195 protein-coding genes, 2 tRNA genes and 1 riboswitch (2 of these 198 only partly in view) are annotated in these 230,686 nt (G+C 63.7%); of the genes, 80 read left to right on the top strand and 117 right to left on the bottom strand.

Features of this window, described 5'->3' with window-relative positions:
- The 3 genes in view from QRN59_RS02830 to QRN59_RS02840 are tightly spaced (at most 1 nt apart) and all read left to right on the top strand, a layout consistent with a single transcriptional unit that may run on beyond the window.
- Positions 1–6: the final stretch of a COG1361 family protein gene (locus QRN59_RS02830; RefSeq protein ID WP_284980994.1), read on the top strand. The gene continues 840 nt to the left of window position 1, outside the view; only the last 6 of its 846 coding nucleotides appear in the window; the start codon falls outside the window, past its left edge; it ends in the stop codon at positions 4–6.
- Position 7: 1 nt separating this feature from the next.
- Positions 8–508 (top strand): hypothetical protein, encoded by a 501-nt coding sequence (locus QRN59_RS02835; RefSeq protein ID WP_284980995.1) that lies wholly within the window; start codon positions 8–10, stop codon positions 506–508.
- The gene (locus tag QRN59_RS02840; RefSeq protein ID WP_284980996.1) at positions 505–2,943 is read left to right on the top strand and encodes a beta strand repeat-containing protein; all 2,439 of its coding nucleotides are present in this window, start codon (positions 505–507) and stop codon (positions 2,941–2,943) included. The genes QRN59_RS02835 and QRN59_RS02840 overlap by 4 nt, the downstream gene beginning before the upstream one ends.
- A 46-nt stretch (positions 2,944–2,989) precedes the next feature.
- On the opposite strand, the gene QRN59_RS02845 is transcribed toward QRN59_RS02840, so the two are convergent.
- The gene (locus tag QRN59_RS02845) at positions 2,990–3,796 is read right to left on the bottom strand and encodes a metal-dependent hydrolase (protein WP_284980997.1); all 807 of its coding nucleotides are present in this window, start codon (positions 3,794–3,796) and stop codon (positions 2,990–2,992) included.
- A gap of 3 nt (positions 3,797–3,799) precedes the next feature.
- On the bottom strand, positions 3,800–7,525 hold the full coding sequence (gene mfd, locus QRN59_RS02850) for a transcription-repair coupling factor (protein ID WP_284980998.1): 3,726 nt from the start codon (positions 7,523–7,525) through the stop codon (positions 3,800–3,802).
- A 159-nt stretch (positions 7,526–7,684) separates the two neighbouring features.
- Here mfd and QRN59_RS02855 point away from each other — a divergent pair, with 159 nt between their 5' ends.
- The 3 genes from QRN59_RS02855 to nhaA all read left to right on the top strand — a co-directional run bounded on the left by QRN59_RS02855 (position 7,685) and on the right by nhaA (position 9,896).
- Positions 7,685–8,182: a DUF2505 domain-containing protein gene (locus QRN59_RS02855; protein ID WP_284980999.1), complete on the top strand. Its 498-nt coding sequence runs from the start codon at positions 7,685–7,687 to the stop codon at positions 8,180–8,182.
- A 1-nt stretch (position 8,183) separates the two neighbouring features.
- Positions 8,184–8,405 (top strand): SCO4848 family membrane protein, encoded by a 222-nt coding sequence (locus QRN59_RS02860; protein WP_284981000.1) that lies wholly within the window; start codon positions 8,184–8,186, stop codon positions 8,403–8,405.
- 183 nt (positions 8,406–8,588) lie between these two features.
- Positions 8,589–9,896, top strand: a complete 1,308-nt coding sequence (gene nhaA / locus QRN59_RS02865; RefSeq protein WP_284981001.1) for a Na+/H+ antiporter NhaA — start codon at positions 8,589–8,591, stop codon at positions 9,894–9,896.
- Positions 9,897–9,947: 51 nt separating this feature from the next.
- Here nhaA and QRN59_RS02870 read toward each other — a convergent pair whose 3' ends face one another.
- From QRN59_RS02870 to QRN59_RS02900, 7 genes are all read right to left on the bottom strand, one after another.
- A complete protein-coding gene (locus tag QRN59_RS02870) occupies positions 9,948–10,937 on the bottom strand; it encodes a glycosyltransferase family 2 protein (protein ID WP_284981002.1) in 990 nt (329 codons plus the stop codon).
- A complete protein-coding gene (locus tag QRN59_RS02875; protein ID WP_284981003.1) occupies positions 10,934–12,445 on the bottom strand; it encodes a polysaccharide pyruvyl transferase family protein in 1,512 nt (503 codons plus the stop codon). The genes QRN59_RS02870 and QRN59_RS02875 overlap by 4 nt, the downstream gene beginning before the upstream one ends.
- A 535-nt stretch (positions 12,446–12,980) precedes the next feature.
- A complete protein-coding gene (locus tag QRN59_RS02880) occupies positions 12,981–13,118 on the bottom strand; it encodes a hypothetical protein (RefSeq protein WP_284981004.1) in 138 nt (45 codons plus the stop codon).
- Positions 13,119–13,186: 68 nt separating this feature from the next.
- Positions 13,187–13,729 (bottom strand): Fe-S cluster assembly sulfur transfer protein SufU, encoded by a 543-nt coding sequence (gene sufU, locus QRN59_RS02885; RefSeq protein WP_284981005.1) that lies wholly within the window; start codon positions 13,727–13,729, stop codon positions 13,187–13,189.
- The gene (locus QRN59_RS02890) at positions 13,726–15,057 is read right to left on the bottom strand and encodes a SufS family cysteine desulfurase (protein ID WP_284981006.1); all 1,332 of its coding nucleotides are present in this window, start codon (positions 15,055–15,057) and stop codon (positions 13,726–13,728) included. The genes sufU and QRN59_RS02890 overlap by 4 nt, the downstream gene beginning before the upstream one ends.
- A 122-nt stretch (positions 15,058–15,179) precedes the next feature.
- Entirely contained in the window at positions 15,180–17,834 is a 2,655-nt protein-coding gene (locus QRN59_RS02895) for a helix-turn-helix transcriptional regulator (RefSeq protein ID WP_284981007.1), read from the bottom strand.
- Positions 17,835–18,372: 538 nt separating this feature from the next.
- The gene (locus QRN59_RS02900) at positions 18,373–18,588 is read right to left on the bottom strand and encodes a hypothetical protein (RefSeq protein ID WP_284981008.1); all 216 of its coding nucleotides are present in this window, start codon (positions 18,586–18,588) and stop codon (positions 18,373–18,375) included.
- Positions 18,589–18,616: 28 nt separating this feature from the next.
- Here QRN59_RS02900 and QRN59_RS02905 point away from each other — a divergent pair, with 28 nt between their 5' ends.
- Positions 18,617–19,354 (top strand): hypothetical protein, encoded by a 738-nt coding sequence (locus QRN59_RS02905; RefSeq protein ID WP_284981009.1) that lies wholly within the window; start codon positions 18,617–18,619, stop codon positions 19,352–19,354.
- A 140-nt stretch (positions 19,355–19,494) separates the two neighbouring features.
- Here the strand turns inward: QRN59_RS02905 and QRN59_RS02910 are convergent, their stop codons facing one another.
- Together QRN59_RS02910 and QRN59_RS02915 are read right to left on the bottom strand one after the other, a co-directional pair.
- On the bottom strand, positions 19,495–20,874 hold the full coding sequence (locus QRN59_RS02910) for a glycosyltransferase family 2 protein (protein ID WP_284981010.1): 1,380 nt from the start codon (positions 20,872–20,874) through the stop codon (positions 19,495–19,497).
- A complete protein-coding gene (locus tag QRN59_RS02915) occupies positions 20,871–22,283 on the bottom strand; it encodes a polysaccharide deacetylase family protein (protein ID WP_284981011.1) in 1,413 nt (470 codons plus the stop codon). Before QRN59_RS02915 ends, QRN59_RS02910 begins: the two co-directional genes overlap by 4 nt.
- Positions 22,284–22,801: 518 nt before the next feature.
- Between QRN59_RS02915 and QRN59_RS02920 the strand changes: the two genes are divergently transcribed.
- A complete protein-coding gene (locus QRN59_RS02920; protein ID WP_284981012.1) occupies positions 22,802–23,965 on the top strand; it encodes a chitinase in 1,164 nt (387 codons plus the stop codon).
- A 190-nt stretch (positions 23,966–24,155) separates the two neighbouring features.
- On the opposite strand, the gene QRN59_RS02925 is transcribed toward QRN59_RS02920, so the two are convergent.
- The 13 genes from QRN59_RS02925 to QRN59_RS02985 all read right to left on the bottom strand — a co-directional run bounded on the left by QRN59_RS02925 (position 24,156) and on the right by QRN59_RS02985 (position 45,704).
- Entirely contained in the window at positions 24,156–24,776 is a 621-nt protein-coding gene (locus QRN59_RS02925; protein WP_284981013.1) for a hypothetical protein, read from the bottom strand.
- Between the two features lie 280 nt (positions 24,777–25,056).
- Entirely contained in the window at positions 25,057–26,904 is a 1,848-nt protein-coding gene (locus tag QRN59_RS02930; RefSeq protein ID WP_284981014.1) for an S-layer homology domain-containing protein, read from the bottom strand.
- A gap of 200 nt (positions 26,905–27,104) precedes the next feature.
- On the bottom strand, positions 27,105–28,109 hold the full coding sequence (locus tag QRN59_RS02935) for a dTDP-glucose 4,6-dehydratase (protein ID WP_284981015.1): 1,005 nt from the start codon (positions 28,107–28,109) through the stop codon (positions 27,105–27,107).
- Positions 28,110–28,140: 31 nt separating this feature from the next.
- Entirely contained in the window at positions 28,141–29,523 is a 1,383-nt protein-coding gene (locus QRN59_RS02940) for a nucleotide sugar dehydrogenase (protein ID WP_284981016.1), read from the bottom strand.
- Positions 29,524–30,017: 494 nt separating this feature from the next.
- Positions 30,018–32,699 (bottom strand): helix-turn-helix transcriptional regulator, encoded by a 2,682-nt coding sequence (locus QRN59_RS02945; protein ID WP_284981017.1) that lies wholly within the window; start codon positions 32,697–32,699, stop codon positions 30,018–30,020.
- Entirely contained in the window at positions 32,696–35,482 is a 2,787-nt protein-coding gene (locus QRN59_RS02950) for a LuxR C-terminal-related transcriptional regulator (RefSeq protein WP_350225214.1), read from the bottom strand. Before QRN59_RS02950 ends, QRN59_RS02945 begins: the two co-directional genes overlap by 4 nt.
- A 211-nt stretch (positions 35,483–35,693) precedes the next feature.
- Positions 35,694–38,453: a LuxR C-terminal-related transcriptional regulator gene (locus tag QRN59_RS02955; protein ID WP_284981019.1), complete on the bottom strand. Its 2,760-nt coding sequence runs from the start codon at positions 38,451–38,453 to the stop codon at positions 35,694–35,696.
- Complete coding sequence (locus QRN59_RS02960) at positions 38,431–41,151, bottom strand: helix-turn-helix transcriptional regulator (protein ID WP_284981020.1); 2,721 nt, start codon at positions 41,149–41,151, stop codon at positions 38,431–38,433. The genes QRN59_RS02955 and QRN59_RS02960 overlap by 23 nt, the downstream gene beginning before the upstream one ends.
- Before the next feature lie 178 nt (positions 41,152–41,329).
- Entirely contained in the window at positions 41,330–41,914 is a 585-nt protein-coding gene (gene pth, locus QRN59_RS02965; protein WP_269993268.1) for an aminoacyl-tRNA hydrolase, read from the bottom strand.
- Positions 41,915–42,049: 135 nt separating this feature from the next.
- Entirely contained in the window at positions 42,050–42,622 is a 573-nt protein-coding gene (locus QRN59_RS02970) for a 50S ribosomal protein L25/general stress protein Ctc (RefSeq protein WP_284752518.1), read from the bottom strand.
- 370 nt (positions 42,623–42,992) lie between these two features.
- A complete protein-coding gene (locus QRN59_RS02975) occupies positions 42,993–43,973 on the bottom strand; it encodes a ribose-phosphate diphosphokinase (protein ID WP_028266439.1) in 981 nt (326 codons plus the stop codon).
- Positions 43,970–45,478 carry a bifunctional UDP-N-acetylglucosamine diphosphorylase/glucosamine-1-phosphate N-acetyltransferase GlmU gene (glmU, locus tag QRN59_RS02980; RefSeq protein WP_284981021.1) on the bottom strand — a complete coding sequence of 503 codons (1,509 nt, stop codon included), beginning with the start codon at positions 45,476–45,478 and terminating at the stop codon, positions 43,970–43,972. The genes QRN59_RS02975 and glmU overlap by 4 nt, the downstream gene beginning before the upstream one ends.
- A gap of 154 nt (positions 45,479–45,632) precedes the next feature.
- Positions 45,633–45,704, bottom strand: a tRNA-Gln gene (locus tag QRN59_RS02985).
- 276 nt (positions 45,705–45,980) lie between these two features.
- Between QRN59_RS02985 and QRN59_RS02990 the strand changes: the two genes are divergently transcribed.
- Positions 45,981–46,580, top strand: coding sequence for a TetR/AcrR family transcriptional regulator (locus QRN59_RS02990; protein WP_236818432.1), 600 nt, complete (start codon positions 45,981–45,983; stop codon positions 46,578–46,580).
- A gap of 737 nt (positions 46,581–47,317) precedes the next feature.
- Here QRN59_RS02990 and QRN59_RS02995 read toward each other — a convergent pair.
- The 5 genes from QRN59_RS02995 to QRN59_RS03015 all read right to left on the bottom strand — a co-directional run bounded on the left by QRN59_RS02995 (position 47,318) and on the right by QRN59_RS03015 (position 53,477).
- Entirely contained in the window at positions 47,318–49,165 is a 1,848-nt protein-coding gene (locus tag QRN59_RS02995) for an ABC-F family ATP-binding cassette domain-containing protein (RefSeq protein WP_284981022.1), read from the bottom strand.
- 52 nt (positions 49,166–49,217) lie between these two features.
- On the bottom strand, positions 49,218–50,195 hold the full coding sequence (locus QRN59_RS03000; RefSeq protein WP_284981023.1) for a 4-(cytidine 5'-diphospho)-2-C-methyl-D-erythritol kinase: 978 nt from the start codon (positions 50,193–50,195) through the stop codon (positions 49,218–49,220).
- Entirely contained in the window at positions 50,192–51,073 is an 882-nt protein-coding gene (gene rsmA, locus QRN59_RS03005; protein ID WP_284981024.1) for a 16S rRNA (adenine(1518)-N(6)/adenine(1519)-N(6))-dimethyltransferase RsmA, read from the bottom strand. Before rsmA ends, QRN59_RS03000 begins: the two co-directional genes overlap by 4 nt.
- A gap of 107 nt (positions 51,074–51,180) precedes the next feature.
- Positions 51,181–52,326, bottom strand: coding sequence for a resuscitation-promoting factor (locus tag QRN59_RS03010; protein ID WP_284981025.1), 1,146 nt, complete (start codon positions 52,324–52,326; stop codon positions 51,181–51,183).
- 266 nt (positions 52,327–52,592) lie between these two features.
- On the bottom strand, positions 52,593–53,477 hold the full coding sequence (locus tag QRN59_RS03015) for a TatD family hydrolase (RefSeq protein WP_284981026.1): 885 nt from the start codon (positions 53,475–53,477) through the stop codon (positions 52,593–52,595).
- 185 nt (positions 53,478–53,662) lie between these two features.
- Here QRN59_RS03015 and QRN59_RS03020 point away from each other — a divergent pair, with 185 nt between their 5' ends.
- From QRN59_RS03020 to QRN59_RS03030, 3 genes are all read left to right on the top strand, one after another.
- A complete protein-coding gene (locus tag QRN59_RS03020) occupies positions 53,663–54,739 on the top strand; it encodes an AAA family ATPase (RefSeq protein WP_284981027.1) in 1,077 nt (358 codons plus the stop codon).
- Between the two features lie 20 nt (positions 54,740–54,759).
- Positions 54,760–56,178, top strand: coding sequence for a DUF58 domain-containing protein (locus QRN59_RS03025; RefSeq protein WP_284981028.1), 1,419 nt, complete (start codon positions 54,760–54,762; stop codon positions 56,176–56,178).
- A 164-nt stretch (positions 56,179–56,342) separates the two neighbouring features.
- Positions 56,343–58,769 (top strand): transglutaminase TgpA family protein, encoded by a 2,427-nt coding sequence (locus tag QRN59_RS03030; RefSeq protein WP_284981029.1) that lies wholly within the window; start codon positions 56,343–56,345, stop codon positions 58,767–58,769.
- A 163-nt stretch (positions 58,770–58,932) separates the two neighbouring features.
- Here the strand turns inward: QRN59_RS03030 and QRN59_RS03035 are convergent, their stop codons facing one another.
- Both QRN59_RS03035 and rsmI read right to left on the bottom strand, forming a co-directional pair.
- Positions 58,933–60,414, bottom strand: coding sequence for an NAD-dependent succinate-semialdehyde dehydrogenase (locus QRN59_RS03035; protein ID WP_284981030.1), 1,482 nt, complete (start codon positions 60,412–60,414; stop codon positions 58,933–58,935).
- A 188-nt stretch (positions 60,415–60,602) separates the two neighbouring features.
- Entirely contained in the window at positions 60,603–61,445 is an 843-nt protein-coding gene (gene rsmI / locus QRN59_RS03040) for a 16S rRNA (cytidine(1402)-2'-O)-methyltransferase (protein WP_284981307.1), read from the bottom strand.
- Positions 61,446–61,609: 164 nt separating this feature from the next.
- On the opposite strand from rsmI, the gene QRN59_RS03045 reads away from it, so the two are divergent.
- Positions 61,610–63,271, top strand: coding sequence for a dolichyl-phosphate-mannose--protein mannosyltransferase (locus tag QRN59_RS03045; RefSeq protein WP_284981031.1), 1,662 nt, complete (start codon positions 61,610–61,612; stop codon positions 63,269–63,271).
- Positions 63,272–63,370: 99 nt separating this feature from the next.
- Here QRN59_RS03045 and QRN59_RS03050 read toward each other — a convergent pair whose 3' ends face one another.
- Positions 63,371–64,540 carry a TIGR01906 family membrane protein gene (locus tag QRN59_RS03050; protein ID WP_284981032.1) on the bottom strand — a complete coding sequence of 390 codons (1,170 nt, stop codon included), beginning with the start codon at positions 64,538–64,540 and terminating at the stop codon, positions 63,371–63,373.
- Between the two features lie 145 nt (positions 64,541–64,685).
- Positions 64,686–65,678, bottom strand: coding sequence for a stage II sporulation protein M (locus tag QRN59_RS03055; RefSeq protein ID WP_284981033.1), 993 nt, complete (start codon positions 65,676–65,678; stop codon positions 64,686–64,688).
- A 140-nt stretch (positions 65,679–65,818) separates the two neighbouring features.
- Here QRN59_RS03055 and QRN59_RS03060 point away from each other — a divergent pair, with 140 nt between their 5' ends.
- A complete protein-coding gene (locus QRN59_RS03060; RefSeq protein ID WP_284981034.1) occupies positions 65,819–66,619 on the top strand; it encodes an RDD family protein in 801 nt (266 codons plus the stop codon).
- A gap of 65 nt (positions 66,620–66,684) precedes the next feature.
- Here the strand turns inward: QRN59_RS03060 and QRN59_RS03065 are convergent, their stop codons facing one another.
- The 5 genes from QRN59_RS03065 to QRN59_RS03085 form a co-directional block, all read right to left on the bottom strand.
- Positions 66,685–67,917 (bottom strand): L,D-transpeptidase, encoded by a 1,233-nt coding sequence (locus tag QRN59_RS03065; protein WP_284981035.1) that lies wholly within the window; start codon positions 67,915–67,917, stop codon positions 66,685–66,687.
- Between the two features lie 122 nt (positions 67,918–68,039).
- Complete coding sequence (locus QRN59_RS03070) at positions 68,040–69,332, bottom strand: L,D-transpeptidase (protein ID WP_284981036.1); 1,293 nt, start codon at positions 69,330–69,332, stop codon at positions 68,040–68,042.
- Positions 69,333–69,451: 119 nt separating this feature from the next.
- Positions 69,452–70,933 carry an adenosylhomocysteinase gene (gene ahcY / locus QRN59_RS03075; RefSeq protein ID WP_284981037.1) on the bottom strand — a complete coding sequence of 494 codons (1,482 nt, stop codon included), beginning with the start codon at positions 70,931–70,933 and terminating at the stop codon, positions 69,452–69,454.
- Positions 70,934–70,975: 42 nt separating this feature from the next.
- On the bottom strand, positions 70,976–71,200 hold the full coding sequence (locus QRN59_RS03080; protein ID WP_284981038.1) for a Trm112 family protein: 225 nt from the start codon (positions 71,198–71,200) through the stop codon (positions 70,976–70,978).
- 161 nt (positions 71,201–71,361) lie between these two features.
- Positions 71,362–71,736: a DUF3499 domain-containing protein gene (locus QRN59_RS03085; RefSeq protein WP_284981039.1), complete on the bottom strand. Its 375-nt coding sequence runs from the start codon at positions 71,734–71,736 to the stop codon at positions 71,362–71,364.
- A gap of 97 nt (positions 71,737–71,833) precedes the next feature.
- Here QRN59_RS03085 and QRN59_RS03090 point away from each other — a divergent pair, with 97 nt between their 5' ends.
- A complete protein-coding gene (locus QRN59_RS03090) occupies positions 71,834–72,352 on the top strand; it encodes a metallopeptidase family protein (protein WP_284981040.1) in 519 nt (172 codons plus the stop codon).
- Here QRN59_RS03090 and QRN59_RS03095 read toward each other — a convergent pair.
- Genes QRN59_RS03095 through QRN59_RS03105 form a run of 3 tightly spaced genes read right to left on the bottom strand, consistent with a single transcriptional unit; the run spans position 72,346 to position 77,871 of the window.
- Positions 72,346–73,989: a DUF5719 family protein gene (locus tag QRN59_RS03095; protein WP_284981041.1), complete on the bottom strand. Its 1,644-nt coding sequence runs from the start codon at positions 73,987–73,989 to the stop codon at positions 72,346–72,348. The genes QRN59_RS03090 and QRN59_RS03095 overlap by 7 nt on opposite strands.
- Positions 73,982–77,326: a glycosyltransferase family 2 protein gene (locus QRN59_RS03100; protein WP_284981308.1), complete on the bottom strand. Its 3,345-nt coding sequence runs from the start codon at positions 77,324–77,326 to the stop codon at positions 73,982–73,984. Before QRN59_RS03100 ends, QRN59_RS03095 begins: the two co-directional genes overlap by 8 nt.
- On the bottom strand, positions 77,326–77,871 hold the full coding sequence (locus QRN59_RS03105) for a WhiB family transcriptional regulator (protein ID WP_284981309.1): 546 nt from the start codon (positions 77,869–77,871) through the stop codon (positions 77,326–77,328). Before QRN59_RS03105 ends, QRN59_RS03100 begins: the two co-directional genes overlap by 1 nt.
- 365 nt (positions 77,872–78,236) lie before the next feature.
- On the opposite strand from QRN59_RS03105, the gene QRN59_RS03110 reads away from it, so the two are divergent.
- Entirely contained in the window at positions 78,237–78,935 is a 699-nt protein-coding gene (locus QRN59_RS03110) for a TIGR03089 family protein (protein WP_284981042.1), read from the top strand.
- Here QRN59_RS03110 and QRN59_RS03115 read toward each other — a convergent pair.
- A complete protein-coding gene (locus QRN59_RS03115; RefSeq protein ID WP_284981043.1) occupies positions 78,922–79,494 on the bottom strand; it encodes a GtrA family protein in 573 nt (190 codons plus the stop codon). The two genes, QRN59_RS03110 and QRN59_RS03115, sit on opposite strands and share 14 nt — an antisense overlap.
- Before the next feature lie 171 nt (positions 79,495–79,665).
- Between QRN59_RS03115 and QRN59_RS03120 the strand changes: the two genes are divergently transcribed.
- The 4 genes from QRN59_RS03120 to QRN59_RS03135 are packed head-to-tail and all read left to right on the top strand — an operon-like array spanning position 79,666 to position 83,690.
- Positions 79,666–80,853: a 5-(carboxyamino)imidazole ribonucleotide synthase gene (locus tag QRN59_RS03120; RefSeq protein ID WP_284981044.1), complete on the top strand. Its 1,188-nt coding sequence runs from the start codon at positions 79,666–79,668 to the stop codon at positions 80,851–80,853.
- Positions 80,850–81,443: a 5-(carboxyamino)imidazole ribonucleotide mutase gene (purE, locus tag QRN59_RS03125; protein WP_284981045.1), complete on the top strand. Its 594-nt coding sequence runs from the start codon at positions 80,850–80,852 to the stop codon at positions 81,441–81,443. The genes QRN59_RS03120 and purE overlap by 4 nt, the downstream gene beginning before the upstream one ends.
- Positions 81,444–81,500: 57 nt before the next feature.
- Entirely contained in the window at positions 81,501–82,751 is a 1,251-nt protein-coding gene (manA, locus tag QRN59_RS03130; RefSeq protein ID WP_284981046.1) for a mannose-6-phosphate isomerase, class I, read from the top strand.
- Between the two features lie 3 nt (positions 82,752–82,754).
- Positions 82,755–83,690 carry a lipid II:glycine glycyltransferase FemX gene (locus QRN59_RS03135; protein WP_284981047.1) on the top strand — a complete coding sequence of 312 codons (936 nt, stop codon included), beginning with the start codon at positions 82,755–82,757 and terminating at the stop codon, positions 83,688–83,690.
- 35 nt (positions 83,691–83,725) lie between these two features.
- Here the strand turns inward: QRN59_RS03135 and QRN59_RS03140 are convergent, their stop codons facing one another.
- Both QRN59_RS03140 and glpX read right to left on the bottom strand, forming a co-directional pair.
- On the bottom strand, positions 83,726–84,679 hold the full coding sequence (locus QRN59_RS03140) for an endonuclease domain-containing protein (protein WP_284981048.1): 954 nt from the start codon (positions 84,677–84,679) through the stop codon (positions 83,726–83,728).
- Positions 84,680–84,819: 140 nt separating this feature from the next.
- Positions 84,820–85,839: a class II fructose-bisphosphatase gene (gene glpX / locus QRN59_RS03145; protein ID WP_171983398.1), complete on the bottom strand. Its 1,020-nt coding sequence runs from the start codon at positions 85,837–85,839 to the stop codon at positions 84,820–84,822.
- Positions 85,840–86,043: 204 nt separating this feature from the next.
- Here glpX and QRN59_RS03150 point away from each other — a divergent pair, with 204 nt between their 5' ends.
- The 6 genes from QRN59_RS03150 (at position 86,044) to QRN59_RS03175 (ending at position 91,870) form a co-directional block, all read left to right on the top strand.
- Entirely contained in the window at positions 86,044–86,763 is a 720-nt protein-coding gene (locus QRN59_RS03150; RefSeq protein ID WP_284981049.1) for a DUF4245 domain-containing protein, read from the top strand.
- Positions 86,764–86,772: 9 nt separating this feature from the next.
- Positions 86,773–87,387: a carbonic anhydrase gene (locus QRN59_RS03155; protein WP_284981050.1), complete on the top strand. Its 615-nt coding sequence runs from the start codon at positions 86,773–86,775 to the stop codon at positions 87,385–87,387.
- 98 nt (positions 87,388–87,485) lie between these two features.
- Positions 87,486–88,922 carry a class II fumarate hydratase gene (locus tag QRN59_RS03160; RefSeq protein ID WP_284981051.1) on the top strand — a complete coding sequence of 479 codons (1,437 nt, stop codon included), beginning with the start codon at positions 87,486–87,488 and terminating at the stop codon, positions 88,920–88,922.
- Between the two features lie 132 nt (positions 88,923–89,054).
- On the top strand, positions 89,055–89,723 hold the full coding sequence (locus QRN59_RS03165) for a TetR/AcrR family transcriptional regulator (RefSeq protein WP_284981052.1): 669 nt from the start codon (positions 89,055–89,057) through the stop codon (positions 89,721–89,723).
- On the top strand, positions 89,720–91,465 hold the full coding sequence (locus QRN59_RS03170) for an MDR family MFS transporter (RefSeq protein WP_284981053.1): 1,746 nt from the start codon (positions 89,720–89,722) through the stop codon (positions 91,463–91,465). The genes QRN59_RS03165 and QRN59_RS03170 overlap by 4 nt, the downstream gene beginning before the upstream one ends.
- A gap of 204 nt (positions 91,466–91,669) precedes the next feature.
- Positions 91,670–91,870: a hypothetical protein gene (locus QRN59_RS03175; RefSeq protein ID WP_059387958.1), complete on the top strand. Its 201-nt coding sequence runs from the start codon at positions 91,670–91,672 to the stop codon at positions 91,868–91,870.
- Here the strand turns inward: QRN59_RS03175 and QRN59_RS03180 are convergent.
- Together QRN59_RS03180 and QRN59_RS03185 are read right to left on the bottom strand one after the other, a co-directional pair.
- Positions 91,858–92,331: an NUDIX hydrolase gene (locus tag QRN59_RS03180; protein WP_284981054.1), complete on the bottom strand. Its 474-nt coding sequence runs from the start codon at positions 92,329–92,331 to the stop codon at positions 91,858–91,860. The genes QRN59_RS03175 and QRN59_RS03180 overlap by 13 nt on opposite strands.
- 165 nt (positions 92,332–92,496) lie before the next feature.
- Positions 92,497–93,078, bottom strand: coding sequence for a prepilin peptidase (locus tag QRN59_RS03185; RefSeq protein ID WP_284981055.1), 582 nt, complete (start codon positions 93,076–93,078; stop codon positions 92,497–92,499).
- 59 nt (positions 93,079–93,137) lie between these two features.
- Between QRN59_RS03185 and QRN59_RS03190 the strand changes: the two genes are divergently transcribed.
- Together QRN59_RS03190 and QRN59_RS03195 are read left to right on the top strand one after the other, a co-directional pair.
- Positions 93,138–93,908: a hypothetical protein gene (locus tag QRN59_RS03190; RefSeq protein WP_284981056.1), complete on the top strand. Its 771-nt coding sequence runs from the start codon at positions 93,138–93,140 to the stop codon at positions 93,906–93,908.
- 155 nt (positions 93,909–94,063) lie between these two features.
- A complete protein-coding gene (locus QRN59_RS03195) occupies positions 94,064–94,708 on the top strand; it encodes a GNAT family N-acetyltransferase (RefSeq protein ID WP_284981057.1) in 645 nt (214 codons plus the stop codon).
- Between the two features lie 216 nt (positions 94,709–94,924).
- On the opposite strand, the gene phoH2 is transcribed toward QRN59_RS03195, so the two are convergent.
- Positions 94,925–96,319 (bottom strand): RNA 5'-3' helicase PhoH2, encoded by a 1,395-nt coding sequence (phoH2, locus tag QRN59_RS03200; RefSeq protein WP_284981058.1) that lies wholly within the window; start codon positions 96,317–96,319, stop codon positions 94,925–94,927.
- Between the two features lie 249 nt (positions 96,320–96,568).
- Positions 96,569–97,330, bottom strand: a complete 762-nt coding sequence (locus QRN59_RS03205) for an isoprenyl transferase (RefSeq protein ID WP_284981310.1) — start codon at positions 97,328–97,330, stop codon at positions 96,569–96,571.
- Between the two features lie 244 nt (positions 97,331–97,574).
- Between QRN59_RS03205 and trhA the strand changes: the two genes are divergently transcribed.
- Positions 97,575–98,216, top strand: a complete 642-nt coding sequence (gene trhA, locus QRN59_RS03210; protein ID WP_284981059.1) for a PAQR family membrane homeostasis protein TrhA — start codon at positions 97,575–97,577, stop codon at positions 98,214–98,216.
- On the opposite strand, the gene QRN59_RS03215 is transcribed toward trhA, so the two are convergent.
- The 3 genes from QRN59_RS03215 to mca all read right to left on the bottom strand — a co-directional run bounded on the left by QRN59_RS03215 (position 98,213) and on the right by mca (position 101,736).
- Positions 98,213–100,477, bottom strand: coding sequence for a thioredoxin domain-containing protein (locus tag QRN59_RS03215; protein WP_284981060.1), 2,265 nt, complete (start codon positions 100,475–100,477; stop codon positions 98,213–98,215). The two genes, trhA and QRN59_RS03215, sit on opposite strands and share 4 nt — an antisense overlap.
- Entirely contained in the window at positions 100,455–100,760 is a 306-nt protein-coding gene (locus QRN59_RS03220) for a hypothetical protein (protein ID WP_284981061.1), read from the bottom strand. The genes QRN59_RS03215 and QRN59_RS03220 overlap by 23 nt, the downstream gene beginning before the upstream one ends.
- Positions 100,761–100,830: 70 nt before the next feature.
- Positions 100,831–101,736, bottom strand: a complete 906-nt coding sequence (gene mca, locus QRN59_RS03225) for a mycothiol conjugate amidase Mca (RefSeq protein WP_284981062.1) — start codon at positions 101,734–101,736, stop codon at positions 100,831–100,833.
- Positions 101,737–101,865: 129 nt separating this feature from the next.
- Between mca and QRN59_RS03230 the strand changes: the two genes are divergently transcribed.
- Positions 101,866–102,324 carry a DUF4307 domain-containing protein gene (locus QRN59_RS03230; RefSeq protein ID WP_284981063.1) on the top strand — a complete coding sequence of 153 codons (459 nt, stop codon included), beginning with the start codon at positions 101,866–101,868 and terminating at the stop codon, positions 102,322–102,324.
- Positions 102,325–102,477: 153 nt separating this feature from the next.
- A complete protein-coding gene (greA, locus tag QRN59_RS03235) occupies positions 102,478–102,972 on the top strand; it encodes a transcription elongation factor GreA (RefSeq protein ID WP_236816230.1) in 495 nt (164 codons plus the stop codon).
- Positions 102,973–103,114: 142 nt separating this feature from the next.
- Here the strand turns inward: greA and QRN59_RS03240 are convergent, their stop codons facing one another.
- The 4 genes from QRN59_RS03240 to QRN59_RS03255 are packed head-to-tail and all read right to left on the bottom strand — an operon-like array spanning position 103,115 to position 107,311.
- On the bottom strand, positions 103,115–103,738 hold the full coding sequence (locus tag QRN59_RS03240; RefSeq protein WP_284981064.1) for a rhomboid family intramembrane serine protease: 624 nt from the start codon (positions 103,736–103,738) through the stop codon (positions 103,115–103,117).
- Positions 103,739–103,751: 13 nt separating this feature from the next.
- Positions 103,752–104,990 carry a threonine ammonia-lyase gene (gene ilvA / locus QRN59_RS03245; RefSeq protein WP_284981065.1) on the bottom strand — a complete coding sequence of 413 codons (1,239 nt, stop codon included), beginning with the start codon at positions 104,988–104,990 and terminating at the stop codon, positions 103,752–103,754.
- Between the two features lie 3 nt (positions 104,991–104,993).
- Positions 104,994–106,319, bottom strand: coding sequence for an AI-2E family transporter (locus QRN59_RS03250; RefSeq protein ID WP_284981066.1), 1,326 nt, complete (start codon positions 106,317–106,319; stop codon positions 104,994–104,996).
- A 41-nt stretch (positions 106,320–106,360) separates the two neighbouring features.
- Complete coding sequence (locus tag QRN59_RS03255) at positions 106,361–107,311, bottom strand: aldose 1-epimerase family protein (RefSeq protein ID WP_284981068.1); 951 nt, start codon at positions 107,309–107,311, stop codon at positions 106,361–106,363.
- A 103-nt stretch (positions 107,312–107,414) separates the two neighbouring features.
- Here QRN59_RS03255 and galT point away from each other — a divergent pair, with 103 nt between their 5' ends.
- Genes galT through QRN59_RS03270 form a run of 3 tightly spaced genes read left to right on the top strand, consistent with a single transcriptional unit; the run spans position 107,415 to position 111,005 of the window.
- Complete coding sequence (galT, locus tag QRN59_RS03260) at positions 107,415–108,548, top strand: galactose-1-phosphate uridylyltransferase (RefSeq protein ID WP_284981069.1); 1,134 nt, start codon at positions 107,415–107,417, stop codon at positions 108,546–108,548.
- Positions 108,545–109,714: a galactokinase gene (galK, locus tag QRN59_RS03265; RefSeq protein WP_284981070.1), complete on the top strand. Its 1,170-nt coding sequence runs from the start codon at positions 108,545–108,547 to the stop codon at positions 109,712–109,714. Before galT ends, galK begins: the two co-directional genes overlap by 4 nt.
- 52 nt (positions 109,715–109,766) lie before the next feature.
- Positions 109,767–111,005 (top strand): acetyl-CoA C-acetyltransferase, encoded by a 1,239-nt coding sequence (locus tag QRN59_RS03270; RefSeq protein WP_284981071.1) that lies wholly within the window; start codon positions 109,767–109,769, stop codon positions 111,003–111,005.
- Between the two features lie 26 nt (positions 111,006–111,031).
- Here the strand turns inward: QRN59_RS03270 and QRN59_RS03275 are convergent, their stop codons facing one another.
- The 29 genes from QRN59_RS03275 to QRN59_RS03415 all read right to left on the bottom strand — a co-directional run bounded on the left by QRN59_RS03275 (position 111,032) and on the right by QRN59_RS03415 (position 141,380).
- Positions 111,032–111,934: a Bax inhibitor-1/YccA family protein gene (locus QRN59_RS03275; protein WP_284981073.1), complete on the bottom strand. Its 903-nt coding sequence runs from the start codon at positions 111,932–111,934 to the stop codon at positions 111,032–111,034.
- Between the two features lie 132 nt (positions 111,935–112,066).
- Entirely contained in the window at positions 112,067–112,780 is a 714-nt protein-coding gene (locus tag QRN59_RS03280; protein ID WP_284981074.1) for an ABC transporter ATP-binding protein, read from the bottom strand.
- Complete coding sequence (locus QRN59_RS03285) at positions 112,767–113,654, bottom strand: ABC transporter ATP-binding protein (protein WP_284981075.1); 888 nt, start codon at positions 113,652–113,654, stop codon at positions 112,767–112,769. The genes QRN59_RS03280 and QRN59_RS03285 overlap by 14 nt, the downstream gene beginning before the upstream one ends.
- On the bottom strand, positions 113,647–114,849 hold the full coding sequence (locus QRN59_RS03290; RefSeq protein WP_284981076.1) for a branched-chain amino acid ABC transporter permease: 1,203 nt from the start codon (positions 114,847–114,849) through the stop codon (positions 113,647–113,649). The genes QRN59_RS03285 and QRN59_RS03290 overlap by 8 nt, the downstream gene beginning before the upstream one ends.
- Complete coding sequence (locus QRN59_RS03295) at positions 114,846–115,865, bottom strand: branched-chain amino acid ABC transporter permease (RefSeq protein ID WP_284981077.1); 1,020 nt, start codon at positions 115,863–115,865, stop codon at positions 114,846–114,848. The genes QRN59_RS03290 and QRN59_RS03295 overlap by 4 nt, the downstream gene beginning before the upstream one ends.
- 78 nt (positions 115,866–115,943) lie before the next feature.
- Positions 115,944–117,173, bottom strand: coding sequence for a branched-chain amino acid ABC transporter substrate-binding protein (locus QRN59_RS03300; RefSeq protein ID WP_284981078.1), 1,230 nt, complete (start codon positions 117,171–117,173; stop codon positions 115,944–115,946).
- Positions 117,174–117,415: 242 nt separating this feature from the next.
- Positions 117,416–117,489: transfer RNA gene (locus tag QRN59_RS03305), tRNA-Leu, on the bottom strand.
- Between the two features lie 42 nt (positions 117,490–117,531).
- Positions 117,532–118,452 carry an N-acetyltransferase gene (locus QRN59_RS03310; RefSeq protein WP_284981079.1) on the bottom strand — a complete coding sequence of 307 codons (921 nt, stop codon included), beginning with the start codon at positions 118,450–118,452 and terminating at the stop codon, positions 117,532–117,534.
- Between the two features lie 91 nt (positions 118,453–118,543).
- A complete protein-coding gene (locus QRN59_RS03315; RefSeq protein WP_284981080.1) occupies positions 118,544–119,989 on the bottom strand; it encodes an NAD(P)/FAD-dependent oxidoreductase in 1,446 nt (481 codons plus the stop codon).
- 71 nt (positions 119,990–120,060) lie between these two features.
- Positions 120,061–121,449, bottom strand: a complete 1,389-nt coding sequence (locus QRN59_RS03320) for a S8 family serine peptidase (RefSeq protein ID WP_284981081.1) — start codon at positions 121,447–121,449, stop codon at positions 120,061–120,063.
- Between the two features lie 16 nt (positions 121,450–121,465).
- Positions 121,466–122,431: a Ppx/GppA phosphatase family protein gene (locus tag QRN59_RS03325; protein WP_284981082.1), complete on the bottom strand. Its 966-nt coding sequence runs from the start codon at positions 122,429–122,431 to the stop codon at positions 121,466–121,468.
- Positions 122,428–123,144, bottom strand: coding sequence for a DUF501 domain-containing protein (locus QRN59_RS03330; RefSeq protein WP_284981083.1), 717 nt, complete (start codon positions 123,142–123,144; stop codon positions 122,428–122,430). Before QRN59_RS03330 ends, QRN59_RS03325 begins: the two co-directional genes overlap by 4 nt.
- 56 nt (positions 123,145–123,200) lie before the next feature.
- A complete protein-coding gene (locus QRN59_RS03335; RefSeq protein WP_284981084.1) occupies positions 123,201–123,938 on the bottom strand; it encodes an FtsB family cell division protein in 738 nt (245 codons plus the stop codon).
- Positions 123,939–124,095: 157 nt separating this feature from the next.
- Positions 124,096–125,376, bottom strand: coding sequence for a phosphopyruvate hydratase (gene eno / locus QRN59_RS03340; protein WP_284981085.1), 1,281 nt, complete (start codon positions 125,374–125,376; stop codon positions 124,096–124,098).
- A gap of 93 nt (positions 125,377–125,469) precedes the next feature.
- Positions 125,470–126,099, bottom strand: a complete 630-nt coding sequence (locus QRN59_RS03345) for a MazG nucleotide pyrophosphohydrolase domain-containing protein (RefSeq protein ID WP_284981086.1) — start codon at positions 126,097–126,099, stop codon at positions 125,470–125,472.
- A 142-nt stretch (positions 126,100–126,241) separates the two neighbouring features.
- A complete protein-coding gene (locus QRN59_RS03350; protein WP_284981087.1) occupies positions 126,242–127,396 on the bottom strand; it encodes an adenosine deaminase in 1,155 nt (384 codons plus the stop codon).
- Between the two features lie 28 nt (positions 127,397–127,424).
- Complete coding sequence (locus tag QRN59_RS03355; RefSeq protein WP_284981311.1) at positions 127,425–128,129, bottom strand: DedA family protein; 705 nt, start codon at positions 128,127–128,129, stop codon at positions 127,425–127,427.
- A gap of 164 nt (positions 128,130–128,293) precedes the next feature.
- Entirely contained in the window at positions 128,294–128,944 is a 651-nt protein-coding gene (locus QRN59_RS03360; RefSeq protein WP_284981088.1) for a DedA family protein, read from the bottom strand.
- A 66-nt stretch (positions 128,945–129,010) separates the two neighbouring features.
- Positions 129,011–130,321 (bottom strand): thymidine phosphorylase, encoded by a 1,311-nt coding sequence (locus QRN59_RS03365; RefSeq protein WP_284981089.1) that lies wholly within the window; start codon positions 130,319–130,321, stop codon positions 129,011–129,013.
- Positions 130,318–130,728: a cytidine deaminase gene (locus tag QRN59_RS03370; protein ID WP_284981090.1), complete on the bottom strand. Its 411-nt coding sequence runs from the start codon at positions 130,726–130,728 to the stop codon at positions 130,318–130,320. The genes QRN59_RS03365 and QRN59_RS03370 overlap by 4 nt, the downstream gene beginning before the upstream one ends.
- Before the next feature lie 2 nt (positions 130,729–130,730).
- Complete coding sequence (locus QRN59_RS03375) at positions 130,731–132,242, bottom strand: ABC transporter permease (protein ID WP_284981091.1); 1,512 nt, start codon at positions 132,240–132,242, stop codon at positions 130,731–130,733.
- A complete protein-coding gene (locus QRN59_RS03380; protein ID WP_502871015.1) occupies positions 132,239–133,612 on the bottom strand; it encodes an ABC transporter permease in 1,374 nt (457 codons plus the stop codon). Before QRN59_RS03380 ends, QRN59_RS03375 begins: the two co-directional genes overlap by 4 nt.
- Positions 133,605–135,155: an ABC transporter ATP-binding protein gene (locus tag QRN59_RS03385; protein WP_284981092.1), complete on the bottom strand. Its 1,551-nt coding sequence runs from the start codon at positions 135,153–135,155 to the stop codon at positions 133,605–133,607. Before QRN59_RS03385 ends, QRN59_RS03380 begins: the two co-directional genes overlap by 8 nt.
- Positions 135,156–135,319: 164 nt before the next feature.
- Positions 135,320–136,426 (bottom strand): BMP family lipoprotein, encoded by a 1,107-nt coding sequence (locus QRN59_RS03390; RefSeq protein ID WP_284981093.1) that lies wholly within the window; start codon positions 136,424–136,426, stop codon positions 135,320–135,322.
- A 271-nt stretch (positions 136,427–136,697) separates the two neighbouring features.
- Entirely contained in the window at positions 136,698–137,717 is a 1,020-nt protein-coding gene (locus tag QRN59_RS03395) for an NADP-dependent oxidoreductase (protein ID WP_284981094.1), read from the bottom strand.
- The gene (locus QRN59_RS03400; RefSeq protein WP_184736494.1) at positions 137,714–138,145 is read right to left on the bottom strand and encodes an organic hydroperoxide resistance protein; all 432 of its coding nucleotides are present in this window, start codon (positions 138,143–138,145) and stop codon (positions 137,714–137,716) included. The genes QRN59_RS03395 and QRN59_RS03400 overlap by 4 nt, the downstream gene beginning before the upstream one ends.
- Before the next feature lie 46 nt (positions 138,146–138,191).
- Positions 138,192–138,626, bottom strand: coding sequence for a MarR family winged helix-turn-helix transcriptional regulator (locus tag QRN59_RS03405; RefSeq protein ID WP_284981095.1), 435 nt, complete (start codon positions 138,624–138,626; stop codon positions 138,192–138,194).
- Positions 138,627–138,970: 344 nt separating this feature from the next.
- Positions 138,971–140,170 carry an amidohydrolase gene (locus tag QRN59_RS03410; RefSeq protein WP_284981096.1) on the bottom strand — a complete coding sequence of 400 codons (1,200 nt, stop codon included), beginning with the start codon at positions 140,168–140,170 and terminating at the stop codon, positions 138,971–138,973.
- A gap of 76 nt (positions 140,171–140,246) precedes the next feature.
- Positions 140,247–141,380 (bottom strand): mannose-1-phosphate guanylyltransferase, encoded by a 1,134-nt coding sequence (locus QRN59_RS03415; protein WP_234751275.1) that lies wholly within the window; start codon positions 141,378–141,380, stop codon positions 140,247–140,249.
- A 238-nt stretch (positions 141,381–141,618) separates the two neighbouring features.
- Between QRN59_RS03415 and sdhC the strand changes: the two genes are divergently transcribed.
- The 5 genes from sdhC to QRN59_RS03440 all read left to right on the top strand — a co-directional run bounded on the left by sdhC (position 141,619) and on the right by QRN59_RS03440 (position 146,032).
- Positions 141,619–141,999, top strand: a complete 381-nt coding sequence (sdhC, locus tag QRN59_RS03420) for a succinate dehydrogenase, cytochrome b556 subunit (RefSeq protein WP_078105987.1) — start codon at positions 141,619–141,621, stop codon at positions 141,997–141,999.
- A gap of 3 nt (positions 142,000–142,002) precedes the next feature.
- On the top strand, positions 142,003–142,482 hold the full coding sequence (locus QRN59_RS03425; protein WP_284981097.1) for a succinate dehydrogenase hydrophobic membrane anchor subunit: 480 nt from the start codon (positions 142,003–142,005) through the stop codon (positions 142,480–142,482).
- 91 nt (positions 142,483–142,573) lie between these two features.
- A complete protein-coding gene (gene sdhA / locus QRN59_RS03430) occupies positions 142,574–144,373 on the top strand; it encodes a succinate dehydrogenase flavoprotein subunit (protein ID WP_284981099.1) in 1,800 nt (599 codons plus the stop codon).
- Between the two features lies 1 nt (position 144,374).
- A complete protein-coding gene (locus tag QRN59_RS03435) occupies positions 144,375–145,157 on the top strand; it encodes a succinate dehydrogenase iron-sulfur subunit (protein WP_078105990.1) in 783 nt (260 codons plus the stop codon).
- 110 nt (positions 145,158–145,267) lie between these two features.
- Entirely contained in the window at positions 145,268–146,032 is a 765-nt protein-coding gene (locus QRN59_RS03440; protein ID WP_284981101.1) for an alpha/beta hydrolase family protein, read from the top strand.
- A gap of 3 nt (positions 146,033–146,035) precedes the next feature.
- On the opposite strand, the gene QRN59_RS03445 is transcribed toward QRN59_RS03440, so the two are convergent.
- The 13 genes from QRN59_RS03445 to glyA form a co-directional block, all read right to left on the bottom strand.
- Positions 146,036–146,941, bottom strand: coding sequence for a YihY/virulence factor BrkB family protein (locus QRN59_RS03445; RefSeq protein WP_284981102.1), 906 nt, complete (start codon positions 146,939–146,941; stop codon positions 146,036–146,038).
- A gap of 133 nt (positions 146,942–147,074) precedes the next feature.
- Positions 147,075–147,767, bottom strand: a complete 693-nt coding sequence (locus QRN59_RS03450; protein ID WP_284981103.1) for a 2'-5' RNA ligase family protein — start codon at positions 147,765–147,767, stop codon at positions 147,075–147,077.
- A gap of 4 nt (positions 147,768–147,771) precedes the next feature.
- Entirely contained in the window at positions 147,772–148,863 is a 1,092-nt protein-coding gene (trpS, locus tag QRN59_RS03455) for a tryptophan--tRNA ligase (protein WP_284981104.1), read from the bottom strand.
- Between the two features lie 19 nt (positions 148,864–148,882).
- Entirely contained in the window at positions 148,883–149,716 is an 834-nt protein-coding gene (locus tag QRN59_RS03460) for an exodeoxyribonuclease III (RefSeq protein WP_284981105.1), read from the bottom strand.
- Between the two features lie 10 nt (positions 149,717–149,726).
- Positions 149,727–150,299 carry a hypothetical protein gene (locus QRN59_RS03465; RefSeq protein WP_284981106.1) on the bottom strand — a complete coding sequence of 191 codons (573 nt, stop codon included), beginning with the start codon at positions 150,297–150,299 and terminating at the stop codon, positions 149,727–149,729.
- A gap of 67 nt (positions 150,300–150,366) precedes the next feature.
- Positions 150,367–151,200, bottom strand: coding sequence for an ABC transporter permease (locus QRN59_RS03470; protein ID WP_234751259.1), 834 nt, complete (start codon positions 151,198–151,200; stop codon positions 150,367–150,369).
- Positions 151,197–152,018, bottom strand: coding sequence for an ABC transporter permease (locus tag QRN59_RS03475; RefSeq protein ID WP_284981107.1), 822 nt, complete (start codon positions 152,016–152,018; stop codon positions 151,197–151,199). Before QRN59_RS03475 ends, QRN59_RS03470 begins: the two co-directional genes overlap by 4 nt.
- Positions 152,011–152,940, bottom strand: coding sequence for an ABC transporter ATP-binding protein (locus tag QRN59_RS03480; protein ID WP_284981313.1), 930 nt, complete (start codon positions 152,938–152,940; stop codon positions 152,011–152,013). Before QRN59_RS03480 ends, QRN59_RS03475 begins: the two co-directional genes overlap by 8 nt.
- 229 nt (positions 152,941–153,169) lie before the next feature.
- On the bottom strand, positions 153,170–153,469 hold the full coding sequence (locus tag QRN59_RS03485) for an SHOCT domain-containing protein (protein ID WP_284981108.1): 300 nt from the start codon (positions 153,467–153,469) through the stop codon (positions 153,170–153,172).
- A 133-nt stretch (positions 153,470–153,602) separates the two neighbouring features.
- Entirely contained in the window at positions 153,603–154,268 is a 666-nt protein-coding gene (locus QRN59_RS03490) for a response regulator transcription factor (protein WP_236816152.1), read from the bottom strand.
- Positions 154,265–155,425 carry a sensor histidine kinase gene (locus QRN59_RS03495; RefSeq protein WP_284981110.1) on the bottom strand — a complete coding sequence of 387 codons (1,161 nt, stop codon included), beginning with the start codon at positions 155,423–155,425 and terminating at the stop codon, positions 154,265–154,267. Before QRN59_RS03495 ends, QRN59_RS03490 begins: the two co-directional genes overlap by 4 nt.
- Positions 155,426–155,526: 101 nt before the next feature.
- A complete protein-coding gene (locus QRN59_RS03500) occupies positions 155,527–156,438 on the bottom strand; it encodes a bifunctional methylenetetrahydrofolate dehydrogenase/methenyltetrahydrofolate cyclohydrolase (protein ID WP_284981111.1) in 912 nt (303 codons plus the stop codon).
- Positions 156,439–156,446: 8 nt separating this feature from the next.
- The gene (glyA, locus tag QRN59_RS03505; protein WP_425550536.1) at positions 156,447–157,760 is read right to left on the bottom strand and encodes a serine hydroxymethyltransferase; all 1,314 of its coding nucleotides are present in this window, start codon (positions 157,758–157,760) and stop codon (positions 156,447–156,449) included.
- A gap of 90 nt (positions 157,761–157,850) precedes the next feature.
- A riboswitch (ZMP/ZTP riboswitch) is annotated at positions 157,851–157,936 on the bottom strand.
- A gap of 36 nt (positions 157,937–157,972) precedes the next feature.
- On the opposite strand from glyA, the gene purU reads away from it, so the two are divergent.
- The 3 genes from purU to QRN59_RS03520 all read left to right on the top strand — a co-directional run bounded on the left by purU (position 157,973) and on the right by QRN59_RS03520 (position 160,217).
- The gene (gene purU / locus QRN59_RS03510) at positions 157,973–158,833 is read left to right on the top strand and encodes a formyltetrahydrofolate deformylase (RefSeq protein WP_284981113.1); all 861 of its coding nucleotides are present in this window, start codon (positions 157,973–157,975) and stop codon (positions 158,831–158,833) included.
- 105 nt (positions 158,834–158,938) lie between these two features.
- Positions 158,939–159,616 carry a class I SAM-dependent methyltransferase gene (locus QRN59_RS03515; RefSeq protein ID WP_284981115.1) on the top strand — a complete coding sequence of 226 codons (678 nt, stop codon included), beginning with the start codon at positions 158,939–158,941 and terminating at the stop codon, positions 159,614–159,616.
- Between the two features lie 76 nt (positions 159,617–159,692).
- Positions 159,693–160,217: a gamma carbonic anhydrase family protein gene (locus QRN59_RS03520; protein ID WP_284981117.1), complete on the top strand. Its 525-nt coding sequence runs from the start codon at positions 159,693–159,695 to the stop codon at positions 160,215–160,217.
- Here the strand turns inward: QRN59_RS03520 and QRN59_RS03525 are convergent.
- Complete coding sequence (locus tag QRN59_RS03525; protein ID WP_502871016.1) at positions 160,214–161,938, bottom strand: flavin monoamine oxidase family protein; 1,725 nt, start codon at positions 161,936–161,938, stop codon at positions 160,214–160,216. The genes QRN59_RS03520 and QRN59_RS03525 overlap by 4 nt on opposite strands.
- Positions 161,935–163,365 carry an amino acid permease gene (locus QRN59_RS03530; RefSeq protein WP_284981315.1) on the bottom strand — a complete coding sequence of 477 codons (1,431 nt, stop codon included), beginning with the start codon at positions 163,363–163,365 and terminating at the stop codon, positions 161,935–161,937. Before QRN59_RS03530 ends, QRN59_RS03525 begins: the two co-directional genes overlap by 4 nt.
- A 219-nt stretch (positions 163,366–163,584) precedes the next feature.
- Here QRN59_RS03530 and alr point away from each other — a divergent pair, with 219 nt between their 5' ends.
- Positions 163,585–164,805, top strand: a complete 1,221-nt coding sequence (gene alr / locus QRN59_RS03535; RefSeq protein ID WP_284981119.1) for an alanine racemase — start codon at positions 163,585–163,587, stop codon at positions 164,803–164,805.
- Positions 164,795–166,405: a PucR family transcriptional regulator gene (locus tag QRN59_RS03540; RefSeq protein WP_284981121.1), complete on the top strand. Its 1,611-nt coding sequence runs from the start codon at positions 164,795–164,797 to the stop codon at positions 166,403–166,405. Before alr ends, QRN59_RS03540 begins: the two co-directional genes overlap by 11 nt.
- 272 nt (positions 166,406–166,677) lie before the next feature.
- Here the strand turns inward: QRN59_RS03540 and QRN59_RS03545 are convergent, their stop codons facing one another.
- The gene (locus QRN59_RS03545; RefSeq protein WP_502871017.1) at positions 166,678–167,487 is read right to left on the bottom strand and encodes a carbon-nitrogen hydrolase family protein; all 810 of its coding nucleotides are present in this window, start codon (positions 167,485–167,487) and stop codon (positions 166,678–166,680) included.
- 240 nt (positions 167,488–167,727) lie between these two features.
- Here QRN59_RS03545 and QRN59_RS03550 point away from each other — a divergent pair, with 240 nt between their 5' ends.
- The 6 genes from QRN59_RS03550 (at position 167,728) to QRN59_RS03575 (ending at position 175,436) form a co-directional block, all read left to right on the top strand.
- Positions 167,728–168,918: an ROK family transcriptional regulator gene (locus QRN59_RS03550; protein WP_284981125.1), complete on the top strand. Its 1,191-nt coding sequence runs from the start codon at positions 167,728–167,730 to the stop codon at positions 168,916–168,918.
- 138 nt (positions 168,919–169,056) lie between these two features.
- On the top strand, positions 169,057–170,613 hold the full coding sequence (gene mmsA / locus QRN59_RS03555; RefSeq protein WP_234751231.1) for a multiple monosaccharide ABC transporter ATP-binding protein: 1,557 nt from the start codon (positions 169,057–169,059) through the stop codon (positions 170,611–170,613).
- 44 nt (positions 170,614–170,657) lie between these two features.
- Positions 170,658–171,926, top strand: coding sequence for a multiple monosaccharide ABC transporter permease (mmsB, locus tag QRN59_RS03560; RefSeq protein ID WP_284981128.1), 1,269 nt, complete (start codon positions 170,658–170,660; stop codon positions 171,924–171,926).
- A 51-nt stretch (positions 171,927–171,977) separates the two neighbouring features.
- A complete protein-coding gene (locus QRN59_RS03565) occupies positions 171,978–173,078 on the top strand; it encodes a substrate-binding domain-containing protein (RefSeq protein ID WP_284981130.1) in 1,101 nt (366 codons plus the stop codon).
- A gap of 199 nt (positions 173,079–173,277) precedes the next feature.
- Positions 173,278–174,732, top strand: coding sequence for an ABC transporter permease (locus QRN59_RS03570; RefSeq protein ID WP_284981132.1), 1,455 nt, complete (start codon positions 173,278–173,280; stop codon positions 174,730–174,732).
- A 2-nt stretch (positions 174,733–174,734) separates the two neighbouring features.
- Entirely contained in the window at positions 174,735–175,436 is a 702-nt protein-coding gene (locus QRN59_RS03575) for an ABC transporter ATP-binding protein (RefSeq protein WP_284981134.1), read from the top strand.
- 92 nt (positions 175,437–175,528) lie between these two features.
- Here the strand turns inward: QRN59_RS03575 and QRN59_RS03580 are convergent, their stop codons facing one another.
- From QRN59_RS03580 to QRN59_RS03590, 3 genes are read right to left on the bottom strand one after another with little or no spacing between them, the layout of a single operon-like run.
- Positions 175,529–176,710, bottom strand: a complete 1,182-nt coding sequence (locus tag QRN59_RS03580; RefSeq protein ID WP_284981136.1) for an ABC transporter permease — start codon at positions 176,708–176,710, stop codon at positions 175,529–175,531.
- Entirely contained in the window at positions 176,707–177,495 is a 789-nt protein-coding gene (locus QRN59_RS03585; protein WP_284981138.1) for an ABC transporter ATP-binding protein, read from the bottom strand. Before QRN59_RS03585 ends, QRN59_RS03580 begins: the two co-directional genes overlap by 4 nt.
- A 2-nt stretch (positions 177,496–177,497) precedes the next feature.
- Positions 177,498–178,598: an efflux RND transporter periplasmic adaptor subunit gene (locus tag QRN59_RS03590; RefSeq protein WP_284981139.1), complete on the bottom strand. Its 1,101-nt coding sequence runs from the start codon at positions 178,596–178,598 to the stop codon at positions 177,498–177,500.
- Between the two features lie 147 nt (positions 178,599–178,745).
- Between QRN59_RS03590 and QRN59_RS03595 the strand changes: the two genes are divergently transcribed.
- Together QRN59_RS03595 and QRN59_RS03600 are read left to right on the top strand one after the other, a co-directional pair.
- On the top strand, positions 178,746–179,816 hold the full coding sequence (locus QRN59_RS03595) for a Gfo/Idh/MocA family protein (protein ID WP_284981140.1): 1,071 nt from the start codon (positions 178,746–178,748) through the stop codon (positions 179,814–179,816).
- Positions 179,817–180,890: 1,074 nt separating this feature from the next.
- A complete protein-coding gene (locus QRN59_RS03600) occupies positions 180,891–182,108 on the top strand; it encodes a DUF320 domain-containing protein (RefSeq protein WP_284981141.1) in 1,218 nt (405 codons plus the stop codon).
- A gap of 136 nt (positions 182,109–182,244) precedes the next feature.
- Here the strand turns inward: QRN59_RS03600 and QRN59_RS03605 are convergent, their stop codons facing one another.
- Positions 182,245–183,720 carry a chlorohydrolase family protein gene (locus QRN59_RS03605; protein WP_284981142.1) on the bottom strand — a complete coding sequence of 492 codons (1,476 nt, stop codon included), beginning with the start codon at positions 183,718–183,720 and terminating at the stop codon, positions 182,245–182,247.
- A 208-nt stretch (positions 183,721–183,928) separates the two neighbouring features.
- On the opposite strand from QRN59_RS03605, the gene QRN59_RS03610 reads away from it, so the two are divergent.
- Positions 183,929–185,338 (top strand): DUF3100 domain-containing protein, encoded by a 1,410-nt coding sequence (locus tag QRN59_RS03610; RefSeq protein WP_284981143.1) that lies wholly within the window; start codon positions 183,929–183,931, stop codon positions 185,336–185,338.
- Between the two features lie 785 nt (positions 185,339–186,123).
- Entirely contained in the window at positions 186,124–186,738 is a 615-nt protein-coding gene (locus QRN59_RS03615; protein WP_502871019.1) for a uracil-DNA glycosylase family protein, read from the top strand.
- A gap of 6 nt (positions 186,739–186,744) precedes the next feature.
- On the opposite strand, the gene QRN59_RS03620 is transcribed toward QRN59_RS03615, so the two are convergent.
- Together QRN59_RS03620 and QRN59_RS03625 are read right to left on the bottom strand one after the other, a co-directional pair.
- Complete coding sequence (locus QRN59_RS03620; RefSeq protein ID WP_284981144.1) at positions 186,745–187,191, bottom strand: DoxX family protein; 447 nt, start codon at positions 187,189–187,191, stop codon at positions 186,745–186,747.
- Entirely contained in the window at positions 187,188–187,502 is a 315-nt protein-coding gene (locus QRN59_RS03625) for an HAD hydrolase-like protein (protein ID WP_284981145.1), read from the bottom strand. Before QRN59_RS03625 ends, QRN59_RS03620 begins: the two co-directional genes overlap by 4 nt.
- Before the next feature lie 38 nt (positions 187,503–187,540).
- Here QRN59_RS03625 and QRN59_RS03630 point away from each other — a divergent pair, with 38 nt between their 5' ends.
- The gene (locus QRN59_RS03630; RefSeq protein ID WP_284981146.1) at positions 187,541–187,744 is read left to right on the top strand and encodes a hypothetical protein; all 204 of its coding nucleotides are present in this window, start codon (positions 187,541–187,543) and stop codon (positions 187,742–187,744) included.
- Positions 187,745–187,804: 60 nt separating this feature from the next.
- The gene (locus QRN59_RS03635; protein WP_284981317.1) at positions 187,805–188,914 is read left to right on the top strand and encodes an FAD-dependent oxidoreductase; all 1,110 of its coding nucleotides are present in this window, start codon (positions 187,805–187,807) and stop codon (positions 188,912–188,914) included.
- Positions 188,915–189,108: 194 nt separating this feature from the next.
- On the opposite strand, the gene QRN59_RS03640 is transcribed toward QRN59_RS03635, so the two are convergent.
- Complete coding sequence (locus tag QRN59_RS03640; protein WP_284981147.1) at positions 189,109–191,328, bottom strand: NADP-dependent isocitrate dehydrogenase; 2,220 nt, start codon at positions 191,326–191,328, stop codon at positions 189,109–189,111.
- 210 nt (positions 191,329–191,538) lie between these two features.
- On the opposite strand from QRN59_RS03640, the gene QRN59_RS03645 reads away from it, so the two are divergent.
- The gene (locus QRN59_RS03645) at positions 191,539–192,531 is read left to right on the top strand and encodes a trypsin-like serine peptidase (RefSeq protein WP_284981148.1); all 993 of its coding nucleotides are present in this window, start codon (positions 191,539–191,541) and stop codon (positions 192,529–192,531) included.
- Positions 192,532–192,705: 174 nt separating this feature from the next.
- On the top strand, positions 192,706–193,737 hold the full coding sequence (locus QRN59_RS03650; protein ID WP_284981149.1) for a trypsin-like serine peptidase: 1,032 nt from the start codon (positions 192,706–192,708) through the stop codon (positions 193,735–193,737).
- A 182-nt stretch (positions 193,738–193,919) separates the two neighbouring features.
- Here the strand turns inward: QRN59_RS03650 and purH are convergent, their stop codons facing one another.
- Positions 193,920–195,605 carry a bifunctional phosphoribosylaminoimidazolecarboxamide formyltransferase/IMP cyclohydrolase gene (gene purH / locus QRN59_RS03655; protein ID WP_284981150.1) on the bottom strand — a complete coding sequence of 562 codons (1,686 nt, stop codon included), beginning with the start codon at positions 195,603–195,605 and terminating at the stop codon, positions 193,920–193,922.
- A 120-nt stretch (positions 195,606–195,725) separates the two neighbouring features.
- Here purH and QRN59_RS03660 point away from each other — a divergent pair, with 120 nt between their 5' ends.
- Genes QRN59_RS03660 through QRN59_RS03670 form a run of 3 tightly spaced genes read left to right on the top strand, consistent with a single transcriptional unit; the run spans position 195,726 to position 198,979 of the window.
- A complete protein-coding gene (locus QRN59_RS03660; protein ID WP_284981151.1) occupies positions 195,726–196,649 on the top strand; it encodes an N-acetylglucosamine kinase in 924 nt (307 codons plus the stop codon).
- Positions 196,633–197,607, top strand: a complete 975-nt coding sequence (murQ, locus tag QRN59_RS03665; RefSeq protein ID WP_284981152.1) for an N-acetylmuramic acid 6-phosphate etherase — start codon at positions 196,633–196,635, stop codon at positions 197,605–197,607. Before QRN59_RS03660 ends, murQ begins: the two co-directional genes overlap by 17 nt.
- A 19-nt stretch (positions 197,608–197,626) precedes the next feature.
- A complete protein-coding gene (locus QRN59_RS03670; RefSeq protein ID WP_284981153.1) occupies positions 197,627–198,979 on the top strand; it encodes an MFS transporter in 1,353 nt (450 codons plus the stop codon).
- 218 nt (positions 198,980–199,197) lie between these two features.
- Here QRN59_RS03670 and purN read toward each other — a convergent pair whose 3' ends face one another.
- Entirely contained in the window at positions 199,198–199,770 is a 573-nt protein-coding gene (gene purN, locus QRN59_RS03675; protein ID WP_284981154.1) for a phosphoribosylglycinamide formyltransferase, read from the bottom strand.
- Between the two features lie 38 nt (positions 199,771–199,808).
- On the opposite strand from purN, the gene QRN59_RS03680 reads away from it, so the two are divergent.
- Complete coding sequence (locus QRN59_RS03680) at positions 199,809–200,231, top strand: hypothetical protein (protein WP_284981155.1); 423 nt, start codon at positions 199,809–199,811, stop codon at positions 200,229–200,231.
- 30 nt (positions 200,232–200,261) lie between these two features.
- On the opposite strand, the gene QRN59_RS03685 is transcribed toward QRN59_RS03680, so the two are convergent.
- Positions 200,262–201,593, bottom strand: a complete 1,332-nt coding sequence (locus QRN59_RS03685) for a cell division protein PerM (RefSeq protein WP_284981156.1) — start codon at positions 201,591–201,593, stop codon at positions 200,262–200,264.
- A gap of 332 nt (positions 201,594–201,925) precedes the next feature.
- Between QRN59_RS03685 and QRN59_RS03690 the strand changes: the two genes are divergently transcribed.
- Positions 201,926–202,390 carry a DUF4383 domain-containing protein gene (locus QRN59_RS03690; protein ID WP_284751863.1) on the top strand — a complete coding sequence of 155 codons (465 nt, stop codon included), beginning with the start codon at positions 201,926–201,928 and terminating at the stop codon, positions 202,388–202,390.
- A gap of 156 nt (positions 202,391–202,546) precedes the next feature.
- Here QRN59_RS03690 and QRN59_RS03695 read toward each other — a convergent pair whose 3' ends face one another.
- The 4 genes from QRN59_RS03695 to QRN59_RS03710 form a co-directional block, all read right to left on the bottom strand.
- Positions 202,547–203,278 (bottom strand): maleylpyruvate isomerase family mycothiol-dependent enzyme, encoded by a 732-nt coding sequence (locus QRN59_RS03695; protein WP_284981157.1) that lies wholly within the window; start codon positions 203,276–203,278, stop codon positions 202,547–202,549.
- Positions 203,278–204,105: a fumarylacetoacetate hydrolase family protein gene (locus QRN59_RS03700; RefSeq protein WP_284981158.1), complete on the bottom strand. Its 828-nt coding sequence runs from the start codon at positions 204,103–204,105 to the stop codon at positions 203,278–203,280. Before QRN59_RS03700 ends, QRN59_RS03695 begins: the two co-directional genes overlap by 1 nt.
- Entirely contained in the window at positions 204,102–205,250 is a 1,149-nt protein-coding gene (locus QRN59_RS03705) for a cupin domain-containing protein (RefSeq protein ID WP_284981159.1), read from the bottom strand. Before QRN59_RS03705 ends, QRN59_RS03700 begins: the two co-directional genes overlap by 4 nt.
- A 172-nt stretch (positions 205,251–205,422) precedes the next feature.
- A complete protein-coding gene (locus tag QRN59_RS03710) occupies positions 205,423–206,223 on the bottom strand; it encodes an IclR family transcriptional regulator (RefSeq protein WP_284981160.1) in 801 nt (266 codons plus the stop codon).
- Positions 206,224–206,270: 47 nt separating this feature from the next.
- Between QRN59_RS03710 and QRN59_RS03715 the strand changes: the two genes are divergently transcribed.
- From QRN59_RS03715 to QRN59_RS03730, 4 genes are all read left to right on the top strand, one after another.
- Entirely contained in the window at positions 206,271–207,578 is a 1,308-nt protein-coding gene (locus QRN59_RS03715; protein WP_284981161.1) for an MFS transporter, read from the top strand.
- Positions 207,571–208,836 (top strand): FAD-dependent oxidoreductase, encoded by a 1,266-nt coding sequence (locus QRN59_RS03720; protein ID WP_284981162.1) that lies wholly within the window; start codon positions 207,571–207,573, stop codon positions 208,834–208,836. Before QRN59_RS03715 ends, QRN59_RS03720 begins: the two co-directional genes overlap by 8 nt.
- Positions 208,837–208,945: 109 nt before the next feature.
- A complete protein-coding gene (locus QRN59_RS03725; protein ID WP_284981163.1) occupies positions 208,946–210,382 on the top strand; it encodes a flotillin family protein in 1,437 nt (478 codons plus the stop codon).
- Positions 210,383–210,390: 8 nt separating this feature from the next.
- A complete protein-coding gene (locus tag QRN59_RS03730) occupies positions 210,391–210,633 on the top strand; it encodes an NfeD C-terminal domain-containing protein (RefSeq protein ID WP_284981164.1) in 243 nt (80 codons plus the stop codon).
- A 68-nt stretch (positions 210,634–210,701) separates the two neighbouring features.
- Here QRN59_RS03730 and QRN59_RS03735 read toward each other — a convergent pair whose 3' ends face one another.
- The gene (locus tag QRN59_RS03735) at positions 210,702–212,594 is read right to left on the bottom strand and encodes a polysaccharide deacetylase family protein (RefSeq protein ID WP_284981165.1); all 1,893 of its coding nucleotides are present in this window, start codon (positions 212,592–212,594) and stop codon (positions 210,702–210,704) included.
- Between the two features lie 372 nt (positions 212,595–212,966).
- Between QRN59_RS03735 and QRN59_RS03740 the strand changes: the two genes are divergently transcribed.
- The 8 genes from QRN59_RS03740 to QRN59_RS03775 all read left to right on the top strand — a co-directional run bounded on the left by QRN59_RS03740 (position 212,967) and on the right by QRN59_RS03775 (position 219,965).
- Positions 212,967–214,220 (top strand): glycosyltransferase family 4 protein, encoded by a 1,254-nt coding sequence (locus QRN59_RS03740; protein WP_284981166.1) that lies wholly within the window; start codon positions 212,967–212,969, stop codon positions 214,218–214,220.
- On the top strand, positions 214,217–215,656 hold the full coding sequence (locus QRN59_RS03745; protein WP_284981167.1) for a UDP-glucose dehydrogenase family protein: 1,440 nt from the start codon (positions 214,217–214,219) through the stop codon (positions 215,654–215,656). The genes QRN59_RS03740 and QRN59_RS03745 overlap by 4 nt, the downstream gene beginning before the upstream one ends.
- Before the next feature lie 282 nt (positions 215,657–215,938).
- Positions 215,939–216,205: an uberolysin/carnocyclin family circular bacteriocin gene (locus QRN59_RS03750; protein ID WP_059388033.1), complete on the top strand. Its 267-nt coding sequence runs from the start codon at positions 215,939–215,941 to the stop codon at positions 216,203–216,205.
- A gap of 4 nt (positions 216,206–216,209) precedes the next feature.
- A complete protein-coding gene (locus QRN59_RS03755) occupies positions 216,210–216,770 on the top strand; it encodes a hypothetical protein (protein WP_284981168.1) in 561 nt (186 codons plus the stop codon).
- A gap of 10 nt (positions 216,771–216,780) precedes the next feature.
- Positions 216,781–217,389, top strand: coding sequence for a hypothetical protein (locus tag QRN59_RS03760; protein WP_284981169.1), 609 nt, complete (start codon positions 216,781–216,783; stop codon positions 217,387–217,389).
- A gap of 36 nt (positions 217,390–217,425) precedes the next feature.
- Positions 217,426–217,833: a hypothetical protein gene (locus QRN59_RS03765; protein ID WP_284981170.1), complete on the top strand. Its 408-nt coding sequence runs from the start codon at positions 217,426–217,428 to the stop codon at positions 217,831–217,833.
- A gap of 6 nt (positions 217,834–217,839) precedes the next feature.
- Complete coding sequence (locus QRN59_RS03770) at positions 217,840–219,369, top strand: hypothetical protein (protein WP_284981171.1); 1,530 nt, start codon at positions 217,840–217,842, stop codon at positions 219,367–219,369.
- The gene (locus tag QRN59_RS03775) at positions 219,321–219,965 is read left to right on the top strand and encodes an ABC transporter ATP-binding protein (protein ID WP_284981172.1); all 645 of its coding nucleotides are present in this window, start codon (positions 219,321–219,323) and stop codon (positions 219,963–219,965) included. Before QRN59_RS03770 ends, QRN59_RS03775 begins: the two co-directional genes overlap by 49 nt.
- Before the next feature lie 19 nt (positions 219,966–219,984).
- Here the strand turns inward: QRN59_RS03775 and QRN59_RS03780 are convergent, their stop codons facing one another.
- Positions 219,985–222,285 (bottom strand): helix-turn-helix transcriptional regulator, encoded by a 2,301-nt coding sequence (locus tag QRN59_RS03780; RefSeq protein ID WP_284981173.1) that lies wholly within the window; start codon positions 222,283–222,285, stop codon positions 219,985–219,987.
- Between the two features lie 1,151 nt (positions 222,286–223,436).
- On the opposite strand from QRN59_RS03780, the gene QRN59_RS03785 reads away from it, so the two are divergent.
- On the top strand, positions 223,437–223,880 hold the full coding sequence (locus QRN59_RS03785) for an excalibur calcium-binding domain-containing protein (protein ID WP_284981174.1): 444 nt from the start codon (positions 223,437–223,439) through the stop codon (positions 223,878–223,880).
- A 356-nt stretch (positions 223,881–224,236) separates the two neighbouring features.
- Here the strand turns inward: QRN59_RS03785 and cspE are convergent, their stop codons facing one another.
- Positions 224,237–224,440: a transcription antiterminator/RNA stability regulator CspE gene (gene cspE, locus QRN59_RS03790; RefSeq protein WP_028266315.1), complete on the bottom strand. Its 204-nt coding sequence runs from the start codon at positions 224,438–224,440 to the stop codon at positions 224,237–224,239.
- Positions 224,441–224,780: 340 nt separating this feature from the next.
- Between cspE and QRN59_RS03795 the strand changes: the two genes are divergently transcribed.
- The 4 genes in view from QRN59_RS03795 to QRN59_RS03810 are tightly spaced (each overlapping or abutting the next) and all read left to right on the top strand, a layout consistent with a single transcriptional unit that may run on beyond the window.
- Entirely contained in the window at positions 224,781–226,223 is a 1,443-nt protein-coding gene (locus tag QRN59_RS03795) for a DUF3375 domain-containing protein (RefSeq protein ID WP_284981175.1), read from the top strand.
- The gene (locus tag QRN59_RS03800) at positions 226,220–226,846 is read left to right on the top strand and encodes a DUF4194 domain-containing protein (protein ID WP_284981176.1); all 627 of its coding nucleotides are present in this window, start codon (positions 226,220–226,222) and stop codon (positions 226,844–226,846) included. The genes QRN59_RS03795 and QRN59_RS03800 overlap by 4 nt, the downstream gene beginning before the upstream one ends.
- A complete protein-coding gene (locus QRN59_RS03805; RefSeq protein WP_284981177.1) occupies positions 226,843–230,250 on the top strand; it encodes an ATP-binding protein in 3,408 nt (1,135 codons plus the stop codon). The genes QRN59_RS03800 and QRN59_RS03805 overlap by 4 nt, the downstream gene beginning before the upstream one ends.
- Positions 230,240–230,686 carry the beginning of a Wadjet anti-phage system protein JetD domain-containing protein gene (locus QRN59_RS03810; protein WP_284981178.1) on the top strand. It continues 834 nt past the right edge of the window, so the window shows 447 of its 1,281 coding nt (coding positions 1–447); its start codon is at positions 230,240–230,242; the stop codon falls past the right edge of the window. Before QRN59_RS03805 ends, QRN59_RS03810 begins: the two co-directional genes overlap by 11 nt.

Raw genomic sequence — 230,686 nt, forward strand, 5'->3', positions numbered from 1 at the left:
AACTGACATGAAAGCGAACAGGTGGAGGAGTGGTCGCAGCGTCAAAGCCGCGTTCCTGGCAGGCGCGCTCACCTTAGCGCTCGGCGCGGGGACGGCTTATGCATACTGGGCCACGACCGGCTCCGGCAGCGGCTCCGCTGCCGCCGGCGACATGCAGACTGTCACCGTGGACGCGCTCGTTCCCGGTGACACTCCGGCGTCGACACTGATCCCCGGCGGTACTGCCGACGTTGTGCTGCGGGTGACCAACCCGAACCCCTACCCGGTCCAAGTGTACAGCGTCACGGGCAACGGACCCGTCACCGCCGACACCGCGCATCCTGCCTGCACCACCACGGGCGTTACCCTCGCAGGCTCTCCCGGTCCACTCAGTCCGACCATTTCCATCGACGCGAATTCGACCGCATTGGTCACTCTTCCCGGGGCGGCGGGTATGGATGCGACGTCGCAGTCAGCCTGCCAGGGCTCCACCTTCCACCTTCCAGTCACGTTGGCGGTCCGAAAATGAGCATTCAACCGCGGCACCACATGCCCCGCGCCGCCAGCTGGCTGAGGACCCGTACCCCGTGGGTGCTCATCGGGATCCTCCTGGTGTCCGGCATCGGTTCCGCGGCCTACGCGTTCTGGCAGTCCATCAGCAGCAGCAATTTCGCCTCTGCTACCGGGGACGCCGTCATGCCCGGAAACAAGCCATCAGTCTCTGCCACGGGTGCCGATATCTCAGTGAACTGGACACCTGGTACGACGGCGGGCGGGCGCGCTGTTACCGGTTACACGGTTGCCCGGTACAACGCGGCCACGGGCGGATCCAAAACCCCTGCGACAGGCGCATGCGCAGGCACCGTTACGGTCATTAGCTGCGCCGAACAGAACGTCCCGGGCGGAATATGGTTCTACACCGTCACCCCGGTCATCGGACTCTGGACCGGCGCTGAAAGCGCGCGCAGCGACGCCGTCAGCAGTGACAGCACGCCGCCGGTGGCCTCCGTTGCGTCCATTTCCCCGTCGCCCAACGCGTCCGGCTTCAACAACAGCAGCCCTGTCATCGTCAATCTCACGGCCCAGGACAACACAGGCGGCTCCGGCGTCGCCTCGATCACCTACGCCGTTGATTCCGGCAGTCCGACGACGGTGAGCGCCGCCAACGCGGCCGTCACCGTGAGCGGCGACGGAACGCATGTCGTGACCTATTTCGCGACCGACAACGCAGGCAACGCCAGCGCCCCCCAGAATCTTGCGATCAAGATCGACACGGTGGCACCCGGCGCACCTTCGATCATTGTGCCCACGTATGTGAACAGTGCAAACGTTGCCGCTGTCCCAATCAACGGCACAGCTGAGCCCGGATCAACGCTGACCCTCACAATCACCGATCCCGGTGCCGCGCACACGCTGGCACGGACAGTGACAGTCAACGGCTCCGGAGCCTGGACGGCAACCGGCCTCGACCTGACCTCCTTGAACCAAGGCACCGTCACGTATGCCGCCAAAGCCACCGACGCTGCGGGCAACACCGGCTCCACTGTGACCGTCACCAGCATCAAGGACACGCTGGCCCCGGCCGTCCCGACGATCTCCGCCCCGCTGTACGTCAACAGCACCAACGTTGCCAACGTGCCAGTAAGCGGCACGGCGGAGGCTGGCTCGGCAGTCACGCTCGTCGTCACCGACGCCGGGGCCGCCGATTCGGTGACGCAGACTGCGACGGCCAACGGCACCGGTGCTTGGTCCACAACCGGGCTCAACCTGTCCGCGCTCAACCAGGGCGCCGTCACGTACACTGCCACCGCTACCGACGCCGCCGGGAATACCGGGGCTTCCGTCGCGGTCGCCAAAACCAAGGACACGCTTTCGGCCACTCCCACAGTCACTGTGCCTACCTACGTCAACAGCGCCAACGCGGGCAATGTGCCGGCAAGCGGAACGTCCGACGCCGGGGCGTCGGTCACACTCACCGTCACCGACGCCGGCTCCGCTCATACGGTCAGCCAGACTGTCACCGCCACTGGTTCCGGAACATGGTCAGTGACTGGCTTGAACCTCAGCACGTTCACAGACGGGAGTATTAGCTACTCCGCGACCGCCACCGATGCGGCCGGAAACGTCAGCGCCACCAAGACCACCACGAACACGAAGGACACGGTTTCCGCCACTCCGGTGGTCAGCGCTCCTGCCTATGTGAACGGTGCCAACGTAGCCAGTGTCCCGGTCAGCGGAACGTCCGACGCCGGAGCATCAGTCAGCCTTACTGTGACGGACGCCGGCACCCCCGTGCACACGGTCACCCAAACTGTCACCGCAAATGGCTCGGGGACGTGGTCCTTCAATGGACTCAACCTGGGCACGCTCAACCCTGGTGCCATCAGTTACTCGGCAACAGCCGCGGACCCGGCCGGAAATGTCAGCGCCGCGGGTACAGCAAGCAGCACGAAGGACGTCGTGGCACCCACGGTGACAGGGGTCGCACTGACGAACGGGGGAACTCTTGGAACGGCCGACGTCTTAGACTCGGTGACCATCACCTACTCGGAGCGCATGGATGCCACTAAGTTCTGCACAGCTTGGAATAACACCGGAACTCAGATTCTGAACAGCAACAACGATGTGGTTGTCACCCTCCAAGACAACGGAGCCAACGACACACTGACGGTCTCCAGCGCTGCATGCCCCTCCCTCAACATCGGGACAGTGAGCCTAGGCGGAAACTACATCAGCTCGGCGACGGCAACGTTCAAAGGCACCCAGGGCAATAAGTCGACTGTTCAATGGGATCCGCTGACCCTCAAGCTCACGATTGTCCTCGGCAGCTACAAAACCGGGACTCTAGCATCGAATGTTGTTGCCGGAACCCCGTCCTACACCCCGCTGTCGGGACTGTCCGACCTGGCTGCGAACCCGCTCAGCACAACGCCCTTCACCTCTCCAGGTACGTCGAGGTTCTGACGCCGGGCGCCCCGGCGTCAGAACCGGCAGGTTCTAATATCCACCGTCATCCACCCAGCCCCAACATGAGTGCCTGGAGGGCCGGCCACTGGTTCCGGAGCAATGCCCACGCCGCCAGGCCAAGTCCAACCATGGCGTAGCCGCTCACGGGAATCAGGACCAGCCATTCCCGCCGTGAGCCGGCCCTGCCAAGCAAGGGGATGGAGAATGCGCCGTTGGCCCGCCAGATCCCGCTGACCAGGGGCAGCTTGCGCCAGAACTTCGGCGGCTTGATGACGATCGGCCACAGCAGCGGCACTCCCCCGGTGGTGATCATGTCGCCCACAATATGGACTATGACGCCGGTGAGCATGGAGAGCGGTAACCAGCTCCACTGGTGCGGGGCGAACCACGTGACCAGCCCGGCCATGGCAAGACCGAAGACCCAGTTGGCGATCCACCCGGTATTCGGGAACAGCTTGAGGGCTTTGGCGGCCAGGTTGATCATGAACATGCACAACAGCCCGGCGCCCACCGACAAACGGCCCACCGGAGTATCCAGCTGGAACTGGGCAGCCATGGCTGCGAGCACCACGAAAGCCGAGGCGCCCAACAATGAATGCGTGCCCTGCCGGTGCCCGCCGCTGGCCTTCTCGATCCCGACGGCGATCACGTTGGACAGCGGCGGCAGCGAGTGGGCGATGGTGCTCGAGCGGTGGTCCCAATCGCAGACCAAAGCAGTCCCCGCCGTCGTCATCGCACCGATGAGGATTCCAGTGGCGTCCAGCGGGTACCAGCCCAAGGCGTACGGGCCGGTTGAAGCGATAGCTATCCACGCCGCGGCCCCGGACGCGGCGTGGTGTCCTCCCATCATCGCTTAGCCTGCGGTCTGCGAAGCGCTGGACGTCGGCGAAGCCGAGAAGATAGCTTCGATTACCGTGTTGGCCCACTCCAGGATCTCGGCGTCCTGCAGGTCGCGGCCGCCGATCCTTGCCGTCTTGGGCTTGGGGAGCAGCACGGCGTCGAGGGCCGGTTTGATCTGCGAGCCCGGGTACATGCGGTTGAGCCGCATGACCTTCGATTCGGGCAGCTGGGCAGGCGAGAAACGGATGAAGTTGCCTTGGAGAGCGACGTCGGACAGCCCGGCTTCGCGGGCACCCACCCTGAAGCGGGCGACGGCGATCAGGTTCTTCGCGGGCAGCGGCGGCTCACCGTAACGGTCCACGAGTTCAGCCAGAACCTCGTCGATGGCCTCGTTGGTGATGGCCGCGGCCAGTTTCCTGTAGGCCTCCAGCCGCAGTCGTTCGCCCGGCACATAGTCGTGCGGCAGGTGGGCGTTGACGGGCAGCTCGATCTTCATGTCGGCAGCCTTCTCTTCGGCCTCGCCGCGGTACTCGGCCACGGCTTCACCCACCAGCCGGATGTACAGATCGAAGCCGACCCCTTGGATGTGCCCGGACTGTTCCCCACCCAGCAGGTTGCCGGCACCGCGGATCTCGAGGTCCTTCATGGCCAACTGCATACCCGCTCCGAGCTCATTGTGGGCCGCGACGGCTTTCAGCCGTTCGAGCGCCACTTCGCCCAAGGGCTTCTCGGAGGGGTACAGGAAGTAGGCGTAGGCCCGTTCGCGGCCACGGCCCACGCGGCCACGCAGCTGGTGAAGCTGGGAGAGGCCGTATTTGTCCGCGCCGTCCACAATCAGGGTGTTGGCGTTGGAAATATCCAGGCCGGTTTCAATGATCGTGGTGCAGACCAGGACGTCAAAGCGCTTCTCCCAGAAGTCCACGATGATCTTTTCCAGGCGGCTCTCGGACATCTGTCCATGCGCAACTTCAACGCGGGCCTCGGGGACAAGTTCCCGGATCTGGGCGGCGATGCGCTCGATCGAGGACACACGGTTGTGGACGAAGAATACTTGGCCTTCGCGCATGAGTTCACGCCGGATCGCCGCGGAGGTCTGCTTGTTGGTGAACGGCCCGACGTATGTCAGCACCGGGTGCCGCTCCTCCGGCGGCGTGGCCAGGGTGGACGTTTCGCGGATACCGGTAAGGGACATCTCCAAGGTACGCGGGATGGGAGTGGCGCTCATGGCGAGGACGTCCACGTTGGTGCGCATCTTCTTGAGGGCTTCCTTGTGCTCCACACCGAAGCGCTGCTCCTCATCGACGATCACCAAGCCGAGATCCTTGAACTCGAAGTCCTTCGACAGTAGGCGGTGCGTGCCAATGACAACATCGACGGAGCCGTTCTTGACTCCCTCTATGGTTTCCTTGGCTTCCTTCGCACCTTGGAACCGGGACAGCGGCTTGACGCGCAAAGGGAATCCGGAGAAGCGCTCGGTGAACGTTTCGTAATGCTGCTGGGCGAGCAGCGTGGTGGGAACCAGAACTGCGACCTGTTTGCCGTCCTGTACCGCCTTGAACGCAGCCCGGACCGCGATTTCGGTCTTCCCATAGCCGACGTCGCCGGAGACTAGCCGGTCCATGGGGATCTCGCGTTCCATGTCGGCCTTGACCTCATTGATGGTGGTGAGCTGGTCCGGCGTCTCCACATACGGGAAGGCTTCCTCAAGTTCCCGCTGCCACGGCGTGTCCGGAGCGAAGGCATGCCCGCGCGAAGCCATCCGGGCCGAATACAGCCTGATGAGCTCGCCCGCGATTTCCTTGACGGCCTTGCGGGCCTTCGACTTGGTGCTCGCCCAGTCCGCCCCGCCCATCTTGCTCAACGACGGCGTGTCGCCCCCGACGTAGCGGGTCACCTGGTCCAGCTGGTCCGTCGGCACGAAAAGCCGGTCGCCGGGGGCACCGCGCTTGGACGCCGCGTACTCGAGCACGAGGTACTCGCGAAGACCGGCGTCTCCCCCGGACGGACCGGCAGAGGAGCCCGCCACCTTGCGCTGGATCAGCTCCACGAACTTCCCGATCCCGTGCTGTTCGTGGACCACAAAGTCTCCGGCGTGCAGCTGGAGGGGGTCGACTGCGTTGCGCCGTTTGGAGGGCATGCGCCGCATGTCCTTCGTGGACCCGGCCGATGTGCGGCCCAAGAGGTCCGCTTCCGTGAGCAGCCCCAGCTTAAGGCCGTCCAGGACAAAACCGCGTCCGACGGCGGCAGTGGTCACCTCGATGATGCCGGCCTGGGGCTCGTGGGCCAGGGATTCGACACGGGAGCACGGGATATCGGCGTCATGGAACAACTCGGCGAGACGCTGGGCAGGCCCGGGGCCATCCGTCGCCACAACGATGCGCCATTGGTCCCGCACGTGGGAGCCGATGAATTCGAGCATTTCCGCGACGTCACCCTGGTAGCCGCGCGGTTCACGGGCATGCAGGTTCAGGACGTCGATGTCGAGGACCAGTTCTTCGTCCGTCGCCAATGACGTGATGGACCACCAGGAGACACCGTGGGCCAGCGCCGCACTCCGGGTGTCCGTCAAGGATTGAAAGCTCGCCGCATGCAAAGCTGAAGCGGCTTGGGAGCCCAATACTGAGTCGAGGTCGAGGGGCGCCGTCCCGCCGTCGGACGCCGTGGACCAGGCCGCCTCAAGGAACTCTTCGTTGGTGGCCGCGAGGTCATGCGCGCGGGTGCGGACCTTCTCCGGTTCGATGACCACACCGATCGAACCGGCCGGCAGCTGGTCCACGAAAGGCACCATGGCGTCTACCAGGACCGGGGCCAAGGACTCCATACCCTCGACGGCGATGCCGCCCGCGATCTTTTCCAACATGTCCGCGGCGGCCGGCATCTCGGCCTTGAGCTTGGCGGCGCGGGACATGACCGACGGAGTGATGAGGATTTCCCGGCAAGGCGGGGCGTGCAATTCGCTGGGGTGGTGCACGGCCGGGCCGGAGAGTGAACGCTGGTCTGCCACGGCAAACCAGCGCATCTGGTCCACCTCGTCGCCGAAAAATTCCACCCTGATCGGGTGGTCCTCGGTGGGTGGAAAAACGTCCAAAATACCGCCCCTGACGGCGAATTCACCACGGTGGGTAACCATGTCCACGCGAGAATAGGCAGCGTCGGCAAGGCGGCGTACCACGTCGCTGAAGGGCATTTCCTGCCCCACCTTCAATGTCACCGGGACCAGTTCTCCCAGGCCCGCCACGACCGGCTGGACCACGGCACGAACCGGCGCCACGACCACCCGCAGGGGACCCGCCGTCGAGCTCTCCGGGTGGGCCAGGCGGCGAAGGACTGAGAGCCTGCGGCCCACCGTGTCCGAGCGCGGGGAGAGCCGTTCGTGCGGCAGGGTTTCCCAGCTGGGGAAGGCCGCCACCGAGTCCGCGGGAAGATAGGCAGCCAAGGCCGCGGTGAGGTCCTCGGCTTCGCGGCCCGTGGCCGTCACAGCCAACACCACAGCGCTGTCTTCAAGATCTTGGGTCGCGAGGCCGTCCGCCATCTCCGCCAGCAGTGCCGCCCTCAAACCCGTGGGCGCGCTGATCTGGTAGTCGCTGTTGCGTTCCCTGAAGGCCCGCGAAGCCTCGGGCCTGACCCGCGCGAACGTCCGGTCCTCACCCAGGGCACGCCGCAATCCATCTAGCGATGGGACTGTGCCGGCAGGGCTGATTCCGGAGTTGACCGCAGACGGTTGGCCTTTGGGGCTCATTGATGGCACTCCTCGGGAGAGGGAATTCGGATAGGGGACGGCAGCACGAAAACCCGAAATTCTCTCGAATCCCGGGGCGTTCCTAGCCTACCCCGACCACACCGTAGGATGTTTGGGAGCCGCAAGAGCTTTCAACCGAGATATTCACGGAGGACACCCATGGCCCTGAACGCATCCACCACCCTGCCCTACGGCGTCGACCGCGTAGCCGCTACTTTCATTGACGAAGACTTCCTGCGCCACACGAGCGAGTACGTCGGCGGCACACTGGAATCATTCCAGATCGACGGCGACACTTCCGGCGCATTCACCACCATCACGGTGCGCACCCTGCCCACCACGCGCCTCCCGGAGATCGCCCGCAAGTTCGTGGGCGAGAAGCTCACTGTCACCCAGACCGAGAAGTGGGATGCCCCGACGGCCGATGGCTCCCGGACCAGCAACATCTCCCTGAAGATCTCCGGCGCACCCCTTGATGTCAGCGCGGTGCAGCGCCTCGTGGCCGACGGCGGCAACACCCGCGTCGAGCTCGAAGGTGCCGTCACGTCGTCGGTTCCGTTCCTCGGCGGCAAGATCGCCGAAGCAGCCGAACCGATGGTGGGCAAGGCCTTGAACATCCAGTCCCGGCAGGCCCAGGCCTGGCTCGAAAGCCACTAGCGTGAAGCTGGCAGCCGGGCTGTCGGTTGTTCTGATCGTCGCGGGGGCATGGTCTCTGATCGTCTGGCCGCAGTTCCTGCGCCGCGTCATGGCCGACTCCCGTGCCCGCGACGCCAACGGGAAAGCCACGAAGTTCCTCAGGGTCCACGTCGTGCTGGTCACCATTTCCATGGTGTTCGGACTCGCGACGGCGGTCATCGGGATCACGGCGCTGCTCACGTAACGCTCCTTCCGGGCCCAACTAGCTCGCATTTGTTGTCGTTTTGACGCCTCATAACGACAACAAATGCGAGCTAGTTGGGGGCCTCGGCGGGGTGGGTGCGCCTTCCGCTAAAATGGAATACAGGTGCGCCGGGAAGTCTGGTCGGCAACAGTTTTGTCGACCCCACACTCCCCAAGGAGCCACATGGCGAACCGCCCGCACCCCGCTGCCCCTTCGAAGGTTTTCAGCCGCTCCAGCTTTCCCGAGTACCAACGGATCCTGGCTATTCTCCGCGCTGAAACCGTTGGTGGCGCACTTTTGCTCGCCGCTACCGTGGCCGCACTCGTCTGGGCAAACTCCCCCTTTGCCAATGGCTATTTCGCACTGCGCGAAGTCAAGATCGGCTACGCTCCCTGGCATCTGGAATTGACCCTGGGCCACTGGGCCTCCGACGGGCTCCTGGCCGTTTTCTTCTTCATCGCGGGGCTGGAGCTCAAGCGTGAATTCGTGGCCGGGGAACTGCGGAAGCCCGCAAAAGCGATCGTCCCGGTGACGGCAGCAGTGGGCGGTGTGCTCCTTCCCGCGCTCATCTACGTGGTCATCAACCTTGGCTCGGGCGCGGAAACACTCAAGGGTTGGGCCATCCCTACCGCCACTGACATCGCCTTCGCGTTGGCCGTCCTGGCGGTCATCAACACGCATTTGCCCGCGGCGTTGCGGACCTTCCTGCTGACACTGGCAGTGGTGGACGACTTGATTGCCATCGGCATCATCGCGTTCTTCTACTCGAGCGGCCTCGAGCCCCTCATGCTGCTGGCCGCCGCCGTGCCGCTGGCCCTCTTTACGGTCCTGGTCCAGAAGCGCGTCCGCAGCTGGTACCTGTTACTCCCCCTCGCCGCCGCCACCTGGGCCTTCGTTCACGCCTCGGGGATCCACGCCACTGTCGCCGGGGTCCTTCTCGGTTTCGCCGTGCCTGTCGTGGCCTCAGGCAAGAAGGGTGAGCCTGCCGCCGGACTCGCCGAAAGCTTCGAACACCGCTTGCGTCCCTTCTCCGCAGGCTTTGCTGTTCCTGTTTTCGCGTTCTTCTCCGCCGGCGTGGCTCTGGGCGGGGCAGAGGGACTAGGAACCGCCCTGCGCGATCCCGTAGCGGTTGGCATCATCCTGGCCCTCGTGGTGGGCAAGACGGCGGGAGTGTTCGGCACCACATTCCTCATCACAAAGACCACCCGCGCGCGCCTGGATGACGGTCTGGCATGGATCGACGTCGCTGGACTCGCCATGCTTGCGGGCGTCGGTTTCACCGTTTCCCTCCTGATCGCCGAGCTGGGCTTCGGTACCGGTTCCCCGCACGATGACCACGCGAAAGTGGCCACCCTCGCCGGTTCCCTCGCCGCGGCGGTGCTTGCCGCCGTCGTACTCAAAGCCCGTAACCGGCACTACCGCCGCGTGGCGCGGGAGGAACAAAGAGACGACGACGGCGATGGCGTGCCTGACGTTTTTACGCGGGCCTGAGGCACCTGGTCCCGTGCGTTCCCGCGGGGTCGTCCGGCGATGATCCGGCTGTTATCGATTGCCACGCAAGAACCGGACGATCCTGCCGGTCAGCCGGCCAGGCCGCCTGGCAAGATCGGAAAAGCTCGTCCGGTTAAGAACGGTTTCTTCCAAGGACGCCACCCTTCGTCCGAGCTCGTCCACGCTTGAATTTATCCGCTCGGCCAATTCGCGCAACTCATGGATCGAGCCTTCTTGCTGGCCGTGCATCTGGGCCAAATAAAGCAACGTTCCGTATCCGGTCTTGCCTGCCTCTTCGCGAAGGTAGACATCACGCACGTAGCGGTCGAACTTCTGGTGGTCATCGGCACCGGCTATGACGCTGTTTCCCATGTCGCCGCGCTCTGATGGTCGATGGCACCAAAATGCGAGGGGCTCGCCGTCCAGCAATTCAATAGGGAACGCCGAAAGGAAACGGAGGTTGAACTCCCAATCTCCCACGGCGTCCAACGCTTCGTTGTAGCCCCCGATCCGCTCAAGGATGGAACGGCGGTACAGGAAGGAAATCGGCACTACCCGGTTGGTGCGAAGCATATCTGACAGCGTGATCGCCCGAAGTTCATGCTCAAACCCTTGGGAGCCGGTCTGCTCGATGACTCCGCCACGGATTTCCTCATAGACGATATTTGTCCGGACAGCCACTCCCTGGGCCTGCGGCGTCTTGTCGAGAAAGCCCACGGTCTTCTTCAAGAAGTCTTTGTGCCAGCGATCGTCGTCGTCATGGATGGAGATGAACTCCGAGGCGCTGGCCTGGATTCCGGCGTTGGACGCGGCTTCCATGCCTTTGCTGGCCTCATGGTGGAGGATCGTCAATTTGCCGGCGGGAAGGTGGTCCCAGGTCCTGGCGAGCGCATCAACGGGAACAGGATCCCCGCCGTCGTTCACGACGACCACCGCAACATCCTCGAAGGACTGGTCGAAGATGTCCTCGAGCGCCCGGCGCAGGAGGACCGGGCGGTTCTTCGTGCGTACGACGACGGCGACGCGGGCCTGGGCGTTCATCGACGGCCTCCCGAAACACGGCGCAACACGCCGGCGCACCGGCGCAACAGGGAAGCGGCCCTGAAGGATCGCGATCGCACTATTCGTTCCTTTTCATCCAACGCTTCATTCCGTTCATGCAACAGTAGATCGCGTTGCGAGCGGACATCGTCCCACTCCGTCCAGAGGCTGGCGATTCCGCCGCTCAAGGCACGGAACTGGCCGCGTTGGCCCCTGGCCTGTGTGGCCCACTCCGAGTCCGACTCAAGGGTCACGACATCCCCCAGACCCTTTGCCGCTTCGACACCTGTCGCCGAGAAAATGCTTGCGACGGCGTCCCACCAGTTCTCGTGAACGGCGCGTATCTGGGGACGCAGCGATTCAAGGTGCTCACGGATTTCCGCGCGCCTCATCCATGCCTCGGCGATCGCAAGGTCGAAACCGCCGATGTCGAGGCTGCTCAGCGGCAAGGCCCAGTCCTGCACGCCCCAGTTGTCCATGGCTCCATGCAATCTCACATCCGAGTAGGAGTCATTCGCGAGCGCAACCACCGGCACCCCGGCCGCAAGGCTGAAGACCACAGGATGGTAGCGGTTTGTCAGCACTAATTCAGCTGCCACGGTCAGTGCCGCGGCTGCGGCGGCCGGAAGCACGGGGCAAACGCGGACCTGGCCGCTCCGGGAGTTTGCCAATACTGTTTCGTGGGACTCGTGGTCACCACCCCGGTGATCTTGGCCAAGAGGGCCCACGTGCGGGATCAGATAGACCGGAAGACCTGTCAGCTCCACGGCCCGGTCCAACACTTCTCCCAGCTTCGCAAGGCTGCGGGTTCCGTCCCTCCAGGATTCGGGACCAAAGGTCGCCGCTATGAAAGGGCCTGCCGGAAACTCGAACTCTTCCCCGGCTGGATTCGCGTCTACTGATCCGGGCCGGAGCAGGAAGCTGGCATCATCCAGGACCCTGGTCAGTTTCTCGGAACCGAGGCCCATCTGAAAGCCAAACGCATAGGAGGATGGCTCCCGCGCACCCACCAATGCCGCATAATCCAAGAGCTCGTGGAGGGCTTGCTGATCCTGGGGCAACAGCGTAGGACCGAAGGTCTGCCCGCTGACAACCAGGGGCTTGCCCAGTTCCTTCGCGATGAGGCCCAACGCCGCACGTTCATAGAGCAACCATCCATACAATGAATTCATGTTGCCGCCGCCCGCGATCAGCACGCCGTCGGCCGATTTCACTTCGTCAATGACCCGCCATACGGAATCCTCGGCCGGCAGGGCGGTGCGGTCCCCGCGGGCCGCCCGGCGGACACGTTCCAGGTGCTTGCTGCGCTCCGCAGGAGGCCAAGGGAACACCAGAGTGTCTATCGCGTCCATGCCATAGAGGTCCTTGGTTTGTCCCGGGTCACGGGTCAGGAGGACGATCTTGGCCTGCAGCCGGGCCCGAAGTTCATCGGCCGCCGCGATTGCCATCGCCTCGTCACCTACGTGGTAAGCCACTTGGCCCAGATCGCCTTGTACCAGAATCTTCAACACTCGGTCCTTCCCTAACGTGCACGCAGCGGTTGCTCTGGCTAGGCGCCTAACCACTTCCGGATGCGCTGAAACAGCCTATCGTTCTTCCCCGGGGACTCCGAAACTTGACGATTCTCCGGGTTTTGAGTGCTGACACCCAGGGAATGCCATGACGGGAATGATACGAGTAGCCGACATTTCAAATGGAGTAATGAGTCTTTCAAGTAGGGTGGTTGGCACGCTGTTTGGGCGGTATCGGCAGGAATACCTTGCTGCTATGGACGCGAATAGTATGGAACGAGTGTGGCATGGGGCCCACAGGAGAGCCCAAGAGAAGAACTGGTCATTGTTCTTTGTTTGGGCAATTCTCGGTCTCATGACGATTTCGGTGCTCATCGCAGCGGTACCCAAGTGATGCGATGACCAGGCCAACGGTACAAAAAAGCTCGGACCGGTTTTTGCGGGTCCGAGCTTTTCTTTGCCGTACGGTTTTCCAAGCTATAAATGGTCAGCCGTGAATGCCGCAGCATGGCTGCGTTGGTGCATTCGGCCCTTACTGCACCAGTCCGGCGACGGCGGCGAGAATTGTCGCGGCGACGAGGACAAGCAACAATCCCACAACCACGAATTCCGCCCGGCGCACCCGATGCTGGCTCTGGCGCCATTCGCGCCTGCTCTCCAAGGTAATCATGCTTCGAGGCTAAGTCCGGACCGCCGCGTGAAATAGAGTGGACGGTACTCGACCTCGACCCACCCGCGTTAGAGAGCCCGGGACACCCCTTGGCTCGCCTCGGCCTGGCGAAGCGCGTCCTCCGCGGCAACCCACGCGAGCATGGCGCACTTTACACGGGCAGGATATTTGGCAACTCCGGCCAAGGCGGCAGCGTCCTGGAGGAGTTCCTCATCCGCTTCCAGCTTGCCACGCGAACGCATCAATTCCCGGAAGTGATCGATCGTGTGGCGGAGGGATACCGGGGACATGCCCGGTGCCATTTCACTGAGTATGGACGCCGACGCCATCGAGATGGCACAGCCGTCACCGTCCCAATGGATTTCCGTGACGGCCTGTCCGCCTCCGGCGGTGCCAAGACTCAGCCGGAGCGTGATTTCGTCCCCGCAAATGGGATTGAGCTGGTGGCTCTGTCCCGTGTAGCTCTGTCCCGTGTAGCTCTGTCCCGTGGCGGGCGCACCCGTTGCGGGGGTACCCGTTGCGGCAGCCGGAAGCTTGGCAAGGTCTCCGCCGCTGCGGGTCTTGGAGTGCTCCAGGATCAGTTGCTGGTACAGGGAGTCCAGGCCGCTCACGATGTGGCTCCGGCCGTTACCCCGAAGTAGGGCCTGATCTGGGCAACCGCCTCAACCAACAGGTCGACTTCCTCGAATGTGGTGTACAGGTAGGTACTGGCCCGCGTGGAGGCGCTCAGGCCCAGCCTGCGGTGCAAGGGCTGGGCACAATGGTGGCCCACCCGCACAGCGATACCCAGCTCGTCGAGGTACTGCCCGACGTCGTGCGCGTGCACTCCGGCGACGTCGAACGCGGCAAGCCCGGTCCGTTCTTCCCCCGGCCCGGGGCCCAGCACACGCACGCCCTCGATGGCGCTGAGGCCCGTGACAAGCCTTTGGCCGAGCTCCGCCTCACGAAGGGCGATCCGGTGCATTCCTGTTTCGCTGAGGTAGTTTGCTGCGGCAGCGAGGGCCACAGCCTGCGAAATAGGCTGGGTTCCGGCCTCGAAGCGCTGGGGGGCAGGCAGGTATTGGGCTTCTTCCATGGTCACCGTCGTGATCATGGAACCGCCGGTCAGGAACGGTGGCATGGCATTGAGCAATTCGCTGCGGCCATAGACCGCGCCGATTCCCGTGGGCCCCAGCATCTTGTGGCCGGAGAATACGGCGAAGTCCACGTCCAGGGCCTTGAAATCCAAGGGCAGGTGCGGCGCCGACTGGCAGGCGTCCAGGACCACCAAGGCGCCCACTTCCCGTGCCAGTGCGACCAACACGCCCACGGGGTTGACATTGCCGAGCACGTTGGAAGTGTGGGTGAAGGCCAGGATCCTGGTGCGCGCGCTCATGAGGCGTGCTGCTTCCTCAAGACGCAGCGCACCGGCGTCGTCGAGGGGAATGTAACGGAGGCTCGCTCCGGTCCGCCGGCACAGTTCCTGCCACGGGATCAGGTTGGCGTGATGTTCCATTTCGGTGACGAGCACTTCGTCGCCCGGTTTGAGGGCAAAGCGCCCGGCTTCCCCATCCGCCCGGCCTACGCTGGCGTTCGAAAACGAATAGGCCAGGAGGTTCAGGCCCGCGGTGGCGTTGGCGGTCCAGATCAGCTCATCGTCCTGCACGCCCACAAAACGCGCCACGGTGGCACGGGCGTCTTCGAAGGCGTCCGTGGCCTCTACAGCAAGGTGGTGCGCGCCGCGATGGACGGCCGAGTTCCGCTGTTCATAGAATTCCTGCTCAGCCTCAAGCACGCTCCGGGGGTTCTGCGAGGTAGCTCCCGAATCCAGGTAGACCAGCGGTTTGCCATTGATTTCCTGCTCAAGAACGGGGAAGTCGTTGCGGATGCGACGGACTTCATCGTCATCGAGTGCGGAAACCTGGGCATCTCCCCACGCGGGGGTGGAAACCATTGTCAAAACCGGTGCTCCTTGTTAGGACTACGTGGCAATCGCCAGCGGCTGACCGCCAGGACTGACGGCGTCACCTAGTAATTGTCCCACCAATCGGCTTCACTACCTTCATCCGGGGAGCATTTGCCCTACTCCTCCGGCTTCGCCAACTCGTCCCACAGTTCGGAAAGCTTCTGCCTGCGGGACACTCCGAGCTTGCCGTAAACCCGCTGCAGGTGGGCGTTGACCGTGTTCACGGCGATACCCAACCGGGCAGCCACCTCCGCGCTGCTCAGCCCGGAGGCCACCAAGGCAGTCACTTCGCGTTCGCGCTGGGAAAGCTTGACGACGCCGGGAAGGACCGAGGATCCGGCCTCCGGACCGGCCGGGTGAGGCTCGTCAAAAACGAAAGCCTCCTCCTGGTCTGACGCTTGCTGAGGTTCACCTATGCTTAGCTGTCCTGTTCCCATTTCCTGTCCCGCTTCCTGTCCCGACGGCATCCCGGACTCGACACTCCACACCAGCTCGGACACTCCGGCCCCCAGCTGCCGGTCTCCCCGGCTGCCGGTACGGGCGGCCAGGCCGAGATTCAACATTTCGAGCGCCCGGTGTCCCTTCTTGGCGGCAGAACCGGCAAGTTGCAGCAGTTTCCGGTGCGAGTGTTCCGCGCCAATCAGCACTGACCGTGCGGCGGACGAATAGCTCTCGGCGAGCTGCGAGGCAAGATAGTTCCCCCCGCTGGCCCGCGAATCGTAGGCCGCCAGGGCGCGACGCACTTGGTTGACATCGCCCAGCAGCCACGCAGCCGCGGCAAGTCCGCCGAGGGCCGGTGGCAGGAGCCCCTCAGGGTCGGCTTCATCAAGCCGGGCCTTGGCCTGGCGGAATTGTTCACACGCCAGTTCCAGGCTCCCCTGCCTGGCAAGTACGAGTGCCCTGTAGAGATGCGCAGACCCGCCGAAATAGCTCATCCGGTTGCTGAAGCTTGAACTGCCCGCGCAGAACATTTCGGGGCCACCCCATTGCCCGCGCCAGATCAGATTGGACCCGTGGATAGTCAGCACAGTGGAGTGGAAGTCCACGGGGCACCGCGGCAGCCGCCCCACGGCTTCGAGGGCCAGCGTCGAAAGAGCGACGGCGTCAGCGAACCGTCCGCTGACGGCCAGCCCTTGGGAGACAAGCGCCATCAATAGCACGCTGGCCTGGGTGGGCGCTGGTGGATGGCGCTCCGTGCGCAATCCAGGATCGACCAATTGGCTATGGGAAAGCCTTTGGAACAGCTCACCATTGGCTGAAGGCCAGCTACCGTTCTGGGCATCCAGATACAGCTGGAGAACATCCAGTTCGTCCCGGACAGCAGACTCGTCAAGATTGGCTGGCTCGCCCGGTTGGATGCCGACGGCGGCAGCCTCCAGCCGCCGTCGGGCATCCTGGAGGACCGCTTGCAGCACATTGGCTCCGGGCGATGTCGGCAAAAGCGCATGCAGCAGAAGCCATACCGCATGGGCGAAGTCCACAGTCAGGACGTCCGCGGTGTTTGCCACCAAACCCTTCAAGATCGTCACAGCCCCGGGGAAATCCCTTGTTTGGTAGAGCGCCCTTGCCAGTTCCACACCGGCAACCAGTCCGAGTTCCGGCGCCCGCACTGCTTCCGCTGCCCGCCGCGCCCTGCGATTGTCGTGAATGTCGTTTGCGGCAATGGCCACGGCCAAAAGATCGGCGTCGGGCACCGGCAAACCGCTTGCCTGTTCAAGGTCCACGCGACGGAACAGCGTCCAGAGCGAGTCATCGGCAACGGGTGAGGACGTCGCGTAGATGCTCCGTCGAAGCTCGAGGATCCGCTCAGGTCCGAGCTGCTGCCGGGCCAGCCTCGCTTCGATGGCGTGGCTGAGCGTTGCCGTGTCCTGACCGTCTTTAAGGACTCGGATCGTTCCGTCGGCCCGAAGCGCTTCGATCGCCCGCTTTGGGCCAAGTTGTTCAAGGACGGCCAGCGGTATCGGCTCCCCCACTGCCAGAATGTCCACGACCTGCCGCTGTGGCACGGAATAGCCCTCAAGCCGATGGCGGGTCAGCTCGAGCGCTTGCGAACCGTCCAAGCGGATCGGTCCGGACAACATCCACGAATCAGCCTGCTCCACGATCTCGCCACGCGCCGCGGCTTCGTCCAGCAACAACTTCGCGGTCTGCAGGTTTCCTCCGGTGAGGGCATGGATGTCCCGGACCAGGCTGCGGGCAGCGCGACCGCCGAGGCGATCATCAAGGAATTCGCGAAGCTGCTCCTGCGTGAGATCATCCAGTGTCACAACGGACAGCTGCCGCGAAACCACGGATTCCATGAGTTCCATTCTCAAGGGACGGTCCGAGCGGTGGGTGGCAATCAGGCGGATGTCCGGTTCAACAAGCAGCTGGCTCAGGAGCCAAAGCGACATGTCATCCAGGAAATCTATGTTGTCCAGCACCAGCAAGGCAGCGGATCCGGGTGCCGCTGCGCCACGCACTGCTTTGCGGCAAGCCGCCACGATGGAACCCGGCCACACCTTGGCCCTGCCCGGCAGGTCCGGAACAAGTGCCATGGCGATTCCAAACGGAATGTCCGCGTATGACTCCGAGACGTTGTGGGGGATCACGCTGAATGAACCGCTCAGCACTGAAGCCGCCGCGTCCAGGAGGGTGGTCATTCCGGAGCCCCCCGGCCCCGAGATGACTATCCCGGCCGGTTCCGGCCCTGACAAGGCAATAACAATCTCCTGGAGCTCCGCGGCCCGAATGATCGGGGGCGAGGTGTGGGTCCCTTCGGTATCGTCCATGGTCCTGTCTCATCTTCGGGCCGCCGGACACACGTTCCTGACGGCTGTGGCACGGACCGGTGTCATTTCCAAACGTTACCTTCGGGTTTCAGTCCTGGATTGAGTGGTAACTACTTGAATTTCCGGGGCTACTTGCACGAAACATCACCGCTCCACGGAGCCCCCGGCGAGGTATCACGGCGTCGTTTCCAGCCAGGTTTTCCCGCCGGATTTGCATCCTCCGTTACCGCCCTGTGATCTGACTGTGTAAGCTGGTGCCGCAAGAGTAAGTTCCGGCTGGCTACTTCTGGGGAGTTGAAGCGCAGCCGATTTTTGTAACAACTCTGTCGTGACACACCATTTGGCCGTGTACGACGCTGCGGCGTGTTCGGCTGCAGCTCGCCTTATCCATTGCCCAGGTCTCGTATGTCTATGTCCCCAACAGATATGTCACCCAAAATATGAAACACCTGTTCACAGCACTCGTCGCCGTGGCGCTCCTCGCCTTCGGCGGGTTCGCCACCATCTCCGCTGTCCAGTCATCGCACAAATCCTCCTATCAGGCCGGCGACCGCGGTTCATATTCGCGGCCCAGCTCGTCGCCTTCCGCTTCATCCGCGCCAACCCGCACCGCGACGCCGTCGCCGACGCCGACGCCGACGTCCAGCAGTGTTGCGGCCGCGGCGCCGTCGAGCACGCCCGCTGCAGCCGCCCCCGCTCCAGCCGCAACAGCCGCCGGCGCGCCCGCTCCAACAGCAGCGCCCCTGCCTGTCACGGGAACATACCCCCTGCACACCAACATCGTGAGCACCACCTTCTGGGTAGGCGAGATCTTCAATGCCAGCCTCTCGGACGGCTCCCAAGTCTGCTCCACCTACAACGGCCAGTGGGCTCTGCAGCACACTGGCGTCAACATGGGGGCCACTCCGTCCAGCGCGAGCGGTTGCCCCGGCAGCACCTACGGCGGTTGCGACGGAGTCAGTTCCGGCACCGGCACGAGCTTCCAGTGCGCCACGGAACAGCGCGTAGCCAGCAACGGGTACTTCCCGCTGCACCAGCCCAAGCCTTTGCAGAACCCGTTCTATTTGGATCTGCCTTACGACGACGTCAATGACAGCGTCGCTTTCGCTGAGCGTTGCAAGGTGATTCCGTGGGCCGCCGCGGACAACGCCAAAACCGGCGTCGACCACTGCGCGGACTCGGGCTACAGCTACATGAAGAACGCATGGGTCCAGATCACAGGCCCCAATGGCGGCGTCTGCTACGGACAAGTTGAAGATGCCGGCCCCTCCAGCGGTTCCCTCTACCACGATTCCGCTTACGTGTTCGGCGCGAACAACGCCCGTCCTGCCAACAAGCAGTTCTCCGGCGACCCGAGCCAGGGTGCAGGCATGGATGTATCCCCTGCGCTGAACGGCTGCTTGGGCTTCGCTGAGCTGAACGGCGACAATGACCACGTATCGTGGCGTTTCGTTGACCGCGCCAGCGTGCCGGCTGGTCCGTGGCTGAACGTTGTCACCACTTCGGGAGTCACCAACTAATATCCCGGGACCCCCGGGTCAGCAGGACACTACGCACTCGGGGAGTGTCGGACGCCCATGCCACACGGCCGCAACGGCTGCGTGGCATGGGCGTCCGCGTGTCCGCTTACTAGGCCAGCGACTGTCCCTGCGACTGCGTCCTAGCCGGTCCGCACCACGGAAGGACCCGGCGTCGCGATTTCCTGTGGTTGGCGTTGGATCCTCCGGACGGGGCTGACCCAAACTCCCGACGAATTCGCCGAGTACGCCCTGGGCAAGACCTGGAGACAGATGACTGCGTCCAGGATCCGCATCAGCGGAAAGAACGGAGCCATCAACAGAAAGCGCGGGTTGCGCGTCGAAACAGCGGCAAGGACGGTCAAGAAGAGGTCCGGCAGGAAAACTCCAATAAGAACGTCCTGAGGCCGCAGGACCCCCGACAGAAAGATAAAGACTTCCGATCGATTGCCGAAAATCCACACTTCGACCGCCGCGAGGGACGATAGCAGGAATGCCGGCACCAGAAGCACGAAGAAGAGGCAGCTGGCTACGAGTTCAACAATGTACAGACCCAGCACAAACCAGAATCTGCTGAACTGCAGGCCGTGCCGCCTGACGGTCTGCCAAAAACCAAGTATCCACCGCCGCACCTGCTTGATGTAGTCCTTCAGGTTGTCCGGATCCTGGGTGTAGGCAACGGCGGCGGAGGGATGGAATGCGATCCGTCCCAGTTTTTTCGCATGGATTTCAAACGTCATGTTGAAGTCTTCGATCACCAGTCCGGGCGCCAAGACCTCTATTTTCGCGAGCGCGCTGGTTCTGTACATGCTGGCAAATCCAGGCACGATGGAGACGACATTGGCGCCCTGGGCTGCCTGGCCGTACTTAAGCAGGAGTTGGACAGCGATGTACAAACGCTCCCGGTAGGCCACCAGGAAACGGCCGATCGCCGTCGGAGGTGCCGGGCTCATGATCGACTTGGCGCGTCCCGCGACGGCGACCACCGCGGGATCGTCAAACAGCGGCAGCCCCGTTTCGAGATAGTCCAGCGTCGGGCGGGTGTCTGCGTCGAGAAGCATGACCACCTTGAACCGCTTGCACAGATCGAAATGGGCGATGCCCGCCGCGAGTGCGCCTGCCTTGCCACGGTTCGGTTCAAGGTCAAGGACCTTCACCCCGGCGGCCCGCGCAATGGCCGCGGTGTCATCGGTGGACATGTCGGAAACGACGTGGATGTTGCGCCGAGGAACTAAAGCGGACGCGGCGAGGATTGTCTCCCTGATGACCAGGGCCTCGTTGTGGGCGGCCATGAGGACCGCCACATTGGCCGGGTAGATGCGCACTCCCTTTGAACGATGGCGGGCCCGTTGACGTCGAGGGATCGGCGCCTCGCCGCCGGTCAGCAAGGCGAGCCACCGGCGGAGCCGCGATGACAATTCCCGGGCCCGCCACGACTCCTCACCCGCCAGTCGGACCAGCCCGGCAAGGGACCAAAAGATCGTGCTGACTCCCAGAACCAAAAAGATCGAAAGAACTATCACGGCGACGGAGCTCCCACAGTGTCGTACATTTCGTAATCGTCGGTAGCAAGCTGGCCATCGCTGAAGAGGTTCAATCCAAAGCTGATGGCCTCGGCTCCTACCGGAACGGGCGGCGTTTCCCAGATCGCCTGCTCGTAATTGGTGTTGGCCGCGAACCACGGACTGGCTGTCCAGTAGGTCCACGTGCCCAGCTTGTTGCGGTAATACACTTCAAATTGGGTTTTCGCGGTGGACTGGTACCACGCCCTGAGCGAGTAGCTGTGGCCGGTACTCACGCTTGGAGCGCATGCTCCGAGATCGAGGACGGGAAGCAATTTGGCGTCACCGGACGAGTATTCGGTCACGTCCAGGCGCCGGGCCACCGCACCACTGCGTCCAGGGGTCAAAGTGCTCAGGACTGCGGCATTCTTACCGTAGGACGACACCTGCCAGCATTGCGGTAAGCCATACTTTCCAGCAGTTTCGAGCCCCGGATTCCGAAGAGCGTTCTGTCCCGCTGCTGCCGGCACGGCCACGGGACCGTTCACCACGGGTTTCGCCACGCCGCCGATCACGTCATGTACCGTGCGCACGGCCATGGTCCCTGGTTGGGTCTTGGCGGCCAGCCATGCGGCGAATTGTTCGAACAACGCGGGGCTGATGGAGCGGGGACTGCCGCTGTTGTCGATGTCGTAGAAGGTCAGCTGTAACCAGCCCCCGGCCTTTTCGGCTTGCTCTACGGTCGCCTCAAGGTTAGCCAACGTCCATTTGCTGCCGATCTCTGAGGTTGCCCGCGTCCGGAACAAGTCGGCGGGGCGGACAGTTTCTGCTGCCGCGCAGCCCACGCAGTCAACGGGGGTGCTTATCTCGCCCAGGCCTCGCGCGCTGTTGTACCCGCATCCAGCGACCAGCTCTTCCGACTTCGGCGTTGAAGACGCAAATGGATAGGCAAAGGAGGTGACCTTAAAGCCCCAGTCCGTGAGGTTCACCCGATCGTTGCAAATCTGTCTCGACGCTTCGTCCGGTTCTACGGAAGTCACATCGGCAAGGGTGACTGTATGGCCTCCGATTTCATTCTGGTCCGCGGCCAGGCTGTGGAGATTGTCGGTTGTCATGTAGTCAGGTGCGCCAACAAAGCCCGAGTCGATGAAATAGGTGGCCCGGAGTCCGTGGTCCTTCAAGATCCGGGCCGCCTCCATCTGGCTTGCCCGGCCCGCATCGAACGTCAGGCTGACAGATGAGAGCGGAGCGACAGAAGGTGTGGGGGTGCTGGTCCCGGATCCACTTACGGGAGCTTGGCTTCCATTGATCAGCGATGTGGCGCCCGTTAACAGGAGCAGTACCGACACCCACGAGGCAGCCCACAGGCCTACCCGTTTCCTCGAAGCGCGGACCGGGCCGGATGCGGTGCCTTCCTCCCGGGGACTCATTGCCAACCCGCGCTGCCGAGGTTCCTGAAGGGGCCGGTGGCGACTGGGGGAAGCCTCGGTCTCAAAGGCTTATTCACCACCGGCCCCCGCTCAGGGACCCTCTTTGTGAGGGCGCGCTGCCGTCCGGCAGCACCGTCAATTGGCGCTGGGTCTATGGGAGGGACTGTGCTGAATCCGCCAAGAAGAGGCTCGGACTCCGGGCAAATGCCTTCTCGGATGAATCCGCCGCGTCTTGATGCCGCTCGGACCAGAGCGTCCGTTTCCATTGTGAGACCTGTCTCTCCCCCGTTGCCCTCAACCAACTGACACCATCAGCCTATGAATCAGGGCGACGACGGACACGAGTGGGCCCTACCCGTCTTTACACTCAACCTTGACGTCCGGACGGCGCCACTACTCGTGCACTACGCGGCGTAACCACCGGGATCAAACCCCGGGGCGCGGGCAGAGGCGAATCCGATCTGTTCGTGGTCAAATGGTGCAATCAGGGCAGTCGGAGTCTAAGGATGGCGGAGAGCGTGTCCAGGAAACAGGGAAGCGGCACGTCCGTTTCGGCTGAGGGGGGCGGCGCCCGGAACGTCCGTGGCCGGTCCGCCCAAGCCAATGGACCTCGCCGCCGGCTGTCGGCCTTCGCCCGGGCCTGCATTGCCGCGGCCCTGGTGGTGGTGGGGATCGGAGGCTTCCTCGTGTGGCGGTTGACTACGGACGCAAACGGTTCGCTCGAGCCACCTTGGTTTTCCGGCTACGTCGACGTCACTGTGGTCCCTCAGTACTCTTTCGAAACACCCACGGGCGAGGGCACCAAGAATGTCACGCTGGCGTTTGTGGTGGCAATGACCGGGCAGGCCTGCACACCCAGTTGGGGTAGCGTTTACAGCCTTGATGCCGCGAAAACGTCGCTCAAACTCGAGGAACGCATCGCCAAGCTGCGGTCGAACGGCGGCGCGTTCGCCGTGTCCTTTGGCGGCTCGTTGAACAGTGAGCTTGCCAACTCCTGCCAGAATGCAGCCGATCTGGAAAGGGCCTACCGGGCCGTCCTGGAGCGCTACAACCCCGAGACCATCGACTTTGATATCGAGGGCGACAACCTGGCGGACAGTGCAGCCTGGCAGCGCCGAGCCGCAGCCATCGCTGCCCTCCAGAAGGAGCGGAGCAAGGAAGGGCATCCCCTCTCAATCTGGCTCACGCTTCCGGTCACCCCGCAAGGACTGACCGACGCCGGAACGTCCGCCGTCGACCAGATGCTCGCCGCCGGTGTCCAACTCTCGGGGGTCAACATCATGACCATGAACTACGGTTCGAGCCGGAGTGAATCGCAGAGCATGCTCGATGCCGGAATCTCGGCAGCCGAGTCGACGCACGATCAGCTCAGTATCATTTATCAGCGTGCGGGAACGGCCCTCAACAGCGAACAGATCTGGAGAAAGATGGGGCTGACCCCCATGATCGGCCGGAACGACCTCCCCGGCGAAGTATTTGACCTTGATGCGGCTCGCGGGTTGAACTCCTTTGCCATCAGCAAGGTGGTCCAACGGGTGTCCATGTGGTCCCTGAACCGGGACATGTCGTGCCCGCAGGACACTCCAGAGGATCCGGCCAGCCACGTGTGTAGCGGCATCGATCAGGGAACCCAGCGCTTCTCCGATTTGTTGAGTGCAGGATTCCACGCCAAACTGCCTTGATCCCGCCGATCAACAGAGGATCATGCCGGGCCAGGACGTTCCACCCTGTTCTGGTTCTTGGTGTCGGCAGGGCGCGCGAGGTGCCTCCCGTTGCCGTGCTGAAACAGTTTCTTGAGCCACTGCATGGATACCTCCAGTTTTCGAGGGGCTGCTTGTACCGGATTCCTGAGGACGGCCCGGGCCGCCGGGCCTACTTCACTTGGCTGACCGTGACTATGTTCAACCACGGTCCCGCGGGGACCTGGTCCCGTGGCACGAACTGCCAGTCGACTTTGTCCGACTCGCCATCGAGCTCGGAGAAACCAAGGCATCCGTTGAGTGCAGGCGAGACGTCCATTCCGGCTCCGTTGAAATTCTTGTTGGCCGGTCGCGCATCGTTGGAGCCGAAAACGTAGTCCTTGTCGTGATACTGGCCCGGACCGGCATCTTCAATCTGCCCGTAGCATTCGCGGTTGCCCATGCGAATCCTGACCCATTGATTCTTCATGTAACTGAAGGAACGGTTCTGGGCATTGCCCGCGAAACCCGGATCGTTGGCCCATGGGATGACGGTGGCCCGTTCGGCAAACGCGATTGGATCGTTGACGTCATCGAAAGGAAGATCGAGGTAGAACGGGTTCTCCTTCGGAGTCATTCTGGTCGGCGCGAAACCTTTGGCCTGCGTCCTCGCCTCGGTCTGGCAGCCGTTCGTCACGACGCCGTCACAGCCTCCGTAGCTCTGCATCCACTTGGAGTCGTAAGTGGACATCACTTGGCTGCCATCTGCCGCCTTGGGATCAAAGATCTCGCCGACCCAAAAGGTCGTGGACACGATCCCGGTGTGCCAGGGATATCGGCCGGCCGTCGTGGCCGATTGGGTCGGGCTCGGTGCAGGCCCTGGTCCCGTGCATGCCGCCGTCAGCACGGCCAGGCAAAATGCAAAGCAGACGGCTGGGCGGTTCCAACGATTCACCGTCGATTTCGCCGGATTCACGATTCACTCCCTTGGGACCTGTCTTAGGTGCTTCTCGCAGTGTACGTGGCCTTGGGCGGGAGAACACCGGAAATTTCCTGGGAAATCCCGCCCACCTGTGCGTCAGGACGAGCTGCCGTCAGCCTTTCGGGAAATCAATGTTGTAGCGGTATAAGAAGGCAGCCATGGCGTCGCGGTTGATAGCGGTGGTTGGCCTGTACGTGCCGTCGGGGAAGCCCGTAGTGATGCCTGTGGATGCCAACCAACGGATCTCGTTGTAGAACGGAGCACCGGCTGGCACATCGGAGAAGGTCGGTGCGTTCGCCGGCACAGCGGGGCTGCCCTTGAGACGATAGAGGAACGCGGCCATCGCGGCCCGGCTGACGGCCTCACCCGGGTGGTAGGTTCCGTCCGGGTACCCTGTCGTGATCCCGGTGGAAGCCAGCCACCGGATCTCGTTGTAGAACGGAGCACTGGACGGCACGTCGGAGAACGTGGGTGCGTTCGCCGGCACCACAGGGCTTCCGGAGAACCGGTAGAGGAACGCTGCCATGGCCTCGCGGGTGATTGACGTGAGAGGACGGTAGGTGTTGTCAGGCCAACCTTGCGAAATCAAGTTGTTGGATAGCCAACTGATTTCGTCATAGAACGCCGAGGTAGGAGTGACGTCTATGAAGTGCCTGATGCCCGCACTGTCATAGAGTTCAAAGTCGTCCGTGGTCAAGGTGCCATTGCCGAGCAGGTTCAAACCCAAACTGATGGCCGAAGCACCGGCTGGAAGGGCGGGCGACGTCCACGTGGCGTGGGCCCATGTGGTTGACGCCGGGAAATACGGGCTCGCAGTCCAATACGTCCATGTGCCCAGCCCCGTGCGGTAATACAGTTCGTATTGAGTCGTCGTCGTTGAGGTATACCAAGCTTTCATCTCATAGGTGTGGCCCGGAGTCGCACTTGGCGCGCACTCGCCCAGGTCGAGGGTTGGCAATAGCTTGGCGTCCCCGCTGACATAGGCGGACATCACGAGCTGCTCAGCATGGGTCCCGGTGGTGCCCCCGTGCCCGGGGGTTACCGTAGTGAAGGCCGAAGTGTGGCTACCGTAGCTGCCCTGGGCCCAGCACTGCGGTAGTCCCGAAGCTACCGGACCGGCGGTTTCCAAGCTGGCGTCCTTGACGAGGTTCCCCACGGTGACTGGAGGGGGTGCAGCCGGTCCGGCGACAACGGGTTTGACCGCTCCGCCAAGCGTTTCCTGGACCGTTTGGACCGCGATCCGCCCGGCGGCCTTCTCCGCGGCGAGCCACTGTACATATTGGGTGAAGAGCGCGGTGGAAACCGTCAGTGGATCCGCGATTCCTGAAGTTGGATCGATACCGGTGCCGATGTGGTGGAACGTCACCTGCACCCAGCCACCGCCGGGCTCGGCCTTGGTTACCAGGTTCTGCAGGTCAGTCAAGGTCCAAGTGTTGTCCACTTCGTCCGGGGCCTTCGTGTTATATGGATCGGCAGGAGGAAGGGTCTCAGCGAATCCAAGTCCTGCGCTTCCAGGCACAACGCTTTCAAGGTCTCCGAGCCCGCGGGCGCTGTTATATCCGCAAGCCGCAACCGTGCTCTCCACCGCCGGGGTAAGGGACGCGAAGGGGTACGCGAAGTTGGTGATGGTGAATCCCATGGTGGTGAGATTGACGCGGTCATTGCAGACCTGGCGTGTGACCTCGTCCGCACCCATCTGGGCCAAGTCCGGGTGGGTCACCGTATGACCGCCGATCTCGTTTCCGTCCGCCTGCAACGCCAGTGCTTCCTGGGTTGTCATGTAGTTCGGAGCGTTGAGGAAGCCCGACGGCGTAAAGAACGTGCCCTTGAGCCCGTTGCTTTTGAGGATAGCCGCGGCGGGGATCTGATCTGCGTTGGCGTCGTCAAAGGTCAGGGTAATGATGGTGTTCGGCGCTGCGTGCGCGGCCGGTACCGCTATCCCAAAAACAGACGTCGACATCAGGACGCTCAAAACGCCTGCGAGCCAACGCGATCTTCCCGGAGGGCTCAAGCGTTCGGCCCTGTGGCGAGGTTGAGACAGAGGCGCCCCCCAGATACGTTCCATTTGGACGCAGCCTTTCTTTTCAAGATACTTCTTCAGTTCAACGACTTCAGTTGAACGACGCCGCTTCAGTCGACACGGCTTCGTTTGGCCGCGCATCAAGACGCGAGGGTGATCTTCCAACCTGCGGGATCCAGGACTTTTGCCGGCTTGTAGTCGGCCGCGACGTTGAGGATGATTTCATCCAACGTGGTCTTCGGGTCGAAGCCAACCAGCCCGAAGGACTTGCTGTTGTCCGGAACCCGCCGGCGCATGTCCTCGTAGCCTTCCGAGTACGCCTGCTCATAAGGCACCAACGTGATGGCGCTGCCGCTTCCAAGGAGTTCAACAATCCTTTCGGCCAACGTCAGGATGGAAATCTCGTAGCTGCCACCGAGGTTGTATGCATTTCCGTAGGCAAGCGGTTCCTCGGAAATGCGGACGATGGCGGGAACGATGTCGCCGACGTAGGAGAAGCACCTGGTCTGGTGGCCGTCTCCATAGACGGTCAGGGGCTCACCGGCGAGCGCCTGCCGCACGAGTCGCGGAACAACCATTCCATAGCGACCTGTCTGCCGCGGACCGACCGTGTTGAAGAGCCGCACGATGGCAACCGGCAACCCGAATTGGCGCCAGTATGCATGGGCAAATGCCTCGTCAATACCCTTGGCTGCGGCGTAGGTCCACCGGGATTTAAGTGCGGATCCCAGGATGCGGTCCGCTTCCTCCGAGAGGCTGTCCGAGGTGTTCTTGCCGTAGATCTCGCTTGTGGATGCCAGCAACAGCGAGGCACCTGATTCCAGGACCGAGTCCAGGACCACTTCGGTGCCATGGATATTTGTGCGGAGGCTCTCCAAGGGGTGGTCAACAATCAGATTCACGCCAACCGCGGCGGCCAGATGGAAGACCCTGTCGGCACCCGCCACCACCTTGTCCACTGCGTCACGGTCGAGAATGGTGCCCTCGACGAAGTGGAAGTTCCTGTGGCCGATGACGCCTTTGAGATTCTCCAAGCGTCCGGTCGACAAGTTGTCCAGCACGGCGACTTCGTCCCCCGCCGCCAACAAGTGCTCAACAAGATGGCTGCCTATGAACCCGGCACCGCCGGTTATTGCTGTTTTCATTACTCCTGCTTCCGTCGAAAACCTGGTGGATCTAGAGCCGGGTTACGTTGTCGGCCTTGGGCAAGCGGTACGTCGTGTCCAGGACTGCCGGTGCTCCAGCCAACCAGTCAAGCTCCATCTGGCTGTGCCTCGTGTGCAGGATCACCAGGTCCGCACCCCAGTCAGCGGGCGATTGCTCGGATTGGAGTGTCCCGCCGTGACCGTCGGGAGCCGTCTGGCACCAAGGATCGGAGAATGCCACTTCCGCCCCGTCGGCGATCAAGGCGGCAATGATTTCCAACGCCGGGGATTCCCGGAGATCTTCCACGTCGGGCTTGTACGCGACCCCGAGCACCATGACGCGGGCACCGGCAACCCCGTGGTTGCGGTCCGACAGGATACGCCGGGCCTTCTCCACCACCTGGTGCGGCCTGCCGGCAATCCCGGCCATCGCTTGCTCGATCACCGGGGCCGTCAAGCGGGCCTTGCGCAGTTGCCACAGCAAGTAGTGGGGGTCGCACGGTATGCAGTGTCCTCCGACTCCAGGACCGGGGGTGAACGCCATGAATCCATACGGCTTGGTGGAAGCCGCATCGATGACGTCCATGACTTCCATGTTGAGTTCGTGGCAGATATCGGCGAATTCGTTAGCCAAGGCGATATTGACGGCCCTGAAGGTGTTCTCCACCAGCTTGGTCATTTCGGCGACGTCCGCCGACGGCACAACGTGAACCAGCTTGGTGCTGGCGCTCAGAAGCCGTTCGGCAACTTCGCCGCAGGCCGGGGTCACTCCGCCAACTACCCGGGGAACGTCTTCGTGGGAGAACGAATCCACGCCGGGGTTGATGCGCTCGGGCGAGAAGGCCACGAACACGTCACGGCCTGGAATAAGTCCCCTGGCAGCCAAGGGCAATGCCAGAAGGTCGCGCGTGGATCCGACGTACGTTGTGGAGGTCAGCATCAGCAACTGGCCAGTGGTGGCGAAATCGACCACCGAGGCACAGGCCGCTCGGAGAATCGAGAGGTCCGGGACCAAGTACTCGTCTACGGGGGTGGGAACGCACACAACCACTGCCGCCGCGTGGGCAAGCAACGACAAATCGCTGCTCAGCATGAAGGTCGGGTCCAGCAGCGCGTTGCTGAGCCGCTCCCTGTCGGAGTCCAGAAGATCTGCCCGTTGCTCCCGGATCACGGCCAGGCGGGCGTCGGACACGTCAAGGCCGAGAACACGCCGACCCGATGCGTTGATAGCCAGGGCCGTCGGCAGGCCGACATAGCCCATGCCTACAATGGCCACGTCGAAAGTAAAAGCCTGGTCCTGTGTGGCTGTCCGTGTTCCCGCGCCCTCCGGCCAGGCTGGTGCCTGCGTGTGCAAGGACTGCGCGTTCCCGCTGGGCTCTGCCTTGAGGGTCTTTACCTTCGTGTTCGGTGCCATGGTCAGTCGACCTCCCGGTGCCTGTTGTCTCCAGTGTGAAAGAAAGCCGGCGGCGAAACGGGACGTGCCCTGGTCTCAGAGGGCACATGACCGCCTGCCGCCGGCTCGATTGTGGGGGTACCCGCCGACTGCGGGAGACCGGTTGCATTGGAGTTGACTTCTCGCCGGATTACCGGGTGGTTTTCCTGTAGCAAAGAATTCTTCCTGCGTTTCATCTCGAGACCCGCTTATCCCCAAATGAGTGGCGGTTGCCATCAGGAAAAGCGTATTAACGAACCCCTAGGGCGGGCGCGAGTGGGGTCTACCCGTCTTTGGATGCGCGGTCCGTTCCGAGGCCATTGACTACCCGTCCGAGCACTTTTAACCACTCGGTTCAGTACTCGCTTCTAGGCCTTGGGCCCTTTGCGTGCCCTTTATTGGAGAGCACGACGGCGGAAGGGGGCTTCCGGTAAGCGGTCACCCCATCGCGGGAGGCATATGAGTCGCGCGGGCGGCTAGCCCACGCCCTGCGTGCCGTGGGCACCGTTCATCAGGTCTTCCCGGTGGCTGATGCCAAGCTTGGCAAACATTCGGTACAAGTGACCTTCAACGGTGCGCAATGACAGGCCCAAGCTGAGCGCAATGTCCTTGTTGCTCGATCCCGACTGCACAAGCGTTGCGATTTCCTGTTCGCGCCTGGTCAGTTTCTGGAGATCCGGGGAGCCGCCTTCAACCGCCGGGCCTGCCTTGTCGAGAGCCGCGGTGCGGCGCTTGAGGAGTCGCTGGCCCTCGAGTTGGCGCGCCTTGTCCCCCCTGCTTTCCAGGATCCTCAGGGCGTGGCTGGCGCAGTCGGCGGCGGCAAGCTCCAGTCCGTCCCTGGATGCCGAATCACTCAGCTCAATGAGGCGATCCACGTCTTTGTGCGCGAGGGCAAGCCCGACGCTCAAGGCGAACTCCGCAGTGCGGCCTTCGCTGCCCTCGGCCACTGCTATCAGCCGACGCGCCACACCGGGGTCACCCAGTCTCAGGACCAACATCAGGATGTCGATCTCAGCACCGATAGCTCCGTCCGCGGCCGCGGAATCCGCAAGGGACATGAGTCTCGCGATCGCCGTTTGCGTTCCGGTATGCTCGGCTCGCGCCACTGCCGCATGACCTTGTGCCAGCAGCGATGGGTGCACGCCTTCCCGGATCAATGCGTCGTATTCGCTTGAGTACGTCATCGCAGTGTCCCGGCGTTTCAGGATCGACGCCGCGTACGCGGCGGCAGCAACGGCGTCGGGCAGGTCGCTTCCCATGTCGGAGACCCGCAGCATGCTGACTGCCTGGCGGAGCCGTGGCAGCGCCACCCCCAGGTCTCCGCGGCGCAGGTCCACCATCCCGGCAGCCAGGTGGAGCATCCCGCCTGAATAGATCAGGGAGTTCGGTGCTTGGGAAACATGGTTCTGGAGGAACGTTTCAAGAACACCGAACTCGCCTGCCTGTTGCAAGGCCAGGATGTAGCGGCGCATCACCATTCCTGCGTACTGGAGGCTCCAGTCGCCGCTTGTGGCGACCATCTCCTGTATCTCCATCAGGATCTGGATGGCGGAAACCGGCCGTCCCGTGACCGCCATGGCCTCTGCGAGGAGGGTGCCCGCCACGAGGCGGGACTCGTCGTCGTCCGCTTCTTTCCAGATCTGGCGGAGTTCCCGCTCCGTCTCGATGTAGTGGCCTTCGGTTTGGAGGCCCTCCAGCGAAAGGAGCCTGCTTCCCAGCTTCCCGCGTTCCAGCTCATCAGGGCCGATGCCCTGACGGGATTCGGCGAGCCTGGCGAGTGCCGCCTCCCATTCGTACGCTGCCTGTTTGATGGCGTTCGGCCCGACGCCTTGTCGTCCGGCAAGCTGGGCCGCCAACATCGATGCCTGCCGGACTGTCCGCGGATCATTTGTCCGATCCACGACCCCGGCAAGCGAGGACACAGCACCCCTGATGTCGCCCCGGTACCATTTGGCGCGCGCCACCTCCACCTGGGCTGCCAGTCTCAGGGAAGGATTCTTGATTGCTCCGGCTACCCGTTCCACGTAGCTGGGGATGAACAAGCGGTTGGCCAGCTGGGCCGCTTCCAGGATGTCGGAGTCCGGAACCTCGGTGCCCGATTCCAATCCCCAGGAGACGTACCGCAGCAGTCCGTCCATGGTCTGCGGCTTGGACTCCATGAGGTTCACGATGCGCCGCCGGATGGTCATGCTGTGGGCGGTCGGGACCAGCTGGCGGATCACTTCGCCAACCAGCGGCTGGGCCAGCCGGACATGCCGGGCGGGGTCGGACGCGATCTCGATGAAATGCAGCTCCTGCAGTTCGTCCACGGCGCTGGAGTCGCTGGCCTGTTGCACGACGTTCAGCGGGACAGGCTCCGCCAGTGCCACGGTCTCCAGGGTCTCGCGCTGTGCGGCGCCCAGCATCAGGATCTGGTTCCGGACAAGGTCCATCAAACGCACGCTGGTGCCCCGAAGCTCGCCCGAAAGCATCCAGGCGTCGTTGCGGCAGACCAACTGGCCCAAGGACTTGGCGTGCTCAATGAGTTCCAGCAGGAACATCGGGTTTCCGCCGGAGTACTTGCAGAGGACGGCGCTGGTGCCTTGGACGACGGGCGCATCCAAGGCTTGGGCGCAAAGTTGGTTGACTTCCTGCTCGTTGAGCGGCTGCAAGTCGAATCGGTCCACGAGCCCCTCGGACCACATCGAGAAAACCTCTGCTGGCGGCGCGGGATACGGACGGCACAAGAACACGACTTTGGCGGCTTCCGCCGCCGCCAACTGTGCCAGGACAGCCACGCTGCTGTCATCGATGTGGTGTGCGTCCTCGACGATCAGGACGGCTGGTGCCGGATGCGGCTGGCCCGCCGGGTTCAACGCCGCGACTACGGCCCTCAGGACCGACAACGGTTCATTGATCTGGCTTGGGGTTAAGGCCGTCAGCAGTGGTGCCAAGGCGGCAAACGGTACCGAGGCCAGGGTTGGACCCGCAAAGACCCTGAAGGGGCGGACACGTTGCCCCAGCTCCTGGACCACTTCGTTAATCAGTGCCGTCTTGCCGATGCCTGCGTCGCCGAAAAGCAGGACCCCGGGGCCATTGACATCGAGAAGGCAGTCGACAACGGCTGCCATCACGTTGAATCGTCCTACGAGCGCATCAGCCGAAACCACCTCAGTCATTTCGCACCACCTTCGACGTTGCCAAGCGCGAAGCTCAGCTCGGAGCGTTCCACGATTTTCAGCTTGCCGAAGATCTGGTAGAGGTGCCCCTCCACCGTGCGTACTGAAACATGGAGCTTCGCGGCGATACCTTTGTTGCTCTCCCGGTTCGCCGCCAGCCTGGCGATCTCCATCTCGCGGGCCGTCAGCTTCAATCCCTCTTGGTTTCCGCTTTGCGGGGTGCGCAAGCGCTGCCGGCACGTCTCCGCGAGCTGGCGCGCCTTCCTGAGGGCCGTCTTGTCCAACTGAACCTGGTCCATGTGCAAGACGGTCTCGGCGATATCGAAGGCGAACCTGTCGTTCTGCATGTCTTCGGCCAACCGTGCTGCCTCAAGGAGAAGCTCCGCGCTTCCGGACATCGTCGCCCGTGCGTACGCGACGCACAGTTCGGCGAATCGTCCCTGGCAGCGGAGGGCCGCGTCCAACAGCCTTGGAGCGGCTGCCACCGCGCCGAGCCGGACGGCTGAACTGAGGCAAAAGATCTCGTGACCGGGGGCACCCTCGTTCCGGTCGGCGTCGGCCAGGCGGAGGAGCTCCTCGACGGCGGCCTCCGGGCCGTTGACCCTATCCCGGGCCAATGCCGCGAGGTACCTCTTCGTCCGCTCCTTCCGCCACGTCGGCCGGCGCAGCTGGGTGGAAGCTTCCTTCAGGTAGCGCAGGGCCTGCTCATGGTCGCCTTGCAAGGCCGAGGCGTAGGCCGCAGCCGTGCAGGCGACATCCAGCATGCCTTCGTTGTCCTGGACCCGCAACTGGCTTATCACCGGAATGAGCGCATCCAAACCGTCCTGGCCCCGTCCCTGGAGGCACCGGAAAATCGCTTTGGGGAGATCGATCGCTGTGGGCAGTGCCTCGGCCGCTGAGGCCAAGAGGTCATCGCCGGGTTGGACCATCTCCCCCTCCCTGTCCCACCGTCCGGCAAGTACGAAGGCAAACCGCAGCCGCGATGTGGCGCGTCGGGCTGCGGCGACCGAAACAGCGGGATCATGGCAGTCAGCCGTCAGCTGTTCCGCCATGTCCGCCGCCTCGGATTGCCGTCCCGTCAGGGCCCATGCCTCGCACAGCCAGCTTCCGGCAAGGAGGCGGAACTCGGTGCCGTGCGATTCAAAGTCTTGAAGGACCTCTTCCAGTCTTGCTGCCATCTCAGCGTAGGAACCCGAATAGCTGGCTGCCTGCGATTCGGCAAGGACAAGCTCCTCCCGCAGGGTGGCGATGTCCTGCCCTTCGCCGGCCGTGATCGTTTCGTCTTCGAGCCGCCGACGGACGTGTGCCAGGGTCTCGCAAGCTTGGGCCGTGGTTTCGGGAAGGGCCAGAAGGACCGCGGCCTCGGCCAGTTTGAGCCGGACCCATTCTGCAAGGGTGGCGCCATCCCCGGGTTCATCCAGCTGAAGATTCAGCAGGTCCCTGGCCCCGGCGACGTCACCGAGTGTCATCATCGCACGGGCTTCCTCGGCTACTGCTCCGGGCACCGTGGAGTGGCCTGGAATGGACCGGAGCAAGCGCAGGGCGAGCCGCGCATCAAGTTGCCGGTTCGCCGTCGCGGCCGCTTCAAGCGCTTCTTCCCTTCCCAGCTTGGCTCCGCAGTCCAATGCCCAGGCGGCCATGGATAGCAACATCGAGCGTTGGCCCAGGGCCGTATCCATCGACTTAAGGAGCAGCCCCCGGAGTTCGTTGCTGCGGCCGGGGGGAACGTTCGCCCGGACCACGTCACCCACAAGCTGGCTTTGGAGCCGAGCCATCCTGGGTAGCGAATCGTCGACGACGAGGACACTCCTTTTCTCAAGGGAATCCACATCGTCCGCCGATGCGAGTGCCAGCAGGGATTCCAGGGGCACGGCCCTGGCCAGTGAAAGGACCTCCAGGACTTTGCGCTCACCGTCGCCCATTCGCCCAAGCCGCGTGGTGATGAGGTCGGTGATTGCCCTGCCGTGCTGTTCGCTCCGGGATGTCAGGACCCAGACGCCGTCGCTTTTCAGGAGCGAACCCGATTCGGCGAGCTCCGCCGCGAGCATCTTGAGGTAGTGGGGGTTGCCCCCGCTGGCTGTCCACAGGGCATGGGCGCCGGACGGAGAGACCTGTGCTCCCAGCCCGGCCTCGAGCCAGGCGTGCGATTCCTGGAAAGTCAGTGGTTTGAGGTCTATGCGGTGCAAGAACCCATCGCCGCAAAGCCGCGTAATCTCGCCGCCGAGCCGCTGCGGGTCGGTGCAGGTGAGGACAAGCTGCGCTGTGCCGTTCCTCGCGAGCTGGGCCACTGTCATCGCCGCCAACTCATCAAGCTCGGCCGCGTTTTCAATGACCAGGTACACCGGCTTTCCCTCGGAGCGCTCACGGAGCAAATTGGTGAGCGCCGACAACACCAGGACGGGATGGGCCAGGTATCCCGGGTCAAGATCGCTCAAAAGGATATTGAGGGCGCCGTACGGTGATCTCGCCAACGCTGCGCTTCCGCGGATGACGACGACGAACGAGCGCCCGCGTAGTTCGTTCACGGCGCGAGTAGTCAAGTAGCTCTTGCCGCTCCCCGACGGCCCCGTAACAAGGACGCCACCCCTGGAAGCTGTTAGCGCTAGCGCGATGTCCTCAACAGCGGCTCTAGGTCCAATCGGCGGCCAGGCCGTCGAAATTGCCGATTTGCCTTCGGTCCCATCAGGCGAAGACGGAGCCGAAGATCCGTCGAATGCCTGGTACCGGGACCCGGTCCCGGACCGAACGGCATGGACCGTAGATGCACTGCCTGCTGTCAACATGAGCGAGACCCCCAGTGATCGAGTGGTGACACCCCCCAATTAACCAGCTGGCCGTCAGGCCCACACCAGTAGTGAGTACTCGACTTTCATACTGCCGCATACTCGTATGCGGGTGTGAGTACCTTTGCCCCGGCGGGCGGGTACTCGTCGCTGGCAGTGGCCTCGTTCGAATCGAGAGTGCACTACTACTGCCGTGCGGCCATTCCGGGCTTCAGCTTGTACTCGACGCTCCCTGTGCGACGGCGGCGGCCCCTGCAAGTTCGTCCCTGCCGGTGATCCCCAATTTCGAATAGCACCGGTACAGGTGCCCTTCGACGGTCCGGACCGAGATAAGCAGCGTGTCCGCGATCTGCCGGTCGCTGAGGCCCTGGACCGCAAGATTGACAATGTCCCATTCCCTCTTGGTCAGCTTTGGAACCACGGACTCGTTCTGTGTTTCCTCGCTGCCCTGGCCCAGTTCTTCGTTGCAGCGCGCCAGCCCCGCGCGCGCAACGGCACTGAGCTCTTTGGTGCTGCCGCGATCCGGTGCTGCCAGCGCGAGACCATAGGCCTTCGCGGCTAAATGGTAGACGGTGGCCACCTGCAGCTTCTCTCCTGCGGATAGATACCGGGCAGCACCACCGAACTTAAGTGCCCGCCCGTATTCGGCGAGCGCTTGCGCCCATTCGCCCTCCGTTGCGGCCGCGGTTTCACAGAACCGGTCCAGCCTGCTGATGTCTCCCAGGCCAAGTGCAAGCTCCAGGGCATGAAGTTCAAGGTAGGTGGCGTTTTCCTTGGCCGCGTTGTCAGCGTTGCGGTACAACGCCTCCAGGCCGGAGCCGTCAGCGTTGAGGAGTTCTAGTGCGGCGTCGAAAAAACTGTTTGCCTGTGACGCGAGAAGATGGGTGCTGTGTTGTTCCCAGGCCTTGTAGTCCGCCCGGAACCGTTCGGCTTCAGGCAACCCTGCGCCGGCTGCGGCATAGAAAGCCATGGCAGCACACAGTCCGAAGAGATTCTGCGGATCGCTGTCCCTCAAAGCTTCGAGTCCCGCAGTCAGCAACGGCAAGGCGTCGCCGGATTTTCCCTGCCTGATGGCAATGTACCCGGCCACCACATAGGCCGCCCCGCCGAAGGATGCCATCGAGACACCCGACGATTCGTAGTACCTGTCCAGAAGCTTTTGTGCGTCGACCCAGTCACCTACAGCCAATGCGCAAATGACGAGGCGGGCGGAGATGAACTCGGGGATGAAGAAGACATCGTTCTCCTGCGGCTGCACAAGGGCGGCAGCTTCGAGAACCAACAGCCTTGCCTGACGCCCGCGGCCGAGGGCGCACAGCATTTCTGACTTCAGGGCCAGCGCCACGGCCCTGAATAGTGGGGCCAAAGAGCCTTCCACTGTTCTCGACTGAAGAAGCACGCGCTCCAGTTCGGGGCCCATCCCATCGAAGTCGCCGTCCACGGAGCCAGCAAGCAACCCGATCATGGTGACGGCGAGCGGCACCGCGGCTTTCGCGTCCGGCGTCCGCTGGCCCTCGAGGCCAGGCTGCTGTCCGCCCCATTCGCGGAGCCCCTCGGCCTCTGCCCGGATCAAGGAAGCGGACTGCCCGACGGCGGCACGCGTGACCGCGCGCAGGAGGCTGGCGGATACTACGTGGGAGGGTCCGGCGTCGCCATGCACTGTTTCCTGGGCCAAGACTGCCGCGGCCTCGTCCCGGCGGCCGAGATTGAAGTATGACCGGGCCATAACCGCCTGAGCAACCGATTGCCATTGCGTGTCCCGCACCGCGGCCGCCATGCGCAATGCCGTCTCGCTCTGCAGTAGGCTCGCCGAGAGGACCGCGGCGCGGATCAAAAGACGGTCCGGTACGTCCGCCCCGCAGTCAAGTGACCACGTCACCATCCGCAACAAGGAATCCGGGTTGTCCTCCAATACATCCATCCGGGAGATCAGCTGCCGATGCAGTTGGAGGCTCTGCGCGGCCGGGACGATGCTTCTGAGCACCTCTCCGTAGACCGGATTGACGAGCCGCAGGGTTGGCAACCCATTGCCTGCCGGCTTGATCAAATGCTGGTCCACCAGCTCCTGGACGGCCGCTTCTCCGGCCACAACGTTAATCAACGTCTCGTCCACCGGTTCTGCCAATGCAATCAAGCTCAAGGCGTCCCTGCCCGCGGCCGAAATGCGCATCAGCTGAAGTTTGACAACGGCTTCCAGCTTCACCGTGTGGACTGGTGTTGCGGCCGTCTTGAGCCAAACGCCGTGTCTCTGGACGAGAGTACCCGAGCTCTCGGCTTCGCGGACAAGGGTCTTCAGAAGAAGGGTGTTGCCCCCCGCCTCGGTCCAGAACCCATGGCTCGTGCTGTTCAGGACGATTCCCCCGAGCAATGCCTCGCACAGTTCGTGGCCTTGCTCAGCAGTCAATGGCTCCAGGTCAAACCACTCGGCAGTTCCCTCGTGCCACAAGCGCAAGAGCGGCCCGGGAACTCCCGGCCGTGGAACGCAGGCGGCCACGATTTTGGCCCATCCTGCCTGGACAAGCTCCGTCAGCATCGCGCACGTGGCATCGTCCAGGTAATGGGCGTCATCGACGAGCAGCAAAGCTGGTCCGGTACCCACGCGGATGGCCTCGAGGTGATCCCAGAGTGAGCGAAGCACCGCGACCCGGGAGGATATGTCAGCAAGTGAGAGATGGGAGAGAAAAGGTGCCAGCACCCCATACGGGACAGCAGTCAGTGACGGACTTCCGTGAATGGGGACTACCGCAAGTTCGCCGCCAAAGACGCTGCCCAGCTGGGCCAGGAGAGATGACGCGCCGAGTCCGGAATCGCCCACGATGAAGACGGCCGAACAATCATCGGTCCGGATGGCGGCTGCAATTCCAGGAAGCAAGTGCCCATAATCGAGCCACGGTTCAGGCGGCCTTGTACCGCTTTCTCCGACATGACCGCGCACCACCGCAGCGTTGTCATGACTGCGCGGTTCCTTCAAGCTCGCTCCTCGATGAGATTCCCATTTTCGTAAAGATTTGGTAGAGGTGGCCTTCGACTGTGCGCACGGAAACTTGCAACTGGTTGGCTACCTCTTTGTTACTCAACCCTTGACTGGCCATCTTTGCAACCTGACGCTCCCTTTCCGTCAGTTCGGGTCCAAAAGTGTGCGGTGTCAAGGGCAGCACCGGCACGGTACCGACCAAGCGGTCCAGCCGTTGCTGGGCAAGCCTGGCGGACCCGGAATCGCCGGCTTCCCGGGCGATATCCAAGGCCAGGACAGCACAGCGCGACTCCACCGCATCCAACTTCAGTTCCTGGGCGACCGAAGCGGCAAGAAGCAGCGTCTTCGGGTCCTTCTTGCGGGTTCCCTCCGCCACCATCCGGTTCACTGCGGCCATCTTGCCCTGACGACGGGATGAGACCTGCTCCAGGAGCAACAGCTCCTCCTCGGTGCCGTGGACGGTCGCGCCGAAAAGGCTGATGGATGCCGTGGTGATCCGTCCCTTCGCCAAATCCCGGTTGGCCGACTCGATGAGACTCTGCTTCGCCCCGGGATCCTTGAGCCAACGCCTTGCCATCTTGACGCAGAATTCGGCCATCCAGGCGGGAAACCACGCAGTTTCCCCTTGTCCCTTCTCAGCCAATTCGAGAAAAGTCCGGGATTCCTTCACGTCACCGGCTTGGGCGTAGGCAAAAGCGAGCGCGGAGTAGGCTAACGCTGGTCCGTAGTAGTTGCGCCTGATCTCCAGCTGCGCCTGGGCCCCCAGCAGGGTGTCGATGGCCACTGAAGCCCGTCCGGCATAGGTGTAGGAAACGCCCAGGGCAAGTTCGGCTGCACCGCCAAGGTAGTGGATGTTCTTTGGTTGCTGATCGAGGGTCGCTGTCAGCATCCGGGCCAGTTCTTCCCACTGTCCGCTGCAAAGGAGTGCGGCAAACAAGCCTTCGGACAACCAGTTGTGCAAGCGCGGCCGCGCCTTTGCGCGCTGTATCTTGTGCTTCAACTCGCGCGCGAGCTCGATGGCCTCCATTTCCCTTCCAAGTACTGCCCAGGCCATGGTCAGCAGGCTCCCGCAACTCAACCTTTGTTGAAGATCATTGCCATCCCGGTACTCCTGTTCCAAGGCCTCTGCAACTTCGGCATACTCGCCCTGATGGACCTGGAGCTCGAAACTCGCGAGCCTGAGCATCCCGCATGCCCGTTCAATTTCCGTGGCATCTGCTCCGATTTCTTGCGACCGGCGGGAAAGATCCTCCCCGGCCTCGGCGATCAGGCCGGGAATCTGGAGGTGCCCACCCGGAATCCACAACAGCGCACTGCAGAGCTCCTGGACATAGTCCGTATAGTCATACGCCGGGAGGCGCCGAAGCTGCTCGGGCGTCACATCCTTCAAAGCTGCCACCGCAGCCTCGTGCTCGGCCAGAATGACGTGGGAAACGCAGCGTTGCTGGGCGGCAGCCACCCATTCCTTGTCCTCGCGCCCGATCTGCCGGGCGCATTCCAAGGCGAACCAAGGATCGAATTGCCTGTTCGCTGCCGTCGCAGCCGCCAGGGCCACTCCGGGTTCAAGGGTTTCGCGGACGTTCAGCGTCGAAGAGGCAAAGCCCAGGAGTGCCTCGGCATCCAGGTCCCAGGTAATGCTGCCGATCACCCCGGCGGCGAGCCGCCGCAGTTCATTCCGCCGTGGCAGGTCCATCCAGCCCCGAATGACCTCACCCATGTACTCGTCGCGCAGCGCCACCCGGCGGGCGCCTGACGGTTCGATGCGGAGGTATCCGGACCACTCCATCTCCGCAACCACTTCAGGTTCCAGGACGTCCAACAACACGGCGAGTGGGGCCGTTCGAATGAGTGCAAGTAGCTCCAGCGCTTCCTGGACTGCAGGGCTCTCCCGGGCCAGTCGGGAGCGGACCAGGTCGGTCAGGACTTCCGCGGAAGAAAGGTGGATTTCGCCCTTCATTGCCCAAACCTGCCCGGCCAGATGCAGGTTGCCTGAGCGGAGCTGTTCAGTGACGATGGCTTGGAGTACCAGGGGATTTCCACCGCTGGACGCGTGCAAAGCGCTTGCAGCCGTAGCGGTCACTCGTTTTCCAAGGACGCCGTTGAGCAATTTGGCAACTTCCGCGCGGGAAAAAACCTGAAGTTGAACCTCCTCCAGGAGGCCGTCTTTCAATAGCCTGACCAGGTCTTCCGGCATGTCTGTGGCTTGGCGGACAGTGACGAGGACTTTTGCTGTCCCACTGATTAACAAGTGCACTAAAAGGGCCGTGCTCATGCTGTCCAAAGCGGGAAGTTCCGACAGGACCAAGAGCACTTCGCGTCCCGCGGCGTCCGAATTTATCAAGTGCGAGATGCCGTAGATGATCGCGCCAGGAGAATTTGCGGCGTCGGCGGGCAACCTGGCGACCAGATGGGCCAGCGCCCCAAACGGAGTAGTGACGTCCGTGGAGCCGTGGAGGTGCAGTACGTGGGTCCTTGGAGTGAGCCGGGCCTCTACTGAACGGGCAAAAGTCGCCTTGCCGACGCCCGGAGCGCCAACCACAACCACTCCGTACAACGACGGGTCGCCGAGCGCTTCGATAACCGTGTTCTGGAGATCCTGCCGGACCAGCGACGACCATTTTCGACGTTCTGCAGCGCCCAGGGCTTGCCGCTCCGTCGCGTGTCGCTCTGTTTCAGATTCCGGTGTTGCTCGCAATTTAGATCACGCTACCTTCGCAGCTCTGGCGGACGTGACGTTCAGCGGGTCGTTTGCTTTTGTATTTCCTCTTCACCCCCAGCAGTGATTTGCAAAGTATCATAGCGATCGGCGCGAATCAATTAGTCAGCGGACGAACGATCAGGGTACTTGTTAACCATTGAATTGAGTGCGCAGGCTAGGCCTTGACGGGGTGGAACTTCTGCTGGGCGGCAAGCAAACCTTCGGTCATCAACACCTCCACCGCATCCGCCGCCTCGTCCAGGAGGAATGGAAGCTCTTTCTTCTCGGAGGCCCCGAAATCCCTGAGGACATAATCCGCGGTGTCCATCCTCCCGGGTGGCCTGCCGACCCCCACGCGAACCCGCAAGTAGTCCTTTGTAGCCAAAGCCTTGGAAATATCCCGCAGGCCGTTGTGCCCGCCTTCCCCGCCGCCGATCTTCAATTTAACGGTGTTGAAGGGAATATCAATTTCGTCGTGGACGGCAATCACGTGATCCGGAGCGATGTCGAAGAACCTGGCGAGGCCGGAAACCGGCCCCCCGGAAACATTCATATAGCTCATCGGTTTCGCCAGTACCACGCGAGGCCCCCCGATCCCGAGCCTGCCCTCGACCACCTGGGCCCTGGCCTTGTGCGCCTTGAAGCTTCCGCCCATGCGCGAGGCAAGCTCGTCCAGGACCATTTGGCCGACGTTGTGGCGGTTGTGGCTGTATTCGGCGCCGGGATTGCCAAGGCCTACGATCAGCCAAGTGTCTGTCATGGAGTCATCCTAGGGAATCAAGAGGGTGGAATGAAAAAGAAGTGGCCGGGCCCTCAGGGACCCGGCCACTCGCAAAGGCAAATGCCTCGATTAGTCGGAACGACTACCAAACCGAACGACTAATAAAGAGAAAGACTACTCAGCGGCAGGAGCTGCCTCTTCTTCGGCCTCCGAAGTGGCCTCCGAGATGTTGATGATGAGGGTCTCGGGATCGGTAAGCAGTTCCGAGCCGCTCGGCAGGACGATGTCCGAAGCGTGGACGTGCTCGCCGGCCTTGCGGCCTTCGATGCTGATTTCGACGAAGGTCGGCAGGTGCGTGGCCTCGGCTTCGAGGGAAACCGTGGTGGCTTCCTGGTTTGCGACTGCGCCAATGGCAGCTTCACCGATAACGTGGACGGCCACGTCAACGGTGACCTTCTCGCCCTTGCGGACGGTCAGGAGGTCGATGTGCTCGATGATCTGCTTGATCGGGTCGCGCTGGATGTCCTTCACGAGGGCCAGGTGCTCTTCGCCGTTGACGTCGAGGGCCAGCAGGGCGTTGGAAACGCGGACGGCCAGGGTGGTGGCGCGGCCCGGGAGGTTGATGTGGATGGGCTCAGCGCCGTGGCCGTAGATGACGGCCGGAATCTGGCCGGCTGCACGGGCGCGGCGGGCGAAACCCTTGCCGAATTCGGTGCGCAGTTCTGCTGCGAGCTTCTGCTCAGACATGTGTACTCCTTGATTACTGTGGCGTCGGCAAATTGCCGGCAAGTCGATCAGCAAGGGCGGAGGTCTGTGGTGACCTTCCACGCCCGGCGGAACGCCAGCCGCTGGGCAGCAGCTTCAGTCCCGCCTTCGTTGAAGGAGATTCAGACCCAGTCGATAACGGAGACCCGCAATCCGGTTTTAACCCGGATGTGCTCTCCCTCGCCAAGGTATCCCCAAGAGTTTAGCAGCCGCGTCCCGCCAAAGGGAAAACGGCCCCGGCCTGACCCAACTCACTCGCATTTGTTGCCGTTATGAGATCCGAAAACGACAACCACTGCAGTCAGTTGGGTCGGGACCAAATGTTTGGGTCGGGACTAGTCAGCCGGTGGGGCTAGGCGTTGCCGTCGAAGAGGCTGGTGACGGAGCCGTCGTCGAACACTTCGCGGATGGCGCGCGCAATCAAGGGTGCGATCGACAGCACCGTGAGCTGCGGGAAGCGCTTGTCGGCCGGAATCGGCAGGGTGTTCGTGACGACGACTTCGCGGGCACCGGAATCGGCCAGGCGCTGTGCCGCCGGCTCGGAGAACACGGCATGGGTGCACGCGATGATGACGTCCTTGGCGCCGGCGTTCTTAAGGACCTGGACAGCGCCGGAGATCGTTCCACCGGTGTCGATCATGTCGTCGATCAGGACGCAGGTGCGGCCTTCGATCTGTCCGACGACGGTCTTGGAGACAGCCTGGTTCGGTACAGTGAGGTCGCGGCTCTTGTGGACGAACGCCAACGGCGCGCCGCCCAGTCGCTCGGCCCACTGTTCCGCGACTCGGACACGGCCGGTATCCGGCGAGACAACGGTGATGTTGTCCGCTTCGACCCTGGTGCGGATGTAGTCGGCAAGCAACGGAATGGCCATCAGGTGATCCACGGGGCCGTCAAAGAACCCCTGGATCTGGGAAGTGTGCAGGTCCACGGACATGATGCGGTCCGCGCCGGCAGTCTTGTAGAGGTCGGCCACCAAACGGGCGGAGATCGGCTCGCGGCCGCGGCCCTTCTTGTCCTGCCGGGCGTACGGGTAGAACGGCGAAACAACCGTGATCCGCTTCGCCGAAGCGCGCTTCAAGGAATCGATCATGATCAACTGCTCCATGAGCCAGTTGTTCAGCGGGGCCGGGTGAGCCTGGATGACGAAGGCATCGGTGCCACGGACGCTCTCCGCTGAGCGCACATAGATCTCCCCGTTCGCGAAGTCGTAAGCGTCGATAGGCAGGAGTTCGGTTTCCAACTCCTTGGCGATTTCCTGCGCCAGCTCGGGGTGCGCCCGTCCGGCGGCGAGAACTAGTTTCTTCTCGCCGTGTGCGGTAATTTCGCTCATGCCTGTGTGCCCTCTTCTGTGGTTGCCGGAGTACTTGAGGAATCGGGGGTGGCAGTGGAGCCATGCGCGGCTTGCGCAGCCTGCGCCAGTTGGGCCGAGTTGCTGCCCTGCCGGTTGGCGATGACCCAGCCCTCGGCGTTTCGCTGGGGAGCAACACTCAGGGTGAGGGCTCCGGCCGGAACGTCTTTGCGGATGATCGCGCCGGCGCCGCTGTACGCGCCGTCGCCAATCGTTACTGGGGCCACGAAGACGGTGTTGGAACCGGTCCGTACACCGGAGCCGATCACCGTGCGGTGCTTCTTCTCGCCGTCGTAGTTGGCCGTGATGTTGCCGCAGCCGATGTTGGTGTCCTCGCCGATCTCGGCGTCACCGGCATAGCCGAGGTGGGACAGCTTCGAACCGCGGCCGATCGTCACGTTCTTGGTTTCGTAGAAGGCGCCGATCTTGCCGGTCTCCCCAAGGACAGTGCCGGGGCGCAGGTAAGTGAACGGACCCACGCTGGCTCCGGCACCGATAATGGATCCTGAGCCGTGGGTGCGGGTCACCTTCGCGCCTTCGCCCACCGAAACGTCGGTGAGGGTCGTGTCGGGGCCGACGACGGCGTCGCGCGCCACGGTGGTGGTGCCGTGGAGTTGTGTGTTGGGCAGGAGGCGGACGTCTTCGTCCAAGGTGACGGTGGAATCGATCCACGTGGTGGCCGGGTCAACGACCGTGACGCCGGCACGCATCCAGGCCTCGGTGATGCGGCGGTTGTGCTCGGCGCCGAGTGCGGCCAGTTGGACCCGGTCGTTTGCACCTTCAACCTGCCAACGATCCTCGGTGACGACGGCGGAAACCCGGCCTCCGGCGTCGCGCGCCAATCCGAGCACGTCGGTGAGGTACTTTTCGCGCTGGATGTTTTCAGTTGTCACCTTGTGCAGCTGCTCTCGAAGCACTTTTGCGTCAAAAGCGTAGATGCCGGAGTTGACCTCGCGGATGGAACGCTCAGCGTCGCTGGCGTCCTTGTGTTCGCGTATGCCCAGCACGGTGCCATCTTCGGCACGAAGGATGCGGCCATAACCATTGGCGTCGTCGAGGACCGCCGTCAGGACCGTCACCGCGTTGCCCTCGGATTCATGCGTGGCGACAAGCTCAGAAAGAAGGGAACCGGTAAGCAAGGGCACATCGCCATATGTGACCACCACCGTGCCGTTGAGTTCGGCCTTCGCGTCCAAGGCGTCAAGCGCTACTTCCACCGCGCGTCCGGTTCCCGGAACATCGTCCTGGTCCACGATGACGGCGTCGGGATCGATCAGTTCGATGTGCGCGGCGACGAGGTCCCGTTCGTGGCGGACCACCAAGGCCAGCTGCTGGGGATCGATGGAGCGAGCAGCGAGGATGGCGTGCGCCACCATGGAGCGTCCGCCGATTTCGTGAAGGATTTTGGGAGTCCGCGACTTCATCCGCGTACCGGCTCCGGCAGCTAGGACAATTACAGCGGCGGGGCCAGTAGTGTCGGGGCTCACGAAGTCGCTCTCCTTGCTCGGTTAGGTCCGGGCGAACCCGGCTGCGGCATCTGCTCTATCCTACTCTTGCCGATTCACAGCCTTCCGCGCAGCCAGTGGACAGCTTCGGGAGAGACGGTGCCTTCAGAGGCGGTGCCGGCAGTCCACCGACAAGTTCCGCCCATAGGATTCGAACCTATACTCCACGGCTCCAAAGGCCGGGGTGCTGCCATTACACCAGAGCGGACCGTGCGCACGTGGCCCTTGCGGACGCAGGGTCCGCGGGGTTCCCGATTGACCGGGTCGCACACACAAGAATCTAGTTTGCCATGACCATTGCGGTGTTCGCGACTTGGTGCATTCCTAAGTCCTTTTCAGCGGTACTGACATGCCCTCCCGAGGCCGCTTCGCGCTGGACATGAGGCATGATGGATGCGTGAGCAACAGCACAGGAATTCCCCGGCAATCGACGGGTTCCAGGGTGATCAACCACGCACCCGCAGGCCAGGTTGCCCGTGCCCGGATGACAGGCTCCCAGCGCCGCTCCCAGCTCATCGAAATTGGCCGGGGCCTCTTCGCCGCCCGCGGCCTGGACGCCACGACCATTGACGAAATCGCAGCCGCCGCAGGCGTGTCCAAGCCGGTGATCTACGAGCACTTCGGCTCGAAGGAAGGCCTCTACACGCAGGTTGTGGAGTTCGAATTCCGGATCCTGCTCGACGCCATCAACGAGTCCCTCGCCGCCGAAGCCAAACCACGCGTCCTCGTTGAACAGGCGGCCCTAGCTTTGCTTGGCTACATCGAAGAACGGAGCGATGGCTTTCGGATCCTCATGCGCGACGCCCCGCCCTCCCAACCCGAAGGCGCCTTCTCCACCCTGCTCTCCCACGTGGCGGATCGCGTGGAAAACCTGCTCGCCGACGAATTCTCCCGGCGCGGATTCAGCGCAGCCGACGGCGCCATGTACGCCCAGATGCTGGTAGGCATGGTGGCCATGACCGGCCAATGGTGGTTGGACCACCGCGAGCCCGACAAACGCGCAGTAGCCGCCCACCTGGTCAACCTGGCATGGAACGGCCTGACGGGCCTCCAAAAGGAGCCGGAACTGCGGAGCGAGGGCTAGGGCGTTCGGGTCGCCTTCGCGCGTTTCCGTGGTCACCTGCGCGGCGCAACGGCCCTTCGCGGGTTTCCGTGGTCGCCTGCGCGGCGCAACGGCCCTTCGCCGTCGCTTAGACACAGCGCATAAGGGGTCTTCCGGTCGCTGAGCGACCTCCAAACCCCGATGCGCCGCGATGCGCTCCTACCCGAAGGCCCGCAGCGCCGCTCTTGCCAATCTTCCGTCCGCGACTCGGCCCTTCACGACGCAGATGTGCCCTGCCGACACGCAAAATTCCTGTCGACACCGGAATCCGCGCAGCGGTTTTCTCTTTCTGCGTCACCAGCACATTTGGGTGTCTCGAAGCGCCAACGATTCACCAAGCAACCGCTTCCGACCCGCGCCTCGACCTCCGACGCCGGATACCCCGTCGACGCGCAAAATTCCTATCGACGCCGGAATCCGCGCATCGAATTCCACGTCCCGAGTCGCCAAAACATTTGGGTGTCGAGAATCGCCGAAGTTTCACCGCCTTGAGTTCCATGGACCCCGTCCCCATCTCACGTCTGGCGGACGACGCCGGCAGTCCGCCGCCCCTTAACCGCCGGACGGCGGTTCTTCGGAAAGGAGCGCATCGCGACGCAACGGGCTAGGAGCTCGCTCAGCGAGCGAGTAGCCCCTTTGCGTTGTGTCTAAGCGACGCCGAAGGACCGTTGTCCGGCCCCGGCACCCAAGGTGACCGCGGGAATCCGCGACGTCCCCGCCTACTCCCCCAGGATCTCGGCCGCCTCAAGCCATTCGAGCTCGAGGCCTTCTTTTTCTTCGAGGAGCTCCTGGAGCTTGGCGTTCAGTTCGCCGAGGCCATCGAAGTCGCCGGATTGGGACTTGGCCGCCATTTGGACGTGGAGCTTCTCTTCTTGTTGCGCGATCTTGCCCAGCTGCCTGTCGATCCTGTTCAGGTCCTTACGGGCTTCACGCTTCTCCGCTTCGCTGGGCCCGGAAGCGGCGGCACTCGAGCCGCTTGCCGCCGTCGGCCTCGCGCTACCGCGCGACGCGCCGCCGGTCACCGCGCCGCTCGCCAACGCGGCTTCGCGCAATTCCAGGTACTGGTCCACGCCGCCCGGGAGCCCGCGCAGCTTGCCGTCACCCAGGAGCGCCATTTGGGAATCCGTGACGCGTTCCAGCAGGTAGCGGTCGTGGCTGACAACGACCAGTGTGCCGGGCCAGCCGTCCAAGACGTCTTCGACGGCGGCCAGGGTGTCGGTATCGAGGTCGTTGGTGGGTTCGTCGAGCATCAGGACGTTCGGTTCGCCCACCAACAGGCGCAAAAGTTGCAGGCGGCGCCGTTCGCCACCGGAAAGGTCGGTGACGGGTGTCCACTGCTTTTCCTTCGTGAACCCGAGCTGCTCCACGAGCTGGCCGGCCGTGAATTCCTTGCCGCCAACGCTGAAGGAGCGCTTCTCGCGTTCGATGACCTCGATCACGCGAAGGTCGGACACATCGTCGAGCTCCTTGACGTCCTGGCTGAGCACCGCGGTGACAACGGTCTTTCCGCGCTTGACCTTTCCGGAGCTCGGCGTGATCTCGCCGTTGAGAAGCCTCAGCAGCGTGGACTTCCCGGCGCCGTTGACGCCCACCAGTCCGAGCCGTTGCCCCGGCGCCAAGCGCAAGGTGACGTCGTCGAAGAGCTTCTGCTTTGTGCGGCCGGCAGAGTCGTCGCCCTTGAAGTCGAGGGAGACCCCTTCAAGGTCCAGCACGTCCTTGCCGAGCCGCGCGGTTGCCATCTTGCTCAGGGCCACGGAGTCGCGCGGATCAGGAACATCGGCGATCAGCTCGTTGGCGGCTTCGATGCGGAACTTGGGCTTCGACGTGCGTGCCGGGGCGCCCCGGCGCAGCCACGCCAGTTCCTTCTTGACCAGCTGTTGCCGCTTGCTTTCGACGACGGATGCGCTCCGATCGCGCTCGGCGCGGGCCAACACGTAGGCCGCGTAGCCGCCGTCGAACGGGTCAACCATGGCGTCGTGCACTTCCCACGTCCGGTTGCAGACCTCGTCCAAGAACCAACGGTCGTGGGTCACCACAAGGAACGCGCCCTGGTTGGCCCGCCAGCGGGTCTTCAAGTGCCGGGAGAGCCACGCGACGCCTTCCACGTCGAGGTGGTTGGTGGGCTCGTCGAGCATGATGACGTCGTGATCCTCGATGAGGAGCTTGGCCAAAGCGACCCTGCGCTTCTGCCCGCCGGAGAGGGCATGCACGTTGGCGTGCCAATCGACGTCGGCCACGAGGCCGCCCATGATCTCCCGGATTTTGGGGTTCGCGGCCCATTCGTGGTCGGCCTGGTCGCCGACGATCGCGGCCCCCACCGTGAGGTCGCCGTCGAGCACGTCGGACTGGTCGAGGTAGCCGACATTGACGTCGCCGCGTTTGGTGACGCGGCCGGAGTCGGGAGTCGAGCGCAATGCCAGCAAGCGCATCAGCGTGGATTTGCCGTCGCCGTTGCGCCCGACCATGCCGATCCTGTCGCCGTCCTCCAAACCAAGGGTTACGCCGTCGAGGATGGTGCGGGTTGCGAACGAAACGGTGAGGTTTTCACCGCCGAGCAGGTGGGCCACTGGGTACTACTTTCTGGTGTGAATAGTCAGGAGAATCGCTATTGGCGACTTGTCAAAGGAGGGTATCGGAGATGATCCGGGCACCGGGAACCGGGCCGTGCACGGCAAGGGCGTTGTGGCCCAGGTGCCGAAGGTCCTCGGCGAGCCCCTCGGCCGCCCGGGGGTTGTGGGCGAGCAAAGCCACGGTGGGGCCGGAACCGGAAACAATCCCGGCGAGGGCGCCGTTCGACTCCCCTATCCCGATGGTGTCCCGCAACTGTGGAGCCAGCTCGATCGAGGCGCGCTGGAGGTCGTTGATAAGGACTTTGCTCAGGGCGTCGGGATTCCCGTCTCGCAGCGCCTGCAGGATCTTGGCGTCCACCTCGAGCGGTTCGGGGATGTCGAGTCCTTCGGTGTTCCGAAGCCTGTCCAAGGTGTGGAAGACCTCGGGCGTGGAGAGTCCGTAGTCGGCGCAGACCAGGACCCAGTCCATTTGCGCTTTCGCCAGGGCGGGTGAGAGTTCGTCGCCGACGCCAAGCCCGACGGCGGTGCCTCCGAGGAGCGAGAACGGCACGTCCGCGCCCAACTCGGCTGCAAGGTGGGCCAGTTCTTCGCGTGACAAACCACTGTTCCAGAGCGCATCACAGGCCAGGAGTGTCGCCGCGGCATCGGCCGAGCCGCCGCCCATGCCTCCGGCAACGGGGACACGCTTGGTGATCTCCAAGTGCACGCCCGTGGAGTTCTCCGAGACATCCCTCATGATGGCGGCGGCCTTGTAGGCCAGGTTCCGCTCGTCCAGGGGGATGTCCACGCCGTCGAGGTCCAACGTGCTTGAGGGACCGACGCTGACCGTAATCCCGGGCCCCTCAGTGCTCGTGGCGGCTACTTCCTCGTACAGGGACACCGCGAGATACACGCTGGCCACTGAGTGGTAGCCGTCGGGCCGCAAGGGGCCGACGTTGAGGGACACGTTCACCTTGCCCGGTGCCCGGACGCGTACCGTCCGTGCGACGAAGCGCCCGCGGTTCACACCGCTGATTGCCGGATTCATGCGTCCAGGGGGTGGCGTGCCTCGGCGATCCGGACAAACGCGTTGATATCGAGCACTTCTCCGCGGGCCGTCGGATCAACGCCGGCAGCCACGATGAAACGTTCGGCCTCCGCCGCGCTCCCGGCCCAGGTCGCGAGGGCCGCGCGGAGCGTCTTGCGGCGTTGGGCAAATGCGGCGTCGATGACCGCGAAGACCTGTTCGCGCGTGGCGTGCGTTGCCGGCGGTGCGCCGCGCGTGAAGGACACGAGCCCGGAGTGGATTTTCGGCGCGGGCCAGAAGACATTCATACCGATCACGCCGGCCTTGCGCATGTGGCCGTACCAGGCGGCCTTGACCGAGGGGACTCCGTAGATCTTGGAGCCCGGACCCGCGGCCAGCCGGTCCGCCACCTCGTCCTGGACCATGACCAGCCCGTGTTGCAGGCTCGGGAAATGTTGGAGCAAGTGCAGGACCACCGGGACCGCCACGTTGTACGGAAGGTTGGCCACGAGGGCGGTGGGCTGTACTGGAAGTTCGGTGACCTTCATGGCGTCGGAGAGGACGAGATGGAAATCGTCCACGGCCTCGGGGCGCCAGGTGCGCACGGTGTCCGGCAACTTGCCGGCCAGTACGGGATCGATTTCTACAGCGACGACTGTTTTGGCGGCGTCGAGCAGGCCGAGCGTCAACGAACCCAGCCCCGGCCCGACCTCCAGCACGGTTTCCTCGGGATCGATACCGGCGGCAGAGACGATCCTGCGGATCGTGTTGCCGTCGATGACGAAGTTCTGGCCCAGGGTCTTTGTCGGGCGGACACCGATTTCCTCGGCGAGCCGTCGGATGTCCGCAGCTCCCAGAAGGGGTGCGACGGCGGCGGGTTCGGAATTCGGTTCAATCACCTAGGTATCGTATCGTCTGAGCGACTAGCGGGGGCGCCCGTCCTCCATCTTCAGCACGCGAAAAGGCCGGGCCCGGAAGATTCCGGACCCGGCCAATTTCATTTCGCTTAGCTCGAAGCTGCCCATCCGCAGCCCCACGGCGACAGGCCGCGCTGCGCGTAGACGCGGTTGGCGATGTCGATCTGCTGGGCCTTGCTGGCGGCGGCGGCGTTGGGAGCGTAGGCGCCACCGCCGGAACCGATCCAGGTCTGGATGTCGAACTGCAGGCCACCGTAGTAACCGTTGCCGGTGTTGATGGCCCAGTTCCCGCCGGACTCGCACTGTGCGACCTTGTCCCACATTGCCTCGTTCGGCGCGCCAGTAGGTCCGGAGGCAACGGCCGCGGCAGGCTTGGGACGTTCCTTGGTTCCGACCGTCACCTTCGCGGAGACCGGCTTGACGGTGACGTCAGAGGAGACCAAAGTCCGGGAAGCTTCACGACCATCCACCAGGACGAGCTTGAACGTCTTGCTGAGCAGTCCGAGGACACCTTCCTGGGTTACCGTCTTCTGGTCGCTGAACTGGGTGGCGTCTTCCGTGGTGACCGTGTCGAAGGGGACGTTCTCCGTCTCGGTTGCGGTCTTGCTGGTGTCCACCCGGGAAACCTTGATCACCATGTTCTGGACAACAGGAGCTGAGTTGGGCTGCGAAACCCGGTCGTTCGCGCCGAGCGAGACGCCGGCATCGCTGAGGACGGTTCCCACGTCAGGCGCCGTCGTGGTTTTCGAAGAGCTCTGCCCGTCCACGATCAGGCTGATCGTCTTGGGGGTCAGGATCGAAACGTATGATCCGGAGACGGCCAGCTGCGTGTCTTTGGGCTGGGAGACAGCCGATGCGCTCGCGACGCCGAGTTCGGAGACGAGGCCTTCGACGTTCGGGGCCGTGGTGTTGACCGTCCGCTGGGCGCCATCAAGGCTGACGGTGACGGCCTTGGCCAGGTTGACGTTGATGATGGAGCCGTTCTGCACCGAGGCGTCCAAGGCCGGGGAGACCCGGTCTTCAGCCTTCAGATCAACCTTGGCTGCCTTGACCACTTGGTCAACGGTGTTGCCGAAGGTCTGGACGGAACTCACTTTGCCGTCGACATTGAGGGTGACTGATTTGTTGTTGCCGGTAAAAGCAACGACTCCCAGCACCAGTGCCAAAAGCACCAGCAGCTGCGCACCGACCTTGACGAAACTGAACTTGCCGCCCGTGGTGAAGAACTTGACCATGTTTGCCCGTAACTTTTGGACCATCCGGGCACGGGGAAAAGCGCACAAGGGCCTCCTGCCGCGGTCCCGGATGCAGGCCGAAGCATGCATGAGGACTGCAGCGGAGTTGTGCGCCGCCACACTCAATTCAACTGAAAACACCAATTGCGAACGGAGTTAGTTGTCCGAAGGCCTTCCCCGACCCCGGCTACTGGTTACCCACTGTAACCGAAGCGTTATAAAGTGACCAAGAATTTTACATACTGGGTATGCAACACGGTTTCTGCTCAGTCCCAGGATCCGTAGGTCGCGACGGTGTTCTGAGCCAATTGCGAACACAGCGTGGAAAGTTCTGTTCCGGTCACTTCAGACATGGAACGAACGGTGTACGGCACCATGTAACTCGCGTTCGGACGGCCCCGGTAGGGGTGCGGTGTGAGGAACGGGGAATCGGTTTCGACGAGTACCAGTTCCGGATCCGCGATGGCCAGCGCGTCCCTCAGGTTTGCGGCGTTCTTGAACGTCATGGTGCCCGCGAAGGACATGTACCAGCCGTTCGTGTTACAGATCCGCGCCAGTTCTTCATCGCCCGAGAAGCAATGGAATACCACCCGCTCCGGAGCCCCCTCCTCCCGGAGAACCTGGACGACGTCGTCGTGGGCGTCACGGTCGTGGATTTGGAGGGTGAGGTCCAGCCTCTTCGCGATATCGATGTGGCGGCGGAACGATTGGCGCTGGTGCTCCAGTCCGTCGCCATGGGTGCGGAAGAAATCAAGTCCGGTTTCGCCGATCGCACGGACCCTCGGGTGGGCCGCCAGCTCTTCGATTTCCGCGAGCGCCGATTCCAGCTCTCCGCGGCCCGCGTAAACGGGGGCATCGTTGGGGTGGATGGCGACAGCTCCGAGGAGCCGCCGGTCCGCGTCAAGCGCCTGGACCGTGAAGCGCGATGACTCAAGGTCGCAACCTACCTGCACCGCACCCTGGACACCCACGGCCTCGGCCGCATCCAGAGCATCCGCCACAGCAACTTCGAGCAGGCCGTGCCGGAAGTCGAGGTGCGTGTGGTTGTCCATCACGGGGACCGGCAGGGGCTCGGGAGCAGGCGGGTATTCCTTGCGGGAATCGCCGGTTTCAGGCACGCGGTAGGAAGCCGGGGGGAGGGAATTGCACATGAATCCACCCTATCTTTCTCTGCTGATGCCTTCTGATCACTCCTGTATCCCTTCGCAGTCACTCCTCCGGAAGCTGCCTCTGTCTGCGGCGGGCCTAGGCTGGGTAGTCTGGTACAAAAGGCGGTATATCCCGGCCAGGGCACCGCGGCCCAGCCGGGGTTCTGTCATGGCTGAGGGGATTGTCCATGGACTCAAAGCGACACGGCACCGTTGATGAACAGTTGCTGCCGGATGAGGCCGCGGTTGCCTTGCCACCTGAGCGCGAGTCCCTCAACGGGTACAAGCCGACGGTCATGGATCCTGAGCAATTCCACGCCGCCAGCGAGAAGATCCTGACGGCCATCAACAAGGTGATCGACGGCAAAGCCGAGGCCGCCAAACTTGCCCTCACCGTGCTCCTCGCCCAAGGCCACCTGCTGGTGGAGGACGTGCCGGGTGTCGGCAAGACATTGCTTGCCAAGACCCTCGCCCGCACTATCGATTGCAAGGTCAGCCGTATCCAGTTCACCCCGGACCTGCTTCCTTCCGACGTCACGGGCGTCTCCATCTACAACCAGTCCTCGCGGCAGTTCGAGTTCCGGATGGGTGCGGTGTTCGCCAACATCGTGATCGGAGACGAAATCAATCGCGCCTCTGCCAAGACGCAGTCCGCCCTCCTCGAATGCATGGAGGAACACCAGGTCACGGTGGACGGCCATTCTTACCAGCTGGGCGAGCCGTTCATGGTTGTCGCGACACAGAATCCCATCGAAATGGAAGGAACGTATCCGCTGCCGGAGGCGCAGCGGGACCGTTTCATGGCCCGCATCTCGATGGGCTACCCGGACAAACTCTCCGAGATCGAGATGCTCGAGACGCATCAGGCGGTCTCACCCCTCGCCAAAGTCACCCCGGTGGTCACTTCTGCTGACGTCGCCGCGATGATCGCCACGGTGCAGCAGGTCTACGTTTCCCAATCGGTCAAGGAATATACGGTCGCCTTGGGCCGGGCCACCCGGGACAGCGCCCGACTGCGCCTCGGGGCCAGCCCGCGCTCCCTGCTGCAACTACTGCGCGCGGCCAAAGCGACCGCAGCCCTTGACGCAAGGGATTTCGTCCTTCCCGACGACGTCATTTCCGTAGCCGAGTCCGTCCTTGCGCACCGCATCATCCTTGACCGCAAGGCCGCGAGTTCCGGTGACACTCCGCACAGCATCATCCGGGCCATCCTGGCCTCCCTCCCGGTAAGCCAAGACGCTGGCGCGGAACGCCGCGGCAGCTAGGAGCGAAGGAGGGGGCAGGCATGGCTCTGATCGATCTACTTCCGAAGCATCTGTTCACTACCCGTGGCTGGGGCTTGCTGGCCAGCGGTGTGGGGTCATTGCTGCTTGCCCAGATCATGGGCAGGCGGGATCTGCTGGCCCTCGGGATCCTGCTGCTGGTGCTGCCGCTGGTATCGCTTGCCGGCGCCCGCATCCTCAAACCGCGCTTCCAGGTGTTCCGCGAATTCCACCCCTCTTCCGTGGAGACGTCCTCCACGGCCACGGTGCGCTTGGCGGTGGCACGGACCGGCGCGGCCGCCGGGCCGGTGATCATGGAGGAGCAGTTGCCGCCGCGCTTCGGCGAACCTCCGGCTTTTCGCTTTCCTGCCCGTGCAGCTTCCGGCGGCACCAGCCGCTACGAATACCATTTGCGGTCCGGCAAGCGCGGCCAGTTCAGGATCGGACCTGTGACGGCCGAGTTCTGCGATCCCTTCGGCTTGTCGCTGCACAGGCACCAGATCGACGACGGCGACATCCTCACCGTGACGCCTGCCGCCGTCGAACTCCCCGCCACCGGCCTCGCCGGCGCGCGCGGAAACGACGGCGTGACGGCCACCCGGATCCGCGCCAATCCCAGCGACGACGACGTGATGACCCGCGAATACCGGCATGGCGACCCCATGCGACGCGTCCACTGGGCCGCGACGGCGCGGCACGGCGAACTCATGGTGCGGCAGGAGGAATCCGTCACCACGCCGGAGGCGACCATCATCATGGACCAGCGCTATTCCGCTTTCGTATCGGGCTCGGCCGCGGTCTTCGGCCCTGCCCACGAGGACGCTTTTGAGCTGGTCAGCAACGAGAACTTCGAATGGGTCGTGACGGCAGCGATGTCGATCAGCGCCCACCTTGCCGATCGCAACTATTCGCTGCGTTTCCTCGATGCTGCCGGACACCCCGCATTTCGCGCATCCCGCTCCGCACCGTATCCCGAAACCGAGGAATTCAGCGGTTTGGGAGGCCTGCAATCCATTGCCGAAAGCCTCGCCGCCATCCAGCTCAGCGGCCCACGGCACGTCCACGCCGAGCGCGGCCGTAAAGAAGCCGCCGCCGTCGAGGGTGCCGAGGCCCCCTTCGACGACCATCTGATGGACAAGCTGGCGGCACACCGCCTGCGCGGCCCGGTCCTCGCACTGCTCGGCAACATGCCGCTCTCCGAGGCCCGCGCGTTGGCGCCGGCTGCCGGCTACGGGGCCAACGCTTTTGCCCTCGTGGTCACCGACCACCCGCACCATGTCCAGCCCGTCATTGAAGCTTTGAAGCTGGGCGGCTGGCGTGCCGTCGCCGTGAGTTCGAGAACGGACCTTCCAGCTGCATGGGCCGGTTTCGACCAAGGAGAGATCCTCGCAGCTGCTGCCGCAGCGATGGACGTCCGCCGTGGCGCCGCGGTGCCACGATGACCACCACCTCCAGAAACGGCCCTCCAGGACGGTCCCCCGGCCCGGAGTCGGCAGGGTCAGGTGACCCCCGTGGTCCGGGGCGAGCCCTCGGTCCAGGCGGTGCCCGTGGTCCGGGAAGGGCGCCCCGCCCGCGAACGCCAGGACCCGGAGCCTACCCTTGGGCAATGTCGGCGGCCATCGCTTTCGCCGTACTCGGAGCATCGCTTTCGCTCAACGGGGTGTTCAGGGGCTGGGCTTGGCTGGTTCCTGCCATCACCACGGTGTTTGTCGTCGGATTGACGCTGGCTGCGCTTCGTGCCTTGAGGGTCTACCCGGTGCTCACCACTTTGGGCGGCTTGCTGGCCCTGGTGTTCATCCTCGACTTCACGTTCTTCCGGCCGGAAAGCATCGCCGGCTTCATTCCTTCCGGCGCGACCATTGACACGCTGGGCCAATTCCTCAAACGGGCCGGCGAGACGGTGGTATCGGAGACTGCACCCGTCTCTCCGAATGCCGGAATAGTGTTCGTCGCCTGCGCGGCCCTGGGCTTGGTGGCTGTCCTCATCGATGCGCTGGCGGTCCCGCTCGGTATGCCTGCGACGAGTGGCTTGGGCCTCCTGGTAGTCCTCTTGTTCCCGGCGACCATCAAGCCGCAAGGCGGCGGGCTGCCCGGATTCCTCGCCGCCGCCGTCGGCTTCATCCTGATCCTGGGTTGCAGCCAGTGGTTCGCACCGGACTCGCGGCTGCAGACCGACAACGCCCATGGCACCGGGCAGCTCAAACGGTCCATGGTGATCGGTGGCGTGGCCCTGGTGCTGGGGCTCCTGTTGCCGTTGGCGGTTCCGGGCTTCGAACGCGGGACGTTTCCGGTCGGTTCGAGGCTGAATCCCTGGGGAGTCTCAAACGGCCTGAACCCCATGATCACGCTCGGCAACAGCCTGCGGAATCCAAGCGGCGACGGCAGCATCACCTATGCCACGAGTTCCACGGCCCCGGTGTACTTGCGCTCCGTCACCATCGACAAGTTCGACGGCGATACCTGGGCGCCGGACGACCGCGAAGCCTCCCGGCGCATTGGACCGGGCCGCATGGCGCCGGACTACCCGCTCCCCTCCGATCTGGTGCGTCAACTGACGGTGGTCGACACCGGACAATTCACCAGTCCGTATCTGCCGGTCCCCTATGCCCCGACAGCCGTCAACGGTCTGAGCGGCCGCTGGTCGTGGGATCCCGCAACGCTCAGCATCCGAGGCGAGGACGGCACGACCAGGAACCAGCAGTACACGGTGTATTCGGCGCTGCCGGCCCTGACGTCCGCAACGTTGAGCCAGGACAACGCCAAGCCCACCTCCATCTCGCAGGATTTCATCCAGCTTCCAAGCAATGTCCCGGACATTGTGAAGAACACAGCCAAGACAGTGACGGCCGGCGCCAACGGCAACTATGCCAAGGCGATGGCGATCCAGAACTATCTGCGCTCGTCCCAGTTCAGCTACTCCCTGCAGGCTCCGGTCCAGGGCGGGTATGACGGCAACGGCATGTCCGTGCTGGCCGATTTCCTGCAGCAGAAGAGCGGCTATTGCGTGCACTTCGCCTCCGCGATGGCCGTCATGGCGAGGCTGGACGGAATCCCGAGCCGCATCGCCGTGGGCTACGCGCCGGGCCACGCTACAGGGGCCACAGTTGCCGTGGCGGGACAGGAACCCCTGCCGGAGTACCAGGTGGATGCCCGTGATGCCCACGCCTGGCCCGAGCTCTATTTCGAGGGCGTCGGTTGGGTCGCCTTCGAGCCAACCCCATCCCGCGGCGTCGTTCCGCCGTATGCGAGCGAGCCTGTGGCACCGGGCGGCCCGAGCACCAACCTGCACGACGAGAACCTGGCTCCGGGTTCCCCGACTCCCCCGCCGAGCACAGCTGCTGTACCGCCCGTCGCGGGTCCGGGGGTTGGATCGGGCACGGCCACCGGCTCCGCGACCGTTCTTTATGTCACGGCCGCCGCGCTCCTTTTGGCGGTGTTGGCGGCGTCCCCCCGGCTGGTCCGTTCCGGCATCCGGGCGCGGCGCCTGAGGCCGGCACGGGCCAAGCAGACCGGTGCGGTAGGCGCGGCCGGCCCGGCCCCGCCCCGGGATGGTCCGGTTCTGGCATGGGCTGAGCTTCAGGACCTCGCCACGGATTACGGTGTACCGCCCGTGCCCAGCGAAACGCCGCGGCATTTCGCGGCCCGATTGAGCAAATCGGCTGCACTCGGAGCGCCGACGGCTGCAGCGTCGCCGTCGGGAACCGCCGACGACGCCGGGCAGCATGCAGTCGCATCGCTCACCGGCGACTTCGAACGGCAGCGTTACGGTCCCCCGGCGGCCCCGGCGAATACCGCAGTGGAACAAGCGAACGCGGCCGCGGTCCGGATCGCGGCAGTCCGTGCCGCGTTCCGTCGCAATGCCTCCTGGTTCGCGGTCTTCCGCGCAGATTGGTTCCCGCCGTCCTTGATGTCCAGGTGGTTCCAGCTCCTATCCTCGCCCTTCCGCTGGCTGGGTGGCATTTCCGCGGGGGCAGCACGCCGGGTCGCAGCATCCGTGGAGAGACTGTTCGAAGCCATCCGCTGGCGGCGCTGACCCAACTGACTGGCAGCAGATGTCGTTCTGGGCCCCGAAAACGACAACAACTGCGAGTCAGTTGGGTTGGAACGGCAAAGGCAGGGCACCGGAACCCAAAGGTTCAGTGCCCTGCCTTCACTCAACGGCAGTTCCCCGTTGCGAGAGGTCCGCCGAAGTTCTACTAGTCGGCGTAAGGATCCGCGATGCCGACGTACTGCGTGGTGAGGTATTCTTCGATGCCTTCGAAACCGCCTTCACGGCCCAGGCCGGACTGCTTCACGCCGCCGAAGGGTGCAGCGGCGTTGGAGATGACGCCGGCGTTGAGGCCGAGCATGCCGGTCTCGATCCGTTCGCTGACGCGCAGGCCCCGGTTGAGGTCCTTGGTGTAGACGTACGCGACCAGGCCGTATTCGGTGTTGTTGGCCAGCTTGATGGCTTCGTCTTCGCTCTTGAAGGTGATGATCGGGGCCACCGGTCCGAAGATTTCTTCCTTCAGGATGCGGGCATCCGCTGACACGTTCTTGAGCACGGTGGGCTGGTAGAAGTAACCCGGGCCGTCCACCGGGGCACCTCCGGTGACAGCGATCGCGCCGTTGGCAACGGCGTCGGACACAAGGGCATGCACGCCGTTGCGGGCCTTGCCGTCGATCAAGGGACCGACCGTGGAGTCCGGCTCGGTACCGCGCGCTGTGTTAAGTGCCGAGATCTTGGCAGCGAACTTATCGGCGAAAGCGTCAGCGATGGAGTCGTGCACAATGAAGCGGTTGGCTGCGGTGCAGGCCTCGCCCATGTTGCGCATCTTGGCCGCGACGGCGCCTTCAACGGCCTTGTCCAGGTCGGCGTCCTCAAAGACCACGAACGGTGCGTTGCCGCCGAGTTCCATGGAGCTGCGCAGGACCTTGTCCGCGGCTTCGCGCATGAGGGCCTGCCCGACGGCGGTGGAACCGGTGAAGGAGATCTTGCGCAGGCGGTCGTCCTTGATGAGGGGCCCGGTGACCGCGCCTGCCGTTGAGGTCTGGATGACGTTGAGCACGCCTGCGGGGAGGCCTGCTTCCTGCATGACCTGCGCGAAGAGCAGGCTGGTCAGCGGGGTCAGGTTTGCGGGCTTGAGCACCATGGTGCAGCCGGCGGCAACTGCGGGGGCAATCTTGCGGGTAGCCATGGCCAGCGGGAAGTTCCACGGGGTGATCAGCAAGCACGGGCCAACCGGCTTCTTCTGGACCAGGATGCGGTTCTTGCCGTCCGGGGCCGCGGAGTACCGGCCGCTGACGCGCACGGCCTCCTCGGAGAACCAGCGCAGGAACTCGGCACCATAAGCTACTTCGCCGCGGGCTTCGGCCAACGGCTTGCCCATTTCCAGGGTCATGAGCAGCGCGAAGTCTTCGGCGCGTGCCGTGACCAGCTCGAACGCGCGGCGCAGGATTTCGCCACGCTCGCGGGGAGCGGTGCGGGCCCAGGAGGCCTGGGCGGCGGCAGCAGCGTCCAGCGCCGCGGCGCCGTCCTCCGCCCCGGCGTCGGAGATGCTCACGAGCACCTTGCCCGTGGCGGGATCCTCGACGTCGAACGTCTTGCCGGATGCGGCAGGCAGCCACTGGCCGTTGATGAGCAGCCCCGTGGGAACGGAGGCGAGAAGTTCGCTTTCGCGATCGGCGGTAACAGTCACAGTGACTCCTTCGTCAGTCAGCGCAGCCTGTAGGGATGCACCAACACTTGATTTTTGTGGAATTACTGTCACGGTACTGCCCGCCGCGAAGCAGTGTCTACGCCTTCGCGCACTGCCGCGGGAGCAGGAGTTTGTGCAGTTGCACAGCCCCGGGGTAGAGCCCGAGATACCGCGCCGCGAGCACAGCCCTACCGCGCCGCGAGCACGGCAGAGTACAGCTCGCGCTTGCTGATGCGGGCGTCCTCGGCCACTGCGGCCACCGCTTCCTTGAGCCTGACGCCCTGGGCAATGAGTTCATTGACCGCGGCAACATGGTCCTCAGGCTTGCCCGGCGCCTGTTCGGGGGCGCCGGCCACGACGACGGCAATCTCGCCGCGCACGTCGTTGTTTTCAGCCCACTCGAGCAGCTCCCGGACGGTTCCCCGGATGACTTCCTCATAGGTCTTCGTCAATTCGCGGCACACGGCGATGCGGCGGTCCGAACCGAACCGTTCGTGAAGGGCACGGAGCATTGGCTCGAGCCGGTGCGGTGCCTCGAAGAACACCATCGTCCGGCGTTCGCTGGCGAGGTCCGCAAGCCGGGAGCTGCGTTCGCCGGCCTTGCGGGGCAGGAATCCCTCGAAGCAGAACCGGTCAGTGGGCAGCCCTGATAGCGCCAGGGCTGTCAGCACTGCGGACGGGCCGGGGAAGGCGGTGACGAACAGCCCTGCTGCCACTGCACCCTCCACGAGGCGGAAGCCGGGGTCGGACACTGCGGGCATGCCGGCGTCGCTCACCATGATGATGGTCTTGCCCGCCCGAACGTGATCCAGCAGTTCCTCGGTCTTGGCGGCCTCGTTGTGCTCGTGGTAGCTGATGACCCGGCCCGACACGGTGATGCCAAGCGACTGGACCAAGCGATGCAGGCGCCGGGTGTCCTCCGCGGCGACGATGTCGGCCGTCTGCAGCAACTCGATGAGCCGGCTGGAGGCATCGCCGACGTTGCCGATGGGAGTGGCAGCCAGCACGATCCGGCCTACCCCGTCCGGCAGGGCCGGAAGCGCCTGTCCTTCAAGAGGCTCCGCCTCAAGGGACTCCGCCGAGTCAGGAACGGTGGTTTCATCCGGGGAGCTCAGCTGTTCAGTCACCCCACAAGCCTAATGCCCCGGCTGCCGCTTTCAGGGAGCCCCCGGAGGCAAAAGGTAGCATGGGCTGAGTGACCGATACCTCCGTGCGCCCCGCCCCGCAAACCTGGTTGATACGGCGCTGGTTGACCCGGCCAGAGGACGCCTTCACAGCCGAAGCTCTGCGGACGCGGCTCATTGGCAGCATCCAAAGCTGGCGGGATTATCCGCCGTCCTTGAGGCTGTGGTTCTGGCTGATCCCCACCATCACGGCCGTGATCGGCGGGATCCTGCGTTTCGTCCGCCTCGACGCACCGCACAGCCTCGTCTTCGACGAGACCTACTACGTCAAGGACGCCTACTCGCTCCTCGTCAGCGGATACGAGCGAAGCTGGCCGGACAAGGCCAACGATGCCTTCAATGCAGGCAACCCCAACGTCCTGCTCAACTCCCCCGAGTACGTGGTACATCCCCCCGTAGGGAAATGGATGATCGCCTTCGGGATGTGGCTTTTCGGTTCGGACAATTCCTTCGGGTGGAGGTTTTCCGCGGCCCTGACGGGGACCCTCTCCATCGCCTTGATCGCCCTGATCGCCCTGAAGCTGTTCCGTTCCCACATCCTGGGCGCCGCCGCCGGGCTGCTGCTCGCCGTCGACGGCCACCACTTGGTCATGTCGCGGACGTCCCTGCTGGACATCTTCCTGATGTTTTGGCTGCTCGCCGCCTTTGGCGCCCTGCTGATGGATCGCGACGACGGAAGGCGCCGGCTGGCGGCACGGCTTGCCGCGCTGGCAGGCGCTTCCAAGGACGGCCGGCCGACGGTGTCGCACCTCGCCTCAGGGCCGTGGCTCGGATTCCGGTGGTGGCGGCTGGCGGCCGGTGTCTGCCTCGGCCTGGCGGTCGGCACCAAGTGGTCGGCACTGTTCTTCGTCGTTGCTTTCGGCCTGTTGACCGTGTTCTGGGACATGAGCGCGCGGCGCATTGCGGGCATCCGGAGCTGGCCCAGCGCCGGGATCATCAAGGACGGCATTCCGGCGTTCTTCACCATGATCCCCGTGGCCGGAGCCGTGTACCTGTCTACGTGGACAGGCTGGTTCCTTTCCAAGGACGCCTACTACCGGCACTGGGCGGACACGAACCCTTCCGACACGTGGGGATGGATTCCCGGGCCGCTGCGCTCGCTGGCGTATTACCACATGGAGGCTTACAACTTCCATCAGGGCCTCAGTTCGCCGCACCCGTATTCGGCGAGTCCGTGGACTTGGCTCGTCATGGGGCGGCCCACGTCGTTCTACTATGAGTCCCCCAAGCAGGGAACCCCTGGCTGCGATCTGCCCAACTGCACTTCGGCGATCCTATCCGTCGGCAACCCGGTGATCTGGTGGGGTGCCACGATTGCACTCTTCGTGGTGCTGTTCTGGTGGGCGGGCCGGCGCGACTGGAGGGCGGGGGCCATCCTGGCCGGCGTCTCCGCAGGGTATTTGCCGTGGTTCATGTATCCGGAGCGCACCATGTTCTACTTCTACGCGCTTTCCTTCGAGCCCTTCCTCGTGCTGGCTCTCGTTTATGGATTGGGACTGGTGCTGGGCAGGAGCGGGGCTCCTCCGTGGCGTCGCCGCTCCGGCCTGTACGTGGTTGGCCTTGTGGTGGTCCTTGCCGTGCTTTTGTCGGCGTTCTTCTATCCGGTGTGGACGGCGGAAGTGATCAGCTACCAGGACTGGCGCATGCGCATGTGGATGCCGTCCTGGATCTAAGGGCTTGTCCGCAAGGTCGGCACGGCACGCACACAAAGAAGCGGCCCGCCCGGGACTGGATGTTCCGAGGCGGGCCGCTTTTTCGTTGTTGCGGTGGTGCTACTTCTCCGGCGCTCCGGCCTCCGTGAGGGCTTCCGGGTCGGTACCTACGCTGTCTTCCGCAACGGCTTGGTTCTTGGGAGACAGTCCGCGACGACGGCGGGTAGGCCAGGTGAAGATGAGGGTCAGCAGGGCTGTGATGAAGACCAAGGCGCCGATCGCGATTCCGGAGTCCATCCAGTACTGCCCCGGGAACAAGCGGATCAACGTGTCGTCGAGCGCAAATGTCCAGGTGCCGTTGGCGAAGAAGATGTGGTGGAAGTCCGTGAAGAACTGCTGCCAGCCGAGTGCCGCAAGCGTGCCCAGTCCCAGGATGAGCACCAAGGTGACGATCGAACCGGCAAACAGTCCGCGGCGGATTCCGCCCGTGCTTCGCTTGCGCAGATAAATCATTGCGATGATGCCAATGATGATCATGAGGGCGCCGGCACCGAATGCGGAGAGCATCACGGTCTTGACGTCGGCCATGTGGGCGACTTCGCCCTCCTTGAACAGCTTCTCGCCGTTCTGGTTGACAAGCTCGCCCAAGTAGCGTGGCCCGGACCAGTTGCTGAGATAGTCCAGCGCATAAGAACCATAGGTCATCCGGTCATCGGCGTTGAAGCCATAGCCGTCACCGGGGAATCCCGGCCGGTAGTACTCTACCCACAGGAACAGCGGACTCGCCACCGCGCGGATTGCCAGCACCAAGAGCACAACCGGGTAGAAAACGGCCAGCAGGACCTGGAAGATGCGCGGCGCCAGCGGCTTGGCGTTGGCAGCCTGCTCCCGCTCGTGGTTGCGACGTTCCACCTCGGCCTCCGGCGGGCGGACCTGAAGGGCCGACGTCGGCAGAGGCTCTGCGAAGAGGGACGGTTCCGGCCCGGCCTCCGCAGCCTCGGCGGCTTTGCGGTCTGCCCGGCTCTCCGGCTGTTGTCCTGCGGCGGGCCGTTCGGCGGGAGGCCGTACAGCTTCGCCTGCAGCCGCCCGTGGCGCGGGCCCCGCTCCCGGTTTGCCTTCTTCGGGCACCCGCTTCGTCGAAGAGTCCCGGGCTCCGTCGGCGGCCCTTGCCGGGCGTGCGTCAGCGGCCGCCGACTTGGGTGCGGGCTTCATCCATTCGAAGGCCGGCTCATCGCCGTCGTCGTGGATATCCGCGTCCGGGTCTTTGGGGATCGGGCTCTTCTCGGTCACTTCGATTTCACTTCCGTAGGATTCACATGCCGGAGCAGGAACGGTCTGCTGGCAATCTTCTCTGCCTTCGAGCCTACCGTCAGCCTTCGCGGAGAGACGGTGAGCCACCCCGGTGAACGTCGGATTGCGGCCGGACCCGGGGCCGTCAGGCGGCTATCTCCCGGTAACCGGCATCGTTTGCGTCCAGGTCGCCCGTGGCGCCGGCACGGAATGCACGCCCGCCCAGCACCAAGGCATAGACCCAGTATGCCGCGAGAACGAGCGAACCGATAAGGATCTTGGCCCACACGGGAAGCGGACTGGGCGTCACAAAGGCCTCGACAAGTCCGGAAACGAACAGGACAAAAACGAGGCCCAAGGCCACCGTGATCAGGGAACGCCCCTCTTCCGCCACTGCCTGCATCCTGCGCCGCGGGCCCGGGGAAACCATGGCCCAGAAAATGCGGAGACCGCCCGCGGAGGCGATAAACACGGCCGTCATCTCCATGAGGCCGTGCGGGAGGATATAGCTGAAAAACACGTCCATCTTGCCGGTGGCTGCAAACACTCCCGCGGCGACTCCGAGACCCTGTGCATTCGAGAACAGCATGTAGGGCACCCAGAAACCGGTGATGCCCAAGGCCACTGCCTGCGCCCCGATCCAGGCATTGTTGGTCCAGACGGCGCCGGCGAAGGACGCAGCAGGGTTCTCGGAGTAGTAGTCAACGAAGTCATGGTCGACGTATTGCTTCACGGCACTGCTGCTTCCGAGGGCCCTCAAGGCGTCCGGGGACGTTCCGATCCAGAGCGTGTAGGCCGCAGCCACAAGGCAGAAGAAAACCCCGCAACAGACCGTGAGCCACCGCAAGCGGTAGAACGCGGCGGGCAGGGACACCACGAAAAAGCGGGCGAGGTCTTCCATGAAATTCGATCGCGCCCCGGTGAAGCGGGTACGGGCCTGGGCGAGGGCCGCAGACAAAGAGGCGGAGAGTGCGCTCTCCGGGGCCACGGACCGGATGAGGGAAAGGTGCGATGACACCACTTGGTACAAACGCAGAAGCTCGTCGGCTTCACCGCCCTCGAGGCGTCGTTTGTGCGCGAGCTCGTGCAAGCGGGACCATTTTGTCCCGTTCACGACAGAGAAGGCGTCCATGTCCACGGCTCTACCCTAATCCCAACCGTCCCCAAACAGTCCCACATCCAAGCAAACCCCTCCTCCGCCTCCGTGGCCGCGGCTAGACTCGATCCAGCGGGAGCCGTCCGGTCCTGCAGACATCGTGGCAATGCTTGGGGGCGGGCTTGAGTTCGATCATTACCGGCGAGGCCGTAGTCCTTGAACTGCGGCCGGCATCGTTCGGGGCGAGGGCCCTGGGGCTCATGCTCGATGTCGTGGTTCACGTTGTGTTGCTGTTGGGTCTTTTGTTCCTGCTCAGTATGGCTGCGCCGGATGTGGACGTGGCCGCGGGCCGCGCGATGGCCTTGTCCAGCGTGGTGCTGTGCCTCGTGGTCGTCCCCGTGGCGGTGGAAACGCTGAGCCGCGGCCGTTCGCTGGGCAAGCTGGCTACCGGGCTCAGGATCGTGCGCGACGACGGCGGATCCATCCGCTTCCGGCACGCGGTGATCCGCGGGTTGATCGGCTTCCTGGAGATCTACGCTACATTCGGCGGATTGGCCATTGGTGTGGCGCTGTTCAACGACAAATCGAAGAGGCTCGGAGATGTCGTGGCCGGAACTTATTCGCTCAGGCAGCGCGTTCCCGCTGAACCCAAAATCCTCCCCTATGCCCCTCCATACCTGCAGGCTTGGGTGGGACTCGCGGACATCGGGAGGGTTCCGGACGGCACGGCGCGGAGGGCCTCGCAGTTCATCCAGCAGGCCTCGCGGATGGCGCCGGACTCACGCGCCCGCCTGGCCGCGGCCCTCGCAAGCGAACTGGCGGCTTACGTCGCCCCACCGCCGCCGCCCGGAACGACGCCGGAAGGCTACCTGCACGCCGTGTTGGGCGAGCGGCGGAACCGGGACCTGGAACGGCTGCGCCGCGCAGAACAACGCAGCGCCGTTGTCGGGGATCGACTCAACAGGCTTCCGTTCACGCGCTAGCCAAGCCCGCGGCACGCAAGGTGCGCCCCGCCGTCGGGCACCACTGCGGCAAGTCCCGGCAATGCTCAGCGCCTCGCGTAGCCGCCCCAGGCAATGTTCCAGTCGCCGAATCCTTCAAGCGGCTCCACGGCGGGGGCGCCTGTGTTCAGTACCTGCACCACGTCCCCCGTCCGCATGTTGTTGAAGAACCACGCGGCGTCGGCCGGGAGCAGCCCAACGCAGCCGTGCGAGACGTTGTAGGCGCCCACGGCCCCGTAGGCCGACGGGAGCGCTTGGTGTACATAGACCCCTGAGTTCGTGAGCCGGTTGGCGTGCTCGACGACGAGCGGTGCGTAGTAGCCCTTGTCACCGGGTTTGAGGCCGATGCTGCCGGCGTTGAACTTGGAGTGGCGTTCCTGCTCCATGATCACGGCGTAGCCGGTGGGCGAGAGCCAGTCCGGGCTGCCGAGGGTGACTGGAGCAGTCTTGACGAGTGCCCCGTCGAAATACACCTTCATGGTCTTGGTCGCATCGTCCACTACCGCTATCCGCTGCGGACCGGTCTTGAACGTGGCCTTGACGTTGGAGTTGCCGATCATTCCGTTGCCGAAATCCCGGCCGAACAAAGGCATGTCCACTGTCACGCTCGTGTTGGCTGCCCAGAAGGTCTCCGGGCGGATCCGCGCTTTCCGGTCCGAGTACCAGCGCCAGGCCACTTCCTGGCCGGAGGAAACACTGATCTTCACAGCCTGTTCCATGGCGGCTTTGTCCGCCACGGGCTCGCTGAAGTTGATTTCGATGGGCTGCCCCGAGCCCATGACGGAACCGTCGTTGGGGAACACCATGGCGTTGGCCTCGTTGGGCGTGGATACCGTGGTAAAGGATTGCGTCTTCCGGGTTTCCCGGCCCGCGCCGTCAACAACGGTAAAGCCATAACGGTACTCGGTGTTGAACGCCAAGGGATCCAGCGCGGACCAGGTGCTGCCGTCAGCGCTCATCGTTCCCTTGGCGGCCTTGCCGCCCTTTGCCGGGACGAGCTCTACGTCCTTCAGCGTGCCGTGCACCGCCTTGACGGAAGGCCCGACGGCGGGATTCACCTCGCGGGCACCGTCAAGGGGCGTGATTCCCAGTTCCACTGCCTTGACGACGGCGGACCACGGTCCGGCAACCGTACGTTGCGGCGATCCCGCTTCCGATTCAACCGCCGTTTGCAGCCAATTCGGGGCTGTTGCAACACCGATTCCTCCGGCCGCAACGCCGGCACACATCCCCATGATTCCGAGAATCTTCCCGGTCTTGCGTTTCCTTTGCGACGCCACAGTGCAACTCCACATCCCCCGGCAGAAAGCCAGCCCCCCAAGACTGACCCGCCAAGTCTACCGGGGGTACTGATGCGTCCCGGACAGTGCCGCTAGGCGCACCATGGCAATTGGCGTACTGGTCAATTGGCGTATTGGGCCCACGGGATGTTCCAGTCGCCAAAGCCGTCGTCGAAATTGGCGTAATCGCCCTCGGTATTGACCACCTGGACGACGTCACCCGTTGTCATGTTGTCGAACACCCATTTCGCACCGTCAGGTCCCAGCCCGATGCAGCCGTGGGAGAGGTTCGTGACGCCGACGTACTGCATAGCCGCGTCCGTGGCCTGGTGGATGAACTCGCCGCTGGGCGTCAGGCGCGTGGCGTAGTTGACGTCTAGCTGTCCGTAGTAGGCCGGATCCCCCGGCTTGAGGCCGATGGTAGAGGCATCCATGTGCTCTACCCGGTACTTTTCCATGAGCACCAAGTAGCCGCGTGCGGAAGGGAACCTGGTGTCGCCCATGGTGTCCGGCCACTGGCCCACTTGCTGATCGTTGACACTGACCGTGAACGTGTGGGCAACCGCATCGGCCACCGCCACCTTCTTATCGCCGATCTTGAAGGTGTTCGTCTTGTTGAAATTGCCGATCTGGCCGTTGCCGAAGTCCACCCCGAACAGCTTGAGGTCCACTGTCACAGTGCTGTTCGCCGCCCAGAAGTTCTCCGGACGGTAGCGCACCATGGTGTCGCTGAACCAGTGGAAGGCCCCGACCTGGCCCGACGTGGAGGTGACCTTGATGGCCTTCTCGACGGCGGCTTTGTTGACCACGGGTTCACTGAACGTGAGCTGGAGAGGTTGCGCCACGCCTACCTTCGCCCCGTCCAGGGGGTACATGGCGGCGTCTGCCTCGTTCTGGGTGGAAACCGTCGTGAAGGTTCCGGTCTTCGACGTTGCGCGGCCGGCAGCATCCGCAACGGTGTAATTGAAAGTGTAGGAGGAGTTGAATTCGAGGGGCGTGGATGCGGTCCAGCTCAGTCCATCCGGGGTCGACGCACCGTCAACGGTCTTTCCCTGGGAACTCGTCAAGGAGACCCTGTCCAGGGTTCCGTCCTTGACGCTGATCGTGACGGGCGCAGCCGGGTTCACTTGCTTTGCCCCGCTCGCAGGCGAGGCAACCACCGTGGCAGGCTTCACGACGGGCAGCACGGCTGCCGCCTCGCTGCGTTCACCCGATGATCCCTCGGACTCGATTGCCGCACTGGCCGCACGCGGGGCCACGGCAGCGAACGCGCCACTGAGCGCGGCAATGAGGCAGACAACCACGATCCAGGCGACCTTGCGGAACCTGCTTCGCTTCGTCTGCGCGGTGTCCAGATGCGCAGCGTCCACATGCTCGAAAGTGTCCGCTTGCTCGCCGTCGGGATTAAGGCCCATTCCTGTTTTCTCCAAAACTCACGCCCCCCAAAAAACTCACGCCCCACAGCCGCATCCTAAAGAGCGCGGCTTGATATTGGCTGGGAGCACACCTGTCGGCGTGCTCCCAGCCAATGTTCTCAGTACCGGTAGTGTTCCGGCTTGTACGGCCCGGCAACGTCAAGGTCCAGGTATTCCGCCTGTTCCTTGCTGAGCTCGGTCAATTCCACGCCCAAAGCATCCAGGTGCAGGCGGGCGACCTTCTCATCGAGGATCTTGGGCAGCACGTAGACCTGGTTCGAGTATTCGCGCTCGGCCTCGGGTTGGTCCTTCTTGGTCCACAGCTCGATCTGGGCGATCGTCTGGTTTGCGAAGGAGTTGCTCATGACGAACGAGGGGTGGCCGGTGGCGTTGCCCAGGTTCAGGAGGCGGCCTTCGGAAAGCACGATGATCGATCGCTCTTCGCGGCCGTCGGCTGCGGCGAACACCCACTCGTGCACCTGCGGCTTGATTTCCACTTTCTGGACGTCGGGGACCTTTGCCAGTCCGGCCATGTCGATCTCGTTGTCGAAGTGGCCGATGTTGCCCACGATCGCCTTGTTCTTCATGCGGAGCATGTCGGAAGCCATGATGACGTCCTTGTTGCCGGTAGTCGTGATGAAGATGTCGCCCTGTTCCACCACCGAATCCAGCTTGGCCACCTGGTAGCCGTCCATGGCTGCCTGGAGCGCGCAGATGGGGTCGATCTCCGTCACGATCACGCGCGAACCCTGGCCACGGAGGGCCTCAGCCGCACCCTTGCCGACGTCACCATAGCCGCAGACGACGGCGACCTTGCCGCCCATGAGGACATCCGTGGCGCGGTTGAGGCCGTCCGGCAGGGAGTGGCGGATGCCGTACTTGTTGTCGAATTTGCTCTTGGTCACCGAGTCGTTGACGTTGATGGCCGGGAAAAGAAGCTTGCCCTGTTCGGCGAGCTGGTAGAGACGGTGCACCCCCGTGGTGGTTTCCTCGCTCACGCCGCGGATGCCGGCGGCGATGCGGGTCCACTTCTTCGGGTCGGCGGCAAGGCTCTTCCGCAGCACGTCAAGGACGAGTGCATACTCTTCGGGATCGCTTTCCGTGGCGGTCGGCACCGCACCCGCAGCTTCGAACTCGACGCCCTGGTGGACCAACAACGTGGCGTCGCCGCCGTCGTCGAGGATCATGTTGGGGCCCAACTCCGGGTTGGCGTCCGCGCCCGGCCAGCTGAGGATCTGCTCCGCGGTCCACCAGTATTCGTCGAGGGTCTCGCCCTTCCAGGCGAACACGGGAACACCCTGGGGATCCTCGACGGTTCCCTTGCCGACAACGACGGCGGCAGCGGCCTCGTCCTGCGTGGAGAAGATGTTGCACGAGGCCCATCTGACCTCGGCGCCGAGGGCTGTCAGCGTCTCGATGAGCACCGCGGTCTGCACGGTCATGTGCAGGGATCCCGCAATGCGTGCGCCCTTGAGAGGTTGGCTCGGACCGAATTCTGCGCGCAGCGACATGAGGCCCGGCATTTCGTGCTCGGCCAGGCGAATCTGGTGGCGCCCGGCTTCAGCCAGGGAGATGTTCTTAACCTTGTAGTCGAAAGTCATGGAAGTCCTTTGGAAGTACCGAATGGTCAAGTCAGGGGGTGCTCAGGCGTGGGCGGGACCATCGTGCTGATCTGAGGCCGCGGCGTTGGCTGCGGCAAGCAGCTCCGGGGGAAGCAGCAAGGGGATTCCGTCCTGGATGGCATAGCGGAGCTTCTCACCCGAGGCGGCCGCCGTCGTCGAGACAAGTTCCTCGCCGTCCTGCTCCAGCGCGGACCCGGTGACAGGGCACCGCAGGATGGACAACAATTCAGGACTGACCTTTGGCATGGTTGAAGCTCCCTGGATGGCATCTCGCAGACGCCGCTTTGGACAGATATGGCAGCTTCCAGAGTACAACCCGGGGCGCAGCGCACGGTGTCACAAAGCTTGTCACACAGGGAGCGGCGACACATAGGGCCACACGACGTGCGGTTCCTGCTGCCCAGGGTTCAGGAAGGATCGCGCAGGATGCGCAGGTGGCGCCTGGTTCCCTCGGCAGGGACCGGTCCGTCAAAGGGGGCGCGGAGCGTGCGCTGTTCCTGCGCGGCCGGCGCCGATGCGGCTTCGCGCACGGCGTTCGCCAAGGCAAGGAGATCGTCTGGCCCGGGCTGGGGCGGGGAGGACGGCATCGCGAGCCGCATGACTTCCCAACCCCTCGGCACAGTCAGCGATTCGGCATGTTGCGCGCACAGATCGTAGGAATGCGGCTCGGCATACGTGGCCAACGGACCCAGCACCGCCGTGGACTCGGCGTAGACGTACGTCAAAGTAGCCACCGCGGATTGGCGGCAGGCTGATCTGGAACACTGACGAATTGCACCCACAACATCCCAGATTAGCCGCACTTCCCCGCGGCGCGGTGCATTGCCCCTTTGCGCGCATTATGTCGCGTTGGCGGAATCACGGGTCTAGAGTCGATATATGCAGTCACAGCACCACGTTCCGGGCTTCACAGTCCATCTGTCCGACACCGGGGACAGCCAGGAAACGACGACGGCGGGCACGTCCGCACGCGGCTTCAGGGAGCGCCGCAGGAACCGCCACGGGCGGGGGCTGCGCGGGGAAATCATCCTTCCCAACCTTCCCGGCTACCGGACGCGTGCCGAAAGGTTCGATGACCTCGTGCTCGATTCCGCCGAACGGCTGCAGGACATGTGGGGCAAACGGCTCGACGGCGTCGCGTTCGCCGTCGACGAGATCCCGCCGAACCTTGAGCAACTGGTGGCCGAGGGAACCGCGGCACCGCTGGGTTCATACACCCCGGCAGCCCACGGCGCAGGACCCGTCATCACCATCTATCGGCGCGTCGTCGAGCACACCACCGGCGGCCGCGAGGACCTCCAGGACCTGGTGCACGACGTCGTCGTCGAGTACACCGCCGAGATGCTCGGAGTGCCACCGGAGACCCTGGACCCCGTTTACCGCCGTCGTTATCAGTAACCCAGCGTGACCTGTACTTTTTCGTGGCCCGCAGCGCCATCCTGGATGGTCAGGACCGAGACGCCGGGTTGCTCGCCCTGGCCAAGCACCAGCGCGCCGTAGGCCGCGTCACCTGCCGCCGACACGATGTAGCCCGAGACCGCGGCGCCGTCGGACTTATCCGGAACGCCGATGACCGCGGTGGTCCCCCCGGCGATATCGACTGTTTGCGCCTTGTGTACCTTGCCGTCCGAGGTGACCGGCGTGTAGCTGACCGTGGCCCGGCCCGTCGGCACGCCGAAGCTTAGGAAGCGGGTCCCGCCCTGGGGCACCGCCATCACATGCTGGCTACCCAAACGGACCGCGGCCGGAGACCAAGCGAAATCAACGGGATCCTCGGCCTTGAGGCCCCGCGTTACCCGGGAGGACGCTGCGAAGGAAACATCCGAAGTAGCGCTCACGGTATACATGCCGGCCGGAACGCCTGTGAGCGGCACTTCGGTAACCGAACCCGCTTTGGCGGTCACCGCTCCCCCGCCGGGCAAAGCGCGCTGGCCGTTCGGTCCGAACAAACGCACGTCCACCACGGCGTCCACAGGACCGGGGACGGTGATCTGCAGGGCCGGAACGACGTCGGCAAAACCGGGCTTGTCCGCGAGTGACTTCACGGCGGCCGGGTCCTGGACGTCCACCCCGGTCATGACCTGGGAATCGGCCGCGCCGGCACCGGGCGTAATGAGCTCGACGCCACCGGCGGTGAGGCCCCGGAGAACGCTCTGCTGGATGGTTGCCGCGACCGGGCCGCCGCTGCTGCGCAGATGCACCGAGAGCTGGCCCTCGTTCGGGGCCAGTCCGGCCAAGTTGATGGACCGGGTAGCGCCCGGCGAAACCAGCAAGCCACGGCTGTCCGGGGCTTGGATCTGTCCACGGGCACCGAACAGCTCGAGATTGACGGTAGCCGGTGTGCCCGAGGCATTGCTGATGTTCAAAACCGCGGTTCGCCCCAGGGCGGTGTTTGCTCCCAGGAGCCATGCATCGTTGACCGGCTGCTGGCAGGGTGCCGCAGCCAGTCCACGGAGGTCGCCGTCGCTCGCGCTGTAGCTCATCAAGCCCGCTACCGCAGCCTTCTGGCCGCTGATGGGATCGGCGCCCACCACAGTAACGTCGCCTGCGGGCCTCTGGGCCACGACGCCGGCGTTCAGTACGGGAGGCCCTGACGCCGGGGGTTGGACAGCGGCGGGGGGCTTGGCAATCTCGGCGATCGCTGAGCCTCCGAGTGAGGCGAGGTTGCTCCCGGGAACGGATCCGGAGGCGTCACTGAGCACCACCGCATCCAGGAAGCTCTTCGCCGACCGTGAAACAGGGCTGAACTGGCTGTCGGTGCCCGTGGCGGTTCCCTCGGGGAGACGCGGAGGTGCCGGACACACTGCGGTTGTCCCGCCCGCCGGGACATCCGCGAGGGACATGTCCAGCGTTTTGCTTCCCGACGGGGACGGCAGGATGGATGCTGCCGATACCATCCCGGCCCCTGCAGCAAGGAGCAACGTCGCGGAAAGCGCTCCCAACACAACCGCCTTGTTCTTGTTCCCGGCTTTGCGCTGGCCGCGCTTCCCCAACCCCGTTCCGGGCTCGGGTGCCGGGCCTTGGTTGTCAGACACTGCTGTACTCCTTACGGAGGGAGTTTTGTTCCTTCATGAGGCCGACTTTCGGCCTGCGGGCAGGCATGGGGATGGCCAGCAGGACGGTCAATCCAATCACTACGGCCTGAAGAATGCTGAGCCAGGGCTCCCAAACGGTGGTGTAGCGGATCTCGATCTGGCCGCCTGTAGACGGCAAGGTAAATGCTTGGGCCCATCCGGACGTCGTCGGGCTCAGCTGGCGCCCATCCAACCAAGCGCTCCAACCGGCGTCTGCCCGCTCGGCGAGCACTATCAGGCGTCCGTCCCCGCCTGCCGGGATGTTGCCGGCGGCAGAGGTTCCGGAGGAGGGCAAGAGGGCAACAACGGCACCCTTGGCATCCACCACCCTGACGCGGTGCGCCGTCTCGGCGTCGGCTGCGGCTGCTTGGTTGAGCGGCGTGACCCGCCACAGCCACCCCGAATCGGTTTTGCCCACAGCCACCAGGCCGGGAACGGAATCGATCCGGTTGGCCGTCAGCTGGGCAGCGGTGTCGGCTGACTTCAGAACCACGAATCCGGCACCGAGCTGCTCAAGGCCGGGCCGGGGGTCTACACCTGTTCCCGCGACAATCGTGGCAACGGCGTTCCGGATGGACGCGGTAGCGTCGTCGTCGGCTACGAGGCGTTCCTGTCCGGGTGATCCCACGATGGATCGTCCCGCAGCAATAGTCGAGAGCGAGTCCAATGTGGTGCCGGCTCCGCGCATGAGGGATGACGTGTAGCCACCGTTCTCACCGGCGGTGATGACCAGCGTACGGGTCTGTTCCGGCCCTTGGCCGTGATCGACGGCGGTGGCCGGCAAGGTGCCCTGCCCTGAGGGCTGGACCAGGCGCGGCGTGCCAAGCGCCCCGCTGGCCGAAGCCGAGGTGTCTGCGCTGGCCAGGACGTTCTGGGTTGCCCACAGGCCCATGCTGGCCAGGGGGCCGGCAATGAGGAGAAGCGTTGCTACAGCGGAGACGATTCGCACTGCCGCGCGCTGGACCGGGCGGCCGTGCTCTGCCTTGGCTTTCAGCTGGAGGAGGTTATCGGCGCCGATCAGCGCCGCTCCCAGGAATGCGAACCCGGCGGCCGAAACTGCCGGCCCCGTGAAAGGTGCGACGAGCAGGTTGCCGTCGACACCGGTTGCCACGTGTCCGGCGAGCCAGGCCCAGGCGAGGAGCAAAAGGGCCCCTGCCCAGAGGAAACGCGTGACGCGCGACCGCCGCCCGGGCACAAAGAGTGCGGCAATCGACAGGAGTAGGACCGGGGCACCGAGCAGCAGGGCAAGCGCCAGCGCCCACGGAATAACCGACGGGCCGAATAATGCCAAGCCGGCCAAACCGCCGTTGACGTCGAATTTCAAGGGTTGGCCAAGCAATTGCTGCCATAACGGTGCGGCTTCGAACCCCAACGGGAGGCCTGGATCGGCCAGCATGGTGCGGGGCCGTTCAAGGACCGAGAGGACGTACGGTGCAAAGAGCGCGGCACTCGGAAGGAGTGACCACCAAATGGTCCGCCCGCGGCGCCCCAGGGAGATGCCGCAAAAAACAATGAGGACGGCAAAGGGAGGTAGCAGCGACGGCGCAGAGGCCGTCACCACGGCCAGCGCCAGGCCGGCCGCCGCGGCAGCCGTCCACGACGGAGTGCCGTTGACGCCCGGCTTGCCCGTCAAAGGCTTGGCTGCGGCGTAGCCGGATGGCTGGATCCGATGGTGATTCTGTTGCTGGTCGAACGTAGCGCCGCGCCCCAGGGCCGATCCGGTGGCCCGGAAGAGGGCCAGCACCAGCAGGGGCATCGCGACGTGGGCCACGAGGGCGCCGGCCCTTCCCTGGTTCAATGCGACTTGGAGGGCCGGCGCTCCGGCCCAGATCAGCGCCGCAATGAAACGGTAGCGGCGCAGCGTGGTCATCGCGCCCGCGGCAAACCAGGCGCCCAGGCCTGCCAGCGGCATCGCCAGCAACAACAGCCACACGATGGCTGTGCTGGAGTCGCCTCCCCCGAGCAATGACACAAGCCACAGGATATAAGCGAAGGGATCCCCGTGTCCGGGCAAGCCTGCACCCAAGCCAATCCACCAAGTGGACGCGGACCGCCAGATGTCGCCAGCGGTGGACAACGGCAAGAGGCCTCCGCCCGCCACTCCGCCTGCCCCCAGGAGCCCCAACAGCCCCACGATGGAAGCGGCCAGCGCAACAAATCCGGCGGCCACAGCGCCCGTTCCGATCCAACCTCGCTCATTCGTTGCGAGGGCTACGAAATCGTCACCGGCGTCGCCGCTCGGTTCCGGAGACAGGGAATCCGTCTCCTGGAATTCGTCCGCAATCGCCTCGACGAGGGAGCGGCGGTGGGCCCAGACCTCGCGCCGCGGAGTCTGCAGACCTTTGACCATTGACCGTGGCACGCGTCGCGTCTGGGCCGCGTTCCGCCTGGAACGCCAAATCGCCCCGGGACGGCCGAGCGCAGCAACGGTCGCGCCAAGCTGGGACATTCCGTGACCGGGCTCCTTGACCAGGATGCTCACGACGAGCCTGACCATGCTCCCGAGCAACGCGCCGAGCGCGTGTAGCGGAACTTTCCACGGCGAAGCGTGGGTGAGCCTCAAATGGACCTGGCTCTTTCGTGCGGCCGAGGGTGTCGCCAGGCTGTGGGGACGGTGCTCCACATGGAACATGCGCGCCGCCGGAACCACCACAACCCTGTTGCCGGCAAGCCAGTTGCGCCAGCAGAAATCAACGTCGTCTCCGACGCCCGGAAGCGCGGGGTCGAAGCCGCCCAGCTGCTCCCAGGCATCGCGGCGGATCAGCATGCCTGCGGAATTCACCGCGAAAGTGTCCGTGCGCCCGTCGTACTGGCCCTGGTCGAGTTCGTCGGCTTCAATGAGCGTCAGCCGTTCGGCCCAGCGGCTCGTGGACAGGCCGGCGTCGATGAGCCTGCGTTCCGCATTCCAGGCCAACTGCTTGCAACCGGCCACGGTGACCGAAGGAGCGCGTTCGACTGCCTGAAGCAGCTCGGCGAGTGCGTCCGGGGCCGGAGCGGCGTCGTCATGCAACAACCAGATCCATTCCACCGTGCCCTGCTCCTGCGAAGGAGCGGAACGGGCCAGGCCGGCCATGACGGCCGCACCGAAACCTACTTTGTGTTCGCCAGTGCTGGTGACATTGGCCTTGCCGAGAGCCCGCTGCAGCAACGCGGCGGACTTGTCGCGGGAGCCCGTATCAATGCCAATGGCGGCATCTGCCGGACGCGTCTGGTCCAGCAGAGCCGCCAGGGTTCTGGGGAGATAGTTACCGCCGTCATGCGAGACGACGACGGCGGTAACGTGTACTGCCTTGAGAATCAGACCGCTCGCTTCCTCAGCCTGCGGCGTTCACGCTCGGAGAGCCCGCCCCAGATACCAAAACGTTCATCGTTGGCGAGTGCGTATTCAAGGCATTGCGAACGGACATTGCACGCACCGCAAACCTTTTTGGCATCCCGTGTGGAGCCGCCCTTCTCGGGGAAGAACGCCTCCGGGTCCGTCTGGGCGCACAAGGCGTCCGTCTGCCAGCCGAGTTCGCCTTCGTCGTCGAAGTCCCCCTGGCCCGGAAGCCCGATCCACACCGGCTGGGCCGGGTTGTCGAGCGGACGGCGCAGCTCCATGGGAGGATCGTCGAGATCGTCTTCCGGATCTACGGGCGCGCCTCCGACAAGAGCCTCGTGGGCAGCCAGAAGAGCTGTTGCTTCGCCTTCCAGTGACTCCCGAGTGCTCTCGATATAGCGGTCCGCCGCCTGCGGATCTGCCGGGTCAACATACCAATCCCCCGGAACTTCGCGCGACCGGTACTTCACCGACGCATATTCCGCGACGACTGCATCTTCCTGGATACGCAACGCTTGCCCCATGGCGTCCCTCCTGATGTGTGCAGCTGCTGCCGTGCTCATTCGGTACTCGGTTGTGTACCCGATACTCCCGCAGCGGCGTTCGATATCTAATTACACGCGTGTAACTACCGTGCCGTCAAGCCGCGCCGGGATAATAATCAACTTTCCGTACTAACTACCGTCACGCCACGCCCGCGACTTTTTCGCCCCATCCGCGCGACCCCGGCGAAAAACGGAAGCTTCACATCACTTAAGATGTATTTTCATTGAATTTCAGGCAAATCACTTGACCCCTCGGGCGCCGCACAGTCGCCGCCCCTTGGCCCTATGTGTTGCAACTCACACCTCCCGGCGCCGGGCCGGGCTCCCCGTGGCAAGATGTAGCCATGAGCACCCCCGCAATGAACCTGATGGCAGCCCTGCGTTCCGGACACGCCACATCCCCACGCCTGACCTGGTACGGGCCGGACGCCGAACGGGTGGAGCTCTCAGGGCGGGTCCTGGACAATTGGGTGGCCAAGACCAGCAATCTGCTCCAGGACGAGTTCGACGCCGAACCGGGCATGAGCCTCCGCCTGGACCTGCCGGCCCACTGGAAGTCCCTCGTGTGGGCGCTTGCCGGGTGGCAGCTGGGGATGGAGCTGGTGCTCGACGGCGGTAGCGCCGACCTGCTTGTCACGGACACCCCCGACGTCGGTGCCGGAGCCGGCTTTGACGCCGTGGTCGCCGTGCCGCTCGCGGCACTCGCGATGCGCTGGCCCGGAGAGCTGCCGGTCGGCGTCGTGGACTACGCGGCTGAAGTCCGCTCCCACGGCGACGTGTTCATGGCGCACGCCGAACCGGACGCGGCAATGCCGGCCCTGCGCCGCCCTGAAACCGGACACTCGCACGGTGAATTGCTGGACGGCTTCGCCAAAGAACATAAGTCCGGCGTTCGCCTTTTGGTCCGTGCGGCCGACGGGTTGGAGTCAGCCCTCGCGGACGCACTGGGTGCGTGGAACAAAGATGGATCAGTAGTCCTGGTGCACCCGGACGTTGACGTCACCCAGCACCTGCTGGACAACGAGCGCGTCAGCGGCGCTTGACAGCGTCTTCGCCTTGATCGGAATCAGCCACGGCGCTAGCGGCATGGATGGCCTTGGCTTTGGCCCTGTGGTGGGCTTCGATGATCTCGTGGTCATGCGAGAAGGCCGGCTCTTCGTCGAGCTCCTTGTTGAACACCAGGAAGCGGTAGGCGAAGAAGCGCACAACGGTGGCCACGAGGATGCCGACGACTCCGGCAGCGAACAGGATGTTCTTGTCCTGGATGTTCATGCCGTATTTGGCGATGGCGGTCAGGCCGGTGGAGATACCGATCCCAATGCCGTTGATGATGATGAACATCACGAACTCGCGCGCCACGTTCGCCTGGCGGCGGTGGCGGAAGGTCCAGAAGCGGTTGGCGATCCAGGAGAACACCGTGGCCACGGTGGCGCCGACAAAACGGGCCTTCGCCTCACTGTCCGACATCGGGCCGTGCATGAGATAGTAGGTCAAGCCGTTATCTATGACGAACGCAACACCGCCGACAGCGCCGAACTTGGCTACTTCGCGCCAAAAGAGCGAGGCGAGCCCGCGGATGCGATCTGCAAGTGTGTTGATCATGACCCTCCATGGCCGTTGTTCTAGGGGGCCGATGGGCCGAAGCCTCCATTTTAGCTCCGATTTCTTGGAGCTTGCCCAATTATTCCGTGCCAACGGCCTCGAACCGGGTCCCAAGGACCCGGCGGCGAGCAGAATCTGGGAACCAGCTGCTGGTTCGGTAGGCTGAACCTTGTGACTTTTCCTGTAATTGGCGTGGTGGGCGGCGGCCAGCTCGCACGAATGATGGCCCCGGCCGCAACCGCTCTTGGCTTTGAACTCCGGGTCCTAGCCGAAGGTGAGGACGTTTCCGCGGTCCAGGCCGTGGCAACGGCCCCCATTGGCGACTACAAGGACCTCGCTGCGCTCCTTGAGTTCTCGGAGGGCTTGGACGTCATGACATTCGACCACGAGCATGTCCCCACCGAGCACCTGAGGGCGCTGATCGAGGCCGGAGTCAACGTCCAGCCCGGCCCCGATGCCCTGGTACACGCGCAGGACAAACTGGTGATGCGCGCCGCGATCGACCGCTTGGGGCTGCCCAATCCGGCATGGGCTGCCGTCCACGGCGTCGAAGACCTCGTGGCTTTCGGCGAGCAGACCGGCTGGCCGATCGTCTTGAAGACCCCCCGCGGGGGCTATGACGGCAAGGGCGTGCGCATCGTCCATTCCGCCGACGACGCCCGGAGCACCGCGGACTGGTTCGAAGCCATGAGCCCGCTATTGGCCGAAGAGAAGGTTGACTTCAGCCGCGAGCTTTCCGCGCTCGTTGCGAGGACCCCCGACGGCGAATCTCGCGCCTGGCCGGTTGTCCACACTGTCCAGGTGGACGGCGTCTGCGACGAAGTGATTGCACCGGCCCAGGACATTCCCGTGGAGGTCGCTGCGGCAGCCGAAGAAGCAGCGCTGCGAATCGCCAATGAACTCGGAGTCACGGGCGTCATGGCCGCGGAACTCTTCGAAACGCCCGGCGTCGGCGTCGGGTTCCTGGTCAACGAACTCGCCATGCGGCCGCACAACACCGGCCACTGGACGCAGGACGGCTCGGTCACCAGCCAGTTTGAACAACATTTGCGCGCAGTCCTCAACCTCCCGCTCGGTGCCACCGACGCCTTGGGCGCCGTGGTTGTCATGAAGAACTTCCTGGGCGGCGACAATGAGGATCTCTACAGCGCCTACCCCAAGGCCCTCGCCTACGAACCGGCTGCAAAGGTCCACTGCTACGGCAAGTCCGTGCGGGCCGGCCGCAAGATCGGGCACGTGAACCTCGTCGGCAACTCGACGGCAGACGTCGACTCCATCCGACACCGCGCCACCGTCGTGGCCGACATCATCCGCAACGGCCGCATGCCGGCCGAGACTACCTCCGGAGAGACCGCATGAGCGCAGAAAACATGGATGCCGAAAACGCGGGTACGGCGAACGCAACCCCGATCGTAGGACTCGTCATGGGCTCCGACTCCGACTGGCCCGTCATGGAAGCTGCGGCGGACGCCCTGGCCGAATTCGGCATCCCCTTCGAAGCTGACGTCGTCTCCGCCCACCGCATGCCCACGGAAATGATCCGCTACGGCCAGAACGCCCATGAGCGCGGCATCCGCGTCATCATCGCCGGAGCAGGCGGGGCCGCCCACTTGCCGGGCATGCTCGCCTCCGTCACCCCGCTGCCCGTCATAGGCGTCCCGGTCCCGCTGAAGACCCTGGATGGCATGGATTCCTTGCTGTCCATCGTGCAGATGCCCGCCGGCGTTCCCGTGGCCACGGTTTCCATCGGCGGCGCGCGCAACGCCGGCCTCCTGGCCGTGCGCATTCTGGCGTCCGGAACCGACGAGCTGGCCGTCCGGCTTCGTGGCGAGCTGCTCGAATTCGCCCGGGAGCTGAACAACACCGCCACCGAAAAAGGGGCCAGGCTCCGCGACAAGGTCGCCGAAGTCTTCTCCACCGCGAACGTCTCCGCCCGCAGCAGCCGCTAAGAGGTCATCCCCGGCAATCCCGAATGAACCGTCCCGCAATGACAAGGATCCCCTGCCGTGTACCAGCTTGAGAATGTTCTCCGCCCCTACGCATGGGGATCGACGACGGCGATCGCAGCTCTGCTGGGAAGGCCCGCCTCGGGCGGTCCGGAGGCGGAGTTGTGGATCGGAGCGCACCCGGACTCGCCGTCCGTTGCCACTCGTCCGGACGGGTCTTCCGTCGCCTTGGACGCCCTGATCAGCGTGGATCCCGCACACTTCCTTGGTGAAACCAGCCTCGCCGAATTCGGTCCCCGCTTGCCGTTCCTCACCAAGCTCCTTGCGGCGGACAAGCCGCTGTCCTTGCAGGTCCACCCCCGCCTGCAGCAGGCCAGGGTCGGGTTCGCGAAGGAAAATGCCGCAGGCATGGCGGCGGACGCACCCGAGCGCAACTACCGCGACGACAACCACAAGCCGGAGATGATCTTCGCGCTGACCCCGTTTCACGCCCTCTGCGGTTTCCGTCCGGCCGCCGATTCGCAGCGCGTCTTCGAGCACCTCGCGAGCCTCCTGGACCTTGCCGCCGTCGACGTTCCTGACGTCATCACGGGAGTCATCGCGGACCTCTCCGGGTCCGATGAGCCTTCGGCACTCAAGGCTGCGTTCACCCGGCTGATTACCGGTGGGGATGCCGTCTCCGCAGCGACGGATCAGGTGGTTTCCATCCTGAAGTCGGGCGCGCCGATGGGTCAGCACGCCGCGGAACTCTCCACATTGGTGGACATCAACAGTGAGTTCCCGGGCGATCCCGGTGTCCTGATTTCCTTGCTCTTGAATCTTGTTTTCCTGTCCCCGGGCGAATCGGTGTACCTTCCCGGCGGAAACGTCCACGCCTACTTGAAAGGCCTCGGCGTGGAGGTGATGGCGGCTTCGGACAACGTGCTCCGTGGCGGCCTCACCGCCAAGCACATCGATGTTCCCGAACTCCTGAAGACCATCGAATTCGCTTCCCTCGGCGTACCGCGCATCGAGCCGAGGACCTCCGGATTCGGCCAGGATCTGTATGTGCCGCCGTTCCGGGAATTCCAGCTCCAGCGCATCGAGTTGGCTCCCGGAGCGGAACCGGTGCCGATGGCTCAGGCCGGTCCCGCCGTCGTCGTCGTGGTTTCCGGTTCCGTCGTGCTCGACTCCCCCAAGAGCGAGCTCGCCGTGGAGCGCGGCGGGAGTGCGTTCATCCCGGCATCCGAAGAGCCCGTCATGGTGCACCCGGTTGCCGGTGCGACGGGAACCAGCGTCGCCTTTGCCGTCACAACAGGCCTCGGGAACTAAGCGGTGGAGTACTTCCTGCAGACGCCCGCCTGGGCGTCCTTCCAACGTTCCCTCGGCCGTACCGTGCACGAGGAGTCCGGCCCGGGGTGGCGTTTCCTCGCTGTCGAGGAAAAGAACCCTGGCGGCAAGGTCATCTACACCCCTTACGGACCCGTGGCCGATTCCCTGGAGGCCTTTGACGAAGCCTTAGCCGCACTTGTGGAGATCGCGCGCCGCAGCCGGGCGGTGTTTGTCCGGATGGAACCCGTCACCGCCGGGTTCGAAGCCGCCGACGCCGGTTCGGTACTGCGGGAACGCGGCCTGCAGCCGGCGCCGTCCAACCAGCAGCCGGAATTGAGCTGGATTGTGGATTTGGACGGCGATTTCAAGGACGTCCTTGCGGGCATGAAACCCACCAACCGGAACCTGTACCGCAACATCCACAAAAAGGGTGTCACCTTCCGGTCCTCGCAGGATCCTGAAGAGATCTCGGTGCTTCTCGACTTCCTGCACATGACCGCCGCACGCAACGGTTTCAAACCCCAGAGCGACGACTATCTACGCTCGGTGGCCCGCTCCCTCATGCCAGCCGGTGCCGGTACCCTGTTCATCGCCGAACTCGAGGGCGAGCCCATTGCGGCCGCCCTGGCGTACGACTCAGCCGACACGCGCACCTACGCCCACGCCGCGCTGGATGACACGCACCGCAAGCTCAGCGCGGGCATTCCGTTGCTCGTGACGCTCATGGCGGATGCCAAGGACAAGGGACTCAAGCACGTCGACCTGTGGGGCGTGGCCCCCGAGGACGAGCCTGACCACAAGTGGGCCGGATTCACTGCCTTCAAGAAGTCCTTCGGGGGCCGCGAAATCGCCTACCCGGGCACGTGGGACCTTCCCGTCAACAAGTTCCGCTACGGCGCCTACCAAGTGGCCCGGAAGCTGCGCGAGAAGCTCCGCTGACCCTCTTTCTCCGCGCGAACTGGCAGCAGATGCCCTCAAAATCCGATTCTGCGGACATCTGCTGCCAACTCGCGGCCAGCCCGTAGCGCCCGCCGAACTTTCTCCACCACTTCCGGCCGGGGCCCGAGCAAATCCTCATGGTGGACCCGGACTTCGCGCCAACCCAGCCGTTCCGTTAGCGACTGGCGCCTGATGTCCCTCTGGTACTGCTCAGCTTCCCCATGATGCCGCCCATCGTATTGGAGGGCGACCCGCTGCTCGACGTAAGCGGCATCGGGCCACACAGCGGGAGCGCCCCACTCGTTGAAGATGACGTGGTTCAGCGCGGGCTCACGCAAACCTGCATGCAGCAATATGAGGCGCATTTGCGTTTCCTGCGGCGAATCCGCGCCGACCCGGACCAGGTCAAGGGCCAGCCGGGCCTTGCGGACCCCTCGCATACCGGGATGGGCTGCCGCCATCGCCTTCAAATCGTCAATGGTTGCCAAGGCCTCGCGCGGCCTGGGATGGTTTTCGCCGTGCTCGACGACGATCGAGTCGCCCGCCGCGACAGTGTCGTCGATACTCATCAATTGGGCCAGGTCCAGCCACGTCCGGGCAGGCGAGGTGAGCCGGACGCCGTCGAGCATCATCACTTCACCCGGTTTGAACGTGAGTTGGTGCCCTACAACATTCCGCCTCCGCGGTTTCCACCTCTCGCCCGGACGTGCCAGGTGGATCCGCCAGTCCTCTTCGAGGGCCTTGGACAAACTGATGCCATGGATCCGCGCCGCGGAGCCATGGCTAAGGCAGCACTCTGAATCAAGCTCGGTGTAACCCCGCAAGTGTTCCGCCACCGTCCCCGTGCTGTTCAGCGGGAGGCGCAGTCCCCGCGACAACGTGACAATGCCGTCGCGGCGCAATTGCTTCTGGCTCAATCCGAGGGTCTCAGCGGCCGACGCCGGAAAGGAACCGTTTGGAAGCTGCGGGGGCATCGGAGTCCGGGACATGCTCAATTCTTGCCCGGCTTCGAGTCCTAAATTGAGTTATCCACAGGACGGATTCCGCGGCTTAACGCGAACTGGCAGCAAATGCCTCCAAAATTCGATTTAGAGGGCATTTGCCGCCAGTTCGCGCGAGAGGGTGGGTCCTACTTGCGGGCGTAGCCTTCCCACTTGCTGGCCTGGTGCTCGCCGTCCACAAAGCGGATGGTGCCGGACTTGGAGCGCATCACGATGGACTGGGTCAGAACCTTGTCCTTGGAGTAGCGCACACCCTTGAGGAGGTCGCCGTCGGTGATGCCGGTCGCTGCGAAGTAGCAGTTATCGCTCGTGACGAGGTCGTTCGTGGAGAGGACGCGCTCGAGGTCGTGTCCGGCGTCGATGGCCTTCTGCTTCTCGTCGTCGCTCGTAGGCCACAGACGGCCCTGGATGACACCGCCGAGGGACTTGATGGCACACGCGGCAACAATACCTTCGGGGGTGCCGCCGATGCCCATCAGGGCGTCGACGCCGGTGCCGGAACGTGCGGCGGCGATGGCGCCGGCAACGTCGCCATCCATGATGAACTTGGTGCGGGCACCGGCTTCGCGGATTTCCTCCACCAGCGGGCGGTGGCGGTCGCGGTCCAGGATCATGACATTGAGCTGGTTGACCTTGACGCCCTTGGCCTTGGCGATCAGGTGCAGGTTCTGCTTCACCGGCAGGCGCAGGTCCACCATGTCAGCGGCTTCGGGACCCGTGACGAGCTTCTCCATGTAGAACACGGCCGAGGGATCGAACATGGTGCCGCGTTCGGCAACTGCCAGCACGGCGAGGGCGTTGTTGATGCCCAGGGCAGTCAGGCGGGTTCCATCGATGGGGTCGACGGCGACGTCGCACTCCGGTCCGGTGCCGTCACCGACGTGCTCGCCATTGAAGAGCATGGGGGCTTCGTCCTTTTCACCCTCGCCAATGACAACGACGCCGTTGAAATGGACGGTGTGGAGGAAGGAACGCATGGCGTCAACGGCGGCGCCGTCTGCCTTGTTCTTATCGCCGAAACCAACCCAGTGACCGCCGGCAATGGCGGCAGCTTCGGTAACCCGGACAAGTTCGAGGGCCAGGTTGCGGTCCGGCTCATCGGTCCCGACGGCGAGTGCCGGCGAAATCGTGGAATACTTCTGGGACATTGGCGCTGGAGACACGTGAACCTCTTCTTCGATGACGCGATTCGTGGGACCAGGAATGGCTGCGCTTGGCGGCCTGAATGATTCCTCTACAAGAGATCATAGTCGGGGCGGGGCGGCATGGTCATGGGATGACCAACTCCCGGAACGCCCCTTGCGGGGACCGGCCGATGTGTATTAGCCGCTTGGATAGGAGACTATTGAAGCGTGAGTGAAACGCAAGACAAAGCAATTGCCGCCGCCCCCTCCGACAGCGGAGGCGCCGGCGCAGCTGGCACCGACGACGCCGGTCAGCCGGCCGTCAGGCCCGTTATCGCGGCGAAAGCAGCCAAAAGGGCCAACGCATCGGTCATTGGCATGCTCATCGCGTTGCTCCTCTGCGTGTTGGCGTTCCTGCCGATCGTCCTCATGAATCCGGCGCCGAAGAGCAACGGTTACAAGCCCAACATCGATGTGGCCGCAACCGCAGCCAACGCGAAAGATGTGGCGGGTTTCACACCTGTTGCGCCGGATACCGGCGACACATTTAGTCCGAACTACGCCCGCTGGGCATCCGGGACCGGCGATGGCGTACCCACGTGGGAGGTCGGATACGTCACTCCCAAGCAGGCGTTCATCGGAATTGTCCAGACCCGCAAGGCCAATCCAACCTGGATTTTCCAGCAGGCCGGCAGCGCTCCGGTTACCGGCACCCGCAGCGCCGGCGGCCACGACTGGGAACTCCATGACACGGCCAAGGGCAACCGCAGCATGGTCCTGAACTACCGGGGCACCACGATCATCCTGAGCGGCAGCGCAGGACTGGACGAGTTCTCCACATTGGCCGCAGCCGTGGTCAAGGCGATGGACGCAGCTCCTGCCGCTTCCGCGGACGCGAGCACGAAGCCGGGCGACACAGTTTCGCAGCCTGCCACCGCTAAGCCGTAAAGTAGCGCCGTGGCTACCTACCTGACTCCTGCTCTTGCCTGGCGCCGTCTGCGCGAAGGAAACGAACGCTTTGTCGCCGGGGAGTCCTTGCACCCCAACCAGGACGCTTCCCGCCGGAACTCCCTAGTCGAGGACCAACATCCATTTGCCGTGATCTTCGGTTGCTCGGATTCCCGCCTGGCCGCGGAGATCATCTTCGACCTCGGCCTCGGCGATGCCTTCGTGGTCCGCACGGCCGGGCAAGTGATCGACGACGCCGTCCTCGGTTCGCTGGAGTACAGCATCTCCGAACTGCACGTCCCACTTATCGTGATCCTTGGCCACGACAGCTGCGGTGCCGTCACAGCGACCAAGAGTGCCGTCGAGACCGGTGAAATGCCCGCGGGATTCATCCGTTCCCTCGTGGAGCGCATCACGCCTTCCGTCCTCACCGCAATGCGCAACGAGCAGACGGACGTCAACGACATGGTGGTGGAGCACGTCAAGCAGACGGCCCGTCGCCTGGCGGACAGTTCCCGTGTGATTTCCGCCGCGATCGACGACGGCCGGGCCGCCGTCGTCGGGCTTTCCTACAAACTGGACGAAGGCCGCGCGGCGCTTGTTTCCGGGATCGGCAAGCTCTAAGCGGGATGCCGGGCCGCCCCCGAAGTGGCGGCAAGCAACGGCCGTAGCTTTGCTCCACCGGTTTTCGGTCAAGCGGCTGCTCGCCATAAGCTAGCCCCATGACTTCCACTCAAGAATCCAACACGGCCGAGTTCCGTATTGAACATGACACGATGGGCGAAGTTCGCGTTCCCGTGAACGCCCTGTACCGCGCCCAGACGCAGCGCGCCGTGGAGAACTTCCCGATCTCCGGCAAGACGCTTGAGCGCGCACACATCGAGGCCCTGGCCCGCGTCAAGAAGGCCGCGGCCCTGGCGAACGCTGAACTGGGAGTGCTCGACGGCGAGCTCGCCGAGGCGATTGCCAGCGCTGCCGACGAGGTTGCCGCCGGAAAGTACGACGGCGATTTCCCCATCGACGTCTTCCAGACCGGTTCGGGTACGTCGTCCAACATGAACACCAACGAGGTCATCGCCGAGCTGGCGACGCGTGCCCTCGCGGCCGCCGGGAGCGACAAAGTTGTCCACCCGAACGACCACGTCAACGCTTCCCAGTCCTCCAACGATGTCTTCCCGACGTCGGTCCACGTCGCCGCGACGTCGGCCTTGATCAACGACCTGATCCCGGCCCTCGACTACCTGGCTGCTTCCCTGGACCGCAAGGCCGTGGAGTTCAAGGACGTCGTCAAGTCCGGCCGCACCCACCTCATGGACGCCACTCCGGTGACCTTGGGCCAGGAGTTCGGCGGCTACGCCGCCCAGGTCCGCTACGGCATCGAGCGCATCAACGCGGCCCTCCCCCGTGTCGCCGAGGTCCCCCTGGGCGGAACCGCGGTCGGCACCGGCATCAACACCCCGGAAGGCTTCCCGGAGCGCGTCATCGAGCTCCTCGCAGCCGACACCGGCCTGCCGCTGACCGAGGCACGCGACCACTTCGAAGCGCAGGCCAACCGCGACGGCCTCATCGAGGGTTCCAGCCAGCTGCGCAACATCGCGATCTCCTTCATGAAGATCAACAACGACCTCCGCTGGATGGGTTCCGGCCCCAACACGGGACTTGGCGAAATCTCCATCCCGGACCTCCAGCCCGGCTCGTCGATCATGCCGGGCAAGGTCAACCCGGTCATCTGCGAAGCATCGATCATGGTCTGCGCCCAGGTCATCGGCAACGACACCGCCATCGCCTGGTCCGGTACCAACGGCGCCTTCGAGCTCAATGTCGGCATCCCCGTCATGGCTGCCAACCTGCTCGAATCGATCCGTCTCCTGGCCAACACCAGCCGCGTCATGGCCGACAAGATGATCGACGGCATCACGGCCAACGTGGAGCGGGCCCGCTTCCTGGCCGAGGCTTCCCCGTCCATCGTGACCCCGTTGAACAAGTTCATCGGTTACGAAGCAGCGGCAAAGATCGCCAAGAAAGCCGTCGCCGAGGGTTTGACCATCCGCGAAGCCGTGATCTCCCTTGGTTACCTTGAGCGCGGCGAACTGAGCGAAGAGCAGCTCGACAAGGCTCTCGACGTCACCACCATGACGCGCCCGGCCCACAAGGCCTAGCTTCCCGCCAGCCCGACTGGCCAGCCCGACGGCGGCCGGCACCTTTCCCACGGAAGGTGCCGGCCGCCGTCGTCGTTTCCGCTCACAGAAATTTTCTTGCACTTTTTCTAGCAAAGTGCAAAACTTTACTTTGTGGAAAATAGTGCAACTAACGACGGCGGACTCCGGGAGCGCAAGCGCGCACAGACCCGGGCGGCGATCACCGCCGTCGCACGGTCCTTGACGGCCCAGCGCGGACTCAGCGGATTCACCGTCGAGGAAGCCTGCGAAGAGGCCGGAATATCGCGGCGGACGTTCTTCAACTACTTCCACACCAAGGAAGACGCGGTGATCGGCTCGTTCTCCGACGAGCTTCCCGAAGACGCGCTGGAGGCCTTCAGCCGAAACCCCGCCCGTGCCATCGGCGCGATCTCCGACTCGCTGCTGTCCGCACTACGCCACTTCACCCTGGCGGTCCTCGAGCGCTCCACCGTCAGCCCTTCGGAGATCCGCCAGCTCATCGCAGCCGTCACGGCCGAGCCCCAGCTCCTGGGCCGGTTGACCCGCGAAGGCGAAGTCCGCGAGCGCCAGTTCGCCGAACTCATCGCCGCCCGGGAAGGCCTCACCGCAGACCAGCCCGAGATCATCATGGCCGCCGCGGTCTTCGGCGCGGTCACCAAGAAGACAAGCCAACAGTTCTTTTCCGAAGAGAACACCCGGCCGTACCGCGAATTGCTGGATCAGAACCTCAACGCAGCACGCGCGCTCTTCGCCCAACCGCTGGACACCGACCCCGCCGAAACCCTGAAGGATCAACCGTGAGTACCACTCTCAAGACCAAAGCGGCAGCACCGCTGCTCCTCACCCAGAGAAGGATCTGGATCATTTTCTCGGCGCTCATCGCCGGAATGCTGCTCTCCAGCCTGGACCAGACCATCGTGTCCACAGCCATGCCCACTATCGTCGGCAAGCTCGGCGGCGTGGAGAACCAGGCCTGGATCACCACGGCCTACCTGCTCGCCACCACCGTCGTCATGCCGATCTACGGCAAGTTCGGTGACATCCTGGGCCGCCGGAACCTGTTCCTGATTGCCATCGGTTTGTTCACGGCAGCCTCCATCGGCTGCGCCTTCGCCACCGACTTCTGGGGCTTCGTGATCTTCCGCGCAATCCAGGGCCTGGGCGGCGGCGGACTGATGATCCTGTCGCAGGCCATCATCGCCGACATCGTGCCCGCCAAGGAACGCGGCAAGTACATGGGCCCCCTCGGTGCCATCTTCGGCCTCTCCGCCGTGGCCGGTCCGCTCCTGGGCGGCTTCTTCGTCGATCACCTGACCTGGGAATGGGCCTTCTACATCAACATCCCCGTCGGCATTGCGGCCTTCACCATCGCCTGGTTCACCCTCACCCTGCCGAACAAGAAGGCCGAAAAGCGCATCGACATCCTTGGAGTCCTGTTGCTGTCGGCTGCCACGGCCTGCCTGATCTTCTTCACTGACTTCGGCGGAAAGAAGGACCAGGGCTGGGACTCCCCGCTCACTTGGGCCTTCGGCGCCGGCATGGTGCTTGCCGCTTTCCTCTTCCTCCTCGTGGAGCGCAAGGCAGAAGACCCCATCATTCCGCTGAGCCTGTTCAAGAACCGGATTTTCATCAACGCAACGGCCATCGGCTTCACCCTGGGCCTGGGCATGTTCGCGGCGATCGCCTTCGTGCCGACGTTCCTCCAGATGTCCTCCGGTACCTCAGCCGCCGTCTCCGGCCTGCTCATGCTGCCGATGATGGTTGGACTCATGGGTACCTCCATCTACTCCGGTATCCGCATCTCCAAGACCGGCAAGTACAAGATGTTCCCGATCCTCGGAGCGAGCCTCACGATCGTTGCGATGTTGTGGCTCACTACGCTCACCGCGGCAACTCCGATCTGGGTCATCTGCATCCAGCTGTTCATCTTCGGCGCGGGCCTGGGCTTGATCATGCAGGTCATCGTCCTGGTGGTCCAGAACGCGGTTCCGGCCGAGCAGATCGGCACGGCAACGAGCACCAACAACTACTTCCGCGAGGTCGGGGCATCGTTGGGCGTTGCCGTCTTCGGCTCGATCTTCACCACGCGGCTGGCCGAGTCCCTCACCAAGGCATTCACGGGCGCCGGGGCTTCCGCTGCACAGGCTGCACAGTCCACCAGCAAGCTTGATCCGCAGACCTTGGCCCAGTTGCCGGTCCAGGTCAAGGACGCCATCATCAACGCGTACGCCGATTCGCTGGCACCGGTGTTCTGGTACCTCATCCCGTTCATCGCGGCCGCCCTCCTGCTCGCCATCACCCTCAAGCAGATCCCGCTCTCCGACACCGCCGGAATGGTGGCCCGGGGAGAAGCTGTCGGGGGCGAGGAGGCGGAACGCCTTGAAGCCGAACGCATCGGAGGATCCTCCGAGGGTTCCGTCGAGGGTTTCGTCGAGGGGACCGTCGACGGGTCCTTCGACGCAGACGCCGAGCCGAAGGACGCAGACGCTGAGCCGACGCCCGGCCCGGTGGGCGACAACGACGGTGAGCTCGCCCGGCGCTGAAGCCAGGACATGCCCGGCCTTGGCTCGGACCAGTGGACATATGAGGAATATGCCCAGTGGCCGGATGCAAGGCCGGGCATGTCCACTGGCCCGAATGTCGGACTCGCTGGAGAGCCGCCCGGCCAACAGGGGCGCCGCAATCTTTGGGGGTTGCGGCGCCCCCGTGGCGTCTGGCATACGGGCGCCTGGCCTAGGCTGGAACCCATGAGTTCAGAGCCCGAGGAATCCGCGAACATCAGCCCGGCCGTTCGATGGGGATTAGGGGCAGTCCTTTTCGGCCTTCTGGCCGTCTCCATAGCCTCCGCCAAGGGTGAATGGTGGACCATCGTCGGCGCTATTGCCTGCGGTGCCGCCGCGTGCCTCTTCGCTGCCCGCGCGATCCTCGCGGCCCGTCAATCGCGCTGATACGCGACGGCGGAGCCCGGTTCCAGGGCAAGCCGGATGGTTTCGCGGTGGCCGGCACTGATGTCAGGCAACTCGTCCAGGGCAAACCAGCCGACGGCGATTGACTCGTCGTCGTTGACGCGGGCCTCCCCCGAGACATAGCGGCATTTGAAGGCAATATCCAGGAAGTCGCACACGTCACCATTGGGATACGTGACAGGGCCGATCACGCCCACTGCCAGGATGCGCTCAGTTTCGGCCACTACTGCAGTCTCCTCGAAGATCTCGCGGAGCAAACCGGGGGCCGGGTGTTCCCCTGGTTCCAGCATTCCGGTGATCAGGGTCCAACGGCCATTGTCAGCCCGTTGGCAAAGCAGGACCCGGTTCTCGTCGTCCAGCACCACGCCCCGAACGCCGGGCAGCCACAGCGGGTCGTTGCCGATCTTCTCGCGGATTTGCCGGATGAATTCCGGGATCGCCACGGCCTAGCCCGCTTTCGTTGAAACAGTCATCACCAACAAGAGCTCTGCCTCCGCTTCCGGATCGGATCCGCCAGTAGGGCGAGTATCCCACCGGCGATGCCCGAATGACAGCGGGCAAAGCTGCTCAAACCGTCGTCTCTCGCTCCCCTTTGCTCACGGCTCTCCTCACGCGGGCAGGGCAAACATCGCCGCAGCAGCACCGGCCAACATGAACGGCCCGAACGGTATTGATGATTTCAAAGTTCCCCGCCGGGCAGCCAAGACTCCAAGGCTCCACAGGCCGCCGAAGAGGAACGCCGCAAACGTTCCGGCGAAAAGATGCGCCCAACCCAGATAACCAAGGTAAAGGCCGAGGACACCGGCCAATTTGACGTCGCCGAAGCCCATCCCAGGCGGGTACACCAACCGCAGGATGAAGTAGAACACCCACAGCACTGCTCCCCCGGCCACGATTCCCAAGGCGGGCACCCCGAGGAAGGAGGCACCGCCGTCGGGCGCGGACCCTGCCGCTCCGGCACTGAGGTTCCCTGCCGCTCCGCCGGCCAGGGTGACAGCTATCGCCGCGCCGAGCAGCAACACACCGGCGATGGCATAGGACGGGAACACGATCCGGTTGGGCAACAAGTGGTGGCGGACGTCGATGACTGTGAGGCGGGCAGCCATGACCGCAAAGTACACACATGCTGCGAGCAGCAGCCAGAAGGCCGGGAAACTGGTCCCCCACAATTCGCCGAGTCGTCGGATCACCCTCGGATGCTATCGGTTTTCTCAAAGCTGCGCCGGTCACGCACCCTTAGACTGTGGATATGGGGCGCTACAGTGCAGAAATCCAAGGCAATTCCGACGCCGACATGTCCTCCACCTTCCGAAACCTCTGCCGTTCCTCCCCGTGGAAATGGACCAGCCTGAGGTTCGAATACGTGGACCGGCCGGGCGACACAGGAGCCACAGTGCGCGCCTGGTTGCGTCGACCGGGTGCGCTTAGGCTCGAAACCGTCGACGGCGCGTTGCTGCATAGCACCACGGGCATCAACGACTCCCGCGACGGGCTTTACCTTGGCTCCAAGCGCAAGTCCTGGCTGTTGCCGGCCCATTTGGTGACCCCCGTTTACGACTCCGCCGGCTTGGTCCGCCGGCGCCCCGAGGCCGCCTACGGCGAACCGTCTTTTGGGAACGGTCGGCTCGCTGCGGCCCTCGATCCTGTCGAGCTCGCCGGGAACGCGCCGGTGCCGATGGAGTTTCCCGAGTCCAACCGGGTGTCGTTCGGCCCCATTCGGGAAGTGGATCACGAGGGGCGTCCTGCCCTCGAAACCATCGCGACGCCCGGATCCAGCTACGTGGCGTCGGATGCGGCAAGGCCGCTCTGTTTCCCCGGACGCACGCTCCTGCGCGTGGACTCAGGAACGGGCGTGTGCGTTTCCAGCCAATCGCTCGACGGCGATACCACCGGCCAGGGGCACTGGATGCGGATCCTGGGGGTGGACGAATACATGCTGGACGATCTGTTCCTCGCCGAATCGATGAACCTCACCGATGTACGGAAGCACATCAGCTGGGACATCGGCCCCCGTTCGTAAGTGCGGTCCCCCATAGGAACGCCCGCTCACCAATACACACCTTCCCCCAACGCCCGCTCACCAACACACCCCGCCCACCCAACCCCCGCTCACCAACACACCCCGCCGGGCCGACGCACGGCAAGCTATCCCGACCCGTCCGCTAGGCTTCCCGGATGAACGAGCTAAGTGCCATCTGGCCCCTCTTCGGCCTCACCCTGACCACACCCCACTTGGAGTTGCGCCCCATCCAGGACGCTGACATCCCCGCGGCGATCAAGGCCGCCCTCAGCGGCATTCACGAGCCCGGAAAATCGCCCTTCAGCAACCCCTGGACGGAACTGCCCGAAGATGAGTTGGGCGCCAACATGGCCCGATGGTATTGGCGCTGCCGTGCAGGTATGACCCCGGAATCATGGACGCTCCTTCTCGGTATCTGGCACAACAACGAGTTCATTGGCTGCCAGGACGTAGAGGCAAAGAACTTCGCATCGTTGAAAACTCTCTCGACCGGTTCCTGGCTCAAGAAAGGCGCGCAAGGCCAAGGCCTCGGCAAGGAGATGCGCGCGGCGGCCCTCAGCTACGCCTTCGACTACCTGAACGCAGCGGTGGCGACCTCCGAAGCTGCCATTTGGAACAAGCAATCCCTGGGCGTTTCTGCCAGCCTCGGCTATGAACCCAACGGCAGTTACCTCGAGCAATGGGGCACCGACGCCGTGGAAGTCCAACGCGTTCACCTCCCCACGGCCTCCTTCATCCGGCCCGATTGGAAACTAAAGGTAGAAGGCCATGAAGCCGCAGCAAGGTTCCTGGGTTTGTGAGCGAGCGTCCGCAGAAAACCCGACACAGGTGAGCGAGCGTCCGGAAAAAACCCGACACAGGTGAGCGAGCGTCCGGAAAAAACCCGACATACGTGAGCGAGCGTCCGGAAGAAACCCGACATACGTGAGCGGGCGTCAGGGTCGGACGGACGCACAAGTGTCAGCGGAGGGCCGTGGCCCGGCGAACCCGGCCACGGCCCTCCGCGCAAATGCAGCCTAGATTTCCGCCCCTTCAAGCAGTTCCGTCACGAGAGCCGCGATCGGCGAGCGTTCGGAGCGGGTCAGTGTGATGTGGCCGAACAGCGGGTGCCCCTTGAGGGTCTCGACGACGGCGGCAACGCCGTCGTGCCGGCCGACACGGAGGTTGTCCCGTTGGGCGACGTCGTGGGTCAGGACGATCTTGGAGTTCTGGCCGATACGGCTCATGACCGTGAGGAGCACGTTCTTTTCGAGCGATTGGGCCTCGTCCACGATCACGAAGGCGTCATGGAGCGAACGTCCGCGGATGTGGGTCAGCGGCATGACTTCGAGCATGCCCCGGTCCATGACTTCTTCGACGACTTCCTGGCTGACGAGTGCACCGAGGGTGTCGAAGACCGCCTGCGCCCAGGGGTTCATCTTCTCTGCCTCGGAACCGGGCAGGTAGCCAAGTTCCTGTCCACCCACCGCGTACAGGGGGCGGAAGACGATCACCTTGCGGTGCTCCCGGCGCTCCAGGACGGCCTCGAGTCCAGCACACAAGGCCAATGCCGACTTTCCAGTGCCCGCGCGGCCACCGATCGAGACGATTCCGACGCTGGGATCCATGAGCAGGTCGATCGCAAGCCGTTGCTCCGCTGAGCGGCCGTGCAGTCCGAAGACATCACGGTCGCCCTTGACCAGCCGCACTTGCTTGTCCGCGCCCACGCGGCCGAGGGCGGACCCCCGGTTGGAGAGCAGCACCAGGCCCGTGTTGACGGGTAGCTCGGCCGCGGCCGGGATGAACACTGGTTCGTGCCCGTACAGGGTGGTGATTTCGTCCTCGCTGGCTTCGATCTCTGCCATGCCGGTCCAGCCGGAGTCCTTGACGAGTTCATTGCGGTATTCGTCTGCGAGCAGCCCCATGGCGGAGGCCTTGACGCGCATCGGGAGGTCTTTGGAGACGACCGTGACGTTGTGGCCTTCGTTGGCGAGGTTCTTGGCGACTGCCAGGATGCGGCTGTCGTTGTCCGCGCCGCGGAATCCTGCCGGCAGCACTTCGGTGGACACATGGTTCATCTCGACACGCAGCGTGCCGCCGTCGGATCCGATCGGGATGGATTGATTCAACCCGCCATGCTCGATGCGCAAGTCATCCAGGAGCCTGAGGGCCTTGCGTGCGAAGTAGCCCAACTCGGGATCGTGGCGTTTGCCTTCCAATTCAGTGATGACCACGATCGGGACAATGACTTCGTGCTCCGCGAAGCGCAGCAGGGCGTGCGGATCGGAAAGCAATACGGAAGTGTCAATCACATAGCTTCGGCCTGTCGGGGTCCCGGACTTTGCAGTCCGCCCACTGGCCCGCTTGGTGCGAGAGGTAGCTGAACTTTCCCCGTCGGAAACGACTACGGGCAGTTGCTCAGAAATAGCCACATCGACTCCAGCCCCGGGCGAACCCGGCTTATTCGTGAGGCGGCTCGGCCGGAAGGCCGGGCGCGGCCCCCCACGTAACTGGTGCGATGATTCGCTCCATCTACTGGCCTCCCCGATCAGCAGGCGGTTTGCCTACTGATGGGATTAACGTATTCCCGTGCGATTACATTTCCGGTTAGCCCAAACGGCGATTCGTGTAGACAAAATGTGAACTTCCTGTGAACGGGAGCGCACGGGGAAGGCACCGTGTCAGGAACCGAAGCGGCGCTGGCGGCCGGCATAGTCCCGCAGGGCCCGCAGGAAATCGACCTTGCGGAACGCGGGCCAGAGTGCCTCGCAAAAGTAGAACTCGCTGTAAGCGCTTTGCCACATGAGGAAACCGGACAAGCGCTGTTCACCTGATGTGCGGATCACCAGATCGGGGTCCGGCTGGCCGCGCGTGTAGAGGAAACGCGAGATGTCGTCCACTGAAAGTTCATCGGCAAGCTCGGTGATGTCGCGGCCGTGCGCGACGGCGTCGTGCAGCAGTTCCCGTACGGCGTCAACGATCTCGCGCCGTCCGCCGTAGCCGACGGCCACGTTCACATGGAGCCGCTCACGGATCGGAGTGCGGGCCGTGAGCTTGTTGAGCCGCTCGGCGAGGTAGCCCGGAAGGAGCTCGGGCGCACCCATGGCGTGGACCGAGATATCGGCGTCGTCATCCAAGCGATCGAGAGTGTTGGCGATGATTCCCATGAGCAGTTCGAGCTCTTCACTGGAACGGTTCATGTTGTCCGTCGAGAGCATGTACAGCGTGACGACTTTGACTCCAAGTTCCTGGCACCAGCCGAGGAATTCGTGGATCTTGTCTGCGCCTGCTTGATGGCCTTCGCTGGTTGGAGCGTTGAATTGCCGCGCCCAGCGGCGGTTGCCATCAACCATGACGCCGATGTGCCGGGGAATCTTCTCCTGCTCGAGCGAACGGAGCAGTTTGCGCTCGTAGAAGCCGTAGAGGAAGCCGGGCCACTCCATCCGGACACTCACCTGATTTCCTTTGAACAGCACGTGAAAAGCGAAACAAACGACGACGGCGGCTGGCCTGGTTGGCAGCCGGCCCTTCGGCCAAACAACAATCGGCACCTCCGGACTGCTGCCGTAGGCGCACCACCAAGGCTACCTTCCCAAGCTAGGCAGTCGGCACACTTGGGCGAGCGAAAACTAGTGCAAAACGCATTACTCCGCAGTAACTTATCCGGACCCGGGTTACGCTTTAACGATGTCGGAGCTGCTCACAACTAAACCAAGGTGGCGCGGCTGGATACATGCTGTGGCCACGCCTTTCGCCATCGCTGCAGGGATCGTCCTGGTGACACTGGCGCCGACGACAGATCGCAAAATCGCCTCCGCCATCTACGCTCTGACGGGTGTACTGCTCTTCGGCGTGTCCGCGGTCTACCACCGCGGCAATTGGGAGCCAAAGACCAGGATGGTCCTCAAGCGCCTGGACCACACCAACATCATGTTGGTGATCGCGGGCAGCTACACACCTCTCGCGTGGTCGCTCCTGGAGCGCCCCAAGGCCGTGCTCCTGCTGTGGGTGATCTGGTCCGGAGCGCTGCTGGGAGTGCTGTTCCGGGTTCTTTGGACCGGCGCTCCACGTTGGCTCTACGTGCCCATCTACGTCGCACTGGGCTGCGGGGCGTTGTTCTACCTGCCGGAGTTCTTCGCGGCGAACGTTCCGGCCGCGATCCTGATCTGTGTGGGAGGGGCCCTTTACATCGCTGGCGCTGTTTTCTACGGGATCAAGAAGCCCAACTTCAGTCCGTTGAACTTCGGCTTCCATGAACTCTTCCACGCCCTCACGGTGCTGGCCTTCGCCGCACATTTCGCCGCAATCATGATTGCTGTGCTGAGCTAGCCAGCGGCCTCCGTCATCGCGTCAAGGCGCTGTACCAGTTCCTCGACAGAGCCAAGCGGCAGGTCACACACCATCCCCCGGCACAAATACACCTGTGGTGAGCCGTCCGCAGCAGCAGTGCGGTACTCAAGCAGAGGCACCTCCGGTTCCGTGGCGCGGGACCCGGGCGGCGCGCCGTCGTTGGCCGCATTTTCGCCAGCCATACCGAGCTGGACCGCCACGACCATGCCCGGGCTCGGCGAGGCCAACAGGGCGCGATGGAGTTCCCGCTGCTTCTGGCCTGGAGGACCGGATATGGCGGCCTCTATGGGGCCGGCGACGGCCGCCTGGGCGGTCGCAAGCAGCCATCCCGCTACCCTAGGCGCCCGCCCGGCTATCGGCGGCAGGAGCGACAGGATGCTGCCTGCCATGGCCCTGTGCTCGTGCGAACCGGAGTATGCCGCATAGCTCAGCAACACTCCGGCAAAGGCCGCTGCCCCGCTCGGCGCCGCATTGTCGAAGGGGTCCAGGCCCGCGTGCTGGCCCTGCGCGTTGAATACCTGGGCCGACTCCCCCACGGAGTCCGACAACCTGCCGTCCGCCACGAAGCGCGCGCAGGCTCCGCTGATCAGCTCCTCCGCGAACCCGTACCAGCGCCTCCGGCCAGTCACGGCGTAGAGCGCCAGGAAGCCTTCGGCGCAAAACGCATAGTCTTCCAACAGGCCGCTGATCCCTCTCGCAACTCCGTCGTGCGAGACCCTGATCAGCACCCCCGCGCCGGGTTTTGAGGTGCCGGATTTAGACGCGCCGGGCGTGGATGTTTCGGAGCCGGTCGCCGGACGCCAATGCACGCGCATCAGGTACTCGGCCAAGCTTTCCGCCGCGGCCACGAGTTCCGGCCTGTCCAGGACCGCACCGGCTTCGGCAAGGGCTGCGATGGCCAGGCCGTTCCAGCCCGCTACTACTTTGTCGTCCCGGGCCGGCTGGGGGCGGGCCGAGCGTGCGGCGCGCAAGGCGGGCCTGACACGGTTCCACAACCGCGATTCCACGCCGGACAGCCGGCGCCCGGGATGGAGGGGAGATCCCAGCTCCGAGACCGTCCCCGACGGCCCCACGTTCATCAGCCGGGCCACGGCCGCGCCGTCCCCCGGTCCAAGCACGGCCTCGAGGCCCGCAGGAGTCCATAGATAAGACGCACCTTCGTGATGCACTCTGTCCACCACGGTATCGGCGTCAAGCGAGGAAGCGAGTCCACCCGGGATTGCGGGATCGCCCACGCCGAGCGAATCCAGCATCCAATCCGCCACCCGCGACGCCACACTCGCGGCCTCGCCGGCCGGCAGGACCCAGTCGCCTTGGAGCCGGACCCAGTGGACGTAGACGCGGAGAAGCTGGGCATTGTCGTAGAGCATCTTCTCGAAATGCGGCACGGACCAGTCCGCGGTCACGGAATACCGGGCGAAGCCGCCGTCGAGCTGGTCGCACAGTGCGGAACGGGCCATCGCGGCGAGAGTGCGGCCCGCCATGTCGCGGGCGGCGTCCGAGGTATCCGACGGCACGGCAGCGTGCCGAATCAGGAACTCAAGAACCGCCGACGGCGGGAACTTGGGAGCGCCGCCGAAGCCGCCGTCGTCGGGGTCTTCCGAACGTGCGAGAAGACGCACTGCTTCCGACAGCAGGCTTGTGTCCAGGCTTTCGGATGGTCTATCGAGGAACACCGCCGAGGCGAGCTGGGCATTGGCCATGCCGGCGGCGAGCCTCCGCGCGTTCTGCTCGACGGCGTCGCGGCGTTCCAGCCACGCCTCCCGGACCGCCTCAAGCACCTGGCGGAAGGACGGCCTTCCGGGCTGTGGCGTTGGCGGGAAATAGGTGCCTGCATGGAAGGCCAAACCATCGGGCGTCAGGAAGACGGACATCGGCCAGCCGCCCTCGCCGCTGATCGCCTGGGTGGCTGCCATGTAGATCGAGTCCACGTCGGGGCGTTCTTCGCGGTCTACCTTGATGGCCACGAAGTGGGCGTTCAGGTAATCGGCGGTGTCCTGGTCTTCGAAGGACTCGTGGGCCATGACGTGGCACCAGTGGCACGCGGCATAGCCGATAGAGAGAAAAACGGGAACATCGCGGGCCGCCGCGAACGCAAAGGCCTCATCGCCGAACGGCCGCCAGTGCACCGGATTGTCCGCATGCTGGCGGAGATAGGCGGACGGTTCCGAGCCAAGGGCGTTGGACGCCCCCGGCCATTCCCGGGTCATGCCCGGGTCAGCGGGCTCCGGAGCCGGCATCGCCGTCGGACTCTTCAACGCCCGGCTTGCCCGAGACGACGCCGCCGTCATCAGCGCCGTCGGTCTCGCCGACAAGGGCTTCCTCAACCTGGGCGCGGTAGCGGACCCGCCGGATCCGGCGGACCATGTCAACGATCAGGAAGGTCGTGAGCACCACGATGAAGGCAGTCAGGACGAAGCCCCAGGTTCCCGGGGTCACCTGGTCTTCCGACAAGCCGGGGCGCAGCGACGGGGTCGGGGTAGGCGACGGGGTCGTGGCCAGGGCGATGAGAAAGTGGTGCACGGTTCAAACCTTCTATGGGAGTTTCCAGCCGGTTGGCGACTTCTACGCTTGATAGAAATCGCCGGCGATCCTATCTTAGCCCTGCGAACAGGTCCTTTTCCGGCAGTTCGGCCGGGATCCGGGAGTGGACCAGGGTGTAGTCCTCCCACGGCCAGGCCCTGCGCTGCATCTCCGGCGACACTGCGAAGAAGAAGCCGAGCGGATCTATCTGTGTCCGATGCGCCCTGAGTGCGTCGTCACGGGCCTCGAAGTAGTCACCGCAATCCACTTGCGTGGTTGTCTGGTGCATCGGCCTCGGCGGAGTGTGGCCTTCCGCGTCGGCTTCAAGCCAGGAAGCGAGGCGTTCGGCATAAGGCGATTGCAGGCCGGCCTCTTCGAGTGCGAAATGCAAGGCACGGAAACGGTCGGGGCTGAAGGCGCGGTCGTAGTACAGCTTGCTGGGCTCCCAGCTTTCGCCTGTCCCCGGGTAGCGCTCCGGGTCACCGGCAGCGTCGAAGGCTTCGACGGCAACTTTGTGGGCCATGATGTGGTCCGGATGCGGATAGCCGCCGTTTTCGTCGTAGCTCACCATGACGTGCGGCTTGAAGTCGCGGACCAAGCGGACCAGGGGTGCCGCCGCCCGCTCAAGGGGCTGAAGCGCAAAGCAGCCGCTAGGCAGGGGTGGCAACGGATCGCCGTCGGGCAGTCCGGAATCCACGAAACCCAACCACCGCTGCTTTATTCCCAGGACCGAGGCAGCTTGCTTCATTTCCAGGCGGCGCGCGCCTGCCATGTCCCGCTTCGGGTGCGGAGCCGACTCCATGGCGGGGTTCTGGATGTCCCCGCGTGAACCGTCGGTGCACGTAGCCACCATGACCTCCACGCCGGAAGCCGCGTACATCGCCATGGTTGCCGCACCCTTGCTTGACTCGTCGTCCGGATGTGCGTGGACGGCGAGCAGCCGGAGCTGCGTGTCGGGGCTGGTGGATGTGCTCATCCGGTACGGTTCCTCTTTCCGGGTAATGCTGTTCTGGGTTTGTTGATGGCTGTGTACTGATCCGGCATTTCCAACGCGTGCGACTCCGCCGTGTGCGAGGAGGCGCCGGAAGCCCACTAAACTGGGTGGGTGACTTCGGAAGACCCATCGGGCACGGCGCTGCCGGCAACTACCAGCCTAGCCAATCGCTACGGCAGCCAAAAGCGCGCCCTCGGAGGGAAAACCAAACGGAACGTCGTCATTGCCGTCCTCCTCGTGGCCATCGGGCTCTTGTTTTGGGTCACCACGTCTTCCTCGCAGTCGTCCGTGTCCTTCAAGGACATCGGCTACAGCGCCACCGACGCCACCCAGCTGTCGGTCGATTTCCAGGTCACCAAGAGCCCCGATGCCACCGCAAAATGCGCGGTCAAGGCGATGGACTCCAAGTTCGCGGTGGTCGGCTGGAAAGTCGTCGAGATCGGCCCGAACGCCCCCAAGGCAGGCGCCGACGGCGGCCAGACAACTGCCCAAAGGACCATCCTTCGCACCGAGTCCGAGGCCGTGTCCGCCGTCGTGGACAACTGCTGGATTGTTGGCAGCAGCAAATAGCAAAGGTGTGACCCGCGACTCAGTGAGCTTGGGTTTGTCCACAGGATTGACTACACTGGATCAATACCTTAACCCCGCTGAGTTGGTTGCTGAGTTCCACGAGTGGCCTGCACCGGCGGGGTCTTTGCTTGTCAGATCCATAAGGAGAAGTCCGTGTCGACCACCAACAGCGCGCCTGCAGCTTGGCTTACCCAGGACGCATTTGACCGCCTGAAGGCAGAGCTGGACCACCTTTCCGGCCCTGGCCGTGCGGAGATCGTACAGAAGATCGAAGCCGCCCGTCAGGAAGGCGACCTCAAGGAAAACGGTGGATACCACGCCGCCAAGGAAGAGCAGGGCAAGATCGAGGCCCGCATCCGCCAGCTGACCGTGCTCCTGCGCGACGCCCAGGTCGGCGAAGCTCCGGCCGATGACGGAATCGTCGAGCAGGGCATGGTCGTCGTCGCCCGCATCGCTGGTGACGAAGAGACCTTCCTGCTCGGATCCCGCGAAATCGCCGGCGATTCCGATCTCAACGTCTTCAGCGAGAAGTCCCCGCTCGGCGTAGCGATCATGGGCCACAAGGAAGGCGACAAGATCAGCTACGTCGCCCCGAACGGCAAGGAAATTCCGGTGGAGATTGTTTCCGCCAAGCCGTTCGCCGGCTGATAGTTCCGCGAAACAACGACGCCGGCCCACCCCTTCGCGGGGAGGGCCGGCGTCGTTGTTCCCCCCAAGTAGCTCGCAGTTGTTGTCGTTTTGAGGGCTCAGAACGACAACAACTGCGAGTCAGTTGGGCTGGGCTACGGCGTTAGTTGGGCTGGGCCACGGCGCGGGGACGCGGGCGCAGCAGCACTGCGGCCACCACACCCCCTACGGCCCCGCCAAGGTGCGCCTGCCAGGAGACGATCCCCATCACGAGGGGCAGCAAGCCGAACAAGATGCTGCCATACGCCAGGAAAAGCACCACGGACAACAGGATTTGCCACCAGCTGCGGTTGAAGAAGCCGCGCACCAGCAGGAACGCGAAGAGCCCGAAAACCAGGCCCGACGCGCCCACTGTCACCCCTCCCCCGCCGATGAGCCAGACCGCAAGGCCTGAGCCTAGCCAGCTAAACGCAAGAGCCGTCAGGAACACCCGGAGACCGGACAGGAACACCAGGAATCCGAAGATGACCAACGGCAGCGCATTGGACAGGAGATGGCCGAAATTGGCATGGAGCAACGGGAACGTCAGGATGTCGAACACCCCGTCCACGCTCCGCGGCCGCAGCCCGAAAATGACGTTGAGGCTGTGTGACATCAAGGTGTTGACCAGTTCGATCACAGCCAGCAGCGCTACGAAGCCGCCCATGAACAGCAATCCGCCCTTGGCGCGGGTGGCCAGTGAATCCTTGGCCGGTATCTGCCCGTCCTCGTCGCGGTAAAGCGCCATGGTCAGCAGCCCGTCAGTGCACGACGATCGGGTGGAAGCCCTCGGCCCGAAGGGCTGCCAGGACCTGCTCACTGTGCTCGTGGCCTTTGGTTTCCAGGTTGACGGTGATGGAGACGTCGCCCATGCTGATCGCACCACCCACGCGGGTGTGGTCCAGTCCGGTCACATTGGCATCGTTTTCGGCGATGATCCGGGCGATGGTGGCCAAGGAACCGGGCCGGTCGTCCAGCATCATGCGCACGGTCATGTAGCGTCCGGCCGCTGAGAGGCCGCGCTGGATCACCTTGAGCATCAGCATGGGGTCGATGTTGCCGCCGGACAGGATGACGGCAGTGGTTCCGGGGTTTTCGATCTTGCCGTCCATGAGGGCCGCGACCCCGACAGCACCGGCCGGCTCGACCACCATCTTGGCCCGCTCGAGCAGGAAGATGAGCGCCCGGGCCAAGGAGTCTTCGCTCACGGTCACGACGTCGTCCACGAGTTCGCGGATGATGCTGAAAGGCAGCTGGCCGGGGCGACCGACGGCGATGCCATCCGCCATCGTGGAAACCTTCTTGAGCGGCACCAAGGCATCAGCGGCGAGCGACGGCGGGTAGGCGGCCGCATTCTCGGCCTGCACTCCGATGATCCGGATCTCGCGTCCCAGCTCCCTGGCCCTCGCTTTGACGGCGACTGCGACGCCGGCGAGCAAGCCGCCGCCGCCAACGCCCATGAGGATAGTGTCAACGTTGGGGACCTGGTCCAGGATTTCGAGCCCGACGGTGCCTTGGCCCGCCACGACGTCGACATTGTCGAAGGGGTGGACGAAGACGGCACCCGTTTCGTTCGCGTAGCGCTGCGCCTCGGCCAGTGCCTCATCGACGTTGTGTCCGTGCAGGACAACTTCGGCTCCGTGGCTGCGGGTCGCGGCAAGCTTCGGAAGCGCTACACCGAGCGGCATGTAGATGCGTGCCTTGATTCCCAGGCTTTTCGCCGCCACAGCAACGCCTTGCGCGTGGTTGCCTGCCGAAGCCGCGACCACACCGCGTTTCTTTTCCTCAGGAGACAGGCGCGCCATCCGCACGTAGGCACCACGGACCTTGAAGGAACCTGCCCGCTGGAGGTTCTCGCATTTGAAGAAGACCTCTCCGCCTACCATGGCTCCCAGTGCCCGCGAGGACTCGATGGGGGTCTTGGTAATAATGCCCTCGAGCAGCTCCCGCGCCTTAAGGACATCGTCCAGGGTGACGGGCAGGGTATCGAGGGTATTCACGGGTTATTCTCCTTTGTTGGTGTGCTCTGCGGCATCCTTGGGGAATGTTCGTTCCGCAGCCGCGTGCTGACCTGCGGCGCCTTCGCCGCTGTTGGACCGTGCGCCCGCGTTGGCGCCGGGACGGTGGATTTCCTTGATGGTGGGTTCCTCATCGGAGTCCGGTGGTGCAATCCCTGCGCCGGCGTACGCCGTCATCAGTCCTTCATCATGTTCCCACGTCCGCGCGGCAATATAGCGAACCGCCGTATTTGCTACGGCGAGGAGCGGGACGGCAAAGAGCGCTCCCGGGATTCCGGCGAGATAGGAGCCGGCTGCAACGGACAAGATCACGGCGACGGGGTGCAGTGATACGGCTTTGCCCATGATGAGCGGCTGGAGGATATGGCTCTCGAGCTGCTGCACGAAGAGCACGATGGCCAGCATGACGAGCGCGTTGACGGGACCGTTGGCCACCAAAGCCAGGAGCACGGCGATGGCTCCCGTCACAAGGGCACCGACCACCGGGATAAATGAGCCGATGAACACCAAGACACCCAGCGGCAGGGCGAGGGGAACCTGGATAATCGCCGCGCCGACGCCGATCCCCACAGCGTCCACGAACGCAACGAACATCTGGATGCGCACGTAGCTGACCATGGACGACCATCCGCGCCGGCCGGCGCCGTAAGCCGCTGCGCGTGCGGTCCTGGGCAGGAGCCCGACGATGAACCGCCAGATCCTGGATCCTTCCAGAAGGAAGAAGATCAGGATGAAGAGGGCCAGCACCATGCCGGCGGCAAAATGCCCGGCAGTACTGCCGAACGACAGGGCGCCGCTGAGGATGCTGCTGCTGTTGTTCTGCAGGGCCGAGGTGGCGCCCTGGATGTAGGTGTCGATCTGGTCCGCGGTCAGATGCAGCGGCCCGTCAGCGAGCCACGCCTGGATTTGCTGGATGCCCGTAAGCGCTTCCTGCCATAGCTCGCCGAATCCCACAGCGAGCTGCCGCCCCACCAACGCCAAGGCTCCCGCAATGACCCCGAGGAATCCCACCACCGTAATGGCAACGGCCGCTCCATGCGGCATCCTGAGCTTCCTGAGCCACCCCGTGACCGGATAGAGCAAGCCGGCAAGAAGGGAGGCGACCATGAGCGGGATGATCAGGAAGCTGACCTTCCCCAACAGCCAAATAAGGGCCCCAACTACCACCAATATGAGGCCCATCCGCCAGGCCCACGCGGCAGCGATCCGTACTCCGTACGGGATGTCCTGCGCAATGTGGTGCTCGGGCACCGGCCTTGGCACGGTCGAAACGGGGTCACTTGTTGGCGTGGCGTCCTGTACTGGCGTCATTCACCCATAATTCCGCAGGGAGTGCCGGATGGGAAACCCATCTACAGCGCGCCCACGATTCCCCACCTCATGGTGAAGGTCTCCCCTGGTTCAAGCCACCGGAGGCCCTCCCTCGAGTTGAAGGCGTTCGCCGGACCGGTCATGGGCTCGATCGCAACGGCCTTCGAACGGCCCGGAAAAGTATCCGTGACGAAGACATGGACGTAGGCGCAGTTTTCGTCCTGCTCCAAGGAAACGCTCCGGCCGTCCGGCGCCGAGAGCGTTTGGCGGGCGATGCCGCCGTCGAATTCCAGATCGGTGAACGCCACATCGATATCCAGGCCTCCCACGCTCCGGCCGCCGCCGAGATCAAAATCGCCGTCGACAGGTACCGAACCACGCGGGATCAGCCGCTCGTCGGCCACGAGCCGCGTGCCGGCGTGGACAGTCAGGGCCATCTCTTCCGGCGGAACGTCCCCCACGCGCAAATAAGGGTGCGCCCCGAGCACGAAGGGCGCGGGAGCCGCCGAATCGTTGATGAAACTCTGGGAAACCCGCAACGCGAGCGCCTCGTCGATCTCGTAACGTACCTGGTGCCGGGCCAGGAAGGGATATCCATGCTGCGGGAAGATCACGGCTTCGAGGGTCACGGAGAATTGGTCTTCGGCCGCGAAGGCGTAGGACGAGTTGCGCAGGAGCCCGTGGCTCGCGTTGTTGCGGGACACCTCCGTGATGTCCAGTTGCTGCTTCTTGCCGTCGAGGTACCAGATCCCGTCCTCGATCCGGTTGGCCCAGGGGGCCAAGGTAATTCCGGTCGCGCCGGGCGGAAGTTGCCCGTCGCCATAGCTCTCGGTGAGCTGGACGCCGCCGCGGCTGAACAACCGCAAGCCCGCAGCGAGCTCAGTGACGACGGCGAGTGCGTCACCGCGGCGGATTTCGAATTGGCGTCCGCTGGCAAAGCGACGGGGTACGGTCTCTTCGCCCGGCGCGGAAAAGGGTGTGGTGGGAGGCATGGCACCACCGTACTGCATCCCGGGTGTTGCTTGGTTCGATCCCTCAATGTTCAATTTTGTTAGTTATTTTGCCTTTTTGAGCACTCTGTGGCACCATAAATCCATGACTCGCCTTACCAGCACGCGCCTCGCCGATGGCCGGGAGCTGATCTATTTCGACGACGCCGGCTCACCGGAGCGCGACCCCGGCTCGCTGACGGATCACCGTGAGCTGCCTCCGCGCGCTGATCCGGGCGAGCTGCGCTACGACGCGCTGAGCGGTGAGTGGGTCGCCGTCGCGGCACACCGCCAGAGCCGCACCCACCTGCCCCCCGCGGACCAATGTCCGATCTGCCCCACTACGCCCGCAAACCCTTCGGAAATTCCCGCGCCGGACTACGACGTCGTGGTTTTCGAGAACCGCTTCCCGTCGCTGGGACCGGCGGTCGGGACGATTCCAGGCACCCCTGCCTGGGGAACGGCAGGCCCCGCCTACGGCCGCTGCGAAGTTGTTTCGTTTACCCCCAGCCACACCGGATCCTTTGCCGAGCTTGGCGAAACCAGGGCGCGCACGGTCATTGAGGCCTGGGCGCACAGGACCGAGGCGCTCAGCGCGCTCCCGGGAATCCAGCAGGTGTTTCCGTTCGAAAACCGGGGTGCGGACATCGGGGTAACGCTCCACCACCCGCATGGACAGATCTATGCCTACCCCTACGTCACGCCGCGGGCGGCAAGCCTTGGCGCCGCTGCCGGCCGGCACTTCGACAACTCCAAGGGCCGGGAATCGCTGACGTCCTCGATCCTCCAGGCCGAACGGCAGGACGGGAGCCGCATGGTGCTCGAAGGCGAGCACTTCAGTGCCTACGTGCCGTTCGCCGCCCGCTGGCCGCTGGAGGTGCACCTCGTCCCGCATCGCCAGGTTCCGGACCTCGCAGCCTTGAGCGGCGAAGAACGCGACGAACTGGCCCACGTCTACCTTGAGTTGCTCAAGCGCATGGACGCCCTGTACCCAACTCCCACGCCGTACATTTCCGCGTGGCACCAGGCACCCCTCGACGCTTCATTGAGGTCCTCCGGCCACCTGCACCTGCAACTCACCTCCCCGCGCCGTGCCGCCGACAAGCTCAAGTACCTTGCCGGTTCCGAGGCGGCCATGGGAGCCTTCATCAACGACACAACGCCCGAATCCGTGGCAGAACGGCTGCGCGCCGTCGCCAGCGATTCGCAGCGCGCTATTCCCGAAGGGGCACCAGCATGACTTCCACTCCCGACGCCCCCGCCCTGAGCGACCTGTCCGGGCTTTTCGAGTCGACGTTCGGTTCAGCCCCCGACGGCGTATGGCAGGCACCGGGACGCGTGAACCTGATCGGCGAGCACACCGATTACAACGAGGGCTTCGTTTTGCCGTTCGCAATCGACAAGACCGCGAAGGTCGCAGTCCGGATCCGCCGTGATTCACGCGTCCGGCTGCTGTCCACTTTCGGCGGGCAGGGCCTGGTCGAAGCCGACGTCGACATGTTGGTTCCGGAAGCGGCCAAGGGCTGGACGAAGTATCCGCTCGGTGTGGCCTGGGCTTTGCAACAGCGCGGCATCCTTGTCCCTGGCTTCGATCTCCTCATGGATTCGGATGTCCCCCTTGGCGCGGGCCTCTCGTCCTCGCACGCCATCGAATGCGCAGTCATCTCGGCGCTCAACGAGCTGACTGGTGCGGGACTGGGCGCCGAAGACATGGTCCTGGCAACGCAGAGGGCCGAAAACGACTTCGTGGGCGCCCCCACCGGAATCATGGACCAGTCGGCATCGCTTCGCGGGTCAAAGGGCCATGCGGTCTTCCTGGACTGCCGCGACCAGAGCGTACAACTGGTCCCCTTTGACGCCGAGGAAGCCGGGCTCGTGCTGCTGGTCATCGACACCAAGGTTTCCCATTCGCATGCGGACGGCGGCTATGCCTCGCGTCGGGCTTCCTGCGAATTGGGCGCCCAGGTACTGGGGGTCCCGGCCCTTCGCGACGTTGGCATCGGCGATCTGGAGGAAGCCAGCGGCCTCCTGGACAGCACGACTTTCCGACGGGTGCGGCACGTCGTCACGGAGAATGACCGCGTGCTGCAGACCGTGGAACGACTCACCACGGACGGGCCCGCCCATATCGGCAGGCTCCTGGATGCGAGCCATGCGTCCATGCGGGACGACTTCGAGATCTCGTGCCCGGAACTGGATCTCGCGGTGGAAACCTCCCGCGCCCACGGCGCCATCGGTGCCCGGATGACAGGAGGCGGTTTCGGCGGCTCGGCTATTGCCCTCACCCCGGTGGGCCATGAGCAAGAGGTGCGCGACGCCGTCGTACGCGCCTTCGCGGCGGCCGGTTTCACGACGCCGGACATCTTCACCGTGACCCCGGCCGCCGGGGCCAAACGCCTCGCCTGACTGCAGTGCATTCGCCGCCTTCGGCGAGCGGGCCCCGGCGTAAGCTGGGGGCATGACTGAGGCCGTCATCGTTTCCACCGCTAGAAGCCCCATTGGACGGGCCTTCAAAGGGTCCCTCAAGGACGAACGTCCCGATGACCTCGCAGCGGCGATGGTGACTGCTGCGCTGGCAAAGATTCCGGCATTCGATCCGGGAGCACTCGATGGCCGCGGCCTCGATGACCTCTACCTTGGCTGCGCCGAGCCCAGTGGCGAAGCCGGTTCGAACATGGCTCGGGTGGTGACCGTCCTGGCCGGCCTGGACACGGTCCCCGCGGCCACGATCAACCGCTTCTGCGCCTCGAGCCTGCAGACCCTGCGGATGGCCTTCCACGCGATCAGCTCCGGGGAAGGCCACGCCTTCGTCTCGGCGGGGGTCGAGTCGGTGTCCCGTTACCAGAACTGGGTCGGCGCAGGGGAAACGGACACCAGCCTGCATAACCCCCTGTTTGAAGCGGCGCGTGCCCGCACGGCGGCCCGGGCCGCGTCCAACACCCCGTGGACGGATCCCCGCATGGGCGGACGGATGCCCGACGTCTACATCGCGATGGGACAGACCGCCGAGAACGTCGCCACGAGCCACGGAATCAGCCGGGCGGAGCAGGACATGTGGGCGGTCCAGAGCCAGAACCGCGCTGAGGCGGCCATTGCCTCCGGTTTCTACGCCCGGGAGATCACCCCGTACACCCGCAAAGACGGCACAGTGGTGGAGCGCGACGATTCACCCCGCGCCGGCGTCACCCTGGAAGCCGTCAGCGCTTTGGAGCCGGTCTTCCGCAAGGAAGGGACCGTGACAGCCGGCAACGCATGCCCGCTCAACGATGGCGCCGCCGCCGTGGTCGTCATGAGCGATGTCCGGGCCCGGGAGCTTGGCCTCAAGCCGCTGGCACGCATCGTCTCGACCGCCGTCAGCGCCCTTTCCCCGGAACTCATGGGCATGGGACCGGTGGAGTCCTCCCGCCGGGCCCTGGCCTTGGCGGGGCTGAGCATGGCAGACATTGACCTCGTGGAACTCAACGAAGCCTTCGCCGTCCAGGTAGTGGCGAGCGCCCGCGAACTAGGCATAGATCCCGGGAAGCTCAACGTTCATGGCGGCGCCATCGCCCTTGGCCACCCCTTTGGCATGACAGGCGCCCGGATGACCACCACTTTGCTCAATGGCCTTCGCGAACGGGATGCCACCTTGGGACTGGCGACCCTGTGCGTCGGTGGCGGACAGGGCATGGCTGTGGTCTTCGAGCGGCTGTCGTAAGCCGCTCGAAGACCACCCCGCGTGAGTTAGTCGTCGCCGCGCAGGATCGCCAGCAGGCGGATGATCTCCACGTAGAGCCACACGAGCGTGACGGTCAGACCGAAAGCGGCCGTCCAGGAGTATCTCTCCGGAGCGCCCTGCCGGACACCCTGTTCGATGCTCGTGAAGTCCATGACCAGGGAGAACGCGGCCAGGCCGATAGCCAGGATGCCGATGAAAACGCCCAACGGGATGCCGAAGATGTGCACGCTGCTGCTCAGTCCGAATGGCGACTGGACGGCGCCGGTCCACACCAGGACCATGTTGATGACTGCGAAGACGAGGTAGCCGAGCGTGGCGATCATGAAGAAGCGGATTGCCTTGGGGGTGGCACGCACCTTGCCGCTCTTGAAGAGAGCCAACGTCACGCCGAACACAGCAAGGGTGCCGATGACTGCCTGCAGGCCGACTCCCGGGAACATGCCATCCAGGAGGCGTGTCAGGCCTCCGAGGAACAAGCCCTCAAGGCCGGCGTAAGTCAGGATCAGGGCCGGGGACGGCTGCTTCTTGAAGGAGTTGACCATGCCCAGGGCGAAGCCACCCAACGCGCCGACAATCATGAGGAGGCTTGCCGTGCCGGGAGCTACGAACAATGTGACGGCTGCGCCAAGCAACAGCACCGCAAGGCACGCCGCGGTCTTGACGATGACGTCGTCGAAAGTCATACGGCCGGTCTCGGCCGGACCGGCTGCGGGCTGGTTGTACATCTGCTGCAGCTGATCGCTGGTCATCGGCGGCTGCACCGACCAGGCGGGCTGGCCGTACTGGCTCTGGCCGTACTGGCTCTGGCCGTACTGGCTCTGGCCGTGGGAGTAGCTGGGTACAGGCGGAGCCTGTGTGGCTCCACGGAAATTCTTTCCGTTGAAGATCGGGTTGCCGCCGAGTGCCATGGTGGGTGTCCTTCTTGCTGTGGGTGCGAAGTGATAGTTCACGCTACCAATTCCCACGCTTGGTCCGCACCGAAAGTTCCACCGCCGCTGATGCCGGCACCCTGTTTGTTGTGAGGGTGCCGGCACATGCGGCTATCCGACGCCGAGGTACGCTTCCTTGACCGCCGGGTTGGCGAGCAGCTCCTTGCCGGTCCCCCTGTGCGTAATTGACCCGGTTTCCAGGACAAAAGCACGGTGTGCACGGGCGAGGGCCTGGTTGGCGTTTTGTTCCACCAGAAGCACCGTGGTGCCTTGGTTGTTGATCTCGGTGACAATCTTGAAGATCTGGCGGATAAACTGCGGGGCAAGCCCCATGGAAGGTTCATCCAGGAGCAACAGCTTCGGGTTGGACATCAGCGCCCGGCCAATCGCGAGCATCTGTTGTTCGCCACCGCTCATGGTGCCGCCAAACTGCTTGATGCGCTCCTTCAACCGTGGAAACAGGTCGAAGACGCGTTCCAAATCGTCTGCCACCTTGGTCCGGTCCTTGCGGCCGTAGGAACCCATGTCAAGGTTCTCCTCCACCGTCATGCCAGGGAAGATTCCGCGTCCCTCAGGCGCCTGCGAAATACCTTGGACGACGCGGATGTGCGCTTTCATCCTGGTGATGTCCTGGCCGGCGAAGGTGATGGAGCCAGCCGAGGGAGCCAGCAATCCGGAGATGGTCCTCATGGTGGTGGTTTTGCCGGCACCGTTGGCACCGATGAGCGAGACGATTTCGCCCTCGTCCACGCTGAATGACATGTCGGAAATTGCCTGGATCCGGCCATAGTGGACAGATATGTTCTTCAGCTCAAGCAAGGTCATCTTCAGGCTCCCCGAGGTAGGCGGAAATAACTTTCGGGTCATCGCGGATAATCTTGGGCAGCGCATCCGCGATCTTTTTCCCGAACTCGAGGACCACGATCCGGTCGGTCACGCCCATGACCAACTTCATGTCGTGCTCAATGAGCAAGACGGTGTAGCCGTCGTCACGGATGGTCCGGATCAGGGCCATGAGTTCTTCTTTTTCCGCGGGATTGAACCCGGCCGCAGGCTCATCCAGGCACAGGACCTTAGGGTCCGTGGCCAGTGCCCGCGCGATTTCCAGGCGGCGCTGATACCCATAAGGCAGGTGCCGCGACAAGAAATGGGCATGATCAGCGATGCCAACGAACTCGAGCAATGCCATGCCGCGTTCAATGGCGGTTTTCTCTTCCCGGACATGGGTGGGCAGACGCAGGAGTGCCCCGCCGATACTCGTGCGGTGGCGTGCATCGAGACCAACAACCACGTTTTCCAAAGCTGTCATCTCACCAAAAAGGCGGATGTTCTGGAAGGTCCGGGCCAAACCCCGTCTGGTGATCCTGTGCTGCGGCAGTCCGTTGAGCAGCTGGCCTTCGAGCAAGACCTTTCCCGAAGTTGGTTTGTACACGCCTGTCATGGCGTTGAAACACGTGGTTTTGCCGGCACCGTTAGGACCGATCAAGCCGAGGATTTCGCCTCGATTGATATCGAACGTGACATTGTCCAAGGCCGTCAGGCCACCGAACTTGATCGTCAGGTCCTGGACCTGGACCAAGGCTTCGCCCACCTTGGTGATGATGTCCCTCTCAGGGGCTACCTTCTCGGCGACCTCCAGGTCCACACCTTGTTCCTTGAGTGCGTCGACGTCAATATCCGGTTCAATTGCTTCACTCATTGTCAGCCCCCTTTCCCGGCTCCAAAACGACTTTGCCCGAAGGAGGGATGTCGCCTACAGCGCCCTTGAGCTTGTTGTAAGCCAGGCGTCCGTACGCGAGGAGGCTCTGGCGTGCCGGCAGGAGGCCGCCGGGGCGGAAAATCATGATGACCACCAGCGCCGCACCAAAGATCAAGTACTTGAACTCCGCAATCGCGGTGAAGCGGAGCGGAATATATGCCACCAACGCACCGCCAAGAACGGCACCGACCTTGTTTCCCGTGCCGCCCATGACAACAGCAGCGACGAACAGGATTGAGGTGGCGATATCAAATTTCTGGTTGTTCACGAAACCGACCTGGCCGGCGAACAAAGCACCCGAGAGTCCACCCACCGAAGCACCAATCGCGAAGGCCCACACCTTGTACTTGAACGTGGGGACGCCCATGATTTCCGCGGCGTCTTCATCCTCACGGATGGCAATCCACGCGCGTCCCACCCTGCTGCGCTCCAGGTTTCCGGCGGCCAAAAGCACCACAATGATGATGGTCAGCGTCAACCAATACCACGGAGTTCCGCTTGAGTTCAGGAAGATTGGCTGGCCGCTTGAATCCGTTCCCGGAGGGTGGCCAACGTTCTGGAAACCAACCTGGCCTTTCATCGCCGGAATGATGGTGGCCAAAATGCGCACGATCTCGCCAAAGCCGAGCGTGACGATAGCCAGGTAGTCGCCGCGAAGGCGAAGCGTAGGCACACCCAGGACCACGCCAAAGAACATGGCGATAGCCATCGCCAGCGGAAGGGTCCACAAGTAGGGAATGTGCACATACGGCGAGTCCGGGCTGGTAAACATTGCTGCCGTGTAGGAACCCAGAGCAAAGAATGCAACGTAGCCCAAGTCAAGAAGGCCCGCATAGCCGACCACTACGTTCAAGCCCACGGCCACCAGGGCATAGACAGACATTTGCGCGAGCGCAATTTGCCAATTGTTGCCCGGTTCCGTCGTGATCAGCGGCGGATTGAGGATAGGAAGCAAGTACGCAATGACAACGACCACGATCAGGATCAGCCATTGGGTTTGGCGCGGGAGCGCATTCCATTTGTCGCTTAGTCCCGGGAACCAGCCTTTGCGCTGCCGCATCTTGGCTTCGCGGTCGGCAATCTCCTGTGCTGAAGCATCATCGGGAATAAGCGTGGGACCGTCTGTTGTGCTCATGCCTTACTCTTTCCTAGCGAGCTACCCAAGACACCTTCGGGTCGCACAATCAATACCAACACCAGGACCACGAACGCGACAACGTCCGTCCATTGGGAACTACCCAGGAGCACCTGGCCGTAGTTGCCAATCAAACCGATCAGCAAGCCGCCCAGCAAAGCACCGCGCACATTGCCGATGCCTCCGAGGACAGCGGCCGCGAAGGCTTTGACGCCGAGGATGAATCCGCCGTTGTATTGCACGCCGGACGGGATTTTCATGACGTAGAACAAGGCGGCCGCTCCGGCCAGGATCCCGCCGATGATAAAGGTGGTCACAATGATCTTTTCCTTGTTGACACCCATCAAAGTTGCGGTATCCGGGTCCTGCGCCACGGCACGAATGCCTCGGCCGGTACGGGACCGCCTAATGAACTGATCAGTGGCGATCATGAGGATAATCGCAGCGACGACAATAACCACCTGCTGCGAATCGACGATGGTCCCGAAGACGTCGAAAATTGCGAGCGGCCGGAACATCGTCAGCGCGGCCTCCGGGCTCGGTCCGCGCCACCAGTAGATCGTGTACTGGATGGCGAAGGAAACACCGATGGCGGTAATCAAGAATGCGAGGCGAGGCGCCTTGCGCTGACGCAAAGGTTTATAAGCCACCCGTTCCACGATCACTGCCATCAACGCTGAGGCGATAATGGCGACGACGAGGGCGAGGACAAGGTTCCCCACAATGGCCCAAAAACCCAGCCTCGGGGCAGAGGGGCCGAAATTCAGGGCGCTGAGGGTAAAGAACACTCCGTAACAACCCGTGATGAACACTTCGGAGTGGGCAAAGTTGATGAGGTTGAGAACGCCGTAAACGAGTGTATAGCCGAGGGCAACCAACGCGTATATTGCCCCGAAGGTCAACCCGTCAAAGGTGGAACTCCAGAAGTTTTGGGTGAAGGAGTTTACGTCGAAGGTGATCCACGTGTCGTCCACGGGAACCGAGTGGAGCAGGGTGGGAATTACTTCACTGATCATGGCACTTCCTGATGTAATCAAAAGAAATGCTGGGGGTCGGCATGGATGCTAACCCCCAGCATTCATCTGGGCTCGGTGTTATTTTCCGATGACGCCGATGGGAACGATCTTGCCGCTCTCAACTTTGTAGCCGTAAACATCAGGCGTTGCCAGTTCGCCGGTTGAATCCCACTTGTAGTGCTTCGACAGGCCATCAGCATCGTAGGACTTGACCCAGGAAAGAAGGTCCGCGCGGGACTGCTTGCCCTTGTCGATGCCCGAGAGCAAGACCGTGACGGCGTCGTAACCTTCAATGGAGTAGGTTCCGGGCTCCGCGTTGGCGAGCTTCTTGTACTCGGTCTCGAAGCTCGGGATCAGCTCGCCCGGGATGCAGGGGCAGGTGAAGTACGAGTTGGACGACGCATCGCCGGCCAGCTTGATGAACTGGTCATCCTTCACGCCATCGGGGCCCACGAAGGATCCGGTGAATCCTTTTGCGACCAGTTGCTGGTCGAAGGGGGCACCCTCTGCGTAGTAGCCGGCGTAGTAAACGGTGTCTGCCTTGGCGTTCATGATCTTGGAAATCACGGCCGAGAAGTCCTTCTGGCCAGTGACGACCTTGTCGGACCCCACCATCGCGGAGCCAAGGGCCGCGGACGTTGTGGTTCCCAGACCGATGCCATAGTCAGAGTCGTCCTGGACGAGGTAGACCTTCTTTGCCTGCAGCTTGTCCGTGAGGAACTTTGCTGCCGCTGGACCCTGGACGGCGTCATTGCCGAGGGCGCGGAAGAACGTGGTCCAGCCGTTCTTGGTCAGGCTCGGGTTGGTAGCGGAGGGCGTGATGTGCACCAAGCCCTTCTGCTCGAAGATGTTGCCGGTGGCCTTTGACTCTCCCGAGAAGGGCAAGCCCACCACTCCGATGATGTCCGGCTCGGAAACAATCTGCGTCACCGGGCCTGTGGCCTTGTTCGGATCGCCTTCAGTGTCGAATTTCTTGAACTGGACCTGGCAGCCGGGGTTCGCGGCGTTGTGCTGGTTGATGGCCAGTTGGATGCCGTTGAAGATGTTGATACCCAGCTGGGCGTTGGGTCCTGTCTCGGCACCGGCATAGGCAAGGGTGGTGGTTGACGGGCATGTTCCCTTGCCATCGCCTGCAGGCAAAACAGCTCCGGCAGGAACGTCGACTTTGGAAATCGCAGGGATATTGATCCTGCCGCCGGCGCCCGAGGTCTCCGTGCCGCTAGGGGCAGTCTGATTCGCACAGCCCGCCACTAGCATGCCAAGGGTGGCTGCTGCTGCAATCGCCGAAATGACTTTCTTCCTGTACATAAATAGCCTCCGCGGTGCGTCTGATTCGTGGTCATTCGCCCGAAGTCACTTTCACTTCGAACATGTTCCATGAGAGTACTACCAAATATGTGTCCTAGAACACATATATGCAGGTCAGGATCTAATAACGGTGGATCACCGCCATGCTCGGACAGCCCTTCGCATGAACGCGGGGTTAAATTCTCGTCACGGCACAGCTTGGCGCAAACAAGGGGGGCGGCACGACTCGCATTTCGCATGCGTGCCCCAGGTGGGACTCGAACCCACAACACGCGGATTTTAAGTCCGCTGCCTCTGCCAATTGGGCTACTGGGGCGCCCGGATAATCGTAACCCAGCGCACTCCCCTCCCTCGTCTCCTAGAGCCGTTCGAATGGCGCCGCATAACGAAAGGTTCCGCTGACGCCGTCGGGCCATGCTTTGAGGGGAAACAACTGGAAATGGTCTCCCCACCCGGCATCGGGGGCCATCACGCCCAACTTCCGGGCGGGAAGAAATCCGAAGCGCGGATAGTACGCGGTGCTGCCCAGCAGGGCGATGCCCGGTTCGCCCGCATCGTCGGCCCGTCGCGCGGTTTCCCGCAAGAGCGCAGATCCGATGCCGCGCCGCTGCAGGTGCGGCTGGACGCTGATGGGCCCCAGCCCCAAAAGCCGGAGCTCCCCGATCCAGCCGCGGGTACTGATGACGTGGCCTACGATCTCACCGGCAATCTCGGCCACGATGCTGAACTCCGGCAGGTACTCATCGCAGTCGAAAAGTTCACGCAGCAGCGTCACTTCGGCCGGGACTCCTTCGACGGGCAGCCCGGTGATCGGGCTGGTGGAAAAGGCGGCAGCGGTGAGCGCCAGCACGGACTCGCGGTCGGCCGGCCTCTCAGTTCGAAGCACCACGCCTTGGCACAGCAGTCCAAGCACTTCCATGGCGTGCCCGCGTTCGGCGGATGGAACCAAAAGGTGGTCGTGATGGAACCCGGCCAGGACATTGCAACTGATACCAGCTGCCGTGAGGGCGGAGCTGACTGCCGCGGTGAGCCCCACAGCTTCCAGCGCAGAGTGGATCTGGAGGGTGATCCACGCCGCCACGAAATCGTAGGACAATCCCAGGCGCCCGGCTTCCTCCCGGCGCAGCACCACGGTGAGGCCTTCCGCTTCGCGGACAGCGGCCTCGATGTTGCCTTCAAGCGGTTTACCGTGAGGCCACAATGCGTACACATAGTCGCCGTCTCGAAGCACGGGGTGCATGGATGTCAGGAGAGTCGTCAGATCGCTTTCGCCAGCCATGCAGCAAGTCTAGGACCCGTAGTTAAACGACGACGGCGGCCGCCTCCCTGGTGGGGAGACGGCCGCCGTCGGCGGTACTACTTGGCGTTTGCTACTTGGCGTCAGCCGTGACCGGAGCCTTGGCCTCAGCAGGCTCAGCAGCCGGCGCGGGCGCGGCGGCCGGCTTGGGGGCCGGGGTGGCCGCGGCCACGAAGGCTCCGCGCGGGTTGTCGAGGTCCAGCAGCTGGGTGGTGTCGCGGCCCATGGTCATGCCCAGGAGCCAGTTGAAGATCACGCGGACCTTGCGCTCACCGGTAGGGATGGCCAAGCCGTGGTAACCGCGGTGGGCCAGCCAGGCGAGTCCGCCCTTGAGGCCGATACGGCCCAGGATGTTGATGTTGGCAACGCCCTTCCATTCGCCGAAGCCGGCAACCGCACCAAGGTTCTTGTGCTTGTAGTCGGCCATGGGCTTGTCCCAGCGGGAGGCCCACAAGTTCTTGGCGAGGCGCTTGGCCTGACGCAGTGCGTGCTGGGCGTTGGGAACGCAGGTGCCGTCCGGCAGGCCGCTGCCTGTGAGGTCCGGAACGGCAGCGATATCGCCGGCCGCCCAGGCGTTGTCGATGATGCCTTCGTCGCCTGCAATACGCAGGTCCGGGAGGACACGGACACGTCCGCGAGGCTCGAGCGGGAAGTCGGTGGAACGGATCATCGGGTTGGCCTGCACGCCTGCAGTCCACACGAGGGTGTCGGCTTCAAACTCCTGGGCAGGGGACTTGTCCGGCAGGTTGATGAGCTTGAGGCTACCCTCTGCGTTGTCGAGGGAGGTGTTGAGCAGGACCTCGATGCCGCGGCTGCGCAGGTGTTCAACAACCCACTCGGCCTGGGCTGCGGTGACCTCGGGCATGATGCGGCCCATGGCTTCGACAAGAACGAAGCGGACTTCTTCCTGGCGGATGCGCGAGTTGTTCTTGACGGCAGCGCGGGCGAGGTCTTCCATCTCGGTGATGCACTCGATACCGGCGAAACCGCCACCCACGACCACGAAGGTCAGGGCCTTGGCGCGCTCGGCGGCGTTCGTCATCGTGGAGGCGACCTCGATGCGCTCAAGGACCTTGTTTCGCAGGGCGACCGCTTCTTCGATGGTCTTCAGGCCAATGCCTTCGTCAGCGAGGCCCTTGATGGGGAACGTGCGGGTAATGGCGCCGGCGGCAACCACGACGTCGAAGTAAGGGATCTCGAAAGGCTCTCCACCGTCGGCCGGAGCAACAACAGCGGTGCGGTTCTGGTGGTCGATGCTGGTGACGCGGCCCTGGATGAGTTCCGTCTGCTTGAGGTGCTGGCGGTGCGAGACGACGGCGTGGCGCGCCTCGATGTTGCCGCCGGCCACTTCGGGGAGGAAGGGCTGGTAGGTCATGTAGGGAAGGGGATCAACGACGGTGACGATGCCGCCGGCGTTCGCGATCTTCTTCTGCAGCTTGAGTGCTACGTACAGGCCGACGTATCCGCCGCCGACAACGAGAACACGGGGACGGTCAATGAGCTCAGGGGTGGTTGCCATAAGAATAGAGTACAGCACCTTGTGAAAATCTTCACTAACTAATTCCCGAAGCTACGCACCAGCGCCGGAGGCTATTTCGGGCCGCTCGGATCCACGACGTCCACCGCGCCGGTCGCGGGCTCCTCGGGCAATTCCGCGGAGCTCCGGTAGGCGCGCCTCAATTGGACGGAGGCGCCCGCAACGATCGCCACGAACAGCGAACCAAAGCCGATGACCACCGCGGCCGGAACCGCAGTGTCGGCTTGCGAGGGCGCCTTCGCCGCAGGAACTGTGGGATCCGCAAAGGTGGCTGCCGGGATGCTCGGTTTCGACGTTGGCTGAGGCGTGGGGCTGCTGAGGTCCCCGCGCCGATGGACCCGGATCCATTCCGCAATGGATCCCACCGGATTGCTCGCCACTTCGGGCACATCGGCTTTCAGGGCCGCCTCGGCATTGAGGATGCCGTAGCCGTAGATGGGGTCCTTGCCGGGCGCCCCTGCATCCTCGGCCGTGGACACAATCCTGTTGATGACCTGCTTGGCGCTCATATCCGGCCATTTCGAGCGGATCAGCGCTGCGACGCCGGAGACAATCGGTGCGGAGCCGGACGTGCCAGCCCAATCTTCATAGCTCCCCCCGGGCAGGCCACCCACCAGCTTTTCCGCTGGCGCCGAGACGCCGATGCTGATTCCCTGCGAAGAAGCATCGACGCTGGCCGTACGGTTCCGGTCGAGTCCTGCCACCGTCAGGACACCCGGAATCGTGGCGGGCGCGCCCACCTGGACGTTTCCGCCGATCCGGTTGCCGGCCGCGGCCACGATCACCACGTCCTTTTGTTCGGCATACAGGAACGCCGCGTCCCAGCTTTGGGGCCAATCGGGCGAGGTGCTGCCAAGGGAAATATTGATGACCTTCGCGCCGTTGTCCACGGCCCATCGAACAGCTTCGGGAATCTGTTCCTGGTCCGTCTTGCCTGCCGGATTCGGCGAACCGAGCCAAGCGGAGACGGATAAGATCTCGGCCTCGGGGGCGACGCCCACGATTCCGTCCGGGCCAACACTGGAATCGGGCGAGGGAGACGACGTCGGCGACGGAGACCCCGATGGGCCGGCCGAAGCGTGTCCGCGCCCTGCAAGGAGAGTTGCAACGAGGGTCCCGTGCTCGGGTTTGGCCCCGATGCTCTTCTGTCCGTTCGGATCGCCCGCACCGGAAGCGTCGGTTCCGCCGACCACCGCGCCCTTGAGGTCGGGGTGTTGCCCGTCCACCCCGCTGTCGATGATGGCGACTTTCACTCCCGCACCCTTGGATACCTGCCAGGCTGCGGAAATGCCGTACTCGCTGAGCCAGTACTCCTTGTCCCGCCAGGAGTCGGCGAACGCCGAAGGTGCGGTGAGCAGGGCCCCTGCAAGGGTTCCCCCGGCCAGCATGGCGGCCAGCGCGGCCGATGCTGTCCGGCGGCGCCAGCCGTGTGGCAACGTCATCAACGAATACCCACCCTTAACGAGTACTCCGAGTACGCCGGATGCTCAGCGCGATGCCGTCGAGGATGTCGTGCTCGCTGGAGGTGGCCGCAGTGATGGAACCCCCTCCCAGCTCAGCCAGGCGCTGAAGGATACGGCGCCATACGAGGGCTCCGGCTCCGATGACGTCGACACGTCCGGGGTGCATGTAGGGCAGCCGGGCCCGTTCCTCGCGGCTCATTTCCAGCAGGCTGGTGGCGGCGTCGGTGATGGTCGCGAGGTCCAGGCTGGCACCGTGGATGAGTGCGGGATCGTACTCGCTCAGGCCCAAGGCGTGCGCCGTGATGGTGGTGACGGAACCGGCAACGCCCACGACGGCGGTGGCCCGGCCCAGCGGGACCGTGCGGGCGACGAGATCAATGGCTGCGTCGACGTCGGCTTCCGCGGCGGCGATCTGCTCCGGCGTCGGAGGGTCGTTGCGGAGGTGCCGTTCGGTCAGCCGCACGCAGCCGATGTCGACGGACTTGGCGGCGATGACGCCGTCGGAGTCTCCGAGGACGAACTCGGTGCTTCCGCCGCCAAGGTCCACTACAAGGACCGGGTCCTTGCCGCGCGAAGGCAGCACGCTGCTCGCACCGGCGAAAGACAGGGCCGCCTCTTCGTCGCCGGAGATGACCTCGGGTTCGACGCCCAGCAGGTCCCGGATCCCGTCAACAAAGACGTCCCTGTTGCGGGCGTCCCGGCTCGCAGAGGTCGCCACGAAACGGACGCCCCTGGCGCCATGATGGCGGATCAGCTCGGCGTAGTCGGCGGTTGCCGCAAAGGTGCGTTCGAGCGCCTCGGGGGCAAGTTCGCCGGTGGCGTCAACCCCTTGGCCCAGCCGCACCACGCGCATCTCGCGCACAACGTCCCGCAAGGGGGAGCCTGCGTCCACACCGTTTGAATCCGCGATCAGGAGCCGAATCGAATTGGTGCCGCAATCGATGGCAGCTACCCGGTTCATACGTTGAGCTCCCCTGCGGTTGGTTCCCCTGATGGCTCTGTTGCATGGGAGGACTTGGATTTGCGGACCGGGGCGGGACGGCCCACGATGTCCGGCAGGCCCTGCGGTCCGTGGCGGCTGAGGTCCCGGGAGGGGGCCTCCCCTGCGCTGTCCCACGCGCCGTCGCAATAGCAGCGGTCCGTGGTCCACCACTCGCTGATCGCCCCGATGGCCTCGTCGCCGAGCGGATTGACGCCGGGACCGGCGGCCAGGGAGTGGCCGACCAGTACGTGCAGGCACTTGACGCGGGTGGGCATGCCGCCGGCAGAGACGCCTGCGATCTCGGGGACATCCCCGGTGCCGGCCCGTCCGGCGATCTCGTCACGCGCCTGGAGATAGGCTTCGTGGGCGCTCCTGTAGGCCGCTGCCAACGGCTCGTCAGCCGTGAGCCGTTCGTTCATCTCATTCATGAGCCCCCCGGCTTCCAGCCGCGACACGGCGGCGGTGATGACGGGGTGCGTCAAGTAGAACGTCGTGGGAAACGGTGTGCCATTGCTCAAGCGCGGAGCGGTCGCGGCAACCAGCGGGTTGCCGCACACGCAGCGCGCCGGGATTTCGACGACGTCGCGCACCGGCCGTCCGAGCTGGCGGCTGAGGATTTCGAGATCGTGTGCTGATGGCTTGCGGGACTCCTGCGATGCAGGTGCCGAGTTGTCTTCCACTGGCGCTGCCATCCTTCCTGCCCTGTTTGGCCGCTCCCGTCAGGGCGCGACGGCGGCGGGCACCGCGTCTAGTCTGTTGCCGAGCGCCTGATGGATTCCCACAGGCCATCCACCCATGGCAGATTGGACGGGCTTCCGGAAGCTCCTGAGCTGGTGCTTCCGCCCGGTGTTCCGGCGGGAACGTCTCCACCAAACACCCAGTAGCCTGCTTCACCCGGCATAACCATGTTAATGCGGTCTCGGGCTTGTTGTTTCACATAGTTGGGGTCCTGCCACCGCGTGATCTGCTTCTGGAGGCTGGCCTGCTCGGCCTGTTTGCTGGCAATGTCGGCTTCAAGGCCGGAGATTTCCGCCTTTTTCTCCAACCAGATCTTGACTGTCGGCGCGAGCATGATGGTGATCGCTATCATCACCACGGCGAGGGCAAGCATGCGGCCGGAGAACGCCTTCGCGGGCACGGGGCGCGTGCTGCGGTCCTTGTCGAGGTGGGCGGAGCCGGCACCGGGCGTTTTGTTGGATGCCTTGCCGGCAACCGGGGCGTTTCCCGGCCTGCCCGGAAGCGAACCTCCTGGTTTCGCCGCGGAACCAGCCTTGGATCCGGACTGGCCCTTGCTTTGGGTGCCGCCTTCGGCCCTGGTATTGGACGACGTCCTGGACCCGGCGTGAACCTGGCTCTCTTGCTGGCCAGCGCTTGCCTTGCGGGACTCGCCGAAGTCGGCACGGATAACATGGCCGCCGTCGGGGTTCTTTTGTGGCGACCGGCCCAGGGCATCTGCCCGGGGGACCTTGGGGCGGCGGGTGGCCATGACACTCCTGTAATGCCTGGTGCTTGCCTGGCGGGTTGCTGCGCGTTGCGTGGCTCACGGAGCCTGCGGTTTGCCGAAGTGCTCGCACATTTCGTTAAACAGAACCGGTGGCTATGGTCTTTCCACCATAGCCACCGGTCAGCTGTTTCAGCGGATACTAGCCCTTGAAACGCGGGAAAGCGCTGCGGCCGGCGTAGCGTGCGGCGTCGTCGAGCTCTTCTTCGATGCGCAGCAGCTGGTTGTACTTGGCGACGCGCTCGGAGCGGGCCGGGGCACCGGTCTTGATCTGGCCAGCGTTGGTGGCAACGGCGATGTCAGCAATGGTGGTGTCCTCGGTTTCGCCGGAGCGGTGCGAGGTGATGGTGGTGTAACCGGAGCGCTGGGCCAGGGAAACGGCGTCCAGGGTTTCGGTCAGTGAACCGATCTGGTTGACCTTGACGAGCAGGGAGTTGGCCGTGGCGGAGTCGATGCCCTGCTGCAGGCGGATCGGGTTGGTGACGAAGAGATCGTCGCCAACCAGCTGGACCTTGTCACCGATGGCGTCGGTGAGGGTCTTCCAGCCTTCCCAGTCGTTTTCGTCCAGCGGGTCTTCGATGGAGACCAGCGGGTAGTCGGCAACGAGTTCGGCGTAGTAGGCGCTCATCTCGGTGGCCGAGAGTGCCTTGCCTTCGAACTGGTAGGCGCCGTCCTTGTAGAACTCGGAGGAGGCGACGTCCAGCGCTAGGGCGATGTCCTTGCCCGGGGTGTAGCCGGCGTTCCTGATGGCTTCCTGGATCAGGTCCAGTGCGGCGCGGTTGGACGGCAGGTTCGGCGCGAAGCCGCCTTCGTCGCCGAGGCCGGTGGAGAGGCCCTTGGCCTGCAGGACCGACTTGAGGTTGTGGTAGACCTCAACGCCCCAGCGCAGGCCTTCGGAGAAGGTCTCGGCGCCGATCGGGGCGATCATGAATTCCTGGATGTCGACGTCGGAGTCGGCGTGGGAGCCACCGTTGAGGATGTTCATCAGCGGGACGGGCAGGACGTGGGCGTTCGGGCCACCCAGGTACTTGTACAGGGGAAGGTCCGCGGAGGCGGCGGCTGCGTTGGCCACGGCGAGGGAAACGCCGAGGATGGCGTTGGCGCCGAGCTTGCCCTTGTTCGGGGTGCCGTCGAGGTCGATCATGGCCTGGTCGATGCTGCGCTGGTCCGTGGCGTCGAAGCCGATCAGGGCCGGGGCGATTTCGTCGATGACCGCGTCAACGGCCTTCTGGACGCCCTTGCCGAGGTAACGGCCCTTGTCGCCGTCGCGCAGTTCAACGGCTTCATGCTCGCCGGTGGAAGCACCGGAGGGAACTGCCGCGCGGCCGATCTGGCCATCGGAAAGCAGAACTTCAACTTCTACTGTCGGGTTTCCGCGGGAATCAAGGATCTCGCGGGCGTGGATGGCATCGATAAGCGCCATGGACTGCTCCTTATGGTGAAGCGATTTACTGGGAATCTTGAGGGAAATTCTCGACGTCCTCGTCGCCACTAGCCTAGTCGAGACCGGCCAAGGTTACGGAACAGCGTCGGACCCCTCACGTTTTGTGGCTTCCCCGTCGCGCCCCTGGTAGCGGCGGACGGCACTGCGCAGGGCCCGTTCGGCGTCGAAACCCTTCTCCCTCGAGCCCGCGACGACGGCGAGCAGCAAGTCTCCAAGCGCAGCTTCGGAGTCGGGAACCTCCACCGCCGCGACTGGACCGCCACTGCGTTCCGGGCCGCCCGCGCGCTCGGCACGGTCAAGCGACTTTTGCGCCAGGGCGAGGGCAGGAAGGTGTGGTGGTATTCCTTCAAAGGGATCCGAACGCCCGGGCTTTTCGGCCTTCTTCACGGCGTCCCATTTTTCGACGATCTCCTCCACGGTGGCCGGGAAGGATTCCTGCAAGGACCCGTCCGGCTTGAAGACGTGCGGGTTGCGCCGCACCATCTTCTCCGTGATGGCGCGTGCGACGTCGTCGAAGGTGAATTGTCCTTGCTCCTCGGCGAGCCGGGCGTGGAGCACCACTTGGAGCAGCACGTCGCCCAGCTCGCCCTGGAGTTCGTCGGCTGTATCGGAACCGGACGCGCCGGCCTCAATCGAGTCGACCACCTCGTACGCTTCCTCGATCAGGTACTCGACGAGGGATTCGTGGGTCAGCGCCCCCATCCACGGACAGTGCTCGCGCAAAGAGGCGATTTTCCCCAGCAACTCCCCAACCTCGCAAGCTCGGCCGGGGACCCCTGCCGCAGTGGGCCCAACCAGCACGTCCGTGGGTCGTTCAGGAGAACCGGCGCCTGCAGGAGTTTGCTTAGCCAAGGTTGGCGTAGGCGTTGTTGATGTACTCCACCAACGCTTCTTTTTCGTCCAGCGGCAGGAACGACGACTCGGCGGCGTTGAGGGTCAGTTCGAGGAGGTCGTCGAGATCGTAGTCGAAGGTCTCCACGAGAAGCTCGAACTCGTCCGTGAGCGTCACGCCGCTCATGAGCCGGTTGTCCGTGTTGATAGTGACGTTGAAGCCCAATTGGTAAAGCATGTCCAGCGGGTGGTTCTCGATGCCCTCGCCGAAGTTCGCGATTGCCCCGGTCTGCAGGTTGGACGAGGGGCAGATTTCCAGCGCGATTCCGCGATCGCGGACCCAGCCGGCCACCTCACCCAAAGTGACCATGCCGACGGTGTCCTCGGCGTCGTCGTCGGCTTCTTCGCCCTCGGCATCTTCGAACTCGACGGTGATGTCCTCCGCAATACGTACGCCGTGGCCCAAGCGCAGGGCGCGGCCGTCCACAAGTGCGGACTGGATGCTTTCCAGGCCCGCGGCTTCGCCGGCGTGCACCGTAGCCGGGAAGTTGTGCTCGGCCAGGTAGGTGAAAGCGTCCTTGAAGCGGGAAGGCAGGAAGCCGTCCTCGGCTCCGGCGATGTCGAAGCCGACAGCTCCGTTGTAACGGTGGCGTACGGCGAGCTCGGCAATTTCCTGGCCGCGGTCCGCGTGGCGCATCGCCGTGATGAGCTGGCCCACCTGGATCTGGCGGCCGGACTCCTCAACGGTGTCCACGCCGGCGTCGAGCCCTTCCTGGACCGCTTCCACAACCTCATCCAGGGTGAGGCCCTTCTGCAGGTGCTGTTCGGGTGCCCAACGGATCTCGCCGTACACGACGCCGTCGTCAGCCAGGTCCTCGACGAATTCCTTGGCGACGCGCGCCAGGCCTTCCTTGGTCTGCATGACAGCAATCGTGTGGTCAAAGGTTTCGAGGTAGCGGACCAAAGAACCGGAGTCGGCGGACTCACGGAACCACTGGCCCAGCGCTACGGGATCCGTGGAAGGCAGGGTGTGGCCGACAGCCTCCGCCAGCTCAATGATGGTGGCCGGGCGCAGTCCCCCGTCCAGATGGTCGTGAAGGGAAACTTTCGGCAGGCTCTTCAGGTCGAAGTCAAGGGCAGGGGCGGCGTCAACAATAGGCTCAGTCACGTCTCAACTCTAGGGGGACGGAAGAAGCTTAGCCAGCAGGGTTCGAGCGCTCGACGCCGGCCGCCGCGTTAACCGCGGTACCCGCGTCTGCTGCAGCTGCTTCCGCAGAAGCTGCTTCCGTCTTCTCGCCGTCCTTCTTTTCCCCGTCCCTCTTTTCAAGGTGCTTGTGCCACCAACGCAAGGTGTGGTCCACAATGACGCCGAGCACTACAGCGAATGCCACGGCAATCCCCACGCCGAGGAGCGGGTTGTTGTGCACCCAGTGGCCGGCCAGGGATCCAATGCCGATCGAATAACCTACCCACGTGAAGCACGCGAAGGCATCCAGGAAGAAGAAGGTCTTGTGGCGGAAGCCGGTCTGTCCAGCGACGTAGTTCACGGCTACCCGGCCCCAGGGTATGTACCGGGCTGTGAAGATAAGCACAGCGCCGCGCTTGTCCAGCTCGTAATGTGCCCAGGCGAACATCTTCTGGACCTTCGGCTTGCGCATCCATTTCCAGCGGTCCAGGCCAATCTTGCGGCCCAGCATGTACGCCATGTTGTCGCCGGCCATGGCCCCGACGAGCGCAGTAGCGCCGAGGAGCCACAGGTTCGGCTCGCCCCGGTGCATGGCAAGGGCCGAGAGCCCTACGATCGCGGTCTCACTGGGAAGGATCGTGGCAAAGCCGTCGATGAAAAAGAAAACCAGGAGCACCGGGTAGATCCACGGTTGCCCGGCGGCATGCTCGAGCATGTGGTTCATGAATTCCACGCAGGCATTGCTCCTCAAGGAAAGTCACACGGTCGCGTGACATAGATCGCTATCCAGTGTCCCACGGCCCGGAGGTCGTTCGCTACGCCCGGCCGGGGTAGAACACAATTTAAGGCTAGCTCGAAAGCTGGAATGGAAGCATCCTGCTACACGAGGGATTCCTCTTCGGGCTCCCCGGTTTCCTCGTCCTCTTCGGTGGAAGGCGTGGCCCCGCGGACTTTGCTGATGATCCGGTCCACGATGATTCCCAGGATGATGGCCGCGCCGATCGCGATAATCGCTCCGAGCAGGTGGTTGTGCTCGAACCATTGGCCGAAGAACACACCGATGGCCACCGAATAACTGGCCCACAGAACGGCAGACATGGCCGTGAGCCCCACAAACATGCCGTGCGGGAAATGGGTTGCACCGGCTGTCAGGTTGACCGCCACGCGGCCGACGGGGATGAACCGGGCCACCATGATCAGCGACGCGGCCCGGCGTCGAAGTTCCCTCCCGGCCCAGCGGAAGGCACCCTGCATCCGTTGGGAACGCGTCCACCGCCAGCGGCGAACACCTACTTTGCGGCCGATCAAGTAGGCGATGTTGTCGCCTGTGAAAGCACCAAGGGCCCCCACCAGGATCAGCAGCCACGTGTTGGGCATCCCCGCGGTCGCGGAGACTGCAGCGAGTCCCACCACCATCGACTCGCTGGGAACCGGCGGGAAGAAACCGTCGATCACGCAGCAGGCAAAAACCAGAAGCAAGACCCAAGGCTGCCCGGCCGCGGCGAGGATGAAGTCGTTGATGGCTTGCACGGTCTTCCTAACGAATGGCCGCAGGGATTATCTCCCGAGCATCCCAAAAATGCCCGGGAGATCAGCCTAGGAAATCCGGTCGATGATGAGCTGTTGTGCCGGCCGTGAGCCTTCCGGCGCGATGAGCACCGCGCCTTCCAAGGCTTCCTTGGCCCGTTCGAACTTTTCCGGGGTGTCGGTCAGGAGGGTCATGAGTGGCTCCCCCGCCCGGACCAGGGCGCCCGGTTTGGCGTGCATCCGCACCCCTGCACCGGCTTGGACGATGTCTTCCTTCCGGGCACGTCCGGCGCCGAGGCGCCACGCAGCCACACCCACGGCCAGGGCGTCGAGTTCCACCAGGACGCCGTCGGCCGGAGCCGGAATGACCTCGGATTCCTTGGCCACCGGCAGGGCAGCACGCGGATCGCCGCCTTGGGCTTCGATCATGCGGTTCCAGACGTCCATCGCGCGGCCGTCCTTGAGGGCGGCCGCGGGGTCGGCGTCGTGCACTCCGGCGCAGGCGAGCATCTCTTCGGCGAGCCTGACAGTCAGCTCGACGACGTCTTCCGGACCGCCGCCCGCAAGCACATCCACCGACTCCTCCACCTCGATGGCATTGCCCGCAGTCAAGCCCAGCGGCGTGCTCATGTTCGTCAGGAGGGCCACCGTGTTGACGCCCGCATCCTTGCCCAGGGCCACCATGGTTTCGGCCAGTTCGCGGGCACGGGCTTCGTCCTTCATGAACGCCCCGGAGCCCACCTTCACGTCGAGCACCAGGGAGCCCGTGCCTTCGGCGATCTTCTTGCTCATGATGGACGAGGCAATCAGGGGAATGGCTTCCACCGTGCCCGTGACGTCGCGCAGGGCATAGAGTTTCTTGTCCGCCGGAGCCAAACCCGTGCCGGCGGCGCAGATGACTGCACCCACGTCCTGCAGCTGGGCCAGGATCTCCTCGTTGCTCAGGTTCGCCCGCCAACCGGGAATTGCTTCGAGCTTGTCGAGCGTGCCGCCCGTGTGGCCCAGTCCCCTGCCGGAAAGCTGGGGAACCGCAACCCCGAAGACCGCCACCAGCGGCGCCAGCGGAAGGGTGATTTTGTCCCCGACGCCCCCGGTGGAGTGTTTGTCGGTGGTGGCCTTCACGCCGCCGTCGGGACGCCGAAGGCTCGAGAAGTCCATCCGCTCGCCCGAGGCGATCATCGCCTCGGTCCAGCGTGAGATCTCGGCACGGTCCATCCCGTTGAGGAGGATGGCCATGTTCAGGGCCGCCATCTGCTCGTCGGCAATGACGCCTCGGGTATAGGCATCGATGGTCCAGTCGATCTGCTCCGGGCTCAAGGTGCCTTTGTCCCGCTTGATGCTGATGATCTGCACGGCATCAAACGCTTCAGTCTGTGTCACCGGTTCTCCTCCAGGTTGTCGGGACCGAAGGCATCCGGCAGCACTTGGTCCATGGTCTTGATGCCCTGCGTTGTCATGAGTTGCATGCCGGGTGCCCGGAATTCATAGAGCAATTGCCTGCACCGGCCACAGGGCATGAGGACATTGCCCTTCGAGTCGACGCAATAGAACGCCCGCAATCTGCCGCCGCCACCCATATGGAGGTCTCCCACCAGGGCGCACTCGGCGCACAGGGTGAGTCCGTAGCTGGCGTTCTCGACGTTGCATCCGCTGACGATCCGCCCGTCCTCGGTGAGTGCGGCGGCCCCCACCGGGAACTTCGAATACGGAGCGTAGGCCTTCCCCATGGCGGTAACCGCGGCGGCCTCGAGGGCCGCCCAGTCCACTTCGCTATCCGTGAGCACCACGGTCAGCCCTTGACGTACGGTATGCCGCTTGCCGCCGGCGGCCGGGACCTGCCCACCAATCCGGCGACGGCGAAGACCGTCAAGGCGTAAGGCAGCATGGCCATGAACTGGCTCGGCACGGGCGATCCGATGATGGTAATGACGCTCTGGAGGTTGTCCGCGAAGCCGAACAGCAACGCGGCCAGGAAGGCGCCGATCGGGTTCCAGCGCCCGAAGATCAGCGCCGCCAGGGCGATATACCCACGGCCACCGGACATATCCTTGCTGAACGCATCCACGGATACCAGGGTGAAGAACGAGCCGCCAATGCCCGCGATCGCACCGCCCATGAGCACGTTCCAGAAACGGGTCCGGTTGACATTGATGCCCACGGTGTCGGCTGCCTGCGGGTGTTCGCCGACGGCCCTCACGCGCAGTCCCCACTTCGTGTGGAAAAGGCCGAGGTAAACGACGATCACGGCGATGTACATCAAATAGCCCACGAGGGACTGGTGGAACAGGATGGGGCCGATGATGGGGATATCGGACAGGAAGGGAATGTCCACCGGGGGCAAACGCCCCGGCTTGTTGAGTCCATCCGGGTCAGCCGTCAGCAGCGTCGAAAAGAGGAAGCTCGTCAGTCCACTGATGAGGACGTTGAGCACGACGCCGACGATGATCTGGTTGACGAGGTACTTGATGCTGACCACGGCCAGGACCAAGGAAACAAGCGTTCCAGCGACGGCCGCCGCGACCAGCCCGGCGTAGACATTGTGCGTCACCGTGGCAACAACGGCCGCGGAGAATGCTCCCAGCAGGAGCTGCCCTTCAATGGCAATGTTGACCACACCGACGCGTTCGCACAGGACGCCGGAAAGGGATCCGAAGACCAGCGGCACGGCCAAGGTTACGGATCCTGCGATCAGTCCGGCGAGGGAGATCGACGGCTCGTCGCCATTTCCGCCGGCCACGATCCAGACCATGAAGCCGATGAGGAACACTGCGGCAAATGTACCGCCCACCCAGCGGGGTGCGGACTTCTTCGCCTGGGTGAGATACACCGTGTAGCCGGCCAGGCCGAGGAGAATCACCGCGGCGATCCAGCCGATGGCCGCCGAAGGAAGCGTGATCTTGGAAACCTTTGCCACTCCGAGCGCGGCAAGGCCGAGGACCACCACGGCGGCGACGGTGGATGCGGGCAACCAACCCGGTACCGTGCCTGAACCCGACGCGAGGCCCGAACGACGGCGAACGAACCACAGGTATCCGAGACCGACCGAAAGCAGAAGGGCCAGGACGAACGTGACCAACGCAGCAACACTGGAGGCCGCTTCATTGGCCGCCTCGGCAATGCCGAAGCCTGCCGACTTCGAATTCGACATGAAACCGAACAGCACGGTTCCGAGGATTGCGAGCAAGGACAGTCCGATTCCGGCCTTCCAGCTCACCAGCTCGGTGGCACCCGTTTTTCCGGGGCTCGCCGGGGCGTTACCGGCGGGTGTGCCACCGCCGGGCTGAGTTGTTGTGGTGCTCATGCTGTTGCAGCTCCGCTCTCGAGTTTTCCGGAGGGGATGCTTCCGGAGCCGGGGCCGCCAGTGGCCTTCTTCTTTTTCCGCGGGTTTAGTCCGAAGATCGCCCGCACCAGGGGCGGTGCCGCGATGAACAGGACGATCAAGGACTGGATGACCAAGACGATGTCGATGGGGGTCTGGGTTTCGGCCTGCATCGCGACGCCTCCCGCACGGAACGCCCCGAACAGGAGCCCGGCGAAGAAGGTTCCCCAGGGCGTCGACCGGCCCAGCAGAGCGACCGTGATGGCATCGAATCCGATGGAAGCCGCGACGCCTCCCGAGAGGTATTTCTCCGTTCCGGATACCTGAGCAATGCCGGCCAGGCCCGCAAGCGCACCCGCAAGCGCCATCACCAGGATCACGGCGCGGGGAACGTTGATTCCAGCGGTGCGTGCTGCGCTCTGGTTGGCGCCCACGGCCCGGAATTCAAAGCCGAGCGTGGAGCGCTTCAGGAGCCACCAGACGAAAACCGTTGCCAGCACGGCAAGGAGGAAGCCCGCGTGGAGCCTGAACTGGGGGCCGAGCAACTCCGGGAACAATGCCGACTGGTCCAGGAAGGGCGAGATCGGGTTGGTCGAGCCCTTGCGCTGGAAAGCCGGAGTGGTCAGGAGGAACAGGAGGAGGAAGTTGGCGATGTAGTTCAGCATGATGGTCACGATGACCTCATGCGCGCCGGTCCGGGCCTTGAGGAGGCCGACGACGCCGCCCCACACCGCGCCGCCGACGAATCCGGCAACGATGACGAGCAGCAAGTGAACCAGGAAAGGCAAGTGCCAGGTGAAGCCCACGTAGGCACCGAACAGCGCGCCAAAGATGATTTGCCCTTGCGCACCGATGTTGAACAGGCCCGCACGGAAGGCCAAGGCCACGCCGAGTCCGGCCAGGATCAGTGGCGTTGACACCGTCAGGGTCTCAGTGATCGGGTACAGCTGGGCTGCGGCGTCGGCCCCGGCCCAGTTGAATATCGACCCCTGGACCAGCGCCACGTAGGGCCTGAAGACCTCGGTGAGCATGTCCCCCGGCTGCGCGAAGAAATAGCCTGCCGTTTCGGCCACTTTGGGGTTGGTCACGGCCATTAGGATTCCGCCGAGCACAATCGCGAGCAGCACGGACAACACCGAGACCATGGCGTTTCCGGTCACGATCTGCCGGAAGACCGAACCACCGGCAGCGTGCGGGATCTGTCCGCCCTGGCTGGTAGCCGGAATCACAGACGGGGCCATTGCGCCGTCCGCCGTGTCCAGTGCGACGTCCAGGACGACCTCGTCGTCCAATGTTTCCGGGCGCTCCGGCTCGACTTCGTTTTCTTGTCGAGGGGTGTTGGACTCAGACATGTGTTCCTCCCTCGAGGGTCTTGTGCGCAGTCAGTTCTGCCTCATGTTCCGGAACGCCGGCCATCATCAAGCCCAGCACATCGCGGGAGGTACCGGCGGGAACGATCCCCACAAGCTTTCCCCGGTAGAGAACGGCGATCCTGTCGGCGAGCTCAAGCACTTCATCGAGCTCTGTGGACACGATCATCACCGGAGTTCCGTTATCCCGTTCGGCAATGACCCGCTTGTGCACGAATTCGATGGAGCCGACGTCGAGGCCCCGGGTGGGCTGCGATGCGATGAAAAGCCTCAATGGCCGGGACAGTTCCCTAGCCAGGACCACCTTTTGCTGGTTGCCTCCGGAGAGCGTACCCACGGCGACATCGATCGACGGCGTCCGCACATCGAACTCCTCGACCTTCTTCTCCGCGTGGGAAGCAATCAAGGCCGGTTTCATACCGATGCCTTGGGCAAAAGGCGGCTTGTCGTACAAGTCCAGGATCATGTTCTCGGAAATGGAAAATGTTCCCACCAGGCCGTCGATCTTGCGGTCCTCAGGGACGAACCCGACGCCGGCGGACAGAACCTGTTTGACGCTCTTGCCGAGCAGTTCGACGTCGTCGAGGACGATGGATCCGGTGACGTGCTGCTGGACGCCGAGGATGGCTTCCGTGAGCTCCGTCTGGCCGTTGCCTTGGACACCGGCGATGGCGAGCACTTCACCCTTGGCGATGTCGAAACTCAGCCCGTCCACGACGTGCTGGCCATTGTGGTCCACGACGGTCAGGTTCCGGACCTTGAAGGTCGCCTCCCCCGGTTGGGCTGGCTTCTTTTCCAGGGTCAGGCTGACCGCCCGGCCCACCATCGCCGAGGCGAGTTCCGTCGGGGACGCCGAGGGATCAGCCGAGCCCACTACTTTGCCACGCCGGATCACCGTGATGATGTCCGATATTTCCTTGACCTCACGCAGCTTGTGCGAAATGAAGACAATCGATTTTCCGGCCGCCTTGAGCTGCCGGATGATGTCCAGGAGCTCATCGGTTTCCTGCGGAGTGAGAACCGCGGTCGGTTCATCGAGAATCAGGACTTCGGCGTCGCGCACTAGTGCCTTGATGATCTCGACCCGTTGCTGCACGCCCACGGGCAGGTCTTCCACGAGGGCATCGGGGTCGACGTGGAATCCGTACTGCTTGGAAATCTCGGAGATCCTGCGGCGGGTTTCATCCAGGTTCAGGAAGCCGGCTGCCTTGGTGGCTTCGTTTCCCAGCGCGACATTTTCGGCGACCGTGAATACCGGAATCAGCATGAAGTGCTGGTGGACCATTCCGATCCCTGCCGCCATGGCATCTCCGGGACCCTTGAAAACGACCGGCTTGCCGTCGACCAGGATTTCGCCGTCACTGGGATCGTAGAGTCCGTAAAGGACATTCATCAGGGTGGATTTACCGGCACCGTTTTCGCCGAGGAGGCAATGGACTTGGCCGGGTTCAACCACGAGATCGATGTGGTCATTGGCTACGAGGGATCCGAAGCGCTTCGTGATCCCTTTCAGTTCGAGTTTCAAAACTCCAACCCATCTATAAAGGATGGCTCCTCGTCATCACCGTGCTCCCAGCATAGTGCTCGGCCAAAGAGTGTCGAAGAGCAAAAGTGAAGGCAACGCAGAACGCGCTGCCCTTCTGCCAAAACTCGGCTGAAGGGCAGCGCGACGCGGTTTAGCCCGGATTTTTACTTGGGGCTGGACTTCGATTCGACCTTGACTGCGCCGGAGATGATGTCCTTCTTCAACTGGTCAAGATCGCTCTTCATGTCGGCCGGCACTGCGGAGTCGAGATCGTGGAACGGGGCAAGCGCCACGCCCCCGTTGTCGAGCGTGCCAACGTAGGGGCTGGGGTCGAACTTGCCGTCCTTGTCGGCCTTGATGACCGTTTCAACGGCGGTCGCCATGGTCTTCTGGACCGAAGTCAGGATGACCGACTTGTAGGCGGGTGCGGTCAGGTAGCCATCCGAGTCGACCCAGATCAGCTTTGCGTCCGTGCCTTTTGCCTTGGCGTCAAGGATCGCGCTTCCGGCGCCTGCTCCAACCGGACCAGCGACGGGAAGGACGACGTCGGCCCCTTGGTCGAGGAATCCTTGGGTGAGGACCTTGCCCTTGTCGACCTGCTTGAAGTCGCCGACGAACGTTCCGTCCTGCTTGTCCTTGTCCCAGCCAAGCAGCTGGACGGACTTGCCCTTCTTCTGGTTGTAGTACTTCACCCCGTCAGAGAAGCCGTCCATGAAGATGCTCACGGTGGGGATGTTGAGACCACCGAAGGTGGCAACCTTGCCCGTCTTGGAAGTGCCGGCAGCGAGGTACCCGGCCAGGAACGCGGCCTGGGCCGTGTCATAGACAATCGGCTTGACGTTCTTCGGGAAGGTGGGGTCCGAGTAGTCGATGATGGCGAAGTGGCTGTTCGGGTTCGCCGTCGCAATGTTCTTCGTGGCGTCGCCCAGCAGGAAGCCGACCGTAACGGTTAGCTTGCAGCCTTGCTGGACCATGGAACGAAGGTTGGGGTCGTAGTCCGTGTCGGCCTTGGACTGGACGTGCTTCTCCTGGATGCTCAGGTCCTTGGCTGCCGCCTGAAGGCCCTCGTAGCCTGACTGGTTGAACGACTTGTCATCGAAGCCGCCGGAGTCGGACACCATGCATGCGGTGTAGTCCGACTTGGTGGCGCTGCCCGAGCTCGAAGCAGACGGTGCGCTACCGCAGCCTGCCAGCAAAAGTGCAGCGGCGCCCGCAGTTGCGACGCCTGCAAATGAACCGCGCTTTAGTGTGGCACGCAGTGATTGCTTCAATTTTCCTCCAGGAAGAAAGTGATTGATGCTACGACAGTTGGTCAATGAGTGTCCGTTTCGAAAACTCGAGTCTGAAATTCTGTTTTCACTGATGCTTCGCAGCACTGCGCCTGGGGCGCACTGATGGCACAACTTTAGTGGGATTGAACACACCCGGGTAACACAAAAGCCCAACAACCCGAAGATCGTTGAGCTTTTGTTACCAAGCAGTAGAGGAACTCCCAGCCAACGGCCCTAGGATGCCCGCCCGCGGCCGCTAGTCGGTGCAGGCTCAGTGCAGGCGGACCAGCATCTTGCCGGTGTTGACTCCGTCCAGGAGGTCGATGAAGGCCTTCGGCGCGTTCTCGAGCCCGTCGACGATCGTCTCGTCGTAGCGGACCGTTCCGTCAGCCAGCCATCCGGCCATCTTCTCGGCGAACTCGGCGGCGTGCTGCCGCTGGCCGCCCACCAGGAAGCCACGGAGGGTCAATTGCTTTCCGATGGCCACGGCCAGGTTCCGCGGGCCCGGTGTGGGCTCCGTGGAGTTGTACTGCGAAATGGCACCGCACATTGCTACGCGGCCACCCACAGTGAGGACTGCGAGGGCGGCCTCGAGGTGTTCGCCGCCGACGTTGTCGAAGTAGACGTCGATGCCGCGCTCCCCCGCTGCGTCACGGAGCTGCTTCGCCACCGGACCGTCGTGATAGTCGAAGGCCGCGTCGAAGCCCAGTTCCAGCAAGCGCGCCACCTTCTCCGGGGAACCGGCGCTGCCGATCACCCTGGAGGCGCCCATGGCCTTCGCGACCTGGCCGACAATCGAACCCACGGCGCCTGCGGCACCGGAAACGAAGACGACGTCCCCGGCTTTGAACTCGGCCACCTTAAGCAGCCCGGCATACGCCGTCAGGCCCGTCATCCCAAGCGCTCCGAGGAATGCCGACGTCGGCGCCAGGCCGGCCGGAACCGGCGTCGCGCTTGTCGCATCCACCACGGAATATTCGCGCCAGCCGAGCTGGTGCACGACGACGTCACCCACCTTGAGCGCCTCGGAACGGGACGCGATCACCTCACCCACCGCACCGCCGTCGAGCGCTGCGTCGAGTCGGAAAGGCGCCGAATAGGACTTCGCGTCGTTCATGCGGCCGCGCATGTAGGGATCGACCGACATGAACTCGTTGCGGACCAGGATCTGGCCGTCCTGCAGCTCCGGCAAATCGGTCTCGGCCAGCCGGAAGTTCTCCTGGACGGGGCGTCCTTGAGGCCGGGATGCCAGCTGGATTTCGCGGGTGCTCTTGGTAACAGCGGCGCTCATGCGGCCACCTCCACAAGCTTGATGTCGACGGCGATGTTCCCGCGGGTTGCGTTGGAATAGGGGCAGATCTGGTGGGCCTTGGCCACGAGCTGCTCGGCGGTTTCCCGGTCGAGGGCAGGCAGCGCGATCTCAAGCTCAGCGGCGAGCCCGTATCCCTCGCTGCCCTCCAAGGCACCGAAATGGATCTTGGCTGCCACGGCGGAATCACTCAGATCCACCCGGGCCTTGCGTCCCACCAGCCTGAGTGCCGAGTGGAAGCATGCCGCGTACCCGGCTGCGAAAAGTTGCTCAGGGTTGGTGCCCTGGCCGTTTCCGCCCAGTTCCACCGGGCTGGCGAGTGCTACGTCCAGCTTGCCGTCATTGGTGCGTGCGTTGCCGTCGCGGCCTTCACCGGAGGCAAGCGCCTCGGCTGTGTACAAAGTCTTCACTGTGGTTCCTTTTCCTTTGTTGGGGTGGACGTGTTGGGATGGACGATCAGATGGCTGAATGGAGCGCTGCGGTAAGTCGGCCCAGGGTGTCGTGAAGCTGCGCAAGCTCGGCGGCGCTCAAGCCCGCGGCATCGGCGAGGCGTTGCGGAACAGCCCCCGCCCGGGCACTAAGGGCCCGCCCGGCGTCGCTCAAGTGGATCTCGACGCGACGCTCGTCTTCGGCTGAACGGCGGCGCTCCACGAAGCCCAAGGCTTCAAGCCTCTTCAGCAGCGGTGACAAGGTGCCCGAGTCGAGTCCCAGCTCGGTGCCCAGTTCCCGGACGCTTCGAGGCGCATTTTCCCAGAGCACCAGCATCACGAGGTACTGCGGATACGTCAGCCCAAGCTCATCCAGCACCGGCCGGTAGACCGCCGTGGCCGCCTTCGATGCGGAATACAGCGCGAAACAGACCTGGCGGTCGAGGCGTGGGGCTTCACTCATGGCTATAACGATAGCTCACAATTAAATTGTGCACAACTCAAATGGAGCCGCAACGCCCGCTCACAAACAACCCCACCCCCGCCAACGCCCGCTCACAAACAACCCGTTCCCCGCCAACGCCCGCTCACAAACAAGCCGTTCCCCGCCAACGCCCGCTCACAAACAAGCCCAAAAGACGGGATCCTCCTGCAGATGATCTGCACGAGGATCCCCGGCCTTTCGGCCAAAAGTGAGCGGGCGTCTGGCCAGAACCCGGTATTAGTGAGCGGGCGTCCGGGCAGAACCCGGTATTAGTGAGCGGGCGTCGGGCCAAAACCCGGTATTAGTGAGCGGGCGTCGCAGTTTTAGAGATCCCGGATGGTTCGCAATGCCGCGGCGGCCAAGACTTGGATTGCGAAGCCGAGGGCACGCTCGTCCACAATGAAGTCACCGCGGTGGAGATCGTATTCCTCGCCGCCGGGGGTGTGGGTTCCGAGGCGCATCATGGCACCCGGCAGGTCAGCCAGGAACCAGGCGAAGTCCTCGCCGCCCATGGACTGGGGCGTCAGGACGACGGCGTGCTCGCCGAGTTCCGCGCGGGCCGCGGCCTCGATGATGGCTGTCTCGTGTTCCGAGTTGACCACGGGAGGGACGCCGCGCGTGTGCTCGAGGTGCACATCCACACCGTACGGCGCGGCAACTTGCTGGACGACGTCGTCGAGCAGTTCCCCTGCGCTGTGCCAAGCGTCCCTGTCGAGGCAACGCATAGTGCCGGCCATGTAACCGTTGGCCGGGATCGCGTTGGGTGCGGAACCTGCCGCGATTTGGCCCCACACCACCGAAACGCCGCTGCGCACATCCACGCGACGGGAAAGCACGGCCGGGACGTTGACGGCGATTTGGGCCAGCGCAAAGACCAGGTCTTCGGTCAAATGCGGACGGGAAGTATGGCCGCCACGTCCGGTCAGTTCGATTTTGATGGTGTCCGAGGCCGAAGTGATGGCGCCGATGCGCGTGCCGATCTTGCCGACGTTGATCCGCGGATCGCAGTGCAGCGCCAGAATCCGCGGGACACCCTGGAGCACGCCCTGCTCGATGCAGGACAGGGCGCCGCCGGGCATGGTTTCCTCAGCCGGCTGGAAGATGATGCGCACCGTTCCGCCCAAAGGGGATTCCTGGTGCATGGCGTGCAGCACCAAGGCAATGCCAAGCATGCTCGTGGTGTGGACGTCATGCCCGCACGCGTGGGTGACACCGTGGTTCTTCGACGCGAACGGAAGGCCTGTCTCTTCGATGATGGGGAGGGCGTCGATGTCGCCGCGCAGGGCCGTTGCGATGGGCCCCTCGCCGACGTCGACCGTCAGCCCCGATCCTTCCAAGCGACGGGGTTCAAGTCCGGCCGCTTCGAGCCGTTCAACCAACTTGTCCGTGGTGCGAAATTCCTTGAAGGAAAGTTCGGGGTGCGCATGCAGATCCCTCCGGAATTCAATGAGTTCCGGCAAGAGATCGTCAAGCCACGGCTTCACCACAGGGGTCGGCTCGGTTTCGGTAGTGAAATTGCGCACCTCACAACTCTAGCCATCCGCGCCCTCCGAATAGCGAAAGGGGTCTCTTGGTTACGGACAGTGCCGCAAGCGCGCGCTAGAGAACGTCGGTGTCCCCGCTGGCCTTGAGTGCGTCCACCGCACCCTTGACCCGCTGGGCGTGCTCCTTCGTGGTGACGAGCAGCGCGTCCGGCGTATCGACGATCACGACGTCCTTGATCCCGATAAGGGCGATCACGCGCTTGGTATCGGAGACAACCACGCCGCTGGCGTTCTCAGTGAAGACACGGGCGCCTTCGCCGAGGACCGTCACCTCATCGACGTCGCCGGCATTGTTGAGGCGACCGATCGCGGCGAAGTCTCCGACGTCGTCCCAGCGGAAGGTACCGGGCACGACGGCGACATCCCCCGCCGCTGCGGCGGGTTCCGCCACGGCATAGTCAATGGCAATCTTCGGCAACGTAGGCCACACCCGAGCGGTCACTTCATCGCGCTCCGGGGTGTCCCAGGCATCGGCGATTTCCTGCAGCCCGGCAAACAAGACCGGCTGGTTTGCCTCCAGGTGCTTGAGCATGAGTGCAACGGGGGCGACGAACATGCCGGCATTCCAGACGTAGTCGCCCGTCTCGAGGTACTTCTTGGCGATGTCCTCGCTCGGCTTCTCGACGAATTCGACCACAGCGTGCGCGTTTGGTGCGTCGTCAATATTGAGCAAGTCGCCGGTGCGGATGTAACCGAACCCGGTCGAAGGGTGCGTGGGCTTGATGCCGATGGTGACGATTTTTCCGGCAGCCGCGGTGTGGATGGCCTCGCGGACCGTCTCCTGGAAGAGGTTGTCCGGGCTGATGACATGGTCGGCGGCGAAGGAACCCATGATGGTGTCCGGGTCGCGACGGTAAAGGATGGCGGCGGCGAGGCCGATCGCGGCTCCCGAGTCCTTCGGTTCGCTTTCGAGGACCAATTCGTCGTCGCCCACTTCGGGAAGCTGGCGGCAGACAGCAACCCGGTGCGCCACACCCGTAACCACCAGCACGCGGTTGCCGGCCAACGGTTCGAGACGGTCGTAGGTTGCCCGCAGAAGGGTGCTTCCCGAACCCGTGAGGTCATGCAGGAATTTGGGCGCAGCTGCACGCGAAAGGGGCCACAGGCGCGTGCCCACTCCGCCGGCCGGAATAACCGCATGGAAGTGACGCAATGGCGATTCGAGGCTTGCAGCGTTTTCTATACTCACCGCAACACCTTATCGGACACCCGCGCAAGTCCCACTTTGTGGTCTTCGTCTCACCCCCGCGGCGAAAAGACCGGAATTCAGGCGAACACCCGCACTCTCGTTACAAGAAGGGGCGCCTAAATTGAATAAGCTGTGAGCGAAGCCTAGATTTAGGCTGAGCTACGAGTGCTCTCGCGGCTGGCGTTCCCCCCGCATGGATCCCGTGCAAGCGCCGCTGTGTTGCAGGAAGGTTTATTCAGTGCCGACAAAACCAGCTGGCACCTTGTACCGCGGCCGTGAAGGCATGTGGTCCTGGGTTGGACACCGTATTACCGGTGTTGTGATCTTTTTCTTCTTGTTGGTCCATGTGCTGGACACCTCATTGGTGCGTGTGTCCCCGGAGGCCTACACCGCCGTTATCGGCGCCTACAAGAACCCCCTCATGGCCCTGGGCGAGACGGGCCTCGTCGCAGCGATCGTTTTCCACGCCTTCAATGGCCTGCGCGTCATCGCCATTGACTTCTGGAAGAAGGGCGCAAAGTACCAGCGCCAGATGCTGTGGACCGTCCTGGTACTGTGGCTGGTCGTTTTCGGGGCCTTCGCCATCCGCCACCTGTCCCTCGCACTGGGAGGCCACTAAGCCATGAGTACTGACATTCAGACCCCACGCAGTGGAAAAATCGGCAGCGGGAAGATCGCACCGCAGTACCGTCGCGGCACCGGTTCCAAGGGGAACTTCGAGATGTTCGCGTGGTTGTTCATGCGGCTCTCCGGCGTCGTGCTCGTAGTCCTGATCTTCGGCCACCTCTTTGTGAACCTCATGGTGGGCGAGGGCATCCACGGCATCGACTTCGGCTTCGTGGCCGGCAAGTGGGCCGACCCGTTCTGGCAGTTCTGGGACCTGGCCATGCTGTGGCTCGCCATGCTGCACGGCACCAACGGCGTTCGCACCATCATCAACGACTACGCCGAGAAGGACGCCACCCGCCTCTGGCTCAAGGTGGTCCTTTACGCGGCTACCGTCGTCATCGTCGTTCTTGGCACGCTGGTGATCTTCACGTTCAACCCGTGCCCCGTCGTCAACGGCGTTCAGCTGCCGGGCGGGTTCTGCCCGGCGCCGTAGGGCTCCGCTGCACCACCGGCGAGTCCGGCTGTGCACAACACGCGGAGCAGGCTCCGCCGACCATCTGACTTAGAGAGAAAGAGCATCTGGTATGCAGGTCCATAAGTACGACGTCGTTATTGTCGGTGCCGGCGGCGCCGGCATGCGCGCCGCGATCGAATCCGGTCAGCGCGCACGCACCGCAGTACTGACCAAGCTCTACCCCACCCGTTCCCACACTGGCGCGGCCCAGGGCGGCATGTGTGCAGCCCTGGCCAACGTCGAAGAGGACAACTGGGAGTGGCACACATTCGACACCATCAAGGGTGGAGACTACCTGGTTGACCAGGATGCAGCCGAGGTCATGGCGAAGGAAGCCATCGACGCCGTGCTGGACCTGGAGAAGATGGGCTTGCCGTTCAACCGCACGCCCGAAGGCCGCATTGACCAGCGCCGTTTCGGTGGCCACACCCGTGACCACGGCAAGGCTCCGGTCCGCCGCGCCTGCTACGCAGCAGACCGCACCGGCCACATGATCCTGCAGACGCTGTACCAAAACTGCGTCAAGCACAACGTTGAGTTCTACAACGAGTACTACGTCCTGGACCTGCTGACCGTCGAGGAAGACGCCGTCCGCGAAGACGGAACGCCGTACAAGCAGAAGCGCGTTGCCGGCGTCGTGTCCTACGACCTCGCCTCCGGCGAATTGCACGTCTTCCAGGCCAAGTCCGTGGTGTTCGCCTCGGGCGGCGCGGGCAAGGTCTTCAAGACCACCTCCAACGCCCACACCTTGACCGGTGACGGCATGGGTATCGCTTTCCGCCGCGGAATCCCGCTGGAGGACATGGAGTTCTTCCAGTTCCACCCGACCGGTCTCGCAGGCTTGGGCATCCTCCTCTCGGAAGCTGCCCGCGGCGAGGGCGCGATCCTTCGCAACTCCGAGGGTGAGCGTTTCATGGAACGCTACGCCCCCACCATCAAGGACCTCGCTCCCCGCGACATCGTGGCCCGTTCCATGGCAAACGAAGTCCGCGAAGGACGCGGCTGCGGCCCGAACAAGGACTACGTCCTCCTCGACCTCACGCACCTTGAGCCCGCCCACATTGACGCGAAGCTTCCGGACATCACCGAATTCGCGCGCACCTACCTCGGTGTCGAACCGTACACGGAACCGGTTCCGGTGTTCCCGACGGCGCACTACGCCATGGGCGGCATCCCCACCAACATCACCACTGAGGTCCTGCAGGACAACGACACCATCGTGCCAGGCCTGTACGCAGCCGGTGAAGTTGCTTGTGTCTCCGTCCACGGCTCCAACCGTTTGGGTACCAATTCGCTTCTGGACATCAACGTCTTTGGCAAGCGTGCGGGCATTGCCGCCGCCGAGTACGCCAAGACGGCTGACTTCGTGGAGCTCCCGGAAGACCCGGAGTCATACACGCTGGATCTACTGAACCACGTCCGCACTTCCGATGGCGGCGAAAGGGTTGCCGCGATCCGCAAGGAACTGCAGGACACCATGGATGCCAACATGCAGGTGTTCCGTACTGCGGACACCCTGAACCAGGTGCTCAAGGACATCGCGTCCCTTGAAGAGCGCTACTCGCGCATCAGCGTCCAGGACAAGGGAAAGCGCTTCAACCTTGATCTGCTCGAAGCGGTGGAACTGGGCTTCCTCCTGGAACTGGCCAAAGTCATGACGGTTGCTGCCCTGCACCGCGAGGAGTCCCGTGGAGGCCACTTCCGGGAGGACTTCCCGGAGCGCGACGACGAAAAATTCATGAAGCACTCCATGGCGTATAAGGACGAGCACGCTCCAGCGGACGGATCTGCGGAAGCAATCGCGGGCATCCGACTCGGCACCAAGCCTGTTGTCTTTACGCGCTACGAGCCGATGGTGAGGAAGTACTAAGATGTCTGCTGAACTTGCTGAGCCAGCATCCAAGATCGAGCTGCCCGCGCACATTGGTGGAGGTGGGGAAATTCCCACCTTCAACATCACTTTGCGAGTGCGACGCTACAACCCTGAGGTCTCGGAAGAGCCCGTATGGGAAGACCACCAGCTGACGATGTACGGCACCGACCGCGTGCTGGACGCCTTGCACAAGATCAAGTGGGAAATCGATGGCTCGCTGTCCTTCCGCCGTTCCTGTGCACACGGCGTTTGTGGCTCCGACGCCATGCGCATCAACGGCCGTAACCGCCTCGCATGCAAGACCCTGCTGAAGGACCTGGACACTTCCAAGCCCATCACCGTTGAACCGATCAAGGGCCTCCCGGTGGAGAAGGACCTGATCGTGGACATGGAGCCGTTCTTCCAGTCCTTCCGCGAGGTCATGCCGTTCCTGATCAACAAAGGCCACGAGCCCACCAAGGAACGCCTGCAGTCGGTCGAGGACCGTGAACGGTTCGACGACACCACCAAGTGCATCCTGTGCGCTGCCTGCACGTCGTCCTGCCCCGTGTTCTGGACGGACGGTCAGTACTTCGGCCCGGCCGCCATCGTGAACGCGCACCGTTTCATCTTCGATTCCCGCGACGATGCAGGTGACATGCGCTTGGAAATCCTCAACGACAAGGAAGGGGTGTGGCGCTGCCGCACCACCTTCAACTGCTCGGAGGCTTGCCCGCGTGGCATCCAGGTGACCCAGGCCATCGCCGAGGTCAAGCAGGCCATCCTGGCACGCAAGATCTAGTCCAGTATTTAGAATACGACGACGGCGTCCCCTTGGCGGGGTACGCCGTCGTCGTTGTTTAAGAGTCGTTCGGGAAGGCCGGGCAACTCGCACAACGAAAGGCGGACAGGGTGTCCAAATCGATGAAGATCAGCTTCGAAGGCAGCACCGGAGATCTCCTGGCAGGTATCGTGGATGTTCCTGAGGGCCCGGTCCGGGGCTGGGGTGTGTTCTCCCATGGTTTGACCCTCGGCAAGGACAGCCCGTCAGCCTCGCGTGTCTGCAAGGGCTTGGCGGATCTCGGAGTCGGCATGCTTCGCTTCGACAACCTTGGACTGGGCGACTCCGCCGGCGAATGGTCCGCCGGATCGTTCAGCGTGAAAGTGGCAGACACCATCCGCGCCGCCGGGTTCATGCGTGCCGATGACAAGGAAATCTCCCTGCTGGTGGGCCACTCCTTCGGCGGGGCAGCCGTGTTGGCTGCGGCCCTCAGCCTCCCCGAGGTACGGGCCGTGGCGACTGTCGGCGCCCCGTTCCAGCCCAGGCACGTGGAGCACATGTTCGACGCCGAAGTCAGCACGATTCTCAGCGAAGGCAGCGCTGAGGTCAACCTGGGCGGCAGGCGCATGGAGGTTCGCCGACACTTTGTGGAAGACGTGGAGAAGGCCGATCTCAGGGACTGCATCCGTACCCTGCACAGACCCCTCATGGTGCTGCACTCCCCCACAGACAACACCGTGGGCATCGACAATGCCAGCGAAATCTTCCAAACGGCACGGCACCCGCGGAGCTTCATTTCGCTCGAAGGCAGTGACCACCTGTTGACGGGCAAAGGACAAGCCGCCCGGGTGGCAGGGATCATCTCGGCCTGGGCCGGGCAGTACCTCGGCGACTAGGCCTTACTTGGCTTTCTCGGGGAATGCTTTCGCCGGGAAGGAGTGTGGCGAAGGGTGCCGTGATCCGAGGGCCGGCTTGGGGTGCTCGTGCGCCCCGGTATCCGCTTCCCTGATGGCCGCCCACGCGGCGGAGACCAAGTAGACCTGGCTGACCAGGTTGAACCAGATGAGAAGCCCGATAATGATGGCAAATGAGGCCAGGATGGGGTTCCGTCCGGCATTCGCCAGTAACTCCGTGCTGAAGATCTGGAGGATGGTGGTCCCGATACCGGCCAGCACTGTTCCTTCCAGGAACGCTTGGCGGCGAAGTTTCAGACGGCCTGCGAAGCGGAACATGATGACCGCCGTCGCCCAGTTGAGGACCAGTGGAACGGCCGTGCGGACGAGCCAGGTGACGGGGCCGGCAACGGCGTCGGCCAACCCGAGCCGTTCGATGATCCATCCGGCCGCTGTCCCGAACACCAGAGAAACACCGGCGCTGACCACCAAGGCTGCGCCGAGCAGCAGGAGGGTACCGGCGTCGCGGGCTTTCATCAGCAGCGGGTTCTCTTGCACGGGCTCCAGCCCGCAGACTCCGCGAAGACCCTCCCGAATCCCCGCGATCCAGCCGAGCGCGGTAAATACCGTGACGACGGCGGCTATGGCAGCCGTCCAGCCGAGGCCTGTGGGGTTCAGGAGATCATGCGGATCCACCAGGCCGTTGCCTCCGTTGGTTTTCAGGAGTCCCGGGGCCGCCGTGGCGACGCTCGAGACGATTGAATCAACCAGTTGGGGCTGCCCGTTGAGGACCAGGCCGGTCACGGCGAACCCCGTGGCCAGCAGGCCCGTGATGGAGAAGAACATGGTGAAGCCTATGCCGGCGCTCAACAGCGGACCATGGCGCAGGTTGTAGAGGTTGAAGGCGCGCATGGGCCGGAAGTTACTCAGCCGGGCGAGGGCGAGGTTGATGAACGCCGGTATTGTGGCGCTTCTATTGCCTGAGCGTCGGGCCTTACCCCATTCGACCTGACGGTGAATGAGCTGCAGCTTCAGCTGCGCCCCTTCAGTCGGCAGTGGTGGCCTTTCCGCCTGCTGCCGGTCGTTGTGCTGTGCTTTTCCTTGATTGGTCTGCGTCGCCGCCAAAGTCGAGCTCTTCCCGTAGCTGCCAGATGCCGTTGTCGTCGTGCTCGTAAAGTCCCATGCTAACCACCGGGAAGGTGGCCGTGTAGTTCTTGAGCACCGTTTCGGCCTCGTCCAGGCTTTCGGGAGCGACGTCGTGGGCTACCGTCACGTGCGGATGGTAGGGGAAAGGAAGATCGCGTTCCAGGGGGCCGGTCTGCAGTTGTTCATGCAGGCCCACGCACTCCTCAAAACCGTCTTCGACCTTCAGGAACACCACCGGGGATACCGGCCTGAAGGAGCCCGTACCGGAAATCGTGATCTTGAATGGTGCCTGGCGACGGGCGACGTCGCGAACATGTTCGAGGGTGGCTTCCCAGTCCTCGGCAGGCGTGGTGGTCACGAGGGTGATGTGGGCCGGGATCACGTCCGCCATGGGATCACCGAAGGAAGCGCGCCATTGCTTCAGTTCCTGGGCGACTTCCCGTGGGAAACCCAGGATGACCCCCACGCACAGGTTGTCCCCGCACGCGCTGGCAGACTCGTGTGCGCCCGCGTCCAGGCGGGCATCAGAGGCCTGGCCGGCTCCCCTTGAAAGGGAGCCGACCTGGACGCTGAGCTTGCCAGCTGCGCACATGGCTTTAGCGGATTCCTTGTGCTCCGCCGTAAGGCAGGAAGCCCACCTTGGCGTAGACGTCGGCGAGCGTGGCCGAGGCGATCTCCCGGGCTTTGTCCGCCCCATGGGCGAGGAGCCGGTCAAGCTCGGCCGGATCGGCCAGAAGCTCGTTGGCGCGGTCCCGGATCGGCCCGAGATGGGTAGCGACGAGTTCAGCGAGGTCGACCTTCAGGTGGCCGTACATCTTGCCTTCGTAGTCCGCTACGATCTTCTCCACCGGTTGGCCGCTGATGGACGAGTAGATGCTCAGCAGGTTCGACACCCCTGGCTTTGCTTCGCGGTCGAAGCGGATTTCCGTCTCGGTGTCCGTGACTGCCGACTTGATGCGTTTGGCCGTGATCTTCGGGTCGTCGAGCAGGTTGATCAGGCCGGCCGGCGACTCCGCGGACTTGGACATCTTGGCCGTGGGGTTCTGGAGATCGTAGATCTTGGCCGTTTCCTTCTGGATGAAGGCCTGCGGCACCTGGAACGTCTCGCCGTAGCGGCTGTTGAAACGCTGGGCGAGGTCGCGGCTGAGTTCAATGTGCTGCCGCTGGTCTTCGCCTACGGGTACCCCGTGTGGCTGGTACAGCAGGATGTCGGCTGCCTGCAGGATCGGGTACGTGAAGAGCCCGACGCTCGCGTGGTCGGAACCGTGTTGCAGCGACTTGTCCTTGAATTGGATCATGCGCGACGCCTCGCCGAAGCCGGTGATGCAGCCAAGGACCCACGCCAACTGGGCATGCTCAGGAACCTGGGACTGAACGAACAGCGTGCACTTGTCCACGTCTACGCCGCCGGCGATGTACTGCGCAGCGGTGACACGGGTGCGTCGGGCCAGCTCGGCGGGATCCTGCGGCACCGTAATGGCATGCAGGTCCGGGATGAAGAAGATGGCGTCATATTCGTCCTGCATGCGGACCCAGTTGACCAAGGCACCAAGGTAGTTGCCCAGGTGGAGGGAGTCAGCAGAGGGCTGCATGCCGGACAGCACGCGGTGCTTTGCTCCGGCGGGCAGTTTGGTGGATGTTGCCTTGGCTGCAGCTGCAGCGGGTTCAGTCGTGGTGGAACTGGTCATGAGGAAAACTTTCGAAAGCCTAGAGCTGGTAGTCGACTACCAGCGGTGCGTGGTCGGAGAAACGGGTGTCCCACGACGGCGCCCGGTCAACGACGGCCGAAAGTGCGGCTGCCGCGAGTCCAGGAGTGGCCATGTGGTAGTCGATGCGCCAGCCTGTGTCAGTGTCAAAGGCCTTACCGCGCTGGGACCACCAGGTGTAGGGGCCATCAACATTTCCTGCCAGGCCCCTGTGGACATCCCTCCATCCGATCTCGTCGCCGAAGAAGCGGTCGAAGTACGCGCGCTCCTCAGGAAGGAACCCGGCACGTTTGGTGTTGCCCTTCCAATTCTTGATGTCGAGCTCGGTGTGACCCACGTTGAGGTCGCCGACAACCAGTGCATGCTCACTGTGCTTGGCAAGTTCCGGAAGCCTCGTGGTCATGACATCCAGGAAGCGGTACTTGTCCACCTGCTTGGGCGTGTCCACTTCGCCGGAGTGCACATAAGCGCTGACGACCGTCAGGGTGGTGTCCCTGCCGCCGCCGTCCCGAACGACGTAGTCGGCCTCGACCCAGCGTCCAGTGGTGGCGAAGTAGTCGTCGCCGATACCCACGCGGGTGGCAACCGGTTCCTGCCGGGAGGCAATCGCAACCCCGGCGCGGCCCTTTGCCTCGGCTTCGGCGTGCAGGATGTACCAGCCTTCGCCGATGAGCTGTTGAACCACCTCATCGGGCGCGCGGACTTCCTGCAGGCACAGGATGTCGACGTCGCGCGGTTCCAGCCACTCCGCCATGCCCTTCTTGTACGCGGCACGAATGCCGTTGACGTTGACCGTTGCGATGCGAAGGAAGTCCTTCTTCAATGCCGAGCTCACCCCGCCTACTCTAGTCGATGATGGTGCCCGCGACGGGCTCGTCGCCGCCGCCGGAGGACTTGATCATGTCCCGGGCATTGCTCGACGTGATGGCGATGGTCTCCAAGGCGCGATCTATGGTGTCTTGATCGGCGGCATCGCCCTTGGCGCGTTCGTCCTCCACCACGCGTACTTGCACCTGGACAATCTTGAAAGAGTGGTCCAGTTTGAGGTCCCGGATTTCATCCGCTTCGTTCCGTTCCGAGACCACCCGTGTGCCACCGTGGTCGGCGCTCGACGACGATGGCGCCCGGCCGGTTGCCGCGTTGAACGCGTTCTGTGCTTCGGTGAGTTTTTCACCGGCCCGCCTTGCGGCCTTCTGGATGCTGAAGACCACGAAAGCGGCGAGCGCGAGCCAGCCGAAGGAGACAACAGCAACGATCCAGCCGACGACGTCGTTATGGTTGGCCGCGAAGATCACGGCCACCAGGAAAGCGATGAGTACCACCGTCATGCCCAGTCCACCGATGCGGAAGCCTTTGAAAGGGCTCTTGGCGGAAGCGGACGAGGGAACAGATGACGGGGAGTCGCCGAGGGATCGCATGCACCCATTGTCGCAAACTCCGCGCGACGAACGGCCCGCTTCCACCCCCGGCGAACAGCCTGTGCGGCTATTTCAGGAAGAGCTTGCGCAACCTTCCGGTGGTGAGCGTGATCCCGAGGGCGATCATCACGAGGTAGTAGGCGATATGGACTGCCGTGGCCGGGCTGAAGGAACCAATGCTGATCTGCCGCAGGAGTTCCACGCCGTGCCACAGCGGCATCGCTTGGATAAGCCACTGGATGTATTGCGGATAGACGCTCAGCGGGTAGAAGGTGGCGCTGAAAAGGAACATCGGCAGCATGAAGAAGTTGATCCAGTCCATCTGTTGGAAGGTCTTCATGAAGCTGGTGATGCCCATGCCGAAACTCGCAAAGCCGAAAGCGATCAGTACCGAGGCCGGGATGACGAGGATGGCCCATGGCGTGGTGATGAGTCCCATGACGGCCATGACGGCCGTGAACCCCGTGGCATACAGGAGTCCGCGCAGCAGGGCCAGGAAGATCTCCCCGATGGCTACGTCCAATGGTCCAAGGGAGGTATAGAGCATTCCCTGGTACAGCTTGGCGAAGTTCATCTTGAAGAAGACGTTCCAGGTGGAGTCATAGACGGCGCCGTTCATTGCGGACACGGCCAGGAGCGCGGGCGCGATGTAGGCCGCATAACTGATTTCCTGGCCGCCCGGTCCCGCCACAGTACCCACAATCGGGCCGAGTCCCACGCCCATGGAAATGAGGTACAGCACCGGCTCGAAGAACCCGGAGACGAGGATCAACCACGTGCTGCTTTTCGCTGCCATGAGGCCCCGGGACACAACAGCAAGCGCATTGCGGGAGTACAGCGGGCCGAAGGTGCGTTCACGGGCAGCGTCAGTGGCGCTATGGCCCCCGGTCAGAACGCTCATGCCCCCATCCTCCTGACAAACTGGCGTCGCGTCAGCGTCCAACCCGCAGCGGCGGCGCCCAGAAGGAACACGACGTGGGTCAGGGTCAACAAGGGATTCTCCTCAAGTCCATAGGTGAAGACGCGGCCCAGCTGCGTACCGTGCCACACCGGGGAGACCCAACCGATCCAGCGCACTCCAAGCGGCAGCGAATCCAGCGGGAAGAAAGTGCCCGAAAACAGGAACAGCGGCACGACGATGAATCGCTGCACCAACGCGAACTGGCCGGAGTCTTTGGTGATGCTCGAGGCATAGGCCATGAGCGGCAGCCCGAAGGACAAACCGGCCACTGTGGCAACTATCGCCGACACCCAGCCCCACGGACTCGGCGAGGCACCGAACATGGCCACAATGGCGAAGTACACCACTGATTGCACGAGGAACTTCAAGGCACTTGCCATGATGTGGCCCGCGGCGATCTGCTGCGGTACCAGCGGTGAGGCGTGCGGGCCATAGAACACGCGGCGCCATTTGAAGCCGTCCATGATCGGGTAGGAAAAGTCCCCCGACGCCGTCATGACCGCGGATGAGACCAACAGTGCCGGCGCGATGAAGGTCAAGTAGTTCACGCCACCGAACACCGCCGCACTGTTCGCATCCACGAGGCTCGCCAGCCCGATTCCCATGGCGAACAGATAGGCCACCGGCTGCCCCACGCTGTACAGGAACACGGACCAGCCGTAGCCGCGCATCACGCGCAGGACCTGCTCGGCGTAGAAGAAAGATCCCCAGCGCTTCGCCCGGCTGGCTGAAACGGCCGGCGAGTGGGCGCTAATCAACGAGGCTCCGTCCGGTCAGCCGGAGGAAGACGTCCTCCAGCGAAGAACGCCGAACCAGCGAGGTCAGGGGACGGAGCCGGCGTGCGGAGACTTGCTCCAGGGCCGATTCGCCGTCGTTCGCGTAGATGAGCACCCGGTCCGGAAGCGTCTCGACGCGTTCGCCGATGCCCGCGAGTTCGACGCCAATGGTGGCGTTGCGTTCCGAGCCGAAGCGGAGTTCCAGCACCTCGCGCGTGGAATATTCGCGAATCAGGCTGGCCGGCGAGCCTTCGGCCATGATCCTGCCTTTGTCCACCACGATCAGCCGGTCGCAAAGCTGTTCGGCCTCGTCCATGTAGTGCGTGGTGAGGATCAGGGTGACGCCTTGTTCCTTGAGCCGGAACAGCCTGTCCCAAAGGATGTGCCGGGCCTGCGGGTCCTGTCCCGTAGTGGGTTCGTCCAGGAGCAGGATCTTGGGCTCGTTGATGAGCGAGCGGGCAATCGTGAGACGCCGTTTCATGCCGCCTGACAGGGCATCGACCCTGGACTTGGCTTTGTCTGTCAACTGGGCGAACTCGAGCAGCTCATCGGCCTTGGGACGCAAGTAGCTCAAGGGCAGGCCGAAGTAGCGGCCATAGACAATCAGGTTTTCGCGGACCTTCAGTTCCTCGTCCAGGTTGTCCTGCTGCGGCACCACTCCGAGGTGCGCACGGACTTCCGGACCATGGGTTTCCGGGTCCAGGCCCATGATGCTGAGCTTCCCGGACGTGCGCTGGGAGACTCCGCCGATCATTTTCATGGTGGTCGATTTGCCGGCGCCGTTGGGGCCGAGCAGGCCGAAGGACTCCCCGGCCGGGACCTCGAACGAGATACCGTCGACGGCCGTGAGCTCGCCGTAGCTCTTGGTGAGGTTTTCGGCTGTGATGACTGCGGGTGGGTTCATCTGGAGGCTGGCTGACGTGGAGAAAGAGCGGGTGGCTTCATTGTGCACCCCAGCAGACTAGTAGAGCCAAGGAATACGTGAAAGAGGTATTCCGCAATTTTCTGGAGTAACGTGCAGGGCCCTGCGCGACATTCTGCTGGATCATTCCGCACCTCAGGCCCTGGAACCGCGTGATTCCAAGGCCTGACGGTTTATCCAGACGAATGATCCAGCAGAATCCGCCGGTTCCTCACTTTGTCGGATGTGTCCGCAGCACTTCCAAGCGCTGGCGGTACTCGGTCTCGTCGATTTCGCCCCGTGCGTAGCGCTCCCTCAGCACGCTTTCGGCGCCCTGGGTTGCTGCCCAGTAGTGGTTCCGGCGCCACATCCGGCGGCCGAAGAAGATGAAAAATCCGATGACCAGGAACCAAAACAGCGGGATCAGGAGGAAAAACGGCCAGAAGACGAATCCGTCCCCCGGTCCATGGACGACGTCGGCGGGAAGCTGCGCGGCCGCCGAGCCGATGGTGGTGCTCAGTGATGTCAACATGTCCAGTCCAAACTCTCAACAGGCCGTATCTCGGCTCTGGTTCCAGTCTGGTTTTTGGCCCATCGAAACGCGTCGGCCACCGGGAGTCACTTGCGCCCAGCCGCCTACTCCCCCGGGAGACTGCGGGCCAGGGCTAGCTGCTCCAGCCTGGCCGGACCAAGCCGGATTCGTACGCCAGCACCACCAGCTGGGCACGGTCCCGAACCAGCAGTTTGGTCATGATCCGTGAAACGTGCGTCTTCGCCGTCAGCGGGGTGATGAACAGCCGCTCAGCGATCTCTGCGTTGTTCAGGCCTTCGCCTACAAGCGCCAGGACTTCCCGTTCGCGATCCGTGATTTGGTCCAGGGGCACTGTCTTCGACGCCGCCTTGCTGTGCAGGGCAAGCTGGGCCATGATGCGGCGAGTCACGGACGGCGAAAGGAGTGCGTCGCCGTCGTGAACTACCCGCACGGCGCGGATCAGTTCCTCCGGTTCGGTGTCCTTGACGAGGAAGCCCGCGGCGCCCGCGCGCACGGCCTCGGCGATGTATTCGTCGAGCTCAAACGTGGTGAGGATGATGATCCGGGTGTGGGCGAGGCGGGGGTTGGCCAGGATTTGCCGGGTTGCGGCCAACCCGTCGCCATCAGGCATGCGGATGTCCATGAGCACGACGTCGGGCGCCTCGCGCTCGGCCAACCTGACGGCATCCCGGCCGGTACCAGCTTCCGCTACTACTTCCATGTCCGGTTCAGCGTCCAGGAGGGCCCGGAACCCCGCCCGGATAAGGTTCTGGTCGTCGGCGAGCAGCAAGCGGATCATCTCTGGTGTCTTTCTGGCTCGAGGTTCAGCGGGAGGTTCGCTTCCACGCGCAGCCCCGGCTCCAGCGGCATCAGGCTGAGCGTGCCGCCGAGGGCCTCGACGCGCTCCCGCATGCCCCTCAGCCCGTTCCCGGCAGGCGCTCCCCGCAGGCCTCCGCCGTCGTCGTCGATCCTCACCCGCAGCGCGTTCCCCGCCAATTCAAGAAGTACGGCGGCGGACGCCGCGCCTGAGTGCCTGCGGACGTTGCTCAGCGCTTCCTGGACGATCCGGTAGGCGGCTTCCTGCTGTGCTGTACCCACTCGTTCCGGGCCAACTCGTTCCGGGCCAACTCGTTCCGTGTCTACGGAGTCTTCGAACCGCAGCTGCAAGCCGCCGCGCCTCGCGTCGTCCACGAGTTCCGGGATCCGCCCCAGACTTGGCGGCGCCGCGGGACTCAGCGGGGCGTCGTCGCGCAGCACCCCGAGGAGCTGACGGACTTCGGCCAGGGATTCCTTGCTCGCGGCTTTGATGGCTTCCAGCGCCGGGCGGAGCTTCTCGGGATCGTTCGTTCCCAGATGGAGCGCCACGGAAGCCTGGACGTTGATCATCGAGAGGGAGTGTGCCACCACATCGTGGATGTCCCGGGCGAGCGTGAGACGGTATTCGTCCCGTTCGGCCTGTTTCGCGGCCTCCCGCCGTCGCCGGTATTCGGCCATGCGCTCGCCCCGCCGCCGGAAGCCTTCACCGATCAGGACAAGGATGGCCGCCCAGGCAACACCGGCAGAGGCCCGGACAAGCCCCGTCTCATCCCCGGCGAGGACAGCCATCAGAACGAGGGCGCCAGCGCAAATCCCAGCCCCGAGCCAGGCCTGCCAGCGCAGCCCCGCGGCAGCGGTCAGGATGATCGAGAGAGCCAATGACAGCACAATCGGACCCCAGGCGTATCCGAGGAGCAGGTAGATGGACGTGGCCGCGATGGTGATCGGCAGCATGACGGCGGGCCTGCGGGTCCGGAAGGCCAAGGCTGCGGGGCCGGCCAACAGCAGCATGAAGGCGAGCGGGTCCAAGGGGCGCAGGGCAGCCTGATGGCTCGCCGAAAAGACGGTCCCCAGGACCTGGATCAGGGCCACAGCGATCACGATGAAACTCGTGGGAGGACCCTGGAAACGCCGCTGCATGCTCCGAGCCTAGCCGCGGAGGGCGCCGGCGTCGTCGGGTTAACGATGTAGGGCGCCTACTCCAGCGGGAGTAGGCGCCCTACACGGCAGTGGGGAGCAAATCAGGCGACGCCGGAGACTCTTCCCGCTGCCACTTGGCGTTCCGCGGCTTCGACCACGTTCGTCATGAGCAGCGCTACGGTCATCGGACCCACGCCGCCGGGGTTCGGCGAAATCCAGCCGGCTACATCGGCAACGGCGGGATCGATGTCGCCGTGGACCTTGCTCTTGCCCGTCTCGGGGTCGGTTTCACGGGTGACACCGACGTCGAGCACGGCCGCGCCCGGCTTCACGTCCGCAGGCTTGACGATGTGCTTGGCACCCGCTGCGCCTACAATCACGTCCGCCTGGCGCAGCAGCTCCGAGAGGTTCTTGGTGCCGGTGTGCGTCAGCGTCACGGTGGCGTTCACGGCCCGCCGGGTGAGCAGCAGGCCGATCGAGCGGCCGATCGTGACGCCGCGGCCGACCACCACGACGTGCTTGCCGGCGAGGCTGTAGCCGTTGCGCTCCAGGAGCTCGATGACACCGCGGGGTGTGCACGGCAGCGGCGAGGTGATCTCTCCGTTGACGTTGAGCACCAGCCGGCCCAGGTTGGTCGGGTGCAGGCCGTCGGCATCCTTGGCGGGGTCGATCCGCTCGAGGATGGCGTCCGTGTCCAGGTGCTTGGGCAGGGGCAGCTGCACGATGTAACCGTGGCAGGCGGGGTCCGCATTCAGTTCGTCGATGAGGGCCTCAACCTGGGCCTGGGTGGCATCCGCCGGAAGCTCACGCTGGATCGAGTTCATCCCGATCTCCACAGACTGCTTGTGCTTCATGGACACGTAAAGCTGCGAGGCAGGGTCCGCACCTACGAGCACAGTGGCAATGCCCGGAGTTATGCCGCGGGCCTTCAGGGCAGCGACACGCTCAGTCAGCTCAGATTTGATGGCGGCGGCGGCAGCCTTGCCGTCAAGGATCTTCGCGGTCTGCGCCATGGACGGGTTCACCACTGCTCGTGCTGCGGGTACAGCGGGAAGTCAGCGGCGAGCTTGTCGACGCGGGCCTGCAGGGCTTCAACATCGGTAGCGGAGCCGGACTTCAGCGCCGAAGCGATGATCTCGGCAACCTCGGTGAATTCGGTGGCACCGAAACCGCGGGTAGCCAGGGCCGGGGTACCGATGCGCAGGCCGGAGGTGACCATCGGCGGGCGGGGGTCGAACGGAACGGCGTTGCGGTTGACGGTGATGCCCACCGAGTGCAGGAGGTCCTCGGCCTGCTGGCCGTCCAGCTGCGAGTTGCGCAGGTCCACGAGGACCAAGTGGACGTCGGTGCCGCCGGTCAAAACGGAAACACCGGCTTCAGCGACATCGGCCTGGTTGAGGCGATCGGCGATGATCTTGGCGCCTTCAAGGACGCGTTCCTGTCGCTCCTTGAATTCCTCGCCGGCAGCGATCTTGAACGCAACGGCCTTGGCGGCGATCACGTGCATGAGCGGGCCGCCTTGCTGGCCCGGGAACACGTTGGAGTTGAGCTTTTTAGCCCACTCCTGCTTGGCGAGGATCACGCCGGAACGGGGGCCGGCCAGCGTCTTGTGCACCGTGGAGGTGACGACGTCGGAGTGCGGCACCGGGCTCGGGTGCAGGCCTGCTGCGACGAGGCCGGCGAAGTGGGCCATATCCGTCCAGAGGAGCGCACCGACCTCGTCGGCGATCGAGCGGAAGGCTGCAAAGTCGAGGTGGCGCGGGTAAGCGGACCAGCCGGCGATGATGACCTGCGGCTTCTCGGCAATGGCCTGTTCGCGGAGCTTGTCCATGTCCACGCGGAAGTTGTCTTCTTCAACCTGGTAGGCAGCTACGTTGTAGAGCTTGCCCGAGAAGTTGAGCTTCATGCCGTGGGTCAGGTGGCCACCGTGGGCCAGGGAAAGCCCGAGGATCTTGTCACCGGGAGTGATCATGGCGGACAGGGCTGCGGCGTTGGCCTGGGCACCCGAGTGCGGCTGTACGTTGGCGTACTCAGCGCCGAAGAGCGCCTTCACACGGTCGATGGCCAGTTGCTCGGCGATGTCCACGTATTCGCAGCCACCGTAGTAGCGGCGGCCCGGGTAGCCTTCGGCGTACTTGTTGGTCAGGACTGAGCCCTGGGCCTCCATGACGGCGCGGGGCGCGAAGTTCTCGGAAGCGATCATTTCCAGGGTGCCGCGCTGGCGGCCGAGTTCCTGTTCCAGTACCGCGGCGATCTCGGGGTCGAGCTCGGAAAGCGGCTGGTTGCTGATGGTCGCGGAGGTGATGGTGGTGGTGGTCACGAAGATCTCCTGGATAGGCAACGGGTATTTCTACAGGTCAGGCTACCGGCTGGGTTTTTTCCATGCCTTTGATTACGGGGCATGGCACAGCGACAGTAAAACGTGACCCTCGGCCCAGGCGTACGATCCGTGGTCTTCATCAATGCCGCTCCCTGGTGGTACACCACCCAACGCCAGTCGCGACGACTTAAACAGTACAACAGGTGCGCAACGGTAGGCTTGATCGTGTGACTGACTCCACCCTGCCTACGTCTTTTGTTGTAACCCTGTCCTGCCCGGACCGGCCCGGAATTGTGCATGCCGTTGCAGGCGCTTTGTTGGAGGCAGGCTGCAACATCGCCGATTCCCAGCAATACGGCAGCCCCAGCACGGGAAACTTCTTCATGCGGGTGGAAGCCACGACGTCCTCGACCCAGGCTGAATTGAGTTCGGCGCTGGCCCCGGTGGCCGAAGAATTCGGCATGAAGTGGCAGATCAACCCCGTGGGGCAGAAGGTCCGTACCCTGATCCTGGGTTCAAAGGACGCACATTGCCTCAACGATCTGCTCTTCCAGCAACGCTCCGGAACCCTCCCCATCGAGGTGCCGGCCATCGTATCCAACCACCGGGACCTCGAAGGTTTGGCGGAGTTCTATGGGATCCCCTTCCACCACATCCCGGTCACTCCGGACACCAAGGCCCAGGCCGAGGCGAAGCTGCTCGAGCTCATCCACGAGCACGGCATCGAGCTGACCGTCCTGGCGCGCTACATGCAGGTCCTCTCCAACGAGCTCTGCACCGAGCTCAACGGCAAGGCCATCAACATCCACCATTCCTTCCTGCCGTCCTTCAAGGGCGCCAAGCCCTACCACCAGGCGCATGCCCGGGGCGTGAAGATCATCGGGGCCACCGCCCACTACGTCACGGCGGACCTCGACGAAGGCCCGATCATCGAGCAGGAAGTCATCCGGGTGGACCACGCCCGCACGGCCGAGCAATTCGTGCAAATGGGCCGCGACGTCGAGGGCCGCACGCTGGCACAGGCTGTGCAGTGGCACGCCGAGCACCGCGTCCTGCTCGACGGCACCCGCACGGTGGTGTTCAACTAGCGCTCCCGCCGCACCGCCGCGCCCCAACTGACTCGCATTTGTTGTCGTTTTGACGCCTCATAACGACACCTACTGCGAGTCAGTCGGGTGTTCTACGCTGGGTCCATGCAGGACTTCCCGGACGCCGACCACGAAGCGGACCTCGCCGCGTTCTACGACCGGCAGGCCCCTCTCCTGCACACCCGCGCCATGACCCGGCATCGGACGGAATGCCGCGATTGGTTCATCCGCCTACTCAAGGACGAACACAGGCACTCGCTGTTCGAACTAGGCTGCGGCACCGGCGTCGAAGGATTGGAATTCGTGCGAGCGGGACTGCACTACGCGGGCGTCGACCTTTCCGAGGAGAGCATCCACGTCGCCCGCGCCAAGGGCTTGGACGCCAGCGTGGCCAGCGGCCGGTCCTTGCCGTTCGCCGACGCCACTTTCCCCGCGGTGTGGACCATGAGCACCCTCCTGCACGTCCCCAACGCGGGAATCCACGACGTCGTCCGTGAACTCGTGCGGGTTAGCGCGGCTGGTGCGCCGATCGCCGTCGGGCTCTGGTCCGGTGACGATGAAGAAGTCCTCAACCCCGAGGACCACGACGAGCCGCGGCGGTTCTTCAGCCGACGCAGCGACGACACCGTGCGCCGCATCTTCGGTGCCTACGGCACGGTGGAACACTTCGAAACCTGGCCCGAGGGAACGGGCGTCGAGTCCGGACCCGGTGCGGGCAATTGGACCCAGCACTACCAGTTCCTGGTCCTGCGGACGCCTTCCGGCCCAACTGACTCGCAGTAGGTGTCGTTATAGGACGTCAAAACGACACCTACTGCTAGCTAGTTGGGTTGGGGCCGGGGTGTTCTAGGCTTGCCCCATGGCTCCCATTTATACGTTTGCCGGGGATACCCCGGCCATCCATGACACCGCCTTCGTGGCACCCACGGCTTCCATCATCGGCAAGGCCACCCTCGGCGCGGACTCCAGCGCCTTCTATGGTGTGTCGGTCCGTGCCGACACCGCCGCAATCAGCGTCGGTGCCGGCTCGAACCTGCAGGACAATGTCGTCCTGCACGCCGACCCCGGTTTCCCCTGCACCGTCGGCGAGCGCGTCAGCGTCGGCCACAGCGCCGTCGTCCACGGATGCACCGTGGAGGACGACTGCCTCATCGGCATGAGCGCCACCATCCTGAACGGGGCCGTCATCGGTACCGGTTCGCTTGTGGCCGCCGGCGCCGTCGTGCTTGAGGGAACTGTCATCCCGCCGCGATCCCTGGTTGCCGGGGTGCCCGCCAAAGTGCGCCGCGAACTGAGCGAGGAAGAGCTCGACGGCGTGAAGCGCAACGCCGCCCACTACCGGGAGCTGGCGGCGGCCCACCGCGGGATGCACGCGCAGGCCTAGTCCAGGCTGATCGGACCCAGCTCGTCCAACAAGTCACCGGGACCGGGGTTGCCTGTCACGGACGAACCACCGAGGTGGTTCACCACGCCCCACACAGCGTTGAGGCCTGTGGTGACGGCGCCTTCGGCCCAGCCTGCGGTGAACGAGACATCGTCGCCGGCCAGGAAGATGCCCCGCTGGGCCTCCGGCAGCTTGTCCTGCTTGAAATGCGTGAACAAGCGCTGCTGGTAGCGGTAGTGCCCGGGCAGGTTGGCCTTGAAGGCACCCATGAAGTTGGGGTCGGCCTCCCAGGAAACGGTGATCGGCTGGCCCACGATGTGGCTCGCAATGTCCACGCCCGGGTAGATCTGCTCCAGCGAGTGCAGCATGAGCTTGACCCGTTCCTCGGCGCTAAGCGAGAGCCACTTCAGGGCGTCGTCGTTCCACGTGTAGGAAAGCAGGATGACGGCAGGCTTGTCCGGGCCGTCGTCGAGCAGGTACGTTGCCCGGTTGAGCCGGTCGGTCAGCGTCATGGACAACACTTCGCGGCCGGTTTCGGGGTCGATGTCCTTCCAGAACGGCCGGTCCACCATCACGAAGGTCTTGGACGACTGCATGTAGTGCGAGCGCTCGATCGCGGTCCACAGTTCCGAGGGGAACAACGATTCCTGGGTGTGGATGCGCGTGGACAGGAGCCAGGACTGGCATGTGGTCACGACGGCGGGATAGCCGGTTTCACGGCCCCAACGTTCCCGCACCATGAGGTCGCCGTTCCCACCGCGCTCGATGCGGTCCACGGCTCCGCGCGGGGAACCGGAATGCAACGACGCGAGCGAGGTGCCCTCGGGCCAGTGAGCCATGCCCGACGGCGCGTGGTGCCAGAGTGCCTCGGGGAGCCGTTGCGCTCCCCCGGTGATGAGTCGGTGCTGGTCATCGGCGTCGGTGTAGACGACGCGCAGGATTTCGAGGATGGAGTTGGGGAAGTCGGTGTCCCAGCCGCCTGTGCCGAAACCTACCTGCCCGAAGGCCTCGCGGTGCGCGAATCCGGCCTCCTTGAAGGACTCGCTTGCGGCGATGAAGCCGTAGAAGGTCTGCTCATCCAGGAGCGGGAGCAGTTCATTCCACAGCTCCTTGATGCGCTTGGTGTCGCGGGCCCTGATCGCCTCCTGCATCTCCTGGAACGCAGCGCCGTCATTCACAGCGGCCTTCCACGCTGCGGCAACCTCGTGGAAGAACTCCGGCAGGTCAGCAGACGTGGCGGCGTAGTGCTTCTGTCCCGCCAGCTCGATCACTGTGCTTGACGTTGCAGGCGCGAGCGGATTGGGGAATTCCTGGGTGTCCAGGCCGAGGAGGTCCACGTAGTGGTAGAACGCCTTACCTGAGACGGGGAAGCGCATGCCGCCGAGGTCTGCCACCACTCCGGGAGCGGAGGGGAAGCTCGCGGTCCGCAGCCGCCCGCCGATCTGGTCCGCCTCGTAGACCACGGGGCGCAGCCCGAGCTTCATGAGCTCGTAGGCCGTGACGAGTCCGGACAGGCCGGCACCGATCACCGCGACTTCCGTGCCGTACAGTTCCGGCGGAACAACCGCCAGTCCGTCCGGGTGCGCCAGGTAGTGGTCGTAGCTGAACGGGAAGTCCGGGTTCAGCATCGTGATTGGGGCGTCGGCCGGCGTTGCTTGGGAAGTCCCGGTGTCTCCAGCGCGGGGCGTGGTTTCCGTGGGCAATTCGGTGGCGGTGGTCATGAAAGTTCTGCCTTCACAGTTTCCGGGTCAGCGACCCTTGCGGATAGTTCACGGTATTCCTGTTCGGTCAGGGCCGCTACCTTGGAGTTCCGGCGTCCGTAGCCGAAGTAGAGGGCGATCCCCACGAGCATCCAGCCACCGAACACCACCCACGTGTCGGCACCCAAGTTGGCCATGAGGTAGGCGCACATCAGCGTGCCGAGGACGGGCGTGATCGGGTAGAGCGGCACGCGGAAGGTGCGCTTGAGCGCCGGGCGGTTGCGCCGCAGGTAGATGACGGCGACGTTCACCAGCGCGAACGCGAAGAGGGTGCCGATGCTGGTGGCGTCGGCCAGCGCGCCGAGCGGGACGAGCCCCGCGGTGAGTGCGACGGCGGTGCCCACGATGAGCGTTCCGGCCACCGGGGTGCCGGTTCGTGGAGAGATCCTGCCGAAGACCTCCGGGACCAGTCCGTCGCGGGACATGGAGAGCAGGATGCGGGTCTGGCCGTAGAGGACCGTCAGCACGATGCTGGCGATGGCCAGCACGGCTCCGATGGAGAAGACGAGCGCGATCCAGGGCTGATGGGTGGTTTCCTCGAGGATCTGGACGAGGGCCGCTTCGGTGCCGCCGAACCATTCCCAGGAGCGGGCGCCGATGGCGGCCACGGCAACCAGGACGTAGATGCTGGTCACGATCACCATGGAGAGCAGGATCGCGCGGGGCAGGTCGCGCTTGGGGTTGCGGGCCTCTTCGCCGGCAGTGGAAGCGGCATCGAAGCCGATGTAGGAGAAGAACACCCTGGATGCGGCGGCCGAAACACCCGCAGCGCCCATGGGCATAAGCGGTTCGAAGTTGCCGGCGTTGAACGCGGTGAACGCAACGGCGCAGAAGAAGAGCAGGATGACGATCTTTATGGTCACGATCACGGTGTTGATCCAGGCGCTTTCCTTGGCACCTCGCACCAGCAAGACCATCGCGAGGACCACAATAAGCATGGCCGGGATGTTGACCACGCCGCCGCTGCCCGGCGGCTGGGACATCGCGTCCGGCAGGAACTGTCCGAACGCGGCGAGGGTTTCATTCACGTATTGCCCTGCGCCGACGGCCACGGCAGCCACGGAGACCGCGTATTCGAGGACGAGGCACCAACCACAAATCCAGGCCATGCCCTCGCCCATCGTGGCGTAGGAGTAGGAGTAGCTGGACCCGGCAACGGGCACGAGGCCAGCCATTTCGGCGTAGGACACGGCCGAGAAGAGGGCGGCAAGGCCCGCCACGACGAAGGAAATCCAGACCGCGGGTCCGGCCAGCGGCACCGATTCACCCAGGATCACCAGGATGCCCGTGCCTAGGGTGGCGCCGACACTGATCATGGTCAGTTGGAGGACGCCGAAGCTGCGGACGAGCGGCGTCCCGCTTTCGCTGCTTCCGGCTTCGCTGACCATCTGCCCGATCGGCTTGCGGCGCAGCAGCTGCGAACCGAGCCCCGGGCGGCGGGTGGCGTTGCCGGGATCTGCATTCGCGGCGTGCGTTGGCTTGGTCTGGGTGGAGGTAGGCACAGTCACCGTTGACGTCCCTTCAGAGTAGTTGGCGGTTTCCCCTGACCACCGTAAGCCTGTGAGCCAGCTCTCACGGCGGTGCAAAATGACCTATAGTGATCAACCATGAGACGTATTGCACAATCAGAACCGACGCCGGAAGCGGTGCTTTCCGGGCAGGTCAGCGTTGACCTATCTGCGATTTCAGACAACATCAAAGCCCTCAAGAAGCGCACCGCCGCGCCGCATTTCATGGCCGTCGTCAAAGGGAACGGCTACGGGCACGGCCTTGTGGATGTTGCCCGCACCGCGGTGGCGGCAGGAGCCGATTGGCTGGGAACCGCCCAGTTGAGCGAAGCCATCACCTTGCGCCAGGCGGGCATCACCGTGCCGGTCCTTTCGTGGCTGTATCTGGCATCCCAGACCAGCGCGACCATCCGTGAGGCACTCGAGTACGACGTCGACGTTTCGCTTGGGAGCGTCGGTCAACTTGAGGTCCTGGCCGGGATCGCGGAGCAATTGGGCCGCCCCGCCGTCGTGCACCTGGAGCTGGACAGCGGCCTCAGCCGCGGCGGTGCGCGCAAGGAAAACTGGCCCGAACTCGTAGCCCAGGCTCGCAAGGCCGAGCAGGACGGCACGGTTCTGGTCCGCGGCATCTGGACCCACTTGGCCTGGGCAGATGTTCCCGCCCACCCCGGAAACGCGGCAGCCGTGGCGGAGTTCGAAGACGCCGTTCGCGAAGCCCGCGCTGCCGGCCTGGACCCGCAGCTCCGGCACGTGTCGAGCTCGGCAAACATCCTGGACCGCCCCGAATTCCATTTCGATATGGTCCGCGCCGGACTGGCGATCTACGGGTTAGCCCCGGCGGACCACCTGGATCCCGCCGACTTCGGACTGCGCCCCGCCTTGAGCGTCACCGCACCGCTCGTCATGGTCAAGAAGGTTCCGGCAGGGACTGGCGTCAGCTACGAACACCAGGCCATCACGCACGAGCCGCGCTATCTCGGCCTCATCCCCCTGGGTTACGCCGACGGCATCCCCAAGGGCATCAGCGGCCGGAGCCTGGTCCAGATCGCCGGGCGGAAAGTCCCCGTGATCGGCAAGGTGTGCATGGACCAGTTCATGGTGGACCTTGGTCCGGATGCTTCCGGGATCGAGGTCGGTGACACGGCGGTCCTGTTCGGCGATCCGGCCGGAGGGGCTGCGAGCGCCGACGATTGGGGCGCCGCCATCGGAAGCCATGGTGACGAGATCATCAACCGGATCGCACCGCGGCTCCCCCGCGTGTATGAGTCCAGTGCCTACGAGTGCCCCGATTACCAGGAGGCCCCGAGCGATGTCGCCTGAGCCGGCCCCCGGCCGCCTGAGCTTCGTCACGCTTGAGCAGTTCCTGAAGCAGCTGCCGCCCGAGTTGGAAATACTCCACGACGGCGGCAGCGGCGGGGAGCTGCTGCGCTGGGTTGAACCCAGCGAACTGGACGATCCCACCCCCTACCTGCCGGACGGGGAGTTCCTGCTGACCGCGGGACTCCCTTTCCTTGGCGACGGCGGCTCGCAAGAGAACGTCGACGCCTATGTGAAACGGCTAGTTGGGGCCAAGGTGGCGGCGCTGGGGTTCGGGATCAGGCCGTATTTCGACGCCGTCCCGGCCGAGCTGCTCAAGGCGTGCCGGCGGCATAGGCTCACCTTGATCGAGATCCCGGAGTCCATCCCGTTCGCCGCGATCGGGCTTGAGTTCTCCCAGCTCCTGGAATCGGATAACGCGAAGGTCTTCCGCCAGCTCGCAGACACCAACAGGCAACTCATGCGGGCAGTCCTCTCCCCTCGGCCGGAACACGAGCTGCTCGCCGCTTTGGTCCAGAAGGTGCCCGTCTGGGCACTCCTCATCGGAGCGGACGGGCGGGTACGTGCGCGCGCCCACGCTGCCGGCGGCAGCACCGGCGTCGAGCATTCATTGCTGGAGCCGATGCTGGAACGGCTCCTTTCCGGAAGCGGGCCGCGGGTTGAGGTGGACGGCTTTGAGCAGCCGGGATCGGCGATGGTTTTCGGCCACCCATTGCGGAGCACCAAGGACGCCAACCTGGGCGCCCTGATCCTGGGCTCGGACGCCGCGCTGACTCCTGCCCAGAACAGCGTGGTGCAGTCAGTGGTGGGGCTGCTCGAGTTGCTCGTCCGCCAACGGACGAGCGGCTCGCTCGCGCCAAGCCAATTGGCGACGGCGTTGTTGCTGCACCCTGAAAGCCTTGCCACCGGCGGGACCCGGCACGTCAACGGACTCAAGGATCTCCTCGCCCAGAGCTTGTCCTCCACGCGATCCGCGCCCCTGCGCGTGGTCCAGGGCATCAAGGTGGACTCGCCTGAGTGGCCCGCGGGCGACAGCCCGGTACGGGAGCTGTTGCAGTGGCGGCGCCTTTTCGACACCAAACTGGTGGAAATCACCGATTACGGATTCGCTGCGATCACTCGTTTGAAGGTGGACGACGCGCTCCTGGCCGACGTCGAAAAGCTCGGTTGGCGGCTCGTCATCGGAGACCCGACCGAACTGACCGGCCTTGCCGCAGCACATCAGCGCGTGACGTCGCTCCGTTCACGGGTCCAGTCCAGCGGACGGAGCGCCCGCGTCGACGAGGTGACGTGGTCTGTCACCGGGCTCCTGGGACGCGAGGCCGGATCCATGCTGGCCGCGAGGCTCCTTGAACCGGTGCTCTCCTTGGAAGCTGATCGGCGCGATCCGCTCTTGGCCGTGCTCCGGGGCTGGCTGAGCGAAAACGGCAGCTGGGACGCCTCCGCCAAACTGCTGGGGCTGCACCGCAACAGCGTGCGCCGCCAGATCGGACTGCTCGCCGAACTCCTCGACACCGACCTGAACCAGGCCCAAGTACGGGCGGAGCTTTGGATCGCGCTTCAGTACACGGACGGTCTGGTGGGCGGAGGGGACGGATATTGAAGCAACAGATCGCATCCTAGGCTCCGCAATAGCTGTTGAGAACCTTCCGTCGCTGCGGTTTCCTTATCAGGGTCTCTGCGAGCGCCAGCGAAAACTGCTATGCCAAAAGCCCAATAGGACCGCCAGGACTAACAGACCGAGAAATACCCAGACGGGCTGGCCCGTTACCGTGGCAAGAAAAGGCCCGCCGTCGCAATGTCTTTCGTTTCAGATCTGTTGAAGTAGATCGAGCACCACCCGAAACCGCACGCCGTCTGAGGATCCGCAGACCCTCAACCTTGTGGAGCTGAGTCTTCCCACTCGCGGTACAGCTGCGGGCGGCGTTCCTTCAGATACGGCACCTGTTCACGGGCTGCCTTGACGCTTTCCGTGGAGATCTCAGCGAACAGCAATGCCGCACCATCCCCGGCGGCAGCGAGCAAAGAACCGTCCGGACCGGCCACCACGCTTCCGCCAAGGAAGTCACAGCCGTCCTCGTGGCCGCTGTGGTTTGCGTAGGCCACGTTGAGCTGGCTCTCCAGGGCCCGGGCCCGGATCAGGACCTGCGGCACGGCGTCGAAACCCGCGGACAGCGCGGTGGGAACCAGCAAGAGCTCAGCGCCCCGCGTGGCCGCGGCGCGGACACTTTCGGGAAACTCGACGTCGTAGCAAATCAGCAGCGACGTCTTGACCCCGTCAAAGTCCACGACGCGGGGAGCTACTTGGGCGGCGGAGAACGCCTTTCGCTCCTCCTCGCCGAAGAGGTGCACTTTGTCGTAGTCCAGGCGCACGGTTCCATGCGCATCCAGAAGAGTGGCGGAGATATGCCAGCCGCCATCGGCGGCCGGCGCGGGAAGGCTGTAGACCAGTCCGATTCCGCGCGTGCGGGCGATGTCCGCAAGGCGGCCCCGAATGTCTGGAAGAACCGCAGGATCCAGCTCCGCGTGGAGCCTCAGCGGCGCGTAGCCCACCGGGAAGAGCTCGGGGGTCAGCAGCAAGCCGGACCCGGCCGCGGCAGCGCGCTGTGCCGCCGCATCGACCGTCTTCAGATTGGCGTCGATGTCCAGGACAACAGCGTTGGCCTGCAGAACGGACAGCAGCATCATTACCACCTCAATAGCACCTTGCATTTCGCGTCGGGCGTCCATGGGAGACACGCCCGGGGTTACTCGTGATTCCAGCCTAGCCAGCCACAGGCCTGTCCCACAGGACAAAAGGACCTGCGGGCAGGCCGCCGGGGATGCATCGTACAAATCCGCGGCATAGTTCATGATGCCGACGCAAGTTCACTCCATTGCGTTAACTTCTTGACTGCAACTGTGATTTGAGGCACGCTTCATGTCATGCCCGCAACATCCAGCTCGACGAAGAGCCACCGTAAGAACCCCGGCTCGCAATCAGCGCTGCGCCACCTGAACCAGCAGCGGCTCATCGAATGCCTGCTGAGCGGCCCATCCACCCAGGCCGAACTCGCCAGGCAGACCGGTCTTTCCACGGCAACGGTGTCAAACATCGTCAAGATCATGCAGGACGCGGGGCTCGTCTCCACCGAACCGATCACAAGCTCCGGACGCCGGGCACTGAACGTCAGGCTCAACAGCAATGGCGCGGTCGCCGTCGGTATCGATTTTGGCCGGCGCCACCTGCGGGTAGTCTTGGCCTCACTGGGCTATCACATCATCGTCGAGGAAACCGTCACACTGCCCCTTGGCCACCACGCCGAACAGGGCATCAGCGCCGCAGTCGCCCTCCTCGACAAGCTCCTGCTCGAAAGCGGGGTTGACCGAAGCGCGGTAGTCGGCGCGGGTGCCGGCATAGCCGGCCCCATCGACCGCCGTTCCGGCACCGTGGCCCAGGGTGCCATCTTGCCCGAATGGGTGGGCATCCAGATTCTCGAACGACTGGAGGAAGCCCTCGATCTTCCCGTGTACGTTGACAACGACGCCAATCTGGGCGCCCTCTCCGAGGTCACATGGGGGCCCCACAGCGGGATCAGCAACCTCATGTTCCTCAAGATCGGTTCCGGCATCGGAGCGGGCCTGATCATCAATGGTGCGCCTTACTACGGGGCGGTGGGAATCACGGGAGAAATCGGCCATGCAACCATCCACGAATACGGCGCAATCTGCCGCTGCGGCAACCGGGGCTGCCTGGAAACCATGGCTTCCACCACCACAATGATCGAGCTGCTCGGGAAGGGTTCGGGGCTTCACCTCGAGCCCGAGGACATTGTCCGCAACGCCCTGGCGAGGGATCCGGCGACCCTTCGCGTGGTGGACGACGCGGGGCTCGCGGTGGGGCGGGCGTTGGGCAATGTGGCGAATCTCATAAACCCGGAAGTCATCGTGGTGGGCGGCCCCCTGGCCGGCCTCGGCGACATCCTCCTGGACCCGATCCGGCGCGGTCTGGTCCGCCACGCAGTGCCCGTAATCGGCGAGACAACGCACTTGGCGATGTCTTCGCTCGGCGCCCGGGCGGAGGCCCTCGGGGCGGCCGCTTTGGTGTTCCAGCACGCCGGAATCAAGCAGGGCTAAACATTTCGTTACCACGCTGTTATCGCCGTCTTGCGTTAAAGTCTTGACGACAAGCGGTGTGATCCAGTTTACTTTCTCATCAGATAGGCTCGCCATCCCCGAGCCGACAACGACGTCAAACATTGGAGGCGCAAGGGTATGTCGACCCCCATTACGCACCAGGATCCGGTTCTCCTCGAGATGCGGTCCATCACCAAGGAATTCCCCGGCGTGAAGGCGCTCTCGGACGTTAGCCTCCGGGTCAAGGTGGGCGAAATCCACGCGATCTGCGGCGAAAACGGAGCAGGAAAGTCCACGTTGATGAAGGTGCTTTCCGGGGTTTACCCCTACGGCAGCTACGACGGAGACATCGTGTACCAGGCGGAAGTCCAGCAGTTCAAGGACATCCGGGCCAGCGAACATGCGGGAATCGTGATCATCCACCAGGAACTGGCGCTGATCCCCGAGCTGTCCATCATGGAAAACATCTTCCTCGGCAACGAACCCGTCCGTCGTGGCATCATCGACTGGGCCGAGGCACGCAAGCGGTCGATCGAACTGCTCGCACGGGTTGGTTTGCGCGAGGACCCGGATACCCCCATCAAGGAAATCGGCGTCGGCAAGCAGCAGCTGGTGGAAATCGCCAAGGCCCTGAACAAGTCCGTCAAGCTGCTCATTCTCGACGAGCCCACAGCCGCCCTCAACGAATCGGACTCCCAGCACTTGCTGGATCTGATCCTTGGCCTCAAGGGCCGGGGCATCACGTCCATCATCATTTCCCACAAGCTCAATGAGATCGAGCAGATCGCAGACGAGATCACCATCATCCGCGATGGCAAGTCCATCGAGACGCTCAACGTCGTGGAAGACGGCGTCGACGAGGACCGGATCATCAAGGGCATGGTCGGGCGGACGCTCGAGTCCCGCTTCCCCGACCACACGCCGAAGATCGGCGAGGTGTTCTTCGAGGTCAAGGATTGGACCGTCGGTCATCCCCAGATCCAGGACCGCCTGGTGTGCAAGAACTCCAGCTTCCATGTGCGCCGCGGTGAAATCGTCGGATTTGCGGGCCTGATGGGCGCCGGCCGTACCGAGCTTGCGCGCTCCGTCTTCGGCCACTCCTACGGCCGGTTCATCTCGGGGCAGGTGTACAAGGACGGCAAGCCGATCACGATGCGCAGCGTCCGCCAGGCGATCGACGCCGGTCTCGGCTACGTCACGGAAGACCGCAAGAGCCTGGGACTGAACCTCCTGGACGACATCAAGACCACTACGGTGTCTGCCAACTTGAAGAAGATCAGCCGGGGAATCGTTGTGGACACCAACAAGGAGTTCATGGTGGCCGAGCAATACCGGAAGTCGCTGCGCACCAAGACGCCGTCGGTCGAGGAAGGCGTATCGAAGCTCTCCGGCGGAAACCAGCAAAAGGTTGTTCTCGCCAAATGGATGTTCACCGATCCGGATCTTCTCATCCTGGATGAACCCACCCGCGGAATCGACGTCGGTGCCAAGTACGAGATCTACGGAATCATCCAGGAGCTCGCCAACCAAGGGAAAGGCGTGATTGTGATTTCCTCCGAGCTTCCCGAGCTGCTGGGCCTTTCCGACCGTATCTACACCATCTTCGAGGGCTCCATCACTGGCGTACTCAACAAGGACGAAGCCAGCCAGGAAAGCCTCATGAAGCTCATGACATCCAGCCGCAAAGCTGCCTGACCCCGGTCATCTCCAGAACCACACGGACACAAGGACCCAAAACAATGAACGCGCTCAAGAAGCTATTCGGTGGCAACACCCGCCAATTCGGCATGATCTTCGCCCTGGTTGCACTCGTCATCTTCTTCCAGATCTTCACCTCGGGCCGCACTCTCACCCCAGGCAACGTCATCAACCTCTTCAACGGCAACTCGTACATCCTGATCCTGGCCATTGGCATGGTCCTGGTCATCATCGCCGGCCACATCGACCTTTCCGTAGGTTCGGTAGCGGCCTTCGTCGGTATCTCGGTGGCCTTGGCCATCAGGGACTGGCACCTGCCCTGGTACGTAGCAGTCCTGTTCGGGCTCCTGCTCGGCGCCCTGATCGGAGCCTGGCAAGGATTCTGGACGGCATACGTCGGCATCCCGGCATTCATCGTGACCCTTGCGGGCATGCTGCTGTTCCGCGGTTTCAACCAGTTCGTCGGCAAGTCCAACACCGTTCCGGTCCCGGAAGACTTCCAGTACCTGGGCTCCGGGTACCTGCCCGAGATAGGGCCGAAAACGGGGTATAACAACCTGACAATCCTGCTGGGCCTTATCGCCGTCGCATTCGTGATTTTCAGTGCGATTCGTTCCCGCCGCACCGCCCAGGCCTTGGGCGCCGAAGTACAAGAAGGCTGGGTGATGGTCACCAAGCTCGTGCTTGTCAATGCAGCCATCCTCTACGCCACCTACCTGTTCGCGACTGGCCGCCCCGGCACCTCGTTCCCCATCCCGGGCCTCATCCTGGCCGTGCTGGTCCTGATCTACGGTTTCATTTCCGCCAAGACGGTCATCGGCCGCCACATCTACGCAGTCGGTGGCAACCGCCACGCGGCTGAGCTCTCAGGAGTTCAGTCCAAGAAGGTCAATTTCATGGTCATGATGAACATGTCCATCCTTGCCGGCCTCGCCGGCATGATCTTCGTGGGCCGCTCCACCGCTTCGGGTCCGTTCGACGGCGTCGGCTGGGAACTGGACGCGATCGCTGCAGTCTTCATCGGTGGCGCTGCGGTCACCGGCGGTGTGGGCACTGTGATCGGCTCGATCGTTGGTGGCCTGGTCATGGCCGTCCTCAACAACGGCCTCCAGCTGCTCGGCGTCGGCGCAGACCTCACCCAGATCATCAAGGGCCTCGTGCTGCTGGCAGCTGTTGCGTTCGACGTCTACAACAAGACGCAGGGCAAGAAATCGATCATCGGAATGATGATGAAGAACTTCGGCCGGAGCAGCGAAATCGCTCCAGACGAGACAACCTCAACCAAGGAAGTCATCTCCAAGGAAGCCTGATCGGCTTCAAGACGACTTGTTCCATCCACAACAAAGAAAGCGAACCAAGATATGCGAATGTTTGGTAAAGCAGGAAAGGCAGCAGCTGTAGCTGCGATCGCGGCACTGGCGCTGACGGCCTGCGGCCGTACGGACAGCGGCAGCTCCGGTGGCTCGTCAAGCGGCAGCGAGGCATTCCCCAAGGGTTCCTCGATCGGCGTCGCGCTCCCCCAGAAGACCAGTGAGAACTGGGTCCTGGCAGAGAAGCTCTTCAACGACGGGCTCACGAGCGCAGGTTTCAAGCCGGATGTGCAGTTCGCCAATGGCGGCGTTTCCGAGCAGCAGAACCAGATCAGCGCGATGATCACCAAGGGTGACAAGCTCATCATCGTCGGTGCCATTGACGGCGCTCAGCTGGGCACGCAGCTCAAGCAGGCCAAGGACGCCGGCGCTACGGTCATTGCATACGACCGCCTGCTCCTGAACACCTCCAACGTGGACTACTACGTGGCCTACGACAACTTCAAGGTCGGCGTGCTGCAGGGCCAGGCCCTGCTGGACGGACTCAAGGCCAAGAAGCCGAGCGGCCCGTACAACATTGAGCTGTTTGCCGGTTCGCCCGATGACGCCAACGCGAAGGTCTTCTTCGACGGCGCAATGAGCATCCTGCAGCCGAAGATCGATGACGGAACCCTCAAGGTGGTTTCCGGCCAGAAGTCCTTCGAGCAGGCCGTCACCCAGGGTTGGAAGGCAGAGAACGCCCAGAAGCGCATGGATACCCTGCTCGCAGGCACCTACACCAGCGCTTCGCTGGACGGCGTGCTGTCCCCGAACGACACCCTGGCCCGCGCCATCCTGACCTCGGTCAAGGCGGCCGGCAAGCCGCTCCCGGTCGTGACCGGCCAGGACTCCGAAGTTGAGTCGGTCAAGTCCATCCTTGCCGGTGAGCAGTACTCCACCATCAACAAGGACACCCGCAAGCTCGTTGAGCACGCCATCACCATGGTCCAGGACGTCCAGTCCGGCAAGACCCCGGAAATCAACGACACCAAGTCCTACAACAACGGCGTCAAGACCGTGCCGGCATACCTGCTGCCTCCGGTCATCGTGACCCTCGCCAACGTGAAGACGGCCTACGTGGACGATCCGATCCTCGGACCGATCACCAAGTAGCAGTTCTCATCCAGGCACCAACGACGGCGGCCATCCCCACTCAAGGGGGTGGCCGCCGTCGCTGTGTCCGGTTCCATCCGCCGTCGCGCAACTCTTCACAGGCCCCGCATAGCTTCAGCAGCACAGTCGCACAGCCGCGGTGAGCACTGTTAGGTGAGCAGGCGCGCCGCTGGGGCGGGCCAGGTCCCGAAGGAGAATCGTGAGCGTCCTCGCCCGGAGTGTAGGCAATGCCTTCCGCAACAAGATAAGAACCGCGGCTGTAGTGGCAGTGCTGGCCGTCGCGATTGGGCTGGCGCTGGCCATGCTCGTGGCCAACCAAGCCGTTGGCGGCAAGGTCCAGGAGCTCAATGCCTCCGTGGGAACCGTCCTGACCGTGAACCCCGCCGGGGCACAGGGCTTCGACGGCGGCGGCGAGCCGCTCACTACTGCCCAGACCGCGACGGCGGCAGCCGTACCGAACGTCGTTTCCGTGGTGGGCACCAAGGCGCTGCGCCTGGAGACCGCAACGGCGGCCTCCACTTCAACCACCGGGACCGCGACCCAACAAGCCGGACCGGGTGGCGGTCCCGGCGGCGGCACGAGCGTCACCACGAACCTTCAGGCAGCAATCGACGCCGGCACGCTCGGCAACCGCAACAACACTAGCGGCAGCACTAGCGGCAGCACCGGCTCGGGAAGCACCGGCACGGGCAGCACTGGGTCGGAAAACACCGGAACCGCGCCGACGTTCTCACTGCCCATCACGGCTACCGGTATCGGCGCCGAGGTGGACACCGCCGGCAAGGCCTTGAACATCACGAGCGGCACAGGCCTGGGCGACTACACCGTGGCGAGCACCAAGGCCCTCGTCGGTACCACGCTCGCGACAAAGAACAACCTCAAGGCCGGCTCAACGTTCACCATCGCCGACAAAACCTTCACGGTGGCTGGCATCTTCGACGCCGGCACCACTTTCGGCAACAACGCGGTGTACACGACACTCGCCGAGGCCCAGGCCCTCGCCGCGACCCCGGGCGAGCTCTCCAGCATGGTGGTGACGGTCAACAGCATGGAAAACGTGGACGCCGCCAAGACGGCACTGCAGACTGCCCTCGGCTCGAGTAAGGCCGACGTGACGCAGGGCCAGCGGAACCTCGAGACCGCTGTCAGTTCCTTGGACAGCGTCAAGAACATCTCACTCGTGGCCTTCATCGCGGCCCTCGGCACGGCCGGCCTGATCATCCTGCTCATCATGGTCATGCTGGTCCGCGAGCGCCGGCGTGAGATCGGAGTCCTGAAGGCCATCGGCGCCCGCAACCGGACCATCGGCTTGCAGTTCGTGCTCGAAGCCCTCGTCCTCGTGGCGCTCGGCAGCGTCGTTGGCGCTGCCATTGCCTCCTTCGCCAGCGACGGCATCGCCTCGGCACTGATCAGTTCCAACAGCTCGACGGCGGCCACCACCCAGCGCGGCCCCGGCGGCGCAGGCTTCGGCGGACCCGGTGGAAACCCCTTCGGCGGAGCCTCCCAGCTGCTCACCTCGGTCACGGCGAGCGCCTCCCCCGGCGTCATTGCCGCCGGCGTTGCCGCGGTCTTCGGCGTCGCCGTCGTGGGCGCCCTGGTACCAGCGCTGCTCACAGCCCGCATCCGCCCCATCGAAGTCCTCCGAGGAGAATAGCCATGATTGAAGTCAAAGACCTGGTCCGCCAATTCAAGTCCGGCGACCGCACCATCAAGCCCGTCAACGGCGTGAGCTTCGAGCTCGAAAAAGGCACCCTCGCCTCGATCGTGGGGAAGAGCGGCAGCGGAAAGAGCACCTTGCTCTCCCTGCTCGGCGCCCTGGACAAGCCCACCAGCGGGGACGTCGTGGTGGATGGGGTCAGCCTGGCCGGACTCCCTGCGGGCAAACTCACCGAATACCGACGCCGGGACATCGGCTTCGTTTTCCAGCAGTTCAACCTCATCCCCAACCTCTCGGCAGTAGACAACGTGATGCTGCCCATGGAGTTCGCAGGAATGCGGAAGGCTGCCCGATTGGAGCGGGCGCGGTCCCTCCTGGAGCAGGTGCAGCTGGATCCCGAAAAACAGTCGCGCCGCATCAACAAGCTCTCGGGAGGCGAGCAGCAGCGCGTTGCGATCGCCCGGGCTCTGGCCAACGAGCCCAAGCTCATCCTTGCCGACGAGCCCACCGGCAACCTGGATGAGCAGACCGGTGAGCACATCATCGAATTGCTCAGTTCCTTGAGCCGGGACCACAACACCACCATTCTGGTGGTAACGCACGACCGGAGCCTGGCGCAAAAAACCGAACGGCGCTTCAGGCTGCAGCAGGGCAAACTGAGCGAGGAAACGGTGCGCCCGAGGGTAGCTGCCAGGGCCTGATCACGTTTTACAAACAACGGAAAGAGGGCCGGGAACCGCAAGGTTCCTGGCCCTCTTTCCGGGCTCTCTCCGGGGCGTCCGAGGCCGGCTCTTTAGAAGCGAATCGCGTCGATAACCTTGACGCGCACCGCCACAAGTGCCGGGATTGCTCCGGCCAATGCTCCCACCAGCACAGCTGCTCCGAAACCGAGCATGGCCGCTTCGATGGGGAACGGAGGGTACTGGCTGAGGGCCGGGGCAACCTTTGACTGGATCCAGGGGTGTTTGACCACCGCCACTGCCACCATGACGCCGGCCAGCCCGGCCACTGCGGTGGCCACGACGGACTCCATCATCACGCCGAGGAAGATCCGCCCCGAGGTCGCTCCGAAGCTCCTTCTAATACCGATTTCCCGCACCCGGTAGCGGACCGTGACCATCGAGATGTTCAACATCCCCACCGCGCCAAGCAAGAGGACCAGACCGGCAATACCACCCACCACCAGCTGCACCGGGGCCAGGGGATCTCCGTGTGCGGCAAAGTCCATCCTCTGCACCATGATGTTTGTGTCCGGGAACTGTTGCGCCAAATCGGCCTGGATGGCTGCCGAGAGCACTTCTGCTTGCCCGTCCTGCACCCATACCTTGAACTGCCCACCGAGCTGGTTGACTCCCATTTGCTTGGCGGCGCCCGACAGTATGTACGCCGCCGGAGGCGCATCCGGCCAAGTATCCGGCACGACGCCGATGATCACGGTATTCGATTCCTGCTCGCCTGCGGTCTTGATGCCGGGTTGCAAGGCAAGGTCGGGCCTGCCAGCCGCGTTGTAGAACGCTTCAGTGACGACGACGGCGGGCGCCAGCCGCTGTTCGTCGTCGCTGGCAAACCAGGACCCTTGCCGTAACTCGAGACGGTGAATGACCCCATATCCGGGGTCCACCACCATCAATTGAACAGACTGGACACCGCGAGGGAACTGGAACGGCTGCTCGGCGTGGCCCTCGTGCGAGGAGAAGGCAATACCGTAACGGTCAACGATGGACTGATACGCGGCATCCAGCCGCGCTGGATCCGGCTGGGTCGGACCATTGACCCCGAATCCGAGCGTCGCTGAGCGTCCCCCCGTGCGCTCGGACGAGGCTTTGAATCCTTCGCGTGCAAGATTGCCGACGCCTACCACCGACGTGAGCGCCGCGACGGACAAGGCCACGCCCAGCAAAGCCAGCAGGATCCGGACTTTGTTGATCCGCAGTTCCTGCCAGGCTTCCACCATGGCTGACATGAATCCGATCATCGACCGACCTCCGCCGATGTGGGCCCGAACGGCGCTGGACCCGGCGAAGCCAGCGCCGACAAGGCCGGTTGCGACAAAGCGATCCCCGGGTTCGACCCGCCGTCAAGGGGATGCAGAACGCCTGAGTCCAGACGGAAGCGGGACCGTGCCAGTGCAGCCACATTGCTGTCGTGGGTGATGGTCACGAGTGCCGCGGCGGACTCCGTGGCTACCTGGTCCAGAAGTGCCATGACCGATTGCCCGGTCTCTACATCGAGCGCGCCTGTCGGTTCGTCGGCAAGGATCAGACGGGGCCGCCGGACCAAGGCCCGCGCGATGGCAACCCGCTGCTGCTCACCACCCGAGAGCATGTTCGGCATGGTCTGGGCCCGGCCGGCAAGTCCCACACGGTCCAGCATGTCCATGGCCAGTTCACGGCGTCGCAGGAAATCGCGGCCACGGGCGTAAAGGAGGGGCGTGACGACATTGTCCAGTGCGCTACGGCCGGGGAGCAAGTTGAATTGCTGGAACACGAAGCCCACCGTGGAGCCCCGAAGCCGAGCACGCGCGTTGCCACCAAGCTGTAGCACAGGTGTGCCAAGAAAATGGATTTCGCCGGACGTGGGCACGTCCAGCAGACCCAGGAGGTTCAGCAACGTTGACTTCCCGCAGCCCGAGCGGCCGATTATCGCGGTGTGGTCGCCGGCGGAAATCTCAAGGTCGATCCCGAGGAGGATATGGAGCTTCTGATCGTCAGGCAGCACCACCATACGCGTGACACCGCGCAAACTCACAAGGCTTTCCATGCCTAGCCTCCCGCCGGACCGTAGGGTACCGCGCCTGGCCCGTAACCTTGCTGTGAAGGAGCGGCCGGGGCGCCGGGAACGAATTCAAGAACCCGTTCGCCTTCAGCGAGGCCGGACAGCACCTCCACCTTGTCACCGTCGTTGAGACCTAGCTTCACAGGCCGTTGCTCTGGCGCTTTGCCCTCGGCAGCCGCGCCGGCCATCCAGACAATACCTTCTTTGACGCTGCCCTTCACCGAGGTCAGGGGAACTGTCACGACGTCCTTGGCTTCGCCCGCACTCACCGTCATGGTTGCTCCCAGGCCGGCGAAGACTTCCGTTCCGGCCGGCACAGGACAACTGATCGTCCCGGTGCTCGCGCTGTCACTTTGCGTTGCACCACCCGGTCCAGCCGCGGCTAACGATAGTCCGCCAGCTGGCACCGCCATCCCCACGCCACCGGTTCCGTTAGCGCCGGCAGTGGCTCCGGCGTCGTTTGCGTTGTTCTTCAGCGTCACTGCAGGACAGGCGAACGGAGCCGGCCCGCCCACCAGGGAGATCTGCGCTGAGCCCGGCTTGGCAAGAAGCCGATACTGTTGGGCGGCATTGACCGGGCCGGAAACCGTGAAGGTCCCGGGATCGACCTTGCCCACAACTTCGCCCACGCTTAACTGCTGATCAAGAAGGGCAGTCAGTTCAATGAGCTTTCCGGCGGCAGGGGCGAGCACGTCGGTGTAAACGTACACGGGTTCTGACGTGGTCTTCTCCCCGGGCGTTGCGGCAGGGCCGGCGGGCTTGGTCCGCTCGGACTTGACTTGGAAAAGCTGGTCTCCCTTGGCCACGGCCACGCCCGGCTCCACATAGAGGTGGACAACCGTTCCCGCCGCCGTGCTGCGGACACCGACAACGGGGTCGCTCTGAACAGTGGCTTTGATCTGCACCGTATTGGTGACCGTTGCGCGCGCGGCGGGCACAACAGGCGTCTCCACCCTGGCCATCGGGGCAGGCTCGGCACCCTGCGGCTTTAGCCCATCCACAAAGGCGATCTTCACCAAGGCCACGGCGATCACTGCAAAAACCAGCAGCCATGCCACCGGCAAAATGACGCGTCGAAAAACACCCATCCCTGCTCCATTCGGTAACTCCCCACAGAACCTCTCTGCGAGGGATGATGACCATCAGCCTAGGCGATGGCTCCGACGAAATTCAGAGGGCTCGTGACTTGAGCGTGTGCTGTATAACGCCTGCGGCGGAATGAGAGGATAGGCCCCATGAGTCTGCATATCGCCAAGCCGTGGTTGTTCAGCCAGCCGAACCAGGATCCCCGCGCAGCCACCGGCAAGGCTCTGAACTGGGGCATTATCGCCACAGGAGGGATCGCTAAAACCGTGAGCGGCGACCTCGCCCAGCTCGAGGACGCAAACCTCTACGCTGTGAGTTCCCGGAGCCAGGAATCCGCGGATGCCTTTGCTGCCGCTCACGGGGTCACGAAGTCCTACGGGGACGACGGCGGAGTGCCCGGCTACCAGCGGCTGCTCGCCGATGACGCCGTCCATGTGGTCTACGTGGCCACTCCGCACGCCCAGCACTTCGAGATCGTCAGGGACGCCCTCAATGCTGGCAAGCACGTTCTGTGCGAGAAATCCTTGACCATCAACGGCCGTGAAGCGGCAGAGCTGGTCTCGTTGGCCCGGGAACGGAAATTGTTCCTCATGGAAGCCGTATGGAGTCGATTCCTGCCCAGCATGCAGAGGGCCTTCGCCATTGCCGCGTCGGGCGAACTGGGCGACATCAAATGGGTCAGCGCCGACCTTGGTTTCCCCGCCCCCTACAACCCCTCGGCCCGGATCTGGGCCCCGGCGGACGGCGGCGGAGCCCTTCTAGACCTCACGGTGTACGCGCTGCTCTGGCCTTTGGGAACCCTCGGTTTCCCGCAGTCGGTCAGCGCGATCGGCACTTTGACGGACGACGGCGTCGACTCGCAGAATGCGCTCACGCTGGCTTACGACGGCGGTGCCATCGCCCAGCTGACCTCTTCGTTGCTGGCCCATGGGCCGCGCTCGGCGTCCGTTGCAGGCTCCAAGGGCTTCCTCCAGACGCAGGGGTCGATCAACAATCCCCGCGAGCTTCTGATCCGAACCGGCTGGGACGAACCGCGAATCGAACGCTTTGACGCGATAGGGATCGGCTACACCTACGAACTGCGTGAGGTTACACGATGTGTCCAACAAGGACTGACCGAAAGTCCTGTGATGCCCTTGGACGATTCATTGAACACGATGCGCCTCTTCGACGGGGTGCGGTCCCAGCTCGGAGTCCGGTACGCCAACGACGCCCGCTGAACTGAATGACGAATCCATCGTCCAACGTATGGACTAGTTAACTAGTGAGGCCTAGGATGGGAGCGATCGTCGATCCAAGCTGACGCTGGGGGGTGTCGAGATGGAAGCTGAGCAAAGTAAGTCGCGCGTTCTTCATATTCTCCGCTCCATCATGCTCGCTGGCGCCGGAGCTGTCATTTGGATGGCCCTCTCTTCCACGGCAGCAACCGCTGATTCCGGAAGCACGAACAACCACACCCTTCTGGGCGGCGCGGGCTCCGCAGTCTCGAAGGTGGTGCACAACGAGGTCCATCTACCAGCGGTACAGGTGCCGGCTGTCGTTGTGCACGAACTTCCCCGGGCGACAAGGAGCGTCGACCAACTTGTAGCCAGCGCGCCCGTGGTCAGCGTAGCCCTCCCTGAGGGGACCGTTGGTGCCGTGACTACCAGCGTTGTATCGCCGGCAGCGAGCGCGGTTGACGGGGTTCGGTCAAGCGTTGGTTCCTTGGTTGGCAGCCTCCCAGCCACCACCCCAGAGATAACTGTCCCTTCCATCCAAATCCCCGATATCGTCGGAACGGGCGAAGCTCTTGCAGGGGGACCCGCTGCTGTTGAGCCCGTTGCTGGAGTCCCCTCGACGCCGGCTCAGGATGTCGCGGCCCCGCTGCTCAGCCTCGCTGGCCCCAGTGGCCCGCCGGGACTGAATGGGACACCTTCGAAGTCAATAGTCCGGGCTAGCGGTTCCAACGATCCTTCAGCGCCCTTGTCCGACGGGACATTCCCGCCGGGTACACCAGGCGGCAGCGACGCCGGAAATAGCTCTGCAGTCCTTTCCAGCAATCCTTCGGGAGCTGCTACTGCGTGGCTCCAAGGCACGAACCTGTTTTACCCCTTGACTGGGACCCTCGTGTCCACAGGTGCTGCCGGCAGAGTTCCGGCTCCGGTGTCGTTTGACCCGGGTTCTTCCCCTGACTAGTTCCGAGCCCCGCCGCTTTCCCGGAAGCCAATCCTGGACGGCGGCAGATGGCCAATCAGGGCGTACACGCAGGCTCCTGCGGACGCCTTCGGGAACTACTCGTTCAGGAGAAAGACACAATGCACAGCATGATTCGCAAGGGGCTGCTTGGCACCCTCTTTGCCGGGGGGTTGATAGCCCTCGGCGCAACTGCCGCGAACGCGGCAGACACCACTACAAGTGCGTTAGGCAATGCCTCAGGCACTCAAGTCGTTGCACCGGTGTCTATTCCGGTGACCCTCGGGTCGACGTCGCTCTCAATACTTGGAGATTCGGGCGCCGCGACCACCACCCCTGCACCCGCCCCGGCTCCGGCCCCGGCGACCAATTCCGGCGGAGCAGCCGTCCCGTCCGGAACCCAGGTGGTGGCTCCGATATCGGTCCCTGTTAATATCGGAGCCACCTCACTGGCAGTTCTGAACAATTCCACCCCTGGAACAGCCTCAGGCACCCAGGCGACGGCTCCCGTCACCGCTCCTGTCACCGTGGGTGACACCTCCGTCAACGTCCTCAGCACAACGCCGACAGACACCAGCGGAGGCACCGGCGTCACGGCACCGGTAACCGGACTGGCAACCGTCGGTGACACCTCCGTCAACGTCCTCAGCACAACGCCGACAGACACCAGCGGAGGCACCGGCGTCACGGCACCGGTAACCGGACTGGCAACCGTCGGTGACACCTCCGTCAACGTCCTCAGCACAACGCCGACAGACACCAGCGGAGGCACCGGCGTCACGGCACCGGTAACCGCTCCTGTCACCGTGGGTGACACCTCCGTCAACGTCCTCAGCACAACGCCGACAGACACCAGCGGAGGCACCGGCGTCACGGCACCGGTAACCGGACTGGCAACCGTCGGTGACACCTCCGTCAACGTCCTCAGCACAACGCCGACTGCTGCTACCGGCATCCTCTCGGGCACCGGCCTCACCGCCCCCGTGGGTCTTCCGATCACTGTTGGGGCCGCATTGGTAGGTTTGGGTCTGCCTTCCGGCGGCGAGAACCCGTCGACAGTCACCGCGCCCGTCGTGAACCAGCCGGTCGGTTCTCAGGGTTTTGTCGATCCGGCTGCGGCCTCTCCTTCGGTTGAGACGCCGTCGGCCATTGCGTCGGGAACGGCTGCACAGGCCAATGCGGCCTCGGTTCCCGATGCGGTTACTGTCGGGGCTGGAACCGCCGTTCTCGCAAGCACTGGCATCAATGGCCTGTGGTTGCTGTTCGCGGCAGCCCTGCTGCTGCTTGGACTCATCGTGATGGTGGGTAGCCGGAAGATCCGGGCAACCGTTCCCGCATAGTCACCAGCTCGGGCTGCTCCACCGCACTGGATGTAGCCCGTTCCCGGCTCCTCCGCAGGGCAAGCAGCCCCGCGGAGGAGCTCATGGGTGGAACCATCGGGGAATTCCGACTCCTACAGTGCGCTACACCGCAGTGTCACCGGATCTCTACCGCCGCCGGGCCATAGACCGGGGGAAACAGCTCGGAGGCGTTGCGCCGCCGGTAGTCACGTTCGCCGTAGGCTTCCACCATCTGTCCAAAAAGCTGCTGACCCTCAGCGCGCAGTTCATCCAGTTCGATGCCTGGGAATGAGCCGTCAACAACCACAGGGCGGCCCGCAACGTACGTATCGGTGACATTGCGTGCCGAGCCGTTGAGGATCAGCGTGCGCAATGGATCTTCCACGACCCCGTCACGGAAGTCACCCAGTGAGGCGACCATGATGTCCGCTTGCGCGCCCGGACACAGGCGTCCTAGGTCGTCGCGGCCCAATGCCCTAGCACCACCCAGGGTGGCAGCGTCGAAGAACGCCGACACCGTGCCGGCGTCCCGGCGGCCCTCCGCGATGCGGGCCAGGTGCGTGCCGACGTCGATGCCCTTGATCAGGTCCGGCGGGAAAGAATCCGTTCCCAAGCACATGTTGACCCCGGCGGCCGCGAAGGCATCAAAGGACTTGAGCATGCCTGAGTAGTGGAACGACGTCAGTGGGCAGTGGATGATGCTGACGTCATGCCGGGCGAGCACATCCAACGGCCTGCCCTCTGCGCTGGACGACGGGTCGGTGCCGTCGATGACAACCCCATGCGGGATAAGGAGCCGCGCGTCCAGCAGGCCGGAATCGGCAAGCTGTTCGAGGACAGTGCGCCCCGTGAGCTTGACGAGGAACCCGTCTTCATTCGCCCCCTGGAGGCAATGGAGGCGGACCAGTGCGTTGCGTTCGGTGGCCAGCTGGGCAGTCTGGCGCATCAGTTCGTCTGAAAGTGTCTCGATTCGGCACGGCAGCAGGACACCGGTAAGCAACGGGTGTCCTAGCTCGTCGGCGAAGTCCAGGAACCGTGCGGCGTCGGCGAATCCTTTGCGTCCCTCCACCTCGTCGAAGAGGATCACGCGTTGGCCGTCGTCGTCGGTGACGTTGATCCCCGAGCGGTACGCGGGGCCCAGGAATCCGCGCAGGCCAAGCTCGATGCTGGACTGTGCCATTCCTTTGAGTTCTTCGAAGGTTTCAGCCCATGAACTGTGGATCTCCGAGGCGATCGGCATGTAGGTGGTCACACCGTGCAAGGCCAGCTGCGCCAGGGCGAACTTGCGCACGCTCTGGCGCTGCGCCGCGGTGAAGACATCGCGGCGGCGGTTGTGGAAGTAGTCCTCAGACCATTGCAAGCCCGCAGCGATCTCCTCTGTAGGCCAGGAGTCGAAGATCATGTGATCAATGTCCGTCAGGGCATCAAGATCGATGAGGCCGGGTGCGATGAGGCTCTGTCCAAAGTCCCGGCGTTCGTCCACAGGCCCCTTGTAGTCGGTACCGACATAGACGATCTCGTCCTCCCGCATCACGACGTGCCCATCCGTGTGCATCACGTGCCCGCTCCCGTCATAGCCAAGGACGTACCGGGCAGAAAGCTGAGTGATCATAAACCCTCCAAGTTTGGTATCCCAGGTCAAATAGCCGCAGATCAAGTTCGAAGTTGGCCGAGCGTACGGGCGCCTTCAGTTACAGGATTTCGAGCGGTTTTGTGACATGTCTTGCATTGCGATGTGATCCACCTTACCATCTTTGGTATACCAAAGGGCGTGGACGGCTTCGTCCTTCGCCTCTGCAGCACACGAAGGGTGCACAACAATGAAGAACCAATCCACAACCACTCCGGAGGTGGATACGCCCGTAGTCAATGTCGATCACGGACCTGCCCGCCTCTTCACCCCGACCGCACGGCAATGGGGATCGATGATCCTGCTGTCCACCGCGGTCTGTGCCGTCGCCATCCTGGCCGGAACGCACAAGATTCCTCTGGGCAACGCCGCTATCGTGCTCATGCCCGTCTTGTGGGCGGTGCTGATGGGCGCCATCATCGGCGTCCAGAAGGTGCGCCCCATGTCCGGCCAAAGCCGTGCCGTGGCCTCGGTATTGCTAAACGTCAGCATCGTCATGTTCCTGGGGGCCCTCGGCACCCAGGTGGGACCTTCTTTCGCCAAGCTGACCTCCCTCGGCCCGGCCATCCTGCTCCAGGAGGTAGGCCACATCTTCGGAACGGTCATCATCGCCCTGCCGGTCGGCGTCGCGCTGGGCATGGGCCGCACGGCGATCGGTGCCACTTGGGCAATCGACCGCGAATCCTACTTGGCCTACGCATTGCAACGCTTTGGCGTGAAATCCCCGGTCTACCGCGGCGTGTTCTCCGTGTGGCTTCTGGGCAGCGTTTTCGGTGCAGTCTTCATCTCCCTGCTGGCCGGACTGCTCGGCGGGATGGGCATCTTCGACCCGCTTGCACTGGCCCTGGGCCTGGGCCTCGGCTCGGGATCCATGATGCTTGGCGGCGTGGCGGCCCTGTCAATCCTTTATCCGGGGCAGGCACCGGAGATCATGGCGCTGGCGGCTCTGTCGAATCTGGTGACGAACCTTGTGGGCTTCTACGCCGGGGCCTTCCTTTCGTTGCCGATGTCCTTGCGGCTCTACAAGTTCTGGGCGCGCCTCTTCCGCCGCGATGACGAGGGCAAGCGCCTTGACCGCAACGGGAACGCCGTTGCCACGGACCCGCGACGGCCACAGGACCGAACCAAGGTGGACGTTGCGGCCGTGCTACAGGACCCGGAGGTGCGCACGAAGCCTTCAACATGGATCATCGCTTTCGTTGCAAGCATCGCCGCGGGCGTGGTTCTCAACGCGTTGGGCACCAAGTCCATCAGTGTCAACGATGTCATTGGCGTGGTGATCCTTGGCCTCCTTACCGCACTGGCATTCGTACTCGCCAAGTACGTGCCCGCCGTGCCGTCAAGCGTATGGGTCCTTGCGCTCGCCACCTTGGCAACGGCTCCGATCCTGCCTTTCAGCGGCATGATCGGCTCGTTCACCCACAACCTTGACCCGCTCTACGTGGGCCTTGGCTCGATCGCCCTGCTCGGCATGAACGTGGGGCGCGACATCAACGCGCTGAAGACCCTGAACTGGCGCACGGTGATTGTGGCGACAATCACGTTCTCCGCAAGTTTCGTGGCAGCCGCAGCACTTGCGCAATTCGTCATCCATGTCTGAACTGGGGCACTGAACAACCGACGCCGAACAAGGGCGGGTTGAATGGACACTTTCCGTCCATTCCGCCCGCCTTTTCGCGTCTCTGCTCCCGCCCTCGGCGGCACATACGGGTGATGTTCGACGCATCGCGGCTCCTTCATTCCCCGGGGCTGCGCGACATACCGTGTCAGGTGAACAGCGGAAGGACACTAGACCGCCTGTGGCTTGCTAAGATCTAAAGGCTCAACCGGCCCCCCGGAGAGCCCCCCATCAACTGGCCCGGAACGGACGTGCCCCCACGCGCCCCGGTACCGGCCCCTGCCCGACCCCAGGAGACCCCTGCTCTCATGACCGCATTGGCCGAACCGGACTTTTTCGAGGTACACGACGAGGATTACCGCAGCGCACTGGACTCGCGGTACGAGGAAGGTTTCGGGCGCGGGCCCGAGCTCGACGACGACTACGGCAGCGGCTACGACGAACTCGACAAGCTCTTCGATGGTTTGTTCGACGACGAGGACGAGGATGACCTGGACGCCCCTGCCAAGGCCGAAAAGAAGATTCCGGCCAGGAGAGACGCTCCGAAGGCCGCTGCCGTAAAGGCGGCCACACCCAAGAAGGCTTCCTCAATTTCGATGCCCAAGGCCAGCCCGGTGATCACCCGCAAGGTGGAACCTGCGGCCGCTCCCGCCGTCGAAAACACGCCGACGGTAACCGCCGTCGAACCGACCGCCGTCGAACCGACCGCCGTCGAACCGACCGTCGTCGAACCGGCAAGCCCCGCAGAGGCTTCCGCCGAAGAAGCCGTGACTCCACCGGTACCGGACAGCCCCTTCTTCGCCCCGCACATCGCACCGGTGAACCAGCATGTGGAGTTCCTCCGCAAGCTCCGCCCGGGCTTCGAAGTCCCCTATGTGGATCCGATGCACTCGGTGGAGGACTGCCGGATTGTCACCCTGTTTTCCAACAACAGCGAGGCCTCCTCGCGGGGCGTTGTCTGGGCCGGCGACGACGCCGCTGCCACCCGGCTACTGGGCCTGCAGTTCCAGCTCGGCCTGCGCCCGGAATGGATGATGCCGTGGAACACCCACCCGTGGTTCACTCCGGGCGAGGCGAATGGAAAGCTGACTCCCGAGCAGATCGCCGCAGGCCTCAAGCCGCTCCTCGCTTTCCTCAAACTCGTTCCACGCGCCTCGGCGATCGTCGCCCACGGAACGGAAGCCAACCGCCTGGCGCAGATGCTCCTCAAGACTGACAACCAGCTGATCTGGCGCCGCGGCTTGAAGGTCTACAAGGCCCGTTCGCTGCACGGGCGCGCCTTCGCCGGGTCCAAGGAACGCCAGACCGAATGGCTCATCGAAATGGGCCGCTCCTACGCGGACGCCATGGCCCGCGCGGGTCTCCAGGCCGGTCGGCGCTAGGGGCGGCTAGCGCCGCGACTTCCGGGCCGGCTTCCCGGCAAACAGTTTCCGATCCAGCGAAACCGCCCCCGAACCGATGAAGGCAAACGCCAACGCCAACGCGATATACAGAATGAGCAGCTCAGCGTTGATTCCGGGACTATCGCTCAACAGGGGCTTGCCCGATTCGGTGACAAACCAGATCCCGGCGTACATAAGGGCTGCCAGGAAACCAGCCACCCTGGTCAGGGCGCCGAGCACCAAAAGTGCGCCCAGTCCGGTTTCGCCCCAGATGACGAGCCAGGACATCAGCTCCGCTTTTTGAACACCCATGGCAGCGATGGTTGCCTCGAACGCGGGCTGCCCTGCGAGCAGCTTCTGGACTCCGTGCAGCAGCAAAAGGCCGCCGAACACGATCCTCAGAAAGGCGATGCCACGCGAGGACGATGTCTGCGAAGGAAGGAGGAATTTCACCCGGTCCAATCTTCCATGCCGACGGCAGAGCTCAAAACGGCCGCCTTGTCATCCGGCCGTTGTGAATCAAGCCAGCAGGGCCGGAATATCTTTGACCCCCGCCCGGATGTGATCGTGCGGGTGTGCGGAGAGTTCCCCCGTCCCAGTTTTCCTGTGAGGACACCGACCGCCGTCACTCCCACGTTCCTGGCCGCTTTGAGGTCGTTCATGGTGTCGCCTGCAGCCAGCACTTCGCGGACGTCGATCACTCCCGTCAACTCGACGGCGCGGTGGCCTTCGACCTGCCGTCGTCCGAGGTCGACGCCGCCCACTTGGACGCGCTTTACGCTCCGGACCGCGTGGGGGCAGCGTGTCCAATGAAACCGTTGTGGGCACCTCCCGCATTTTTCCGGACCCCCGTGGGACCACCTTGAGCGGCCGGTCCTTTCCGGGCCGCCCGAAGCAGCCCCTGCAATGGATCGCGACGGCGGTGGCCGTTGCCGCCGTCGTCGGCCTCCACGCGCTGGTGGTGGACCAGTTCTCGGCCTGTGTCCGCCGGAAGCTGGCCGCTTAGGCAGAATGGAAACTGCAGTGGGCCTCGCTGGGAGGCCCGGACAGGGTGGGTGAATCCGGGATGGATGTTGACGTCGTCGTAGTCGGCGGAGGCGCAATGGGATCAGCTGCGGCGTGGCAGCTCGCACTCAGAGGGAGATCAGTGCTCCTCCTTGAGCAGTTTGCGGAGGGGCACCATGTGGGCGCGTCGCACGGCGCAACGCGCAACTTCAATACGGCATATGCGGTGGACGACTATCTTGCCCTAGTCAGCGAAGCGAGGGACCTCTGGGATGGGCTCGCTGACGAGACCGAAACGCAATTGTTGGATCTTGTGGGTCTGGCCAACCACGGAAATGTCGCCCGGCTTCGGGAAGTCCGCTCCGCCCATGTTGAGCGGGGTATCGCAAGCCATTTCATCTCCGCCAAGGAAGCTTCAGAGCGTTGGCCAGGCATGGCGTTCCGAAGCGATGTTCTCTTCGTGCCGGAATCGGGCCGGGTCCGGGCGGTCGAGGCCCTCAGGGCGCTGCGCACATCGGCCGAGGCACACGGTGCCCGCTTCTCGTATTCCACACCTGCTCGCGACATCCGCGTCCTCGGCGAGGATCGCGCCGTCGTCGTCACCGACTCACAAGAGATCACCGCGCGCCGGGTAGTCATCACGGCGGGCGCCTGGACCAGCAAGCTTGTCGGGGCGCAGGTGCCACTCCCCCGTTTGGTGGTCACCCAGGAGCAACCTGCCCATTTCACGCCCATCGATGATTCCCAGCTCTGGCCGAGCTTCAACCACGCACCGGACCCCGGCGATCCCCGTGACGACTATTGGTACAGCCCCGTCTATGGGATGCTCACGCCGGGCGAAGGGGTCAAGGCGGGGTGGCACGGCGTAGGACCGGTCACCGATCCTGATGCCCGCACGTTCCAACCTGAGCCGGTCCAGCTGGAGGCCCTCCGCCGCTACGCCCGTGAATGGCTGCCAGGGGTCGACGCCGAATCGGCGGCTCCCATCAGCTGCACCTACACGAGCACGGCCAACGAAGACTTCGTGCTCGACCGTTTTGGACCGCTCGTGGTCGGGGCCGGGTTCTCCGGGCACGGATTCAAGTTCACCCCGGCTATCGGCCGCGTGCTTGCCGATCTTGTCGACGGGATCGACGCGCCGCGCCGCTACTCCGCCCGAAGCCGCGCTTAAATACAACTGACTCGCAGTTGTTGTCGTTCTGAGCTCTCAAAACGACAACAACTGCGAGGGCCCACGCCGCCAGGGTTCCCTGGCCGTGGGGCCCCACCGGCGAGGGTCCCTGGCTGAGCTTGCGAAGCCTGGGAGCCGGCGGGGACTTGCGAGGCGAGGGTGGCGGTGGGGCTAGTTGGGGTGGGGCGGGGTGCCTAGTTCAGGTTGGCGACAACCTCGTTGAACTTTGCGGAGGGACGCATCACGGCCTCTGCCTTTGCGGCATCGGGGCGGTAGTAGCCGCCGATGTCGGCAGGCGAACCCTGGACTGCGAGCAGCTCGGCGATGATGGTTTCCTCGTTGGACGTCAGGGCTCCGGCAACGGCGGAGAACGCCGCGGCGAGTTCGGCGTCGTCGGTCTGTTGGGCCAGTTCCTGCGCCCAGTACTTGGCGAGGTAGTAGTGGCTGCCTCGGTTGTCGAGTTCGCCCACACGGCGCTTCGGGGACTTGTTGTCCAGGAGGAACGTGCCCGTGGCACGGTCCAGCGTGTCGGCGAGGACCTGGGCCCGGGCGTTGCCCGTGGTGGTGGCGAGGTGTTCGAAGCTAACCGCCAGCGCAAGGAACTCGCCCAGGCTGTCCCAGCGCAAGTGGTTTTCCTGCAGGAGCTGCTGGACGTGCTTCGGGGCCGAGCCGCCGGCACCGGTCTCGAAGAGGCCGCCGCCGTTGATCAGCGGGACCACGGAGAGCATCTTGGCGCTCGTGCCAAGTTCGAGGATCGGGAACAGGTCGGTGAGGTAGTCACGCAACACGTTTCCGGTCACCGAGATGGTGTCTTCACCCTTGCGGATCCGCTCCAGCGTGAACGCGGTGGCCTTCTCCGGGGACATGATTTCGATCTGCAGGCCCTCGGTGTCGTGGTCCTTCAGGTATTCCTTGACCTTGGCGATCAGCTGGGCGTCGTGGGCGCGGGTTTCGTCGAGCCAGAAGACGGCCGGCATCTTGGAGGCGCGGGCACGGGTAACGGCCAGCTTGACCCAGTCGCGGATCGGCACGTCCTTGGTCTGGCAGGCGCGCCAGATGTCGCCCGGGGAGACCTGGTGTTCGATCAGCACGGTTCCGGAGGAATCCACAACCTGCATGGTTCCGTCGTACTCAACCTCGAAGGTCTTGTTGTGGCTGCCGTATTCCTCAGCCGCTTGTGCCATCAGGCCGACGTTCGGAACCGTACCCATGGTGGTGGGATCGAAGGCGCCGTGGGCACGGCAGTCATCGATGACCACTTGGTACACATCTGCGTAGCAGCTGTCGGGGATGACCGCGAGGGTATCGGCTTCCTTGCCGTCCGGTCCCCACATGTGGCCGGAGCTGCGGATCATTGCCGGCATCGAAGCGTCGACAATGATGTCGCTGGGAACGTGGAGGTTGGTGATGCCCTTGTCAGAGTCGACCATGGCCAGTGCCGGGCCGTCTGCCAGACCCTTCTTGATGGCTGCCTTGATGCCTTCGCGGACGTCCTCCGGGAGTTCATCGAGGCCTTTGAGGATGGAAGCGAGGCCGTTGTTGGCGCTCAGGCCGGCAGCAGCGATCTGCTTGCCGTAGGTGTCGAAGAGCTCGGAGAAGTACGCCTTGACGACGTGGCCGAAGATGACCGGGTCGGAGACCTTCATCATGGTGGCCTTCAGGTGTGCCGAGAACAGCACGCCTTCTTCCTTGGCGCGGACCACCTGGGCAGCCAGGAACTCGTCCAATGCCGCGGCGCGCAGCACGGTGCCGTCCACTACTTCACCAGCGAGGACGGGGAAGGCCGGCTTGAGGACCTTGACGGTGCCGTCTTCGCGGACAATCTGGATCTTGATGGTGTCATCCGCGGGAATGACCACGGACTTCTCGTTGGAGCGGAAGTCGTCCGCCGTCATGTGCGCAACGTTGGTCTTGGAGTCGGCGCTCCAGGCACCCATGGAGTGCGGATTCTGGCGGGCGTAGTTTTTCACCGACAGGGGCGCGCGGCGGTCGGAGTTGCCTTCACGCAGGACCGGGTTCACGGCCGAGCCCTTGATCTTGTCGTAACGCGACCTGATGTCCGTCTCTTCGTCAGAGGAGGGGTTGTCCGGGTAGTCCGGAAGCGCATAGCCCTTGCCCTGCAGTTCGGCAATGACTGCCTTCAGCTGCGGGACGGATGCGCTGATGTTGGGGAGCTTGATGATGTTGGCTTCGGGTTTCTTTGCCAGTTCACCCAGTTCGGCCAGCGCGTCACTGATCCGCTGCTCTTCAGTCAGGTAGTCACCGAAGACGGCGATGATTCGGCCGGCCAGCGAAATGTCGCGGGTCTCGACCTCCACGCCCGCCGTCGAGGCGAAAGCTTCCACAATCGGCAGGAGTGAGTACGTCGCCAGCATCGGCGCTTCGTCAGTGTGGGTATAGATAATCTTTGCCATTGGTGGGGCATCTCCCTGAAAGTCTGCAGATTTCAACATCTCTAACTTACCTGAGGGGGCCGGATTGGCGCGTACTGGGACGGCTCCGAGCGAGCTGTGCAACGTCATACCCCGCCGGACCTTATGTACCTCCGCGCCAAATCGGAGTAGGTTCATTGGGTCAAACTGTGGCCGACGACACGTGGCCGCCAAACGATTGGCAGGACAATCATGACAAAGAAATCACTCCCCATCACTGGTCTCCTGAGCCTCCTTACCTCCGCCGTTTTGACCCTCTGTGCCGCTGGAGGGGCGGCAGCCGCAACGCCTTTCACTGCGGTTTCGAGCTTTGCAGCGCCTGGGACGCAGCAGCTCGTCAGCCTGGCGACAACAAACACCGACCCCACGGGGTACTGGACTCCCGAACGGATGCAAGCAGCAATCCCTGGCGATGTCCTCGCTGGTATTGCCCTCGCACGAGGTGGCGCCTCCAGCACCGCCGGCGGCACGGTCGAAACCGGCCCGCCAGTGAAAATCGCCAGCGCCAAGGGCGGCAGCGCGAGCCTGCATCAAGACGAAGACCCCATTGACCACGTCGGCAAGGTCTTCTTCACTATGGGTGCCTTCGCCTACGTCTGCTCCGGCAACGTCGTCGTGTCGGATAACGACAGCACCGTGGCGACCGCGGGCCACTGTGTCAATGAGGGTCCTGGAGCATTCGTCCGGAACTTCGTTTTCGTTCCGGCTTATCTCAACGGCAAGGCTCCTTTCGGAATCTGGCCTGCCAAAGCCCTCTACACCACACCCCAGTGGCGCACCGCGGGCGACATCCGCTATGACACAGGCTTCGCAGTCACTGCCACGGTGAACGGCAAGCACTTGGCAGACGTCGTCGGCGCGTCCGGCGTAGAGTTCAACCAGGACCGGGGACTCAGCTACCAAGCCTTTGGCTACCCTGCCGCCCCGCCGTTCGACGGACAATCGCTGAAGAGCTGTTCGGGTGACGCCACCAAGGATCCCATCAATCCACAGTTCAAGGCGCAGGGCATTCCCTGCGATATGACCGGCGGATCATCGGGCGGACCGTGGATGGTCGACTCCGGCCGGGATTCCTACCAAAACTCCATTACGAGCTACGGCTACCCCGGCGGCCCGGCCGTGATCTACGGGCCTTATTGGGGCTCCGTCATCCGGGAAGCCTACGAGTCAGCGTCCACATCCTAAGTCCTCCGTCCACTCGGAAATATGGCAGAATTCGCATCTTGTCAAAACGGAAGTCAAATCTCACAAAATTTGAATAATTTCTTTACATACTTGTCACGGCTTGGGTAGTTTCGGTTCCGTCAGTCGGCGGCCACCACCAACCGGCCGCCTTCCCCCTCGATATCTAGGACAACTGTGACGAGAACCAAGACCCTGGCCACAAGCCTGCTCAGCCTCACTGCCGCCGCCTTACTCGCACTGGGCGCCGGCAGCGGGGCCACCGCGGCTCCGTCCATAAGCCATGGCACCGATGCGTCGACCCTCAGCAGCGATTCGGCGTCGGATGGCAGAACCGCTGACTATTGGACTCCTGAACGGATGAAGAACGCCGTCTCCGGCGACGTTCTGGCGACCAAGGCGCTCACGCGGGCACAGGCCGCAGTGGGCCTTGCCGATCTCCCGGTTTCTCCCGAGCAGGTTTTCCCCGAGCTTGGCCACGCGGTGACTATCGAAGGCCAGAAAGCCACCAGCTCCACAGCGCCGTCTCCCGCCGTGGATCGCAAAGCCAACGCAGGTGAGTCTCCTGTTGCGCACATCGGGAAGTTGTTCTTCACCCTGGGCGGGGTGAACTATGTCTGCTCGGGCAACTCCGTTGCCTCGGCCAATCAAAGCACCGTCTCAACTGCGGGCCACTGCCTGAACGAGGGCCCCGGAGCGTTCGCAAGCAACTTCACGTTTGTTCCTGCATACCTCAATGGCGCCGCGCCCTACGGCAAGTGGACAGCCAAGGCGCTGTACACCACCAGCCAGTGGTCCTCGAGTGGAAACATGCAGTACGACACCGGTTTCGCCGTCATGAACACCCTCGATGGTCAAAAGCTCTCAGACGTGGTTGGTGCGTCCGGCGTTCAGTTCAATGCCGCCCGAGGACTGGCATACAAATCGTTCGGATACCCTGCAGCATCTCCCTTCACCGGAGAATCACCCAAGAGTTGCTCCGGCACGGCCGCCAACGATCCCTACAACCCCCAGTACAACACCCAGGGGATCCCTTGCAACATGACGGGTGGCTCCTCCGGTGGCCCGTGGTTCATTGGAACCAGCTCCAGCGGGTACCAGAACTCGGTGAACAGCTACGGCTACGGCAGCAACTCCACCAAGATGTACGGCCCGTACTGGGGCACGGTCATCCAAAGCACATACCAGACCGCGTCCACGGCCCCTTAGCCTCCCCCTCCCCCGGACATGCCCCCTGTTCGCTCCCAGGACTGGACATATCGCGAATATGCCCAGTCCTGAGCACAAAAAATGGACATGTCCTCCCGGGAAGGGAGGACATGTCCATTTTTCGGTGGAGCGGGTGGGCTTAGTGGCGCGCGTGGAAGCCTGGGCTTAGTGGAAGCCCGAGCTTAGTGGAAGAAGTGCCTTGCTCCCGTGAAGTACATCGTGATCCCGGCGGCGTTGGCCGCGGCAATGACTTCCTCGTCGCGCACTGAACCGCCAGGCTGCACGACGGCGCGGACACCGGCGTCGATCAGGATCTGCAGGCCATCGGCGAACGGGAAGAACGCGTCGGAAGCGGCCACGGCACCGCGGGCGCGCTCGGGTGCGCCAGTCGCGCCTGATTCTGTCGTCCCGACATTTGACGCACCGCCGGCACCTTCGACGTCGGACTCCACCTGAACGCCCAAGGTGTTGGCGCGCTCAACGGCCAGTTTGCACGAGTCCAGGCGGTTGACCTGGCCCATGCCGATGCCGACTGCGGCTCCGTTGTTGGCGAGGAGGATCGCGTTGGACTTGGCGGCGCGGCAAGCGGTCCAGGCGAACGCCAGGTCGGCCAGCGTGGCGTCGTCGGCAGCCTCGCCGGCCGCGAGGGTCCAGTTGGCGGGGTTGTCGCCGTCCGCGTCCACCTTGTCGGCTTGCTGGACGAGGACGCCGCCCGAGACCTGGCGGATCTCCGTGGGATAGCGGCCATAACCGTCCGGCAGCGCCAGCAGGCGGATGTTCTTCTTCTTCGACAGGATTTCAACGGCTTCCGGCTCGAAGCCCGGGGCGATGACGACCTCGGTGAAGATCCCGGCCACGGTCTGCGCCATACCCGCCGTGACAATGCTGTTTGCCGCGATGACGCCGCCGAAAGCGGACACAGGATCGCAAGCGTGGGCCTTGGCATGGGCGTCGGCGATGGGGTCGGCGGCATCGGCGGAACCGACGGCCACGCCGCAGGGGTTGGCGTGCTTGATGATGGCGACCGCGGGCTCGGAGAAGTCGAATGCGGCGCGGAGGGCGGCGTCGGCGTCGACGAAGTTGTTGTAGCTCATGGCCTTGCCGTGCAGCTGGTCTGCCTGGGCGATGCCGGCGGGCGCAGCCTTGTCCACGTAGAGGGCGGCCTGCTGGTGCGGGTTTTCGCCGTAGCGTAGGACCTCGGAGCGCTCCAGGGCGAGACCGGCGTAGGCGGGCCAGTCGATGACGCCGTCGCCGTCTTCGTCGAGGAACTGGCTGGCGGTCCAGGTGGCAACGGCGGTGTCGTACGCTGCGGTGTGGGCAAAGGCTTTCGCGGCCAGGCGGCGGCGGGTCTTCAGGTCGAAGCCACCCGCAGCGGCGGCTTCCACCACGGCGCCGTAGAAGTTCGGGTCAACAACGATCGCGACGGCGGCATGGTTCTTGGCGGCCGAACGCACCATGGCGGGGCCTCCGATGTCGATCTGCTCGACGACGTCGTCCTGCTCAGCGCCGGAGCGGACGGTCTCCACGAACGGGTAGAGGTTGACCACCACGAGGTCGAAGGGCTCGATCTCCATCTTGGCCAGCGTTTCCATGTGGGCAGGAACGCGGCGGTCGGCCAGGATGCCGCCGTGCACGCGCGGGTGCAGGGTCTTGACCCGGCCATCGAGCATCTCCGGGGAACCGGTGACTTCTTCGACTTCCTTGACCGGAATACCGGCTGCGGCAATCCTCTTCGCGGTGGAGCCGGTGGAGACGATGGCGACTCCTGCTGCGTGCAGGCCCTTCGCGAGCTCCTCCAGCCCCGTCTTGTCGTAAACCGAGATCAGTGCACGGCGGATGGGAACACGGTCAAGCTGCGTCAAGCTCACAAAAGTCTCCGTCTTATATCGCGGGATTCCGCGGTTGCTGGGGATATGGACGAGTTTATCGTGTTGTGGCTCTTCTTCGTTTTTCGAGACGTGGTGGCGCCCGCAACATATGGTTGGGCCATGGATTCCGCGGATGTGATTTTGGTAGCCGACGTCGGCAAGAGCCGATGCAGGGTAGAACTCCGGCAGGGCGTTGAGGTGTTGGGCTCGGCGGACCAGCAGGGCTTCCCCGGCCTGGGCATGGACAACGGCGCCCGGCTCGCCTTCGAGCTCCTCGCGGACACTGCATCCATGCTGCCGCGAGGGCTTCCTGGCTCGTTGCGCGGAATCGGCGCCGCCGTGGCCGGGGTTGAGGCCTCCGCGGCGAACTCCCACGGGCTTGCCGTCCTGCTTTCCGAACGTTTCAAGGTCCCGGCCGCGGTTCTCTCGGACGCCACCGCGGCCCAGCTCGGCGCCCTGGACGGTGCGCCCGGAACAGTGCTGATTGTGGGCACGGGGGCCGTTGCCTTCCGTTTCGACGCCGCCGGCACCCTCCACCGTGCCGACGGTTGGGGACCGCTGTTGGGCGATCGCGGAAGTGGCCGGTGGATCGGCCAGCAGGGTCTTCAGGCCGCATTGCAAGCGCACGACGGCGGACCGGCGACTTCGTTGCTCGGCGCGACTGCCGCACTCGTTGACTCGCCCGCGCAGCTTCCGGCATGGCTCGCCGAATCCGACAACCCGGCCCGGACGATGGCGCGTTTCACCCCCGCGGTGCTGAAAGAGGCGGAGGCGGGAGACGCCGTCGCACACGGAATTGTGGACGAAGCGTGCAGGCTCCTCGTGAACACCGTGTCGCTCGCCTCCGGCGACACGAAGAAAGTGGCGCTCCTTGGCGGCGTCGTGAAATCGGAGTTCTTCGGCGGGCTCTTGCACAACGCCCTCGCTTCGGCTGGGATTGAGGTGGTTGCGGCACTCGGCGATGGCATGGACGGGGCCGCCCTCGCAGCGAACCGCCGCGGGCTCCTCCAGGAAAGGTACATTCACCGTGACGGAACAGCCTGACGCAACTTCCCCCGACTCTCCCGGTTCCATCAATGGCGACAGGCTCAAGGAACTCCGCTCCGAGCTCGCGGGCCTGCAAACAGAAGCGGCATCGCCCGCGCTCAGTGACTTGGACACCATGGGCACGTCCGAGCTCGTCGCCGCCATGAACGAGCAGAACCGGGGCGTCCCCGCCGCCGTCGAACAAGCCAGCGAGCAGATCGCCGCAGTGGTCGACGCCGTTGCGGAACGCCTCTCCCGCGGCGGCCGGCTGCTCTACGTCGGCGCCGGAACTGCCGGACGGCTCGGAGTATTGGACGCGAGCGAATGCCCGCCCACGTTCGGCACTCCCCCGGGTCTCGTCGTCGGGATCATCGCGGGCGGCACCCAGGCCATCCAGAAACCGGTGGAATACGCCGAGGACAACGCCACGGCCGGAGCCCGGGACCTGCACGACATCAGCGTGACCGAGGCGGACGCCGTCGTCGGAATTTCGGCTTCGGGACGTACGCCATACGTGATCGGCGCCCTTGAGGAGGCCCGCAGCCGAGGGGCTTTCACCGCGTCGCTCGCCTGCAACCACGACTCACCCATCAGCAAATTGGCGGACGTGGCGATCGACGTCGTAGTCGGGCCGGAATTCGTTGCAGGTTCAACGCGGCTGAAGGCGGGGACCGCGCAGAAACTCGTCCTCAACATGATCAGCACGCTCGCCATGGTCAAGCTCGGGAAGACCTACGGGAACCTGATGGTCGATCTGCGCGCCACCAACAACAAACTCCTTGCGAGGTCCCAACGGACCATCCAACATGCCACCGGCGTGGACGCGGAGACGGCGATTCGCGCGCTCGATTCCGTCGGTGGATCGGTCAAGGCGGCCATCCTGGTGGTACTGACGGGCATCGATCCCGCGCAGGCGAAGAACGCTTTGGATGAGGCCGGGGGTTTCTTGCGAAAGGCGGTTCAGAACCACGGATAGAGTTTCCCCAGGAGGGGAAATGAATACTTACACAACCGTCCCGAGCGGCGAGCAGGTTGTCCAGGAGCTGCCGTGGCGGTGGAAGGTCCAGGGCCGGATCTTCCTGATCGGTGGCCTCGGCTTCATGTTCGATGCCTGGGACGTCACCCTCAACGGCATCCTCATCCCGCTGCTTTCCAAGCATTGGTCCCTCCAGCCCGCCGACGCCGGATGGATCGGCACCGCCAACCTGGTCGGCATGGCCTTGGGCGCCTTCGCCTGGGGCACCATCGCGGACACGATCGGCCGGAAGCGGGCATTCACCGCCACCCTGCTCATCTTCTCGCTCTTCACCGTGCTGGGTGCTTTCTCCCCTGATTTGGTCTGGTTCTGCATCTTCCGCTTCATGGCCGGCTTCGGCCTGGGCGGCTGTATTCCGGTGGATTACGCCTTGGTAGGTGAATTCACCCCACGGAAGCAACGCGGCAAGGTGCTTACAGCCATGGATGGTTGGTGGCCCGTGGGCGCAGCCCTGTGCGGCTTCATTTCGGCCGGACTTGTTGCGGCCTTTGCCGATTGGCGCCTGACCATGCTCGTCATGGTGTTGCCAGCCCTGCTGGTGTTCTGGGTCAGGCGGAGCGTGCCCGAATCCCCGCTCTTCCTCATCCGCAAGGGCCGGCGCCAAGAGGCCGCCGACGTCATCGACAGTCTCGTCCTGGCCACAGGAGCGGGGCCTCGGGCCTACAGTCTTCCCGCACCGCAAGACGCGCCGCGCCTCTCCGCCGGCAGCGCGTGGCAGCAGCTGCGACGCGTCTGGCAGTTCAACTGGAAGATCACGACGGCGGCATGGGTCCTGTTTTTCAGCATCCTCCTGGTCTACTACTTGAGCTTGACGTGGATGCCGCGGATTCTGATCGGCGCCGGATTCGAGGAGTACAAGGCCTTCGTGACGACAGCCGGGATGGCCGGCGTCGGGCTCCTGGGCGTGGCGGTCGCCGCGGTGCTGGTGGAGCGCGTGGGCCGCAAGTGGATCCTGGGCATCACCGGGCCGCTGTCCGCGTTGACCCTGGTGATTGTGTCATTGGTGGTGGACATTCCTGACGCGGCGGTGTTCTGGCTCCTGGCGTTCGGCTTCGTTGTCCAGGTGGCCATCCCGGTGCTTTATACCTACGTGTCGGAGCTCTACCCTACCGAGCTTCGGGGTTCCGGCTTCGGCTGGGCGTCCACGTTCTCACGGGTTGGAGCCGGGATCGGGCCGCTCGTGTTCGCCTCGTATTTCTGGCCCGAGTTTGGCTTGGCAACGTCCTTCGCCTTGGCTGGCGGGCTCATTGTGCTGTCCGTGCTGTGGATGGCGTTGTTTGCCCCTGAGACCAAGCATCTCGACCTCGACTGAGCATGCCCCCTGTCCGAGGCTACGAGTGGACATAACAGCAATATGTCCATTCTTCGCGGGCAACAGTGGGCATGTCCCTTGGGGCGGGCTGCACATGTCCATCCTTCGCGGCCAACGGTGGGCATGTCCCTCAGGGGTGCCCGACTAGCTCGCATTAGGTGTCGTTTTCAGGCCTCAATACGACACCTAATGCGAGTCAGTTAGGTCGGAAGGAGGACTCAGGCGTGCTTTCCCGCCGCGAGCTCTGCGAGGGTCCGGACCAGGAGCCTGCGCTCGACCACCTTGATGCGTTCGTGCAGGGTGTCTTCGGTGTCGTCCGGGGCGATCTCAACGGCTTCCTGGGCGATGATGGGCCCGGTGTCCACGCCGGCGTCGGCCCAGTGGACAGTGCAGCCGGTCACTTTCACGCCATAAGCCATGGCATCTCGGACTCCGTGGGCTCCCGGGAAAGCGGGCAGCAGTGCTGGGTGCGTGTTGAGGTACTTGCCGCCGAAGGCATCGATGAATTCCGGGCTGACGATCCGCATGAAACCGGACGAAACCACGACGTCCGGCTCGTACGAGGCAACGGCTTTGGTAAGCGCGGCGTTCCAATCGGCCCGGTCTGCATAGTCTTTGAAGTCCACCACGAAGGTGTCCAGTCCAGCTTCAGCGGAGCGCTCCACGCCGTAGGTACCCGGCCGGTCGGCTCCCACGGCTGCGATCTCAACGTCCAGCTCTCCCGCCTTCACGGCGTCGATTACTGCTTGGAGGTTGGAACCGGTGCCGGAGACGAGGACAACAATGCGCATTGCACTAGCTTATGGCTGGCTCGCGTAGGCTGGAAAACATGAATTCCGGCGTTGGACCCACCCCGCAGCATCAGCCACAGAGCGAGGCTGCCAAATCAGCGCTTGCCATTACCCAAACGCTGTTCAGGGCATTCCTGCTGACTGTTCTTGGCGCCATCTTCGTCTACATACTGAACATCAGCTACGTCTGGCTCAGTGCTATCCTCACCGTCATCGCGGGGGTGCTTGGAGTGGTGGTCCTCGTGCGGACCGTCCGGTTCAAGCAGCCGCGCATCGTTCTGTTTGGCACCATTTCCGGCCTCGTGGTCACGGCCATCATGTGCCTGCTGGTGATCACCGCCGCCGTCTTCTTCCGACAGATCACCACCTTGCAGGACTGTGCGCGAGCCGCCTTGACGCTCCACGCCCAAAACTCGTGCCAGGTGGATTTCCAGAACTCCATTCCCTCCGGATTGCGCTAACCGGGGCGCAAGCCAGGTGAGGCGGGCACCTTAGCGGCGGTCGCCGTCGTACACCGAATCGTCGAGATCCGCTTCGCGGAGCTTCTGCCGCCTTTCGAGCCAGGGCCCCACCCAGTAACCGATCACGACGCCGATCCCCACCTCCGCGGCGATCCAGACTGCCGTCCACCGCGGGTCCGGGCCGATCTCGGTGAGGCGACCGATTCCGGCGGAACCGCGCGCCAGCAAGGCAAGGCCTCCGGCCAAAGCCCCGGCCACAGCCCCGATGAGCGCGCCGAGGATCAACGTGGAAACAGGGGCGGTGAACCAGCGCGCCTTGATCTTGATGGAGAGCCATTCGTCGAAGTGGTTCTCCCCCGCGCGCAGGAACCACCAGCCCGCCAACAGGCCGGCGATCACCGGAAGGGCAAGGGCCGCGGCGCCGAAGTCGAGCTGCCCGGTGGGCAGTGCGCCGAAAACAGGAATGGCAGGCAGGGGCCCCACGGCGGTGCCCAGCGGCCCGACGTGTGAGCCGACACCGAGGGAGAACCCGGCGCCGGAGGACCAAGCCAAAGTGAAAACCGCCAGATTAGGCAGGTAGCCGAGCTGGGCGATGGTCAGGACGCCGCCGCCGAGGGCCCCGGCTTTCAGGCCTTCGTAGACGGCGATGATGTCCGTCCAGTGCATGACAAGGTCGACGGCGAGCAGCGTCGCTGAGAGTGTCATGGCTGCCATGATCGCCACGAATCCGGCCTTGATAGCGGACCCAAAGTAGGAACCGGCCCAACGGGAATGTTGGCTTGTGCGTGCGAGCCAATCGACGGCGTCGACGCCAATGAGCCTGCTCCAGGAGCCGGACTCACGCCGGGCCCCCACCACCATGCCGAGGCCGAACGGGATAAGCGGCAGTAACGCAGCGAACCAGATGTTGATGACGACATCCTGCGTGCGGCACACGAATCCGGTGGCCGCGCCGAACGCCCCGTAGACAAGCAACGCTCCGAAGAAGGCCTGCCACAGCTGGTCCGTGTAGGAAGCCCTGGCCAGTCGGCGGCCAGCGCGCCACGCCAGGAGGAAGGGGACCAACGTCAGTCCGAGCGGGATAAGGGACAGCATCCCGGAACCCGGTAGGCCTGCGGTTCCCATGTTGACGGTGGCAAGCTGCAGCGGCACACCGTGGACGAGGAGCCAGGTTTGGCCAGCCAAACGTGCCAGGAAATCGATGGTGTGGTTCTGGAATCCGTCAGTTGCCCAGACGCCGATCAGCGGCAGGACCACCACGAGCGCCGAGATGATAGCGGCCTGGGCCGACTCAAGGGCACCCTGCAGCCACAAAGGCATGGGCAGGCCATGGTTACCGGTCTGATCAGCGCGCAGTTTCATCGTGTTCTATCGTGCCACGGCGTGCCCCACTCCCCCGGCAGGCGCCCGCACAGCCCGCAGATCCACCAACGCCCGCTCACTTATATCCCCCTCCCGGCCAACGCCCGCTCACTTATGGGGCGCGCACGCCAGACGCTCCTGCACGACCGCCGCGCCGCCGTCGTTTATGTGAGCGAGCGTCGGGGGAAAACGCCACACATGTGAGCGAGCGTCGGGGCCCGCCGCGGCCCGTCGGGGCGCGTCGAACCGTCGGGGCGCCGCCGATCCCAGCGCTTTTTGCATATGTCAGACGTAAAATTGGAGTGTTCGCAATAGGTGGATGGAGGGCATAAATGACTACCGCAACCCCACATGCACATGGTGTTCACTTTGGACGGACGGACATCCAGAACATCGGCATGGGTGTAGGTATTCTGATGGCGCTGGTGGGCCTTCTCGGATTCATTCCGGGCATCACCATGCGGTACGGGGAATTGCAGTTCTTCGGGCCAAATTCGCACGCAATGCTCCTGGGTGTGTTCCAGGTGTCGCTGCTGCTCAACATTGTGCAACTGCTCATCGGCGGAACGAGCTGGGCGATGTCCCGCTCGGGCGGCCATAGCGCACGCAATATCCTGATGAGCTTCGGTGCCTTGTACATCGTGCTCAGTGTGTACGGACTGAGTGTCGGGGTTGATTCGGCGGCCAACTTCCTGTCGCTGAACACGCTCGACAACTGGACGTTCATGGTGTTGGGCATCCTGATGGTCGCCGCAGGCTGGATGTTTTCACGACATCTGGCTGACGACGCAAAATAGACCTGTTCACAAGCCCGGATTGAGTTAGCCCGGGATTACAGGAGCCGCCAATGGGTAGGATCTACAGCCAAATCTGAATAGTCATACAAGCGGTTGGTGCAGTTCCTGCGGTGAAGAAGCCGGGGGCTGTGCCAACCTTCTTTGTGCCCGACGCCGTCAGATCCACTTGGGTGCCGCCGGCACCGGCCCAGCAACCCCAGCCACCCCGTCGGTCCCGCGCCCGGTGGCCCATTGCACGACGCCGGGCAGCGGCCCGGTGATCACGACGGCGGCGTCCGGGTCCCCGAAGACCAGGCCGGTGCCGGCGACTTTGACCAACAACCCGGTGTCGGTGCCGCGGGTGGACCACGCGGACGTGATGTCGCGGAGCAGCCGTTCCAGTACCGACGCCGGGATGTCGCCGAATGATGCTCCGTTGTCGAGGTCCACGGCATGGACCCAGACTTCGCGGGTGCGCATCCAGACGGTTTCCGACGCCGGGACTTCCCTGCCTTGGATGGTCCGGACCGTGTGGTGCCAGGCGTCCTCGGGCAGGTCGCGCCATTCCACGCTCAGGTGCACGGCGGAGTGGTCAAACAGGTTCCGCAAGGCAATGGGAGACAGGGTGGCGCCGAAGTTGATTTCCTCATCCCGCACCGCGACGGAGGGGTACATCGGAGTCTCCACGCCGGTCGAGGCCCATTCAACCAGCCGGGCGATGGCCCGGGCGTTGTAGCCGATGTGTGCTACAACGTGGCGGCGGCTCCAGCCGGGAAGCAGCGAACCGCCGTCGAGCTCCGCGTCGCTGAGTTCGTTGAGCTTGCGGGCGAAAAACGCGGTCCCCCGCCGGGCCTGCAGCAGTTGTTCCTGCAGGCCCGGATCGGTGGTCAGGTCGTGGCGGGCGACCATCAGGCTTCCTTGACCACGCGGTTGTTCAGCTGGCCCAGGCCCTCGATGGTGGTGACCAGGAACTGGCCTTCCTGCAGGTACCGCTTGGGGTCCTGGGCGTGGCCCACCCCGCCGGGCGTACCGGTCGCGATGACGTCGCCCGGGTTCAGCGTGATGATGGTCGAGATGTAGGACACCAGGTACTCGGGCGTGAACACGAGGTCCCCGGTGGGGGTGCTCTGCTGGATCTCACCGTCCACCGCGGAGGTCATCAAGGGCCCGGCCGTGAACTCGTCTTTGGTGACCAGGGCCGGTCCGAATGGCGTCGACTTCTCCCAGGTCTTGCCCTGCAGCCACTGGATGGTGCGGAACTGGTAGTCGCGCATGCTGATGTCGTTCAGGACCGAGTACCCGGCGATGTGATCCTTGGCGTCGGCTTCGCTGATACGCCGGCCTTTCTTGCCGATCACGACGGCGAGCTCGGCTTCCCAGTCAACGGTGTCCGATTCCTGCGGCAGCGCGAGGTCGTCGTTGGGGCCGATCAGGGATTCCTGGTACTTCGCGAACAGGGTGGGGTACTCGGGGATGTCCCGGCCCATCTCCTTGATGTGGTTGCGGTAGTTGTGGCCGACGCAGATGATCTTCCCCGGTGAGGGCACGACGGCGGCGAGGTCGGCGCCGTCGTACGCGTGCGTTGCGCCGTGGGCCGCCTCCGCGATGGCCGCCCATGCGGGTTCCTGCAGGAGGGCGCCCACGTCGGAGAACCCGTCGATCTCGGTCAGGGTGTTGCCGTCCTGGCGGACGGCCGTCGTCGTGCCGGCGGAAGTGCGGAGGGTGAGGAGTCTCATTTGTTGCGTCCTTCGATGTACGTGCGGTTGAAATTCAGTCGTTCGAAAATGGGGGCGTCGCTGAAGCGGAAGAGATCGAACTCGCTCTCGGCCTGAAGCGACCACAAAGCCCAGGACGGAACCACGAACAGGTCGCCCTTCGCCAGGACCGTGGACTCCCCGTTGAGGACCACGGTGCCGGTGCCTTCGAAGACCTGCCACACGCTGGAGCCGACTTCGCGCACGGCCTCGGTGGAAGCCCCGGCCCGCAGCCGGTGGAACTCGGCACGGATGGTGGGCATGACGTCCCCGCCGGTGGTCGGGTTGGTGTAGCGCACGGCGGCGTGTCCCTGGGACACCGTGGCGGGGTGTCCTTCGTCTTCGAGGAGCAGCTGCTCGCGCAGGGCGGCGTCCGTGTGCTCCCAGCGGTAAGCCGCGATGGGCGAGTTGGTGGTGTCATCCAGTCCGGACAGCGGACGGAGGCCCGGGTGCGCCCAGAGCCGCTCGGAGCGTGAGACGTCCGGGGTGGCCTCATCCGTGACCCGTTCGGTCCCGAATTCGAAGAATCCCGCGTCCGCGTAGTGCACGAACGGGATGTCCAGTCCGTCGATCCACGCCATCGGCTGGTCGGTGTCGTTGTGGTGGCCGTGGAAGTTCCAGCCCGGCGTCAGCAGGAAGTCCCCGCGGCGCATCGCCACCGGATCCCCGTTCACCACGGTCCACACCCCTTCACCCTCGACGACGAAGCGGAACGCGTTCTGCGAGTGACGGTGTTCCGGGGCTGTTTCGTGCGCGCCCAGATACTGGATCGCGGCCCACAAGGTCGGCGTTGCATACGGCGTGCCGGCCAGGCCCGGGTTGGCCAAAGCCATGGCACGGCGCTCCCCACCCCGGCCCACCGGAACCAGGTCCCCGGCACGGGCAGCCAGCGGGTACAGATCGTTCCAGCGCCACACGTGCGGCACGGCCTTCGGGGACGGCACCATCGGCATCAGGTCCGCGATCTCCGTCCACAGCGGGATCAGGTTCCCGGATTCGAAGTCGCGGTACAACTGTGCAAGCTGCTCGGCTTCCTCCGGCGTCGGCTCCGGAACCGCGTGCGCAGTGCCAGCGGAATGATCAGCGGCAACTGATTCATGTGTTGTGCTATCGGCGCTGATGGACACAGGGGGCCTCCTCGAGGGGTACGGGACAGTTTTGGCGTACTCCAGACCCTAGGGAAGCCCTCAAGTGATCTCCAGCATATTCTGCCAGCCAGAATCCACTGGCCCAACTGACTGGCAGTAGATGTCGTTATGGGCCCTCAAAACGACATCTATTGCGAGTCAGTTGGGTGCGCTACGACTCACGTTCGGCCGGATTTGCCGCAATGTCAATCTCCAATTGGCGCTGGGTTTCCCGCAGGATACCCACGAGTCCGCTGTCGAAGAGCCTGCGGAACCTTGCCACGGGAGTCGCGACGCTCAGCGCACCCACGGCAACACCCTGCCTGTTGTGGAGGGCCACCCCTAAAGCGCTGATCCCTTCCTCGGTGCCCTCGAAATTCGCGGCGAATCCGTTGCTCCGGATAGTCTCAAGCTCGCGGAGGAAGGCCGGATATTCGGCGTCGGGAATGTTGTCCCCGCCGATCTCCGCATTGTGGCTGCGGAACAACTGCTCAATCATGGCGGGCTCCAGCTCGGCCAACAATGCCTTGCCGCCCGAGGCCTTGTTCGCGGGAAGTACGGTTCCCTGCCGGTCGCCTACCCGCAGGGCGTTGGTCCCTTCCACCGTCGCAAGGAACCTCACCTTGGTACCCACACGCACCATGAGATTGACGGTCTCGTTGATCCGGCCGCTCAGGAGTTCCATGTGCGGCTGGGCCACCGTGCGCAGCAAACGGGTCCAACTGAGTCCTGCCGGTCCGACCCCCATGGCCGGCCCGGGCACGTAGCGGCGGGTCTCGTCCTGGACCGCGAACCCCCGGTAGACCAGCATGGCCAACAGCCGGTGGGCAGTGGACGGGGCGACACCCAACTCCGCGGCGGCGTCCTTGAGTCGCAGGCTGCCGCCGTCCCGCAAGAGCTGGAGGAGTTGCAGGGCGTTGTCCACGGCCTCAATGGAGTAGGCCGGTTTCTTGCGGGCTGGAAGATTCTGCACGACAGAATTCTATTGGTGCCGGCGAGCGTGGGCCACACAGTGGTGGGATGAATCACACACCATCCGCTGCAGCGCCGGAGCGGACCCAACGGCACCACTCTCCCGAAGCATCCGCCCGGTTCTCCAAGCGTTCCGCCGCCGCTGTGCTGGTCTGCTGGTTGCTAGTGGTTTTCGACGGCTATGACCTCATCGTCTACGGCACCGTGCAATCGTCCCTCATCACCAACACAGGCTGGGGGCTCACCAAAGCGACGGCCGGCACGGTCGGTTCGATGGCGTTCCTGGGCATGATGATCGGAGCCATCTTCGCCGGCAGGATGTCGGACAGTTGGGGCCGCCGACGGACCATCATCGCCTGCGCCGCGCTGTTTTCGCTCTTCACCATCCTGTGCGCGTTCTCCCCGAACGCCTTCGTCTTCGGGGGCTTACGCCTACTGGCCGGCATCGGCCTGGGCGGGCTTGTCCCCTCGGCAAATGCCTTGGTCGCGGAACTGGTCCCCGCCAAATGGCGGTCCACCATCGCCACGCTGATGATGTCCGGAGTGCCGATCGGCGGCTCGATTGCCGCGTTGGCAGGCATTCCGCTGATTCCCGTATTCGGCTGGCCGGTCATGTTCCTGGTGGCCGCAGTGGCCCTGCTCGTGGTAGTTCCGCTGGGCATGCGCTTCCTCCCGGAGACCCTCCCGGAGACGCTGCCGCCTGCAGAAAAAGCGAAACAAACAGTGGGCTTCAAGTCCCTGCTCCGTTCTCCGTACCTCGGCATGAGCCTCCTGTTCGCGATCTCCACCCTCGTGACGCTCTTTGCCTGGTACGGCCTGGGCACGTGGCTGCCGAACCTGATGCAACTGGCCGGCTACAACCTCGGATCAGCCCTGACGTTCGCGCTGGCACTCAACCTCGGTGCCGTCGTCGGCTCGGTAGCCACCGCTTGGGCGGGAACGCGCTTCGGTCCCATCCCGACGGCGATCGCGGCAGCCGCCGTCGCCGCCGTCGCGCTGGCCGTACTGGTGGCGGGTCCGCCCGTGGGGCTTGTCTACGTCATGTTGGTGCTGGCCGGGGTCGGCACCCACGGAACCCAGTGCCTCATCATCGCGGCCGTTGCCAGCCATTACCCGGCACACTTGCGGGGCACAGCGCTCGGCTGGGCCCTCGGCGTCGGCCGTATTGGCGCCGTCGCCGCACCCCAGGTAGGCGGGCTGCTCCTCGCAGCCGGGCTGGGCGTCAACTCGAACTTCCTGGCATTTGCCGGGGCCGCTGCCGTCGCGGCCATCCTGCTCGGCGCCATCGGCACGAAGATCAAAACCGCGAAAATCCAATCCAAAAGCACCACCTCTCTAGGAGCGAGCAATGTCTGACCGCAAACCGTCCACTGAAGTCCTCGTCGTCGGCGGAGGGATGGCCGGCCTTGCCGGCGCCCTGGCCCTCCGCGCAAACGGCGCCGAGGTGACGTTGGTTGAGCGGGCCCCCGAATTCGGCGAGGTCGGCGCGGGACTGCAGATGGCACCCAACGCCTCCCGCGTCCTGGAGCGTTGGGGTCTCCTCGAGAAGGCGCTCGAGATCGGCGTCCGGCCCAAGCATTTGGTGTTCCGCGACGCCCTGACTGGTGAGGAACTCACCCGTCAGACCCTCGGAGGCGAGTTCGAGGAGCGCTATGGCGCCCCGTACGTGGTGATCCACCGCAGCGACCTGCACCGGATCCTGTTGGAGGCCTGCCAGGACGCCGGCGTCCGTCTGGTGAACGACGTCGTCGTCGAGAAAGTGGAGACCGTGAACGGCCGCGGGATGGCCCACACGTCGAGTGGCGACGTTTACGAGGCCGACGTCATGATCGGCGCCGACGGCCTCAAGTCCACGCTCCGCGCCGCCGTCGCGCAGGACGGGCCGGTGTCGTCGTCGTACGTCGCCTATCGCGGAACGGTGCCCATCACGGCTGAGACCCCGGCGGCCGATCTCGAAGACGTCGTCGTCTACCTCGGGCCGGACTGCCACCTCGTGCAATACCCGCTGCGCAAAGGCGAACTGCTCAACACGGTGGCCGTTTTCAAGTCGCCTTCCTTCGAGCGCGGGGAGGAGCAATACGGTGGCGTCGACGAACTCGAGGCCGCTTACAAAGACTGCATTCCGGCAGTCCAGCTCGCGTTGCGGAACCTTGCGACCGGCATCCGCTGGCCCATGTACGATCGCGATCCCATCGAGAACTGGATCGACGGCCGCCTGGTTCTGATGGGCGATGCCGCGCACCCCATGCTCCAGTACTTGGCCCAGGGGGCCTGCCAGGCGCTTGAAGACGCCGCGGTCCTCCAGGACTCCACTGTCGGTTCCGTGTTCACCGACGACGGCGTGGACGCCGGTGCGTGGGACCGCGCCATCAGCGATTTCAACTCAGCCCGCGCAGCGCGCACGGCCCGCGTCCAGCGCACCGCGCGCATCTGGGGAGAGTCCTGGCACGTGTCCGGCGTCGGGCGCATCTTGCGGAACCTGCTGTTCAAGAGCCGCAAGGACGGCGACTTCCAGTACAACGACTGGCTGTACGGCCAAGAGGGCGACGGCGTTCCGGCGGTTCCAGCGGACGGCACGGCGAGGAGTGCATCGTTGGCGGGAACGCACGCCTAGCAGCATCCGTTGTGTCAATTGTAAGTAAACAAATTGCTGGACTCCTGGAGCAGACCACCGCAGACTGACTACACGAGCCGCTTGGGTGCTTGCCGTTGAAAGGACAGTCATGTTCGACCTCGTTGCTTATCTCCCCATTCTTGTCACCGTATTGGGGGTAGTTGTCGCCGTTGCTGTCATTAGGCTTCTCATCAAATTGATGTGGAAGGTGGCTGAACCAAACGAGGCACTCATCATTTCCGGCCTGACCCGCGGAAGTGTGGACACCAGGGACGGAATGGATTTCAAAATCGTCACCGGCAAGGGTGCCTTGGTTGTCCCCGGGCTCCAAACCGTGAGGACTTTGTCCCTGACCCTGAATGAAACAGAGCTTCAGGTCAACTGTGTGACCTCGCAAGGTATCCAGGTGATTGTGGAGGGCGTGGTTATTTACAAAATCGGTGACGCCGCGCCTTTCATCGCGAACGCCGCGAGGAGGTTTCTCGGCCAGCAGCCCAAAATGGAAAGCCAGGTCTACAACGTTTTTGAAGGGCATTTGCGCTCGATCATTGGCAGCATGACCATGGAAGAGATCATCCGCGAGCGGGACAAACTCGCTTCCCTGGTCCGCAGCGCGAGCGGCATAGAAATGGAAAAGCTTGGCCTGGTGGTTGATTCCCTCCAAATCAAGGACCTCCAGGACCCCACGGGCTACATCCAAAACCTGGCCAAACCGCACATTGCGCAGGTCAAAATGGAGGCCCGCATCGCCGAGGCCACCAGAAACCGCGAGGCCGCGGAGAAGGAAGCCGAGGCAGCCGCCCAGATCGCGGACGCCCAGAGCCTTTCGGCGATCAAGCAATCAGCGGCCCAAGCCAATGCCGAGACCGCAAGGGCCAACGCCGCACAGGCAGGTCCGTTGGCCGACGCCACGGCACGCCAGCAAGTGGTGGTCCAGGAAACCGAGGTGGCCAAGCTGGAGGCGGACCGCGAGGAGCAGAAGCTCCAGACGTCCATCCGAAAGCCTGCCGACGCAAAGGCGTACGCCCAGCGGACCGAGGCGGAAGCCCAAAAAGCTGCCGACATCAGCGCGTCCGAGGCGCGGGCGCGGCGAACGGAACTCGAGGCCCAGGCGAACGCCCGCAAGGTGGAGGTCGAAGCGCAGGCCAACGCCACGGCGGCGGCCGCCATTGCGGGAGCTACGAAGATCACCGGTGAAGCCGAAGCGGCAGCCACCAGGGCCCGCGGCGACGCTGCGGCCTCCGCCATCAAGGCCAAGTCCTTGGCGGAGGCGGACGGCATCAAAGCCCGCGCCGAGGCGCTCGGAACCAACCAAGAGGCCGTTATCTCCCAGCAGCTTGCCGAGAACATGCCTGCTATCGTGGCAGCCGCGGCTGAACCCTTTGCCCACGTGGGGCAACTGACGGTCCTCAACGGTGGCGAGGGCCTCAACAGCATGGTGGGTGGGATCTTGTCCCAGGTGGGCAACTACCTGCCATCGATTACAGCTGCGCTCAAGAACGGCAAGGAACCGGCCAAGCGGCCCACCAAAGCCCCTGACGCATAGGGAAACCGATGCACAAAGAGGTTGATAAGAGCCTGACGGGCAAAATCGGCAGGGTTACGGGTCGCATCGGGCCGGGCACTGTGGGGGAAGTGATGCTGCCGTTCCACGGCGGCACAAGCGCCTTCCACGCGCATCCATTCGATAAGAGCAGTGTTTTCAACGTGGGTGACGAAGTGCTGGTCATCTATTACGAGCCGCCTGGGACGGTATTCGTTGACGAGCTGCCGGACGTTCTGAAGGCTGCCAAGTAGAGCGGCCCGACAAAAAGCTGAGGACGGCCGGTTAGCCGCCCTCAGCCCGGTAGTCACTGATGGATTGCTCAGCCCAGCGGCGGGGCTCCCACACTGTCGTACATGGCGTAGTCGTCCGTGGTGACAGATCCGTTGCTGAACAAGCTCAACCCGAAACTGATGGCAGTGGCCCCGGCGGGAAGTGCCGGCGTCGTGAAGCTTGCCTGGGTATAGGTGCTGGCCGTACTCAGCCACGGTCCGGAGGTCCAATACACCCAGTTGTTTGAGGCGTCACGGTAGTACAAGGCAAACTGTGTGACGGCTGTGGAGGTGTACCAAACACGCACCGAGTAGGTGTGTCCTGCCACGCCCGCAGGTGGGCAGGTACTGGTGTCCATTGTGGGAAGCAGTTTCGCGTCACCGCTGGAGTATCCCGTGATGGTGAGTTTCTCCGCTTTGGTACCAGTGTGTGCGGTAGCAACCGTGCTGAACGTGGCGGTGTTGGTGCCGTATCCACCGGCCTGCCAGCACTGCGGGAACGCACCCGTACCGGCCGTTTCAAGGCCGGGGTTTTGTACCAGGTTGCCGCCGGCTGGTGGTGGCGGCGGAGGCGGTGGCGGCGTGCCGACGTCGAACATCTCGTAGTCATCCGTGGTCAGCGTGCCGTTACTGAACAGGTTCAACCCGAAGCTGATGCCGCTCGCGCCTGTAGGCAGTGGCGGCGTTGTCCACGTGGCCTTTTGAAAGGTCGTGGCCGGTGAGAACCAAGGGCTTGATGTCCAGTACTTCCAGGAGCCCACACCGATCCGGTAGTAGAGCTCGAACTGGGTGCTTGTGGTCGATTTATACCAGGCACCTATTGAATAGGAGTTCCCGGGTGTGGCAGTGGGCGAGCACCCGCCTAGGTCAAGGGTGGGCAGTAACTTCGCGTCGCCGTCGACATAGTTGGTGACCACGAGCTGTTCAGCGACTTTTCCTGTGTGTCCCGGTTTGACGGTGGAGAAGGCTGCCGTGTTGGTGCCATAGCCTGCTGCGGCCCAGCACTGCGGAGCCCCGTTGACCAAGGTTTCAAGGCTTGGGTTCTTGACCAGGTTGCCGGTACCCTCCGGTGGCGCCGGCGGTCCCGAGACAAGCGGCTTGACGGTTCCGCCGATCACTTGGGCCACTGTCTTAACCGTGGTGGTTGCGGGCCGGGACTTGAGCCACGTGGCGAACTGGTTGAAAAGGGTCGGGGTAATGTTCAGCGGATCCGTGCTGGTGGCTGAAATGTGGTGGAAGGTGAGTTGGACCCACCCACCCGCGGGCTCCGCCTGGGTGACAGACTTTTGCAGGTCTGCCAGGGTCCAGGTCTTGTCCACTTCGTCCGGCGCAGCTGTGTTGTACGGGTTGGCAGGAGGGATGGTCTCCGCGAGCGGGCAGCCCGCGCAGCTGAAGCGCGTCTTGATGTCACCAAGATTGCGGGCACTGTTGAACCCGCAGTTCTTGACTATGGTTTCGAGGGATGCGTTCTCGGCAGCGAATGGATACGCGAAGTCGGTGATCGTGAATCCAAGGTTGCTCAGGTTCACCCTGTCGTTGCAAATCTGGCGAGTTGCCTCATCCGCCGTCACGGTGGTCAGATCCGGGTGGGTAACGGTGTGGCCGGCAATCTCATTGCCGTTCGCCACAAGGCCCTGCATGTCGCTTGTCGTCATGTAATTCGGATTGTTAATGAATCCGGACGGCGTGAAGAAAGTACCCACGAGGCCCAGGCTCTGCATGGTCTGCGCGGCATTGAGTTGGTCGGCATTTGCGTCGTCAAAAGTCAGGGTCACGACGGTGGGATTGGCAGCTTGGGCCGCAGGTGCGGTGATGCCGGCCGTGACACCGGTGAAAGCAAATACCACCACAACGGTGGAGAACCACGTAAACCATTTACCGGGGATCGTCCCTTTGAACGTCCGGTGCCGGTCAACCTGGTCAGTACGGTTGATGAGATTCATAGGGTCTGGCTCGATTCTTGGCAACGGCCTGGCCGGACATACGGGCGACGCAGGGTGATTCACCCAGCGCTGTTCAGCACCTGGGGGCGCGCCGCCCAGTCAGTGCCCTCTTGCCGAAATACCCCGGTGCCCGGGACAAGCCCCAGTCATGGCCACGAGGTTCATCACCGTTGTCACCGTAAGTCGGGCCGGTATTGGGGAATAAGAGTAACTTCTACCCGTCTTTCAGCTCCGTAATTACCCGGATTGGCGCATTTTCTGTCGCTACGGATCCTCCACTCGCGTAATCAACATCAATTTGTTAACCAAACCTTCCCCCTACCGTCACGCCCATTCCCCCGCTTCGCCAACCTCCGCGCACACCGTGGAGGGGTGAGGATCGCTATCGTTGCCGAATCATTCCTGCCGCTCATGAACGGGGTAACCCACTCCATCCTGCGGGTGCTGGAGCATCTGCAAGAGCGCGGCGACGAAGTGATGGTGATAGCGCCGTCGACGTCGGACACTGCCGTCTCGGACGTCGTGAACGGCGCTTTTGTCCACCGCCTCCCCTCCGTGCCCTTGGCCGGATACACAAATGTGCGGGTGGCGTTGGGCGGTGTGAGCCGGGTCAAGAGAATCCTTGCCGACTACGCACCGGACGTCGTCCACCTCGCATCTCCATTCGTCCTCGGATGGCGGGCTGTGCAGGCTGCGCACCAGCTCGGCATCCCCACGGTTGCCATCTACCAAACCGAGGTCCCCAGCTACGCCGCCCGGTATGGCGTCCCCATCCTGGAGAACTGGGCATGGAACCGGGTGGACAACATCCATCTTCGTGCAGACCGGACACTGGTCCCGTCCACGTTCGCGCTCAACCAGTTGCGCGGCCGCGGGATCTTAAGGGTGGGCATGTGGCGGCGCGGTGTGGATACCGCGCGGTTCTCCCCCACCAAGCGCTCGACGGCGTGGCGCGCCTCCGTAGCGCCCCGCGGCGAGCGCATCATCGGCTATGTCGGCCGCCTCGCGGTGGAGAAGCAGGTGGAGGACCTTGCCGTGCTGGCGGACCTGCCGGGAACCAGGCTTGTCATTGTGGGCGACGGTCCGCAACGCGCTGCCCTCGAAGCAGCCCTGCCGAACGCCTTCTTCACCGGGTTCCTGGGCGGCGACGAATTGGCCCAAGTCGTGGCGGGCCTTGACCTCTTCGTTCATCCTGGCGAGTTCGAAACGTTTTGCCAGACCATCCAGGAGGCGATGGCCTCGGGCGTTCCCGTCGTGGCCACCGGCCGCGGCGGTCCCCTCGATCTCGTGGAAAACTCACGCACCGGCTGGCTTTACGAGCCGGGAGACCTCGCGCAGTTACGCGGCTATGTGCAGGACCTGGTGGGCGACGACGCCAAGCGCCGTGCATTCGGAACGGCGGCACTCGCTTCGGTCCAAGGACGGACCTGGCCGGTATTGAGTGCCCAACTCGTGGAGCATTACGAGGCAGTGATCGCCGGCGAAGCGCTTGTGGAGCCGGCCACTGCACCCAGCCACCCGCTTCAGGCGGCCGAGTATCAGGCGGCCGAGTATCAGTCGGCCGAGTATCAGGCGGCCGAGCCCGCCATCATTTCCGTGACTTCCAGCAAAGGACTCCCCGCATGAAAATCTCTGTTGTCGGCTGTGGCTATCTTGGCGCGGTACATGCCGCGACGCTCGCGTCGATGGGCCACACCGTGGTGGGCATCGACGTCGACGCCCAGAAGGTGGCCCACCTGAACAAGGGCTTCGCTCCCTTCCACGAACCCGGCCTTGATGAACTTCTCCGGGACGGCTTCGCCACCAAGCGGCTCACGTTCTCCACCGATTTCGCCGATGCCGCCGATGCCCGGACGCACTTCCTCTGCGTGGGCACCCCGCAGTCCAAGACCTCGGATACCGCGGACCTCTCCTACGTGATCGCAGCCACGAAGAGCCTCCTCCCGCATCTGGCGAGGGGCGCCGCCGTCGTCGGCAAATCCACCGTTCCTGTGGGAACAGTGGACATGCTCCGCGGCGTCCTTGCCCGCAGGCCGGATGTCCTGCTCGGTTGGAACCCCGAGTTCCTGCGCCAGGGCACGGCCGTGAAAGATTCACTGGTACCGGATCGTTTGGTGTACGGCGTGCCGGGCGGCAAGGACTCTGCCGCCGGCGCTCCGGTCACGGCTGCGCTCGACGCCGTCTACGAACCTCTGATTTCCGCCGGGATCCCGCGGCTGGTCTGCAACTTCGCGACCGCCGAGCTCATCAAGTCCGCCTCCAATGCGTACCTCGCCACGAAGCTCAGCTTCATCAACGCGATAGCCGAGCTTTGCGACGCCTCAGGGGCCGACGTTACCGAGCTCAGTGAGGCGATGGGCCTGGATCCGCGCATCGGCAACCGCTACCTGCACGCAGGGTTGGGTTTCGGCGGCGGCTGCTTGCCGAAGGACATCCGTTCGTTCCGTGCGCAGGCGCAAGCGCTGTCCGTGCCTTCCCTTGATGAGTGGATGGGGGTGGTCGATTCCATCAATCTGGGCCAGCGCGCCCGCGCCGTGGACGTCGCCCGTGAAATGTGCAAGGGGTTCCTGTCCGGCCGCACCGTCACGGTGCTGGGCGCGGCCTTCAAACCGGACACCGACGACATCCGTGACTCCCCCGCCCTTGACGTCGCACTCCAGCTGGCCGCGGCCGGCGCCCACGTTACCGTGACCGATCCCAAGGCCATCAACAATGCTTGGATGCGCTACCCCCAGCTCCGTTTCGAAGCGTCCACGACGCGCGCGCTCGAAGGCGCTGAGCTGGTGCTGCTGCTCACCGAATGGGACGAATACCGGGCCCTGTCACCCGCCGCCGTCGGTTCGCTGGTACGACGCCGGATGGTGCTGGACGCGCGGAACGTCCTGGACGCCGGAGTATGGCGGGCGCAAGGCTGGACGTTTCGGGGGCTCGGAACCGGTTCCTATGGTGAGCCTTCGGAGCCGATGTCTGACGTCAAGCCTCCGGTCGTTCCTGTCGAACCACTCAACACGCGGCCGTTCATAGTCGGGTCCCCGGCCAAGGCACCGTCGACGAGACGGTAGCTTTGGCTAGCCGCGGCCGTGATGAGCGGCCGCGGGAGGCCCTCCGTGTTTTCCCCCGAAATACACGGAGACGGGCCCGCACGCACACGGAGATCCGCCTTGTTTACACTGAGAAACGGCCCTGGGCACACGGATTTTTCCCTTTTCTACACTTAGACGCCAATTTCACCGAGAGAATCTGAATCGTGGATGGCCTTCCTTTTGAGGAGGGGCACCACTTTTCAAGGCCAGCGATACCGTTGGCCGTTCTACTCGAGAAATGGGGTTGAAGTGGAATCAACAATGACGAAAAGGACCGGGCTTCAAGCCGCGGCCGCCGCGGCGCTGGCTGTGGTTGGCATCTTCGGCGCGAGCTTGGCTGTTTCATGGATCGCGGGGTCCCTTGGCATCTCTGCCGCGGCGGCGTCCCAGATCATGCACGCCATCGAGGTCGGAGGCTGGGCTCTCGTTGTCATCGGCACGATCTTCGGGGCAGGAATCACTGGTGCCTTGATCGCAACGGCTCGAGGCATCCTCTTCCGTATCGGCCGGGCGCAAGCAGTCGCCTAAATCGATGCTTGCTAAGACAGCACGCGTGCTTGGGAGCATCCCTGGATGGTTGCTCCCAAGCACGGGCCTCGCCATGGCGACCATTGCCGTCTTCGGCTACTCGGCCGTGGACTTGTCCTGGATTCGGGACGCCAGGGATATGGGTGGGAGTCCCCTCTACAGCAAAGACTTCCTCCAGATCCTTGGGCGGAACGTCGGCGCGGCCTTGGTGCTCTATTCCGGGGTCGCCACCCTTGGGCTGACTACGCTTCTCGGAGCCGGAATCCTGGCACTATATGTCGGAGCGACGGTATCCCTCGGGGTGCATTCCGTCGGCGGCGCCGGCCTGGTTGCCGACGTGATTTGGTATGTGCCGTTCGAGTTCGTAGGCCTGGTGCTGGCGGCGACCGCCGGATTCCAGCCCGCCGCGGGCCTGGCTCGCAGGCTGCTGATGAAGAACGAGCCCGCAACTGTGCGGTCGTTCATCGACGACATGGCCCGTTCCCTCGGCACTTTGGCCATTGCCATCGCCCTGATAGTCCTCGGTGCCGCCATCGAGGCCATCGTGATCCAGCTAAAGAGCTGAGGAGGAATTCATGACCAGCACGGAAGACGGCCGGGAGTCCGAAACCGTCATCAGCGTCGCGAAGGTCGGAAAGTTGCGGCCCGAGCCATCAGCAGCCAGGGAATGGGTCTCCACGTCCCGTTCTCTGTGGATCGCGGGCTACATTCTGCTGATGGCTTTGGTAGCCCTGCGGCTTCCCCTGACGAGGAAGTATCTCAACGCGAACGTTCCGGCGGACGTGCGGTCGGAAATCGGGGACGATCGCCTGATGAATCTCTCCATGACCGTCGGCACCGTTTTGTTCTTCCTTGTCTACGCGGTAATCATCGCTTTGTACTTTTCCCTCGCGGCGTTCCTGGACAAACGCGTGATCCCGGGAAAATCGGTACTCGCCGGTCGCTTAAACATCGGGGCCTTCTTTGTGATCGCCATTCTCGCCACGATCCCGGTGAATCTATTCAGCGTGGTTTTCGGCGTCATCCAACCGCGGGAGGTCCCCGGATATTGGGCCTATTTTCCCTCGATGGCCCTTCTTTCCCTGGCGATCTTCTTCCGACATTGGCGCGGGTTTTCCACAGGCAGAAAGATCCTCGTTGTGCTTTCAGCCATAGCTTTGTCAACAATAGTCGCTATCGGCTGACCTTCCTCAACCACCACCCACGGACAGAAATTCTCAATGACTACCCAGCTATACAGCCTTCTTCTACGAATCGTGGGCCTCATGGTCGCTGCATTCTCCTGCATTTCCGTCGGCCTCATTTGGACTTCTCCTGCCCCGGATGGCCTCAACAATATTGATCCGCTCGCCCTGAAGAACACGACGGTCACCGTACTTCTCGTCTTCGCAGTGGCGGCACCCCTGCTTGCGGCCTTCAGCCCGGCCGGGAAATGGCTACCGTTCAAGGCGGCCATTTTCGCCGTCGCCGGTTTTGCCAACGCGGCGGCCCTCAGTCCGGTAATAGTTGTCCCGTTCCAGGGAACGACGTCGGCCGTCGCCGTCGTCTGTGCCCTCGGGCTTGCGGTCCTCACCATCGTGGCCTTCATGGACTCAGTCCAGAAGAAGAGTCCCCGGAGCAAGTTCTAGGCGCTGATGAGGACCAAAGTCTCTCCCGCCGACGTCGAAGGCCAGGTTTCGAACGCCAGGGTCACTGCCGCATCAGTCCGGCGGTCCGATTACCGGATCCTGCGGGACTTCCGGGCGTTCGAAATCGTCAATGCGATGCGTTTGCCGCTCACCCTGGACGGCTTCAGGGCCCTCGCGATCTTAGGATCGATAGCCCTGGTCGTGCTCGGAACGATGGTGTTCGCGTCCACGATGTCTGTTCTCCGCGACGGCCCGCTCCGCCATGACACGGCCGCTGTGCTCAATTGGGGATTCCTCGCGATCTTCTACTTCGCTGTCGCGACAGTGCTCGCCGAGGTAGTTTCAAGCCGACGGCTGGCAGTCTCCGGCACTCCGCATTTGGAGCTCTTCCGGGCGATGGAACTTCCCCTCCCACGGGTTGTCGTGAGATACGGCCTGGTCCCGGCCCTCCGCCGCACAGGCATCCTTTGGTATTCGGCCGCGGTATTCCTCATGGTCTTCTTTGAAGAATCGTCGAGCTACCTAGGTGTCGCGGCGGCTTCGGTCTCCGTCCTCACTCTCGCATCCTGTGCGTGCGCCTACTGTGTCCTCCATTTCGCTTCAACACCTGCACGACGGATAGGCCTCCGTTGGCTGTACTGTTTCCTGGCTCTCATCCTCGGATTGTTGCTCGGTGCTGCCACCGGCTTCCTCGTGCCTCGGCTCTCCCGACTCGACGGGCTCGCCGACGACCCCTCACGTTTCCTTCCGGCGTTGTGCTTGCTAGGGGCCGTCGTTTCCGGGGTGTTGGTCCTCCTCAGCATGCGAGCATGGCGCCGCCTCAGCTACTGCAAGATTTCCCTCGGCATCGGACGGGGCGGCAGCCAACGAGCGGTGCGAAACTTCGGGCTATTCGTTGTCACCGATCTGTTGAGCAGCAAACAGGGCTTGGTCATCACCACCATCGTGCTCGCCTGGATCGCCGTCGTTGGCATCCTCTTGGGAGCCAGGGGCATCCTTCCCCTGGACTCGGCTCTCGGCGGCGGGGAACTGCATAAAGGCTTGATTGGTATTGCCGTGCTCCTGAGCTTGGGGGTCACGGAACCGATGCTTTATCGGATCGGGCCCACCGCGAAGCTGTACCACTACCGCTTTGCGTGGGAGAACGGTTTCTCGGCCACTGCGATCGTTGTCCGGCTCGTCGGAATCTACGCTATGGCGGGGGCGATCATCGGTGGATTTGTCTTCCTAGGGGCGCTTCTCGCCTTGGGCATTCCGGCTCCCGGTGCTGTACTCGCGGGTTTGATCGTCGCAGCGTCCGGAGTGGTCGCAGAATCGCTCTCCCGTCCGCCAACCACCACTGACGGCACCAAAGCCAATGATGTGATGGACGGCCTCTTCACGCTCCTCCTGATTTCTCCTTGCTCGCTCATCCTTGTTGTCAGCCCTGCGTTCAGCACCGTGCTGTTGTTGGGCTATTCCATCCTTTTGACCCTGGGAGCCGCCGTATGCCTGCACCAACGTCTTTTGAGGCTTCGATCGAAATTGATTCTGTAACCGCCGGCTACCGGGAAGGCTCACCCGTCCTGGACGGACTCAGCCTCAACGTGAACGAGCCGGGGCTCTACCGGGTGGCCGGCAGTAATGGCAGCGGGAAATCGACTCTCCTGGAGCTCATCAGCGGCTTTCTCCAACCTTGGGCAGGAAGCGTTCGTCTTTGCGGCATCGACGCCGCCTCCCCCGACGCGCGCCACGTACGGAGCGTCTGCCGTACGACGCCGGCGCTCTACCCCTCCATGACCGTTCACGATCATCTGGCTCTTGCGGCCCGCAGCCGTCAGGTCGGCCCGGAGGCCGGACTCACCCGACTGGCCAGATACGGATTGGAGGACTGGGTGGAGCAGCCCGTCTCCATGCTGTCGACAGGCAATATCCGCAAGCTCTGGCTGCTCATGTGCACTGTCGCCGATACCCCTGTGGTCGCCATCGATGAACCTTTCAACGGTATGGACGTTCGAGGCATCGAGGCACTGATCGACGAGCTCGGCGAGTGGGCACAGCGCAAAGTAGTTGTCCTCATCTCCCACACAGTTCCGGAGCAACTTACCGTTAGGCATTCCTTCGTCTTCAAGCAGGAAAGTGGAACGTTGTAGATCGAAGCCCACATGCTGCTCACTCGGAAAGCCGCTTCTCGCGGAACGGAGACGAATCCCGGACAAGGTCAAAGAGGGCGGTGCGGGACGGGCTTCCCGTTTTGCGCAGCGCGTTGGAGATGTGGCTTTCCACAGTCCTGATACTGATCCCCAGGTGCTCGGCGATCTCGGGGTTGGAGCGATGACCGGCGAGGGCCGCTATCTCGATTTCCCGTACAGTGAGGGGCGAGTAGCTTCCGGAACTAAACGCGATGGGCTCATCCGCCGAGGGAAAGCGTGTCGCGAACATGGAGTACGCCCGGTCCATCGCGGCGGCACCGATGGTGTTGTCCACGAATGCATACCGCTTGAAGGCACCGCGGAGCAGCATCCGTACCTGGTAGAAATCGGCGTCTGGCTCGTAATGCTCGAGCAGCACGCCCAGCATTTGGTGGTCGTCCTCCACGACCGCACCAGCAATCGCCAAAAGCTGATCATGCGACGTGGAAGAGGCATACTCTTTCAAGGTCTGCCGAAGCAGTTCGAGAACCTTGCGGCCAGGGAGCAGGCACGTGAAGAACAGTGCAGAATAGATCGCCTCCAGAACATAGCCACGTTCGAGCTGCCGTTGAATGAGTTTCGCGGCCTTCCCGTCGAATACAGCAGGAATGAGGGGCCGCGCGGCGACGAGCTCGTACACTCCTCTCGCGGTCCCCGGGAGCGGGCCGATGTCTTCAGCTTCGCGCCGCGCCTGGGTGGCAAGGGTAGCTGCGGGCAAGATCGCGGACGTCGCCGTCCTCAGTCCAGCGAGCCTAAGCATGGCATCGTGGAGGGAAGCCACCAGGAAGCCGGGCCGTCCCATGGCAAAGATGCTGCCCATGAGATATTCGGCATCGTCGAAATAACCGCGGTAGATCAGGGCTTGGGCAGCCACATAGGTGTTGGAAACCATCCCGAATTGATCCAGGTTGCGGCGGGCTTCTGCGCGCTGGTCAAGCGCAAAGACAATTGACTCCTCACTCCGCCCCGAGCTGAACAATGCCATTCCGCGGATGAACGGTTTGATTCCTGGAATGCCCCTTAATCCGGCTGAAGTGTCGATGGCTTTGAGCGCGGCGGAGGGGTTGAATCGGTAGAGTTCCAGAATGCCTCGGATGCTGGATATGACACCGCTTTCAGGGTGACGATCGTGTAGCCGCGCAAAGATTTCGTCGAGGTTCTCCGGCATTCGATCGTAGGACGCCACGAGGAAAAGTTCCGCGGCTTCGGATTCTGCGGCCCACTCGGGACGTTCCTTCCCGAAGCTCCTGAGGAGGCCGGCTGCAGAATCCAGTCCTTTGCCTTTGTAGATCGCCCAAAGTGCTTTGGTAAATGCCAGGAACAGGAGATCGCACGGTTCTCCCTCCGAGGTCAAGGTCTGGGCAAGCACGCGCTCAATTCTCGAAGCGTCAATAGGCGAGCCCCAGTAAACGCTCAGAAGCGCCACGGCATTCGGTACTGATCTGTCGGCATCCCACAGCTCGTAGCGCTGACGCTCCAGAACGGAGATTTGCTCCTGAAAATGGCGCGCAGTGGCTGCGTCGTCGGAGCTCCGTTCGAGGCGCAGCGCGGCCAGAACCCGCATCAGCGAATCAGCCGAGTTGACGTCAATGTGGGGGTCCTGTGGCAAACCACTGAGGGCTCGTGTGATTCGACTCTTCAGGACCCGCCTGCTTGTGAGCACCCTTTGACCACGGAAATAGTCAGCGAGGACCGGCGGGGTAATCACAGCGCAGACAGTGTTGTGGAGATCCTCTATGACGGAAATGAGGCCGCGCTGCTCGAGCCTGTCGAGAACGTCGGAATGGACTATCTGTTGAAGCACATCGAGAGGCGTCGTCCCGGCGATGGCCATGGCTTGAAGGCCCGTGAGTTCGTCGGGTTCAAGTCCTTCGAGGAGGGATTCCACCGTGCCATGGAGGTGCTCATTCCACAGGGTGTCGCCTGTCATGTGCCATTGACCATGGCGAAGGACAATCAAGCCACTGAGGGATGCAGTTTCCGCGATGCGAACCACAAGCCGGGGGTTCCCTGCCGATTTCGTCAGGATCCGGGCGGTGGTGTCCGTGTCCGCCGGAGCTCCCAGAATATCGGTGAGGAGCACGTTCACCTGATCGTAGCGAAGCGGATTCAGGTGAACCCTGGCTTCCGGACCCGGGCTGAGCATCGCAGGCTGTGCCATCGAGTAGATGGAAGACTCGCTCATCGTGACGATCATGGGCCGCTTTGTCCGACGCCGGACGGCGTCCAGAACCGCTACAGTCTCCGTGTCGACGAACTCAAGGTCATCGACTACAAGCACGCGCTCCCCTGGCGTGGAGAGTCGGCTTGCCAAGGTGTCAGCCACACCTAGAACGCCCAATTGGCCTATTCGAATATCCAGGCTCAGGCTATGTATTCCACCAAATGGTATTCCGCGATGTGAGCGGAGTCCCGAAATGGAGTAAACCGTTGCTCCGGTATTTTCCAGATCGGCGATAGCTTTTTGCGCGACACTCGTGCGGCCGCTGCCAGGCGCGCCGACAATTCGAACCATCATTCCGCGAGCAACGTAGTCCAGCGTTCGCCGAACTTCTTGATCGAACACTCGCGATCCAACTTTCTCTGATGCGCTGATCCAGCACTATCCGGTCCCTAGGTGGTGCGAGGTCCAGACGATTCAACTGTTTACCGTCCAAAGCCGGGCGTTGGCAGGCGGACACCCAAGCACTCCCACGGAATCCCCCGGGTGCGCTGACGAACCTCGTTCCAAGGGCAACCGTAAAGTCCGGGACCGCCATCTAAGTGGTGTTTTGGCGAAACTCAGTGTGCGCGGGGAGGCGTCTACGTGTGCCGACGTGGGGTTTTGTTTCGCATCTACGTGTGCGCCGGTGAAAACTCAGTGTTCCCCCGGCGTCCAAAGAAGTGAGGTTTGGCAGTGGTTTCTCCATGGCTCTCCCGATGGTGGTCTCTTGCTTTCGACGCTACGGGGGTTTCGCGGCCGCCTCCAGATCGAACCTCACACATGTGGATATTTATTCGAATCTTCTTATTTCAGATCGAATATAGTTTCTAATCAGGATCTAGCACCATGCTTTTGAGGGCTCCGTCAAGAGGCCCTCTCATCTATGTGGACAACTTCTTCTTTTCCCGCATTTCGGATGCTAGGATCTGCTGACATTCGCGTCAAAAACTGAATCATGGGGGCAATAAATGAATACTCGCGCGCGTGAAAACAACGGGGAAATAAAGCACGCGTCGCACGACTTTTTGAAATCTCGCAAAGCTGCCTTCAAGGTCTTCGCAATCGTCACGTCAACAGCCGCAGCGCTCTCCCTTGCGGCGTGCGGCGGAGCCGGCCCAACAAGTTCGCTGGCCGGCGCTACGCAATCAGCGTCAGCGTCCACCTCGGCGACGCCAACTCCTACGCCCACACCGACACCGACACCGACCGCGCCTAAGTCCGCGTCCTGCGTGACGGAAAACGCAACGGAGAGCTATCCACCCAAGGAGTTCATTTGCACCAAGTCCGACGCGGGAGCCCTGCTCTGGATGGAACGCTCGGAGTCCAAGAAGGTAACGGATGCTCGCGCCGCAACGGCCGCAGCGACGGCGAAGGCTGCGGCAGACAAGGCGGCAGCGGACAAAGCCGCTGCTGATGCCGCAGCAGCTCAGGCAGCGGCAGCTCAGGCTGCGGCCCAGGCAAAGGCTGACGCCGATGCTGCTGCAGTGAAGGCACAACAAGACCAAGCCCAGGCGAGGCAGGTACAGCCGGTCGCGCCGCCCGTGGCGCCCTCGTCGGTTTACTACGCGAACTGTACGGCCGCCCGGGCCGCCGGCGCCGCACCTATCTATCGGGGCCAGCCGGGTTACCGGCCCGCGCTGGACAGGGATAACGACGGCATAGCCTGCGAATAAGGGCTACACAGGACAACCTAGGGACACAGCCGGGTTCTGCTGGATCACTCTCTTCGCCGAAGTTGCCGGTCCCGTGATTCCGCGGGCCCGGCAATTTGTCCATTCGAGTGATTGAGCAGAATCCATTGTCCGAGCGAAGACGATCCCCGGACCGGACATGACCAAGCCCAGGGCCGGGCGCTACAGCAAAGCTGGGCGACACGCCGAATCCCTGTCGACACCTGGATTCAGGTGTCGACAGGGATCTAGCGCATCCCGGGGTAATTTGCGCGTCGCGAAGTAGTCACTCAACCCGGAAATAGGCACAAAAAAGCAGGGCCGGTCATTGACCGGCCCTGCTTTTTGAAATCCGAAGCTTAGAGAGCCTGGATGTTTACTGCCTGGGGACCCTTGGGGCCCTGCTCGACGTCAAAGGAAACCTTCTGGTTCTCTTCGAGGGAGCGGTAGCCGCCCGAGTTGATTGCAGAGTAGTGAGCGAAAACGTCCTGGCTGCCATCTTCCGGGGAGATGAAGCCGAAGCCCTTTTCAGAGTTGAACCACTTGACGATACCTGTAGCCATTTTTTCAGTTTCCTTACTGAAGGTGGAGGTTGTCCCGACTGTCGGGCCTCCGGTGTGGGGTGTTCTCCACCGTTACTTCAGAAGGTCGCGGTTGATGAACCGCGGGAACTGCCTGAACTACCAAATGCCAAACACAACAACAGCTACAAGCATACAGGCCTTTGGGCGGATGGCTACTATTTGCCAAAAACTTCATCGGCCGCGCGCCGCCAAGCGGACAACTGCGCACACACTGCGCCCTTAATGTCCGGGACCTCGCTTAGCCTAGAGTCACGGGATGGAGCCGCGGAAGTGCACCCGTGCGTGAACGCGGCTGGCCTGGCTGGAACCAGAGGAACATATGGATTACTACGCAATAAATTCGCTGCGTGAAAACCATGCAGGATGGGCCTTGCTGCGCGCCCAGAACGCTCCCCTGGCTGTGCACTTCTTCATGGCAGCGTTTACTGTTCCCAACCAACGAAACATCGGGCGGCAGCATCTGATCGACATTCTGGAGGACGTGCTGTTCGGCATCCGCGAGTCCTTCGGCGAGGGAAAATTTCCCCGTCCAGCATCGGAATACCTCGACGATTGGGCCAACCCGGAACGGGCCTGGTTGCGGAAATACTACGTTCCAGGCGAGGACGAACCCCACTACGATCTCACCGCAGCCGCGGAGGACGTGGTGCGGTGGGTCGAGAACCTGCGCGGGAGGGATTTCGTGGCCACTCAGTCCCGCCTGACCAGCATTTTCGCCGTACTCAAGACGCTCGTCCAGCAATCCGAGACAGACCCGGAAGTGCGCTTGGCCGAGCTCCAGCGCCAGCGCGACGGGATCGACGCCGAAATGCAGCGCCTACGCGAAGGCAACATCAAGGTCATGAGCGCACCGGAAGCGCTGGACCACTTCCAACAGCTGACCACTTTGGCCAAAGACTTGCTCTCAGACTTCCGTGAAGTCGAACAAAACTTCCGGCGGCTTGACCGCCAGGTGCGCGAGCAGATCGCCACGTGGGATGGCAGCCAAGGCGAGCTCCTCGACTCCATTTTTGCCAACCAGCAGGATATTGGCAGCTCCCTTCAGGGACGCACCTTCCAGGGATTCTGGGACTACCTCATGTCCCCGCAACTCCGGACGGAGCTACGGGACCTTCTGCAGCGCGCCACGCAGATCGAAGCCCTGTCCAGCATGGACAATCTCCATGCCGTGGCCAACCTCCACCAGGACTGGCTGCCCGCCGTCGAACAGACACAGGCGACCGTCCGCCAACTGTCGCAGCAAATGCGCAGGCTCCTGGACGACAAGGTCTTCCTGGAGAACAAGCGGATCATGCAATTGATCCGAAGTGTCGAGTCGACCGCCCTCACTACCCGCGCCCAACCGCCGTCGGGCCTTTTCATGGAGATCGACGCCCCATTAGTGGATGTCGCGCTGCCGTTCGAGCGTCCCCTCTACGAGCCGGGCAGCAGGGTCTTGGTGATGGACGACATCGTCACTGCCGACGACGCCGATGTTGACGCCGGCGCCCTGTTCAGCCAGTTCTATGTGGACAAGGAGCACCTCAAGTCCCATATCGATGCGGTCCTGGAGGACGCCGACCAGGCCACGTTGGCTGACATCACCGCCGCCTACCCCCTCTCGCAGGGACTGGCGGAGCTGGTTGCCTATTACCAATTGGCCGCCGAGTCGGAATGGGCGAACATCAACCCGGAGGCGACGCAGCAACTGTCCTGGTCCCTGCCGGACGGAAGCATCCGCGAAGCGACAATCGATCAGATCATCTTTGTGAGGCCTGCGTGAACACGATCATGGAACCGGACACCCGCACTCCGGAGGAACTGCCCGGCGTCGTCACGAGGCTCTTCAAAGGCGTGGTCTATGCCGAAGCCGACGAGAAAATCTGGCAATCGCTGGTTACGCTGGCCTCCCATGTCCGCGATTATGTAGCCGTCCTCGGGCTGGACCTGATCCTCGACGAATCCGAAGGTTACGCCTTTCTCAAGTCACGGGAGGATCCTGAGGGCACACTCCCCCGGCTTATCCCCCGGCGTCAACTGACCTTCGACGTCAGCTTGCTCTTGGCCCTCCTCCGCGCGCGAATGTTGGAGTTCGACACGAACAGCAGCGAGCTTCGGCTCATCATGACGGAGCAGGAAATCGCCGACATGGTTGTGGTCTTCCTTCCCGAATCCAGCAATGAGGCCAGGGTCCTGGACAAGTTGGGGGCCAACATCAAGAAGGTCGTAGAGCTCGGTTTCCTGCGGAAACTACGCGGAGAAACGGGCACATACGAGGTGGCGCGCATCCTCAAGGCGTATGTGGATGCCCAGTGGCTGGAAGAGTTCGAGGCGCGGCTGGCGGACTATCGCCGTTCCCTCGCCGGACAACAGCGCCCAGCTTCAACGGGAACGGAAAACCCATGACCACCGAACTTCAGGACGGCCTCTTCAGCTTGGACGAGGTCCCCGCGGGGCAAAAGGACGACGACGGCGCCCTCCCGGGCTTCCGGCTGCACCGCCTGGAACTGCTCAACTGGGGAACATTCCACGGCGGTGTCCGCACGTTCCGTTTGGATGGTGCCAATAGCCTGTTGACCGGGGACATCGGCTCCGGTAAGTCGACGGTAGTTGACGCGATCACCACCCTCCTGCTTCCCGCCAACCGCATCGACTACAACAAGGCCGCTGGCGCACAGAAGCGCGAACGCACCCTGATGTCGTATGTGCGGGGCTTCCACAAAAGCACGCGCAGCACTGGCGGCGAGTACTCCAAACCCGTAGCGTTGCGAGCGCCGGGGGCCCTCACTGTGGTTCTTGGTGTCTTCCACAATGCAGTCCTCAACAAGTCCATCACGCTTGCCATCACACTCTGGACCATGCAGGAAGCGGGTCAGCCCAGCCGTTTCTACTCATTGGCCGAAACTGAGCAGTCCATTGCGGAGGACTTCGCCAACTTCGGACAGGACCCGACCAAGCTGAAAAAGAAGCTTCGTGCCGCGGGCGTGGCCGTGCATGAGACCTTCGACCCCTACGCCGCGGCCTTCAAGCGGCATTTCGGCATCAGCGGCAACCAAGCAATGGATCTGTTCCACCGCACGGTCTCCATGAAACAGGTGGAGAACATCACCCACTTCGTGCGGACCAACATGCTTGAGGACGATGACGTGAAGTCGCGCATCGACAACCTCATCCACCACTTTGACGATCTGAAGAGGGCCCACGAGGCTGTGCTAAAGGCGAAGGACCAGATCGGCTTGCTGAAGCCGATCCGGGATGGTGCGGCCGTTCATGAGGGGCTAAGCCGCGAAGACGAGTTGGCCCGGAGGCAGCGCGACCAGTTGCATCCGTGGTTCCAAGATCAGCAGCTGACGCTGAGCTTGGAACACCAGCGGGAGCTGGAAAACACTGGGGTCAAACTCCTGGAGGACAGCACCCAGCTCAGCGCGGACATTTCGCGGCTACGCCATGAACTTTCGGTGGTCCAAGAGGACATCCGCACCAACGGTGGAGGCCGGCTCGCCGCAATCGACGCCGAAATCGCACGGCTGGAGGAAGAGTCGCGCGCCCAACGCAAGCGCTTCGAGCAATACTCCGCTGCCGCCGTCGAACTGGGTTTGAGAACGCCGGAAGACCGCGTGCTGTTCGACGCGAACCGGGCGCGTCTGGGCGAGGTAGAACGGGCGCTTGTCGCTGAGTCCAGTGCGCTCCAGGAACGCCGCACCGGATTGACCTTGGAGCGGTCCGAACTCGGCAGCCGCAAGAAAGACATCGACGCCGAACTGGCTAGCCTGCAATCCCGCCAGACTCTGCTGCCGCTCGCCCAATTGGAACTCCGCCAACGGCTGTGTGAGGGAATCGGGGTCGCGGAAACCGCACTGCCTTATGCTGGCGAACTGCTGCGGGTGCGCGACGGCGAGTCGGAGTGGGAGGGCGCAGCTGAAAGAACCTTGCGTGGTTTCGCGTTGTCCCTGCTGGTCTCCGCGGAGCACTATCCTGCGGTTAGCGCTTGGGTGGATTCCAATAATCTCCGTGCCAGGTTGGTCTACTTGAAAGTCGGAGATTCGAACCCGGCGCGGCCTGCCGAAGCAGGGACACTGGCGGCGAAAATCGCCATCAAGCAAGGCACCCCCTTCCGCCCTTTCCTTCTGGACGAACTCAGCACCCGGTTCGACTATGTCTGCTGCGAGGCCATGGAAGACTTCCGCCGCTACCCCAAAGCCCTGACGGTCAACGGCCAGCTCAAGGGCGGCAGGGGCAGGCATGAGAAGGATGATCGCCGGGATCTCGCGGACCGGCGCAATTACGTCCTCGGCTGGGACAACCATGACAAGATCACACGTTTCCTCGCCGAACGGGACGAGCTACAGGGAAAGCTTCGCAGCGTCGAAACCCAACTGGGCAAAGTGGACGCCGCCCTTGGCGCTCTCGGTCGCCGAAACCAGCACACGAACACAATCCAGCTGTTCTCTGAGTATTCGGAGATCAGCTGGCAGCTCACCGCGCGGCGCATCGAGGATCTCAAGACGGAAAAGAACGAACTCCAGTCGGCCAGCAGTGTGCTGCAGCAGTTGACGGCCAAAGAAACAGAGGTGGCTGGGAAGCTCGCACGCTTCGAGGAGAAGTCGAACAAGATCCAGCAGCGCCTCGGCGCCAACGAGAAAGACGCCAAGGACATTGCTGCGGCGATCGAGGAATGCCGCCTTGCGCTGACCGAACATCCGTTGACAGACGACGGCGGCGTGCTGGCCGCTGTCGCTCGGCTCGCCGCCGAGGTGCTCGGCGGGAAAACACTCACCTACAAGAACACGGGCACCGCCGAGAGCTCCGTCCGAACGGGGCTGACCGCATCGATCGATGCACTCACGAAACGCATCGCGACGGCGGCCGCATCCACCGTTCGCTTGATGACGGAGTTCCGCGGCAAGTACCCCAACGAAACCACCGACATCGACGCCTCGCTGGAAGCAGCCCCCGAGTTCAACCGCTTGCTTGAGCAGCTGGAGAAGGACGATCTGCCGCGTTTCGAGGCGCGATTCAAGGAGTCATTAACCCAGAACACCATCCATGAGGTGGTGGCGTTCAATGCCTTTCTGGACAGCCGGCGCCAGGACATCGTGAGTCGGATCGGAGAAATCAACGTGTCCTTGGCGGGGATCGAATACAACCCGGGGAGGCATATCCAGTTGGAGCATCAGAGCTCAACGGACTTGGATGTGCGCCAGTTCGGGATCGACCTGCGGGCGTGCTCGGAAGGCACCATCGGCGACGAAGACCAGTACTCGGAGCAGAAGTACCTGCAGGTGGAGAGGCTGATCGAACGCTTCCGTGGACGGGAGGGCTACACGGCACTCGACGAACGTTGGACAGCCAAAGTAACGGACGTGCGGAACTGGTTTACTTTCTCGGCTTCGGAAAAGTGGACGGAGACTGGTGAGGAATTCGAACACTTCACCGACTCGGGCGGAAAGTCGGGCGGCCAAAAGGAAAAGCTGGCCTACACGATCCTCGCGGCCGCGTTGGCTTTTCAGTTCGGGCTTGCCTCCGGAAAAGGCTTGGGTAAGAGTGCAGCGAAGGGACGCAGTTTCCGTTTTGTGGTGATTGACGAGGCGTTCGGCCGCGGCTCGGACGAGTCCGCACGGTACGGGCTGGAGCTCTTCCAGCGCATGAAGCTGCAGCTACTGATCGTCACGCCATTACAAAAGATCCACGTGATCGAGCCTTTTGTAGCACACGTGGGCTTCGTAGCGAACACCAATGGCAACGACTCCCAGCTCCGCAACATGACCATCACGGAATACCGCGAGGAACGGGATCGCCGTGCCGGCTAAGGGTCCTGCCGGCTCAGCTAGATCTGCCGGGGCATCCCGCCCCTGGACCACGCTGGCGGGGCTGCGGTCGCTGTCCGCAACCGCATGGGACCGCGGGCAACTGCTACGCGAGGCGTTGGAACCAACCGACGTGTACCCCCGCCGTCGTGCCCTGAAGCGACCCTCGGCTGCCGAGCTGCGGGACGACTATGCGGCCGCACGGGAGTGGGCAGCCGAGCTGTTCGCCTCAATGCGGACCTACACTTTGGAAACCGTCGACGTCGGCCGCACGACGATCGGCTCAAATCGGCTTCCCGCCGCGGCCGTCTTTGCAAGAGTCGAAGATGAGATTGCCTTCGTGGGCAAGACGCGGGAGCTAGGGCAGTTCCGCTCGCTGACCGAGCGGCTCACTGGACTGGATCCTTCACTAAGTGCCTGGGCAATGAAACGTCCCCTT

It is taken from the genome of Arthrobacter sp. efr-133-TYG-118 (genome assembly GCF_030209755.1).
Taxonomy (GTDB): Bacteria; Actinomycetota; Actinomycetes; order Actinomycetales; family Micrococcaceae; genus Arthrobacter.

What these genes read in the sequence shown, in the direction of transcription:
- QRN59_RS02835 (WP_284980995.1), top strand. Translation starts at nt 8, where the DNA reads ATGAAAGCGAACAGGTGGAGGAGTGGTCGCAGCGTCAAAGCCGCGTTC.
- QRN59_RS02840 (WP_284980996.1), top strand. Translation starts at nt 505, where the DNA reads ATGAGCATTCAACCGCGGCACCACATGCCCCGCGCCGCCAGCTGGCTG.
- QRN59_RS02845 (WP_284980997.1), bottom strand. Translation starts at nt 3,796, where the DNA reads ATGATGGGAGGACACCACGCCGCGTCCGGGGCCGCGGCGTGGATAGCT.
- mfd (WP_284980998.1), bottom strand. Translation starts at nt 7,525, where the DNA reads ATGAGCCCCAAAGGCCAACCGTCTGCGGTCAACTCCGGAATCAGCCCT.
- QRN59_RS02855 (WP_284980999.1), top strand. Translation starts at nt 7,685, where the DNA reads ATGGCCCTGAACGCATCCACCACCCTGCCCTACGGCGTCGACCGCGTA.
- nhaA (WP_284981001.1), top strand. Translation starts at nt 8,589, where the DNA reads ATGGCGAACCGCCCGCACCCCGCTGCCCCTTCGAAGGTTTTCAGCCGC.
- QRN59_RS02870 (WP_284981002.1), bottom strand. Translation starts at nt 10,937, where the DNA reads ATGAACGCCCAGGCCCGCGTCGCCGTCGTCGTACGCACGAAGAACCGC.
- QRN59_RS02880 (WP_284981004.1), bottom strand. Translation starts at nt 13,118, where the DNA reads ATGATTACCTTGGAGAGCAGGCGCGAATGGCGCCAGAGCCAGCATCGG.
- QRN59_RS02895 (WP_284981007.1), bottom strand. Translation starts at nt 17,834, where the DNA reads ATGGACGATACCGAAGGGACCCACACCTCGCCCCCGATCATTCGGGCC.
- QRN59_RS02915 (WP_284981011.1), bottom strand. Translation starts at nt 22,283, where the DNA reads ATGAGTCCCCGGGAGGAAGGCACCGCATCCGGCCCGGTCCGCGCTTCG.
- QRN59_RS02930 (WP_284981014.1), bottom strand. Translation starts at nt 26,904, where the DNA reads ATGTCGACGTCTGTTTTTGGGATAGCGGTACCGGCCGCGCACGCAGCG.
- QRN59_RS02935 (WP_284981015.1), bottom strand. Translation starts at nt 28,109, where the DNA reads ATGAAAACAGCAATAACCGGCGGTGCCGGGTTCATAGGCAGCCATCTT.
- QRN59_RS02940 (WP_284981016.1), bottom strand. Translation starts at nt 29,523, where the DNA reads ATGGCACCGAACACGAAGGTAAAGACCCTCAAGGCAGAGCCCAGCGGG.
- QRN59_RS02945 (WP_284981017.1), bottom strand. Translation starts at nt 32,699, where the DNA reads ATGACTGAGGTGGTTTCGGCTGATGCGCTCGTAGGACGATTCAACGTG.
- QRN59_RS02950 (WP_350225214.1), bottom strand. Translation starts at nt 35,482, where the DNA reads ATGTTGACAGCAGGCAGTGCATCTACGGTCCATGCCGTTCGGTCCGGG.
- pth (WP_269993268.1), bottom strand. Translation starts at nt 41,914, where the DNA reads ATGACAGACACTTGGCTGATCGTAGGCCTTGGCAATCCCGGCGCCGAA.
- QRN59_RS02970 (WP_284752518.1), bottom strand. Translation starts at nt 42,622, where the DNA reads ATGTCTGAGCAGAAGCTCGCAGCAGAACTGCGCACCGAATTCGGCAAG.
- QRN59_RS02975 (WP_028266439.1), bottom strand. Translation starts at nt 43,973, where the DNA reads ATGAGCGAAATTACCGCACACGGCGAGAAGAAACTAGTTCTCGCCGCC.
- QRN59_RS02990 (WP_236818432.1), top strand. Translation starts at nt 45,981, where the DNA reads ATGACAGGCTCCCAGCGCCGCTCCCAGCTCATCGAAATTGGCCGGGGC.
- QRN59_RS03000 (WP_284981023.1), bottom strand. Translation starts at nt 50,195, where the DNA reads ATGAATCCGGCAATCAGCGGTGTGAACCGCGGGCGCTTCGTCGCACGG.
- QRN59_RS03010 (WP_284981025.1), bottom strand. Translation starts at nt 52,326, where the DNA reads ATGGTCAAGTTCTTCACCACGGGCGGCAAGTTCAGTTTCGTCAAGGTC.
- QRN59_RS03015 (WP_284981026.1), bottom strand. Translation starts at nt 53,477, where the DNA reads ATGTGCAATTCCCTCCCCCCGGCTTCCTACCGCGTGCCTGAAACCGGC.
- QRN59_RS03020 (WP_284981027.1), top strand. Translation starts at nt 53,663, where the DNA reads ATGGACTCAAAGCGACACGGCACCGTTGATGAACAGTTGCTGCCGGAT.
- QRN59_RS03025 (WP_284981028.1), top strand. Translation starts at nt 54,760, where the DNA reads ATGGCTCTGATCGATCTACTTCCGAAGCATCTGTTCACTACCCGTGGC.
- QRN59_RS03030 (WP_284981029.1), top strand. Translation starts at nt 56,343, where the DNA reads ATGTCGGCGGCCATCGCTTTCGCCGTACTCGGAGCATCGCTTTCGCTC.
- QRN59_RS03070 (WP_284981036.1), bottom strand. Translation starts at nt 69,332, where the DNA reads ATGGGCCTTAATCCCGACGGCGAGCAAGCGGACACTTTCGAGCATGTG.
- ahcY (WP_284981037.1), bottom strand. Translation starts at nt 70,933, where the DNA reads ATGACTTTCGACTACAAGGTTAAGAACATCTCCCTGGCTGAAGCCGGG.
- QRN59_RS03080 (WP_284981038.1), bottom strand. Translation starts at nt 71,200, where the DNA reads ATGCCAAAGGTCAGTCCTGAATTGTTGTCCATCCTGCGGTGCCCTGTC.
- QRN59_RS03090 (WP_284981040.1), top strand. Translation starts at nt 71,834, where the DNA reads ATGCAGTCACAGCACCACGTTCCGGGCTTCACAGTCCATCTGTCCGAC.
- QRN59_RS03105 (WP_284981309.1), bottom strand. Translation starts at nt 77,871, where the DNA reads ATGGGGCAAGCGTTGCGTATCCAGGAAGATGCAGTCGTCGCGGAATAT.
- QRN59_RS03110 (WP_284981042.1), top strand. Translation starts at nt 78,237, where the DNA reads ATGAGCACCCCCGCAATGAACCTGATGGCAGCCCTGCGTTCCGGACAC.
- QRN59_RS03115 (WP_284981043.1), bottom strand. Translation starts at nt 79,494, where the DNA reads ATGATCAACACACTTGCAGATCGCATCCGCGGGCTCGCCTCGCTCTTT.
- purE (WP_284981045.1), top strand. Translation starts at nt 80,850, where the DNA reads ATGAGCGCAGAAAACATGGATGCCGAAAACGCGGGTACGGCGAACGCA.
- QRN59_RS03140 (WP_284981048.1), bottom strand. Translation starts at nt 84,679, where the DNA reads ATGTCCCGGACTCCGATGCCCCCGCAGCTTCCAAACGGTTCCTTTCCG.
- glpX (WP_171983398.1), bottom strand. Translation starts at nt 85,839, where the DNA reads ATGTCCCAGAAGTATTCCACGATTTCGCCGGCACTCGCCGTCGGGACC.
- QRN59_RS03160 (WP_284981051.1), top strand. Translation starts at nt 87,486, where the DNA reads ATGACTTCCACTCAAGAATCCAACACGGCCGAGTTCCGTATTGAACAT.
- QRN59_RS03175 (WP_059387958.1), top strand. Translation starts at nt 91,670, where the DNA reads ATGAGTTCAGAGCCCGAGGAATCCGCGAACATCAGCCCGGCCGTTCGA.
- QRN59_RS03190 (WP_284981056.1), top strand. Translation starts at nt 93,138, where the DNA reads ATGGGGCGCTACAGTGCAGAAATCCAAGGCAATTCCGACGCCGACATG.
- QRN59_RS03195 (WP_284981057.1), top strand. Translation starts at nt 94,064, where the DNA reads ATGAACGAGCTAAGTGCCATCTGGCCCCTCTTCGGCCTCACCCTGACC.
- QRN59_RS03205 (WP_284981310.1), bottom strand. Translation starts at nt 97,330, where the DNA reads ATGGAGTGGCCCGGCTTCCTCTACGGCTTCTACGAGCGCAAACTGCTC.
- trhA (WP_284981059.1), top strand. Translation starts at nt 97,575, where the DNA reads ATGTCGGAGCTGCTCACAACTAAACCAAGGTGGCGCGGCTGGATACAT.
- QRN59_RS03215 (WP_284981060.1), bottom strand. Translation starts at nt 100,477, where the DNA reads ATGCCGGCTCCGGAGCCCGCTGACCCGGGCATGACCCGGGAATGGCCG.
- mca (WP_284981062.1), bottom strand. Translation starts at nt 101,736, where the DNA reads ATGAGCACATCCACCAGCCCCGACACGCAGCTCCGGCTGCTCGCCGTC.
- QRN59_RS03240 (WP_284981064.1), bottom strand. Translation starts at nt 103,738, where the DNA reads ATGGCGCTTTACCGCGACGAGGACGGGCAGATACCGGCCAAGGATTCA.
- QRN59_RS03250 (WP_284981066.1), bottom strand. Translation starts at nt 106,319, where the DNA reads ATGACGCCAGTACAGGACGCCACGCCAACAAGTGACCCCGTTTCGACC.
- QRN59_RS03255 (WP_284981068.1), bottom strand. Translation starts at nt 107,311, where the DNA reads ATGCCTCCCACCACACCCTTTTCCGCGCCGGGCGAAGAGACCGTACCC.
- galT (WP_284981069.1), top strand. Translation starts at nt 107,415, where the DNA reads ATGACTCGCCTTACCAGCACGCGCCTCGCCGATGGCCGGGAGCTGATC.
- galK (WP_284981070.1), top strand. Translation starts at nt 108,545, where the DNA reads ATGACTTCCACTCCCGACGCCCCCGCCCTGAGCGACCTGTCCGGGCTT.
- QRN59_RS03270 (WP_284981071.1), top strand. Translation starts at nt 109,767, where the DNA reads ATGACTGAGGCCGTCATCGTTTCCACCGCTAGAAGCCCCATTGGACGG.
- QRN59_RS03275 (WP_284981073.1), bottom strand. Translation starts at nt 111,934, where the DNA reads ATGGCACTCGGCGGCAACCCGATCTTCAACGGAAAGAATTTCCGTGGA.
- QRN59_RS03280 (WP_284981074.1), bottom strand. Translation starts at nt 112,780, where the DNA reads ATGACCTTGCTTGAGCTGAAGAACATATCTGTCCACTATGGCCGGATC.
- QRN59_RS03285 (WP_284981075.1), bottom strand. Translation starts at nt 113,654, where the DNA reads ATGAGTGAAGCAATTGAACCGGATATTGACGTCGACGCACTCAAGGAA.
- QRN59_RS03290 (WP_284981076.1), bottom strand. Translation starts at nt 114,849, where the DNA reads ATGAGCACAACAGACGGTCCCACGCTTATTCCCGATGATGCTTCAGCA.
- QRN59_RS03295 (WP_284981077.1), bottom strand. Translation starts at nt 115,865, where the DNA reads ATGATCAGTGAAGTAATTCCCACCCTGCTCCACTCGGTTCCCGTGGAC.
- QRN59_RS03300 (WP_284981078.1), bottom strand. Translation starts at nt 117,173, where the DNA reads ATGTACAGGAAGAAAGTCATTTCGGCGATTGCAGCAGCAGCCACCCTT.
- QRN59_RS03310 (WP_284981079.1), bottom strand. Translation starts at nt 118,452, where the DNA reads ATGGCTGGCGAAAGCGATCTGACGACTCTCCTGACATCCATGCACCCC.
- QRN59_RS03315 (WP_284981080.1), bottom strand. Translation starts at nt 119,989, where the DNA reads ATGGCAACCACCCCTGAGCTCATTGACCGTCCCCGTGTTCTCGTTGTC.
- QRN59_RS03320 (WP_284981081.1), bottom strand. Translation starts at nt 121,449, where the DNA reads ATGACGTTGCCACACGGCTGGCGCCGCCGGACAGCATCGGCCGCGCTG.
- QRN59_RS03325 (WP_284981082.1), bottom strand. Translation starts at nt 122,431, where the DNA reads ATGAACCGGGTAGCTGCCATCGATTGCGGCACCAATTCGATTCGGCTC.
- QRN59_RS03330 (WP_284981083.1), bottom strand. Translation starts at nt 123,144, where the DNA reads ATGGCAGCGCCAGTGGAAGACAACTCGGCACCTGCATCGCAGGAGTCC.
- QRN59_RS03335 (WP_284981084.1), bottom strand. Translation starts at nt 123,938, where the DNA reads ATGGCCACCCGCCGCCCCAAGGTCCCCCGGGCAGATGCCCTGGGCCGG.
- eno (WP_284981085.1), bottom strand. Translation starts at nt 125,376, where the DNA reads ATGGCGCTTATCGATGCCATCCACGCCCGCGAGATCCTTGATTCCCGC.
- QRN59_RS03345 (WP_284981086.1), bottom strand. Translation starts at nt 126,099, where the DNA reads ATGGGGGCGCTGACCCACGAATCCCTCGTCGAGTACCTGATCGAGGAA.
- QRN59_RS03355 (WP_284981311.1), bottom strand. Translation starts at nt 128,129, where the DNA reads ATGCTCGAGCATGCCGCCGGGCAACCGTGGATCTACCCGGTGCTCCTG.
- QRN59_RS03375 (WP_284981091.1), bottom strand. Translation starts at nt 132,242, where the DNA reads ATGAGCACCACAACAACTCAGCCCGGCGGTGGCACACCCGCCGGTAAC.
- QRN59_RS03380 (WP_502871015.1), bottom strand. Translation starts at nt 133,612, where the DNA reads ATGTCTGAGTCCAACACCCCTCGACAAGAAAACGAAGTCGAGCCGGAG.
- QRN59_RS03395 (WP_284981094.1), bottom strand. Translation starts at nt 137,717, where the DNA reads ATGAGCGCCGCTGTTACCAAGAGCACCCGCGAAATCCAGCTGGCATCC.
- QRN59_RS03405 (WP_284981095.1), bottom strand. Translation starts at nt 138,626, where the DNA reads ATGAGTGAAGCCCCACGCCTCGACCGCCAGGTCTGTTTCGCGCTGTAT.
- QRN59_RS03425 (WP_284981097.1), top strand. Translation starts at nt 142,003, where the DNA reads ATGAGTACTGACATTCAGACCCCACGCAGTGGAAAAATCGGCAGCGGG.
- sdhA (WP_284981099.1), top strand. Translation starts at nt 142,574, where the DNA reads ATGCAGGTCCATAAGTACGACGTCGTTATTGTCGGTGCCGGCGGCGCC.
- QRN59_RS03435 (WP_078105990.1), top strand. Translation starts at nt 144,375, where the DNA reads ATGTCTGCTGAACTTGCTGAGCCAGCATCCAAGATCGAGCTGCCCGCG.
- QRN59_RS03445 (WP_284981102.1), bottom strand. Translation starts at nt 146,941, where the DNA reads ATGCGCGCCTTCAACCTCTACAACCTGCGCCATGGTCCGCTGTTGAGC.
- QRN59_RS03450 (WP_284981103.1), bottom strand. Translation starts at nt 147,767, where the DNA reads ATGTGCGCAGCTGGCAAGCTCAGCGTCCAGGTCGGCTCCCTTTCAAGG.
- trpS (WP_284981104.1), bottom strand. Translation starts at nt 148,863, where the DNA reads ATGACCAGTTCCACCACGACTGAACCCGCTGCAGCTGCAGCCAAGGCA.
- QRN59_RS03465 (WP_284981106.1), bottom strand. Translation starts at nt 150,299, where the DNA reads ATGCGATCCCTCGGCGACTCCCCGTCATCTGTTCCCTCGTCCGCTTCC.
- QRN59_RS03470 (WP_234751259.1), bottom strand. Translation starts at nt 151,200, where the DNA reads ATGAGCGTTCTGACCGGGGGCCATAGCGCCACTGACGCTGCCCGTGAA.
- QRN59_RS03480 (WP_284981313.1), bottom strand. Translation starts at nt 152,940, where the DNA reads ATGAACCCACCCGCAGTCATCACAGCCGAAAACCTCACCAAGAGCTAC.
- QRN59_RS03485 (WP_284981108.1), bottom strand. Translation starts at nt 153,469, where the DNA reads ATGTTGACATCACTGAGCACCACCATCGGCTCGGCGGCCGCGCAGCTT.
- QRN59_RS03490 (WP_236816152.1), bottom strand. Translation starts at nt 154,268, where the DNA reads ATGATCCGCTTGCTGCTCGCCGACGACCAGAACCTTATCCGGGCGGGG.
- QRN59_RS03495 (WP_284981110.1), bottom strand. Translation starts at nt 155,425, where the DNA reads ATGCAGCGGCGTTTCCAGGGTCCTCCCACGAGTTTCATCGTGATCGCT.
- QRN59_RS03500 (WP_284981111.1), bottom strand. Translation starts at nt 156,438, where the DNA reads ATGGCGCAGACCGCGAAGATCCTTGACGGCAAGGCTGCCGCCGCCGCC.
- QRN59_RS03515 (WP_284981115.1), top strand. Translation starts at nt 158,939, where the DNA reads ATGCAGGACTTCCCGGACGCCGACCACGAAGCGGACCTCGCCGCGTTC.
- QRN59_RS03520 (WP_284981117.1), top strand. Translation starts at nt 159,693, where the DNA reads ATGGCTCCCATTTATACGTTTGCCGGGGATACCCCGGCCATCCATGAC.
- QRN59_RS03525 (WP_502871016.1), bottom strand. Translation starts at nt 161,938, where the DNA reads ATGACCACCGCCACCGAATTGCCCACGGAAACCACGCCCCGCGCTGGA.
- QRN59_RS03530 (WP_284981315.1), bottom strand. Translation starts at nt 163,365, where the DNA reads ATGGTCAGCGAAGCCGGAAGCAGCGAAAGCGGGACGCCGCTCGTCCGC.
- alr (WP_284981119.1), top strand. Translation starts at nt 163,585, where the DNA reads ATGAGACGTATTGCACAATCAGAACCGACGCCGGAAGCGGTGCTTTCC.
- QRN59_RS03540 (WP_284981121.1), top strand. Translation starts at nt 164,795, where the DNA reads ATGTCGCCTGAGCCGGCCCCCGGCCGCCTGAGCTTCGTCACGCTTGAG.
- QRN59_RS03545 (WP_502871017.1), bottom strand. Translation starts at nt 167,487, where the DNA reads ATGCTGCTGTCCGTTCTGCAGGCCAACGCTGTTGTCCTGGACATCGAC.
- QRN59_RS03550 (WP_284981125.1), top strand. Translation starts at nt 167,728, where the DNA reads ATGCCCGCAACATCCAGCTCGACGAAGAGCCACCGTAAGAACCCCGGC.
- mmsA (WP_234751231.1), top strand. Translation starts at nt 169,057, where the DNA reads ATGTCGACCCCCATTACGCACCAGGATCCGGTTCTCCTCGAGATGCGG.
- mmsB (WP_284981128.1), top strand. Translation starts at nt 170,658, where the DNA reads ATGAACGCGCTCAAGAAGCTATTCGGTGGCAACACCCGCCAATTCGGC.
- QRN59_RS03565 (WP_284981130.1), top strand. Translation starts at nt 171,978, where the DNA reads ATGCGAATGTTTGGTAAAGCAGGAAAGGCAGCAGCTGTAGCTGCGATC.
- QRN59_RS03575 (WP_284981134.1), top strand. Translation starts at nt 174,735, where the DNA reads ATGATTGAAGTCAAAGACCTGGTCCGCCAATTCAAGTCCGGCGACCGC.
- QRN59_RS03580 (WP_284981136.1), bottom strand. Translation starts at nt 176,710, where the DNA reads ATGATCGGATTCATGTCAGCCATGGTGGAAGCCTGGCAGGAACTGCGG.
- QRN59_RS03585 (WP_284981138.1), bottom strand. Translation starts at nt 177,495, where the DNA reads ATGGAAAGCCTTGTGAGTTTGCGCGGTGTCACGCGTATGGTGGTGCTG.
- QRN59_RS03590 (WP_284981139.1), bottom strand. Translation starts at nt 178,598, where the DNA reads ATGGGTGTTTTTCGACGCGTCATTTTGCCGGTGGCATGGCTGCTGGTT.
- QRN59_RS03595 (WP_284981140.1), top strand. Translation starts at nt 178,746, where the DNA reads ATGAGTCTGCATATCGCCAAGCCGTGGTTGTTCAGCCAGCCGAACCAG.
- QRN59_RS03600 (WP_284981141.1), top strand. Translation starts at nt 180,891, where the DNA reads ATGCACAGCATGATTCGCAAGGGGCTGCTTGGCACCCTCTTTGCCGGG.
- QRN59_RS03605 (WP_284981142.1), bottom strand. Translation starts at nt 183,720, where the DNA reads ATGATCACTCAGCTTTCTGCCCGGTACGTCCTTGGCTATGACGGGAGC.
- QRN59_RS03610 (WP_284981143.1), top strand. Translation starts at nt 183,929, where the DNA reads ATGAAGAACCAATCCACAACCACTCCGGAGGTGGATACGCCCGTAGTC.
- QRN59_RS03635 (WP_284981317.1), top strand. Translation starts at nt 187,805, where the DNA reads ATGGATGTTGACGTCGTCGTAGTCGGCGGAGGCGCAATGGGATCAGCT.
- QRN59_RS03640 (WP_284981147.1), bottom strand. Translation starts at nt 191,328, where the DNA reads ATGGCAAAGATTATCTATACCCACACTGACGAAGCGCCGATGCTGGCG.
- QRN59_RS03645 (WP_284981148.1), top strand. Translation starts at nt 191,539, where the DNA reads ATGACAAAGAAATCACTCCCCATCACTGGTCTCCTGAGCCTCCTTACC.
- QRN59_RS03660 (WP_284981151.1), top strand. Translation starts at nt 195,726, where the DNA reads ATGGATTCCGCGGATGTGATTTTGGTAGCCGACGTCGGCAAGAGCCGA.
- QRN59_RS03670 (WP_284981153.1), top strand. Translation starts at nt 197,627, where the DNA reads ATGAATACTTACACAACCGTCCCGAGCGGCGAGCAGGTTGTCCAGGAG.
- purN (WP_284981154.1), bottom strand. Translation starts at nt 199,770, where the DNA reads ATGCGCATTGTTGTCCTCGTCTCCGGCACCGGTTCCAACCTCCAAGCA.
- QRN59_RS03680 (WP_284981155.1), top strand. Translation starts at nt 199,809, where the DNA reads ATGAATTCCGGCGTTGGACCCACCCCGCAGCATCAGCCACAGAGCGAG.
- QRN59_RS03685 (WP_284981156.1), bottom strand. Translation starts at nt 201,593, where the DNA reads ATGAAACTGCGCGCTGATCAGACCGGTAACCATGGCCTGCCCATGCCT.
- QRN59_RS03690 (WP_284751863.1), top strand. Translation starts at nt 201,926, where the DNA reads ATGACTACCGCAACCCCACATGCACATGGTGTTCACTTTGGACGGACG.
- QRN59_RS03695 (WP_284981157.1), bottom strand. Translation starts at nt 203,278, where the DNA reads ATGGTCGCCCGCCACGACCTGACCACCGATCCGGGCCTGCAGGAACAA.
- QRN59_RS03700 (WP_284981158.1), bottom strand. Translation starts at nt 204,105, where the DNA reads ATGAGACTCCTCACCCTCCGCACTTCCGCCGGCACGACGACGGCCGTC.
- QRN59_RS03715 (WP_284981161.1), top strand. Translation starts at nt 206,271, where the DNA reads ATGAATCACACACCATCCGCTGCAGCGCCGGAGCGGACCCAACGGCAC.
- QRN59_RS03720 (WP_284981162.1), top strand. Translation starts at nt 207,571, where the DNA reads ATGTCTGACCGCAAACCGTCCACTGAAGTCCTCGTCGTCGGCGGAGGG.
- QRN59_RS03725 (WP_284981163.1), top strand. Translation starts at nt 208,946, where the DNA reads ATGTTCGACCTCGTTGCTTATCTCCCCATTCTTGTCACCGTATTGGGG.
- QRN59_RS03730 (WP_284981164.1), top strand. Translation starts at nt 210,391, where the DNA reads ATGCACAAAGAGGTTGATAAGAGCCTGACGGGCAAAATCGGCAGGGTT.
- QRN59_RS03735 (WP_284981165.1), bottom strand. Translation starts at nt 212,594, where the DNA reads ATGAATCTCATCAACCGTACTGACCAGGTTGACCGGCACCGGACGTTC.
- QRN59_RS03745 (WP_284981167.1), top strand. Translation starts at nt 214,217, where the DNA reads ATGAAAATCTCTGTTGTCGGCTGTGGCTATCTTGGCGCGGTACATGCC.
- QRN59_RS03750 (WP_059388033.1), top strand. Translation starts at nt 215,939, where the DNA reads ATGACGAAAAGGACCGGGCTTCAAGCCGCGGCCGCCGCGGCGCTGGCT.
- QRN59_RS03755 (WP_284981168.1), top strand. Translation starts at nt 216,210, where the DNA reads ATGCTTGCTAAGACAGCACGCGTGCTTGGGAGCATCCCTGGATGGTTG.
- QRN59_RS03760 (WP_284981169.1), top strand. Translation starts at nt 216,781, where the DNA reads ATGACCAGCACGGAAGACGGCCGGGAGTCCGAAACCGTCATCAGCGTC.
- QRN59_RS03765 (WP_284981170.1), top strand. Translation starts at nt 217,426, where the DNA reads ATGACTACCCAGCTATACAGCCTTCTTCTACGAATCGTGGGCCTCATG.
- QRN59_RS03770 (WP_284981171.1), top strand. Translation starts at nt 217,840, where the DNA reads ATGAGGACCAAAGTCTCTCCCGCCGACGTCGAAGGCCAGGTTTCGAAC.
- QRN59_RS03775 (WP_284981172.1), top strand. Translation starts at nt 219,321, where the DNA reads ATGCCTGCACCAACGTCTTTTGAGGCTTCGATCGAAATTGATTCTGTA.
- cspE (WP_028266315.1), bottom strand. Translation starts at nt 224,440, where the DNA reads ATGGCTACAGGTATCGTCAAGTGGTTCAACTCTGAAAAGGGCTTCGGC.
- QRN59_RS03795 (WP_284981175.1), top strand. Translation starts at nt 224,781, where the DNA reads ATGGATTACTACGCAATAAATTCGCTGCGTGAAAACCATGCAGGATGG.
- QRN59_RS03805 (WP_284981177.1), top strand. Translation starts at nt 226,843, where the DNA reads ATGACCACCGAACTTCAGGACGGCCTCTTCAGCTTGGACGAGGTCCCC.